Source organism: Sphingomonas sp. STIS6.2, assembly GCF_000732685.2.
GTDB classification, from domain to species: Bacteria; Pseudomonadota; Alphaproteobacteria; order Sphingomonadales; family Sphingomonadaceae; genus Sphingomonas; species Sphingomonas aerolata.
In genome coordinates, this window is sequence record NZ_JPDP02000159.1 from 230 (window position 1) to 213,629 (window position 213,400).

The 213,400-nt window shown below is 66.4% G+C and carries 169 protein-coding genes and 3 pseudogenes; 70 read left to right on the forward strand and 102 right to left on the reverse strand.

What is annotated here, in order from left to right; all coding sequences use genetic code 11:
• Positions 1-216: pseudogene (locus sphst_RS21350) on the reverse strand (hypothetical protein); the annotation flags it as partial.
• On the opposite strand from sphst_RS21350, the gene sphst_RS15040 reads away from it, so the two are divergent.
• The gene (locus tag sphst_RS15040; protein WP_234387690.1) at positions 217-744 is read left to right on the forward strand and encodes an NAD-dependent epimerase/dehydratase family protein; all 528 of its coding nucleotides are present in this window, start codon (positions 217-219) and stop codon (positions 742-744) included.
• A gap of 157 nt (positions 745-901) precedes the next feature.
• Here the strand turns inward: sphst_RS15040 and sphst_RS15045 are convergent, their stop codons facing one another.
• Positions 902-1,519: a tyrosine-type recombinase/integrase gene (locus tag sphst_RS15045; RefSeq protein ID WP_093401111.1), complete on the reverse strand. Its 618-nt coding sequence runs from the start codon at positions 1,517-1,519 to the stop codon at positions 902-904.
• Between the two features lie 354 nt (positions 1,520-1,873).
• Between sphst_RS15045 and sphst_RS20720 the strand changes: the two genes are divergently transcribed.
• A complete protein-coding gene (locus tag sphst_RS20720) occupies positions 1,874-2,839 on the forward strand; it encodes a hypothetical protein (RefSeq protein ID WP_159043669.1) in 966 nt (321 codons plus the stop codon).
• A gap of 204 nt (positions 2,840-3,043) precedes the next feature.
• Entirely contained in the window at positions 3,044-3,580 is a 537-nt protein-coding gene (locus sphst_RS15060; protein ID WP_081877722.1) for a J domain-containing protein, read from the forward strand.
• A 152-nt stretch (positions 3,581-3,732) separates the two neighbouring features.
• Here sphst_RS15060 and sphst_RS15065 read toward each other — a convergent pair whose 3' ends face one another.
• Entirely contained in the window at positions 3,733-4,836 is a 1,104-nt protein-coding gene (locus tag sphst_RS15065; RefSeq protein ID WP_082447110.1) for a sensor histidine kinase, read from the reverse strand.
• Positions 4,837-4,939: 103 nt separating this feature from the next.
• Positions 4,940-6,172, reverse strand: coding sequence for a sigma-54-dependent transcriptional regulator (locus sphst_RS15070; RefSeq protein ID WP_031395716.1), 1,233 nt, complete (start codon positions 6,170-6,172; stop codon positions 4,940-4,942).
• Between the two features lie 126 nt (positions 6,173-6,298).
• On the opposite strand from sphst_RS15070, the gene sphst_RS15075 reads away from it, so the two are divergent.
• From sphst_RS15075 to sphst_RS15090, 4 genes are all read left to right on the forward strand, one after another.
• On the forward strand, positions 6,299-7,582 hold the full coding sequence (locus sphst_RS15075) for an efflux RND transporter periplasmic adaptor subunit (RefSeq protein ID WP_234387691.1): 1,284 nt from the start codon (positions 6,299-6,301) through the stop codon (positions 7,580-7,582).
• Positions 7,583-7,590: 8 nt separating this feature from the next.
• Positions 7,591-8,271, forward strand: coding sequence for an ABC transporter ATP-binding protein (locus tag sphst_RS15080; protein ID WP_031395714.1), 681 nt, complete (start codon positions 7,591-7,593; stop codon positions 8,269-8,271).
• Between the two features lie 126 nt (positions 8,272-8,397).
• On the forward strand, positions 8,398-10,815 hold the full coding sequence (locus tag sphst_RS15085) for an ABC transporter permease (RefSeq protein WP_031395713.1): 2,418 nt from the start codon (positions 8,398-8,400) through the stop codon (positions 10,813-10,815).
• 10 nt (positions 10,816-10,825) lie between these two features.
• The gene (locus sphst_RS15090) at positions 10,826-13,246 is read left to right on the forward strand and encodes an ABC transporter permease (protein ID WP_031395712.1); all 2,421 of its coding nucleotides are present in this window, start codon (positions 10,826-10,828) and stop codon (positions 13,244-13,246) included.
• On the opposite strand, the gene sphst_RS15095 is transcribed toward sphst_RS15090, so the two are convergent.
• The 3 genes from sphst_RS15095 to sphst_RS15105 all read right to left on the reverse strand — a co-directional run bounded on the left by sphst_RS15095 (position 13,127) and on the right by sphst_RS15105 (position 16,532).
• On the reverse strand, positions 13,127-13,777 hold the full coding sequence (locus tag sphst_RS15095) for an acyl-CoA thioesterase (protein ID WP_107045782.1): 651 nt from the start codon (positions 13,775-13,777) through the stop codon (positions 13,127-13,129). The two genes, sphst_RS15090 and sphst_RS15095, sit on opposite strands and share 120 nt — an antisense overlap.
• Before the next feature lie 43 nt (positions 13,778-13,820).
• Positions 13,821-14,894, reverse strand: a complete 1,074-nt coding sequence (locus sphst_RS15100; RefSeq protein WP_031395709.1) for an FUSC family protein — start codon at positions 14,892-14,894, stop codon at positions 13,821-13,823.
• 681 nt (positions 14,895-15,575) lie between these two features.
• The gene (locus tag sphst_RS15105; RefSeq protein WP_031395708.1) at positions 15,576-16,532 is read right to left on the reverse strand and encodes an aromatic alcohol reductase; all 957 of its coding nucleotides are present in this window, start codon (positions 16,530-16,532) and stop codon (positions 15,576-15,578) included.
• Between the two features lie 69 nt (positions 16,533-16,601).
• On the opposite strand from sphst_RS15105, the gene sphst_RS15110 reads away from it, so the two are divergent.
• Positions 16,602-17,039 carry a winged helix-turn-helix transcriptional regulator gene (locus sphst_RS15110; RefSeq protein ID WP_031395707.1) on the forward strand — a complete coding sequence of 146 codons (438 nt, stop codon included), beginning with the start codon at positions 16,602-16,604 and terminating at the stop codon, positions 17,037-17,039.
• 708 nt (positions 17,040-17,747) lie between these two features.
• Here the strand turns inward: sphst_RS15110 and arsH are convergent.
• Genes arsH through sphst_RS15140 form a run of 5 tightly spaced genes read right to left on the reverse strand, consistent with a single transcriptional unit; the run spans position 17,748 to position 20,878 of the window.
• Entirely contained in the window at positions 17,748-18,500 is a 753-nt protein-coding gene (arsH, locus tag sphst_RS15120) for an arsenical resistance protein ArsH (protein WP_031395706.1), read from the reverse strand.
• Entirely contained in the window at positions 18,500-18,823 is a 324-nt protein-coding gene (locus sphst_RS15125) for a YnfA family protein (RefSeq protein WP_031393241.1), read from the reverse strand. Before sphst_RS15125 ends, arsH begins: the two co-directional genes overlap by 1 nt.
• Positions 18,820-20,106: an arsenic transporter gene (locus tag sphst_RS15130; RefSeq protein ID WP_107045783.1), complete on the reverse strand. Its 1,287-nt coding sequence runs from the start codon at positions 20,104-20,106 to the stop codon at positions 18,820-18,822. Before sphst_RS15130 ends, sphst_RS15125 begins: the two co-directional genes overlap by 4 nt.
• Positions 20,106-20,534 carry an arsenate reductase (glutaredoxin) gene (gene arsC / locus sphst_RS15135; RefSeq protein WP_031395704.1) on the reverse strand — a complete coding sequence of 143 codons (429 nt, stop codon included), beginning with the start codon at positions 20,532-20,534 and terminating at the stop codon, positions 20,106-20,108. The genes sphst_RS15130 and arsC overlap by 1 nt, the downstream gene beginning before the upstream one ends.
• A gap of 11 nt (positions 20,535-20,545) precedes the next feature.
• Complete coding sequence (locus sphst_RS15140; RefSeq protein WP_031395703.1) at positions 20,546-20,878, reverse strand: ArsR/SmtB family transcription factor; 333 nt, start codon at positions 20,876-20,878, stop codon at positions 20,546-20,548.
• 451 nt (positions 20,879-21,329) lie between these two features.
• Here sphst_RS15140 and sphst_RS15145 point away from each other — a divergent pair, with 451 nt between their 5' ends.
• The 4 genes from sphst_RS15145 (at position 21,330) to sphst_RS21355 (ending at position 24,796) form a co-directional block, all read left to right on the forward strand.
• Positions 21,330-21,869: a hypothetical protein gene (locus tag sphst_RS15145; protein WP_031395702.1), complete on the forward strand. Its 540-nt coding sequence runs from the start codon at positions 21,330-21,332 to the stop codon at positions 21,867-21,869.
• Between the two features lie 312 nt (positions 21,870-22,181).
• On the forward strand, positions 22,182-23,318 hold the full coding sequence (locus sphst_RS15150; protein WP_043158001.1) for a hypothetical protein: 1,137 nt from the start codon (positions 22,182-22,184) through the stop codon (positions 23,316-23,318).
• 352 nt (positions 23,319-23,670) lie between these two features.
• A complete protein-coding gene (locus sphst_RS15155; protein WP_081877721.1) occupies positions 23,671-24,231 on the forward strand; it encodes a GDSL-type esterase/lipase family protein in 561 nt (186 codons plus the stop codon).
• A 61-nt stretch (positions 24,232-24,292) separates the two neighbouring features.
• Positions 24,293-24,796, forward strand: a complete 504-nt coding sequence (locus tag sphst_RS21355) for a TIGR02594 family protein (RefSeq protein WP_043157997.1) — start codon at positions 24,293-24,295, stop codon at positions 24,794-24,796.
• A gap of 386 nt (positions 24,797-25,182) precedes the next feature.
• Here sphst_RS21355 and sphst_RS21695 read toward each other — a convergent pair.
• The 3 genes and pseudogenes from sphst_RS21695 to sphst_RS15175 all read right to left on the reverse strand — a co-directional run.
• Positions 25,183-25,458 (reverse strand): annotated as a pseudogene (locus sphst_RS21695) (NAD-binding protein); the annotation flags it as partial.
• 118 nt (positions 25,459-25,576) lie between these two features.
• Positions 25,577-25,795: a hypothetical protein gene (locus sphst_RS15170; RefSeq protein ID WP_031395698.1), complete on the reverse strand. Its 219-nt coding sequence runs from the start codon at positions 25,793-25,795 to the stop codon at positions 25,577-25,579.
• Positions 25,796-25,984: 189 nt separating this feature from the next.
• Complete coding sequence (locus sphst_RS15175) at positions 25,985-26,557, reverse strand: TetR/AcrR family transcriptional regulator (protein ID WP_234387692.1); 573 nt, start codon at positions 26,555-26,557, stop codon at positions 25,985-25,987.
• Between the two features lie 160 nt (positions 26,558-26,717).
• Here sphst_RS15175 and sphst_RS15180 point away from each other — a divergent pair, with 160 nt between their 5' ends.
• Together sphst_RS15180 and sphst_RS15185 are read left to right on the forward strand one after the other, a co-directional pair.
• Positions 26,718-27,920 (forward strand): MFS transporter, encoded by a 1,203-nt coding sequence (locus sphst_RS15180; RefSeq protein ID WP_234387693.1) that lies wholly within the window; start codon positions 26,718-26,720, stop codon positions 27,918-27,920.
• A 37-nt stretch (positions 27,921-27,957) separates the two neighbouring features.
• Positions 27,958-28,971 carry a zinc-dependent alcohol dehydrogenase family protein gene (locus tag sphst_RS15185; RefSeq protein WP_031395696.1) on the forward strand — a complete coding sequence of 338 codons (1,014 nt, stop codon included), beginning with the start codon at positions 27,958-27,960 and terminating at the stop codon, positions 28,969-28,971.
• A gap of 150 nt (positions 28,972-29,121) precedes the next feature.
• Here sphst_RS15185 and sphst_RS15190 read toward each other — a convergent pair whose 3' ends face one another.
• A complete protein-coding gene (locus sphst_RS15190) occupies positions 29,122-30,744 on the reverse strand; it encodes an FAD-dependent oxidoreductase (protein ID WP_056409846.1) in 1,623 nt (540 codons plus the stop codon).
• 171 nt (positions 30,745-30,915) lie between these two features.
• Between sphst_RS15190 and sphst_RS15195 the strand changes: the two genes are divergently transcribed.
• A complete protein-coding gene (locus sphst_RS15195) occupies positions 30,916-32,499 on the forward strand; it encodes a Na+/H+ antiporter (protein ID WP_107045785.1) in 1,584 nt (527 codons plus the stop codon).
• A 50-nt stretch (positions 32,500-32,549) separates the two neighbouring features.
• On the opposite strand, the gene sphst_RS15200 is transcribed toward sphst_RS15195, so the two are convergent.
• The 3 genes from sphst_RS15200 to sphst_RS20725 all read right to left on the reverse strand — a co-directional run bounded on the left by sphst_RS15200 (position 32,550) and on the right by sphst_RS20725 (position 34,483).
• A complete protein-coding gene (locus sphst_RS15200) occupies positions 32,550-33,140 on the reverse strand; it encodes an NADPH-dependent FMN reductase (protein WP_107045786.1) in 591 nt (196 codons plus the stop codon).
• A 71-nt stretch (positions 33,141-33,211) separates the two neighbouring features.
• The gene (locus sphst_RS15205) at positions 33,212-34,039 is read right to left on the reverse strand and encodes an alpha/beta fold hydrolase (protein WP_031394077.1); all 828 of its coding nucleotides are present in this window, start codon (positions 34,037-34,039) and stop codon (positions 33,212-33,214) included.
• A gap of 57 nt (positions 34,040-34,096) precedes the next feature.
• Positions 34,097-34,483, reverse strand: coding sequence for a hypothetical protein (locus tag sphst_RS20725; RefSeq protein WP_159043670.1), 387 nt, complete (start codon positions 34,481-34,483; stop codon positions 34,097-34,099).
• A 62-nt stretch (positions 34,484-34,545) separates the two neighbouring features.
• Between sphst_RS20725 and sphst_RS20935 the strand changes: the two genes are divergently transcribed.
• The 5 genes from sphst_RS20935 (at position 34,546) to sphst_RS15230 (ending at position 38,948) form a co-directional block, all read left to right on the forward strand.
• Positions 34,546-34,740 carry a hypothetical protein gene (locus tag sphst_RS20935; RefSeq protein WP_031394075.1) on the forward strand — a complete coding sequence of 65 codons (195 nt, stop codon included), beginning with the start codon at positions 34,546-34,548 and terminating at the stop codon, positions 34,738-34,740.
• Positions 34,741-34,742: 2 nt separating this feature from the next.
• Positions 34,743-35,609, forward strand: a complete 867-nt coding sequence (locus sphst_RS15215; protein WP_051916366.1) for a sensor histidine kinase — start codon at positions 34,743-34,745, stop codon at positions 35,607-35,609.
• Positions 35,606-36,349, forward strand: coding sequence for a LytR/AlgR family response regulator transcription factor (locus sphst_RS15220; RefSeq protein WP_107045787.1), 744 nt, complete (start codon positions 35,606-35,608; stop codon positions 36,347-36,349). The genes sphst_RS15215 and sphst_RS15220 overlap by 4 nt, the downstream gene beginning before the upstream one ends.
• A gap of 266 nt (positions 36,350-36,615) precedes the next feature.
• Positions 36,616-37,035 carry a DUF6265 family protein gene (locus sphst_RS15225; RefSeq protein ID WP_159043671.1) on the forward strand — a complete coding sequence of 140 codons (420 nt, stop codon included), beginning with the start codon at positions 36,616-36,618 and terminating at the stop codon, positions 37,033-37,035.
• Positions 37,032-38,948, forward strand: coding sequence for an alpha/beta hydrolase-fold protein (locus tag sphst_RS15230; RefSeq protein ID WP_081877544.1), 1,917 nt, complete (start codon positions 37,032-37,034; stop codon positions 38,946-38,948). Before sphst_RS15225 ends, sphst_RS15230 begins: the two co-directional genes overlap by 4 nt.
• Positions 38,949-39,220: 272 nt before the next feature.
• Here the strand turns inward: sphst_RS15230 and mgrA are convergent, their stop codons facing one another.
• Positions 39,221-40,297 (reverse strand): L-glyceraldehyde 3-phosphate reductase, encoded by a 1,077-nt coding sequence (gene mgrA / locus sphst_RS15235; RefSeq protein WP_031394069.1) that lies wholly within the window; start codon positions 40,295-40,297, stop codon positions 39,221-39,223.
• A 146-nt stretch (positions 40,298-40,443) separates the two neighbouring features.
• A complete protein-coding gene (locus tag sphst_RS20940) occupies positions 40,444-42,411 on the reverse strand; it encodes an alpha/beta fold hydrolase (RefSeq protein WP_081877543.1) in 1,968 nt (655 codons plus the stop codon).
• 270 nt (positions 42,412-42,681) lie between these two features.
• On the opposite strand from sphst_RS20940, the gene sphst_RS15245 reads away from it, so the two are divergent.
• From sphst_RS15245 to sphst_RS15255, 3 genes are read left to right on the forward strand one after another with little or no spacing between them, the layout of a single operon-like run.
• Positions 42,682-43,659 carry an SDR family oxidoreductase gene (locus sphst_RS15245; protein ID WP_031394067.1) on the forward strand — a complete coding sequence of 326 codons (978 nt, stop codon included), beginning with the start codon at positions 42,682-42,684 and terminating at the stop codon, positions 43,657-43,659.
• Complete coding sequence (locus tag sphst_RS15250; protein WP_031394066.1) at positions 43,656-44,156, forward strand: DUF427 domain-containing protein; 501 nt, start codon at positions 43,656-43,658, stop codon at positions 44,154-44,156. The genes sphst_RS15245 and sphst_RS15250 overlap by 4 nt, the downstream gene beginning before the upstream one ends.
• Positions 44,153-45,628, forward strand: coding sequence for a deoxyribodipyrimidine photo-lyase (locus sphst_RS15255; protein WP_234387694.1), 1,476 nt, complete (start codon positions 44,153-44,155; stop codon positions 45,626-45,628). Before sphst_RS15250 ends, sphst_RS15255 begins: the two co-directional genes overlap by 4 nt.
• Positions 45,629-46,017: 389 nt before the next feature.
• Here the strand turns inward: sphst_RS15255 and sphst_RS15260 are convergent, their stop codons facing one another.
• Together sphst_RS15260 and sphst_RS15265 are read right to left on the reverse strand one after the other, a co-directional pair.
• Positions 46,018-46,617, reverse strand: coding sequence for a CC0125/CC1285 family lipoprotein (locus tag sphst_RS15260; RefSeq protein ID WP_159043672.1), 600 nt, complete (start codon positions 46,615-46,617; stop codon positions 46,018-46,020).
• 58 nt (positions 46,618-46,675) lie between these two features.
• The gene (locus sphst_RS15265; RefSeq protein ID WP_051916364.1) at positions 46,676-49,963 is read right to left on the reverse strand and encodes a TonB-dependent receptor; all 3,288 of its coding nucleotides are present in this window, start codon (positions 49,961-49,963) and stop codon (positions 46,676-46,678) included.
• On the opposite strand from sphst_RS15265, the gene sphst_RS21360 reads away from it, so the two are divergent.
• The 5 genes from sphst_RS21360 (at position 49,962) to sphst_RS15285 (ending at position 56,423) form a co-directional block, all read left to right on the forward strand.
• The gene (locus sphst_RS21360; protein WP_197975285.1) at positions 49,962-50,138 is read left to right on the forward strand and encodes a hypothetical protein; all 177 of its coding nucleotides are present in this window, start codon (positions 49,962-49,964) and stop codon (positions 50,136-50,138) included. The genes sphst_RS15265 and sphst_RS21360 overlap by 2 nt on opposite strands.
• A gap of 242 nt (positions 50,139-50,380) precedes the next feature.
• On the forward strand, positions 50,381-51,910 hold the full coding sequence (locus sphst_RS15270) for a tryptophan halogenase family protein (protein WP_031394062.1): 1,530 nt from the start codon (positions 50,381-50,383) through the stop codon (positions 51,908-51,910).
• 56 nt (positions 51,911-51,966) lie between these two features.
• Positions 51,967-53,403, forward strand: a complete 1,437-nt coding sequence (locus tag sphst_RS15275) for a tryptophan 7-halogenase (RefSeq protein WP_031394061.1) — start codon at positions 51,967-51,969, stop codon at positions 53,401-53,403.
• Positions 53,400-54,911: a tryptophan halogenase family protein gene (locus sphst_RS15280; protein ID WP_031394060.1), complete on the forward strand. Its 1,512-nt coding sequence runs from the start codon at positions 53,400-53,402 to the stop codon at positions 54,909-54,911. The genes sphst_RS15275 and sphst_RS15280 overlap by 4 nt, the downstream gene beginning before the upstream one ends.
• Positions 54,912-54,914: 3 nt before the next feature.
• A complete protein-coding gene (locus tag sphst_RS15285) occupies positions 54,915-56,423 on the forward strand; it encodes a tryptophan halogenase family protein (protein ID WP_031394059.1) in 1,509 nt (502 codons plus the stop codon).
• A 32-nt stretch (positions 56,424-56,455) separates the two neighbouring features.
• On the opposite strand, the gene sphst_RS15290 is transcribed toward sphst_RS15285, so the two are convergent.
• From sphst_RS15290 to sphst_RS15300, 3 genes are all read right to left on the reverse strand, one after another.
• Positions 56,456-57,475 carry a cupin-like domain-containing protein gene (locus tag sphst_RS15290; protein ID WP_043156820.1) on the reverse strand — a complete coding sequence of 340 codons (1,020 nt, stop codon included), beginning with the start codon at positions 57,473-57,475 and terminating at the stop codon, positions 56,456-56,458.
• A gap of 161 nt (positions 57,476-57,636) precedes the next feature.
• The gene (locus sphst_RS15295; protein ID WP_031394057.1) at positions 57,637-59,268 is read right to left on the reverse strand and encodes an alpha-L-fucosidase; all 1,632 of its coding nucleotides are present in this window, start codon (positions 59,266-59,268) and stop codon (positions 57,637-57,639) included.
• A 100-nt stretch (positions 59,269-59,368) separates the two neighbouring features.
• Positions 59,369-61,765, reverse strand: coding sequence for a glycoside hydrolase family 31 protein (locus tag sphst_RS15300; RefSeq protein WP_081877541.1), 2,397 nt, complete (start codon positions 61,763-61,765; stop codon positions 59,369-59,371).
• Positions 61,766-62,006: 241 nt separating this feature from the next.
• Here sphst_RS15300 and sphst_RS15305 point away from each other — a divergent pair, with 241 nt between their 5' ends.
• From sphst_RS15305 to sphst_RS15340, 8 genes are all read left to right on the forward strand, one after another.
• Positions 62,007-64,802 carry a TonB-dependent receptor gene (locus sphst_RS15305; RefSeq protein WP_199849006.1) on the forward strand — a complete coding sequence of 932 codons (2,796 nt, stop codon included), beginning with the start codon at positions 62,007-62,009 and terminating at the stop codon, positions 64,800-64,802.
• Between the two features lie 215 nt (positions 64,803-65,017).
• Positions 65,018-67,942 (forward strand): beta-galactosidase GalA, encoded by a 2,925-nt coding sequence (gene galA / locus sphst_RS15310; RefSeq protein ID WP_107045788.1) that lies wholly within the window; start codon positions 65,018-65,020, stop codon positions 67,940-67,942.
• A 41-nt stretch (positions 67,943-67,983) separates the two neighbouring features.
• Positions 67,984-69,645 (forward strand): DUF5597 domain-containing protein, encoded by a 1,662-nt coding sequence (locus tag sphst_RS15315; protein ID WP_031395495.1) that lies wholly within the window; start codon positions 67,984-67,986, stop codon positions 69,643-69,645.
• A gap of 174 nt (positions 69,646-69,819) precedes the next feature.
• Positions 69,820-70,368 (forward strand): Csu type fimbrial protein, encoded by a 549-nt coding sequence (locus sphst_RS15320; RefSeq protein WP_159043674.1) that lies wholly within the window; start codon positions 69,820-69,822, stop codon positions 70,366-70,368.
• A gap of 5 nt (positions 70,369-70,373) precedes the next feature.
• On the forward strand, positions 70,374-70,889 hold the full coding sequence (locus tag sphst_RS15325; RefSeq protein ID WP_031395497.1) for a Csu type fimbrial protein: 516 nt from the start codon (positions 70,374-70,376) through the stop codon (positions 70,887-70,889).
• A gap of 17 nt (positions 70,890-70,906) precedes the next feature.
• Entirely contained in the window at positions 70,907-71,644 is a 738-nt protein-coding gene (locus tag sphst_RS15330) for a fimbrial biogenesis chaperone (protein WP_051916548.1), read from the forward strand.
• 15 nt (positions 71,645-71,659) lie between these two features.
• The gene (locus sphst_RS15335) at positions 71,660-73,954 is read left to right on the forward strand and encodes a fimbria/pilus outer membrane usher protein (protein WP_051916549.1); all 2,295 of its coding nucleotides are present in this window, start codon (positions 71,660-71,662) and stop codon (positions 73,952-73,954) included.
• Complete coding sequence (locus sphst_RS15340) at positions 73,954-74,898, forward strand: Csu type fimbrial protein (RefSeq protein WP_107045789.1); 945 nt, start codon at positions 73,954-73,956, stop codon at positions 74,896-74,898. The genes sphst_RS15335 and sphst_RS15340 overlap by 1 nt, the downstream gene beginning before the upstream one ends.
• Before the next feature lie 52 nt (positions 74,899-74,950).
• Here sphst_RS15340 and sphst_RS15345 read toward each other — a convergent pair whose 3' ends face one another.
• The 5 genes from sphst_RS15345 to sphst_RS15365 form a co-directional block, all read right to left on the reverse strand.
• Entirely contained in the window at positions 74,951-76,123 is a 1,173-nt protein-coding gene (locus sphst_RS15345) for a winged helix-turn-helix domain-containing protein (RefSeq protein ID WP_056408621.1), read from the reverse strand.
• A gap of 136 nt (positions 76,124-76,259) precedes the next feature.
• Entirely contained in the window at positions 76,260-76,538 is a 279-nt protein-coding gene (locus tag sphst_RS15350) for a hypothetical protein (RefSeq protein ID WP_031395502.1), read from the reverse strand.
• A 66-nt stretch (positions 76,539-76,604) separates the two neighbouring features.
• A complete protein-coding gene (locus tag sphst_RS15355) occupies positions 76,605-77,108 on the reverse strand; it encodes a ferritin-like domain-containing protein (RefSeq protein WP_031395503.1) in 504 nt (167 codons plus the stop codon).
• 80 nt (positions 77,109-77,188) lie between these two features.
• On the reverse strand, positions 77,189-77,653 hold the full coding sequence (locus tag sphst_RS15360; RefSeq protein WP_043157841.1) for a hypothetical protein: 465 nt from the start codon (positions 77,651-77,653) through the stop codon (positions 77,189-77,191).
• Positions 77,654-77,730: 77 nt separating this feature from the next.
• Positions 77,731-78,903: a zinc-dependent alcohol dehydrogenase gene (locus tag sphst_RS15365; protein WP_031395504.1), complete on the reverse strand. Its 1,173-nt coding sequence runs from the start codon at positions 78,901-78,903 to the stop codon at positions 77,731-77,733.
• Between the two features lie 539 nt (positions 78,904-79,442).
• Here sphst_RS15365 and sphst_RS15370 point away from each other — a divergent pair.
• The gene (locus tag sphst_RS15370; RefSeq protein WP_031395505.1) at positions 79,443-80,108 is read left to right on the forward strand and encodes an HAD family hydrolase; all 666 of its coding nucleotides are present in this window, start codon (positions 79,443-79,445) and stop codon (positions 80,106-80,108) included.
• A 5-nt stretch (positions 80,109-80,113) separates the two neighbouring features.
• A complete protein-coding gene (locus sphst_RS15375) occupies positions 80,114-81,127 on the forward strand; it encodes an SDR family oxidoreductase (protein WP_031395506.1) in 1,014 nt (337 codons plus the stop codon).
• Between the two features lie 73 nt (positions 81,128-81,200).
• Here the strand turns inward: sphst_RS15375 and sphst_RS15380 are convergent, their stop codons facing one another.
• The 6 genes from sphst_RS15380 to sphst_RS15405 all read right to left on the reverse strand — a co-directional run bounded on the left by sphst_RS15380 (position 81,201) and on the right by sphst_RS15405 (position 88,434).
• A complete protein-coding gene (locus sphst_RS15380; protein ID WP_234387695.1) occupies positions 81,201-81,854 on the reverse strand; it encodes a nicotinamidase in 654 nt (217 codons plus the stop codon).
• A 72-nt stretch (positions 81,855-81,926) separates the two neighbouring features.
• A complete protein-coding gene (gene treF / locus sphst_RS15385) occupies positions 81,927-83,540 on the reverse strand; it encodes an alpha,alpha-trehalase TreF (RefSeq protein ID WP_234387696.1) in 1,614 nt (537 codons plus the stop codon).
• Between the two features lie 69 nt (positions 83,541-83,609).
• Positions 83,610-86,306, reverse strand: a complete 2,697-nt coding sequence (locus sphst_RS15390) for a TonB-dependent receptor (protein ID WP_234387697.1) — start codon at positions 86,304-86,306, stop codon at positions 83,610-83,612.
• Positions 86,307-86,405: 99 nt separating this feature from the next.
• On the reverse strand, positions 86,406-87,386 hold the full coding sequence (locus sphst_RS15395) for a FecR family protein (RefSeq protein ID WP_051916554.1): 981 nt from the start codon (positions 87,384-87,386) through the stop codon (positions 86,406-86,408).
• Entirely contained in the window at positions 87,383-87,904 is a 522-nt protein-coding gene (locus sphst_RS15400; RefSeq protein ID WP_234387698.1) for an RNA polymerase sigma factor, read from the reverse strand. The genes sphst_RS15395 and sphst_RS15400 overlap by 4 nt, the downstream gene beginning before the upstream one ends.
• 188 nt (positions 87,905-88,092) lie before the next feature.
• Positions 88,093-88,434 carry a hypothetical protein gene (locus sphst_RS15405; RefSeq protein ID WP_031395513.1) on the reverse strand — a complete coding sequence of 114 codons (342 nt, stop codon included), beginning with the start codon at positions 88,432-88,434 and terminating at the stop codon, positions 88,093-88,095.
• 249 nt (positions 88,435-88,683) lie between these two features.
• Here sphst_RS15405 and sphst_RS15410 point away from each other — a divergent pair, with 249 nt between their 5' ends.
• From sphst_RS15410 to sphst_RS15420, 3 genes are read left to right on the forward strand one after another with little or no spacing between them, the layout of a single operon-like run.
• Positions 88,684-90,441 carry a type I secretion system permease/ATPase gene (locus sphst_RS15410; RefSeq protein ID WP_107045790.1) on the forward strand — a complete coding sequence of 586 codons (1,758 nt, stop codon included), beginning with the start codon at positions 88,684-88,686 and terminating at the stop codon, positions 90,439-90,441.
• A complete protein-coding gene (locus sphst_RS15415) occupies positions 90,438-91,811 on the forward strand; it encodes an HlyD family type I secretion periplasmic adaptor subunit (RefSeq protein WP_107045791.1) in 1,374 nt (457 codons plus the stop codon). The genes sphst_RS15410 and sphst_RS15415 overlap by 4 nt, the downstream gene beginning before the upstream one ends.
• On the forward strand, positions 91,801-93,402 hold the full coding sequence (locus tag sphst_RS15420) for a TolC family outer membrane protein (protein WP_107045792.1): 1,602 nt from the start codon (positions 91,801-91,803) through the stop codon (positions 93,400-93,402). The genes sphst_RS15415 and sphst_RS15420 overlap by 11 nt, the downstream gene beginning before the upstream one ends.
• 24 nt (positions 93,403-93,426) lie before the next feature.
• Here sphst_RS15420 and pelF read toward each other — a convergent pair whose 3' ends face one another.
• The 13 genes from pelF to sphst_RS15485 form a co-directional block, all read right to left on the reverse strand.
• Entirely contained in the window at positions 93,427-94,938 is a 1,512-nt protein-coding gene (pelF, locus tag sphst_RS15425) for a GT4 family glycosyltransferase PelF (protein ID WP_234387699.1), read from the reverse strand.
• Positions 94,935-95,849 (reverse strand): hypothetical protein, encoded by a 915-nt coding sequence (locus sphst_RS15430; protein ID WP_031396646.1) that lies wholly within the window; start codon positions 95,847-95,849, stop codon positions 94,935-94,937. The genes pelF and sphst_RS15430 overlap by 4 nt, the downstream gene beginning before the upstream one ends.
• Positions 95,846-96,763, reverse strand: a complete 918-nt coding sequence (locus sphst_RS15435) for a hypothetical protein (protein ID WP_159043676.1) — start codon at positions 96,761-96,763, stop codon at positions 95,846-95,848. The genes sphst_RS15430 and sphst_RS15435 overlap by 4 nt, the downstream gene beginning before the upstream one ends.
• A gap of 47 nt (positions 96,764-96,810) precedes the next feature.
• A complete protein-coding gene (locus sphst_RS15440) occupies positions 96,811-98,283 on the reverse strand; it encodes a hypothetical protein (RefSeq protein WP_107045793.1) in 1,473 nt (490 codons plus the stop codon).
• Positions 98,280-100,007, reverse strand: a complete 1,728-nt coding sequence (locus tag sphst_RS15445; protein ID WP_107045794.1) for a hypothetical protein — start codon at positions 100,005-100,007, stop codon at positions 98,280-98,282. The genes sphst_RS15440 and sphst_RS15445 overlap by 4 nt, the downstream gene beginning before the upstream one ends.
• Positions 100,004-100,900 (reverse strand): endo alpha-1,4 polygalactosaminidase, encoded by an 897-nt coding sequence (locus tag sphst_RS15450; RefSeq protein WP_234387700.1) that lies wholly within the window; start codon positions 100,898-100,900, stop codon positions 100,004-100,006. The genes sphst_RS15445 and sphst_RS15450 overlap by 4 nt, the downstream gene beginning before the upstream one ends.
• Entirely contained in the window at positions 100,897-102,294 is a 1,398-nt protein-coding gene (pelG, locus tag sphst_RS15455) for an exopolysaccharide Pel transporter PelG (RefSeq protein ID WP_031393962.1), read from the reverse strand. The genes sphst_RS15450 and pelG overlap by 4 nt, the downstream gene beginning before the upstream one ends.
• A 24-nt stretch (positions 102,295-102,318) precedes the next feature.
• Positions 102,319-105,714: a M10 family metallopeptidase C-terminal domain-containing protein gene (locus sphst_RS15460; protein WP_031393961.1), complete on the reverse strand. Its 3,396-nt coding sequence runs from the start codon at positions 105,712-105,714 to the stop codon at positions 102,319-102,321.
• A gap of 260 nt (positions 105,715-105,974) precedes the next feature.
• Positions 105,975-106,601, reverse strand: a complete 627-nt coding sequence (locus sphst_RS15465) for an energy transducer TonB (protein WP_056408565.1) — start codon at positions 106,599-106,601, stop codon at positions 105,975-105,977.
• A 342-nt stretch (positions 106,602-106,943) separates the two neighbouring features.
• The gene (locus sphst_RS20730) at positions 106,944-107,363 is read right to left on the reverse strand and encodes a hypothetical protein (RefSeq protein WP_159043677.1); all 420 of its coding nucleotides are present in this window, start codon (positions 107,361-107,363) and stop codon (positions 106,944-106,946) included.
• Between the two features lie 224 nt (positions 107,364-107,587).
• Positions 107,588-108,457 (reverse strand): alpha/beta hydrolase family esterase, encoded by an 870-nt coding sequence (locus tag sphst_RS15475; RefSeq protein WP_043156779.1) that lies wholly within the window; start codon positions 108,455-108,457, stop codon positions 107,588-107,590.
• Between the two features lie 111 nt (positions 108,458-108,568).
• Positions 108,569-108,850, reverse strand: coding sequence for a hypothetical protein (locus tag sphst_RS15480; RefSeq protein WP_107045796.1), 282 nt, complete (start codon positions 108,848-108,850; stop codon positions 108,569-108,571).
• A 186-nt stretch (positions 108,851-109,036) separates the two neighbouring features.
• Positions 109,037-109,672 carry a TetR/AcrR family transcriptional regulator gene (locus tag sphst_RS15485; RefSeq protein ID WP_056408554.1) on the reverse strand — a complete coding sequence of 212 codons (636 nt, stop codon included), beginning with the start codon at positions 109,670-109,672 and terminating at the stop codon, positions 109,037-109,039.
• 64 nt (positions 109,673-109,736) lie between these two features.
• Here sphst_RS15485 and sphst_RS21580 point away from each other — a divergent pair, with 64 nt between their 5' ends.
• Complete coding sequence (locus tag sphst_RS21580; protein WP_082447003.1) at positions 109,737-112,205, forward strand: alpha/beta fold hydrolase; 2,469 nt, start codon at positions 109,737-109,739, stop codon at positions 112,203-112,205.
• Between the two features lie 1,188 nt (positions 112,206-113,393).
• Here sphst_RS21580 and sphst_RS21700 read toward each other — a convergent pair.
• From sphst_RS21700 to sphst_RS15510, 4 genes and pseudogenes are all read right to left on the reverse strand, one after another.
• A pseudogene (locus sphst_RS21700) lies at positions 113,394-113,634 on the reverse strand (Hpt domain-containing protein); the annotation flags it as partial.
• Positions 113,631-113,999: a response regulator gene (locus tag sphst_RS15500; RefSeq protein WP_031394359.1), complete on the reverse strand. Its 369-nt coding sequence runs from the start codon at positions 113,997-113,999 to the stop codon at positions 113,631-113,633. The pseudogene sphst_RS21700 and the gene sphst_RS15500, both read right to left, overlap by 4 nt.
• Positions 113,996-114,379 carry an STAS domain-containing protein gene (locus tag sphst_RS15505; RefSeq protein ID WP_159043678.1) on the reverse strand — a complete coding sequence of 128 codons (384 nt, stop codon included), beginning with the start codon at positions 114,377-114,379 and terminating at the stop codon, positions 113,996-113,998. Before sphst_RS15505 ends, sphst_RS15500 begins: the two co-directional genes overlap by 4 nt.
• A gap of 147 nt (positions 114,380-114,526) precedes the next feature.
• Positions 114,527-116,695, reverse strand: a complete 2,169-nt coding sequence (locus tag sphst_RS15510) for a methyl-accepting chemotaxis protein (RefSeq protein WP_051916408.1) — start codon at positions 116,693-116,695, stop codon at positions 114,527-114,529.
• 300 nt (positions 116,696-116,995) lie between these two features.
• Here sphst_RS15510 and sphst_RS20740 point away from each other — a divergent pair, with 300 nt between their 5' ends.
• Both sphst_RS20740 and sphst_RS15515 read left to right on the forward strand, forming a co-directional pair.
• The gene (locus sphst_RS20740; protein ID WP_043157026.1) at positions 116,996-117,193 is read left to right on the forward strand and encodes a hypothetical protein; all 198 of its coding nucleotides are present in this window, start codon (positions 116,996-116,998) and stop codon (positions 117,191-117,193) included.
• Positions 117,190-117,849: a UPF0149 family protein gene (locus sphst_RS15515; RefSeq protein WP_031394357.1), complete on the forward strand. Its 660-nt coding sequence runs from the start codon at positions 117,190-117,192 to the stop codon at positions 117,847-117,849. Before sphst_RS20740 ends, sphst_RS15515 begins: the two co-directional genes overlap by 4 nt.
• 69 nt (positions 117,850-117,918) lie before the next feature.
• On the opposite strand, the gene sphst_RS15520 is transcribed toward sphst_RS15515, so the two are convergent.
• From sphst_RS15520 to sphst_RS15550, 7 genes are all read right to left on the reverse strand, one after another.
• Positions 117,919-119,031, reverse strand: coding sequence for an alkene reductase (locus sphst_RS15520; protein ID WP_031394356.1), 1,113 nt, complete (start codon positions 119,029-119,031; stop codon positions 117,919-117,921).
• 296 nt (positions 119,032-119,327) lie between these two features.
• Entirely contained in the window at positions 119,328-121,670 is a 2,343-nt protein-coding gene (locus sphst_RS15525; RefSeq protein WP_107045798.1) for a xanthine dehydrogenase family protein molybdopterin-binding subunit, read from the reverse strand.
• Positions 121,667-122,656, reverse strand: coding sequence for an FAD binding domain-containing protein (locus sphst_RS15530; protein WP_031395250.1), 990 nt, complete (start codon positions 122,654-122,656; stop codon positions 121,667-121,669). The genes sphst_RS15525 and sphst_RS15530 overlap by 4 nt, the downstream gene beginning before the upstream one ends.
• A complete protein-coding gene (locus sphst_RS15535) occupies positions 122,653-123,183 on the reverse strand; it encodes a 2Fe-2S iron-sulfur cluster-binding protein (RefSeq protein ID WP_051916497.1) in 531 nt (176 codons plus the stop codon). The genes sphst_RS15530 and sphst_RS15535 overlap by 4 nt, the downstream gene beginning before the upstream one ends.
• Positions 123,184-123,371: 188 nt before the next feature.
• A complete protein-coding gene (locus tag sphst_RS15540; protein ID WP_051916500.1) occupies positions 123,372-123,815 on the reverse strand; it encodes a VOC family protein in 444 nt (147 codons plus the stop codon).
• A 190-nt stretch (positions 123,816-124,005) separates the two neighbouring features.
• Positions 124,006-127,041: a TonB-dependent receptor gene (locus tag sphst_RS15545; protein WP_159043679.1), complete on the reverse strand. Its 3,036-nt coding sequence runs from the start codon at positions 127,039-127,041 to the stop codon at positions 124,006-124,008.
• A gap of 165 nt (positions 127,042-127,206) precedes the next feature.
• Positions 127,207-127,953 carry a FadR/GntR family transcriptional regulator gene (locus sphst_RS15550; protein WP_031395254.1) on the reverse strand — a complete coding sequence of 249 codons (747 nt, stop codon included), beginning with the start codon at positions 127,951-127,953 and terminating at the stop codon, positions 127,207-127,209.
• A 276-nt stretch (positions 127,954-128,229) separates the two neighbouring features.
• Here sphst_RS15550 and sphst_RS15555 point away from each other — a divergent pair, with 276 nt between their 5' ends.
• Genes sphst_RS15555 through sphst_RS15580 form a run of 6 tightly spaced genes read left to right on the forward strand, consistent with a single transcriptional unit; the run spans position 128,230 to position 136,496 of the window.
• Complete coding sequence (locus sphst_RS15555) at positions 128,230-129,627, forward strand: 3-keto-disaccharide hydrolase (protein WP_234387701.1); 1,398 nt, start codon at positions 128,230-128,232, stop codon at positions 129,625-129,627.
• Between the two features lie 13 nt (positions 129,628-129,640).
• Entirely contained in the window at positions 129,641-130,951 is a 1,311-nt protein-coding gene (locus sphst_RS15560) for a Gfo/Idh/MocA family protein (RefSeq protein ID WP_031395256.1), read from the forward strand.
• A gap of 1 nt (position 130,952) precedes the next feature.
• Positions 130,953-131,807 carry an FAD:protein FMN transferase gene (locus sphst_RS15565; protein ID WP_234387702.1) on the forward strand — a complete coding sequence of 285 codons (855 nt, stop codon included), beginning with the start codon at positions 130,953-130,955 and terminating at the stop codon, positions 131,805-131,807.
• The gene (locus sphst_RS15570) at positions 131,804-133,075 is read left to right on the forward strand and encodes a Gfo/Idh/MocA family protein (protein ID WP_107045800.1); all 1,272 of its coding nucleotides are present in this window, start codon (positions 131,804-131,806) and stop codon (positions 133,073-133,075) included. Before sphst_RS15565 ends, sphst_RS15570 begins: the two co-directional genes overlap by 4 nt.
• A gap of 14 nt (positions 133,076-133,089) precedes the next feature.
• A complete protein-coding gene (locus tag sphst_RS15575; protein WP_107045801.1) occupies positions 133,090-134,247 on the forward strand; it encodes a Gfo/Idh/MocA family protein in 1,158 nt (385 codons plus the stop codon).
• Positions 134,244-136,496 carry a GH92 family glycosyl hydrolase gene (locus sphst_RS15580; protein ID WP_107045802.1) on the forward strand — a complete coding sequence of 751 codons (2,253 nt, stop codon included), beginning with the start codon at positions 134,244-134,246 and terminating at the stop codon, positions 136,494-136,496. The genes sphst_RS15575 and sphst_RS15580 overlap by 4 nt, the downstream gene beginning before the upstream one ends.
• A gap of 13 nt (positions 136,497-136,509) precedes the next feature.
• On the opposite strand, the gene sphst_RS15585 is transcribed toward sphst_RS15580, so the two are convergent.
• A complete protein-coding gene (locus sphst_RS15585; RefSeq protein WP_107045803.1) occupies positions 136,510-137,661 on the reverse strand; it encodes a cellulase family glycosylhydrolase in 1,152 nt (383 codons plus the stop codon).
• A gap of 257 nt (positions 137,662-137,918) precedes the next feature.
• Here sphst_RS15585 and sphst_RS15590 point away from each other — a divergent pair, with 257 nt between their 5' ends.
• Positions 137,919-138,818 carry a 2-dehydro-3-deoxygalactonokinase gene (locus tag sphst_RS15590; RefSeq protein WP_031394673.1) on the forward strand — a complete coding sequence of 300 codons (900 nt, stop codon included), beginning with the start codon at positions 137,919-137,921 and terminating at the stop codon, positions 138,816-138,818.
• Entirely contained in the window at positions 138,815-139,450 is a 636-nt protein-coding gene (locus sphst_RS15595; protein ID WP_107045804.1) for a 2-dehydro-3-deoxy-6-phosphogalactonate aldolase, read from the forward strand. The genes sphst_RS15590 and sphst_RS15595 overlap by 4 nt, the downstream gene beginning before the upstream one ends.
• A 33-nt stretch (positions 139,451-139,483) precedes the next feature.
• Here the strand turns inward: sphst_RS15595 and lldD are convergent, their stop codons facing one another.
• From lldD to fucP, 5 genes are read right to left on the reverse strand one after another with little or no spacing between them, the layout of a single operon-like run.
• Positions 139,484-140,617, reverse strand: coding sequence for an FMN-dependent L-lactate dehydrogenase LldD (lldD, locus tag sphst_RS15600; protein ID WP_031396381.1), 1,134 nt, complete (start codon positions 140,615-140,617; stop codon positions 139,484-139,486).
• Positions 140,618-140,624: 7 nt separating this feature from the next.
• Positions 140,625-141,914 (reverse strand): L-fuconate dehydratase, encoded by a 1,290-nt coding sequence (locus sphst_RS15605; RefSeq protein ID WP_031396382.1) that lies wholly within the window; start codon positions 141,912-141,914, stop codon positions 140,625-140,627.
• A complete protein-coding gene (locus sphst_RS15610) occupies positions 141,911-142,759 on the reverse strand; it encodes a fumarylacetoacetate hydrolase family protein (RefSeq protein ID WP_031396383.1) in 849 nt (282 codons plus the stop codon). Before sphst_RS15610 ends, sphst_RS15605 begins: the two co-directional genes overlap by 4 nt.
• A 42-nt stretch (positions 142,760-142,801) precedes the next feature.
• Entirely contained in the window at positions 142,802-143,542 is a 741-nt protein-coding gene (locus sphst_RS15615; protein ID WP_031396384.1) for an SDR family oxidoreductase, read from the reverse strand.
• A complete protein-coding gene (gene fucP, locus sphst_RS15620) occupies positions 143,539-144,873 on the reverse strand; it encodes an L-fucose:H+ symporter permease (RefSeq protein ID WP_081877802.1) in 1,335 nt (444 codons plus the stop codon). The genes sphst_RS15615 and fucP overlap by 4 nt, the downstream gene beginning before the upstream one ends.
• A 121-nt stretch (positions 144,874-144,994) precedes the next feature.
• On the opposite strand from fucP, the gene sphst_RS15625 reads away from it, so the two are divergent.
• Together sphst_RS15625 and sphst_RS15630 are read left to right on the forward strand one after the other, a co-directional pair.
• Positions 144,995-145,846, forward strand: a complete 852-nt coding sequence (locus sphst_RS15625) for an amidohydrolase family protein (RefSeq protein WP_442800406.1) — start codon at positions 144,995-144,997, stop codon at positions 145,844-145,846.
• Entirely contained in the window at positions 145,843-146,619 is a 777-nt protein-coding gene (locus tag sphst_RS15630) for an SDR family oxidoreductase (protein WP_031396388.1), read from the forward strand. The genes sphst_RS15625 and sphst_RS15630 overlap by 4 nt, the downstream gene beginning before the upstream one ends.
• A gap of 4 nt (positions 146,620-146,623) precedes the next feature.
• Here the strand turns inward: sphst_RS15630 and sphst_RS15635 are convergent, their stop codons facing one another.
• Both sphst_RS15635 and sphst_RS15640 read right to left on the reverse strand, forming a co-directional pair.
• A complete protein-coding gene (locus sphst_RS15635) occupies positions 146,624-146,962 on the reverse strand; it encodes an L-rhamnose mutarotase (protein ID WP_031396389.1) in 339 nt (112 codons plus the stop codon).
• A 50-nt stretch (positions 146,963-147,012) separates the two neighbouring features.
• Positions 147,013-147,819, reverse strand: coding sequence for an IclR family transcriptional regulator (locus tag sphst_RS15640; RefSeq protein ID WP_051916683.1), 807 nt, complete (start codon positions 147,817-147,819; stop codon positions 147,013-147,015).
• Between the two features lie 144 nt (positions 147,820-147,963).
• Here sphst_RS15640 and sphst_RS15645 point away from each other — a divergent pair, with 144 nt between their 5' ends.
• Positions 147,964-148,284, forward strand: coding sequence for a hypothetical protein (locus sphst_RS15645; protein ID WP_031396391.1), 321 nt, complete (start codon positions 147,964-147,966; stop codon positions 148,282-148,284).
• Between the two features lie 13 nt (positions 148,285-148,297).
• Here sphst_RS15645 and sphst_RS15650 read toward each other — a convergent pair whose 3' ends face one another.
• From sphst_RS15650 to sphst_RS15685, 8 genes are all read right to left on the reverse strand, one after another.
• A complete protein-coding gene (locus sphst_RS15650) occupies positions 148,298-149,566 on the reverse strand; it encodes a histidine-type phosphatase (RefSeq protein ID WP_107045806.1) in 1,269 nt (422 codons plus the stop codon).
• A complete protein-coding gene (locus sphst_RS15655) occupies positions 149,566-152,466 on the reverse strand; it encodes a TonB-dependent receptor (protein ID WP_234387703.1) in 2,901 nt (966 codons plus the stop codon). The genes sphst_RS15650 and sphst_RS15655 overlap by 1 nt, the downstream gene beginning before the upstream one ends.
• 89 nt (positions 152,467-152,555) lie before the next feature.
• The gene (locus tag sphst_RS15660; RefSeq protein WP_234387704.1) at positions 152,556-153,482 is read right to left on the reverse strand and encodes a FecR family protein; all 927 of its coding nucleotides are present in this window, start codon (positions 153,480-153,482) and stop codon (positions 152,556-152,558) included.
• 7 nt (positions 153,483-153,489) lie between these two features.
• Positions 153,490-153,975 (reverse strand): RNA polymerase sigma factor, encoded by a 486-nt coding sequence (locus sphst_RS15665; RefSeq protein WP_234387705.1) that lies wholly within the window; start codon positions 153,973-153,975, stop codon positions 153,490-153,492.
• Positions 153,976-154,080: 105 nt separating this feature from the next.
• A complete protein-coding gene (locus tag sphst_RS15670) occupies positions 154,081-155,493 on the reverse strand; it encodes an efflux transporter outer membrane subunit (RefSeq protein WP_107045809.1) in 1,413 nt (470 codons plus the stop codon).
• Positions 155,494-155,503: 10 nt separating this feature from the next.
• Positions 155,504-158,683, reverse strand: coding sequence for an efflux RND transporter permease subunit (locus tag sphst_RS15675; protein ID WP_031394187.1), 3,180 nt, complete (start codon positions 158,681-158,683; stop codon positions 155,504-155,506).
• A 122-nt stretch (positions 158,684-158,805) separates the two neighbouring features.
• Positions 158,806-160,074, reverse strand: coding sequence for an efflux RND transporter periplasmic adaptor subunit (locus tag sphst_RS15680; RefSeq protein WP_056408478.1), 1,269 nt, complete (start codon positions 160,072-160,074; stop codon positions 158,806-158,808).
• 371 nt (positions 160,075-160,445) lie between these two features.
• A complete protein-coding gene (locus tag sphst_RS15685) occupies positions 160,446-161,315 on the reverse strand; it encodes an oxygenase MpaB family protein (RefSeq protein WP_031396633.1) in 870 nt (289 codons plus the stop codon).
• A 122-nt stretch (positions 161,316-161,437) separates the two neighbouring features.
• Here sphst_RS15685 and sphst_RS15690 point away from each other — a divergent pair, with 122 nt between their 5' ends.
• Both sphst_RS15690 and sphst_RS15695 read left to right on the forward strand, forming a co-directional pair.
• Positions 161,438-163,249, forward strand: coding sequence for a DUF885 domain-containing protein (locus tag sphst_RS15690; protein WP_031396632.1), 1,812 nt, complete (start codon positions 161,438-161,440; stop codon positions 163,247-163,249).
• Positions 163,250-163,260: 11 nt separating this feature from the next.
• Complete coding sequence (locus tag sphst_RS15695; RefSeq protein ID WP_234387706.1) at positions 163,261-165,903, forward strand: M1 family metallopeptidase; 2,643 nt, start codon at positions 163,261-163,263, stop codon at positions 165,901-165,903.
• Here the strand turns inward: sphst_RS15695 and sphst_RS15705 are convergent.
• Together sphst_RS15705 and sphst_RS15710 are read right to left on the reverse strand one after the other, a co-directional pair.
• Positions 165,900-168,083 carry a penicillin acylase family protein gene (locus sphst_RS15705; RefSeq protein WP_031396630.1) on the reverse strand — a complete coding sequence of 728 codons (2,184 nt, stop codon included), beginning with the start codon at positions 168,081-168,083 and terminating at the stop codon, positions 165,900-165,902. The genes sphst_RS15695 and sphst_RS15705 overlap by 4 nt on opposite strands.
• Positions 168,084-168,164: 81 nt before the next feature.
• Positions 168,165-169,448, reverse strand: coding sequence for a DEAD/DEAH box helicase (locus sphst_RS15710; protein ID WP_031396629.1), 1,284 nt, complete (start codon positions 169,446-169,448; stop codon positions 168,165-168,167).
• A gap of 560 nt (positions 169,449-170,008) precedes the next feature.
• Between sphst_RS15710 and sphst_RS15715 the strand changes: the two genes are divergently transcribed.
• Positions 170,009-173,155 (forward strand): TonB-dependent receptor, encoded by a 3,147-nt coding sequence (locus tag sphst_RS15715; protein ID WP_107045811.1) that lies wholly within the window; start codon positions 170,009-170,011, stop codon positions 173,153-173,155.
• Between the two features lie 105 nt (positions 173,156-173,260).
• Positions 173,261-174,928 carry a glycoside hydrolase family 43 protein gene (locus sphst_RS15720; RefSeq protein WP_031394794.1) on the forward strand — a complete coding sequence of 556 codons (1,668 nt, stop codon included), beginning with the start codon at positions 173,261-173,263 and terminating at the stop codon, positions 174,926-174,928.
• Positions 174,929-175,010: 82 nt separating this feature from the next.
• Here the strand turns inward: sphst_RS15720 and sphst_RS15725 are convergent, their stop codons facing one another.
• The 5 genes from sphst_RS15725 to sphst_RS15745 all read right to left on the reverse strand — a co-directional run bounded on the left by sphst_RS15725 (position 175,011) and on the right by sphst_RS15745 (position 180,207).
• Positions 175,011-175,391: a hypothetical protein gene (locus sphst_RS15725; protein ID WP_031394795.1), complete on the reverse strand. Its 381-nt coding sequence runs from the start codon at positions 175,389-175,391 to the stop codon at positions 175,011-175,013.
• A gap of 121 nt (positions 175,392-175,512) precedes the next feature.
• Positions 175,513-176,166 (reverse strand): alpha/beta fold hydrolase, encoded by a 654-nt coding sequence (locus tag sphst_RS15730; protein WP_031440721.1) that lies wholly within the window; start codon positions 176,164-176,166, stop codon positions 175,513-175,515.
• Between the two features lie 66 nt (positions 176,167-176,232).
• Positions 176,233-177,534: a CitMHS family transporter gene (locus sphst_RS15735; protein WP_056408458.1), complete on the reverse strand. Its 1,302-nt coding sequence runs from the start codon at positions 177,532-177,534 to the stop codon at positions 176,233-176,235.
• A gap of 82 nt (positions 177,535-177,616) precedes the next feature.
• A complete protein-coding gene (locus sphst_RS15740) occupies positions 177,617-179,122 on the reverse strand; it encodes an OprO/OprP family phosphate-selective porin (RefSeq protein ID WP_107045812.1) in 1,506 nt (501 codons plus the stop codon).
• Positions 179,119-180,207: an ABC transporter substrate-binding protein gene (locus tag sphst_RS15745; protein WP_031395181.1), complete on the reverse strand. Its 1,089-nt coding sequence runs from the start codon at positions 180,205-180,207 to the stop codon at positions 179,119-179,121. The genes sphst_RS15740 and sphst_RS15745 overlap by 4 nt, the downstream gene beginning before the upstream one ends.
• A gap of 113 nt (positions 180,208-180,320) precedes the next feature.
• On the opposite strand from sphst_RS15745, the gene sphst_RS15750 reads away from it, so the two are divergent.
• Entirely contained in the window at positions 180,321-180,986 is a 666-nt protein-coding gene (locus sphst_RS15750; protein ID WP_192071003.1) for a response regulator, read from the forward strand.
• Complete coding sequence (locus sphst_RS15755) at positions 180,976-182,376, forward strand: sensor histidine kinase (RefSeq protein WP_107045813.1); 1,401 nt, start codon at positions 180,976-180,978, stop codon at positions 182,374-182,376. The genes sphst_RS15750 and sphst_RS15755 overlap by 11 nt, the downstream gene beginning before the upstream one ends.
• Before the next feature lie 11 nt (positions 182,377-182,387).
• On the opposite strand, the gene sphst_RS15760 is transcribed toward sphst_RS15755, so the two are convergent.
• The 14 genes from sphst_RS15760 to madL all read right to left on the reverse strand — a co-directional run bounded on the left by sphst_RS15760 (position 182,388) and on the right by madL (position 200,624).
• On the reverse strand, positions 182,388-182,846 hold the full coding sequence (locus tag sphst_RS15760; RefSeq protein WP_056676870.1) for a MarR family transcriptional regulator: 459 nt from the start codon (positions 182,844-182,846) through the stop codon (positions 182,388-182,390).
• Positions 182,843-184,030 (reverse strand): HlyD family efflux transporter periplasmic adaptor subunit, encoded by a 1,188-nt coding sequence (locus sphst_RS15765; RefSeq protein WP_031394558.1) that lies wholly within the window; start codon positions 184,028-184,030, stop codon positions 182,843-182,845. The genes sphst_RS15760 and sphst_RS15765 overlap by 4 nt, the downstream gene beginning before the upstream one ends.
• The gene (locus sphst_RS15770; protein ID WP_234387707.1) at positions 184,027-186,189 is read right to left on the reverse strand and encodes a type I secretion system permease/ATPase; all 2,163 of its coding nucleotides are present in this window, start codon (positions 186,187-186,189) and stop codon (positions 184,027-184,029) included. Before sphst_RS15770 ends, sphst_RS15765 begins: the two co-directional genes overlap by 4 nt.
• Positions 186,186-187,514, reverse strand: a complete 1,329-nt coding sequence (locus tag sphst_RS15775) for a TolC family protein (protein ID WP_234387708.1) — start codon at positions 187,512-187,514, stop codon at positions 186,186-186,188. Before sphst_RS15775 ends, sphst_RS15770 begins: the two co-directional genes overlap by 4 nt.
• Positions 187,515-187,628: 114 nt before the next feature.
• Positions 187,629-194,621, reverse strand: a complete 6,993-nt coding sequence (locus tag sphst_RS15780) for a BapA/Bap/LapF family large adhesin (protein ID WP_107045814.1) — start codon at positions 194,619-194,621, stop codon at positions 187,629-187,631.
• Between the two features lie 242 nt (positions 194,622-194,863).
• Positions 194,864-195,742: a hypothetical protein gene (locus sphst_RS15785; protein ID WP_107045815.1), complete on the reverse strand. Its 879-nt coding sequence runs from the start codon at positions 195,740-195,742 to the stop codon at positions 194,864-194,866.
• 33 nt (positions 195,743-195,775) lie between these two features.
• Positions 195,776-195,988, reverse strand: a complete 213-nt coding sequence (locus sphst_RS15790) for a CsbD family protein (protein ID WP_031395492.1) — start codon at positions 195,986-195,988, stop codon at positions 195,776-195,778.
• Entirely contained in the window at positions 195,985-197,517 is a 1,533-nt protein-coding gene (locus tag sphst_RS15795) for a PAS domain S-box protein (protein WP_043157826.1), read from the reverse strand. Before sphst_RS15795 ends, sphst_RS15790 begins: the two co-directional genes overlap by 4 nt.
• 4 nt (positions 197,518-197,521) lie before the next feature.
• Positions 197,522-197,887 carry a CsbD family protein gene (locus sphst_RS15800; protein ID WP_031395490.1) on the reverse strand — a complete coding sequence of 122 codons (366 nt, stop codon included), beginning with the start codon at positions 197,885-197,887 and terminating at the stop codon, positions 197,522-197,524.
• Positions 197,888-197,927: 40 nt separating this feature from the next.
• A complete protein-coding gene (locus sphst_RS15805; RefSeq protein ID WP_031395489.1) occupies positions 197,928-198,257 on the reverse strand; it encodes a hypothetical protein in 330 nt (109 codons plus the stop codon).
• A gap of 94 nt (positions 198,258-198,351) precedes the next feature.
• A complete protein-coding gene (locus sphst_RS15810; RefSeq protein ID WP_031395488.1) occupies positions 198,352-198,546 on the reverse strand; it encodes a hypothetical protein in 195 nt (64 codons plus the stop codon).
• Positions 198,547-198,708: 162 nt separating this feature from the next.
• Complete coding sequence (locus sphst_RS15815) at positions 198,709-199,398, reverse strand: GntR family transcriptional regulator (protein ID WP_031395487.1); 690 nt, start codon at positions 199,396-199,398, stop codon at positions 198,709-198,711.
• A 6-nt stretch (positions 199,399-199,404) separates the two neighbouring features.
• A complete protein-coding gene (gene madM / locus sphst_RS15820; RefSeq protein ID WP_031395486.1) occupies positions 199,405-200,169 on the reverse strand; it encodes a malonate transporter subunit MadM in 765 nt (254 codons plus the stop codon).
• A gap of 11 nt (positions 200,170-200,180) precedes the next feature.
• Positions 200,181-200,624, reverse strand: a complete 444-nt coding sequence (madL, locus tag sphst_RS15825; RefSeq protein WP_031395485.1) for a malonate transporter subunit MadL — start codon at positions 200,622-200,624, stop codon at positions 200,181-200,183.
• Positions 200,625-200,789: 165 nt separating this feature from the next.
• Here madL and mdcA point away from each other — a divergent pair, with 165 nt between their 5' ends.
• From mdcA to sphst_RS15870, 9 genes are all read left to right on the forward strand, one after another.
• The gene (gene mdcA, locus sphst_RS15830; RefSeq protein ID WP_081877699.1) at positions 200,790-202,436 is read left to right on the forward strand and encodes a malonate decarboxylase subunit alpha; all 1,647 of its coding nucleotides are present in this window, start codon (positions 200,790-200,792) and stop codon (positions 202,434-202,436) included.
• An 11-nt stretch (positions 202,437-202,447) separates the two neighbouring features.
• Entirely contained in the window at positions 202,448-202,765 is a 318-nt protein-coding gene (gene mdcC / locus sphst_RS15835) for a malonate decarboxylase acyl carrier protein (RefSeq protein ID WP_107045816.1), read from the forward strand.
• Positions 202,762-203,721: a biotin-independent malonate decarboxylase subunit beta gene (locus sphst_RS15840; RefSeq protein WP_107045817.1), complete on the forward strand. Its 960-nt coding sequence runs from the start codon at positions 202,762-202,764 to the stop codon at positions 203,719-203,721. The genes mdcC and sphst_RS15840 overlap by 4 nt, the downstream gene beginning before the upstream one ends.
• The gene (gene mdcE / locus sphst_RS15845; RefSeq protein ID WP_107045818.1) at positions 203,708-204,424 is read left to right on the forward strand and encodes a biotin-independent malonate decarboxylase subunit gamma; all 717 of its coding nucleotides are present in this window, start codon (positions 203,708-203,710) and stop codon (positions 204,422-204,424) included. Before sphst_RS15840 ends, mdcE begins: the two co-directional genes overlap by 14 nt.
• Positions 204,424-205,053 carry a malonate decarboxylase holo-[acyl-carrier-protein] synthase gene (gene mdcG, locus sphst_RS15850; protein ID WP_107045819.1) on the forward strand — a complete coding sequence of 210 codons (630 nt, stop codon included), beginning with the start codon at positions 204,424-204,426 and terminating at the stop codon, positions 205,051-205,053. Before mdcE ends, mdcG begins: the two co-directional genes overlap by 1 nt.
• Positions 205,050-205,886: a triphosphoribosyl-dephospho-CoA synthase MdcB gene (gene mdcB / locus sphst_RS15855; protein ID WP_107045820.1), complete on the forward strand. Its 837-nt coding sequence runs from the start codon at positions 205,050-205,052 to the stop codon at positions 205,884-205,886. The genes mdcG and mdcB overlap by 4 nt, the downstream gene beginning before the upstream one ends.
• Positions 205,883-206,794: an acyltransferase domain-containing protein gene (locus sphst_RS15860; protein WP_107045821.1), complete on the forward strand. Its 912-nt coding sequence runs from the start codon at positions 205,883-205,885 to the stop codon at positions 206,792-206,794. Before mdcB ends, sphst_RS15860 begins: the two co-directional genes overlap by 4 nt.
• A 152-nt stretch (positions 206,795-206,946) precedes the next feature.
• Positions 206,947-207,522: a GAF domain-containing protein gene (locus sphst_RS15865; protein WP_031394769.1), complete on the forward strand. Its 576-nt coding sequence runs from the start codon at positions 206,947-206,949 to the stop codon at positions 207,520-207,522.
• Positions 207,523-207,568: 46 nt separating this feature from the next.
• Complete coding sequence (locus tag sphst_RS15870; RefSeq protein ID WP_159043680.1) at positions 207,569-207,913, forward strand: hypothetical protein; 345 nt, start codon at positions 207,569-207,571, stop codon at positions 207,911-207,913.
• A 128-nt stretch (positions 207,914-208,041) separates the two neighbouring features.
• Here sphst_RS15870 and sphst_RS21370 read toward each other — a convergent pair whose 3' ends face one another.
• The 4 genes from sphst_RS21370 to sphst_RS15890 all read right to left on the reverse strand — a co-directional run bounded on the left by sphst_RS21370 (position 208,042) and on the right by sphst_RS15890 (position 213,365).
• On the reverse strand, positions 208,042-208,701 hold the full coding sequence (locus sphst_RS21370; protein ID WP_234387709.1) for a PEPxxWA-CTERM sorting domain-containing protein: 660 nt from the start codon (positions 208,699-208,701) through the stop codon (positions 208,042-208,044).
• A 1,796-nt stretch (positions 208,702-210,497) separates the two neighbouring features.
• On the reverse strand, positions 210,498-210,758 hold the full coding sequence (locus tag sphst_RS21375; protein ID WP_156360446.1) for a hypothetical protein: 261 nt from the start codon (positions 210,756-210,758) through the stop codon (positions 210,498-210,500).
• Between the two features lie 928 nt (positions 210,759-211,686).
• Positions 211,687-212,055: an HIRAN domain-containing protein gene (locus tag sphst_RS15885; protein WP_051916446.1), complete on the reverse strand. Its 369-nt coding sequence runs from the start codon at positions 212,053-212,055 to the stop codon at positions 211,687-211,689.
• Between the two features lie 552 nt (positions 212,056-212,607).
• A protein-coding gene (locus tag sphst_RS15890; RefSeq protein WP_107045931.1) for an IS5 family transposase occupies positions 212,608-213,365 on the reverse strand; the annotation gives its coding sequence in 2 pieces (ribosomal slippage) (positions 212,608-213,032 and positions 213,032-213,365; 759 coding nt in all).
• Positions 213,366-213,400 lie beyond the last annotated feature (35 nt).

A 213,400-nucleotide genomic window follows, 5' to 3' on the forward strand; every position in this document is an offset into this window, starting at 1 on the left:
ACGAAGGCCGCCTGTGAGCAGCGCAAATAGGCAAAGAGCCGAAACGATCGCATTCGGATCTCCCCGCAGTAGAAGAACTAAAGCTGGCGGGATTACCGCGACAATCAGACTCGTAATCACGATGTAAGGGCGCATCGCGATCGTAGATGCTGCTCCTGCGGCGTATCCCACGACGAGAATGCCGATGGGCATCTGCCATTCTGCAAGCGGCAGCATGTGCTCAACCCGCTCCACGCCAATCCGCGCATCGTGACGGAGCTGGCCGCCGCAGCGCTGATCGCCCGCCGCATCGATGTCCGCACCATTCGCCTGCCGCAGGTGCACAATACTACCAAGGCCGGTCTGATCACGCCGCTGATCGCCGAGGCCCGCCGTGCCGGGGCGGTGGCGTATCTCGGCGAAGGGAAGACGCGCTGGGCTGCCGCGCATATCAGCGATGTCGCCAAGCTATACGTGCTGGCTCTCGAGCGCGGCGAGCCGGGCGCGCGATACCATGCGTCGGTCGAGGAGGGCGTCGATGCACGCACGATCGCAGAGGCCATCGGCGAGGGAACCGGATTGCCGGTACGTTCGATCGCAACCGAAGACATCGAGCGCTTCTTCGGCTGGATGACTCCCTTCGCCGCTCTCGACATGACCGCGTCGAGCGTCTTGACGCAGGAGCGGCTGGGATGGGAGCCTACAGGTCCCGATCTACTCACCGATCTCGCCGCGATGGATCATTCCGAGCCCATGATCGGATAACAGAGCGCCGTTGCACGCTGATGTGAGTAGATTCCGCTGGCGTGCAGCGGCGTGACTATAGCCTGAGGATCACACCATGGCCTCGGCCGGTTACGTGAACGAACGGCCGATTCTGGGATGCCGCTTTCGGGCACTGAACGACCGCTTGTTGGTCCGCTCAGACCTCGGTGCGTTCGGCCAATTCCAAAGCGTCCTCCACGTCAACGCCCAAGTAGCGCACCGTGCTGTCGATCTTGGCATGGCCGAGAAGGATCTGAACGGCGCGGAGGTTGCCAGTCGCCTTGTAGATGATCGACGCTTTCGTGCGCCGTAGCGAGTGCGTCCCATAATCCTGCGCCGGTAGGCCGATGCCGACCACCCACTCGCGCACGAGGCGGGCATATTGCCGCGTGCTCATGTGGTCCATGTAGTCGTTGCGGCTCGGGAAAACGAAGTCGTTCAGTGTCCCCCCACGTCGCTCCAACCATGCTCGCATCGTCTTTCGCGCCGTGTCCATTATCTCGAACTGAACCGGTCGTTTGGTTTTCTGCTGAACCACGACGGCGCGGTCCCGGACGCGCCCGCCGGAAACTACATCGCCAATCCGCACCCTGACCACGTCACAGCCACGGAGCTTGCTGTCGATGGCGAAGTCGAACAGCGCTCGGTCGCGCAGTCTCCTCTGCTGGTCGAGCCAGAAGCGAATGGCCCAGACCTGTTGCTGTTTCAGCGCCCGCTTCGCACCAATCAGCCGGCCTTCGTTCCAAGGCCGAAGTTCGTGAAAGGCGGGGTCCATTGACGAGTGACCCATCGATCATCTCCATCGGCCCAGATCGGTCAATCGAGGATGCGCATGCGCAGTAAACTGCCGGTTTAGAAATGTGGTTGATTAGCCGTCGATGATGCTGAACGAGCTGTCGGTTTCGGGCGGCGCCTGGCGGTCTCTGTGCAGCCGAAAGTGGATTTCACTTGCTCGGCGCCGTCAACGTCCGCTTTGGGAACGATGGTAACATCTGAACCAGAGCTCCAGCCAGGCTCGTCATGGGCGCTCGCCGAGGCTTTAGAATGTTTCGATGCCCACGTCCAAGAGCCTGCTATAGGCCGGCTCATGACAGACGTTCCGACGGAAGGACCGGCCTTCGAGGCAATGATGCGCGAGATCGATGCGAAGCTTAAGGCGGAGGGGGTGGAGATTCCAAGCCGACCCATCTCCGCCGTCGGCGAGGTCAGCATCCGTTACGGAGACATCCCGATTCCGCTCGGCGATGGGGCCATCAAGATGCCGCCGGCGCTCGAACGCCACCGACCGCTCGCGGCGGCGATACGCAAGTGGTACGACGACACCTACGGCGACCGGATCAAGATCGACATGTCTGCCGGAAGGATCGTCCTGCTGTTGGAGGGCGACCTCTACACCCTGCGGATCCCTCGCTTCTTCGGCAGCGTCAACTTCATCGTTGTCCGAGAATGGCTTCCCAAGGTGCCGATCGGCCGTGGTCCTGCAACCTGCAATGTCGTGCAGCTTGTGGACGACATGACGCCGGCGATGGCAAAGACCCTATCCGACGAGGCGCTGCTGGCGATTTGGTCCGCGTTCGAGATTGGCCTGCCTGCCTGCTACACGCTCGAGAGCACGCAGAGCGAGTTGATGGCCATCGCACGCAGCGACGTAAAGGTCGCGGTTTCGAACCTGATGGACCGAAGCGACCACTTCGGTGCCTCGAAATGGGCATCGTTGCAGTCAGCCGAGAAGGTTCTGAAGGCTGCGATCCTGCTGAGGGGGCGCTCGCTTCAAGTTCGTGCACGAACTGAAGCCGCTGTGCGATCAACTTGCCGGGCTCGGCGTCGTCTTCGACCATGCCCAGCTCATCGCCGACATCCAGTGCACGCCGAAGATCCGCTACGGCGAGGAGCCCTGCACGCGCGAACAGGCGCTGGCAGCGCATCAAGCCTCGCTGGTACTGGTCAACCGGCTGCGCGACGCAGGCGCAGGCTTCGAGCTCGGACTGGGCGGATGAAGGTTCCCGCGGGGAGCGCAGTATTTGGGGTAGGCGGTCGGTCGGTGCAGGTCGGCGTCGCTGATCGCTCGAATGAACGTGCGGCCGTTTTCAAGTAGCGCGCGACAGCCGCGAATGACCGACTATGGGTCAGCGCCGGGGGGCGGCGTGGTGTCGCCGAAAGCACGAAGTTGCGGATGGGAATGGTAGACATCTGACTATTGGCGCCTAAACCCACCCTTTGGATCACCGAGAAGGCCAGGTTAAGATCACGCGCCAGGCGGACTTTTCTTTTTCGCGTTTTAGCCGCAAGTAACAGCGAGATGGCTCTCTCACCCGACTATTATTCTGCTCTAGGGGTGCCCTCGACGGCAAGTCGCGAAGCTATCCACAGCGCGTGGAAAGCGCTGCTCCGTCAATATCACCCCGACGCCAATCATGGTGTGGATGTTTCTGCTCGTGCGAAAGAGATCAACGAGGCGTATTCCGTTTTGGGAAAGAAGGAAGCACGCGCCGCCTATGATCGGTCGCAGATCAGGCTGTCTGCCCACCGAGCGACCGCGGACCGCCCGTTTCACCCCAGGAAAGCCGGCAGGCGCCCGATGGGACCTAGTCCGTCGATGCAGCCCAGCGGTAGCTTCTCGCAGCCGCTAGAGACCAACGAATGGCTGATGGGCCTTTTCCTGCTGATCCTCACCGCCGCACCGATCGCTACAATCCTGGTTCTGTGGAATGAGGAATCCGGATTGGCGCCTACGGTTCGACGTAGCGTCGCCGCTAATCCCGCGCCTGAGCCCCCCGCAAAAGCCATCCGCGGCTCATTGGGCACAAAACTCGAACTTGGACAGCCTGCTTCCTAAACTATTGCCCAGTCGCGACTTTCGAGTTCGCAGGGCAGGCGCCAAAAGCGGTCGTAACGCGAAGATAAACGAGCGGCCGAAGTTGGGAAGCTGAGAAGGGGGCGGGGACGTCTGCTTCTAGGTCCTTCCGGTTTTATTGATGTGTCAACGCATTAGTATTTGCTGACGCCTGTTAAGCTGGTCGGACCGGAAGGGACGACGCCGTCGAACCGCGTTTTACCGGGGAGAGAAACTGCGAGGCTGAGATCGCCGTCGTGCCCCCGGAAGATTTGCCGGGCGAGCGCCAGACCCACGCCCGTGCCCTCGGTCTTGGTGGTGAAGAAGGGGCGGAAGATGTCAACCTGGTTTGCGGTTGGAATACCGGGGCCGGTGTCCGTCATCGTAAACTGCGTTTGGCCGACGAGGGCAGAGATGGCGAGCGTGACCCGCGCGTCGGAAGAGCCGTGCAACGCCTCGGCTGCGTTCTGCAACACCGCCCAAAGCGCCGCGGTCAGTTGATCCGGGTCGGCCAGCAGATGGGCCGGTGCATCCAGGAGGTCGGTCGTAAACGCGATTCCCGGCCATCTCGTCGTAAACAATGCCGCCAGATCGCTGACGAACCCGGCCAGAGGAATACGCTCTATCGAAGGGGCGGGCAGCTTCGCCAACCCACGGTAGCTTTCGCCGAACCGGTGCAGGCTGGCGGCGCGGCGTGCGACGGTCTCGACCGCGTCACGTACCTTGGGCAGCATCGGGTCCGGATCGTCGAGCATCGCCACCGCGGTCTCGGCTAGCGAGGCGATCGGGGTGAGGGCGTTGACGATCTCGTGGCTCAAGACCTGGACGAGCTCGCGCAACGCCGCGGCCTCGGCGGCCTTCAGTTCGGCGTCGATGTCGATCAGCGCGCCGATCCGCGTCATTCGCCCTGCCAGCGCGAGGTCGCCGGTGGCCAGCGCGAAGCTCCGGATGTCGGTGTCATACCCGATCTCGATCGTGGCGGTGCGGCCGGGGCGGGTGTCGGCGAGCGCGGAAACGAGCTGCTCAGGCGGATCGACGACCAGATCGCCTGCGCCGAGCAATCGCCGCGCGGCACGGTTGACGGCGCGCAACCGGCCGTCTTCGAGTGCGACCAAGGGCGCAGGCGACAAGTCAAGATAGGCGTTCAGACGGCGCCGTTCCTCTTCTCCAGCAGACGGGGTCGGGATTGGTGGCGCCGGTATCGGCGAGCGCTGACCAGCATCGACCAGGTCGAGTACGGCGATCCAGATCGCGATCATCGCCGCGAGGAGCGCGGTGGCGTACAGACCGCGTGTGGCCGCAACCGCACCACCGGCACCGGCCGCAGCTATTGCCAGCGCGCGTACGACCGCGCGCGTCCGGTCAGAGGCCATAGCGTGCCATTCGGCGATAGAGCGCCGCGCGGGTCAGTCCGAGCTGTGCGGCGGCGCGGCTGACGTTGAAGGCGTGGCGCTCGAGTGCTGCGGTGATCAGCGTTTCCTCGTTACGCGCGAGCGACAGATCGGGGGTGAGCGATTGCGCCTCGGCGCTACCGGGTGGACGCAGCAGGTCGCCGATCGCGTAAGTCTCGCCATTGCCGAGCAGAACCGCGCGTTCCATCGTCTGGCGCAGACCGCGGACGTTGTCGGGCCAGCGATCCGCCGCGATCGCCTGCACAGCGTCCGCATCGAGTGGTCTGAGGGGCTTGCCGTGGCGGTAGGCGAACAGCGCGAGGAAATGGCGTGCGAGCAGCGCCGCATCGCCCGCGCGATCGACGAGCGGCGGGAGGGCGATTTCGATCGTTCCGACCCGGTCGAGCAAATCTTCGCCGATCGCCCCCCGAACGCCGTTGCGATCCAGTCGCGTGGTCGCGATGACGCGGATGCCGTCGAGCGCTGAGAGGAGAACGCCGTTGAGCGCACGAGGCAGGCGGTTGATATGGTCGATGACCAACAACCCGCCAGCGGCCGCCGCCATTTGCTGGGCGATGACGGCGGCGTCCGCGGCCTCGGCGTCCAACGTGATGAGCGGCAGGGCGGCGTGGGACGAGGCCTGATGAACCAGTCGGGCGACCAGCGTCTTGCCGGTGCCCGCAGCGCCGTGGATCAGGATCGGGGCCGCGGTCGGCGCGACGCGAGCGACCAAGTCGCGCGCGCGCGTAATCTCGGCGCTTTCGCCGAGCAGGATGCCGTCATGGACGGGCGGTGTCGCCGCTGTCTCCAGCTTCGCGCGGCGCAGCGCCAGCCCGCGCTCTACCGTGGTCAGCAGGCGCTCGTTGTTCCAGGGCTTAATCACGAAGTCGGTCGCGCCGCTGCGCATCGCCCGGACGGCGACCGCGATCCCGCTATGCCCGGTGACGACGATGACGACGGCGCGCGCGTCCGCTGCGATCAGCCGGTCGAGCATCGCGAACCCCTCCTCGCCGGTTGTCCGTCCCCGCGCGAAGTTGAGATCGAGCAGGATGACGTCGATTGGTTCGCCGGCGAGCAGCACCCAGGCCGCCTCCGGGTTCGCTGCGGTCGACACGCGCATGCCGTGCCGTTCGAGCAACAGCCGCGCTGCCTTGGCGATGTCGGGATCGTCGTCGATGACCAGGATGTGCGATTCGGTTGACATGGCCGTCATAGTGTCCGGAAACGGACAGTTGGTACAGTAGGGTGAGCGCTTCAGCTGCGGAGCACGGAATTATGCAGCTTTGGCAGTAGTTTAGGATCTGGTCGCTCCGTCCCGTACACTCTCTGCATGACGGAGACGACCTTGCCTGGAACGGGCGCCGCGATGGACCGGCGTATCGAGCGGCCGCACGCCAAGCGGCGCAAGCGGATCATGCGCAGTGCGCTTGCGATCGCGGTGGTGGCTGCGGCGGTGCTGCTATGGCTGCTGATGCCCGGCGCTAATGCACTGACCGTCGATGCCGCCGCGATCCGTACCGGCGATGTGGTGCGCGCGCCGTTCCGCGATTTCGTGCCGCTCCGCGCCGAGGTGGCGCCGTTGCGGACCGTGTTCGTGACCGCGATCTCCGGCGGGCAGGTCGCCGACCTTGCAACCAGCGATGGCGCGATGGTCGCCGCCGGCACACCGCTCGCACGTTTGTCCAATCCGTCGCTCGAACTCGACGTGGCCAGCCGCTCGGCGGAGATCGTCGGGCAGTTGAGCGCGATCAGCGGCCAGCGGCTGTCGGTCCAGAACACCCGGCAGGACGGCGCGCGCGATCTGGCCGAGGCACGCAACGCGCTGTCAAAGGCGCGGACGTTGCTCGCGCAGAAGCAGGTGCTGTTCGACCGGGGGATCATCACGCGCGCCGCGATCGATCCGGTGCGCGAGGATGTCGGGTATCAGCAGGCGCGGGTTGCTGCGCTTGATCGAGGGACCGCCGAAGCCGGCGCTACGCTGGCGGATCAGTCCTCCGGCATCGCCGCGACCGCGCGGCAGTTGCGCGAAAGCCTGGCGATGGTTCGGGCGAGTCTCTCCGCCTTGGTGCTGCGCGCGCCGGTTGCGGGACGTCTTACTGCCTTCACGTTGCAGCCCGGGCAGACGCTCAAGAGCGGCGACCCGGTCGGGCAGATCGATTCCGAGGGACAGTGGAAGCTGACTGCCGATGTCGACCAATTCTATCTCGGGCGCGTCCGCGTCGGGCTCGGCGCGTCGGCCGATATCGACGGTCGGAGCTATGCGATGTCGGTCATAAAAATCCTACCGCAGGTCACCGAAGGCCGGTTTCGCGTCGAACTCGGCTTTCGCGGCCGCCCACCCACGGGGCTGAACCGTGGCCAGACACTCGACGTGCGGCTCGTGCTTGGCGCGGACCGTCCGGCGGTGGTCGCACTGTCGGGCGGCTGGCTCGATGCGGGCGGTACCACCGCTTTCGTGCTCGATGGGAACGCGAAGGCCGTCAGGCGCGCGATCGTCACCGGCCGACGCAATCCCGATCAGGTCGAGATCGTCTCCGGCCTCGCCCCCGGCGACCGGATCGTGACCACCGCGCTCGGCACCTACACCCCCTTCCAGACCCTCCTCATCCGATAGGATTCGATATGATCCAGTTACAGGACCTCAGCCGCACCTATGCCTCGGACGAAATCGAAACGACTGCGCTCGGCGGCATCGACCTCGCAGTCGAGGCGGGCGAGTTCGTCGCGATCATGGGGCCCTCGGGGTGCGGCAAATCGACGCTGCTCAACATCATCGGCACGATCGACCGGCCCACGGACGGTCGGTATCTGTTCGAAGGGGCCGACATCGCGCGCGCGCCCGAAGCCGAGCTCGCCAAACTGCGGCGCGATCGGCTGGGCTTCGTCTTCCAGAGCTTCAACCTGATCGACGAGTTGACGATCGCCGAGAACGTCGCGCTGGGTCTCGCCTATCGGACGATGCCCGCGCGCGAGAAGAAGGACCGCGTCGCGGCGGCGATGGATAGGGTCGGCATCGCCCACCGTCAGCGCCATCACCCGCATCAATTGTCGGGCGGCCAGCAACAGCGCGCGGCGATCGCCCGCGCGATCGTCGGCGAGCCGCGGCTGATCCTCGCCGACGAGCCGACCGGCAACCTCGATACCGAGAACGGCGCGCAGGTGATGGACATCCTTGGCCAACTGAACGCCGAGGGCGCGACGATCGTGATGGTCACGCACAGCCCGTCGCACGCCGATATCGCCAAGCGGACGGTGCACATGCTCGATGGCCGCATCCTGTCGTCGGCACGGCGTGCCGCCTGATGCGACGCTCGCTCCAGATGCTCGTGCTGATGCTGCTCGTGGTGGTCCTCGTCCGCCATCTCGCCGCGACCAAGTCCGGCCCCAAGCCCGGCCCCGATGCTGCAAGCGACGCCTGAAGGAACCGCCATGTCCGCACTCACCAGTCTCTATCGCTCGCTCGCGCATCACCGACTGTTCGCCCTGCTCAACATCGGCGGTCTCGCACTGGGGATCGCGACGTTCCTCGTCTTGTTCCTCTTTGTCCGGTTCGAGACCGGGTACGACCGCGTATTGCCGCAGCAAGACCAATTGTGGGTGATGGAGGAGCGCTATGTAATGCCGGGCTATCCGGCGGACACCAATCCGAACACGATGGGCAGCGAACTCAAGATCCTGCAGGCGGATTACCCGCAGCTGGTCGGCACGCGCTACATGAACATGGCGGCGACGGTGCAGCAGGGCGGGCAGGCGACCGCTGAGGACTTGGGCACGGTCGACCCGAACTTCTTCGATCTCATGCGCTTTCCCGCGATCGAGGGGAATCCAGCGGCCACGCTCGCCGATCCGAACGGCCTGGTGGTCACGCAGAAAACCGCGCGGAAATATTTCGGGAGCCAGTCGGCGATCGGCCGGACGCTGCAACTGTCGATCGATGGGACGACCTATCCCTACAAGGTCGGGGCGGTGCTGCGCGACATGCCCGATGACGTCACCTTCAAGAGCGAGATGTTCGCGCAAATCTCACGGACTCGCTTCGGCAACGAATGGTGGGAGCATTGGGGCAGCGCGTCGCTGACCACGTTCCTGCGGTTTCCCAATGCGGTGGCAGCGCGGGCGTTCGAGGCGCAATTGCCAGCCTTTCTCGATCGCCACGCTTATGCCGGGGGCAATCTCAAGAAAGGCGAGTATTTCCAGTCGCTGAGGCCGCTCACCGCGATGCATCTGTATAGTCCCAGCGATCGTGCGATCGTCACGACGCTGGGTGCGGTCGGCTTGCTGACGCTGCTGATCGCGATCGTGAACTACGTCAACTTGGCGACCGCGCGTGCCGGGCTGCGTGCGCGCGAGGTGGCGATGCGCAAGGTGTTGGGCGGCACGCGGCGGTCGCTCGTCCGTCAGTTCCTGGGCGAGGCGCTGGCGACGGTCGCGGTGGCGGCGCTGATCGGGCTCGCGCTTGCCGAGATCGCGCTGCCTTTCATCAATGCGCTTGGCGGAACGACACTGGCGATCCGCTACGTCGGATGGGACGGCGTCGTCCTGCCGCTGGTCCTGCTGGTCCTGGGCATAGCACTGGTCGCGGGGCTGTATCCCGCGTTCGTACTATCGGGGTTTCGCCCCGCCGCGGTGCTCGCCTCGACGCGAGCACCTGGTGGTGGGCGTAGCGGGACCCGGCTGCGAAGCGCGTTGGTGGTCGTGCAGTTCGCGATCGCGATCGCATTCGCCATCGCTACCGGCGTCATGCTCAGCCAGACCGAGCATATTCGTGACGCCGATCTCGGGTTTCGTCGCGACGGTTTGATGATCGTCCGCTCGCTGATGACTGGCGGGATCGACTCCCCACAGCGCGCGGCGATCCTGCGCAGCCTCGCGGCGGCCCCCGGCGTCACCGGCGTCACCGTCGCCAACAATGCCCCGGGCGACCAGAGCACGACCAATTTCTCGGGATACAGCCGTGCAGGCGCGTCGGGCAGCAAGATATCGTTGATGGATGTCGGCACCGGTCGCGACTATTTCCGCGTGTACGGCGCACGTCTCGTCGCGGGGCGCCTGTTCAACGCCGCGCATGCCGACGACCGCGGCCTGTTGACGACGGCCGAACGCAAGCGGGCCGGGCCCAATGTGATGATCAACCGGACGGCGGTGACCGCATTGGGCTTCGCGTCGCCGGCCGCGGCACTGGGGCAGGCGATCAACGATGGCGAACGGGACTCGACGATTATCGGCATAGTCGACGACCTGCGCTTCAGGAGCCCGCGCGATGCCGTCACGCCGGTCGCCTACACCTACAACACCGTCGATATCCTCTCGCCGTTCGCGGCGGTACGCTATGCCGGCCGCGATGCGAAGACGATGATGGCGGCACTCGAGGCGGCGTGGAAGCGCGTCGTGCCGGGCGTTCCCTTCGAAGCGCGCTCGGTCGAGGACAATCTGTACCAGCGCTATTACAAGGCGGACGCGCAACGCTCTCGACTGTTCACGATCGGCGCGGTGCTGGCGGTCCTGATCGGCTGCATCGGGCTCTACGGCTTGGCGGCGTTCGACACCGCACGGCGGGTGAAGGAGATCGGCATCCGTAAGACGCTCGGCGCCTCGACCGCCGAGGTGTTGCGGCTGTTGATCGGGCAGTTCCTGCGACCCGTGATCCTCGCCAACCTCGTCGCGTGGCCGCTCGCCTATGTAGCGATGCAGCGCTGGAACGGCGGGTTCGACGACCGGATCGCGCTGTCGCCGCTGTTCTTCGTCGGCGCCTCGCTTGCCGCGGTGCTGATCGCGAGCGGCACCGTCTTCGGCCAAGCGTGGCGTGTCGCCCGTGCCGAACCCGCCCGCGCGCTGCGCCACGAATAGGGGCCGATCGATGTCCTCAGCCTTCCTAACGTTGTACCGTTCGCTCACCCGGCATCGGCTCTACGCCATCCTCAACATCGGCGGGCTCGCGCTCGGAATCGCGGTGTTCCTGGTACTGATGTTGTTCGTCCGGTTCGAGACCAACTACGACCGCGTGCTGCCGGGATGGGAGCGGGTCTGGACGATCGAGCGCACGATCCAGTTTCCCGGCAACCCCGAGGTGCAGATCCCGTCTTCGCCTACACTTTCCGGTCAATTGGCGGCTGCGTTCCCCGATCTCGTCGCGGCGCGGATGACGCCCTACGACACCGCGACGGTGCTAACCGGGAATGCAAGCACCAAGCACAAACTGGCCTTGGTCGACCGCGATTACTTTCGGATCTTTCCGTTTCCCGTCGTCGAGGGCGATACCGCGAGCACGATCGCTCGCCCGGATGGGATTGTCGTCACCCAAAGCGTCGCGAAGGGGTATTTCGGCAGGACAAGCGCTCTCGGGCGGACGCTGACGGTCGCGATTGACGGGAAGGCGCGTACCTACCGGGTCGGAACGGTGATCGCCGACCTGCCGAAGAACCAGACGTACGCCAGTGTCCTGTTCGCGGCGATCCCGGCCGAACTCGGCGACGATTCCCGATCCAACAGCAATGGTGTCGTGACGTTTCTGGCTCTCCCTGACGCTGCGACGGCGGATCGGATCGGTGCATTCATGCGGCGCCATCCCGATCCCGGTTTCAATCCCGAAGCGCGTCAATTCTTGAAGGAAGGCATCGTGCCGCTCTCCGGGCGCCATCTTGCCGGCGACGGGGTCGGCACGGTCGTTGCCGTGCTGGGCGGGGTGGGGATCGTCGCGCTGTTGCTGGCGGTGGTCAATTACGTCAATCTCGCGACCGCGCGCGCAGGCCTCAGGGCGCGGGAAATCGCGATGCGCAAGGTCGTGGGTGCGACCCGGCGGATGCTGATCGGGCAATTGCTCGGCGAGGCACTCACCGCCGTGACGATAGCGGCGTTGATCGGGCTGGCGCTTGCCGAGATTGCACTGCCGTTCGTCAACGCGATCGGCGGCACCGATCTGTCCATTGTTTATTGGGAGGGTGCCTATTGGGGGTCGGGGTCTATCCTGCCGCCGATAGTGGCGATGACCGGGCTGGTGACGCTGTTCGCAGGGTTCTACCCGGCCTTCGTGATATCCCGGTTCCTGCCCGCGGGCGTGCTTGCCGCGGCCCGGACTCCCGGCGGTGATCGCGCGGGCGCACGACTGCGCAAGACACTGGTGGTCACCCAGTTCGGCATCGCCGTCGCGCTGATGATCGGGACGGCGGTGCTGTTCGCCCAGACCCGGCATGTCCAGCAGGCGGATATCGGCTTCGGGCGCGACGGCCTGATCATGATGAGCGGTTATGGCGATCCCGCGCTCGATCCGGGGCAACGTGCCCGGTTGGTCGATGCGATGGGCAAGACCCGCGGGGTTGCAGGCATCACGACGAGCGGCGTCGTGCCCGGCGGCGGTACGTTCGCGATCGCCAAAATGAAACGCCCCGGCGCGACAGGCGAGCCGCCTATGATCGTCCAGGCTACGGTCGGCGAGCATTTCTTCGACACCTACCGAGCCCGGCTGCTGGCAGGTCGAGCCTTCGATCCGGATCGTTTCGCGCTGGACATCGGCAATGGCGGCGCCGGAAGCGGGTCCCTGGCGGGAAGAGTGGCGAACATCATGCTTAATCGTACTGCTGCTCGACGCTTGGGGTTCGCACGAGCCGGCGAAGCGATCGGCGAGATCGTTTCGCTCGACGGCGGCACGGTGAGGATCGTCGGTGTGATCGCCGATATGCGCTTCGGGACGCCGCGCGAGCCAGTCGAGGCGTTCGCCTATAGCTATCGGCCTGGCGGTGGCTATCGCGCCATCGTGGTGATCCGTACCTCGGCCGATGCCGCAACCGTCCTGGGGCGGCTGGAAACGACGTGGCGCCGCATCGCGCCGGCGGTTCCACCAGCAGCCACGACGGTCGACCAGAAACTGTACGACTCCTATTACCGCCAGGACGTGCAGCGGTCGCGGTTGTTTACAGCCGGTGCGGTGCTAGCGGTAGCGATCGGGTGCCTCGGGCTCTACGGTCTGGCAGCGTTCGATACCATGCGGCGGGTCAAGGAGATCGGTATCCGCAAGGTGCTGGGAGCTTCGACCAGCGACGTGATGCGGCTGCTGCTGGTCCAGTTCCTCAAGCCGGTCCTCCTGGCGAACGTGATCGGGTGGCCGATCGCGTGGTTCGCGATGTCGCATTGGCTGAGCGCGTTCGACGACCGTATCGACCTTTCACCCTACTATTTCGTCGGTGCCAGCGTGCTGGCGCTTGTCATCGCGGCGGCGACGGTTGCCAGCCAGGCATGGCGCGTCGCACGGGCCGAACCCGCGCGCGCGCTGCGCCAGTTCTAGGAGGCTGAGGCAGGCGGGTTTGCTGCCCGGTGCGCAATGGCATGCCCAATTAGCCGACCACCGTGACGCCAACGGTCCGATTAAGGTACCCGCATAGTCGCCAGCGAGGATGTCGAGTGAGCGCAGTTCCTCTGGCGGGGGAAGGTCGGGCATCGCGGTCGCATGCTCCAGGCCAGCTTCCGGCCGTTGGAACGATGCGGCCAGCGTCAGGATCGTCGCGCCGTTCTGGCTTGCGGTGACGCGGCGGTTCGCGAACGACTTGCCGTCGAAATCGCGCTCTACCCGGAAGATGATCGGTTGCGTCTCGGTGCCGGCGCGTAGGAAATAGGCGTGCATGCTGTGCGCCACGGCGGGTGCATCGACCGAAAGCTGCGCCGCCATCAGCGCCTGCGCCACGACCTGCCCGCCGAAGACGCGTGCGGTTGCGCCGGGTCGCTGGGGTCCGCGGAACAGGTCGGTATCGAGCGATTCGAGGTCGAGCAGCGCGACCAGTTCGGCGGCGAGGTCGGGCGTCGATAAGGTTTCGGTCATCGCCGCCCGTACCGCGCGCGCGGCCAGCGGCAAAGTCGCGCGGTCAGCTTTGTTCGGCAGCGAGCACCTTGATCGGGGCGATTTCGTCGACGCGACCGGCAAGGTCGAGCAGGTCGCGGTGAAGACGACCCGCGGCGAAGGCGAGCCCGAATACGCGGCCCGATGCGTCGAAATCCAGGGTCGCCGCCGCCTCGCTCCGTCGGAACAGATCGAGCGCGGTACCGAACGTCCGATAACAGGCTTCGACGTCGCCCCGATCGACCTTGCCCCGCGTGCGCAGCGCCTCCGAACACCGGGTCGCCAGCGCGGCATGCGCGGTCAGCATCGCCGCCGATGGCTTGGCGAGCGCTGCCATCGCCGCCGGGGGCAGCGGCTCGTCGAGTGCGCGACCGCTCAGCACCAAATCGTTGCGGATCCGCCAGAGCGTGCGCGGTACGGCGGCGGGGATACCGTGATCGGCGAGACGCGAGGCGCGTTCGCGGTCGGCATCCTTCATCGCCAGCTCCACCGCGGCGAGCGCATGACGCAGCGCGGCGTGTTCGGGGGATGATGGCAGCGCCAGCCCGGTGGTCAACGCGTCGGCCTGCGCCCGCAGCATCCGTTCGATATGGCTCAGCACGGCAAGCGTTCGCGCGATCACCACGCCGTGCGAGCGTGCCGGCAGGATCAGCATCGCCGCCAGCACACCGATCATGCCGCCCAGGCCGATCTCGATGATGCGATCCCGGACGAAGATCTCCACCGAAGAGCCCGGCGGCGCGCTGAGCAGCATGATTGCCGCAGTGACCGGCGCGATCCGCAGCCGCGGTCGGATCGACGCGACGAGCGCCGCGATGCCGGTAACGGTGACGAGCACCAGCCCGAGTTCGAGCGTATCGGTTCGCCCGAGAGCCGCGCCGATGCCGCCCAGCACCGCGCCCAGCAAGGTCCCCAGCAAGCGATCGGTCGCTGCGCCGAGCGTTCCCCCGATCGATGCCTGCATCACGATCAGTACGGTGAACACCGCCCAATAGCCTTCGTGCAGGCCGAGCGTCTTGTACGCCGCAAACGCCGCCGCAGTCGCGACGATCACGCGGACCGTTTGGCGCAGGCTGTCCGCATTCGCCTTGATCAACACGCTCGGTCGGAGATCCAATGTCAGCGCTTTTCCCTCAACTATCTGTAAATCAGTCCGTCGGCGGTAATGCTCTTACCTGCAATCGTAATTCGCCTTGATTGGCTTAGTTACAAGCCGATTGGCTGATATCGTCGCCCCCCGGGCTTGGTCTTTGCTTCAGCCTTACGCTCGCGCAGGACGCCTAGGATCTGACTCTCGGAAGATCGGCCATGCCGCATCACTCCCCCTCCATCTGACGAGATAACTTACCAATCGGATGAATTCTGAGGAGCGGGTCAAGGGAGATCGCTGCACCGTTTATAGGTCGCTGGCCCGCGCAAGCTGCTCCGTACCGCTGGCATGATCGAAAGCTCAAGTCAGCGGCGAACATGAACGGATGTCGGAAGCTGGAACGGCAAAAGCCGCATCGGGATGACCGAATGTTGGTCTTGGCAGCCCTGCAATGCCCAACAGTTTCGCCCACTTCCGGACTTTTAGGCTGGCGATCCGGGCGCCAAATAACGGCTATTCGTTCAGCGCGAAATTTCCCGTTTCTCCGTCTCCGATTGGCCATCTTGGGAAAGGCCAATCGGGAACGGATCTTGGGACGTAAGCTGCCCTAAGCTGTCTGCGTGATCGCCGGGGCGGCTGTCCCACTCTAAGTTTGTCTTTGGGAAGGTCTCTACAGTCACCCCGCCTACATCATTTTTCTTTTTGCGGGCCTCGCAGATCGGCATCGATCAGGGCCGCAACGTCGGTGACCGGAAGACCCTGCCGATCATTGAACGTGCCTGCCTTCGGCCAGGACACACCGCGACCGAGCGCGAAGGCGGCGCGGTATTTGCGCATCATGTTTTTCGGATCGTTCGCTAGCTCTTCCATCAGGAAAGGCACGGTCCAAACCGACCGCTTGAAGGCCCGGCCCAGTGCCACCTCCAATTTGTCGGCGACCTCGCCATATGTAACGGTGTCACCGGCCAGGAAGACGATGTCGTTGCGGATCGTCGGCTCGAAGAACACGATCTCGGCAGTCAGCACACCGATGTCATCCGGCGTCGTCAGCGTCACAGCGGTATCAAGGCTGCCGAGCGCGTGAACTTCGCTATTCTCCAGATCGACGACACCAAAGTCCGGCTCGAACAGGTAGCTCATGAACATGCCCGTGGAGATGATGACCCACTCGGTCTTGTCCTGCGAGCGCAGCAGCTCGCGCACGTCGAGCTGCGCATCGAAGATGTCCTGCGGCCCGCCGCGGCCGATCGCCTCGAAGTCGACGCCGAACTGCCAGGGGAAATAACGCGGGATGCCGGATTGCAGCGCCGCCTTGGCGAGCTTCATCGGCGTGTTGATCCCCGCTGCGTAACCCGCGCAGCCGATCACCGTATCGTAGTCCGAGAAGAGCGATGCCAGCTCATCGATGGTGTCGTTCACCAGGTCGCCGAGCACGATCTCGATCCCCGCTTCGCGGATCTCGGCGATATCACGCTGCTTGGAGGGATCGCCCGACTCGACGGCACTCTCGCGGAGAAGGACGCTGATCCTGGCACCGTCGATGCCCTTGGCGCGACGCGCCAGATTGCGGAGCACGGGCATGCCAAGCTCGCCGGCACCCAGTACGAGGATATTGCGTGAGTTCACATTGGAGACTGTATCGTTCATCGTTCTAACTCGTTTCACCGTGGATGCCGGTGATCTGGCAAGCCACGGGCAAGCGTGAAAGATGGGTACATGCGTGATACTGCCGTTCAATCTCTAAGCGAGGAGGACATCCTCCGATATTCGCAAACGGTTTGCGATGGCCTTCGGGACGATGACGACGGGGTGCGCCGTGAGGTGTTGGCCCATGCCGGTAACCGCTGGTCGCTTGGTGTCATCCATACGCTCGGCGTGTACGGCCAGCTTCGCCACGTGGAAATCGGCCGACGGATGCACGGTATTACGCAGCGGATGCTGACGCGCACGCTGCGCCATCTGGAGCGCGATGGATTGGTGGTGCGTCACGACTTCGAGGAGGTGGTTCCTCATGTAGAATATGCTCTATCCGAAACCGGATTGAAGCTACTGGTCATGATGGTTCCCCTGTGGACGTGGATCGTCGAAAACGTCGACAGCTTTCGCGCATCACGAGAGATGTTTGATCGGGAACACGCGGGAGAAGAGCCCTGAAGGCGACATCGGCTTACAGGCTTAACTTTCCAGAAATACCATCGTCTTTGGAAAAAGACCGCGCCCCGCTCTGTCTGCTATTGCAATAAACCGCTCCGTAAGCCTCCCGTCGACGCGCTTTCCTATGCTCGAACCGGCGACATTCTCGTAGTGTGGAAGCTCGACCGGCTTGGCCCTACCATGAAAGAACTTAGACGGTGTCTGAGCCTTCATCTGGGAAGCGCCATTGAAAAGTCAGCGAATTTAGACGCTGTCGGTGATCGGCAACAAATATCCAAGCTCGCTAAGCATTGATGTCGACTGGCTCGGTCGAAAAATCACTGAGATCAACTTATATCGTTTAAAGAGCCCTAATTGCTTCGCCACCCGTTACAATAAGTCCGCTGCCAAATTATTATTAAATGTGGCACTTTCCACCGTCTTGGCATTCTGGCCCTGAACGAGGCTAGGCCCTGATGATCAGTTTTGGCATCTTGGCTGTTGATGACTGCTGAGTCAATCAGACGAAGCCGAGTTCTGCAGCGGTCAAATCCTATCCCTGCAACCAACCCAACGACAGCCCCGCAGCGAAAGCTTCGGGGCTGTCGTCGTCATTATGCCAACGCATAGTGCGAACACGAAGACCAACTCGCCCCATGGATAGATGGTGGAAGCAGCGCTGGTCAAAGCCGGAGCGCCGGAGCGTGCCTGCCCGAACCGGGCATTCGTTCACCGTGATGGATGCGACGCCGTAGCTATGCTCGACAGATCGGTTGTCGGATCGATCGGCACGCCGGAAGCCTTCCGTTCCGAATACCGGTCGACGAGCTGGGCCGCGTGAGGGCGGAGCAGGACCGTGAAGCGGACCATCTCCTCCATCACGTCGACGATGCGATCATAGTAGCTGGACGGCTTCATCCGGCCGGCGTCGTCAAACTCCTCGAACGCCTTGGCGACGCTCGACTGGTTCGGAATCGTCACCATCCGCATCCAGCGGCCGAGGAGGCGCAGCGTGTTCACGCTGTTGAACGACTGCGATCCGGCTGACACCTGCATAACGGCGAGCGTCCGGCCCTGCGTTGGTCGCATCCCGCCCATCGACAGCGGCAGGTGATCGACCTGCAGCTTCATGATGCCGGTGATCTGACCGTGCCGCTCGGGGCTGCACCAGACATGCCCCTCGGACCATAACGACAGCTCGCGCAATTCATGGACCGCCGGATGGTCGTCGCCAGCCACCTGATCGGGCAGCGGCAGGGTCGAGGGATCAAATATGCGCGTCTCGGCTCCGAAGAACCGTAGCAGGCGCGCGGCCTCCTCGACGCAAAGTCGGGAATATGACCGCTCGCGCAGTGAGCCGTAGAGCAGCAGGATGCGCGGGGGCGGGTCTCCCGCACCCAGTCCGATGGCGGGCCGGTCGAGCGTGTAGCGTCGATCGAGTGCGGGCAGATGGTCGGGGTCGGAAAGCGTGCGCAGGGGCATCAGGCGGTCCTTGGGCCAAGCAGAATGATACAGGTGCCGATCAGGCAAAGTGCAGCTCCACCCGCGTCCCAGCGATCGGGCCTTACCCCTTCGACAGCCCAGAGCCAGATCAGCGATGCGCAGATGTAGACGCCGCCATAGGCAGCATAGGCCCTCCCCGCTGCGTCGCTATCCACGCGTGTCAGTAGCCAGGCGAACAGCATAAGTGAGACCACGCCCGGAGCCAGCCACAGAGGCGATTTGTCCAGCCGCAACCATGCCCAAAAGGCAAAGCACCCTGCGATTTCCGCAAGCGACGCGGCAAGATAGACGAGTGCCGTCATACCATGCTGATCCTGATCGCGAGCGCGGCGAGCGTTACCAGCAGCACTGGGATCGTTAAGGTCGCGCCGATCCTGAAATAATAGCCCCAGCCGATGCGGATGCCCTTCTGCTCGAGGACGTGAAGCCACAGCAATGTGGCGAGCGAGCCGATCGGTGTGATCTTGGGGCCGAGGTCACAGCCGATCACGTTGGCGTAGACCATGGCGTCCTTGATCGCGCCCGTGGCGTGGGTCGTGTCGATCGACAGCGCACCGACGAGCACGGTCGGCATGTTGTTCATGACCGACGACAGCAGCGCGGCGATGATGCCGGTGCCGAACGCCGCGCCCCACACACCGCCCTGGGCGGTGCGGTCGAGCAGACCGGCGAGATGGTTGGTCAGACCGGCGTTCCGCAGGCCGTAGACGACCAGGTACATGCCGAGCGAGAAGATTACGACCTGCCACGGCGCGCCGCGCAGCACCTTGCGCGTCTCGATGACGCGACCGCGCCCGGCGACGACGAGCAGCAGCACCGCGCCGGCAGCGGCGACTGCACTGACCGGTATGCCGACAGGTTCGAGAAGGAAAAAGCCCGCCAGAAGCGCCGCAAGGACGACCCAACCGGCCCGGAATGTCGCTCGATCGCGGACGGCGTCGGCCGGCGCGCGGAGCTGCGCCACGTTGTAGTCGGCTGGGACGTCACGGCGGAAGTACAGCAGCAGCACGATCAGCGTCGCACCGATCGACGCGAGGTCGACCGGCACCATCACCGACGCATAGTCGGCGAAGCCGATGCGGAAGAAGTCGGCCGACACGATGTTGACCAGGTTGGAGACGATCAGCGGCAGGCTGGCCGTGTCGGCGACGAAACCGGCCGCCATGACGAACGCCAGCGTCGCCCTGTCGCGGTAGCCCAGCGCCCGCAGCATCGCGATGACGATCGGGGTCAGGATCAGCGCCGCGCCGTCGTTCGCGAACAGCGCCGACACGGCCGCGCCGAGAAGGACAATCAGGACGAATAGCCTATGGCCATGTCCTCCCGCGCAGCGAGCGACGTGCAGCGCCGCCCATTCGAAGAAACCGGCCTCGTCCAACAGCAGGCTGACGATGATGATGGCGACGAACGTCGCGGTCGCGTTCCAGACGATACCCCACACCACCGGGACGTCGGAGAGCGAGACCACCCCGACGAGCAGCGCCACGACCGCACCACCCAGCGCGCTCCACCCGATGCCGAGCCCCTTGGGCTGCCAGATGACGAGCGTGATCGTGGCGACGAAGATGGCGAGCGCGAGCAGCATCAAGCGATGCGCTGACCCGAGGCGTCCACCACCGCTTCGCCGTCTTCCTTGGCAAAGGCCCCCAGTTGCGGCTCGGGCAGCAGATCGAGGACCGCATCGGATGGTCGGCACAGCTGCACGCCGAGCGGCGAGACGACCAGTGGCCGGTTGATGAGGATCGGATGCGCCATCATCGCGTCCACCAGCGCGTCGTCCGTCAGCGTCTCATCGCCAAGCCCCAACGCCGCATAGGGCGTCCCCTTCTCGCGCAGCAGTTCGCGAGGCGTCATACCGGCGCGGTCAATCAGCTGGACCAGCAAAGCACGCGAGGGCGGGGTTTTCAGATATTCGATGACGTGCGGCTCGATGCCGGCATTGCGGATCATCGCCAGCGTGTTGCGCGACGTGCCGCAGGCGGGGTTGTGGTAGATCACGATGTCGACGGCCATGACGCGTCCTTTCAGCAGCAGGGGGTGAGTTCGGCCAGAAGCGGCACGCACAGCTCGGGCGAGCCGGCGCAGCAGTCCTTGACCAGGAAGAGCGTGAGCGCGCGCAGGCCGTCCAGATCGGCGCGGTAAATGATCGACCGGCTCTGTCGCTCGGAGCGGACGATGCCGGCGCGCGCTAGGATGCCGAGATGCGCCGACATGGTGTTCTGCGGTACGTCGAGCCGGCGGGCGATTTCGCCCGCTGCCATTCCGTCCGGTTCGTGGCGCACCAGCAGCCGGAACACGTCGAGCCTTGTGCCTTGAGCGAGCGCTCCAAACGCCACGATAGCCGAATCATTATCCATAAATCCAGCATAGCGGACATGTCAGGCAGCAACAGCACGAACTTCCGACATGCCGGTTTTTTAGAGACTGCCGACCGTTTTCGATAAGGGCGAGGGCGCAGCGCATCACAGCCATCCCGCTTGGGTGCCCAATCGGACACCCCCGTCGCAATTCATACGCGCGAGAGCGGGTATGTGCTCAGCCCGATGACGTCTGGTCATTCGTTTCCAGCGTTAACTCCCGAATAGGTCTATCGAAAGAAGACTTCGTGAAAGCGGACTAACCCGGCGGATGTCAGCGCCAACGGGCGGGGCCGCTGTCCGGCAAAAAGTTCATGCATAGGTAAACCGGCTCAGTGAAAACCGCCAAGATTTGCTAGCCGCCCAACATTCACTATCTCTGCTGAACCGACTTGGCTGCCGATAAGCACTAGTGCTAATATCAACCGGCAGCTCAATAACGGAGACAAAGATGTTTGCCGTTGCTCTTATGTTTTCCGAGGCGGCGGCCGTCGCCACCAACCCGCTCGAATCCGGCAACGTCGTCGGGAGCGTGCGGGAATCGATATGTGAACTGCGCGCACCCTCGATTGCCGATGACGCCATTGGTCTTCTGGCTCTGCCGGCGCCAAAGCAAAAGAACGAGATGGGGGTCTTGCTCCTGGTCAATTGTTCGGACCGAAAGATCATAAGCCTGCGGGACCCAAGTCGATCACGACGGCACGTGAACGAGTTTCCGTACGACCCGCGGGTCGTGACGATATTGCGCCATGACCCCGGGCGCTACGAGATCCTCAACTTCAACCAGAGGGCCAACAATTCCGTTGGGGACCACACGACCCATTCAAAATCGACATATTGGACGGGGCCTTGCGAATATACGGGGCTTCAACTGACAACCGCCGCCGCAGGTGACGATCACAGCCGGCAAACGGTCGTCTTCGATCTCAACATCTGCAAGAACCAGATCCTCGCAATGCTCGAGCCCAACAAGGCGGTAATATCCTCGTAGGAAGACGCCAGAAAGCCGCCTGCAGAATACCACCGCGTGCCGCGATCAAGGTCCTGCCCCATACGTGGTTGGGCGAATGCCCCTCGTCAGGGCGGCTTCGCTATAATCATAGGGAGGCGGATGCGGCGGCGCATTTAACACTCCACGCTCTGAAAACGGCCAGCCGGTTTACCGCTCATCTATCGAGACAGTCGGCCTTCCTCTCCGGCTAAGTCATTCGCTGCTGCAAAGATAAAAGTTTCGCAATACAGTCACTGATGCGAGGTCAGGCTTGCAGCGTTGCAAGGTGCGACTCGAAGTGGAGGCCGGGTAATGATTGCTTTATTCTTCGCATTGTCGCTGCAGGCCGCCACCCCTGATATCGTAATTTCTGGCAGGCAGCTTTCGGAAGCGTATGCAGCCTGCGTCGAGCAGGGCTGTCCGCCGTTGCGAGATGCACAAGCCTCGATCGCCTTTGCCGAGCAGCAATTCCGGGATGGTGCGTATCTCAAGGCGCGTCACACGCTTATGCGCGCCATATCTCGCAACAAGCGTCACGCTGCGACCGACCCGAAACCGGTGTCCGCATTGTATGAAGCATATGCGACCGTCTCTTTGCACGACGGTGATCTGGATGCGTTCAAGAGCGCGGTCGGTGAGCAGGTTCGCACGCTGCGCGACAATCTGCCGGCCAATGACCCGGCCGTCGTTGCCGCGGCATTTGCGACCGGCGATATGTGGCTAGCGATGCGCAAGGGGCGTAGTGCCGAGATTTCGTATAAGGCGGTGGAGCGTCAGGCGTTGACGGACGGAAACGCGGTGCTCGCTCTGCAGGCGACGTTGCGCCGCGTCAGACTGGCCAACGCACGAGGCGACACGGCCGGTGCGGCCCGGCTTATGGCCGAAGCCGAAGCCCGGCCGATCGCGGCGGATCCAAAGCTGCGCAACCTGCTGCAAGTTGTCCGGTTGCGCTTGGCGGCGGGGCAAAAGGACAACGCGCAGATTGACCAGCTGGTGCGTGCGATCGGCCGCGATGGCTCGACCCGCCCTGAGCTGGTATGGGCGCCGCCTTATCGACCTACGGCGCTGGCGGCTGCGCAAGACGAAGCGCGCAAGTTCGACTTGCGCAATCCGCTTCCCGCGAGATCGTCCGATGTCGATCCGATCAAATGGGTCGACATCGGCTTCTGGATCCGACCCGACGGCAAGACGGACGAACCCGAAATCTTGCGCGGCTCGCGTTCGACGGGATGGGCAGGGTACCTCCTCAAGCAGGTTGCCGAACGACGCTACACCGGCTTTTCGACCAGCAGCACTGATCGGGGTGTGTACCGTGTCGAGCGGTTCACCTTACGCGGTACGTACCAGGTTCCAGTGGGGAGCCTGATTGCAAGGCGAGGCGACGCTGCAAGGTTGGAAGTGCTCGACTTGACGCAGCCAAATACATCCGGCTCGTCGAACCGCTCATAACGACAAATGTGAGACGGGCTCCGGCGGCGGCTGATGATGCAAAAGCTGCTTCGTTGGGGACGGCCATCTGGCGGGGCAGTTCGGGCACACTCATCGGTCGCCGTGCCACGTTGCAGGTACGACACCACATCATCCGCGCCGACGACCGCGTTCCGGCGTTAGGCCATCACCCCATTCAGGCCGACGATGTTGGCAAAAGGTCGTCTGGAAATTCTGATAATGCGATGGTCGCCGGAATGCGTATCCGCCGTTTGTGTCATCGCAGACGAAAGAGCACCAGCGTCAAAGGAGCGGCGCGATGGTGACCGGACGCCTTACATTGCATCGAACGTGAACTATCTCACAGCGGCGCATGACACTCGACCGACCTTTGATTCTCGCAATCGGCGACAGCCTGATTGCCGGTTACGGCCTGCCCGCCGCCGATAGCTTTCCCGTACAGCTCCGGGCATCGCTGCGGCGGGCATGCCCTCCTGCCGTCGTGGTGAATGCCGGGGTGTCGGGTGATACCACCGCTGATGTCCTACGACGCTTGCCCCGAATGCTCTCCGCGCTCGACCAGCGACCCGCACTTGCGATCGTTCAGGTGGGACCGAACGATGTCCTGCGGCAGGTGCCGGTGGGTCGTACCCGAGCGCATCTTGAGCAGGTCCTGCTGAGCCTGGGCAATTGTGGCATTCCCGTGTTGTTGACGACCGTCGATCCCCCGATGTTCATCCGTGATCGGGCTGCGGCATATCTCGGCATCCACGCGGCGTTGGCGGCCAAACACGGCGCGACCGTCTGGCCGTTCTTTCCGCCGGGCGTGTTGGGACATGCCGATATGGTGCTGGCGGACCGGGTGCATCCCAATGCCAAGGCGATTGCTGCGGTGGTCGCAGCGATGCTGCCGATCGTGGAGAGGATGCTGTAATGCCCGCATTTGAGCGTAACCGTAGGCTCGTTCGTATCTCGGCCCCAGGGGCGGGTGGATCATGGTGACGGATCCGAAGTGGCTGAGAGTGGCGCGCACGAAACTCGGCACGCAGGAAGCTGCAGGATCAGCGAACAGCGCGACGATCCTCGGTTGGGCAAAGCGGCTTGGAACGCGGGTGCTGGGCATGGTCTACAATGCCGACAGCGTCCCGTGGTGCGGCGTGTTCGTCGCCCACTGCCTGCAGGAAGATGGCATCGAACCAGTCTCTATTGCGGTGCGGGCGACGTCGTGGTCGACATGGGGATTGTCGTTGCGGCCGGAGCGTCTGGCGCCGGGAGCTGTGCTGGTGTTCGAGCGTCCTGGTGGCGGGCATGTCGGTTTCTATGTTGGCGAAGACGCGACGGCCTATCATGTCCTTGGCGGCAATCAGGGCGACGCGGTGACCATAGCCCGGATAGCAAAGGATCGCTGTATCGCGCGCCGATGGCCAGCCGGCCGTCCCGTAATAGGCAAGCCGGTCCAGATGGCGGCACGGAAGCCGATCTCGACCGACGAAGCCTGATGGAGATGCGCTGATTTCGTAGTGCGCACATCGGACCCAGATCCGTTCGTAACAGACAGTATCGGTAAGTGGTGGGTTCGGCCTGACCGCGCCGTGCTGCCTCGACGATGAGATCCCCCGTCTCGAGCCGCTGCGTGTCTGGCTCCCGGAACCCAAAGCTTCGATCGCCCCGGTAGATACGGTGGCCGAGACCAGCACGGATTTCCGACAGTGCGAGTCCCACCTCTGTCGCGGTCTGTGCTCGTTCGTGCAGGACGACCTGTCCGCCGGCCGCGGCGAGATCCGTTGATACGACGCGATATGCGCGCAGTGGGTCCGACCCTGCCAACAGAACGCCGGCGAGACTTGCTGGGTTCAGGACGATCGGGATCGGATGTGTCGTCCCATCCCGCAGCAACGAACAGGGCACGCGCACGGGCGAGCTGTACTGCCTCCAGAGCGGCATTGCGGGTCGCATCGCCCTGCATCACGGTCGTGCCCCATGCTTCAGTGGCGTCGAGCTCGACCATCCGATCGTCGACGACCACGATTGTCTCGGGATCCGCTCCACGCTTGACGAGTTCGTCGACGGCTTCCGCGCCCCACCCGCCATAGCAGCCGAAGCCAAACGGCGTTGTGCCGTGCCGTCTCGGGGTAAAACTGTGTCGATGCGGACGGCGCATGACGTGGTCTACGCAGAGTTACGAACGACCCAAGGGGCTGCCGATCCGTTTTCGCCGTCGTGGCTCCGCGCCCAGGGTTGATGGGGCAGACGATATGATCTTCCGAAGTCGTGCCGGCCTATCGCAGACCGAACCCCGCGGTGCTGTTTGCGCCATCGTCCGTCCGCTCGCGACCGGCCAGCACGTTCTCGAGTTCAGCCAATGAATGGGGCACGTCGAGGTGCTGCGCCCCGATGAACAGGCGTGACCCGTTCCCTTCGGGTACTGCATGGGTTAGCTTGTCGATATCGACCAGCGCCTTGCCCTGCGGCAGTATTTCGATCTGAACAAATCGCATGTCATTTCCCATCTTACGTCTGAGGGCTGGATTGCCGCGCGGTCGATAATGAAGTTCTGTGCCCTTAGGGTACCCGATACGCTGACGTACGTCGCTGGAATCAGCCTAAGGGCGACATGACGAATGCCGGAGTCAGAAAGCGGGTAGGGCAGTCGGAATGCCTGCGAGTCGGTCTCTTTTTCGGCGAGATTAGTGGAGTTTGCTCTCACGCTCCTGTCTGCCTTGAGCATCCCACGCCGCCATCGCGTGTCCAATGCCGGCCCGCAGCGTCTCGGTCGGAACGCCGTCCCGCGCCTGGATCGAGATCCCCAGCAACAGCCCGTCGTACAACGTGGTGAGCCCCGCGACGTCGGTGGCGGGATCGAGAGCGCCGGTGCTGACGCCGGCGGCGATACACCGCTGCAACGCCTGCCGGGTGATCTCCCGCTCGGCACGGGTCAGCGCTCGGGTCGGCGCACCAGCCTCGGACGAAACGATCGATGACAGCGTCATCATGCACCCCTTCGGATGGGCAGGATCGGTCTGCACCGCAACCGACGCGATCAAGGCCTGTTCGAGCCGCGAGCGTGGCGATAGCGTCTCGTCGTCGAGCGCACCGACGATGCCGCCATGCACGGCGAGATAGCGCGTGAGCGTTTCGCGGTAGAGCGCTTCCTTCGAACCGAAGGCCGCGTAGAAACTGGCCGACGAGATGTCGCCCATCGCCTGACGCAGCGTGAGCAGCGACGCGCCCTCATACCCGTGTTCCCAGAACAGATGCATCGCGCTGTCCAGCGCTGCAGCCCTGTCAAAACCACGCGGTCGTCCGCTCCGTGCCATATATGTCCGCTCCTGATTATGGACTAATCAATCCATTACTCGTTGACAAGCCACGCCATGTGGTTGAACGCAGTGGACCAGTCGATCCAGAAGTGAGTGTTGCGTGATTCCAAGATCCGGTCAGACCGACGATGGCGCGAGCGAGACATTGCCGATCTCCGCGTTGCTGGCGCTGGCAATGACCGGCTTCACCGCGATCCTCACCGAAACGCTCCCTGCCGGGCTGTTGCCGCACATGGCCGCCGGGCTCGACGTATCGGAGTCGCTCGCGGGGCAGACCATCACGGTCTATGCGGTCGGATCGCTGTTCGCGGCGATCCCGCTGACGCTGTACACGCAAGGTTGGCGCCGCAAGCCGACCCTGCTCGTCGCGATCGTCGGTTTTCTGATCTTCAACTGCGTGACCGCGGTGTCGACCTCCTATGCGCTGACGCTCGTCGCGCGGTTCATGGGCGGGGTCGCGGCGGGGTTGGGGTGGGGAATCATCGCGGGCTATGCCAGGCGGATGGTCGCCCCGCCGTTGCGCGGCAAGGCGCTCGCGATCGCGATGGTCGGTACACCGCTGGCACTCTCGATCGGCGTACCCTTGGGGGCGATGCTGGGCACGACGCTGGGCTGGCGCATGGCGTTCGGGCTGATGGCGATCACCACTTTGATACTGATCGGCTGGGTGTTGTGGCGCGTGCCGGACTTTGCCGGCCAGCCTGCCGAGCAGCGGCTGTCGATCGCGAGCGTGTTTCGCACGCCGGGCGTTCGCACCGTGCTGGTCACGCTGTTCGCGTGGATCACGGGTCACAATATCCTGTACACCTACATCGCCCCGGTCGCCGCCTTGTCGGGCGCGGGGGAGAGGCTCGATCTGTTGCTGCTCGGGTTCGGGCTGGCAGCGCTGGTCGGGATCTGGGTGACGGGCGTGCTGATCGATCGCGCGCTGCGTCCGCTCGTGCTGGTCAGCCTCACGATGTTTGCGGTCGTCTCGCTGGCCTTCGGGCTGTTCGCGACTACCCCTGCGATGACGATCGTCGCGACGATCCTGTGGGGATTGTCGTTCGGCGGCGCAGCGACACAGCTGTCGACCGCGCTCGCCGATGCGGCGGGTGAGGGCGTCGACCTCGCCAATGCGATGCTCACGACGGTCTGGAACGGCGCCATCGCGACGGGCGGGATCGTCGGCGGGGTGATCCTCGACCATGCGGGGGCAGGACTGCTCGCCTGGGCCGTACTGGCGCCGACCCTTCTTGCCCTGGCGCTTGCAGCCGGCGCGCGCCGCCATGCCTTCAAGCCCGGTCCCAGGGCCTTTGAGTAAGGCGCCCGTCGTGCGTGCCCATCAGGAGAAGATTTCGATGAAAGCCTTTCACATCGGTGCCCAGAACGGCATCGACGGACTTGTCGCCACGACCCGGCCCCCGCCGGTCGCTGGTCCCGGCGAAGCGCTGGTGGCGCCGCGTCTTGTCGGCCTGATCAGCCGCGACGTTCAGCTCCTGCGCGGCACCTACGGCGCCCGACAGCCCGAAACCCGCATTCCGATGTCCGAAGGCGTGGGCGAGGTCGTGGCGATCGGTGCGGGCGTGACCGAGGTCGCAGTCGGCGATCGCGTCGTCTGCGGTCATTTCGCGACCTGGCTGGACGGCCCGTTCCGGGCGGACGTCTTTGCGCATGATATCGGCATCACGCATAACGGCTGGCTTGCCGAAAGGGTCGTTCTCCCCGCGGCTGCGCTGATCCGGGTGCCCGACGCGCTGGCCGACGCGGATGTCGCAGGTCTCGCCTCGGCCGGCCTGACCGCCTGGAATGCACTGGTCGAGGTCTGTCGGGTCGAGGCGGGCGAGACCGTGCTCTGCCTCGGCACCGGTAGCGTTGCGCTGGCGGCACTTAAGATCGCCAAGACCCGTGGCGCACGGGTGGCGATCACGTCGTCGCAGGACGCGAAACTCGAAACGGCACGCAGCCTCGGCGCGGACATCACGGTCAATTACCGGACGTCACCGGATTGGGCGGCCGAGGTGATCGCACAGACCGAGGGGAAGGGCGCCGACATCGTGATCGAAACCGGCGGCGTCGATACGCTGGGGGACTCGATCGCAGCCGCGGCGATCAATGCGCGGATCATCGTCATCGGCGTTTCACCGGGCGAGGGGCCGGCGATCCCCGACTATCTGTCGCTCATCACGAAGAACGTGACGATCCGCGGCATCGCCAATGGCAGCCGCGCAATGTTCGTCGATCTGCTCGACGCAATGGTGGCGAACCGGATGACGACCGTTGTCGACCGGACGTTCGCCTTCGACGACGCACCGGACGCCGTCCGCTATTTCGCCGCGGCAGGGCATCTGGGCAAGGTGATGATCGCGTTTTGATCACGAAATTCCGGCCACTTCGACGCACGTCTCTGACGGGGTTTCCTGCGATGCCGGTTGATCCGGATGGCATGAATGACCAGCATTGGACAGCTTGGAGCGTTTTTCAACTGACCAACCGTCGGTCAGACCTGCGAAGGCGGCTTTCGTTCAGGCGCGATCCAAGCCGCGCACATGCTCCCAGACGTTGGAGATGACGACCGATCCTTCTCCTACCGAAGACGCGACGCGTTTCACCGATCCGGCGCGCACGTCCCCGACGGCATAGATGCCCGCGCAGGACGTGGCGAAAGGCGATAACGCGCCAGCCGCTTCGCCGGTGAGCACGAAGCCCTTGTCGTCAAGAGCGACCAGTTCGGAGAGCCAGCCCGTATTGGGTGCGGCGCCGACCATCACGAAGACGGCGCAGCTTGCCACGGTGCGGTCGCCGTCTCCGTTGCGGATCGTCACCGCCTCCAGATTGTCCCCGCCATGAAGTTCGACGGCATGGGTGCCGTATTCGATGGTGATCGCGGGGTCCGCCTCGAGCCTGCTCGACAGATAGCTGGACATGGACGAGGCCAGGGTGTCGCCGCGCACCAGCAGGCGAACGTGCCGCGCCGTACGACTGAGGAACATCGCCGCCTGCCCGGCCGAATTGCCGCCGCCGATGACCAGCACCTCCGTATCGCGGCAGAAGCGCGCCTCATTCTCGGTCGCTGCATAATAGATGCCCGTGCCCTCGAACTCGGCGAGGCGTGCGATCGGCAGGCGTCTGTACTGGACCCCGGTAGCAACCACGACAGAGGCGGCGAGAACGCGCCGACCATTGGCGAAGGTCGCACAGAAGGCGCCATTGTCGAGCTGGTCCAGCGACTCGATGCGGCGAGGCATGACGAAGCGTGTGCCGAATTTCATCGCCTGCACCTCGCCGCGCCAAACGAGATCGGCACCGGAGATGCCGGTGGGAAAGCCCATATAATTCTCGATCCGGCTGGACGTGCCGGCCTGGCCGCCGATCGCGGTCTCGTCGACCACCAGCGCGCGCAATCCTTCGGCTCCCGCATAGACGCCCGCCGACACGCCGGCGGGGCCGGCCCCGACGATGAGCACGTCGAAGGCCTCGTCTTCGGGAACGTCCTGATCGAGTCCGAGCAGCCGTGCCACCTTTTCCGGCGTCGGATCGCTCACCACCACGTCGCGGCCGAACACCACGACGGGTTCGCGCGGCGTGGTTCCGCAACTGCTGGCGACATGCGCGGCCTCGGCGCTGCCGAGCGGGTAGGAGCGGTAGGGCAGGCGATTGCGTGCGGCGAACTCGGCCACTCTTCTGACGGCCCTGTCCTCCTCTTCGCCAACCAGCACCAGCATGCCGTCGCCGGCATCCAGCTGCCGCCGACGGCGCGCGGCCAGCACCGTGATAACGATGTCCGACATCTCCGGTATGGCCGCCATCAGGCGAAGCATCGCGGATCGCGGGACTTCGACGACGGTCGTGTCGCTCGCGGCGCGCATCGGCAGCGACCAGGTGCCGCCGGACAGCAGCGAGATCTCGCTCATGAACTGGGTGGGCCCCAGCGTCGACGGCACCAGCCGATCGCCCGTGAACGGGTTGATGACCTCGATCTCCCCCTCTTCGACATACACGAAGCGGTCGGCCGGCGCGCCGATCTCGGCGAGCATCATTCCCTTGGGATAGTGCTTGCGCGTCCCTGCCGCCCGGATCGCGGCAATATGCGCAGGCTGCAGCGGAACCCGCTGCATTTCCCGCAGGTCGCGACCGATCGTTTCCATGAGCGCTGTCCCCTATCCCCCTCGACACTAGCCCGGCGAACGCGACGACGGCAATCGCCCGGGAACGGCCCAGGCCGAATGCGGGCGCGGGCCGATACGCTGCCCGATCGCATTGACGCGGTTCGGGACAGATTGCAGGACCACCGGGCGGGCAGGAAAAGGGGCGGCTTTGTGCATCCAGCGGCAAACTTCGAGCTGATCATCCTGATGTTCCTGGTGGTGCTGGGGCTTCACTATCTGGCCCGGCGTCTGTCGCTGCCACCAGCAGCCGCGCTGATCGTCGGCGGATGCGCCGTCGCCTTCGTACCGGGTGTGCAAGGGATCGCGATCGATCCGGAGCTGGTCCTTGTCCTGTTTCTCCCACCCCTGCTGATGGACGGCGCGTGGTTCACCGCGGTCGCGCCATTCCGGCGGCACATGGCCGGCATTCTTTCGCTGGCGGTCGGCGCCGTCTTCTTCACCACGGCGGTCGTGGCGATCGTGACCAGGCTGCTGATGCCCGGACTGCCCTGGGCCGCCTGCGTCGCGCTGGGCGCGATCCTGTCGCCACCCGATGCGGTATCCGCGCGTGCCGTGTTGCAGCGGGTGACGCTCCCGCGCAGGCTGACCACGCTGCTCGAGGGCGAAAGCCTGCTCAACGATGCCGCGGGGCTGGTGCTGTTCCGTTTTGCGGTGGCGGCGGTGCTGACCGGCAGCTTCCATCTGGGGGCGGCGACCGGAACGTTTTTCGTGCTCGTGGCGGGCGGCATCGCGGTCGGCGCGGCGATCGGCGGGCTCTGGGTGGTTCTGCTCCGCCGGCTCGGCGATGATACGCTGATGATCGCAGCGACCGTGCTGGTCTGCTGGAGCGCCTATATCGCGGGCGAATTGCTGCACGTGTCCGGCGTCATTGCCGTCGTCACCGCGGGCCTTGTCTGCGGCTGGTATCAGCATGTCGTCTTCACCGCCCGCGTGCGCATCCGGGCGATGGCGTTCTGGCAGGTGCTGGTGTTCCTCCTCGAAGCCACCGTGTTCCTGCTTATCGGCCTGTCCTTGCGGGGGTTGCTGGACCGGGTCGGCGGGCTCGACATCGTCATAGACACGATGGCGCGGCCCGTGCTGCTGATCGTCCTGGCGGTCGTTGCCGCGCGGTTCCTGTGGATCTTCGCGGTCGATGCCGGCGTCGCCACCGGTCGCCGCATCGGGTGGACGCGACAGCACCCGCTCGGAACGCGGGCGGCGGTAGTGATGAGCTGGGCCGGGATGCGCGGCGTGGTGACGCTCGCGGTCGCGCTCTCGCTGCCCGAGGCGATGCCGGCGCGGGATCTGATGCTCGTCACCGCCTTTGTCGTGATCCTCGTGACCGTCCTGGTGCAGGGCACCTCGCTTGGCTGGGTCATCCGGACCCTGAAGCCGCACGACGACGGCAGCGCGCGACCGCCGCTCGATCTGCACGCGGCCGAGATGATGCTGTTCCAGGCGCAGTTGGGACTTGTCGAGCGCGAGGCGGTGGCGATCGACGGCACGGTCATCCACCCGCAGCTCCTAAGGCGCTACCGGACCCGTGCAACCGCAGCGGATGCGTTCGACGGTACGGTGGAGGAGCGCAACGTGGCGATCGCGAGCCATTTCGACGTCATCATCGCCGCGGTCGCGGCCGGCCGCGCCGAGCTGGTCCGCCTGCACCGTGCCGGTCGTATCGATGACGAGACGCTCCACGACCTTGAACACGATCTCGACCTCGAGGAGCTGGCCGCAGCTGCAGCGAAGGGGTGAACGAGCTCTGTTGCCCGGAGCCGCGATGAAGACGCGCGGCTTCGGCCGGATCAATAGGGCGGATCACGCCTCTCACGCTGGGCGCGGGCGGCCTGCGTCCACCAGCCAAGATCGTCGGCGAAGCGCGGGAAGGCACGGGTGAGGGCCGCGCCGCCGTCGCCCGCCGGTTCTCCGCTCGCATCGAAGGCGTGGCCGATCCCACCCACCGCGACCGTGCTGGAGACCACGACCATACCCATCTCGGACAGGATGCCGTGCCATGCGAGGCCGGCGCGTGCACCGGCGAAGCGTCCGGCCGAATAGCTGACGATCGCCGCCGGCCGCCAGTACCATTCCTCGAGGAAGTGGTCGGTGAGGTTCTTGAGCCCGGGCTGCACGCCCCAGTTATATTCGCCGGCCACGAAGACGAAGGCGTCGGCCGTCCTGATCTTTTCTGCGAGTGCCTCCAGCGCGGGGGGTGCCTCGCCGCTGGGATGTTCCTTGTACATGCGGTCGAGCATGGGAAGGTCGACTGCCCTCGCGTCGATGAGCTCGGCCGATGCACCGCGTTCGGCGAAGGCGCGGACGAGCCACTCGGCGAGGCGGATGCCCTGCCGGTCGGACCGATAGGAGCCGTAGAAGATCAGAACCCGGTCGCGCATCGCGGCAATTCCTTGTGAAGCGTGTCGTGCAGAAGCACGGAGCGCCCCATCGCTCCGTGCCCTGCCATGGATCAGCCTTCGATGAAGGCCAGCAGATCGGCGTTGATCCGATCGGCGTTGGTAACCGGCATGCCGTGGGGAAAGCCGGGGTAGGAGATGAGCTTGGCGTCCTTCACGATGTCGGCCGACATCTTGCCGGTGGTGGCGAAAGGAACCACCTGGTCGTCCTCGCCGTGCAGGACCAGCGTCGGCACGTCGATCGCCTTGAGATCGTCGGTGAAGTCGGTCTCGGAAAAGGCCTTGATGCCGAGCGTATGGGCAAGCGCCGAGCCCATCATGCCCTGGCGCCACCAGTTGAGCCGCACCGCCTCCTTCACCTCGGCGCCGTCGCGGTTGTAGCCGAAGAAGGGCAGCGTGAAGTCGTAGTAGAATTGCGAACGGTTCGTGGCAGTCTGCTCGCGCACCATGTCGAATACGTCCATCGGCACGCCGTCCGGGTTGGCGTCGGTCTTGACCATGATCGGTGCGACCGCACTGATCAGCACGGCCTTTTTGACCCGCCCGGGCTTGGCGCGCGCGACATAGCGGGCGACCTCGCCACCGCCGGTCGAGTGGCCGACATGGACGGCATCGCGCAGATCGAGCGCGTCGGTCAGCGCGATGACGTCGGCGACATAGCTGTCCATGTCGTGACCGCTCGCCGACTGGGTCGAACGGCCATGCCCGCGGCGGTCATGCGCGATGACACGATAGCCCTTCTGGACGAAGAACATCATCTGCGCGTCCCAGTCATCCGAACTGAGCGGCCAGCCGTGGTGGAACATGACGACGGGCGCATCCGTGTTGCCCCAGTCCTTGTAGAAGATTTCGGTCTTGTCGACGGTGGTGACGAACGGCATTCGATGTCTCCTCGGGCTTGGTCGGGTACGCGGCACGCTACAGAGTGAAGGTGACAATCAGGCGGCGTCGACGAGGACGATCTCTCTATCCTTGATAGCGGTCACACGCGGTACGGCCTCGTCGGCAACGGCGGCGCCCTCTCGCCGATCGAGACGGGTGAAGTTGACCTTGATCGACCCGATCGCCGGTATCAAGTCGCTACGCTGGCCGGCGCCGACCGGATATTCGGCGATTGCCTTCGGCAGGGCCTGCACCGCGTCGGAATGCGCCGCCTCGCGCGCATCGCGACACCGACCGAATAGACGTTGGCGAGGCAGAATTCGTCGGTCGCGAATTTGCGGAGCACGCAGACGTCGGCGGCTGCGAACCGATCGTGCGGGGTGACGCGGACGATCTGTATCGGAACTGCATTTATCGCAGTTGAGCAGTTCTATTGCATTCATCCGTCCAGGCTTCGTCCCCGCCGGGCAGCTGTTCAATGTTGGGCGAATGTGCATGATTGGCCATGACCGCAGCGCATCGGCAACGCCTTGTTCGCTATCTGGGCATTTGGGCCGCATGGCTGGCTGTCGCGGTGGTGACGGCGTTCCAGACCTATGCCGCGGGTTTCGCGGGTGGGCCAAAGCTCGCGCTGGAACAGGCATTGGTCAATGGGCTGATCTGGTATTCGGCCTGGGCAGCACTGACGCCCGGGGTGTGAGCGTGGCGCGAGCGTTCGCCGGCGAGCGGCGGCTGGGCAGGCTGCTGGTCATCCATCTGGCCTTCGGGCTGCTCTTCGCGGTGCTGCACGCGGCGCTCTACAGCGTGGTGAACGCGATGATCTATGTCCGCGCGCCCTGGGCGCCGTGGAGCAATGGGCTGCTGATCACGAAGCTGGCGACCAGCATCCACGTCCATCTGATGATCTACGCGCTGCTCGTCGCGATCGTGCTCGGCGCGCGCGCCTATCGGACGATGCGCGATCGCGAAGTCGCGGCGGCGCGGCTGGAGGCGCAGCTCGCAGAGGCGGAAACGGCGGCGCTGCGCGCGCAGCTGCAGCCGCACTTCCTGTTCAACACCCTCAACGCCATTTCCGCGCTGGTGCCCGACGATCCGATCGTCGCCCAGCGGCTGATCGCGCGGCTGGGCGATCTGCTACGGCTGTCGATCGATCAGCGCAGGTCGCAGCACAGCGCGCTCGCCGATGAACTCGACTTTACCGACACCTATCTGGCGATCGAGGAAGCCCGGTTGGGCGAGCGACTGCGGATCGTCCGCGCCATCGCGCCCGGGTTGGAGACCGTCCAGGTGCCGGCGCTGCTGCTGCAGCCGCTGGTCGAGAACGCGGTGCGCCACGGGATTGCGCCGACGATCGAAGGTGGCACGCTGACGATCGAGGCGAAGCCCGCGGGTGACATGCTGCGGATCAGCATCGCCGACAACGGCAAGGGCGCGGGCGCGATCCGCGAGGGCGTCGGGCTCGGCAACGCACGGCTGCGGTTGCGCCAGCTCCATGGCGAGCGCCAGTCGCTTGAGATCGACACGGCGCCGGGCGAGGGCTTCCGCGTCATCATCCTGGTGCCGCGGTGATCCGGACCCTGATCATCGACGACGAGCCGCTGGCACGCCGCGCGGTGCGCCAGTCGCTGGCAGGGCCCGACGATTTCGAAGTGGTCGGCGAAGCGGGGCACGGGGCGGAAGCAGTGGCGGCAATCGGCACGCTGCGGCCCGACCTTGTGTTCCTCGACGTCCAGATGCCCGAGATGGACGGCTTCGGCGTGATCGAGGCGATCGGCGTGGATGCGATGCCGCTGACCGTTTTCGTGACGGCGTTCGATGTCTATGCGGTGCGCGCCTTTGAGGCGGAGGCGCTCGATTACCTGCTCAAGCCGTTCGACGACCAGCGCTTTGCCCGCGTTATCGAGCGGGTGCGGCGACACATCGACACGGGCGACGGCCAGCGCGGCGGCCAGCGCGACGGGATGCGATCGCTGCTCGGCGGGCAGGGCCGGCTAGTCGCGCGCGGCAATGGCGCGGCGCAACTGGTTCGGCTCGACGAGATCGACTGGATCAGTGCGGCGGGCGACTATGCCGAAGTCCATGCCGGCGGACGCAGCTTGCTGATCCACGAATCATTGACGTCGCTCGAGGCGCGGCTGCCCCATGCCGCGTTCGCGCGCATCCATCGCGCCGCGATCGTCCGGCTCGACCGATTGGTCGAAGTCCGGCCCGGCACCCATGGCGACGGCTCGGTGCGGCTGGCGTGCGGCGCGGAGCTCCGGTTCAGCCGTCGATATCGCGAGCCAATCGACGGCTACCTTACCCGCTGATCCCGCTTGGCGATCCGCCGGACCCGCCCGGCGAAAATCCATTGCCGGGAAACCCCGTTCCGGGCCCGTATGCCGCTCAACCAAAACAGGGGGTGGGCATGGGGTTGAGGCACAGGGCATATGCACCTTTCAGGTTTCCGACGGCGGTAATCGCGCTGGCGATCCTGTTCCACGCAAGCCCTTCATCGGCGCAACTCGCCAACCCCCGGGCCATGATCAAGCTCCACGCTGAAGGCCACCAGGCCCCGCGTGCGACGATCGCCGACATGGCGTGGATCGAGGGCCACTGGATCGGCGACATGCCCGATGGGCCGGTCGAGCATGTGCTTCTCAGTCCTCGCTTTGGGCAGCTTCCGGGCTTCGTCCGCGCGTTAGCTCCCCAGAACCTGGCCTTTTACGAGATCGGCGTGTTCGCCGAGATTGGAAATTCGCTGACTCTTCGGGTCAAGCACTTCACGCCGGAACTCGCCGGTTGGGAAGCGCAGGCGGCTTATATCGACCGTCCGCTGGTCGATCGCGATTCGACCAGCTTCTACTTCGACGGCGCGACTTTCTCGCGAACCGGGCCGGATAGCTTCACGGTCTATTTCCTCAATCGCTCGGAGGGCCGGGAACGCGAGACACTCGTGATTCCCTTCCGGCGTACACCAGGCCCCACGCGGCAAAGCGATGGAGCGTCGTCATGAGCGGGCTACGCAAGCTTTACGCCGTTGCCTGTTGCTTGCTGGCGCTGTTCGTCGCTCCGGCGATGGCGCAGCCGCAGGGCCGGCTGGTTGTCAGCACGCTGCAATCGACCAGCTTCGCCGGCAGCAAGATCGGCATCTCGCCCGTTCGCAACCTCACGGTCTACCTGCCGCCGCGCTACGCCGAGCCGGGCAAGCGATTTCCCGTCCTCTACTTCCTCAACTATTTCTTCGAAGATCACCGCGAACCCTTCGCCAGCCACGGCGCAAAGGCGCTGCTGGATAAGGCGATCGCGCAGGGTGTGATCGGCGACGTCATCGTCGTGACCGCCGACTTCACGACCCCCGCGGGCAGCGCATGGTATGTGAATTCGCCGGCGACGGGCAATTGGGAAGACTTCATGGTGCGCGAGCTGGTGCCGCACATCGATGCCACCTACCGCACGCTCGCCACCCGGGATTCGCGCGGGATCGCGGGGGACGGTCCGGGGGCGTATGGCGCGATCCGTTTCGGCATGCGCCATCCAGACATGTTCGGCGCGGTCTATGGCATGCAGCCGGTGGCGAGCGGCCCCAATATTCAGCCGACGCACAGCCGCCCGAACTTGGAACGCATGGCGCGCGCGACATCGCTCGACGATCTGCGGGACGACGGCTTCTCGCTGATCTTCACGTCGATCTATCAGGCCTTCTCGCCGAACCCGAACCGACCGCCGCTGTTCTTCGATCCACCGGCGCGGCGTGTCGACGGGCGCATCGTAGTGGACAGCGACCGTACGGCGCGTTTCAAACAGGGATTCGCGCTGACGGCTTTGCTCCCCGCTTATGCCGACAATCTCAAATCGCTGCGGGGCTTCAAGTTCGACTGGGGGCGTCAGGACACGCTGGTTGACCATGTCTATGGCGCGCAGGCCTTTTCCAATCTCCTCGCTGAATATGGTGTGCCGCACGAAGCCGAGGAACATGGTGGCGGCTTTCGTGACCGGCACTGGGGCGAGCAGGGGCGGTTCTACACCGATGTGCTGCCCTTCATCGCGCGGCACCTGTTGTTCGGACCTCCCGCGACGCCGACCGAACGCGTCAACGCCGCACACGCGAAGCTGCGTCAGGCGATGCTCGCCAATGATGCCGATGCTCGCGCCATGCTCTACCGCGCAGATGCGCGCTCGATGCCCAAATATCAGCCGGTGCTGATCGGCACGCGCCAGATCGCGGCCTATCACCGCGCGATGCGCGAGCGGCGGCGTGTGACCAGCTATGTGCCGGTGGCGAGCGAAGTCCTTGAGCTGGACGACACTTTGGTCGAGATCGGAACCTTCACGATCCGCTGGTCCGACCGCACCGACGAAGAGCGGGGAAAATACGCGCATGTCTGGGGCGTCGAGCGGGACGGCGGCCTCAGGCTCAAGGCCGACAGCTGGGGCTATTTCCGCCCGCTGGCCGATCCCGCGGGCTTCTTCACCGCGATCCCGGTGCCGTCGTCCTCGCCCATCCGGCTAGCCGCAGGCGATCGGTCCGTGGGCGAATTCCTGCGAGCCCATAACGACCGCGACGCCGAGGCCGTGCGGACCAAGGATGTCGAGGCGAAGCTCGTGGATTATACCGACGACGCCGTCTTCATGCCTTTCGCCGAAACGCCCAAATGCGGCATGGCCGAGATCCGCCCCTATCTGACCGCCTATACCGCAGCGGGAAGCGGCGCGACCTTCCGCGACGTGCGGGTCTGGACCCTGGCATTCGAAAATCACGGTGCGTGGGTGATTGAATATCCCAAATTCCGCGTCGAGTGGACCGCGGGGGGCCAGTCGGGCACCGTCAAGGGCGGGGGCATCCGGTTGTGGCAGCGTCAGGCTGGCGGCTCGCTCAAGCTGCATCGCCAGATCGGAACACACGACTATGTCGTCCCGTCCCGTTGAGGCGGCCCCCCGCTTGGTCCGGACCGGAAGCAGGCATTCCGCTATCAGCCCGAAATCGGAGTTCTTCGTTCGAGGCGGGCATCTACGAGCGTAGCGAGTCTCTCAGATCACGATGGGGCAAGGCTCAAGAAACGTGGTTTGCTTAAAGAGATTACGATTTCGCGTCATTTAACAATTATTTGCGGCGCTGTCGGCGAACGTAACCGGGCCTGAAGATTGGGCGCGCAAACGTTTTTTGGAATGTCCCGGAGGGGTGTCGTGATGGCCGTTGTTCAGGCGGGCACTCCTTGCGCTGCCGGCAGTGCAGTGATGTCAGATGATCCCGACCAGAGATTGACGCCGCCATCGTCGGCCGCGTTGTCGATCGCGGTGAGTTCGTCGGCGGAGAAGTCGAGCGTCTTCACCGAGTCCAGCGAGTCGTCGAGCTGTTCGACCGTGCGGGCGCCGATCAGCGCCGATGTGACGCGCGGGTCGCGCAAGACCCACGCGATCGCCATCTGGGCCAGGGTTTGTCCGCGCTCACCCGCGATATCGTTCAGGGTACGGATGGCAGCAAGGTTTCGATCCGTGAGCAAGGCCTGCGACAGCGACCCGTCACGGGTTGCTCGCGCATCCTGTGGAACGCCCCTGAGGTATTTATTCGTCAGCATGCCCTGCGCCAAGGGTGAGAAGGCAATGCAGCCGACGCCCAGCTCCTCCAGCGTCGCCAGCAGATCGCGCTCGATCCACCGGTTCAGGATCGAATAGCTGGGCTGGTGGATGAACAGCGGCACCTTTTCCGCGGCCAGAATCTCGGCCGCACGGCGGGTAAGCCCCGGCTCGTAGGAGGAGATGCCGACATATAGTGCCTTGCCCTGTCGATGGAGTTGCACCAGCGCGCCCATCGTCTCCTCGAGAAGGGTCGCGGCATCCACCCGGTGCGAATAGAAGATGTCGACATAGTCGAGGCCCATTCGCTTGAGGCTCTGGTCGCAGCTCGCAATCAGGTATTTTTTGGATGAACCGACATCGCCATACGGTCCGGGCCACATGTCCCAACCCGCCTTGGTCGAGATGATGAGTTCGTCGCGATGGGCCGCGAAATCGGAGGCGAGGATGCGACCGAAATTTTCTTCGGCCGAGCCATAGGGCGGGCCGTAATTGTTGGCGAGATCGAAGTGGGTCACGCCACGATCGAATGCCCGCCGCAGGATGGCTTGCCCCGTCTCGAACACATCCTGTCCGCCGAAGTTCTGCCACAGCCCCAGGCTGATTGCCGGCAGCCTCAGCCCGCTTCGGCCGGTGCGTCGATAGGGCATGCCGCTGTCATACCGGAGCGGGGACGCGACGTACGGACGGGGAAACGACATTAGTGACTCCTTGTGAACGTCTTCGGGGCGCAACGCGCTAACCGTTTCGGCGCAGCGTGCACCACTTTTTTGAACTGCCTCGATCGCGTTGGGCAGGTGCGCGATGCAGCGCTGCAGTTAGGCACGGAAGCTGGCCTAAAGCTGGCCTAGATCAGCCATTCGAAGGCACGTTTCAATCGTGCCGCACCACTGGTGTCGAACGGCCGACCATGAGCGAAGATCACCCGGTCAGGCTCGAGCGCCACGATCGCTCGCACCGCCTTTCTAGCGTCCGCGCCGCCTAGCCGTACTGGTAGCCGAAGGTACCGTGCGGTCGTGCCGTCCGTGGCAGCGGAGGCCTGCATCAATAGCCGCGTGACAGGCGGCAGCTTGTCAGGATCGAGGTTTTCGATGAGGTCGACGAGCACGAGCGTTCTGGTCTGCCGGTGGAAGAACCAAATCTCGTTAAAGCCAGCACCCGCCGGCACCATGCCTTGATCAAGAGTGTCCGACCATTCCGCCGGGGCTGTTCCACCGAGTTCGGCATCGAACCGCACCGACGATGCGCGGACCTGTGCCCGGTCCCGCAGCCCTGGCGCAGCCCAGGTGGTCGCATCCGGGTAGGCCCGTTGCCAATCGGCAATGTAGGTCCAGTGCGCGATGTTGGGGGCAACGAGATGCCGTACCCGTCCCAGCGCTTCGATCGCCTTGGCCAGCTCGGCCGAATAGGGGGTCGGCGAATGCAGAAGGAGATCGCCATTTTCGAGCCGGACGATCGTCATGCGCACGGGCAGCGCTATCCCCATCGCGTTTATTGGTCCGCTGTCGACGATCCAGACACCCTCGGCAAAGACCTTCGGGACATCCAGTGGCGGGTAGGTCGCGCGATGCCGGGCTTGGGTATCGTCCGGGCGTCGATGACTGTCTGCTAACGTCCAAAATCCAAGGGCGGCAACGCCGATGACACCCGCCGCGCCGGCGATCCGACGCCGTCTGCGCGCCCTTGAGGACGCCTGGTCGGCAAAGAAGCGTCGCATATCCGCCAGCAGTACCCCAGGCTGTTCGAGCGCCGCGAAATGGCCGCCTGCCTCCATCTCGTTCCAGTGAACGATGTTGTAGGTCTTGCGTGCGTGTGAGCGCGGGGGCGGCGGGAAGACGGGGTCGGGGAAGGCTGCGACGCCGGTGGGCACCTTGACACGGCTGCCTGCCGGAAGTTCGCCCGAACCCTCCAGCATGCGGCCGCGATACATCCAGGTGGACGTGATGAAGGACCCCTCGACAAGGTACAGCATGATGTTGGTAAGGAGCGTATCTTCATCGAACGCCTGCCAGAGATCGGGCCGACCCTGTTCATCACGCGGCACGTCCGACCAAGCGCCGAACTTCTCCAGAATCCAGGCAGCAACGCCGACGGGGCTGTCCGACATGGCAATGCCGAGCGTCTGCGGACGCGTGCCTTGTTCGTGCGCGTAGCCGGTTTCTTCTTTCGCCAGCGTCGCCCGTCGTGCCGCCCAGGCGAGTTCGTCGGGCGTCTTCGGCGATATGTCCGCCGCCTGAAGGAGAACCATGTTGAGGTGCAGCGCGGCCACGGCTTCGGGATGATCGTGCGCCATCCAACTCCCGATCGCCGCGCCCCAGTCACCACCTTGCACCAGATAGCGCGCATCGCCGAAAAGCTCGGTCATCAGACCGTGCATCAACTCGCCCGTCCGGCGCGGTCCGATCGGCGCGGCGGGGCGCCCGGAAAAGGCGTAGCCCGGAAGCGACGGCACGACGACGTCATGGCCGTCGGCGACCAATGGCGCGATGAGCGCCTCGAATTCCATGAACGAGCCCGGCCATCCATGCAGCAGGAGCAGGGGAGGGCGCGAACCATCGCCCCGCGCATGAATGAAGTGAAGCTTTTCGCCCAGCACCTCCGTCGTGAACTGCGGTAGAGCATTCAGCCGACGTTCCTGCGCGCGCCAGTCGAACCGCATGCGCCAATGGTCCACGAGCCGCTTGAGATCCGCGAGGCCGACCCCTGACGTCCAGCTTCCGGCATCCGGCAGCGCGCCCCAGTCGAACGATGCGACCTTGGCGTTGATGCCGGCGAGCCGCTCGTCGGGTACTGCAATCGTAAAGGGCTTTGCCATCTCGTGTCCTTGCGTTCCAAGGGCGCGCGCCCCGTCTCGAGCAACACCAACGCCCGCACCTGCGTCGCGTTCAAATCGGCCGGCATTCCGCAGTGAGAGCACATCTCGAAGCTCGAGCCCGATACGGTGAGATGGGTTCTGCGGCGCTCGCGGGACACCGCAGCGCCTTCAGAACGTTGGAGGGGCTATGCATGATGACAGGCCAGCCCATCCGACGCGACAGCGTCCTCCCGCCGACGCTGTGCGGCCAAGCACCCCGAGCATGGTCCAATGAGCGGGGATCATACACTCGCCGGACACCGGGTGGTGATCACCGGTGCATCGAGCGGTATCGGCGCGGCCACGGCGGTGGCCTTCGCCGCGGCGGGCGCACGGGTCGTCCTGGGTGCCCGCGGCAGGGAAGGGCTGGACGACGTCGCTAGCCGCTGTGCCGCGGCGGGCGGAACTGCGATCGTCCGGCCCGTCGACTGTACCGATGCAGCAGCGGTGGCGACATTCGCTGCCGAGGCCCGCGACCTTCTCGGTGGCATCGACCTGTGGTTCAGCTGCGAAGGCGTTGGCGTGCTCGGCCGGTACGAGGACGTGCCGATCGCAGACCATGCGCGCGTCGTCGACGTGAACCTCGTCGCTCACATGAATGATGTGCACGCGGTGCTGCCGATCTTCCTGGCGCAGGATCGCGGTACCTGGGTCAACATGATCTCGGCCGGCGGCTTTGTCGCCACGCCGTATGCGGCGGCCTATTCGGCGAGCAAGTTCGGGTTGCGCGGGTTCAGTGCGGCACTTCGCGGCGAGGTGTCGAAGCGCCCGCACATCCATATATGCGACGTCTGTCCGACCTTCGTCGACACGCCCGGCGTCGACCACGCCGGCAACTATACGGGCGCACGGCTCTCCTTGCCGCCGGGTTCGCTCGCACCCGAGACGGTTGCGAAGGCCGTCGTGGGGCTCGCCACGCGACCCCGCAATCTCACCGCAGTCGGCGCGCCGGCGATCGCGTTCAAGCTGGGCGAGTTCGCGGCGCCGAACCTGCTGGCGGCGATCCTGAGCGGCTTCCTCGACACCTGGTCAGCGCGCGCACCCGACGGCGACGACAGCGACGGGGTATTGTTCGAGCCCGGCGTTCCCGCCGGTCCGGATGGCGGGCGGCGCGATCCGCATCGGGGGCGCAAGGTCGCGGCTGCGACGTCCGGTATCGCGGTGCTCGGCCTTGCGGGTATCGGCATCTGGCTCGGTCGTCGCCGGTGAGCGACAACGACCGCGATCCTTCACTCGCGCCGGGCCAGGAGAGCGTGTGGCGCTTTCCCCGCCCGGCCGTTGCCGAAGCGAGCGAGCGGTGGATCCGTATCGAGCATCGCGGTGTCCTCGTCGCCGATACGCGCCGCGCTGTCCGCACGCTGGAGACCAGTCATCCGCCCAGCTGGTACCTGCCGCCCGACGCTCTGAGTCCAGGCCTGCTTCGCCGTTCGGAGCGACGCTCGTTCTGCGAGTGGAAGGGCCACGCCGTCTACTGGCACCTGGCGATCGGCGGCGAAGTGCTGCGCGACGTGGCGTGGAGCTATCCCGAGCCGACGCCGGCCTTTGCGGTATTGCGCGACCATGTCGCGTTCTACGCCGGTCCGCTCGATACATGCATGGTGGACGGCGAGCAGGTGGTCCCGCAGCCTGGCGGATTTTATGGCGGCTGGATCACGTCGGACGTTGTGGGACCGTTCAAGGGCATACCGGGCAGCATGGGATGGTGACGGCCGTTCTGCCTGCCGGTCTTCGCGACTGGAGAGAAGCCCCACGGGTGCGGGCGCTGAACGATCGCGCGGTGAACGTCAGCGGCCGTTACGTCCTGTGCTGGCTGCAGCAGGCGCTGCGGGCTCGCGACAATCCGGTGATCGATGCGAGCATTCTGCTCGGCAATGCGCTCGGTTTGCCGGTTCTGGTGTATCATGGCGTGCGCGAGGATTACCCCTATGCTTCCGACCGGCTGCATCACTTTATCCTGGCGGCGAGCCGAGATCTCGGCGCAAGATGCCGGAGGCGTGGTCTAGCGTGTGTTCAGCACGTCGATCGGGCTGGGCACCGCGAAAAGGGTCTCGTGCACCGGCTTGGCGCCGAGGCGGCGGCGATCCTAGTGGAGGACCAACCGACCTTCGTCGCCCGCTGGCAGTCCGAGCGAGTCGCCGCCCGCGCCGCGGCGCCGGTCTATGCGGTCGAGGCCGCGTGCCTGGTGCCCCCGGCCGTGCTGGGCGGCGACATCCGTGGACGATCGGGGTTCCTGCGACGCCACGAACCCGAGCGCTCCAACTGGGTGGAGACGGAGGAGGCGGTGCCGGAACAGCCCGCGTACGCCGGGACGCTGCCCTTCACGCCAGACAGGTTGGAGACATGCGATCTCGACGCGCTGGTGACCAGTCTCGCAATTGATCATACGGTGCCGGTCAGCGACCTGCACCCGGCTGGTCGGGGCGCGGCAGAGGAAAGGCTGCGGCGGCTCGTGACCGAGGTGCTGCCCGGCTATGCATCAGCGCGCAACGACGCCACGCGCGCGGACGGCGCCAGCGGATTGTCGCCCTATCTGCACTTTGGTGTGCTCGGCCCGCGCGAGGTGATGGCCGCGGTCGCCGCGGCTGTTGCAGGTAGCAGGCACAAGGCAAAGTTCGCCGACGAGCTTCTCGGCTGGCGCGAGTGGTTCCACTACCAGGCGCGGGATCTTGCCGCGCCGAAGCGCTACGACCGCATCGCCGGCTGGGCAGTCGACACGCTCGCAGAGCATGCCGCCGATCCCCGACCCGAGCTGGAGACGTTGAGCGCGATGCTTCACGGCGAAACGCGCGACGAGACCTGGAACGCCTGCCAGAAGCAGTTCCTGGTCGACGGCTGGATGCACAACAATCTGCGGATGTACTGGGGCAAACGCATCATCGCGATGACGCCCAGCCCGGAAGCGGCATGGTCCACCGCCTGCTATCTCAACGACCGGCTCAGCCTCGACGGTCGCGACCCGTCGACCTACGGTAACATCGCCGCGACGTTCGCGGGCTCACCATCGGACCGCGAGCGACCGATCTACGGGCGCGTCTCGACACGCGGCGACGGCTCCACGCGCCGCAGGGACGGCGGCGACGAATGGCTCGCTGCCGCAGGGTCAAGGGCGGTGCCGCGGGTATCGGTTCCGGCGGAGGTGCCGGTTGATCCGTATCTCACCGGCGAGCCGACTATCTGAGCGGTCGTGCGACAAGGGGGGGCTTTGACCTGCAGATGCGGCCGAATAAACGCCTGCATTCCCGGCCTTTCCGTCACAGTTTCCCTCGCGTCACAACTGGGCCCGTCTTCAGAATGCCGATGATATGCTGCTTCACCCGTCCATTCCGGATGCGGATTCTGGCTCCAGATAAAGGAAAAAACGGGGACGCGTCACATCCGGCGCTCGCTGGCATTTTCGCGAATAGGTTTGTCAGAATCGCTAATAGTCGAGCGCCAAAAGTCTGAGAGGCCCGACCCGACCGAGCTAGCGCCCGACGAAAAAACGGGGCGGCCGTGCGCCGCCCCAAGGGGGGGTGTTAGCGACCAGTGTACCGGTCGATCGAGGGTGTCCGATCGGCACGCTGCTCGTTATTTGCGTTTTCCCCGTATCTGTTCGATCACGTCCGTAGCAGCGTATATCGTCGGCTGCGTAGTGAGCCCTGGAAACGAGGCCTGATCGCCCGATCCCATCTGGATCACGACCGTGGTCTGCGCAGACTGGCTCGGACGCCAGCGTTCCAGCACCTGGTAGGGAACGTCACCGCCGCCAAAACCACCCGTCGTAGGGCCATTGGGTACGGCTGCATCGGCCACCCCGGGAGGGCTGCCCGCCTGACTGGCCGACCCCATCGAAGCGCTGGCGCCGGTCCCTGTAGAGAAGCTCGGGCCGGTTTTGTCGCGCAGGTCAGAGCCGCCACCGGCAGCAAGGTCGCGCGTCTCGGCCTTGATGACTGCGAACCACTCCTTACCCGCATCCTGGGTGAGTTCCGCCGCCCGCAACATGGCGAATTTGGCGACATCATCGGGCTTTGCGCCTTTTGCGCCGGTGTAGACGATGGTCACCCTGCCGTCGGCGGCAACGGACGACTGATAACCAACGTCACTTGCCGCCTTCGCTGCCTTATACCCCTTTTGCGCAGCAGCCGGGGTGCAGATCAGCGCCGCTACTATCAGGACTGCATATTTCATCATGCCCTCCATCACGAAAGAAGATCGGGACGGTTTCGACCGTCCCGATCGCATAGCCTCAATACTGCAACAGGATGCCGAAGACGATTCGCCGATCGTTCAGGAAACTGAACCGATCATACAATTGTCCGCTCTGATCGATCTGCACGCGCGCCTTGCTCTTCGTGTCGAGGATGTTGGCGACGGACGTGCGCAGCGTCAGGGGGCCGATCCTGTATCGAACCGAAGCGTCAAGGAACCCGGCCGCTGAGTTGTAGACAGGGTTGCCCGTCACATAGTCGCGGTAAGTCGTGAGATATTTCGACCGCCAGTTATACGCCAGACGCATCTCGAGCGCGGAGTCCTGATAGATTCCGACCACGTTGAGGATGTGATCGGATTGTCCGAGAAGATCATCGACGCCGAACCGGAAAAAGGTCGTCTGGTCATCGACATTCCCGTCGCCATCACTGTCGACGCCGTTCGCAGGCGGTGTCGTCGACGAGTCGATATAGGTATAGTTTCCCTGGAAGCCGAGATGGCTCAGCACGCCCGGCAACTTGTCGAAGAACTGCTGGTAGCTGACCTCGATGCCTTTGACCTTCGCTTTGGCCTGATTCACCTGACCATTGTAGATGATATTGACCGTCTGCCCGTCAAGCGTCGTCGTTCCCAACGCCAGATCGCCATTCGTGACGATATTGGACAAGCTCTTGTAGAATCCGGCGACGGAGAAATATCCCCCGCGGAAATAGCGCTCGATCGAGAGATCGAAGCTGTCGGCCGTGGTCGGTCGCAGCAGCGGATTTCCGCGATTTACGCGGATGTCGCCTGCCGTGATGTTCTGGGCACCACGATCAATGCCGAATAACGGGTCATTCTCATCGGTGATCGGCGGGAAGTTTACGCGGTTCGTGGTCACGACATATTCCTGCGACGCGCGCAGGTCCTGTACGTTCGGCCGGCTCAGCCCCTTGCTGTACGCGAACCGCACGAGTTGCTGCGAGTCGACATTCCAGCGCAGGTTAAAGGACGGAAGCCAGTTCTCGTTGGTCTGCTTGAAGCTGATCGGTACAGCCGCCTGAGCCCCGTACGCGATTGACTGGGGCAGGAAGTCCGCGGGATCGTCGCGGCTCTCCGCATCATCGGTTCTGGTCCGCTCAAGAACGCCATCGCCATCGGTGTCGGCAAACGCGGGTGTCTGGGCATCGGCCACGAATGGCCGGAACGCCTGGAACCCGGTCGATCGCAATTTGGTGCGGACGTATCGGACGCCGAAGTTTGCGGCGATCGACATGCCGTTGTCGAACTCGTGCTTGAGATCAAGGCGAGCGTACGCGTTCGCCGTCTGCTCCGTGATATTGGACGTGTCCTCGGGGCGGAATATGGGGACCCCGAATTTACTGCCGTCGTCCGTACCCCTGGGCACCCAGTTGTAATTGCCGTTGGCCAGCTGCGGCTCTGCGTTCAGATATTTGCGGAATGCGGAATAGTCGTTGAGAAGTGCGGAGTTCGCAAAGACGAAGGTCTGGTTCGGCCCTTCGACCACGCCGCCCCGGAAGAAGTTGGCGAAGCTAATGGCTTCTGCAGCCTTGGTGGGCTCCTGAAAGGTGCCGACCACGCCGTAACCGCCGCGACCATCCCATGCAGGCGAAATGGCACCCCAGTTCAGCGCCATTTCCGAGTTCGTCTGGCTCCGCTCGGAGTAGCGACCGCCGAATTTGACGCTGTCGAACCAGCCGGCAAGGCCGTCACTCCCCGACACGTCGTACGCGGTATCGGCACGGAAGGCGTAGAGATCGCCCTTGCCGACCTGGAACTGGTCGGCCGCAAATTGCCAGGTCGCGCCGTTCAGATCGCCGGACGATGTCGGCGACGCGAGCGGATTGGCATCGCTGTCACCGCTGAAGCGCGTATTGCCCGGATTGAAGCGATGGGCCGGGTTGACCGAAAAGGCGATCCGCGGGTTATCGAGATCGGGCGCAATCTGCCAGTCGAGATAGGTGTTGAAGCCGCCCCAGATCTGACGCTGCCGTGCGCTTGCCTTGGTATATTGCCCGTCGACCGTCACCAGCAGGCGTTCGGTCGGCTGCCACCGCAGATTGAGGCTGAAATCCTCGGTCTTGCTTTCTTCCGTCCTGCCGATGCCGAGCGATCCGACCGGCGATCCGACCGCGCCCGTCCAGGCATCGATCCTGTTCGTGACGAAACCCGACTCCATCAGACCGCGGCGGATCGGGATCAGCGTCTCGCAGTCGCCCGGGTTCGAGGGGAAGCCGCCCGCGCCGCTGCACATCGCGACACCGTCGGACCCGAAACCAGGCTTCACGCTGAGGTTGCTGATCCCCGCCGTCGTGCCCGTATCGTGCTCGGGGAACCACTCGAACGTCCGCTCGATGCTGTCCGTGTCCTCCTCAACCCGGATATACTTGGCCGTGAGTTGCAGCGTGTCATTCTTCCACTGCAGTGCGCCGTAATAGCTTCGACGATCACGATCGACATCGTTCGTACGCAACTGAAATCCCGGCGTCGTACCAAGGATGCGTGACGGATCGACGCCGGTGAACTCGGACAGCTTCGCCGCGCCGGTCAGGCTTGTCTGCGGAACATTGCCGGTTGCGTCGAGCACGCGTGGAAACGGCGAATTCTGCTGCCAGCCGTTGATACGCGAACTCAGCTTTGACCGTGAAACCGACGCTACCACGCCGAATTCGCCGATCCCCGTCTTCCATCTGCTGCCGCCCGTGATGCTGCCCGACGGCGACGACTTTTTGCGAAGGTCGGTGTAGGTATTGTCCGCCGAGATCGCCAGAAACGGCTTCTGGCGATCGAACGGTTCCAGGGTGCGCAGGTTGATCGTGCCGCTGATGCCGCCCTCGATGAGATCGGCCGTCTGGTTCTTGTACACATCGACTGCGCCGATAAGCTCGGGCGGAATACTCGAAAAATCGAGCACGCGCCCGCCATTGGCGCTGAACGCGTCGCGCCCGTTGAACTCGGAGCGGACAAAGCCCAGGCCGCGGATCAGGTTGCCCTGGCCTTCGGGTGAGGGGAAGTCGGGTGACGCGCCGCCGGTCGCGAACCGCGAGATCGTCACGCCCGGGACGCGCCCGAGCGCCTCTGCCACCGACAGATCGGGCAAGGTGGCGATGTCGGAGGCTGTGATCGAGTCGACGACCGTGTCGGCGTTGCGCTTGATGTCTTTCGCGCTTTCGAGTGCGGCGCGGATGCCCCTTACGACGATGTCCTCGGTCGTCGTCTCGTCGAGCTCGGTCGTCTGAGGCGCGGTCGCCGGGTCGGTATCCGGCAAACCGGATTTCGGCGGCGAGGTCTGCTCGTTTGCCGGTGACGAAACCGTCTGGGCCATGGCTGGTGACCCGATCAACGCTATCGAGAGCGCCGAAGTTGAAAGCAGAAAGCGCTTGGTCGAGCTTGATAACGCCGGAAAAACCGAATTTTGCATCACAGCATCCCCTCTTTGTCCGGTTTGTTCCGGGCTTCCTCCTCACCTGCGCCAGCTTCTGAGTGATTTAAGCTTTTGAGCTCTTCATCACGACCGGTCGTCAAATGTAAGAGTAAAGCTACGTCCGCTTTCTGCGACAATCAAGGCCTGAATATTGGACAGAAGGCTTGTCATTCTAATCACTTGCTGTCGCGTACAACCGCGCTTGCCTTCCCGCCCTCAGGCTTTAATCAAGCGTAAGGCGCCAATAGGCGCGGGGAACAGGAGGGGCAGCGGCGATGCCATATTGTGGTGCACCCGCAAGATACGTGGTGGACGTTCGTGGCAGAACAGTCTGACATTAGCAGCATCTGCATTGTCGGCGGCGGCACCGCAGGATGGATGGCCGCGGCCGCCCTGGCGGCCAAGCTGGCGGGGCTCCCGATAGCGATCACCTTGGTCGAGTCGGACGAGATCGGCACCGTGGGCGTTGGCGAAGCGACGCTGCCGCATATTCGAGCATTCAACCTCGCGCTCGGCATCGACGAAGCGGAAATGATGCGGGCGACGGAGGCCACCTACAAGCTGGGCATCGAGTTTTGCGACTGGGGCCGCCGCGGCGATCGATATATTCACCCGTTCGGTGATTTCGGGCCGACGACCAACGACGTACCGTTCTATCAATACTGGCTGAAGCTGCGCCAATCGGGAGACCGGAGCCGGATCGACGAATATAGTTACCCGGTCATCGCCGCGGAGCAGGGCCGCTTTCGACGGCCCTCTGGTGACCTGGACGCCGTCGAGTCGACATTCGGTTATGCCTATCAGTTCGACGCGGGGCTCTATGCGCGATTTCTCCGAGGCTTTGCCGAGAAAAGGGGGGTGTCGCGCACCGAGGGGAGGGTGGTCAGGGTCGTACAGGACGGTGAAACCGGCTTTGTGCGCGATGTCGTGCTGACGAACGGCACGACGATATCCGCCGACCTGTTCATCGACTGCTCCGGATTTCGTGGACTGCTGATCGAGACCGCCCTGCAGAGCGGCTATGACGATTGGAGCGCATGGCTGCCGTGCAATCGGGCGATTGCGGTCCCGACGCAGAGCAATGGCGCGCTGCGCCCGTTCACCCGGGCGACCGCACGCACCGCTGGGTGGCAGTGGCGGATCCCACTGCAACACCGTGTCGGCAACGGCCATGTCTATTGCAGCAGCTTCATTTCCGATGACGAGGCACATGATCAGCTCGTTGCGGGGCTTGACGCACCGATGCAGGCAGAGCCGCGCCGACTGTCGTTCACGACGGGTCGGCGGCGCGAGTTCTGGAAAAAGAACGTCGTGGCGATCGGGCTGGCAGGCGGCTTCCTCGAGCCGCTCGAGTCGACGTCGATCAACCTGATCCAGGATGGCATCACCGAACTGCTCGCGGTCTTCCCGGACAAGGGATTCGCGGCGCGCGACATCGCGGAATATAACCGCCGCATAGGCCTCCACTATGAGCGCATTCGCGACTTCCTGCTGCTGCATTATGTCGCGACGCAACGCGACGACAGTGAGATGTGGCGGCATTTCCGAAATCTCCGCTTGCCCGACAGTCTATCCGAGCGGATCGACGCGTGGCGTAGCCGCGGTCACCTGATCCAGTACGAGTTCGGCCTTTTCCTGTCGCCGAGCTGGGTCGCAGTGTTCCTGGGTCAGAATCTCGTTCCCGAGCGGCATGATCCGCGCGTCGAGAACATGAGCGTCGATGCCCTGACGGCCAAAGCATCGGACGTGCGCGCGAAGGTAGATGCTGCGGTACGGCGGACACCCGAGCACACCGCGTTTATCCGGGAAAGCGGAGGAGCGGCGCGTCTGGCCGTTGCCGGGGCTTGATCGGCGCACCGGGGTCACCTGCTGCGTTTACCCACGGAAACGGTGTCAGTCACATCATGGTCTGCGGTGGAGGACTTGCCGCCTGGATGACGGTGGCGACGCTTGCGCGCCAGCTCCCGGACACCGTGCGGATCACCTTTGCAGAGATCGATAGCGATCACCGGTGCACCGACCTCTTCTACGGCACCGTCTCCGGTCCAGGCAGCTATGCGTTCAATCTGGCGGCCGGTGTCACCGAGCCCGCGCTCGTGCTCGGCAGTTCCGCCGCCTTTTCCTGGGGCAGCAAATATGTGCACTGGGCCGAAGGCGGGCGATCCTGGATCCAGTGCTTCAACCTGACGCTGCCGGTGATCGACGGCGTCCTGATGCACCAGTATCTGGTACAACAGGGCATGACGCGGCTTGACCCGTTTCTTCTCGGTGCAGTCGCCGGAAGCCGGGGCACGTTTGCGCATCCCCCGCGATCACCTGGTGCTGTCGGTCAGCAGCCGCTGGCGCGTGCGGAATATGGTTACCATTTCGACCCGGCAAGCCACGCCCGGTGTTTCGCCGCTGCCGTACCGCCCGGCCGCATCCACCATCTGAAGGGGGCGCTGACCCGGGTCGCGGTGGGCGACGGCGCGATCACCGGCATCGCACTCGATGGTGCCGACATGGTGACGGCCGACCTGTATCTCGATTGCAGCGGACCGTCGGCCGAACTCCTGTCCCGGCTCGATCCCGCGTGGCTGGGCGGGCGCGCGCTGCAGATCTCCGCAGACGACGTGGCCGAGGCCCGGCTCGGCCCGCCCGTTCGCAGCGTTTCGTTTCACTACCAGGGCTGGGCGGCACAGACGCCGCTGCGCGGATCGACGCGATCGCTGACGGTCTCCGATGCAACTGCGTCGTGCAACACGATAGGCAAGCTGAGCACGTCTGCGACGCTCGGGCGGCGCCGACGCGCCTGGGCGGGGAACTGTGTCGGTATCGGACACGCGGCCGGCATCGTCGAGCCCCTCACGCCGGCGCCCATGATGCTGCTCGAACGCGACATCGAACGGCTGATGACGCTGATCCCCGTTTCGACTGCGTCGATGACCGTCGAAGAACGCGAATATAACCGCAGGCATGGCGAGGATCACGATCATGCGATGCGCTTCACCCGCGCGCTTCTCGAAACGTCCGCCCTGCCGGACAGCGACTTCTGGCGCGCGGCGCGCGACACGCCGGACGCGGAACTCGAGCACAAGCTCGCAATGTTCGCCGAACGCGGGTTGCTCGTCTCCTACGATCTCGAGCCCTTTCATCCCGAGGACTGGCTGATTATGCACTTCGGTATCGGGCGACGTCCGCGACGCCATGATCGCCTGGCGGACCGCGCCGATGCCAGACGGGTCCGCCGCTATCTCGACGATGCGGCACAGCAGGTCGCGACTGCCGCCGCCGCGTTGCCGTCGAACCACGTCTATATGACGCAGCTGGAACGCTATCTCCGCCAGGATCCACGAAAATGACGCAGGCCCCCCTAGGATCCATCGTCATCGTCGGTGGCGGCTCGGCCGGCTGGATGACCGCCGCCGCGCTTTCCAGCCTTGTCGAAAGCAAGGACGTTTCGATCACGGTCATCGAGTCCGATGCGATCGGCACCGTTGGTGTTGGAGAGGCCACCATTCCGGACATGCTGGTCTTCAACCAGATGCTCGGCATCAGCGAAGCCGAGTTCATGCGTGCCACCGAGGCGACGTTCAAACTTGGGATCGAGTTCGTCGACTGGGGTCACAAGGGCGACCGCTACATTCACCCCTTTGGCCAGCACGGTGTCGACATGGAGGGGATCGACTTCCACCAATACTGGCTGCGCCTCAGAAAGGATGGCGGCACTGCACCGATCGAGGACTACAGCCTCTCCGCGGTGGCCGCCGGCGCCGGTCGCTTCGCCCTGCCCGACCCGAACCCGCGATCGGTGTTCTCGCATCTTCGCTATGCCTATCACTTCGATGCGACGCTCTACGCGCGATATCTGCGGTGTTACGCCGAGAAGCGGGGCGTCAAGCGCATCGAGGGCGTGGTGAAAGAGGTTCACCGGACCGCGCAGGGCGACGGCATCACCGCCGTAACGATGGACTCGGGTGCGCAGGTCAAGGGCGACTTCTTCTTCGACTGCACGGGATTTCGCGCGCTGCTGACCGGGCAGACGCTCGACATCGATTTCGTCGACTGGAGCGCGTGGCTGCCGTGCGACAGCGCGCTGGCGGTGCCGAGCGCGCATGTCGGACCGCCCCCGGCCTATACCCGGTCCACGGCGCGCCCCGCCGGTTGGCAGTGGCGGATCCCGACGCAACGCCGCGTGGGCAATGGCCATATCTACAGTCGAAGCTTCATGGACGATGACGAAGCGGAGAGGGTCCTGCGCAAGGGGGTCGAGGGCGCGCTTCTCGCAGTGCCCCGCTCGATCCGTTTCAAGGCGGGGCATCGGCGGCAGTTCTGGCGCGGCAATTGTATCGCGATCGGGCTTGCCGCTGGTTTTCTGGAGCCGCTTGAGTCGACGTCGCTGTATCTGATCCAGGAAGGAATCAGCCGCTTCATCTCGCTGTTTCCCAACGGGGATATGCCCGATATACTCCGAGTAGAATATAATCGTTACATGCAGAAGAAATTCGAGCAGGTGCGCGACTTTATCGTGCTGCACTATGTCGCGACGAACAGGGACGATACGCCGTTCTGGCGTTATTGCCGGAGCATGAGCGTGCCGGACAGCCTCCAGCACAAGATGGAGCTGTTCCGCGAAACGGGGCGCATCTTCCGCTATGATGACGAGCTTTTTGCCCGCCCGAGCTGGGTGGCGGTGATGCTGGGCCAGGGAATCATGCCCAAACGATGCGATCCGATCGTCGCGGCGCTGCCCGCGCGCGACGTGGCGAACAGCCTGCAGTCCATGGCGTCGGCGATGAAGGACGCTGCATCGCGCATGCCGACACATGCTAGCTTCATCGCGTCCTACTGCGCCGCGACGGAGGGCTGAGCGATGGACGAACTTGCCATTCGCAGGATCGTGGTGGTCGGTGGCGGCACCGCCGGCTGGATGGCGGCTGCAGCCCTGTCCCGCGTCCTGGGCCACGCGGTCGAGATCGAGCTGATCGAATCGGAGGCGATCGGCACGGTCGGCGTCGGCGAAGCGACCATCCCGCACCTGCAATATTTCAATCGGCTGCTCGGGATCGACGAGGACGACTTCGTCCGCCGCACGGCCGCGACGTTCAAGCTGGGGATCGAGTTCGTCGATTGGGGTCGCATCGGCGACCGCTATTTTCATCCGTTTGGCACCTATGGTCAGGAAATGGAGGGTTTGCACTTCCATCATTTCTGGCTTCGTCAGGCCCAGCTCGGCGGGACCCTCGAACTGGACCGCTTCAGCATCGGCGCCGATGCCGCGCGGGCCCAGCGTTTTCAGCGTCCCGATCACAGCCGCGCCGGCTCGCCGCTCGGGACGATCAGTTACGCGTTCCAGTTCGACGCATCGCTCTACGCCCGCTACCTGCGCGAGCGGGCCGAGGCCGGTGGCGTGCGGCGCACCGAAGGGCGTATCGTCGATGTCGCCCTCGACAGCAGCAATGGTCATGTCCAGGCGGTGACACTGGAGGACGGCAGCCGCGTTGCGGGCGACCTGTTCATCGACTGTTCGGGCTTTCGCGGCCTCCTGATCAGCGAAGCGCTTGGCGCCGGCTTCGAGGATTGGAGCCATTGGCTGCCCTGCGATCGCGCGGTGGCGCGCGCCTGCCGCCGGACCACCGACCCGCTTCCGTACACCCGGGCCACCGCCAAGGCGGCCGGCTGGCAATGGCGCATCCCGCTCCAGTCCCGCACCGGCAACGGCTACGTGTACTGTTCCGATCACCTGAGCGATGATGCAGCGCTCGCTGGGCTCAACGCCGCGCTCGACGGTGATCCTCTGTCGGAGCCCAACTTCCTGAAGTTCAAGGCCGGCGTCCGGCACAAGGCCTGGGACCGCAACGTCGTGGCGCTCGGTCTCGCGAGCGGCTTTCTCGAACCGCTCGAATCGACATCGATCCACCTGATCCAGTCAGCCATTGCGCGCCTGCTGACCAACTTTCCGGATCGTCGCTTTAACCAGCACGACATCGACTATTATAATCGCCGCACGCGCGTCGAATATGAGCAGGTGCGCGACTTCATCATCCTGCATTATGCCACCACGACCCGCGATGATTCGCCGCTGTGGCGGTACTGCCGGAGCATGGCGTTGCCCACGTCGCTCGAAGAGCGCATCGCGATATTTCGCGAGAATGGCCGGCTATATCGCCACGACAATGAACTGTTCAGCGAGACGAGCTGGCTCGCGGTCATGCACGGGCAGGGGCTTGTCCCCCGGCGCTACCATCCGCTCGCCGATCTGCTGCCCGAAAACGAACTCGACAAGCGCATGGCGCACATCGCAAATGCGATGCGGCTGGCGGTCGGCCGCATGCCGTCGCACCAGCAGTTCCTTGACCAGATCGGTCGCCCTGCGGTTTGACGCCCGGCCGGCAGAGGTGACGCCGGGAGGGCTTATCGCGCGCCTAGTGCGTGGAGCAGATACTGCTTGATGCGATCCGTCCGCGATGGCGACGCCGCCCCGAGCACGCCGCGTGCTGCCTCGGGCAGGTGATCGGCAACCCCGCCGGCCGCGTCGTCGAAGGCATAGTGATCGAACCATTTCTGCCAGACCGCGCGTTCGCGCGGCGGTAGGTCGCGTACCGCCATCAGCGCATGGATCATCGCGGTAAACGGACTCGTGGCCTCGTGCCCTTCGGCCCAATAATTCACCAATATGTTGAGCGGCTCGTACGAGCGCACATTGTGCCACCAGAGTGCCGGAATGAAGATCGCGTCGCCTGGTCCCAGGTCCGCGACCAGCGCATGGCGCATTGCTTCGGCAAAGCGTGGGTAGCGTTCCAGGTCGGGCTCATCGGGGTCGACCATGCTCGCCGGCTGCCCCGCCATCGTATGATCGAGCGGCCCGACATAGAGATTTTCGAGCTGTTCGGGTGGGAACAGGACGAAGCGGCGACGGCCTGCCACGACGCACGCGAGGTTCGCTGAGCCGTCGTAGTGCGTCGAGATTCGGGTCGCGTTGCCAATCCACACCCGCGCCTTCGCGCCCGGTAGCGTCAGGTCGAGCGGGTTTGCCTCGCTCCAGCCGGGCAGGAGCTGTCCGGTTGGTGCGGAGCCAGCATAGAGGACGGGCGCCGCAGGATCGTTCGCAAAACGAAGCAATTCCGACAACAGCAACCGCAACGGAACCATCTGACGCGTGAAGTTGAAGCCCTGGACGGCGTCGTCGTAGAAGAAGCGGCCTTGTATCTCCGGCCGCCCCGCCATCACCTGAACGGGGACGCCGCCGTCGAACTTCTCCATATAATGCGCCGCGCTCTGGGCGCCGCCGCTCGCTGCCGCAACCGACGGCCAGGTGGAGACCTGACCACGCACGACGACCGGCTCACCACGGTTGAGGATTTCGGCTTCGAACGTCGCTGAGTCCACCCGCGCACGCTCGGCAAGCGGGCGCGCCCAGTCCAGATTGCTCACCCCTCGTCATCCTTTCATCCCGCCCCGCCAAGACGTTTGGCGCTGCGCTACCCAGGTTTCTCCGGATATAACTGGCTGGGAAGCTGGTGGCGACCGCGTATTCGATCTTCGAACGTCCGCTCAACGGGGAGCAATGGCCGAGCCCCGAGAAACGCGACGCCCTAGATCAGGCCGCGGCCCTCGATTTTTACGACCGGAACGAAGCCGTCGCCGCGGTCGGCGGGCATTGCGAAATGCAGGCCGTGCGGGTCGCGGCGGTGCGCTATGCGGTCGCCGCCGAGCAACGTTACGCGCTCGACGACGCCGTCGGCGAAGCGGTGGCGTGCAAGGGCCTCGATCGTCACGTCGCCGCGTGGCCAGCCGAGGAACAGCGCATAGAGCGCGCCCTTGTTCGTGGTGAAGCGCACGTCGCGCGGCGTGAACACCCCCGCAGACTGCTCGTTCTGCATGCCCGTCTGCAGCTTGGTCGGGCCTTCGCCGTAGATCCGCCACGGTCGCGAGCCGAAGATCGCCTCGTCGTTGATCGCGATCCAGCGGCTCATGCCGTCGAGAATATTCTCCTCCTCGCCGTCGATCGAGCCGTCCCCGGGCTGCGGGATCGAGAGCAGCAGATTGCCGTTCTTCGACACCACGTCGGCAAGCCGCTGGATGACCTGTTCGGCGGTCTTGTAGCTTTTGTCGTTCAGGCGCGCGACATTGTAGAACCAGTCGCCGATACATGTATCGGTCTGCCACGGCTCGTCCCACAGATGGTCGGTGAAGCCGCGTTCGACGTCCTGCACCAGGCCAAACCGGGCATAGGGCTTCAACTGCTTGGCGGTCAGCACGACATCGATCTTGCCGTGCCAGGCGATCGACCGATTATAGTAATCCGCCGCCGCCTGGAGCCCGATCGGGCCGAACGGCAGCTCGTAATCGTCGAAATAGCAGAAGTCCGGCTTGTACTTGTCGATCAGGTCGGTCTGCCGCAGCAGCCATTTCGCGGCATAGGACGGGTCGTTCGGCGGCGGGGTCTCGATCCACTGGCCGTCATGCGCATCGTGCCAGGCGTTCATCGCCGCTATCGTGTCGATGCCGTTCGGCAGGACCGCGTGCGCGCCCGTATAGAGCTGTTGCGGATCGAGCCCGTCCCACCATGTGCCACGGCCATCGGCGGCGCGTAGCGTGAACGCGTCGTAGCGCTGTCCCTTGCGCGGCCCGATCGGATCATAGCCATAAGCGGTCTGATACCAGTGCCAGCTATGCGCCGCATGGTTCGAGACGCCGAACTTCAGCCCAGCCTTGCGCGCTGCCTTCTCCCAGATGCCGACGACGTCGCGCTTCGGCCCCACGCGAAGCGAATTCCACGCGTGATAGCGACTGTCGTAGCAGTCGAGATTGTCATGATGATTGGCGAGCGAGACGAAATATTTCGCGCCCGCCCTGGCATAGCGGGCGATCAGCGCGTCGGGATCCCAGCGCGCCGCGGTCCAGCGGTTCATCACCTCCATCATCCCCGATCGGGTCGGATGGCCATAGGTCTTGAGGTGATGTTCGTACGCTGGATGGCCCTGCATATACATGAAGCGCCCATACCAGTCACCTTGCTCGGGCACCGATTGCGGGCCCCAATGCGACCACAGGCCAAGCTTGGCATCTCGAAACCACTCGGGGTAGCGATAGTGATCGACCAGCGACTGCCAGGTCGGCTGCACGGGGCCCCGCGCCAGCCCCATCGGGCTCTGTGCGAGCGCATGGGTTGCGGGTCCGAGTGCAGCGATGCCGGCGAGAACCGAACGACGGCTGAGATCGATGCTCACGGAGTTGCGACGGATCTGGCGGGCGCGCCGTCAACGCGCGCGCCCGCTGCCGTCGGCAACCCGGTCAGGAGCCGTGCGGTGACGCGGCTACCGATCACTTCGGTGCTACGATCTGGACCAGGGATGCGGCGTCCTGCCCGGTTGGCAGCTTGCCCGACGCGGTCAGGCGCCGGCTTTTGTCGTCCCAGCGGAGGGTCGCCTTGCGGCCGCCCTTGGTCCGATAGTCGTTGGTCACGCCATCGTCGTCGTAGAGCGCGAAACTGGCATCCGCGCCGGGATAGACGCGAATGGCCTCAAGCGACTGCGACGTCGCGGTGCTCGGGACCTGGACGCCCATCGGAATGATCGACCCGGCGCGCACGAACAGCGGGATCCGGTCGATCGCTGCGTTCGCGGTGACGGTCTGCCCACCGGTAAAGCGCTGGTTGGTCCAGTAATCATACCAGTCTGCCCCGGCCGGCAGATAGACCTGGCGACTGGTCTTGCCCTGTTCGGTGACGGGGGCGACGAGGAAGGCGGGGCCGAACATATACTCATCGCCCATGTCGGCGACGTTGGGATCGTTCGGGAAATCCATGAACAGCGCGCGCATCATCGGCGCATTGCTCTCATAGGTGTGGCGCCCGAGCGAATAGATGTACGGCATCAGCGAATAGCGCAGCTTCAGGAAGCTCGCGAGGACCGGTTCGGCCGCGGTACCATATTCCCAGAGTGCAGTGGCCGGGCGCTGGCCGTGGATCCGCAAGGTCGGCGTGAACACGCTATAGGCGAACCAGCGTGTGAACAGCTCGGGATAATCCGCATAGTCGGGCGCCATCGCGGTCGCGCCTGCCGGATCGAGCAGCACCGGACGGGTCGCCTTGGGCCCGTTCGGCCACTGCCAGCCGCCGATGTCGCTGCCCCAATAGGCCATGCCGCTCGCGGTGAAGCCGAGCCCGGCGGGCACCTGCCGGTGCAGCGCTTCCCAGGTCGACTTGATGTCCGACGACCAGAACAGCCCGCCATTGCGCTGGGCGCCCAGATAGGCGGCGCGCGACAGGATCAGGTTGCGCATGGTGGGGCGATCCCGTGCCGACCCGTCCGCGACGCTCATCGTGTGCAGCAGCGGGAAGACGTTGTGATAACGGTCGCCCGAACCGATCGAATAGAAGCTGCCGTCGGGCACGAGATCGGGCTCGGTCTCGTCGAGCCAGAACCAGTCGAAGCCCTGGCTGGCGATGTTGTCGCGGATCCGCTCCCAGAACCAGTTGCGCGCATCGGGGTTGGTGCTGTCGAGCAACGCGCCGGCACGATCGGACCGGATCGGCAGTCCGTCGACGGCGTTGCCATCCTTGTCCTTCAGCAGCCAGGACTTGCTCGACAGCAGATTGAAGTAGCGCGATTCCTTTTCGAACCGCGGCCACACGCTGATGATCGAGTGCATCCCCATCGCCTTGAGCTTGTCGTTCATGCCCTTGGGGTCGGGAAAATAGGTGCGGTCAATGTCGAGCTGACCCATGCGCGACCAGTAGAACCAGTCGAGCACCATGATGTCGAGCGGCAGGCCGCGGCTGCGATACCCGTCGGCGATGCCGAGCAGTTCCTTCTCCGTCTCGTACCGCGCCTTGCTCTGGATAAGCCCGAACGCGGCCTTTGGCGGCAGCGGGGTCGTCCCGGTCAGCGTGGCGTAGCCGGCATAGATCTCGTCGGTGGTTGCGCCGGTGATGACGAAGAACGAGACGCGCTCGCCGACGTCCGACTGCCAGTGCGTCGCACTGTGCAGGCCGGGGGACACGACGGTCGAGGATGGATTGTCCCAGACGATGCCATAGCCCTTGTTGGTGACCATGAACGGCACGCAGACCGTCTCACCTGCGGGCGCATCGTAATTATGGCGGCAGTCGATCGTCCGGCCGCGCAGGTCGATCTTGCCTTCCTGGTTCTGGCCCAGCCCGTAATAATGCTCGTCGGCGGGGGAGGCGAAGCTTGCACCGACGCGGAACGTCTTTTCGCCGTTGACGGTATGCGGCCCCATCTCCCACCCGGTCATCTGCGTCAGCATCGTGCCGTCGGGCTTGCGGATCGTCACCGACACCGGCGGCAGCGATGGCGCGAAATAGCGCTCCATCTGCGTGGGGGCCTTGGGCCAGGGCTTGGCATCGACCGAAAGCGACAGCGCGGCGGACGTGAAGATATCGGCGCCTGCGTCGTTGCGGTGCGTCCAGCCCGCGGCATTGGGCTTGGCGTTGGGACCGTCGCCCGGGGGGGCGTCGACCTGCCCGCGGTCGGTCGCGATCGTCACGCGGACGATGTTGGGGGCATAGGCCTCGACTGAAACCAGGCTGCCGTTGCGATCGACCGTCGCGATCGGCGCTGCAAAACCGCTCGTCGCAATCGTCGCCAGCGAAACCCCAATGGCAAATCGCGCGATCAGGCGCGACCAGCCCGGCGATACCGTGCTGCGGGAATCGTCGGACGGCTGCGTGACGACACAGGCTGGGGCGATATGCATTGAAATCCTCTCCGCGGGTCTGTGCCCGTTATGGTACCGCAAACTTCGCCAAAGCGGCAAATTTGTCGTATAATTGCAGGTCCGCGCTATAGATCAACCGAATTCTCCGCCAAAAATATGACTTGTCAGACAATTCGTCCATTGATACCGATACCACACTTCGACCGCAGAGCGCTTCATGGCTCAAAATGCGGCACAAATTTCGAGCGGTGGTCCGTTCGGTATCCTGGGGAGATGGTGTTTGAACCGCGTAAAATTCCGTTCGGCTTGTGTGCTCAAGGCTCTGGCAAGCGGGGCATCTGCCCTCGCAATTGTCTCGGCATTCACGGTAGCCGCGAGCGCCCAGCAGGCGCCCGCTATCGTCCCCGACACGGCCGAAGAGGCCGCCCCGTCACCGATCGATCAGGGCGCGCAAGCGGGTACCGTCGCGCCGAGCGGCGACGTTGCGAATGCGGATGCGGATGCGGACATCGTGGTCACCGGCGTCCGCGCCAGCTTGCGCAGCGCACAGGCGCGCAAGCGCAACGCCAGCCAGATCATCGATTCGATCGTCGCAGAAGACATTGGCAAGCTGCCCGACAACAACGTGTCCGAGGCGCTGCAGCGGATCAGCGGCATCCAGATCGAGCGCAACCAGGGCGAGGGCAGCCGGATCGCGATCCGCGGCCTGACCCAGGTCCGTACCGAGCTGAACGGTCGCGACTATTTCACCGCGGGCGACGGCCGCACGATCAGCCTTGAGGATATTCCCTCCGAACTGCTCGCCGGGATCGACGTCTACAAGAACCCTGCCGCCGACGTGATCGAGGGCGGCCTGGGCGGCACGGTCAACCTGCGCACGCGGATGCCGTTCGACTTTTCGAAGCCGACGATCAGTGGCAGCGCGCGGGTCACGCATCACGATCTGGCGGACAAGACCAAGACCTCGTTCTCGGGTCTGATCACCGACACCTACCAAACCGGTCTGGGCGAGATCGGCTTCCTGCTCAACGGATCGCTCCAGCGCGGCGCCTATCGCACCGATGCCTTGTCGATCGAGCCCTATCAGCTGCGCACCGGCATCGTCGATCGGACCGGCAATGGCAGCACGGCCGATGCCGCCGACGCGGTGATCGTGCCCAACGGCGTCGGCCAGTTCAACAATGTCGGCGATCGCCGCCGCATCGGGATTTCCGCGGCAGTCCAGTGGAAGCCTGCCGACAATCTCGAAGTCTATGGCCAGTTCGACTATGCCAACTACAAGTTCAACCAGGTCGGCTATCTCGTCTACCCGTTCGGCCGCGGCGGTGCGCCGATCACGCCGGGGCCGGCGAGCAGCTTCACGTTCGACGAGAATGGCGAGTTCCAGAGCGGCACGTTCCAGAACGTGTTCGTCGAGGGCAATACCTATCGCAGCGATCGCCGCTCGAAGACCGCATCCTATTCCGGCGGGCTCAAGTTCAATCCGTCGAGCCAGCTCACGCTGACCACGGATGTCAGCTATGTCGACAGCCGCACGAAGACGGAATTCTTCGCGCTCGGCGTCGGCAGCGACCAGCCCAACACGCTCAGCGTCGACATTACCGGCAAACTGCCCGTGATCGGCGTGACCGGGGCAGGGTCGCCCAGCTTCCTCACCGATCCGGCGAACTTTTCCTATCTCTACATCCTCGATTCCAGCAGCCGCAGCCACAACGACCAATGGTCGGTACGGCAGGACGTCGAGTATGAGACCGATGGCGGCTTCTTCACGTCGATCAAGGCGGGTGTGCGGTACACCAAGCTGAACGCGGTCGTCGAAATTCCGGTGTTCGGCTATGTCGACCTGTTCGATACGCCACGCGTGCCGCGTACACCGCTCTCGGCGATCCCCGGCTATTACAACCCCGTGCCGGTGAAGAACTTCTTCCGCGGCGATGCGGCCGGGCTCGGCAGCTTCCTGATCCCGCCGTTCGACGTGATCCGCGGCGATCTGAACGCGGTACGCCAGACCTTCGCCTCCTATTATCCCAATGGCCAGGTCGCCGTTCCGGAATATCTGCCGACCGGTCGCAACGACGTCTCGGAACAGACGATCGGCGGCTATTGGGTCGCGCGGTTCAAGTCCGAGACCATTCTGCCGTTTGACGGCAATCTCGGTGTGCGCATCGTGAATACCAAGACCAACGTCGCCGGTTTCCAGACGCCGTCGGGCGGCCCGACCATTCCGATCGACCAGACCAACAGCTACACCTCGGTCCTGCCGAGCCTGAACATCCGCTTCCCGATCACCGAGACGCTGCAGCTGCGTCTGGCCGCGTCGAAGGGCCTGACGCGACCGGATTACAATCTGCTCAACTCGGTCCTGACGTTCGATCCCGTCAGCCGGCGGGGCTCGTCGGGCAATCCCGATCTGAAGCCGCTGCGCGCCGATCAGCTCGACGTCTCGTTCGAATGGTATTTCAACAAGACGAGCTCGGTCTATGCCGCCGCGTTCTACAAGGCGGTCAACGGCTTCATCGCGCGTGTGGACGATCCGGTGGTGATCGACGGCACGCAATATCAGATCAACCGGCCGGTCAACGGCGCGAACGGCAAGATCAAGGGGTTCGAAGTCGGCTATCAGCAGTTCTTCGATTTCCTGCCGGGGCCGCTGTCGGGCTTCGGGGTGCAGGCCAACTACACCTATGTGGACTCCAAGGCGCCCAATCCGAGCGCCGGTGCGATCCCCGGCGCGCCGATCTCGGTGCCGCTCGAGGGGCTGTCGAAGAACAGCTACAATCTGGTCGGCATCTACGAGAAATACGGACTGTCGGCGCGCGTCGCATACAACTGGCGCGACGATTATGTCCGCACCACGTCGGCCAGCGGGACGGGCAATCTGCCGATCTACGACCGGGCGTTCGGCCAGCTCGACGCCTCGATCAGTTACGACGTCACGCCCAATATCACCGCGTCGGTGGATGCCACCAACCTGCTCAACACGCGGCGTGAGACGTTCTTCGGGTTGGACAGCCGGCCGCGCGACTATTCGGTCGTCGATCGCCGCTTCGGCGCGACGCTCCGCGTGAACTACTGACCGGCTGAAGCCCGGGGGCCTCGAAAGGCTCCCGGGCTTCAGGCGCGATCCCGTGCGATGTCGCCACCTGAACCTGTAGCACAGCACCGCGATCGGCGACGCGGGGGTTGCAATGCCGTCGCCAGGGCGCCCACCAGTGTCCGACTGATGCGAACGCCAGCATTGACGGTGCAACGAACGGGGCCCGCCCGGCAGCGATGGATAGGAAGCCAGAGATGACGGATGCGCACGAGACGGGTCGGCTGACCCGGCGGCATTTCCTGGGAAGCGGCACCGCGATCGGCGTGGCGCTGGCCGCGGACGGTGTCGCGCAGGCTGCACCGGTGCAAGCGCCAGCGATCGGCGCATTGCCGATGCCGGCAACCCGCGACGACCTGCCGCTGCGTGCACCGGTCGAGGATCCCAGCCGGCTGCTGCTCGATCGCAGCTGGCGCTTTCACCTCGGCGATATCCCGATGCCGGAAATCCGCGGCCATGGCTGGTCCTACAACAGCGCCAAGGCGGGGCAGGCGCAGGGTGCTGCGGCGATGCAATATGACGATTCGGACTGGCCCGAGGTCGATCTGCCGCACGACTGGGCATCGACGATGCCGTTCGAGGAAAGTGCCAATGTCTCGCAGGGCTATCGCCGGCGCGGCTTCGGCTGGTACCGGCGCGCGCTGCGGCTCGATCCGGTGGACCGGGGGCGGTATCTCGAGTTGCAGTTCGGGGGGATCGCGACGAATGCGACGATCTGGTTCAATGGATCGATCGTCGCGCATAACTGGAGCGGCTATAATTCCGTCTATATCGATATCAAGGATCTGGCGCGGTATGGCGATGATCTGAACAGCATCGTCGTGCGGGTCGATGCGCAGACGATGGAGGGATGGTGGTACGAGGGCGCAGGGCTGTACCGCCATGTCTGGCTGGCGAAACGCGATGCGACCTACATCGCGACCGACGGCATCCACGCTGACCCGCGCCGCGCCGCCGATGGCAGTTGGAGCGTCCCCGTCACTGCGACGCTCGGCAATATCGGCAAGATCCCGGCCGAGGCGAGCATGGAGGTGTCGCTGATCGATCCCGACGGCCGCACGATCGCGACGCAGACCGCGGCGGCGCGTCTGCCGTCGCTGAAGCCGGGCAGCGCGACGCTGACCATCCCGGTCCCCGCGCCGCGGCTATGGTCGATCGACACGCCGACGCTCTACACGCTGCGGACGCGACTGACGCGCGACGGCAAGGCCGTCGACGAACGCACGTTGCGGATCGGGTTTCGCACGCTGCGCTTCGACGCCGCGACGGGCTTCCATCTCAACGACCGTCCGCTCAAGATCAAGGGTACGTGCAACCACCAGGATCACGCCGGTGTCGGCGTCGCGGTGGCCGATGCGCTGTGGGACTGGCGATTGCGGCGTCTGAAGGACCTGGGATGCAACGCGATCCGCTTCGCGCACAGCGCGATCGCGACCGAGGTGCTCGACGCCTGCGACCGGCTCGGCTTTCTGGTGATGAGCGAGAACCGCAACTTCAACACCAGCCCCGATTACATCGAGCAGCTCGAATGGCTGGTCCGCCGCGATCGCAACCGGCCAAGCGTGTTCATGTGGTCGGTGTTCAACGAGGAGCCGATGCAGGGGACGCCCGCGGGGTATGAGATGGTCCGCCGCATGTCGGTCGCGGTGAAGGCGCTGGACGACAGCCGACCGGTCACCGCGGCGATGAACAGCGGGATGTTTGCGCCGGTCAATGTCAGCCAGGCGGTCGACGTGGTCGGCTACAACTATCAGCGCGACCAATATGACCGGTTCCACGCCGCCAACCCGATGCTGCCGCTGACGAGTTCGGAGGACACCAGCAGTTTCATGACACGCGGGGCGTGGGAGACCGACCGCGCCGCGCATTTGATGGCGTCGTATGACGAGGAACCGGCGGACTGGGGCAGCACCCACCGCGAGGGCTGGAAGTCGGTTGCCGAGCGGCCGTTCGTCGCGGGGACCTTCGTATGGACCGGGTTCGACTATCACGGCGAGCCGACCCCGTTCGAATGGCCGTCCGCGGGCAGCTATTTCGGGATCATGGACCTGTGCGGCTTTCCGAAGATGGCCTTCTATCTGCACCGCGCACAGTGGGTCGACGACGTGCCGCTGCTCGATCTGATGCCGCACTGGAACTGGCCCGGGCGCGAGGGGCAGGCGGTCAAGGTGATGGCGCTGACCAATGTCGAATCCGTGCGGCTGATGCTCAATGGCCGTCTGATCGGCGAGCAGAAGGTCGATCGCTACACGATGCCGAGCTGGCAGGTGCCCTATGCGCCGGGCCGGCTCGAGGCGATCGGCTATCGCGGCGGACGCGAGGTCGCGCGCAGCGTGGTCGAGACGACCGGCGCGGCGGTGGCGCTGCGGATCACGCCCGACCGGCGTGCGATGGCGGCGGATGGCGAGGACGTGCAGCCCTATACGATCGACGCCGTCGATGCGCGCGGGCGGCATGTGCCGACCGCCAATCTCGACGTCACCTTTGCAGTCAGCGGCGGGACGATCATCGGCCTCGGCAATGGCGATCCCGTCAGCCACGAAGCCGAACAGGGCAATCGCCGCCGCCTGTTCAACGGTTTGGCGCAGGTGATCGTTCGCGCGGGCGGCGGCGGCGCGGGCACCGTCAAGCTCTCGGCCAGCGCGGCGGGATTGCGCACGGCCACCAGCACTGTGCGTCGCCTCGCGACACCGGCCCGTCCGTTCGTCGCGGCCGCCCGCATGACGCTGACGGTGCAGGACTGGCGGCAGTCGCCTGCCGCCACCGCCAAACCGTCGCCCGACATCGTGCTGGCGGACAATGACATGAACAGCTGGCTGTATGTCCGCGCAGGCGAGATCCAGCCGCCGCAGGGCAGTGGCCGCTGGACCGTGCTGCGTGCCAAGCTCACCCCGCACCGCGGCACGCGCGAACGGGGCGGGACGATCGTGTTCAAGGATCTCGTCGGGCGGGGTGAAATCTGGATCGACGGCAAGCGCGCCGCGACGAAGCCCGATTTCGCCGCCGCCACATTGCGCGTCGCCTTCCCGCCAGGACCTGGCGAGCGGATCGTCACCCTCCTGCTCGAAAGCGACGGCACGGTCGCATCGGGCCTGGGCGGGCTCGTCTTCGTCGAGGACTGATCCGTGCCGACTTTCCCGTTTCCCGTTCGAGGTACTGCATCATGATCTTCCGCTCATCCCGCGTGCTTGCGGGCCTGACCCTCGCCGCAACTCTGCTCGCCGGCGCCGCGCACGCGCAGACCGCGACCGAGGTGCCCAGGCTGGTCACCCGCGGTGGGCATCACGCGTTGATGGTCGATGGCGCGCCGTGGCTGATGCTCGGCGCGCAGGTCAATAATTCGAGCAATTATCCGGCGATGCTGCCCAAAGTCTGGCCGACGATCCACGCGATGCACGCCAACACGGTCGAGGTGCCGATCGCGTGGGAGCAGATTGAGCGAACCGAAGGGCAATTCGACTTTTCCTTCCTCGATCAGCTGCTCGCCGAGGCGCAGCAGAACAAGGTGCGCCTCGTCCTGCTGTGGTTCGCGACGTGGAAGAATACCTCGCCCAATTATGCGCCCGCCTGGGTCAAGCTCGACAACGCGCGGTTCCCGCGGATGACCAACGCCAAGGGCGAGACGCATTATGCGCTGTCGCCGCTGCATCGGTCGACGCTGGAGGCGGACAAGCGCGCCTTCGTCAAGCTGATGCAGCATCTGAAGGCCGCCGATCCGCAGAACACCGTCATCATGGTCCAGCCCGAAAACGAAGCGGGCACCTATGGCAGCGTCCGCGATTTCTCGCCGGTCGCGCAGAAGCTGTTCGATGGCCCGGTCCCGGCGGCGTTGCTGAAAAAATTCCGCAAGCCCGCGGGCAGCTGGAAACAGGTGTTCGGCGCCGATGCCGACGAGTATTTCCACGCCTGGTCGATCGCCCGCTACATCGAGGAGATCGCGGCGGCGGGCAAGGCGGTGAAGCCGGTGCCGATGTACGTCAATGCCGCGCTCGCCTCGGCCTTTGGACGGCAGGCGGCAACGACCTATTCGAGCGGTGGGCCGATCCATCACGTGATCGACGTGTACAAGGCCGCGGCGCCGTCGCTCGATCTGGTCGCGCCCGATATCTATGCGCGCGATCATGCCGCGTATCTCGAATATCTGAAGCTCTACGGCCGTGCCGACAACGCCCTGCTGATCCCGGAGACGGGCAATGCGGCCGAGTTCGCAAGGTATTTCTATCCGGTGGTCGGCGGGGGCGGGCTCGGCTTCGCGCCGTTCGGGATGGACGATAGCGGCTATTACAACTTCCCGCTCGGTGCGAAGGCGCTGGACGCGCCGACGATGGAGCTGTTCGCGCGCAACTACCGCGTGTTCGAGCCGATGATGCGGGAATGGGCGCGGCTGGCCTTTGCCGGCAAGACCTGGGGCGTGGCCGAGCCGACCGATCCCAAAGTCGAGCACAGGCAGGTCATGGACCTCGGCAAGTACCGCGCCACCGCGACGTTCGGCCAGTATCAGTTCGGCACCGACAAGCCGACCGGCAACCCGCAACCGACCGGCGGTCTTGCTATCGCCGAGATCGGCCCCGACGAATATCTCGTGACCGGGTTCGACACGCGCGTCTCGTTCGCGCTGGCGGATGCGAGCAGCGGGCGTTCGATGCTCTACGATCGGGTCGAGGAGGGGCATTACGACGCGCAGGGGCACTGGGTGTTCGACCGCGTTCTCAACGGCGATCAGACCGACTACGGGATCAACTTCACCGATCGTGCACAGGTGCTCCACGTCAAGCTTGGCAGCTACAAGGGCAATCCGGTCATCCCGGTCGGCAATCCGAATTAGGAGGCACCGCGGTCGCCAGACCCGGCATGTTTGATGACCGGCCACGAGAGCCGTCATCTTATTGGAACCATGTCATAATCGTTGGATCGAAAGCTATCGTCGGCCAGATCGGTTGTTCAACATCCTGTTAACTGGCGACCATTGAGAACAGCCCAAATGGAGGGCTGTTTTATCATGATTTACCGTAAAATGACGAGCAGGGTTCTGGGCATTGCGGTCGGCGTGATCGCGGCGTCTGGCGGGGCAATATCGGCAGACGCGCAAACCGCCAGCGGCACGATCGGCGTGTCCCTGAACATCCTCGCAGCCTGTGCGGTGAACGGCGGCAACAGCTCCGGGACCATGGGGCGGATCGGAACGATCGCTTTCGCCGATCAGTCCGGCGTCTTCGCCAATGCCGATGCGACGATGGTCGCGCAGGGCGCCATGAATGCGGTCACGGTGCTGTGCACGCCGGGCCTCGCGCCGAAGGTAACCGTCGGGGCGGGCGCGAACGACGCAGGCAACGTCCGTCAGCTGGCGTATCTCGGGCAGACCGTTGCGTATCGGCTGTACATGGACTCGGCGCGACAGGACGAGATCACCATCGGCAGGCAGATCAGCCTCGGTACCGCAGCCACCTCGGCACTGACGCTGCCGATCTATGCCCGCGCGTCGAGCAATGGCCTGGCGCTGCCGGCGGGTACCTATACCGATACGGTTCAGGTGACGCTCAGCTGGTAGCGGCGGTGCGCGCCGTCCGGGCTTTCCTCGCGGTGTCGGCGGTTGCAGGCTGTGCGTCGGGAAGCATGGCCGAGACCAGCCGCACGTTCAGGGTCGGGGCGGTCATCGCCAATGGTTGCGCGATCAGCGCCGATACCGGGGGCAATTGGGGATCGATCGACCTGGGGTCGGTGAACGGGGTCGATGGGGGAGCCGCGCAAGGCAGCTTGGTCACCGCGGTTGCCGCCGGATTGCAGATCGACTGCACCCCGGGAATGAGCGTCACCCTCACCGCGGACAACGGCACTCAGCCGTCCAACGGGGTGCGCCAGCTCGTCCACGCAACCCGGCCTGCCGATCGCATGCCCTACCAGCTTTTTGCGAACGGCAGTCAGACGCCCTGGACGTCGCAGGCGATCGCGCTGGCATTCCCGATCGGCACGTCGCGACTCTCCGTTCCCGTCCACGCCCGTGCCGTCGTCCAGCGCGGCGTGGCCGCGGGGCGATATTCCGATGTGGTTCGCATCACCGTCACCTGGTGATGCAGCAAGGACAAGTCATGAAGATCCTGCGTATGTTGACCGCCATCGTCTCGCCGCTCCTCCTGCTGCCAGGCACAAGTCGCGCCGCGGCGGTCATCATCTGGCCGGTCGATCCGAAAATCGCCGCCACCGAGCGCGCGACCGCACTGTGGATTGAGAACAAGGGCAACGAACCGATCACGATGCAGGTCCGGACGCTGCGCTGGTCGCAGGGTCCGCAGGGCGATCTGTACGATGATCAGGACGAGGTCGTTGCCAGCCCGCCGATCGCAGTCATCCCGGCGGGGCAACGGCAGATGATCCGTGTGCTGCGGCGCGAGCGGCCTGCTATTGCGGCGAACGACCAGACCGGCCCGGTGGAGCGCAGCTACCGCCTGTTGATCGACGAAATCCCCACCGCGAATGCGCCGAATGCGAGCCGGCTGCCGGCAGCGGAGCTTGCGGTGCAGATGCGCTATTCGGTTCCGCTCTTCACCTATGCGGGGTCCGTCACCGCGGCCAAGCCCGAACTGACCGCGACGGTGGAACGGAGCGGCAGCGGTCGGACGCTGGCGATCCGCAATACCGGCATGCTGCATGCGCGCCTCGTCGATATCCGGACGGCGGACGACAAGAAGACCAGTCTTGCTTCGGGGCTCGCGGGCTATGTCCTGGCGGGTCAGACGATGCGCTGGCCGGTGCCGGAAGGCGTCCCGGACACCAGTCCGCTGGTGGCAAACGTCAATGGCGCCGATCAGCGCATTGCCGCGCGTTGATCCGTCCGACACGCCATGATCCGAGGTGCGCTCCTGCTGACGACCATGCTGGTCTGCCTGCCACAAATGGCGCGCGCGGGTGACCCGGTGCAGCAGCTGTTCGTCGAGCTGGTGGTGAACGGCCGTGCCACCGGTGACCTGGTGCCGCTGCGGATCGTCGGCATACGGATGCTCGTGCCGGGCGAGGCGCTCAGCCGAAATGGCGTGACGTTCGACGGGGAGGGCGGCGGTGCGGAGGGCGGCGGGGCGGAGCGCGACGTCGCGTCGCTGCCGCACACCCGCGCCCGCTATGATGCCGCGCTCCAGGCTCTCCATCTCGAAACCGCGCCCGACCATCTGCCGACCACGCGGATCGCCGCGGGTGGAAGAGCCCGCGCCGCCACGCTCGCCAGCTGGGGCGCGATGGTCAACTACCAGTTTTATGCGCAGCGCGCCGACGGAGGCTCCCTTGCCTCCTTATGGTCCGAACAGCGGGTCTTCGGGCCGGTTGCGACGCTGTCCAATTCCGGCGTGATGCGGGTTGGGTCCGGCATCGGCGGCTATCTGCGCTACGATACGCATGCGAGATTCATCAACGAGGATCGCGCGCTGACCGTCACGGCGGGTGACCTGATCACGCGGTCCTTGCCCTGGAGCACGTCCGTCCGGCTGGGTGGCCTGCAGCTCACGCGCGATTTCAATACGCGGCCGGACCTGTTGACGATGCCGCTGCCGAGCTTTGCGGGCAAGGCGGCCGTGCCGTCGGCGGTGGACCTGTTCGTCGACGGCTATCGGCAGCAGGGCGCAGACGTCGCGCCGGGTCGGTTCGTGCTGCAGGATGTCCCGGTGATCAACGGCGCCGGCGAGGCCGTGATCGTCACGACGGACGCCGTGGGCCGGCAGATCGCGACCACGATCCCCTTCTACGTCTCGTCGACACTGCTGCGCGCCGGGCTCACCGATTTCGCAGCCGAAGCCGGCGCCATCCGCCAAGGCTATGGCATCCGCAATTTCGATTACGGCACGCTCGCCGCCAATGGCTCGATCCGACGCGGCATGACGTCGTTCCTGACGCTCGAGGCGCATGCCGAGGCGACCGCCCGGCTTCGGCAGATCGGGGGCGGGCTCGTGGTGGCGCCGTCGCGATTTGGCACCGTCGCGCTGTCGGTCAGTGCGTCGCGCATGGGTCAGGCCGCGGGCCATCGCTGGTCGCTTGGCTACAGTTATACTGCGCGCCACTTCAGCGTTGCCGCGCAATATGACGATCGCAGCAGGGGCTTTCGCGAGCTCGCCAGCTTCGACCTTGCAAATCCCGCGACACGGCGGCGAACCTATCGCGCGATCGCCAACGTCAATCTGGCGCGGCTGGGCACAGTGGGGGCTGCGTATATTTCGGGGCGAACCTTGGGATCGGTCGACGAACTCACGCTACGTTCGCGCCTGCTGTCCTTGTCCTATGGCCGTCCGGTCGGATCGCGCGCGAACCTGTTCGTGACCGCGGATCGCGATTTCGAACGAGGCGCGACCAGTGCTCAGCTGCGCCTGTTCATCCCGTTCGGACGCAATGCGGCCAGCGGCGGGATCAGCCGTTCGGCCGGGCGCAATCTCTATCAGGTCGGTTATACCCGGGCGACGCCGACCGATGGCGGCCTCGGCATCGACGCCGGGATAGCAGCGGCGAGCCGGGGGCCCGCATCGGGGCAGGTGACCGGGACATGGCGCGCGCCCTTCATCGAAGTGCAGGCCGGGGGCGCGACGGCCCAGGCGCGCAGCTCGGCCTGGGTTGGCGCATCGGGGTCGATCGTGGCGATGGACGGCGGCCTGTTCGTCGCCAACCAGGCGAGCGATGCCTTTGCGGTCGTCGAGACTGGCGTGGCGGGCGTTGGCGTCAGCTATGAAAACCAGCCGGTCGGCGTGACGAACCGCAAGGGCCATCTCTTCGTGCCCAATGTCGTGCCCTATCTTCCCGTCCGCTTCGCGATCGATACGCTGTCGCTGTCGGAGAACCATGTCGCATCCGCGGTGGAGCAGCGGGTTGCCGTGCGACAGGGCAGTGGCGCCGTCGTGCGTCTGAACGTCCGCATGACGCGCAACATCCTTGCGGTGCTCGTCGACAGGAACGGGGCGGCGCTCAAGCCGGGCGGTCGCGTCCGGCGTGAGGGGCATCCCGACGTCGCCATCGGCTGGGACGGCATCGCGTATCTGGAGGATGTCGGCGAACAGGTGTCGCTCTCCGCGCTGACGTCGGACGGGACGGTGTGCCAGGCGACGTTCGGCGTCTCCGCAGACGTCGCGGCTCTGTCACGGATAGGACCGGTCTCGTGCCGGTGATGGTGTCGCTGCGGCTGTTCTTCGCACTGGTGGTCCTGAGCATCGTCACGGGTCCCGCATTCGCCGCCTGCACGACATCGTCCGGGGCGCTCACCTTTTCGCCGGTGTCGTCGTACGACGTGCGTGGTAGCACGGTGCCGCAAGTTGCCGGGTCAGCCGGTCTTTCCTGTACAGGGTCCGTGCTGACCCTCATCGGGGGCAATTCGGCGCGCGCGACCATCACCAGCCTCAACCAGTTTCGCCTGGTCAAAGGCGCCGACGCGATCGCCTATCAGGTGTCGGCCGATGCCAACGGCACCACGCCGTTCACGCAGGGATCGACCGTCAACTATATGAGCGGCAGCCTGTTGGCGGTGCAGGGCGGTGGAAGCAGTTTCACCACGCCATTGTTCGCGCGTTTGACGGCGGCTCCCAATATCCCTGCCGGGACGTATAGCGACACACTGACGGTGCAATGGGACTATAGCGTCTGCAACGGGGTGAATGTGCTGAGCCTTGTCTGTTCGGGCTATGATAGCGGGAAGGTCGTCGTAACGCTTCAAGTGACGCTGGTGGTCGGCAACGACTGCAAGATCACCGCGCCCGACTTGTCCTTCGGCAGTGCCGCGCTCGTCACGCAGTTCGGCCCGGTGACCTCGGCCGTCCAGATCGATTGCACTCGTGACGCCGTCTACCGGATCGGCTTCACACCCGGCGGTGCTGGTACCGGTGCAGCGTGGCGGCAGATGACCAGCGGCGCGGGCGCGACGTTGCAGTATCAGATCTATCATGCGGATGGCGTCACCGTCTGGAACGAAGCCAACCCGCTTACCGGCGCAAGTCCCGGAACGGGCAGCCTGACGCCGGTCAGGACTTATCCCTATGTCGCCAGGATCAATCAGGCGCAGGTGACGCCAGCGGCGGGCAGCTACCAGGACGCCGTCAGTGTGGTCGTGACATTCTGATCGATCAGCCACTGACATGTGGCGGCGAGACGGACGATCGTTGCATGGCGCATCACGCGGGACGGATGATCTCGCCGACATGAACGTCCGACAGGCCGAGCCATTGCGCCATCCGCTCCAACTCGACCTGCAGGCGGGGCAGCGTGTCGTCGGGCGCCCCCGGTTCGAGCGTTATGCGTTTCGCCAGCAGCACGCCCGCTTGCCGGTCCGCCTTGAGATCGACCCGCGCGACCAATGCCTCGTCCATCAGGAAGGGCAGCACATAATAGCCGTGGGTGCGTTGCGCCTGCGGCACATAGATCTCGATCCGGTACCGGAAGCCGAACAGGCGTTCGGTGCGGCCGCGTTCCCAGATCAGCGGATCGAAGGGCGCCAGCAAGGCCGCCCCGCGCACCCGGCGGGGCACCGCGGCGTCACGGTGCAGCCAGACCTTCTGGCTCCAGCCGTCCACGCGGACGGGCACCAACGCCTGATCCTCGACCAGATCGGCAATGGCATGATCCGCCTCGACGGGCTTCAGCCGGAAATAATCACGCAGCTCGGCGGCGGTCGCGATGCCGAGCGCGCGGGCGCTCCGATCGATCAGCGCCCGCTGCGCCTCGGTAACGCTCGGTGTGGGCAGAGCCAGTACGGCAGGGGGCAGGACACGCTCGGGGAGGTCATAGACCCGCGCGAAACTGCCCCGCCGTGTCGCCGTGGTGATCCGGCCCGACCAGAACAGCCATTCCAGCGTGTGTTTGACGTCGCTCCATTCCCACCAGCCGCTGCGGCTCGCCCCGTTTTCGAAATCGGCGGCGGTCAGGGGGCCCTCGGCCGCGATGCGGGCCAATACGGCGTCGGCTTCGCTACGATGCTCTGTCGCAAAGCGGCGAAGCGCGGCGTAGCCGATCTCGCCTCGCTCAGCGCGGGCCATCCGCCATCGCAGCAGCGGATGAAGCTCGAGCGGCAGCAGCGACGCCTCATGCGCCCAATATTCGAAGAACCGGCGATGCGGCTTTGGACCCCAGGCGGCGCGCTCGAGCAGCGCCCGGTCGTAGCCGCCAAGCCGGGAAAACAGTGGCAGGTAATGCGCGCGGGCCAGCACGTTGACGCTGTCGATCTGAAGAAGCCCCGTCCGATCGGCGGCCTTGTGGAGATGCGCCGCCGTGACCCGAGGCGGCGGCGGTCGGCCGAACCCTTGGGCTGCAAGCGCAATGCGGCGCGCATCGGCCTGCGAGATGATCATGTGGTGATGATGGTCGCAAAGGACAGCGACGGTCAATGTTACCCTGGCTGCCCGCGCCGGGCTACAGCGTACTCCGTGTGATCCGGGTGCTGCGGGGCGCACAGGCAATCGCGGAACGCCACGAGCGCCTTTGTCGCTACTGGTCGGCGACCTTGATCTCGGTAATTTCCGCGTTTGAAACACCTGGTTTTTCCGTGCGGAGATAATGGAGGAGTTCGCTGATCTCCTGCGCATTGAACCGGAGGTCAAGATCGTCCATATGGATGGCGACGGAACGCTGCCGCGCCTCCGACAGACCAGCGACGATATCGACGCACGCCTCCAGCGTTCCGCGTCCGACTTCCGTCGGTGTCGCACCGGCGGACGATGCGTCAGCGAAGATCCGGGCCGGCTCGCTCAAGGGGTAGGTGGTCATGACTGTCGCGTCCGTCGTCTACGGGGCAGGACATCGCCCGCCGGGGTGAGCCGGCGGGCGAACGTTTCAGGCGTCTTCGGCGTCTAGGTTGACGCTCGTCTCGGCGAGCTTCGTCATATATTCGTCGCCGCCGTAAATGTCCTTGGTGGCCGCGTTCAGCGCCTTGTGATCATCCTTGAGACCCAGCGCCTTGGCATAGGCTGCGGCTGTGCCGAAGCCGGCGATGCCGTAATGCGTCATCCGCTGATATTGGGCGATGATCATGACATCGAGCAACGGACCCTTTTCCGGACCCTCTTCGAGGACGTGCTTGGTGGCCTCGGCAACAAGCCCTTCCATGCCCTTGCAATGCTCCTTGGAGACCTTCTCGTCGTTCGACGCGATCAACTTCTTGAGGAGGTCGGTATGCTTCTCGATATCCGCCTGCGACTTGGTCAGCATGTCCTTCAGCGCGGCATCGCTGGCCTTCGACGTGATCTTCTTCAGGACCTTCTTCATCTGGTCGTTCGCCGACCACAGGTCCTTCAGCTCGTCGGTGTAAATGTCTTTCAGATTCTCGGGTGCAGACATGGGATACTCCTTGCTGGTGCACGGGCCAGAAATGCCCGGTGGCGTGATTAACGTTGAATAGGGGGCGTGCCGTCGAGGCGTCAGCCGGCGCCGGGCTTCGCCTGTTCGTTCTCGTAGCGCGCATCGGTACCGACCTTGCCCGTCGCCTCGGCCTCGGCGATACCGGACGTCTCGACGACCTTGATCGTGCCATGATCGGCCGCGATCGAGTGCGGGGCTCGATCGGCATCGGGGTCGGCTGCGATCGTCGTACCGCCGCCGCCGTGCGAGCCGGCGACGGCGTTGCCGGCGCTGCCCCCGTCTTCACCCGCCTGACCGCCGCCATGATAGGCGATGTCCGTCTGGCCGCCCTGCGACGCGGGGCTGGTATCGGCGTCGGTCTTGCCTTCGTGCGGGTTGGGATAGGCGCCGCCCGCGCTCTCACCGCCGTCGCTGCGACCGTGAACGCGGCCGTCGGTATCGCTGCGAGGCGACTCCGAGACGCCATCCGGCGCGCCCTTGCTCGCGGGATTGCCCGGGACGGGGGTATGAACCTTGTCGCTCATGGAAACTCCTCGTGACGGTCGTGGATAGGAAGCGGCCACCCCGATCGGCATGCAGAGCGGACCGGGGTGGGGCAGGGTTACGGCCGCAGCACGACCTTGATGACGCCGTCCTGCTTGTCGCGGAACTTCTGATACATTTCGGGCGCATCCTCGAGGCTCGCCGGGTGCGTCACGACAAAGCTCGGGTCGATGTCGCCGGCTTCGATGCGCGCCAGCAGCGGCTTCGTGTAAGCCTGGACATGCGTCTGGCCGGTCTTGATCGTCAGCCCCTTGTTCATCATCGCGCCGATCGGGATCTTGTCACCCATCCCGACATAGACGCCGGGGATCGAGACCGTGCCACCCATCCGGCAGCTCATGATCGCCTCGCGCAGGACATGCACACGGTCGGTGGCGAGGAACGTCGCCGCCTTCACCTTGTCGATCACTGCATCCATTGCGCCATGACCCGAAGCCTCTGCACCGACGGCATCGATGCAGCTGTCCGGACCGCGGCCCTTGGTGCGGAACTGGAGTTCGTCATAGACGCTGTCGACCTCGGCGAAGTTGATCGTCTCCGCACCGCCGGCCTCGGCCATCGCGAGACGCTCGGGCACCTCGTCGATCGCGATCACGCGGCCTGCGCCGAGCATCAGCGCCGATCGGATCGCGAACTGGCCGACCGGGCCGCAGCCCCAGATCGCCACGGTATCGCCCTCTTCGATGTTCGCATTCTCGGCGGCCATATAGCCGGTCGGGAAGATGTCGGAGAGGAAAAGCGCCTGATCGTCGGTGACGTTGTCGGGCACCTTGATCGGGCCGATATCGGCCATCGGCACGCGCAGATATTCCGCCTGGCCACCGCAATACCCACCGAGCATGTGGCTGAAGCCGAACAGGCCGGCAGGCGAATGGCCCATCGCCTTGATCGCCATTTCAGCATTCGGGTTGGTTCGCTCGCACGCCGAGAACAGACCCTTGCGGCAGAAGAAGCAGTCTCCGCAGCTGATCGTGAACGGCACGACGACGCGGTCGCCGATCTTCAGGTTGGTGACCTCCGAGCCCAATGCGACGACGACGCCCATATTTTCATGGCCGAGAATGTCCCCGGCCTGCATCGTCGGCTGATAACCGTCGAGCAGATGAAGATCAGACCCGCAGATCGCGCAAGATGACACCTTGATGATCGCATCGCGAGGGTGCTTGATCTCGGGATCCGCGACAGTATCGACCCGAACATCGCCTTTTCCATGCCAAACCAGTGCGCGCATCAGAAAGTCTCCGTCTTTTAATTGGCGTGCCGCACTTTCGAAGAGTACATTACGCCGTCAAAAATAATAAGCAGTAGACCAAGCCCGACGGACGATAGACTTCGCGATGCCAGCAAAGGCGTTGGTCAGCGTGGTTGAGTTGGGCGTCGTGCCGTCAAGCTTTGGATATTGATGGAGACATAGCGATCCGAACCTCCTTATCGTTCCTGACGATTTCCAGAATTCGACGGGTATATTTCGTATTGATCCTTATCAGGGTAGGTAAAGACAGGATATCATTGGAAAATTCCCGAAAGCCACGATCATTCGGGGGTCCTTCCTAGCGAAAACCGCGTGCGAAAGGATGTCGCGGTACGATGGAGACAGGGTTGGATACTCGGTTAAGCGCAGTGCGCACCGTCAAATTCGCCGTCGACGGGGCCAATTCGGACAGTCAACCGTTTGGATATCATCATCTCTTGCCGACGCTTAGCGCCACGCCTGTCACGGCGCTGGCGTGCTGGTTGGCGAATACACGACGTCAGACCCGGGATTGAACTATGCAAATCAAGGCCATCCTTTTCGATATCGACGGCACGCTGGTCGATACGAATGACATGCATGTGCTAGCCTGGGAGGAGGCCTTTGCAGGCGTCGGGGCGTCCTTCGACCGGCAGGTAATCCACGATCAGATCGGCAAGGGGACCGACATGCTCGTGCCCACCCTGTTGCCCGGTGCCGACGCGGAGGAGCAGGAGAAACTCGGCGATACGCACGGCGAGATCTTCAAGGCAAAATATCTCGAGACCGCCAAGCCGTTCGCGCGCGCGCATGATCTGCTGGCGCACGCGCATGGTCTTGGGCAGCAGGTCGTGCTCGCCTCGTCGGCGTCGGGATCGGAGCTCGATCATTACATCGCGCTGCTCGAGGCGCGCGATCTGATCGGCGCGACGACGAGCAGCGACGACGTCGAGCGGACCAAACCCGCCCCGGACATTTTCGCCACCGCGCTGAAGGCGCTGCCGGGGATCGATCCTGCAGAGGTGATCGTCGTCGGCGATACGCCCTATGACATCGAGGCAGCGGCCAAATGCGGGATCGCCGCGGTTGGTGTCCGATCGGGCAAGTTCAGTGACGAGCGGCTGAATGGCGCGGGCGCGGTCGCGATCTATGACGATGTCGCGGCCCTGCTCGCCGGTTACGCCCAGTCGCCGCTGGGGCGCTGATCGCCATGGCCATCACGCTGAAACCCCTTCGCGACCAGGTCATCGTTGTCACTGGCGCTACCAGCGGCAACGGGCTCGCGACCGTCGAGGCTGCCGTGCGCCGCGGGGCCGCCGTCGTAGCGACCGCGCGGAACGAAACCGCGCTCGAGGCCCTCCGCGCCCGTCTGTCGGCCGATGGCGGACGCATCGCGGTGTGCGCTGCCGACGTCAGCGACATGGCTGCGGTCGAGCGTGTCACCGCCGTTGCAGTCGCGGCGTTCGGCGGCTTCGACAGCTGGGTCAACAATGCCGCGACAGGCACGTACGGCACACTCGATCAGGTGCCGATCGCCGATCACCGGCGCGTGTTCGACGTCAACTATTTCGGCATGCTGCACGGATCGCTGGTCGCGGCCCGCCATCTGCGCGGGCGAGGCGGCGCGATCGTAAATATCGGCTCGATCCTTAGCGACCGCGCGATCGTCGAGCAGGGGCCCTATGGCGCGACCAAGCATGCGGTGCAGGCGCTGACGGACACGTTGCGGATGGAGCTCGAGCAGGAGGGGGCCGGCATCTCGGTCACGCTGATCAAGCCCGGCGCGATCGACACGCCATTCCCCGAACATGCGCGCAATTTCATGGATCAGCCACCGCGCCTGCCACCGCCGCTCTACACCCCCTCGGTCGTCGCCGACGCGGTGCTGTTCGCGTGCGAGACGCCGCGGCGGACGCTGTATGCGGGGGGCGGGGGGCTGCTCGCCTCGCTTCTCTCGCGCACCGCGCCGCAGTTGAGCGACCGGATCATGGAACTGGTCGGCACGTTCGCGCAGCAGAAGCCCGGGGATCCCGGTGATCCGGCACGCCGCGACAATCTCTATGATCCGCGGACCGATGCGCTGCGCGGGACCCAGCATGTCCGCGCGCGCACGTCGAGTAGCGTGCTGCAGGTGCAAAAGCTTCACCCCGCGGTTGTGGTGCTCGGTGTTGTCGGCGCTGGTATCGTCGTCGCGCTCGGCCGACCAAAGGGTGCCCGCCCATAATATCAGGCACGGAAAGGGCAGGGTGCGTTCGCGGCGTCGACACGTGCGCGTCCTTCCGCGCCATCTTGGCAGTCTATATCAACCGGACGCCGGCTGCGCGGAACTGCGCTTCCGCCACGTCTACCGTCGTTCCGTCGCCGACCGGCATTGCGATCGCTCGGGTGTAGTCCGTCAGGATAGACGCGTCGAAGCCCTCGCGCCGCGCATCGAGTGCCGACCAGGCGACGCAGAAATCATAGGCCAACCCAACGAACACGCACCGCCGAACCTGCTTGTCCCGCAAATACCCGGCCAGCCCGGTTCTCGTCGTCTTGTCGTTCTCGAAAAAGGCCGAATAGGAATCAATGTCCGGATTATACCCCTTACGAACGATGACGTGAGCGCGGCGGATGGTGCCCTGCACGTCGGGATGGAACTCGGCACCGGCGGTTCCCTGGACGCAGTGATCGGGCCAAAGAACCTGCTCGCCATATGGCATCGGCACGGTATCGAACGGCTGCCGACCAGGGTGGCTGCTCGAGAAGGACAGGTGCCCGGCCGGATGCCAGTCCTGCGTTAAAACGACATGCCGGAATCGCGGAGCGAGCCGTTCGATCCCGGCCATGATCTCGTTCCCGCCCGCAACCGCCAGCCGGCCGCCGGGGCAGAAGTCGATCTGCGGGTCGACGACGATCAAGGCGTCCGACTCCGTGATCGCTGCGTCGCCGGTGAACTGCTCGATACTCAATGTCATCTCCTGCAAAGCCGACAGGTCGCGTCAAAGGCGGCCGATGACAAGAATGATCCTATTGCCGAGATCCTATTTGCGAACACTGGTCGACGGCTGGGCCAGGTCCGGGAAGCGATCGAGGATCGCGCTAGTCACGCCGTTGGTCCAGCCGAACCCGTCCTGCACCGGATATTCGCCGCCTCCGCCCGGTATGCGCTGTTCGATATTATACTTTTCGAGCATCTTGCCGGTATCGGCATAGGCCGCGCCGACCGTTCCGAGCCAGCGTCTGGCGATGTCTTTGGCCAACGCCGGTTCGCCGTTTCGCTCGAGCCCTGCGATCGCGACCCATTGTAGCGGTGCCCAGCCATTGGGTTCGTCCCATTGCTGCCCGGTATTGAGCGTCGTCGTGCGCAGGCCGCCCCCGGCCACCAGCGATTTGCGCACCGTCGCGGCGACGGCCTTCGCCTGCGCCGGCGACGCAAGCCCGACGAACAGCGGGTGCAGCATCGCCGCATTGATGCTGGTCGTTGGCATGCGCGTCGACAGGTCCCAGTCGGCATAGCGCGCGGTCGCCACCTGCCAGAGATAGCGGTCGATCGCGGTCTTGCGCTTGGTCGCCAGGGTCGTGAATTCGGTCACGCAGGGGGTGTCGCTGGCGGTCTGGCAGCGCGCGGCGATGCGGCGTTCCATCGCCCAGATCAGGCTGTTGAGATCGACGGGCACGATGTCGGTGGTGTGGATTGTGGCGAGCAACCGGGGATCGCGGAGCCAGCGTGAGCTGAAATCCCATCCGCTCTCCGCGCCCGCACGCAGGTTGCGCTGCGTATCGGCGGCGGCGCGGGGTGCCGCCCTGGCCGCGGTCTCGACGTCCTCGGCATAGGATTCGTCGCGCGGCGTATCGCGGTCGTCATAATAGCGGTTGAGCACGCTGCCGTCGGGCATCCGCACGACGCGGAGACAGGCCGGGTTGCCGTCGAGGCAGGTCGCGCCCTTCATCCAGAAGGCGTGCTCGGCGCGCAACGCCGCCAGCCGACGCTTCGCGACAGCGGGGTCGGTGTTGGTCGAGAGATCGAGCATCAGCGCGTAATAAGGCGGCTGCGAACGGCTGAGATAATAGGTCCGCGTCCCGTTCGGGATGTGCCCGTAACGCTCGATCAGGCTGGTGAAATCGTCGAGCATCGATTCGACGAGCGGCTGCTGGCCGTCGACCTTCAGCCCGAGCATCGTGAAATAGCTGTCCCAGTAATAGATTTCGCGGAAGCGCCCGCCCGGTACGACATAGGGCGCCGGCAGCGACAGGGCGGAGCTGCCTGCGACGGGGGCGATAGGCTGACGGACGAGTTGCGGCCACAGGGCCCGGACATGCGACCGGAGATCGCCCGAGCCCCGGTCGTTCTCGCCGGGCACCACGAAATTGGCGAGCACGAACACCTTCAGCGCCGGGCCGGCGGGTCTGGTCCGCGCATAGTCCGCCATGATCGCCGCGGCCGCGCGCTTGGGGACGGCATCGACGAACGTCTTGCCGTCCGCGAAGACGTGACCTTGCTGCACGGCCTGGAACAGTGGGCCATAGATATCGGCGGGCGATTGGGCCTTCGCGGCAGAGAGTGCGGGAGAGGCGGCCGGTCGGGACGGAGTGGTCTGGGCAGGCGCCATTGCGGCGACCGAGGCCAGGGCGGCAAAACGGCAAAGGGTTTTCATGAAGATCGCAACCATTTCGCCAGGGTGATCGATCCCCCGACGGGGCGGGATCGATCACCCTGGGCTGTGTCAGAACTTGAACGCGGCGGCGAACCGGATCGAGCGACCCACGATCGGCCTTGCGAGGATCGTGCCGCTGCCCTGCGATCCGAGCGTGCGCGGATTGCCCTCGGTCAGCCCGATCTCGTCGGTCAGATTGTCACCGATCACCTGGAACTGCACCTGCCGGTTCAGATCGAGAGTGATGCCTGCGTCGAGCTTGTAAAAGCTCGGCAGCACCTGCGCGTTCTGGACGTCGGAGAAGCGGTCGCCGATATAGCCGATCGTCGCATAGACTCCCGCCTTCGCATCGCCGCCGAGCTCGAGATCATAGGCGGGGGTCACGCGCCACTGCCATTTCGGCTGGCGCTGAACCCGATTGCCGGTGAGATCGGTCCGGCCGCCATCGGTGAAGAAGTCGCGGTAGCTGGCGTCGAGATAGGTCGCCGAGCCGCTGAGCGTGAAGCCGCCGAACGGCCGCAACTGCCCCTCGAACTCGACGCCGGTCGCCTTGGCGCCACCGACCGACGCGATCGGGGCGCCGCTGGTGATGACCGTCGTCGCAAGGCCGTCGAACGTGTTGTGGAACAGCGTCGCGTACAGGTTGGCGATACCGGTCGAGACCTTCACGCCGCCTTCATAGCTGTCGACCTGCGGTGCGACGTCGATCCCGTCGCGCAGATTGTCGAAGAACGGAAAGCTGTTGCCGCGGCTGTAGCGGACGAACGCACCGATCTGCCGGGTCAGGTCGTAATTGACGCCGCCGGTCCACGACCAGGCATCGCCGCGATAGCGGATCGTGCGGAAGGTGCCGTTCAGCTGCGCATCGCCATTGTCGTACAGCGTCCGCGGGTTGCCGTCCAAACCCGCCGCCGGGACCGTCGCTGCAAGGTTTTCGAGCGTGCCGTCGACCGAGTGATGCTGCCACCGGACGCCGCCGTCGATTCGCAGCTGGTCGGTGATCTGCAGTTCGTCGACGGCATAGCCCGCGACGTCCTCGCCGGTGTAGCGCGCGTTGACCTTGAACGTCGATCCGCCCGAGAAGCCATCGCGCGTGACGATCCGGCCATCCGCCAGCGTCAGGTTCAGCCGTCGGGCGTTGGGTTCGGCGGTGATCAGCATGCTGTTGCCGAGATTCCACCGGTCACGCGACTTGTACCGCGTGTAATAGACGCCGCCGGTCAGCGTGTTGCTGCCCGTTTTCCATTCCAGCGCGAAATCGTTGACGAAGGCCTGGATGTGCTTCTCGACGCTCCAGAGGCCGGCCTCGACGACCGCCTGGTTGGGCGAGGCCGCCGCACCGCCGGTCGCGAAGGTGAGCGACCCGATCGTCCCGCCCCGGCCGGCAGCATAGGCTGCGGCGGTGACCGGCGCAGAGCCGCCGGGGACCAAACCGATCGTGTCGGCATCGCCCTCCATCCAGCTGCCGCGATCGCGAACCGTGATCCCGCTGCCGAGTTCGTAATCGAAATTGCCGCCCAGATTGTAGATCTTCGCGCTGCGTCCGTCTGCCAGATCGACCCGGCTGCCGTCGTTGCGCACGCCGATCCGCGTGTCGCGTCCGACGAGCGTCCTGGTACCGGCATCGAAGCCGGGATATTCGCGGATCTTGTCGCCGTCCTGGACGACTGGGATGGGCAGCAGCCACTGGCCGCGATCGTCGAGATAGCGACCGAAGAGCAGGATCGAGCCCTTGTCGAAGTCATGGCGGATATTGCCGGTGATCTGACCACCGCGCTCCGCCTCGAACTGCGCGTCGCGGATCCCGCGCGAGGTCGAGTAATAGCCGCCGAGCATATAGGTCGTGCTGTCGTCGATCGGCCCCGAGACATAGCTGTCGACGCGGAACTCGCCGAAATCGGTGCCGCTGAGTTTCAGCAACCCGGCCGGCGCCTGCTTCCCCTCGCGCTGGACGAGGTTGACGGTCAGGCCGGGCTGGCCGTTCGAGAACAGTGCGCCGGTGCCGCCGCGCACCGCTTCGACACGCTGGATCGTCTCGTCGATGCGGATCAGCTGCGTGTTTTCGAGGAACGACAGCGTCGGCGGCGGGAAGAAAGGCACGCCTTCGGTCTGGAAGGTGACATATTCCGCATCGCCCCCTGATGGATAGCCGCGCACGAAGATGTTCGCGCCGGTCTTGCCGCCCGAGCTTTCGGTGCTGACCCCCGGCACCGCACGAAGGACTTCGGCAGTGCTGGCAGTGCCGAGCCGCTGCGCCATGCTGCTGTCGATCGTGGTGACCGCGAACGCCGCATCCTGGCGCCGGGTGCCTGCGCCCGCCGTGCCGATCACGACGATATCGGGGGCGGTTTCCTCGGGCACCTGCGTCGCAGCCGGATCGGCTGCCGCCTGCGCCGGGGCGACCTGAACCGCCGCTGGCGTGGCTTCGGCCGCCTGAGGATGCGTGTCGATGATCAGATAGGCCCCGCTCGGCGTCAGCCGGTGGCCGAGCCCGGAGCCTTTCAGGATCGTCGTCAGCGCCGCGCCGACGTCCATCCGGCCGGCCACCGCGCGTGCGGTTTTGCCGCGGACGAGGGTGGGGGAGAACAGGATCTGCTTGCGGCTCTGGCGCGAGAAGGCGAGCAACGCGGTGCTCATGTCCTGCCGCGCAATGCGGATGCCGATAGCGGCCTGCGCCGTGACGCCGATCGGGATCCCGCCTGCGCCCAGCGCCAATGCGGTCATCATCACGCCGCGTACCAGCACGGCCCTGCCTGTGGATGTCATGCAACCCTCCCTGTTCGTGCGATCCCTCTGCCGGGGTCGATCTGACGATAAAGACGCGGGACGTCGGAAAACCCGAACCGGGTTTTGCCCTCGGGTCGATTATTTTTTCGAGGCGATCGTGATGCTGCCGTTCGGGTGCCGATCGACGCTGACGGGAAAGCCCAGTTCGAGCGCGTCGAGGAACGGCTGGACCTCGCCCGTCCGGAATGCGCCGCTGATCCGGACCCGGCCCGCAGCGGCGTCGGCGATCGCGATCTGCTGGACGCTGTAGCGATTTATCTCGGCGACGGCCTGACTTAATGCCTCGTCCTCGAACACGAGCCGGCCTTCGCTCCAGCTTGCCAGCCGCTGCGCGCTGCCGGGCATGTGGCGAACCGACACGCCGCTGGCCGATGCGGTGAGGACGTCGTCCGGCACCATCGCGACGGTCTTGCCGCGTGCGCCCTTGCCGGCGACGCTGACGAGCCCTTCGAGCAGCGCGACGCGCACCGCGCTGGTTTCGAGCCGCACGTCGAACGCGGTGCCGTGCGCGGTCACCGCCTGCGCGCCCGCGGTGACGACGAACGGCCGGGCCTGGTGCTTGGCGACCTCGAACAAGGCCTGTCCGCGTTCCAGCACCAATCGACGCTCGTTGCTCGTATAGGCCATCCGGACCCGCGTGTCGGTATCGAGAGTCAGCCGCGACCCGTCGCACAGCGTGACCATCAGGCGCTGACCCGTCGCCGTCCGGTACATGGGTGTTTCGGCGACCTGCACGGCAGGCGTATCATCCGCGAAGCGCCACAACGCCAGCGGCGCGACCACCGTGGCACAGGCGGCGGCGGCCAGTATCCACGGCGCGACTCGTCGTGGCTCGCGGCGTAACGCAGCGCGCGCCACGGCCGCGTGCCGCAATGCCAGAAGGTCGGGATGGTCCGCCAGCGCTGTAGTCGCGGCCCGTGCTTGGGCGATCACCGCCCAGGCTGCAGCGTGATCCGGTCGCGCATGCCAGTCTTCGAACCGCGCACGCATTACGGCGCTCGGGTCGCGGTCGAGCCGTTCGGCCCATTCCGCGGCTTCGATCATCACGGGATCGCTCACCGATGCCAGTCCTTCAGGCGTTCCGCGACATGCGCGAGCGCGCGCGCCTGGTGCTTCTCGGCGGCGCGCGTCGAGATCGCCATGGCATGCGCGACATCGGCCATCTTCAATCCCTCCAGCATCCTGAGCACGAACACGTCGCGTGTCCGTTCGGGCAGTTCGGCAAGCGCACGCCGCAACGCGTCCGCGATGTACTTACTCGCCAAGACGCGGTCGGGCGCGAAATCCGAACCTTCAAGCGAAAGATCGTCGATCGGATCCGACAATCCCGCGCCCCGCGCCTGATTGCGCCGCGCCTGATCCTTCAGGACATTGGCCGCGGTGACGAAGATGAAGCTGTCATGCTGGCGAATGCCGTTCGGGTCCTCCAGCCGACTTAGCCTCAGGAAAACCTCCTGGATCAGGTCGGGGACGTCGTGTGGCGCGGAGACGCGCCGCGTGAAGTACCGGCTCAGCGGCCGGGTATAGGTCTCGACCAGCGTGCGAAGGATCGTTGTCCTTTCGCCAAGGCCGGACACTTGCTCCCCCTCCATCGCCATGACCGGTTTCTAATAGCCGGGTCTGTTACGTCAATGAGTCTCGCTGGTCGGTATTTGACGCGGTCAATCTTGCGGCATTCGAAATCTATATTGATGCAGGCGAACGCGCGCCGTGTTTTAGAAGCCGTGAACACCGTTTTCTGGACCGCTCCACGAGGCGTAGCTGGTCAGCGCTGCTTCTTCGTCGTCGTCGCGGTGAAATCAGGATCTTTCTTCGCGACCCAATCCACGAATTTGCGGACCGTGGGATCGGCTAGCAGCTCGTCGACATTCATGCCGTGGCGTTGCAGCTCGGAATTGGTGAAATTCGCCATCAAGGTCTGCTGGCAGATCGGATGCATCGGCACGACATCGCGACCGCCCCGGCTCTTGGGCACGGGATGATGCCAGACAATGGTCTTGCCGAGCGCGCGGCCGCAGAGCCAGCACGGTGCGACCGTTGCCGGACCTTCCTCGTCTTCGCGATCGGGCTCCTCATACGGGGCATGTTTCGAATGTTTGCGGGCCATGTCGCTGTATAGTCTCTCGGTGGATGTCTGCACGCTGTAGCGGCGCGCCCGGCACCACTACACCTGCGACACGCAGGATGACCACAGGAACGGATGTCGGGATTGGGTCGCGAAGGCCCCGGGCCAGACGCTGTGCGTCACACGGAGCGAACCCGCACGCGCGTTAAGACAGAGATCGTCGAGCGGCAGATCGGCCTTGGGGAGCGCCTGAGAAACCGTTCGTTTAAACTTCGTGGCTAAGACGACGCGATGCCGACGTCCTCCCCAGCGCCCCTGACGGCACCATCCGACCATGGGCATAATGCACTGGCGCGTGCCGTCCTTGGGTGTCGAAGGCATCTGGTCTTCGCCGGTCTGTTCTCCGGCCTCGTGAACATCCTCTACCTCGTGCCGTCGATCTTCATGCTGCAGGTGTATGACCGGGTCGTGCCCACGCGGGGCGGGACGACGTTGCTGCTGCTGACGCTGATCCTCGTGCTGGCGCTGGTCGTGTTCGCGATCCTCGACGCGGTGCGCATGCGGTTGCTGCTGCGCGCCAGCATGCGGCTGGAGCGGCAGGCGGCGCCGGGTATCCTGCTGCGGATCCTTGGCACTGACGGCGCGACGACCGGGCAGCGCAGCCAGGCGATGCGCGATTTCGACACGGTGCGCGGGACCCTGACCGGGCCGACGATCATCGCGCTGTTCGATGCGCCCTGGGCGCCGATCTATATCGGCATCGCGTTCCTGCTCCATGTCTGGATCGGCGTGCTGGCGCTCGTGAGCGCGCTGCTGCTCGGGGGGATCGCGATCCTCAGCGACCGCGTGACCGCGGGGGCCGCGCGCGACACGCAGGCCCGCGCGGTACTCGCGACGCGTGAACAGGATGTGTCGATCCACGGATCGGAGGTCGCGCGCGTGATGGGGATGCGCAATGCGCTGATCACCCGGCATCTGCTGGAGCGCGCCGAGCTCGTCCGCCGTCAGGCCGCGCTCGCCGGTACGTCGGGGCAGTTTCTCGCGATCACCAAGTTCCTCCGCCTGCTGCTCCAGTCCCTCGCGCTTGCGCTCGGCGCGCTGCTGGCGATCCGGCAGGATATTTCGGGCGGTGCAATCTTCGCGGCGTCGTTGCTGCTGGGGCGGGCGCTCCAGCCGGTCGAGCAGATCCTCGGGGCGATGAAGCCGCTCGCCGCGGCGCGCAACGCCTATCGCGATCTCGATGCCTTCTGCCGGATGCCGGGGCCCGCGATCGACGCGACGACGCTGCCCGTGCCGACCGGCCGGATCGACGTCCGCGGTATCACGGTGCGCGCGGAAGGCAGCGATCGCGCGTTGTTGTCGGACATTAGTTTCGCAGTCGCGCCCGGCGAGATCGTCGCGCTGGTCGGCCCGAGCGGCGCAGGCAAGTCGACGTTGCTGCGCGTATTGTCGGGTGCGCTGTCGCCGGACGCTGGCGAGGTGCGGATCGACGGTGCGAGTCTCGCGGACTGGAACCGCGAGCAGCTCGGCCGGCACGTCGGTTACATGCCGCAATCCCCGTCGCTGTTTCCGACCACGGCGCACACCAACATCTCGCGGTTCCAGTCGGTGCTGGCGGGCGAGAGCGAACAGCTCGACGCCGCGGTGGTCGAGGCGGCACAGGCGGCGGGTGCGCATGAGGTGATCCTCGGCCTGCCCAATGGCTATGCGACGATGCTGAGCATGGCGGACGGGTCGGGGCTGTCGGCGGGGCAGAACCAGTCGGTCGCGCTGGCGCGCGCGCTGTTCGGCACGCCGACGATCCTGTTCCTCGACGAGCCCAACGCGCATCTCGACAGCGATGGGGAGGCGCGGCTGGTGACGACGCTCTCGACCCTCCGCGCGCGTGGCGCGACGGTGATCGTGTCGACGCATCGGACCGGGCTTCTGCAGGCGGTCGACAAGATCATGGTGCTGCGCAACGGCACGATCCAGCTGTTCGACGACCGCGCCAAGGTGTTGCGCCCGGCTAGTGCCGGACCCGTCGCCGCAACCGGAGGCGCACGATGATTCCTGCCGAACTGGCCAGCCCGGTCCCAGCCGCCGGCGGCGCAAGCCTCGCGGATCGCCTCCGCCTCGACGACTCCCCGCGACACGCGATCCTGGTCGGCGGGCTGGTCGCGATCCTGTTCTTCGTCGTGGGGCTCGGCTGGGCGGCGTTCGCGCGGCTCGATGCGGCGGCGGCGGGCGAGGGGCAGGTGGTCGTCGCGGGCAATCGCCAGACCGTCCAGCACCGCGAGGGCGGGATCGTCGCGGCGATGGCGGTGCGCGACGGCCAGCATGTCCGTGCGGGTGACGTCCTGTTCCGGCTCGAAGGTGCTGAGGTCACCGCCAGCGAGCGTGCGCTGGCCGCCAGCGTCATCGATCTCCAGGCGCAACGGGCCCGTCTCGAAGCGGATGTTCGCGGCGGCGCGGTCGTCTGGCCCGCGGATTTCGCGTCCGCACAGGGCGACGACCTTCGTCTCGTCGAGCGGGCGAAGTCGCTCCAGCTTGCGCAGCGGTCGGCACGCTCGGCCGCGCTCGCCGCCAATGGCGCGGTCCTCCGCCAGCAGGAGGCGACCGTCGCGCAGCAGACGACCGGCTTCAACGCGCAGGCGCAGGCGACCGCCCGGCAGCGCGCCTCGCTCCGCCAACAGCTCGACAGCACGCGGGCGCTCGCCGACCAGGGCTATGTGTCGCGCAACACGGTTCGCGCGATCGAACGTTCGATCCAGCAGCTCGACGGGACCGACGCCGACTATGTCTCACGCTCGGCGGCCGCGCGCGAACAGATCGGCCAGACCCGCGCGGAAGGTGTTCAGACCCGCCGCAAATATGTCGAGGAGAGCGCGACGCTGCTGCGCGACACGCAGTTCCAGTTGAACGAGGTCTTGCCCAAGCTGGCCGCGGCGCGCGAACAGCTGGCGCGCACGATCATCCGTGCGCCGGTGGCGGGCCGCGTGGTCGGGCTGCGCGTCTTCTCCGTAGGGGGCGTGATCCAGCCGGGCCAGGCGATCCTCGACATCGTTCCCGACGCTGCCCCTTTGGTGGTCCGTGCGAACTTCTCGCCGGGCGATATCGACGGGGTGTTTGCCGGGCGGGAGGCGGAGGTGAAGTTCCTGTCGCTGCACGAACGCGACCTGCCGATCCTGCTCGGCACGGTTCGTACGGTTTCTGCGGATTCGCTTCGCGACGAGCAGACCGGTCGCAGCTATTTCAGTGCGGAGGTCACCGTGCCGCGCGCTCAGATCGCCAAGATCGAGGCGGTGCGCGGTCGCGATACGGGGATCCGCGCGGGCGTACCGGTCACCGTCCTCGTCAAGCTGCGGTCGCGGACTGCGCTCGACTATCTTCTCGATCCGTTGACCGAGGCCTTTTCACGGTCGCTCCATGAACGCTGACAAGCTTCGGCTCGCCGCCGCCATACTGCTGGTGCCGGCCATGCCCGCGCGCGCGCAGACGGCACAGGAGGCAGCAACCGCAGCGCCCGAAACGCTGGGGCAGGCGATCGCCGATGCCTATCGCAGCAACCCCTCGCTGGAGGGACAGCGCGCGCAGCTTCGCGCGCTCGACGAGCAGATCGTCCAGGCGGGGGCCGCGTACCGGCTGACCGCGGGCATCAACATGACGCTGCAATATCAGTCGCAGGACCAGCGCGGGCTGCTCGGCGATTTCGATACGGCGCGGGGGCGGACCCTGGGGGCGTCGCTGACCGCGTCGCAGATCCTGCTGAACGGCGGGCGGACCGCGGCGCAGGTGTCGGCGGCGGAGGCGACCGTGCTTGCCGGGCGCGAGCGCCTGCGCGAGGCGGAGAACACGATCCTGCTCGAAGTCGTCGATGCGTTCGTTTCGGTGCGGCGCGACCAGGCGCTGGTGGCGATCCAGCAACGCTCGCTCGACTCCTATGGGCGACAGGTGACCCAGGCGATCGCACGCGAACGGGGTGGCGACCTGACCCGCACCGACATTGCGCAGGCCGAGGCGCAGCGCGAGATCATCCGCGCGCAGCTGGCGCAGGCCACGGTCAATCTCCAGGCAAGCCGCGGCCGGTTCGCGGCGGTCGTCGGGCGTAATCCCGGGACGTTGCTCTTGCCGCCGACGCTGCCCGGCCTGCCGCGCTCGCTCGATGCCGCGTTCGCCGTGGTGGAGAAAGAGAGCCCGAGCCTGTGGCAGGCGATCCTTGCCACCAGGGCGGGGGACGCGCGGATCGCGGCCCAACGCGCTGAACGTGCGCCGATCGTCGCGCTGTCGGGCAGCTATGGCTATGGAAGCCCCTATTCCTACCGCTTGCGCGATGCCGGTGCGCAGGCGACCGGCGGAGTCACGGTGACGATGCCGCTGTTGACCGGGGGCGTGATCGGCTCGCGCGTCCGGGCCGCGGTCGCCGAACGCCAGCAGCTCGGGTTCGAGGTCGAGACGGCGCGGCGCGCCGCACTCGCCAATGCCCAGAACGCCTGGAACCAGGCGGTGGCGGGTGGCGAACAGATGGCGGCGGGGCAGCGCGCGACCGAGGCGGCGGAGTCGGCGCTCACCGGGGTTCAGCGCGGGTTCGCGGAGGGATTTCGCTCGAATTTCGAGGTGCTGGACTCGGAGCAGCGCCTGCTGACCGCGCAACTCGTGTTCGTCAACGCGACCTATGGAGCCTATGCCGCCGAGGCGCGGCTGTTGGCGACACTGGGGCGATTGCAGGCGGCGGCGATCGATCAGGCGGTGCCGACCTATGATCCGGCGCAGAACACGCGGGTGGTGCGGGCCAAGACATTCGGACCGTTCGATCCGGTGCTCGCGCCGATCGACCGTGCGCAGAAGCCCGCTGGCACCGCCCCGGCGGCACCCGTAATCGCGCCCGCCACCGACGCGCGGATCAGGCCGGCCGCCGTCCAGAATTTGCCAGGGTCGATCGGCAATGTGCTGCCGATCGCGCCGTTTCCGGTGCTTGCGGGCCCGGTCGCGGCCGATCTGAGCGATGCGGTAGTCACCGGCGGGAGATGATCCGATCCGGCGTTCGCGCGTAGGCTACCGCTGGATCAGGGTTTCGTAGAGTTCCGCATAGGCCCCGATGATCGTGTCGTGATCATAATCGCGGCGCACGCGTTCGCGCATGGTTTCGCCCATTGCCGATCGCATCGCCGGATCGCCCGCGATCGCGAGGATCCCCGCCGCGGTCGCTGCCGGATTGACCAGCGGGGTGACGATGCCGCCATGGCCGCAGTCCGCCCCGCCGCGTCCCTCAATCATCTCGCGGCAGCTGCCGACATCGGGCGCGACCACGGGAATCCCGCAGGCGCCGCCTTCGAGGATCACCAGCGGCTGCGCTTCGGACAGGCTGGTGAGCACGAGCAGGTCGATCTTTGCCATCCAGTCCTCGATCCGCACGCGCCCCGCGAAGTGGAAGACCGGGGACAGGCCCAGATCCTCGACCAGCCGCGAGCATTCCGCGGCATATTCCGGGTCCTCGTCCTCGGGGCCGAGCACGACGAAGCGGATGTCGGGGCGTTCGGCATTCGCGATCGCGGCGGCGCGAATGAACGTCTTCACGTCCTTGATCGGGACCACGCGGCCGAGCAGCGCGACCAGCGGGTGTGCCGGATCGCGCTGGTCGGGGAGTGCGGCGAACCGCTTCGAGTCGATCCCGTTGGGGATGACGCGGACCCGGTCGGCGGCCGCACCCAGCCGGCGCTGGACAGCCGTATTCTCGCCGTACAGCGCAACGATCGGATCGCAGCTGTCATAGCAGGCGGTCGCATAGCTGGTGAAGGCACGGACCCAGAGGTCGCGCAGATCGCGCACGCTGCGTTCGAGCTCGAGCCCGGTGTCGACCTGATCGCCGATCCAGTCCGCCATCATCACCTCGATCTGGCGTTCGAGCAGATAGATGCCGTGTTCGGTGATGAACGCCGGTCGCCCGGTCTCGCGTGCGGCGCGGGCGGCGAGCAGGCCTGCGAAGCCGGTCGAGATCGTGTGATACGCTTTCGCGCGCGGCAGGGGCGCCGTCAGCACCGCGAGCAACCCGCCGAGCAGCACGCGCATCGCCCAGAAATAATGGTGGAACGAAGCCTTGGGCAGCATCGCCTGATAATGGCGCCTGAGCCGTGCGAACACCGCGGGGTGCGACAGGATGTCACCGGGGGCAAGCGGTCGCGCGATCCCGCCGATCACGTCGATCAGCGTCGCGAGCCGGTCCGCGCCACCGGTTGCAACGAACGCGACCAGCGCGTCGGCGATCGGCACCGCGATCCGATCCGGGATCGCGCGCGGCATCGCCGGCGCGGGCGCCAGACCGATTTCGACGACCGCGACGACGTTGGGCGGCGGGGCGAGCTGGAACGCGAGCAGCCCCGCACCCGGCTTGATGGCGGCGATCACGAACCTGACGTCGGGCAGATGCGTGATCAGATCCTGCAGCCAGCCGGATACGCCGCCGATCACATAGGGATAGGCGCCCTCGACGATCAGGCAGATGTCGGCGTCCGGCATGTCGAGCGGCGCGTGCCGCGACGTTTCGGTCAGGGCGGACAGCGGAATCATGCCACCGCGCCCGTCAGCCACCAGTTCGCCAGCGTCGATGCGCCGCGGTCGTTCGCGCCGATCGGAGCATCGGTCCGGTCCACCGACGCCTGGATCGCGGTCGCCATCCAGTCGATCGCGTCATAATCGCCCGCAGCCCAGAACGCCTCGATCATCAACGCATCACGCGTGTCCGCATGCCGGTCGTCCGCCCCGTCAGATCCCGCAGCGGCCATCGTCGCAACAGCGTCCTCGCGCAAGTGGAGGCGCTGCGAGTCGGACAGCAGCACGTCCGAACGCGCGTGATCCCCGAGCAGCCGCGCCAGATTGGTCGCAGCGTCCGGATCGCCGCCATCCGCAACGCGGGCCGACAGCCGCGCACGGGCGAGCACCAGATTTTCCGCGACGCGCGCCGACGCGGCCGCCGCAAGCGCGCGGATCGTCTGGTCGCTATCGGTCAGCGCCAGCGCGATGAGCGGCGACAGCGCGGGCTCGAAGGACCGCACCACGGTCTCCAGTGCCCGCCGCCGCTCGGCGACCGCGCCGTGACGCATGATCGTGACGAGTGAACTCAGCGTATCGGGGGTGGCGTGATGTACCCGCCCGTCGAGCATGCGGGCCACCGCGAGACGCGCGCCGCGCTGTGCAGAACGCCCGGCAACAGGGCCGAACATCTCGTCGTCGCTCCGGGGTGCGGCGGACTTGACCCGGCCTGCCAGGGGGAGGGCAATAAGCAGGCCAAGCGGGCCCATCACACCGAGCATCGCTGCCGCAAAACCAGCCGGCGCACCGCTGCGGAGCCACAAGGTGAGCCCAATTCCGCTAGCCAAGGCATGGACCGCGAGTGCCCAGCCAACCGCGGGTCCGGAAAGCCAGAACGCCGTTAGGACGACCATCTCCAGCAGCGCGAGCGCAGTGAGGCGGCGGATCACGCGACCAGCCCGGCGGCCCTGACCGGCCGCTGGGTCGCGTGCATCGTATCGGCGAGCAGCGGCGTCAGCCAGGCGGCGATCTCGGTCAGTTCGGCGGTACGGCTGGCGTTCAGCGTCTCGAACGGCAGCGCGTGGAGGACCAGGCACCCGACGAGTTCGCCGGTCTTCCGATCGGACAAGGCGATCGCGGCGACACCGACACCGTCGAGCAGGCTACGATCACTGCGTTTCGCAACGTGCAGCATCCCCTGCGACCGTGCCATCCGCTCCATCAGCGTCGCTGGCAGGGTGTCGCGCCGTCCCGCGGTGACCGGCCCGCGGATCCATGCGCGCGCCTCGTCACCGGTCATGCGGTAACAGGTGAAGTCGGGGGTTCGACCGGCAAGCGCGATCAGTTCGCCGATCGCGCCACGTCGTTCAGCCAGGTCCTGCGAACAGAGTCGCGCGGCCGTCTCGATCGCATGGCCGACCGTATGCGCCTCGGTCGCGATCTGCACCTGCAACAGCCGGTTGGTCCGCGACAGCGCCGCAAACGCCTCGGTCAGCCGTGCCAGATTCCGCGCCGCGACCCCGCCGCGCTTTTCCAGCCGATCGTGCCGTGCGGTCCGCATGATCGTCACCTCGCCGATGACTCCGGCAGCGACGAACCACATTAATGGCTGGAGCGACAAATGGAACAGATGGTCGAGATAGTCGCGCGCGCCCGTGTCGTCGTGGACATGCGCGAGCCATAGCCCCGACGCGATGGCGGCGGCGACGACGCCGGGGCCGGTGCCATAGGCGAGCGCCATCACCAGCACCGGCAGCCAATAGGGGTTGGGCTGGACGCGCGTGAAGCCGGTTTCGCCCGTCAGCCACCAGTCGAGTGCAGCCAGCGCGGCGAATGTGAGCGCGATCTCCAAGGCAATCCGCAAGGGGCGTCGCCACCGGGCCTGCCATTTTGGCGCAGCGTCGTCGTGCGTCACTGCGTATCCCCGAGGCTGCGTGTCAGCAGCGCGCGCGCATAGAGCTGCCGACCTGCAAACCCCTGCCGCGCGATCGACGTGATGCCGCCGCTGCCCTCGACCCGCCACGCGACTGCGATCGGCGCGGCGAGACCCAGGCTGGCGGTGGGGCCATCGCCGCCGAACCGATCGACGGTCCAACCCGCCAACGCCGTCATCTGCACCGCGCCGACCGCGCCACTGGCGAGGCCTTGGATGGTGTGGTTCTCGCGGGTGGCCAGCGGAATGACGGCAAGACGGTCTGTGCCGAGCTGCATGCGCTGAACATATTCCGCGTCGAAGCGGTAGGTCAGCCCGAGCGCCGGGAACTGGCGGCGAATGAGATAATCCACCCCGCCACTCGCGACGATGGTGTCGCTTGCACCGCTACCGGTTGCGAGGCCGTACCGGTAGGCGCCGATATCCCCTTGCGCGACCACGCCCGGCGTCAGGCGGTAGGTGACGCCGATCAGCGCGCGCGAAAGATATCCTCCCGCCAGCACCTGCGCCGGGGTCGAATAGTCGGGCATGTGGCGGCTCAAGGTCGCGCGGAACTGCGCGTCGGCGGCCCCTGCCGTGATCCTGGCACCGCCACCCGTCACCGCATCGTCGAGCGCGGCGGAGGCGAAGAGCTGGATGCGAACCGCGCCGTCGAATGCTGCGGCCAGTGACGCGTCGACGACGGTGTCGCCGGATCGCACGGTTGGCGCGGCGGTGGTGACGCTGCTTACGAGATGGCGAACGCCGCCGCCAACGTCGATTGTGTCACCAACCGCTGCGTCGGTCCGCGCGGCGAATTCGGTCTGCGCGAGGTCGCTGCCGTCGCGCGCGGTGACGCCGATGCTGGCGGTTCCGGCTGCGGCGGCGATCGTACGCCGTGCGGCCAGGTCGTCCGCCTTGAGCGCGCGGTACTCGCGGGCGGCGCCGCGGACGTCGCCCTGCGCGAGACGCGTGTCGGCGAGCAGACGGGCGGCGCGTCGGTCGGCTGGATAGCGATGTGCCAGCCCGGTCGCGGCGCGCAGGGCCGATCCCGGATAGCCGGCGGCCACGTCCGCCTCGATTGCGGCCAGTGCGGCGTCGGACGCGCTGTCGTCGGTAGCCTCGAGCAGTGCGCCGTCCGCGGGTGGAGAGAAGGCGAGCGCGACGACCGGGCCCGTCTGCCGCCAGCGCATCGTCCAGCCCGCCGCGGGACGGAGGACCAGGCTGTCGTCGTTCCAGCGCAGATCGCCGATCGCGTCGCCCGCCGCCTCGCGGAACGCAGCGAGCCGCGCCGGCGCGATCGGTCGATCGAACCGCGCGACCAGTTCGCCGTCACGATCCTCGATCCGGACGACGGCGTCGTCGGGCCAGACGAGCCGGGACTCGGACGTGACGATCCGGCCATCCGCAAAGACGGTCCGGGGTATGGTCAGCACCGGCGCATCCGCGAGGCAGAAAAACAGGATGATCACTGCGCCAGCACCGTCCGCGCCCGGCCCGGTTGGCCCTGCGTGATCAGCAGCCGGGCGTGCAGCACGGCGAGCGATCGGTCCTGCGGCGTTTCGGATCGCAGCGTCTCGACCAATCTTACTGCCTCGTCCCGCCGACCGAGCTTTTCCAGCACTTCCGCGCGCGCCCTGCTGTCGGCGGGCGTCTGGGCGAGCGCGCGTTCGAGCCAGGGCCGTGCCCCACGCGCCCCACCGATCCGCGCCTGCACGTCGGCCATCAAGCGCAGCGCGGGCAGATCGGTCGGGGCGGTCGCAATATGCGCGTCGAGCCATTGTCCCGCAGCCTTCGCATCGCCCGCGTTCCACGCCACCCAGGCGAGATCGAGCTGATCGCGCGGCGCAGCAATCCCGGCCGCGACACGGCGTTTCGTGATCGCCGCCGCCTGTGCCGGATCGATCCGCGCTGGCGCCGCCGCGGACACGGCGCGGACCTGATCGGGGGATAGCGCGCGGCCGTCGAGCAACGCGGTCAGCACCGTCCGACCGGCGGCGTCGTTGTCCGCCGCGCGCGCCAGCGCCAGCCGCATCAGCATCACGTCGGTCTCGTCCGCAAGCGGATGCCGGGACAGGAACACCAGCGCAGCGCCCGGTTGGTCGCGTTCGGCATAGCAGGCCAGCCAGCTGCGCTGCCAGGTTGCGCTGCCTTGCAGGCTCCGCTGTTTCAGCCAGGCAAGATCTTCGGATCCGGGGCGCGGACCCATCAGGTAGAGCAAGCGCTGTGCGGCCGGCGCAGTCGGCGCCAGCCTGGCCGCCGCACGCCGCAGCACCGCCGTCGCATCCCCGCGATACCCGGCCGCTACCAGCCGCTCCGCAATCGGCTCGAGCGCCGCACCGGGCGCGGCCGCATGTGCGAGCAACTCGGTCCGCAGACCGGCGCGGTCGCCCGCTTCGGTCAGGATGGCCTCGCGCGCCGCCTGGCGTTGCTCGACGGGGAGGTAGCCTGCCGCCCGCAAGCCTGCCGCGGTATCCCTGGAACGCGCCGCAACCCGGATGGCGAGCCAGGGGTCTGCGGCGCGCCAGTTCGCGGTCGTCGTGGTGTCGAGCAACGCGATCAGATCGCGCCGCCCGGCCTTGTCAGCCCGCCGCGCGAGATCCAGCGCCAGCGCGGTATCGGGCGGCGGGATGACGTGGTTCGCCGCCGCCACGATCACCAAGTCGGGGCGATCGAACGCATAGGCCGCCGCGACGATGTCCGCGGCGGGCAGGGGCCCGCGCTTTTCCGCTGCCCGCGCGACCAGCGCGGCGGCGTTCGCATCGCGTCCGGTCCGGTGAAGCAGGTCGATGCGGAGCCGCCACGTCGCTGCGGCCGCACCATCGGGCCGGGCCGCAAGATAGTCGAGCGCGACCGCCGGTCGCTTGGCAGCGACCAGATCATAGGCGACCTGCAGCGTGGACACCGGCTGGCCCTCGGCGATCAGCCGCGTCGTGAGCGCGGCGAGCGTCGCTGCGTCCGCGGTCGCGATCTGCGCCGTGATCGACGGATGCGCAGGCGGCAGCATCGGCGGCGCAACCGGCCCAGCGGGAATCGAACTGCGCGCGGCCAAAAAAGGCACCGGCTGCGCGCGACGAACGGCGGGGAGGATCTCGCGCTCCTTCGGCAACAGCATCAGCCCGCCCGCGAGCAGACCGATCCCGGTCAGCGCGGGCAGGAGGAGCGCAAGCCGTGCGCGGTGGCGGTCGATCCTCACCCGGCAGGTTCCGGCATGAGGCGGTCGAGCGCCAGGGTCGCGACATAGGGGCTGAACCCCGCCGCGCGCTCTCGCGCATACAGCGCCGCGACCTGTTTCGTATCCGCCGGATCCCAGTAATCCAGCGTCATCAGCGACAGCGCCGGGTTCCGCGCCTGTGCGGTGCGCAGGCGACCCGCTTGCCAGGCCCAATCCGAATCGCTCAGCAACTCATAGTGTTTGGCCGCAAAATTCCACCGCGATGCCATCGCCTCGCCGAGCAGATAGTCGATTTTCGGTGCCACGTCGGGCAGCAGCGCATAGCCGCGGTTGAGCATGATGCGGATCTTGGGGAAGCGCGCGCGCACGGCGGCGATCAGCGATACGCCTGCTGCTACCATGCCCTTGTTGGCCACCGGATCCTGCTGTTCCATCGCCTCGGCATTATCCATCGTATCGATGAAGATTCCGTCATAGCCGAGCGCGAGGATCGCGGGGACGAGCCGGTCGATCACCGCTGCCCGCCACGCCGGATGACGCAGGTCGGCGAGCCGCGCGTCGGGCCAGTTGGGGTTGGCGGCCTTGAGCGCGCCGGCCTTTTCCAGCCCGGCGAAATAGGGTCGGTTGCGCTCGACTTCCCCGAAGCTGACATAGCCGAGCAGCGTGCTGCCCGGGCCACGAAGCGACGCGATCGGCCGCGCGTGATGCGGCTCGAGGACCAGCAACGCGCAGCCGCGTGCCAGCACGGGATCGGTCGCAGCCCCGTAATCGACACCCCAGCGCAATCCAGCGTTCGCGGACGGTCCGGGCGCAGCGGCCGACTGGTGGCGGCCGCCCAATGCCCAGCCGGCTGCGCCGAGCGCGAGCAGCCTCTGGACGACCCCGCGGCGGCGCATATCCGTAAATCCCGTCACAACAGACGTCCTCCATGCCCCACGACGGAGGGATTGTTGCCGACGAACAGCAGATAGGTGAGGTTGACCGTGGCTTCGGCGACCAGCGCGAGGCCGACCGACGCACCGACCACGGCGCCGGCCATATAGCCCCAGCCGAACGCGGCGAACCCCGTGTCCCATTGGAGAAGCGTCGCGAGTCCGCTGCCGATGGCGAAAGCCGTCCAGGTCACGAGGATCCGCCCGAACAGGTCGTAATAGGCCAGCACGACCGTGGCCGCGATCACCACGAGGTGGAAGACGGTGCCGAGCGCGGTCTGGCGAAACGCGAAGACCGCGCGTGCGTCCGCGCCGATCAGCTCGAACAGCGGCACCGCGAACACCCAGGCGAGCGCCGCGACGAGGGCCTGTACGAGCAGCATGATCCGCAGCCCGTCGAACATCGTCCGCGCGAGGTCGCTGCGCGCCTCCTCGATACGTTGCAGCGTCGAGGTGCCCGTACACCGGACGATCATGTCGCCGAATGCGCGATCGAACCGCGTCTCGGCGACGATCAGCAACAGCGTCAGGCCCGGCACCATCGTCAGCAGCCCCAGAAAGCTCCCCTGATCGTTGATCGGGTTCAGCCGGAGCAGCCCGATCGCGCGAATGCTCTGCGGCCCCGTCCACAGGAGCCATTTGTCGACCCAGATCGCCGCGACCCCCGCAATGCCCGCCGCGGCAACGATAAGTGCGAGGCGCGGCGCCATCGCGTCCCGCGTCGGCAGGACGGGCGTGGCGGAGAAATGTCGGCGTATCACCGTCAGGATGGCGGCGAGCGTCAGGCCGACGCCCCCGGCAATGACCGCGAGAACGGTGGAGACGTCGGGCCTTGGCAGGAGCGCCAAGAGCAGCGTCGCGACGCCGATGCCGAGCAGATAGGCGAGGGGTATCGCTCGGTACCGGCGCAGCGCGGTAAGCAAGGGCGCGGCGATCCAGACCTGCGTCAGCCAGGCGAGGATCAGCGTCGCAAGCGCGGCCTCGCCAATTGGAAGTCCGGCAAGGGTTCCGAACACGATCGCCCCGATCGCCAGCGCGATCCCGCCGCCGGCCGCGAGCGCGACCAGCATGATGCCCGATACGCCGCCTGCGTCCCGCGCGAAGATCCGATCTGCGGCCATCCGTGTCGCGAGAATGCCGACCGGCGCCGCAGCGAGCGCGGACAGGCTGAACGCATAGACGAGGATCGTCTGGACGGTCCGCGCGCCGCGTGCGCCGAGATGCGTGCCCAACCAGTGGGTGAGCAACGCCATCGCGACCGCGGTGATCAACCACGGTCCGGCGCTGATCACCGCACCGAATGCGGCGGCGCCGACGATCCCGCCGACACCGCCCTCGCGCGCGGTTTTCGCTAACTGAAAGCCTATGCCCGCCATAACTTCGCCGGCCTATGGCGCAGCTTACATGAAGAAATCGTTCGCGGTCAGCACCTGGTGACCGGTCAGCGCGATCGAGAAATCGGCACCCGCACCGCTGTCGATATTGCCCTCGACCACGGTGAATTCCTTCCCGCCGATCATCTGGTAGCTGTAGCGCAGCTGCCCCGGCGCGGTGAATCGCGCGCTCGTGCCGATGAAGCTGAACGCCTGATCACCGCGGGCGAACAGCGACGTGTTGGCGTCGATCATCGACAGGTCGATCTTGTCCTGCCCGACGGTGAAGTCGGTGATCACGTCGCGCGACGCCGACGCGAGGCTGTCGCCCTTGGCCTCGAACCGGAAGATGTCCGCGCCGGCACCGCCGGTCATCATGTCCAAGTCGTCGCCACCGATCAGGATGTCGTTGCCGTCTCCGCCGCTCAGCATATCCCTGCCATTGCCGCCGATCAGCGTGTCATTGTCCGCGCCGCCGTTGAGCGTGTCGTTGCCGAGCCCGCCAATGAGCCGGTCGTTGCCGCCGAGCCCGTTGAGCACGTCATTGCCCCAGCTGCCATCGAGCACATCCTGCTCGCTGGTGCCGTTGATCGTCTCGGAGAATATCGTCCCGGTCTTCGTGATGCCGACCACGTCCGTCACGCCGATCGTCAGCGTCTGCGTGTCGATCGCGCCGCGTGCGTCGGTCGCGACCACCGTCACGCCGTAGATATTGTCGCGATTGGCATCGGTGGGCGCCTCGAAATCGGGCGCGGTGACGAACTTGAGCACACCGGTCGTCGCGTCGATCGAGAAATTTGCGCCGTCGCCGCCCGCACCGATCGAATATTTGATCGAATCGCCCCAGACGATGTTGGCGTCGGTCGCGGTGATCGTCGTCAGTGCCGTGCCGTTCTCGGCGATCGACAGCGATCCCGTCGTCCCGCCACCGAACGACGTCAGCACCGGATCGACATTGGCCTGATGACCGATCTTCACATCGTGAACGCCGATCGCGCCGAGGTCGATGGTCAGGATCTCGCCGATCTGGCCGGCGATCGTCCCGCCGCTCACCGTCGTCCAGTCGGTACCGGGCGCCTTCAGATCGACGGTGACCTTGCCCTCGCCCTCGACCGTGAACGCCAGGTCGCGGCCGTCGCCGCTCAGCGTCGTCAGCGTCGCGCGCATCGGCAGCGCGGTGATGTGGGTCACGTCGTCCGCCACCGCGCCCATCGTGATCGCATAGGTCCCGCCCGCCTTGGGCAGGAACACGGTGTCCGCGTCATAGGCGTACCAGTTGGCGACACCCTTGATCACCTGGCCGCTGCTCTGGCCGTCGACGTCGAGCGAGAAGCTGCCCGTCGTCGCGCCGACCGTTGCGGTGATCGTGTTGCCGACGACGGCCGAGGTGATCGTCGCATTCTGGAACGCGCTGACCCGGCCTGCCAGATCGGCAAGCGTCACGAACTCCACCCCCGCCGCCGCGGCCTGCGCGATGAAGCTGGTAAACATCTGCTTGGTGTACGGGCTGGTCGCGCCATCGCTCGCCCACATGGTCGGGCCGTAATCATGCCACGGCCACACCACGACCGGCGCATCGCCACCGGCGGTCAGCGCGGCGAATTCCTTGGCCCAGATGGCGCTCGCTTCGGCGACGGTCTTCTTCTGGAATTCGATCAGCGAAAAGTCGAACGACGTGTTCGGTGCGATATACACCTTGTCGTCCGCGGCGTTCTGCGGGGTCATGTACCCGACCGCGTTGGGATAACCCGCACCGACACCCGAATAGCCGCCGCTGAGATAGGTCACGTATTTCAGGATTTCCTGGCTCGTCGCGATCTGCTCGGGCGCACCCGGCACCGCGGCACCGCCGACCGTCACGGTCTTGCCGAGATACGCGCTCAGCTGCTTTTCCAATTCGGCACGCGACTGGCCGAACTCGAACGCGATCTGCGCATCGGTCAGCAGATTGGTGTTCTCGGGATGCGTGTAGCTGTGCGAGCCGACCTCGTTGCCGGCATCGAGCAACGCCTTGTAGACGGGCAGCGAGACCGCCCAGTCGGTTGTCTGACCGTTCGCGGCATCGTTGCCGACATTGACGTAATAGCTGCCGACGAAATTATAGTCGGTCTTCCATTCGGTGAGGATCGGCAGCAGCTTGTCGTAGATACCGGGCGCGGTCCCCGCCGGATTGACCTCGTCGCGCTCCTGGCTCTGGTCCATGTCGACGCGCGACGCGAACAGGCCGCTCTGCCGCGTCATCTGCAACCCGACCGACAGGCCGTTGCCATGGACCGAATAATCGATCGCCTTCTGGAGCAGATTGTCGTCGGCCATCACCGCTTCGCTCGAGAACAGCACGTTGCGCCCGCCGGTCTGCGTCGCGATCGCCGCTGCATAGGTCTGGCCGTTGACCGTCTCGGTTGCGATCGTCGTGCCGGTTCCGCTGACGCTGGTGAACGCGTTCCAGCCGATGCCGGTATATTCGCGAATGACCTGCCCGTCGGCATAGCCGTCGAGCACCAGCTGTGACCCATCGCTCGCCTTCACGGTCACGTCGGCAGGGAAGCCGCCGGTCACGCGCGTCGCGTCGAACAGCAGCTTCATCCGCGAATAGGAGTCGCCGGCCAGCGCGGCATTGTCCGCGCCATTGGTCATGAATTCGCCCGCCGCGACCAGGCCGATGCCGAATTGCGTGGTCGCCTGTTCCAGCGTCTGCGCGATCAGGTCGGCCTTGCCCGCCTCGACGTTGCGGAACGACGGGAAGACGATCGTGTCGTATTTGGCCAGCGTCGCCAGGTTGGTGAGATCGCCTTCGGTCAGGATGTCGAACGGCACGCCCGCCTGCATCGCTTGGCTCTGTGCCGCCATGAACAGCTGAGAATAAGCGGTCTTGCTGAAATAGGCGTTGGCGGTCGTATCGGACCACACGATCGCGATGCGGTGCGAGGGATCGGCGACGACGCCGGTGTCGTTGAACACGGTGAACGCGGGGTTCGAATAGCTGCCGGGCAGGAACGCGGTGTCGTTGACGTCGTAGATCGTGTCGATCGCGTTCGGATTGCCGATCGCCGCCTTGGGGACCTTGAACTCGACGGTGGTGCGATCCGCCGACCACGCCGCCTGCAGGCCGCTGGCGATCAGCGTCTGCCCCGCCGCGCCGCTGTACAGCGAGACCGTGCCGTCGGCGGCGAAATTGACGTTGAATTCGGCACCGCCTGCGAACCCGAACACCTGATAGCCGGTGGCGGCGTTGCGATCGGTGTTGAGCCACGCGGTGGTGTTTGCGCCGATCGCGGTCGGCGCGGTCATCGCAAAGGCAAAATCCGCGCCGTCGCTGCGGGCATAGATCGCGTAGCCCGCACCGAGGCCACGGTCGATCCGGTCGCCGGCGGTCCAGTCGTTCAGAGCGCCATCAACGATCACTGGTGTTGCGTTCGCCATTCTTTGTCCCCGCTTCGGTCTCGGGCTTCATGCGAGCGCCAGGCCGCTCGTCATCAAGCTCGAGCGTCACCTAACGAAGACCGTCGGTCTTTCGAACAACTTAGATGAATGGTTAACGCCGAACTTGTATCACCATGGTACGCGATTACTGGCGGTATACCCGAGCGACGGGGCGGCGGCGTCACTTGGGTGAACCCGGATGAATGGCAAAGCGGTGTCAATGGTAACGAACATTGATCAGGTGCGCCTATCGGGTCGGGTTAACCCAGTTTAGTCGAGGTAAACTCAATCCGCTGCATGCGAATGACTGGCCACGCCTTGTCGGCCTTGTCCTTGGCCGGCGCGTATCGATAATGCTTTATCATCGAAGAACAGGCGCCGGTATCGAATGGCGCAGAGCCGCTCGACGTTATAACCGAACAGCGTCGGATCGCGCCGTCTTCCCCGACCAGATAGGCCAGGGTGACAGCAACGGACCTCTGCCCCGCCGGCAGCTTCGCGACTTCCAACACGATGTCTGCCGGCACCTTGGGTGTAGGGGTAGAAGCATCGAAGAAGAGCTCCATGTGCCACCGAACCCGCATCCGGTAGACACCGTACATGGGCGACCCGGTCTCGTCCGTAGCGGGCGCATATTTACCCCGCAGCACCCCGGCTGCACACGCCTTCAGGTCCAGATCCTTGGATCCGCTGGTCGAGACAAGGCCGCACGTCTGAGGTTTTCCAGTCGGATCGATCAGGATCTCGACCACCGTGTAGCCGCTCTTGCCCGTACCGACTGCGCGCGAGACGTAATCGTCGGACGTGAGCATCTCACTCGCGTTGCGGACGATCACGGGCGTCAGCGTGCCCTGTCCCCCGAGAACGAGCATTACCAGCCAGAACATTCGCCTCTCCCCGTTGCGGATAGTGCTTCTTGGTAGCTGGAACCCCAGGCTGATGACGCCCGTCTCGCTGATAGGGTCGCCCACCCGACCCGATGCCCGCAGATGAAATTCCTCCCGGCAGCGCACCCAACGGCAATCCGGGCTACGGCAGCTAAAGCATGATCATCTGACCCTGCCGCGAGCCCGTGGCTCCGCCGGACGAACCGATCGCATTCAAAGGGGTGCCCGTCAGGCGCGGGCGGCATGGTGCGGCGTCCCGTAGCGGCGGAAGACATGGCTCTGTGCGACCCGAGACCGGCGGCTACAGCTGCCCCGCTATTGGCGTTTAGGTCCAACGGCGCGTCACGGTGCCGGATGACCGTGTGCCATCATGACGTCGAGCTTGCTCTTGGGCATATTGATCAAGAGCCCGTTCTTGTTCTTTGCAAAGGACGGAAAGTCCACCTCGACGCTCCCGATCGCACTCGACACGACCGCAAAGCCTTTACCGACGGTCTCGATCTTGCCGACGACGAGTCCCTTTGCGTCATGGACTTCCAGCCCCTGAATGATGTCCTTCGGTCCGGCCGGGATCGGCCGCATCGTCAATCGATTGGTGTCGGTAACGCTGACTGCGAAATCCCGGAAATTTTGCTGACGGTTGAATTCCCCCGTACCGCTGTCGTTCGCCCCGACTCCCTGCGCCGAAGGAAATTGTTGTCCCTGGGCTCCGGTTGCCGATGCGAGAACAGATGCGACCATGCCAAGCAAAAGCCCCCGCATTTCATCCCCCCATGATCTTATGGCGCCAACTTATCCTGATTTCATACCGCGGACAATGCATCGAGTGGGTTTGGTAGTCATAAACAGTAGGTAATTTAATACAAAACAACTGGGAGATTAACCTGGCAATCAACCATCGGAATAGGGTTTGGGATGGCGAAGTATTTGAACTGGCAACCAAACCGGGAATTGCCGCGACGTTCTGGCAGCTGCCGACCTTTGACTTAGCGCCGGTGGCGGGAGAAGAACGCCCACATTGCCTCATTGTCTACGACCGACCAGCTATGCGGCCCGCCGCGCGTCACACGCGCCGCGACGTTCGCGCCGTGCTGACAGCGGGCATAGCCCTGTTCGTAGACCGTCGCGCCGAGGTTGCGGGCATAGGGATCCGAGCAGCCGTTCAGCACGGCCCAGCGTTGCAGCGCGGCGGCCTGTGAATATTGCCAATAGGGCGCGCCGCCGCCGGTGATGGGGTTGGTGGTGTCGGCATCGCCGGCGAAGGCGAGAACGGGCAGCGGCGCTGTCGAGCGACACGTCGCAGGATCGGCGCGTGACACATTGGACGTGAGGGGGCGTCCGGCACGCAGTCCGACCACCGGCGCGATCGCGGCGAAACGTCGTGCGGCGACGCAGCCGAGCCAGGACGTCATCCGTCCACCACCTGACAAGCCCGTCGCGTATACCCGCGTGCCGTCGACGCAGCCGGTTGCGACGAGCCGGTCGATCAGACCCGTCAGATACCGGACATCGTCGCGTGCATCGCGTGCCGGCATGCTGCCCGTGACGGTCGGGACGCCGGGGATGTTCCACACAAAGCCACGACCCGCGGCGATACCGCCATCAGGTGCCGCGACGACGAAGCCGTGGCGATCAGCCGTGTCTGCAAGGTGGCTGTCGCGCAGCATCTCCGCCCCCGTGCCGGTGCTGCCGTGGAGCAGGATCACAAGCGGTACGGGCCCGGTCACGCCCGCCGCGGGAAGGTGAAGCATCGCGCGTTCAGGCAGGGCCTCGATGCTGCCAGGGCGGCACTCGGCGCGCGCGACACCTGCAATGAAGCAGAGGCCGAAGGTAATAAGCAGACGAAATACCACCATGTGTCCAATCTCCGACATCAGCCGTTCGCGCTGAAAAGTCCCTGTAATAGCAAGGGACGCGTGTCCAACGCGCATCACCTCCTGCGTCGTCGGTGGATCGAGAGCCCAGCGCTAGGTTTGCGGCAGGCTGGCGATGCGGCGTTCCACGCCGTTCCAGAACCCCTCGAGCCGATCGAGCGCGTGTCGCTTGATACGGTTGACCTCGTCGTCCGTCATGACCTGTACCCCGGTTGCCTGGAGGCTGCCGAAATCCTCCAGCATGCGATGCGCCGTAGCCTGGCAGGCCCTGACCGGATCAGTGTCGCTGGCGAGCAGCAAGGCATACAGGTTTTCCAGCACGAAGCCCTGTGCAGCCAGTGCGCCGGCCACGGCTTCGGCAAATTCGTCGTCCACTGGGTATCTCCGTCCGCCGTGCCGCGGTGTGTAGCGAAGCGCTTGGCGTTCGGAAACCGCGCAGATCGAGCGTGTTGCAGCGATGGCGTCGTCGTCACGACCGCGGCGGAGGATCAGGTGGCTGATGTGGGCGGTGGAGAAGGGCAGGTGCCTCCTCAGATCGCGCGTTCCGGTGACATCGCGCCGTTAATCATCACCCGCGCGGCTGATCAGCATCCGGCAGAGTGGCTCGACCGTGCGCACGACCCGTGACACCGGTTCTTCGCACCCCCGCGCTACCCAGTCGCGCGCCACCGCGAGCAGCCCGTGCATGGCGCCGGCACGGCACAGCGGCTCGATCGAGCCGGGGACATGGGCCGGCACCAGCGTGCCGGCGATCAGGTCGGCGAAGCTGGCCATCGAGCGTTCGAACAGCTCGTCGACCTGCGGGTCGATGCCGGACAATTCCGACAGGAAGACGCGCGCGCTGGCCGGCTCGTCGCGCAGCAGGTCGTAATAGGCGGTCAGCAGCGCGATCAGCCGATCCTCCGGCGTCCCTCCCGCCGCATCGGCGGCCGCGGCGACCCGCTGCGTCACGAACTGCGTGACCTCCCCGAACGTCGCGAGAAGCAGCGCTTCGCTATTGGCGAAGGCTTCGTAGAAATAGCGCGGGGTCAGCCCGGCCGCGCGGCAGACCGCGGTCACCGTCGTGTGACGATAGCCCTGCTCGCCATAGAGCGCGATTGCGGCGCGGATCAGCCGGCCGCGCCGCTCGACGCGCCGCTCGCTAGCCGATGCACCGCCATAGCGCCGTCCGCCCTGGCTTGCCGCCCTCGATTTCAAGTGATAACTCCTGTTTCCAGATAACGGCGGTTGCTGTCGCATCCTTCTATCGGAGCACTCCGGCATGGCAATTGAGACTGCGTCCATCCCCTCCGGCTCGGGCACCGCGGAAGAGCTCGACATCGTGATCGTCGGTGCGGGTCTGTCGGGGATCGACGCGGGCTATCGCTTCCAGACCGAATGCCCAGGCAAGAGCTACGCGATCCTCGAGGCGCGCGATGCGATCGGCGGCACCTGGGACCTGTTCCGCTATCCCGGCATCCGTTCAGATTCGGACATGTACACGCTCGGCTTCCCCTTCCGCCCCTGGCCGAGCGACCAGGCGATCGCCGGCGGCGACGCGATCCGCGACTATATCGCCGATACGGCGCGCGAATTCGGGATCGATGCGCATATCCGCTTCGGCCGTCGTGTCGTTCGCGCCGTCTGGTCGTCCGCCGATGCGCGCTGGACGGTCGAGATCGAGCGGGACGGTGCCGCGTCGGAGCGGATCATCTGCCGGTTCCTGTACATGGGCAGCGGCTATTATGATTATGACGCCGGCTTCACGCCGCCCTTCGAGGGTGTCGAGGACTATGCGGGGCAGCTCGTCCATCCGCAGCACTGGCCCGCCGACCTCGACTGGACGGGCAAGCGCGTGGTGGTGATCGGCAGCGGTGCGACCGCGGTGACGCTGGTGCCGTCGCTCGCCGAAAAGGCCGCGCACGTCACGATGCTGCAGCGCTCGCCGACCTATATCGTCTCTCGCCCGTCGCAGGACGGCTTTGCGCGGTGGACGCACCGCGTGCTGCCCAGGACGCTCGCCGACAGCGCGACCAAATGGAAGAGCGTCGGACTCGGCATCGCCACCTACGCCTATGCGCGCAAACGTCCCGATCACATGAAGGCGCTGATCCTGAAGGGCGTCCGCGCGCAGTTGCCCGAGAATTACGAGGTCGAGCGCGATTTCGAACCGCGCTACGATCCGTGGGACCAGCGCATCTGCCTCGTCCCCGATGCCGACCTGTTCGAGGCGATGCGCGGCGGCAAGGCGGAGATCGTGACCGATCACGTCGCCCGCTTCACACCGACCGGCATCGCGCTTCGATCGGGCCGCGAACTGCGCGCCGATATCGTCGTTACCGCCACGGGCCTCGTCCTGCGCCTGCTGGGCGGCGTCGAGCTCGTCGTCGACGGGCAGGTCGTGAACCCCGCCGACCGGTTGATCTACAAGGGTATGATGGTGAGCGACGTGCCGAACCTGGCGCTCGCCTTCGGCTATACCAATGCATCCTGGACGCTGAAATGCGATCTGTCGGCCCGCTACGCCTGCCGCTTGCTGCGGCACATGGACGCGAACGGCTATGATATGTGCACGCCCACGCACGACGACCCCTCGGTGACACCCGAGCCGATGCTCGGCTTCACCTCGGGCTATGTCCAGCGCGCCAACGCCATCCTGCCACATCAGGGGTCCAAGGCGCCGTGGAAGGTGCATCAGAACTATGCGCTGGATCTCGCCGCGCTCAAATTCGGCAAACTGGAGGACGGAACGATGCGGTTCGGCAAGGCGCGCGGTGCCGCCACTCCGGTGCCGGTCGAATCATCGCGCTCTGCCGTTTCGATCGGCGCGGTGACGGCCGCGGCCGCGATCGCGGCGGTCGGCGGTCTTGCGCTGTTCGCGAAGCTGAGCCAGCGGCGGACCGAGCGGATGATACCCGCCGATGGTGCCTTCATCGACGTTGACGGCCGGCGGATGCACTATCTCGACCGCGGCACCGGACCGACGGTCGTGATGATCCATGGCCTCGCCGGGCAGATGCGCAACTTCAGCTATGCGCTGCTCGACCGCCTCGCGACCGACTACCGCGTGATCCTGATCGACCGGCCCGGCTCCGGCTATTCGGCGCCCGGGGAAACGGCGAATATCCGCGCGCAAGCCGCCCAGATCGCGCGCTTCATCGCGGCGCTGGAGCTCGAGAAGCCACTGGTTGTCGGCCATTCGCTTGGCGGCGCGGTGGCGCTCGCGCTGGCGATCGACCACCCGGAAGCGGTCGGTGGCTTGGCGCTGATCGCGCCGCTCACCCAGCCGCAGGACAGCGCGCCGAGCGCGTTCGCGGCTCTCGCGATCGTCTCTCCCGCCGCGCGCAAGGCGGTGGCCTGGACGCTCGCCACACCCGCCGCCATCCTGGCGGGCGAGAAGGGCGCGGCGGCGGCGTTCGCGCCCGAGCCCGTGCCCGCCGATTTCGCGACGCGCGGCGGCGGCGCGCTGGTGTCGCGGCCGGCAAATTTCGAGGCGGCCTCGGCCGATCTCGTCGCCGCCAATGACGACCTGCCCGAGATGGTCGCGCGCTATCACGGCCTCTGGCTCCCGATCGCGATCCTCTACGGCCGCGACGACCAGATTCTCGATCCCGAGGTACATGGCGCCCGCTTCGCCGACATGGTGCCGCACGCCGCGCTGACGCTGATCGATGGCGGCCACATGATTCCGGTGACGCGGCCCGACGAGACCGCGGCGTGGATCAGGACTCAGGCCGATCGTCTCGGCTGATCGAACCAGTCGAGGACTCGCCGCGACCTCAGAACAGACCGTCGCAGTCGTCGTCTTCCTCTGACATCGCAGCGACCTCGGCTTCGGGCTGGTCCTGGGATGGCGAAAAGCGGGCGTGCACCTGGCGTTCGCGTGCCATCGTGTAGAGTGCGTTGATCGCGTGAAAAAGCTGCTCGCCGGTGGCCGAGATGCTCTGGCTCGCTTCGACCAGCGGCATTGCCAGTGCATCGAGTTTCGCGTTGATGCGCGCCAGCGGCTCGGCAAAGGCGGTTTCACAGTCCAGCGTGCTGGTCATCTCCGCGACGATGTCGTGGATCGCCCCCGCATCACGGTCGAGGCCGGACATGCCCTGACGCGTGAGCAACGCCCCCGCGCGAATGACCGCGAGCGCCTCGGGCAGCGACCCTGCCGTCGCTTCGTCGCCATCGGGGGGCGACCCGATCGCGTTGGCAGCGTCGTTCAGCTGTTCGAAGGCGCTGGCGATCGACGCCGAGACAGCCTCCAGGGTGTTGACGGCACAGCGGATCTCGGTCGCGATACGCGCCAGCCCGTCGCCCTCGCGACCCATGCGGAACGAGCGCAGATCGGAATTCCATGCCATGATCCGCACGCCGCTCGTGACCCGGTGGATCGTCGTCAGCCTTTCGCCCAGGCGTCTGACGGTGGCGGAGGCTTCGGATCCCAATTCCGTCGACCGCATGTCGGCGTCGCGCAATTGCGCGGTAACCGCATCGACATCGGCGACGCTTTGCTCAAGCAGCTGCAGGAACGCGCCATCACTCGTCCGCTCGACGCCGCTCGATTCATGCGGTGCCACCATCGTCGCGACCTGCGTTGCGATCGCGCGGAAATTGCCGCCCAACAGACGCGATTCCTTCTGGAGATCCGCAGCCGCGTCAGCGACCTGGGCCGCGAGCATCGCCATCACCTGGCCTTCGAGCGCGCTGGCGGCAGCCGGATCGCCCGCACGATTGAGCTCGTCGACCGCCGTACCGAGCAGGCTGCAGGCCTGCGCGACATGTTCGAGCCGCTGCCGGGTGATGTCGCCGATCTGTAACGCGCCGTGCGCCGCGGACAGCTTGCTGCGAATGTCGCGTGCAATCGTTGCGATCGTCTCGGCACGCCGCGCGGCCTCGATCTGGTTTTGCTGGAGTCCGATCGCGTCCGCGGCGAGCTTGTCGGGAACATGCGGGCACAGGTTCTTGCGGACGCGGTCGAAGGCGGTCTCGCAGTGATGCGTGAAGCTGGCCAGCGCATCGAAGCCGAACATCGCGCCCGAGCCCTTAAGCGTGTGCAGCCCGCGGAACACCGCGTCGATCAGCTCGTGATCGTCCAGCCGGTGACCGAGATCGAGCAGGCCCTGCTCGACCTGTTCGAGCACTTCGCCCGCCTCGACGCGGAATGCGGCGACGGGGTCGTTCTGGCTCACCGTCCGAGGACCTTGCGCACGACCCGGATCAGCTGTTCGGGAACGAACGGCTTGACCAGCCAGCCGGTCGCGCCGGCGGCCTTGGCCTGCTGCTTCATCGCATCCTCGGATTCGGTGGTGAGGAACAGGATCGGGGTACCGCATTGCGCGGGGTTCTTGCGCAGCGCGCGGATCATCGACAGCCCGTCCATGTTGGGCATGTTGAGATCGGTGATGATCATGTCGAAGCGGCTGCCATTGGCCTTGCTCAGGCCCTGCGCGCCGTCGGCGGCCTCGCTGACGGTGTAGCCAGCCCCGGTCAGCGCCATACGGATGGCGACGCGTATGCTGGTGGAATCATCGACGATAAGGATGGATGCGCTCATCGCGGCAAATCTCCGTGAAACCAGAAATTCTGATCGGCTGATGGGATATCGGTGAGGAAGCCCGCACGCTCGAGCAGCGCCGCCAGCGCGTCATGCACCGGCATTGCAAGGCGCAGGGACTTGCCGTCGCGTTCGGCCTGACGGCGCGCCGCGCAGATGAGCTGCAAAAGGCTGACATCGGCTTCGGCAACGGCGGAGAGATCGAGTTCGATCGCGTCATGCTGCTCGAGCTGCGACGCGAGGTCCGCGGCGAACGGCACCACCGAGCTGGTCGTGACGGTGGCCGGTACAAGGATGATTTGCGCCATGCGTTCCCCCATTCTCTCCGACCGGCAGCGTCGCGCGGCCAGGTCCGCTGGTTCATTATAGACGGCGGCCAAGAGGTCCGTTCCGGACCCATCGCTTATTTTCGATCAGGTCGTCATTAACGCCGCAAGGCGATCGCGCCCGACGGCGCGATCGCCTCACCACAGCGTCAGCGGTTGTGTCTGATTACCGGCTAGGCCGCCCGTCTCAGCAATCCGCGCTCAGGCCGCCTGCGCGCCGAAAGCATCGTCGTCGGCGTCGGTGCCACCCTTGATCAGATCGAGCGCGAAGCCGTTCACGCGGGCCTGCTGGTCGGCGATCGAATTGGGCTTTGGCCGTTTGGCCTTGGCACTTGGCCGTGCGGCGATCGGACTGCGCGCGCTTGCCTTGCGCTGCACGGCCGGGGCCGGCCGGCGATGGCCGATATCCGCGCCGCCGCCGGTCCGGAAATAGGCGATGCTGGCCTGGAGTTCCTCGGCCTGCGAGGCCAGTTCTTCCGACGTCGCGGTGATCTGTTCGGACGCACCGGCATTCTGCTGGCTGATCAGGTCGAGCTGCTGGATCGCCTCGTTGATCTGTGCCGCGCCGATATCCTGTTCGCGGCATGCCGCGCTGATCTCGGCGACGAGTTCGGCGGTGCGGCTGATGTCGGGCACCAGCTTGGTCAACATGTCGCCGGCTTCGGTCGCCGCGGCGACGGTCTGCGACGACACCGACCCGATCTCGGCGGCCGCGACCTGACTGCGTTCCGCGAGCTTGCGCACTTCCGACGCGACGACGGCAAAACCACGGCCATGTTCGCCCGCGCGCGCAGCCTCGACCGCGGCGTTCAGTGCGAGCAGATCGGTCTGGCGGGCAATCTCCTGGACGATGCCGATCTTCTCGGCGATCGTCCGCATCGCGTTGACCGCGCGCTGGACCGCGATCCCGCTGAGTTCGGCGTCCTTCGCAGACTGGCGGGCGATCTTTTCGGTCTGCGCGGCATTGTCCGCGCTCTGCTTGATGTTGGCGGCAATCTCTTCCATCGCCGAGGACGCTTCTTCGGCAGCAGCCGCCTGCTCGGTCGCGCCTTGCGAGACCTGCTCGGAACTGGCCGACAGCTCTTGGCTTCCGGCCGAGACATTGTCGGCCGCGCCGCTGGCCTTGCCGACGACGTTGCGCAATTGCTCGATCATCCGCACGAGCGCCTGGCCGAGGACATCCTTGTCGGACATAGGCTGGTGCGACACCGCCAGATCGCCATCGGCAATCTTGTCGGCCAGATCGGCACTCACCCGCAGATTGTCGACCATCCGCACGATCGCCTGTCCAAGCGTATCCTGGTCGGACAATGGCTGATGCGCAAAGCTCAGATCACCGTCGGCGATCTTGTCGGCGAGACTGGCGCTTACCCGCAGATTGTCGACCAGCGCATTGATCGAATCCTTCATGCGGCGGTGGTCGCCCTGGCAGGGGATCTCGACCATCTCGCGCAGGTCACCGACGCTGGCGAGGTTCAGGACGCGATTGCCCTCCTCGATCGGCAGCAGCGTCGCGTCGAGCATCGCGTTGATCCCGCAGACCAGTCCGGCGAAATCCCCGACGAAGCGCGTCTCGTCACCGCGCTGGCCGAGCTCGCCCGCCGTCGATGCCTTGATCAGCCGTTCCACCTCGCCGATGATATCGCGCAGGTTGCGACGCAGCGTCTCGACGGTGTCGTTGATGAACGCCTTCTTGCCGGGAAAGGTCTCGAGCGGCGCGTCGAAATTGCCTTCGCCAAACGCCTTGATGCAGGCCATCGCCTTCTTCTTCACGGCGATATGGTTGGCGACCATGGTGTTGACGCCGCGCGCCATGGTGCCGAAGTCGCCCTTGAACCGGTCGGCCGCGACGATGACGTCGATGTCGCCCTTGTCGTGCTCGGAGGACATGTGGTTCAGTTCGCTGATCAGGCCCTGCAGATTTGCGCGCAGCGTCTCGATCGTCTCGTTGATGAACGCCTTCTTGCCGGGGAAACGCTCCAGCGGGGCGGCGAAGTTGCCCTCGCTGAATTCCCTGACGCAGGCCATCGCGGTTCTTTTGACCGCGATGTGGCTGCCGACCAGAAGGTTGAGCCGCTTCGCCATGACCGCGAACGTTCCGTGAAACTCGTCGACCGGCAGGACGGCGTCGATATCGCCCTTGTCATGCGCAGCGCTCCAGTCGTCGATCCGGGCGCTCAACTGGCCAACCGGGCGCAGCGCGCGATCGAGCATCTGGTTGATCGCGCAGAGCACCGTCTGGGTCTGGCCATTGGCGAGCGAAGTATTCGCCCGTTGCGAAAAGTCACCATCGGCAAACATGCTCTCGAGGCGCGCCAATTCGGACGTGAGGACGTCTGACGAGACGCCGCCGAGGATCTTTGCCAACATTAACGGATTCCTTTGTGCTGCATCATGTAAATCAATAGCTCAAACAACACGGCGGCCATTTGCCGTCGTCTGAATCTCACACGTCACGCCGATCTGGCCGCCAGCCGCGGAATCGGGGGACCGCCTATCAAGGTCAGCTTGATTATAGAGTGGTCAGGGCAGGGACGGTTTGAAGCGCGCGACAATTTTCGAGATTGCGATCCGGTGCGCCGGGTGGCTGCCACCCGCACGTCGATGCGTGCCGGATCATGGACGTGGTCTGCGCCTGTAAATCCTGACCGGTTCTGCTAGTGGACGGCGATGCTCAAAATACGAACCAAGCGCCAGGGGATGGTAACGGCGCGCGCGCTCGATCGCCTCGTGGCCGTCGAGGCCTCGGTGAATGCTCTTGGCGACGAGGATCTGCTCGACCTCGCGGACATCTTCGCTGCGGGCGAGGCGACCCCGTTGCGCGAGATGGCACAGGCCGAGATGCGCCGCCGCGCGCTCAGCCTGTGAAGCGATTCCCTTCACGCTTCCGGCGCCTCGATGGCGCGCTCGCCGATCTCGCCGTCGAGGAACCGATGTTGCTCACCGAGCTCGACGGCTTCCTCACCGGGCTGCTGATCTGCCCGGCGGCGATCGCGCCGAGTGAGTGGATGACGGTGATCTGGGGAAGCGAGTCCGACGGCACGCCGCCCTTCGAGAATCCGCTCGACGTGCAATGGTTCGCCGATGCGGTGGCGGCGCGGCGTGATGAGATCGCACGCGACCTTGCCCGCGGCAAGCTTCAGCCGATCTTCGACGTTGACGAGCGTGATGGCGAAGTTTTGTGGGAATATTGGATCGACGGCCTGACCGATGCGGTCGCGCTGCGCCCCGAGGCCTGGGATGCGCTCGCCGACGACCCCACAAGGGCGGCCCCGTGGTCGCAGCTGGCAACGCTGATCGCGGTCGCGAGCAATGAGAGCGACCTCGACAGCGTTGAGATCAACGCGCTTCAGGACCGGGCGCCGGCCGAACTGACCGAAGCCGTTCAGCGCCTGTACGCAGCGCAAGTGAGCGTCGCTGGCCCGTCGTCACCCGACGCATCGGCGACGACGGCATCGAAAGTCGGTCGCAACGATCCGTGCCCTTGCGGGTCGGGGAAAAAGCACAAGCGCTGCTGTGGCTGATCGGGGACGAGGGCGGCACGATGTGTGCCGGCCCAGCGTCCCCTCGGCCACCTCAGACGCTCTGCCGGATTACGAGAGTTCGATCTTCCCGTTCATGCCGGGCCAGTCCGAATAGCCGAGCGCGCCGCCGCCATACCAATATTGCTTCGGCGCCTCGGCCAGCGGTGCGCCGGTGCGCAGCCGGTCGACGAGATCGGGATTGGCGAGGAAGGGGCGACCAAAGCTGAACAGGTCGGCATTGCCTTCCGCTAGTGTCTTCTCGGCGAGCTCCAGCGTATACTGGTTGTTGGCGATGTACGCACCCGAGAAGCGCTTGCGCAGCGCCTGGAAGTCGACGCCGTCCGGCACGTCGCGCGTCTGCTGGGTCACGCCTTCGATATCATGGATGTACAGCAGCCCGATCTCCGACAGGGCATCGACGAACGTGTCGAAGGTCCGCCCGACCTGGCTGTCGAGCGGGGTCTTGCCGGGCTCGGTCGTCGCGGGCGAGATGCGGATCCCGACGCGGTTTGCACCCCAGACATCGACCACGGCGCGAACCACGTCGAGCGGGAAGCGCAGCCGGTTCTCGATCGAGCCGCCATAGACGTCGCTGCGCTGGTTGGTGCTGTCGCGGATGAACTGTTCGAGCAGATAGTTGTTCGCGGCATGGACCTCGACGCCGTCAAAGCCGGCGGCCTTCGCCTGTTCGGCAGCGCGGCGGTAATCCTCGACGATCGCGGGGATCTCGTCCGTCTCCAGCGCGCGTGGGGTGACGAAATCCTTCATCCCGTCATTCGTGAAGGCCTGGCCCTCCGCCTTGATCGCGGACGGCGCGACGGGGAGCGCACCATCGTGGAGATCGGGGTGCGAGATGCGGCCGGTGTGCCACAGCTGAAGGAAGATCGCCCCGCCACGCCGGTGGACGGCCTCGACGATCGGCGTCCATGCGGCAACCTGCGCGTCCGACCAGATGCCGGGCGTCATCGCATAGCCGCGCGCCTGCGGCGAGATGTTGGTCGCTTCGCTGATGATGAGGCCGGCATCGGCACGCTGCGCGTAATAGTCGGCGGCAAAGTCGGGCGGGACACCGTCGTCATTCGAGCGGCTGCGCGTCAGCGGCGCCATGACGATACGGTTCTGCAGTCGCAGATCGCCGATCGTGACGGGCTGAAGGACGGGGCTGTCGGTCTGGTCGGACATGATGTGGTCTTCCGTTGGCGTGGGGGAGGAGGAGGGCAGCAAGCTGTAACGCGCGAGCAGCCGCTAGATCCCGGCACGGCGGTAAGGAGGGGCGTTGTCGCGGCAGAATATGACGACGTTCCGAAACCGGTAGCGAGACACGGGCGCGGGCGATCCATGCACCCGTCGCCGGTGCGCCGCTGTTCGCACGGGGGCGTTCGGTGCCGCAAACGGTTCGAAGCGCGGCGGGGGGACAGCACAGCGCCGGTCGGCGACTGCCCGACCGGCGCGTGTCGCGCTTCCCCTAAAGGGCCACCCTATAGAAGTTTGTCGAGGGTGATCGGCAGATCGCGGACGCGCTTGCCGGTGGCGTTGTAGACCGCATTGGCGACCGCCGCCGCGACGCCGGTGATGCCGATCTCGCCAATACCATGCGCACCCATCGGCGTGTGGGGATCGGCGATATCGGTCCAGATGACGTCGATCTCCGGAACGTCGAGGTGCACGGGGATATGATATTCGGCAAGGCTGGGGTTCATGATCCGGCCATTGCGTTCGTCGAACTGCGTTTCCTCCATCAGCGCCATGCCGAGCCCCATGATGATCCCGCCGCGGAACTGGCTCTTTGCCGTCTTGGGGTTGAGGATGCGGCCGCAATCGAACGATCCGAGGATCCGGCTGACGCGTGTCTCACCGGTAACCGCATTGACTCGCACCTCGCAGAAGATCGCGCTGTGCGAGTGCATCGACCAGTGCATCAGTTCGAGCGGTTGCGACGCCGCGGCGGTGACGGTGACGCTGTCGCGCTGCGCACGCGTCAGGATCGAGGCGTAGCTTTCCCGCTGCGACGGGTCGTCGATCTTCGCCAGCCCGGCATCCTCGCTGCCGACCGTATCCGCCGACAGCCCCGCTAGCGGCGAGTCGTTGCCGGCGAGCTTGAGCAGCTCGGCGACCAGTGCGTTATGCGCCGCGATGACGGCCGCGCCGATCGCCGCGGTCTGCTGCGATCCCCCCGCCATGATCGCGCCCGGGATCGAAGAGTCGCCATAGCCGACCTCGACCTGATCGAGCGACAGACCCAGTCGCTCCGCGCCGACGATCGCGGTGGTGGTCGAGGTCCCCATGCCCATTTCCGCCGCCGCGACCTCGATCAACGCGCGCACGGCATCGCCGTCCCGCGTGAGGGTGATGCGCGCCTGTGCGCCGGGCATCCGGTAATAGGGATAGGTTCCGGTCGCGCAGCCCATGCCGATCTGCCATTCGCCATCGCGGCGCGTGGCCGGTTCGACACTGCGATCCGCCCAGCCGAAATGATCCGCACCGTTGCGCCACGCCTCGACGATATGGCGCGACGAGAAGGCGAGGCCCGACGTCGGGTCCTTGTCCGGCTCGTTCAGGATCCGCAGCTCGACCGGGTCGATGCCCAGATCGACCGCGAGTTCGTCGACCGCGCATTCCAGCGCGAAGGTGCCCACCGCCTCGCCCGGCGCGCGCATGAAGGTGTTGGCCAGCATGTTCATCCGCGCGATGTCGACCTGCAGGCTGATATTGGGGCAGGCATAGGCGGCACGCGTGCCGAGGATGAACGGCTCGGGCATGTTGTTGTGTGGCGTCATGATCGACAGGCCGGTATGTACCAGCGCATCGAAGCGGCCCTCCGCGGTCGCGCCGATCGCAACCCGCTGCTCGGTGAGGGATCGCCCGCCGACGACCCGGTATACACCCTCGCGCGACAGCGTGATCCGCACCGGGCGGCCTGCCAGCTTCGCCGCGGCGGCACCGATGATCTGGTGATCCCACAAGCCCTTGCAGCCAAAACCCCCGCCGACATAGGGCGAGGTCAACCGGACCTTGTCGGGCTTGAGATCGAAGACCTCGCCGATCGTCTGCGCCTGGGCGGTGACCATCTGGCTCGCGTCGTGAATCACCAGCGCGCCGTCGATCCATGCGATCGTCGCGGCATGCGGTTCGATCGGATTGTGGTTGTGGCGCGGGGTGCGATAGACCTGATCGACGACATGCGGCGCGGTGGCGAGTGCGGCGTCGGCATCGCCGATTCGGTTGTGCAGCGGCTGGCCCATGAACAGGCCCGGTTCGCGCCCGTTCGCCTTCGCGCCTTCGAGACTGGTCGTCGACGGCTCCGCATCATAGGTGAAGCCGAGCAGCGACGCTGCATGATCAGCCTGCTCCTGAGTCTCGGCGAGGACGCAGGCGATCGGCTGCCCGTTCCAGTGGATGCGGTCGTCCTGCAGGATCGGCAGGTCGGCGGGGCCCACCGCGGTCGGGGACGAGCCGAACACGCCCGGCGTGTTCATCCGCGGCGCGTTGAGGTGGGTCATCACCAGGACGATACCCGGCGCGGCTTCCGCGGCCGCGCTGTCGATCGCGGTGATCCGGCCGCGCGGGATTGTCGCATAGGCGAGTGCCGCATAGGCCATGTCGTCGAAGCGGAACTCCGCTGCGAAGCCTGCCTCGCCCTTGACCTTCAGCGCGCCGTCGAGGCGCGATACCGGCGTGCCGATCAGCCCGTGTTTGTGTGCGATCAGCGGATCGGGCCGGCCGCCGGGGATCCAGCTGTCGGGTGCCAGCGGAACGAGCTTCTCCATCGCGCCCTGCATCAGGCCCTGCGCCTTCTGCTTTGCGCTATCGATGATGCTCATGCCACGTCTCCCTTCGCCAGCTCGGCCAGCACCGCGGCCAGCGTTCGCGTCGCCAGTTCGGGCTTGAACGCATTGTCGCGAAGCGGCCGCGCATCGGCGAACTCCGCGGCTGCAGCCGCCCGGAAGGCGGCCTCGCTGGCCAATTGACCGCGCAGCGCGGCCTCTGCCTTGGTCGCGCGCCATGGCTTGTGCGCGACGCCGCCGAACGCGATCCGGACGTCGGCGATCCGGTCGCCGTCCATCTCGATCGCCGCGGCGACCGAGATCAGCGCGAAGGCATAGCTCGCCCGGTCGCGCACCTTGCGATAGGTCGATCGGGCCGCGAAGCCGAGCGGCGGCAGTTCGATCGCCGTGATCAGCTCGCCCGCCGCCAGCACGGTGTCGAGGTCGGGACGATCGCCCGGCAGGCGGTGGAGCTCGCCAAAGGGCAGCGTCCGCGCGCCGTCGCGTCCCTCGATATGCACGACAGCGTCGAGCGCGGTCAGTGCAACGCACATGTCGGAGGGATGCGTCGCGACGCAGGCATCGGATGCGCCGAGAATCGCGTGGATGCGGTTGAACCCTTCGCGGGCATCGCACCCCGTACCGGGCACGCGCTTGTTGCAGTGCGATCCGTCGGTGTCATAGAAATAGGTACAGCGCGTACGCTGCAGCAGGTTGCCGCCGACCGTCGCCATGTTGCGGATCTGCGCAGACGCCCCCGCCAGGATCGCGCGCGACAGCATGGGATAGCGCGTTCGCACGCCGTGATGCTCGGCGACCGCCGTGTTGGTAGCGGCCGCGCCGATCAGCAGTCCGCCCTCTGCCGTCTCGGTGACCGCAGCGGACAGGCGGGTCACGTCGACCAATGTCTCGTGGCGGGCGACGGTCTCACGCATCAGGTCGACGATATTGGTGCCGCCGCCGAGAAAGGCCGCGGTTTCGCCCGCACCCAGTCGTACGGCATCGTTCACGGTATCGGCACGCAGGTAGGTGAAAGGCGTCATGCCGCCATCTCCGCGCTCGTCTCGGCTGTCGCCTGTGGCGCCATCGTCGCCTGGATCGCATCGATGATGCCGTTATGCGCGCCGCAACGGCACAGATTGCCGCTCATTCGTTCCTGGATCTCGTCGCGGGTCAGGACCACGTCGGCGGCGAGGTCGGCGCTGACATGGCTTGGCACGCCGCGGCGCACCTCCGCGGCCATGCCGATCGCTGAGCAGATCTGCCCGGGTGTGCAATAGCCGCACTGGAACCCGTCATGCTCGATGAACGCCGCCTGCAACGGGTGAAGCGCCGCGGTCTCGGCCAGGCCCTCGATCGTCGTGATCTCACGTCCGTCATACTGGACCGCCAGCGCGAGGCAGGACAGGATCCGCTCGCCATCGACCAGCACCGTGCAGGCCCCGCACGCACCCTGATTGCAACCCTTTTTGGTGCCCGTCAGGTGAAGCGTCTCCCGGAGGTGATCAAGCAGCGAGACACGGGGATCCGCCGGTCCCGGGACGGCGTTTCCATTGACAACGAACGACATGGCGATCTCTCCTGTGGCGCACCGCGCCGAGGGGCAGCGTACACCAGTTTATGTGTCGTGCAGATGTCTTTCAGGGGCCGGGGTGCAGCGCAAATCCAAAAAGATCAAACAGCGTGCTCGTCTCTCCGGTAAGGCAGGCGGCCAAGAGAAGCGCCGCTTGATACCCTCGGTCTCGATCGGCCGCCACGTCATCGTGGCGCCGTGCCGCGTGCGTCCCCGATCTCCAGCCAATAGCCATCGGGATCCTGCGCATAGATCTGGCGGACGCCGTCGAACCGGAGTTGCATCGTGTGCGGTGTGCCCGCAAGGTCGGTCCAGACGCGTCCGTGCTGGTCGAGCCAGGCAATGACGGTGGCGAGGTCGTCGACGTGCAGCGCCAGATGCTCGTTCCGGTTCGAGGGTTTCGGCGTCGTACGGCCGTCGAGGATGTGGAGTGCGAGGCCGTTGCCGAGATCGAGCCAGCGGCGGTTCTTGAGCGGCGTCGGGATGACCCGCAGGCCGAACGCCTCGTGATAGAAGGCCGCGCTGCGATCGATGTCCGCGGCCTGGATCGCGACATGCTCGGCGGTCGCCGCGGGCGCCGCTGTCGTTTGTAACCCTGCAAGCGCGAAAAGAATGGATGGCACGATCATGAGGCCCGGTCCCTGAAATATGTGTTCAGCGTGTTCGTGACGATGAAGGCCCGGACCCATGCGGCGCGCCGTCGGCACCGTCGTCGAAGAAAGAACCGGGTGCGCCGCACGTGACGTGCAGCGCACCCGGAGATCGGGTCGACATCGGCAGGGGGGGGGCGCGCCGATACCGACCAGAACCATGAAGTCCTCAGAACTGGAAATTGACCGCCAGCGCGTAGGTGCGGCCGAAATAGGATGTGTAGAGCGGATCCTGACGCACCGTGTCGACCGTCAGGCGATTGGTTTCGTCCGTGATGTTCGATACTTCGGCGATCAACTTGATATGCTCGTTGAGGTTGTACGAGGCCGAGGCGTCGACAAAGATCGAACTCGCATTGGCGGTCGAATCCGCGTCGACCGAGCCGCTGGGGACGGCGGTCAGGAAGGCCGCGCGATAGTTGACCGTCGAGCGGATGCTGAACTTGTCGTCTTCGTAATAGAGCGTCCCGCTTGCCGTTTCGGGCGACAGCCCGACCAGCGGCGCGGTCCGGGACAATGTCGGCGAGATGACGTAGTTGATGTTCGACCGGACCCGCGTGAAGTTGCCGAGCGCGCCGAAATTGCGCAGCACGCCGGGGAGGAAGGTGAAGGGCAGCTGGACGTTGACCTCGAACCCGCGCAGTGGCCCGCCTTCCGTGTTGTTGCTGCGCTGGACGGTGAACACGTCGGTCGGGCGCAACTGCGTTCCGTTGAGCAGCGTCAGCGGCAGGCCGATATCCTGGAACGCGACCGCTTGGCTGGTCGTCTGGATATAGCTTTCGATATTCTTGTAGAAATACGCGACCGAGATCAGCGAGCTCTTGGCGAAATACCATTCGAGCGCGGCGTCGAACGTGTTGGCACGGATCGGTTCGAGGAAGGGATTGCTGAAGGTTGCGGTCTGGATGACGAGGTTCGCGGAGCCTGCGGGGATCAGCTGCCCATAGGCCGGCCGTGACATGACGCGCGCGACCGAGGCGCGCGCGATCAGGTCGGGCGTGATGTCGAGCGCGAGGTTTGCCGACGGCAGCCAGTCGTCATAGCTGCGGCCGACCTCCGATATCACGAACCGCGAGGGATAGAGCGACCCCGCGGGCGCTGCCGAGGTGATCGGGCCATAGGTGTCGAGCTTGGTATGGACGTACCGTACGCCCGCATCGCCCCGCAGTGCGAAGGGCAGCGAATTGGCGGTGTTGAACTTCACCATCGCATAGCCCGAGGCATATTTCTCATCGACGCCGCCATACGTGCCCTTGGCGCATTCGAGGCTGCAATAGACATAGTTGTCGAGCCCGACCGCGTCGCGGAACTTCTCGGGATCGATCGAGACGAAATCCTGCAACAGCCCGTCCAGGTTGCTGCCGATGCCAGTCGTCACGGTGGTGAGGCTGGCGAGCGTCACCCCCGACGGGAGCGCGAGTGGCGTGTTGGTGGCGAGCTGCCGCTCCCGCGCGGTATATTTGTTGGTGCGATACTGACCGCCGATCTGCAGCGTGAAGTCGGGGGCGGCCTCCCATTCGCCGTTGAGTTCGAAGGTCTTGCTCGTGATCGTGTTGCGACGGATGAAATTCGACAACTGGCCACGCTGGTCGCCGTTCGCGAGCGGCGGGCCATATTGGAAGAGCGCGGGATTGGTCGTGTCGATCCCGTAGCCGATCTTCGGAATGTCGGGATTGTCGCGGAAGTCGATCGAGAAGTCGCGCGTGTCATTGGCATCGATCGCGACCTGCAGGCGGTCGACGTCGAGCCGCGACTGGTTGATGCCGGCCAGACCATAGACCCGGACGGTGTCGGAGAAGCGGTGGTCGAGGTTCAGATTGACCTGGCGATAGGTCGAGGTGAACTTCTCCTGCTGCATCTCCGACCGCAGATCGACGCCGTCGAACAGCCCGTGGATCAGCGACCCATTGTCATCGACCTCGATCTCGCGGACCGACGTCAGCGGCTGGCCGTTGTTCGAGATCGCGCGCCCGAACGAGCGTGCATCGAAATAGGTGTCGAGCCGATCCACCTTGAACCGCGAATACAGCCCGTCGAGCGAGATGTCGGTATTGTCGCCAGGCTTCCATTGCAGCGTCAGCGTGCCCGCGAGACGCTGCTGTTCCTGGTCGCTTTTCGCCGGTCGCGGCAGGCGGGGGAGATAGACGCCGCCGCCCGGACGACCGTTCACCCCGGTCCGGCTCATGACATAATCATAGGCCGCCGCCGTGCTCGTGCGCGGATTTCCGGTGCTGCAATTATTGGCGTCTGCGCCGATCGGCGTGCCGTTCGGCTGGGCGTAGCCGGCGGTCGGACTGTTCGTCGCGGCCCCGCGAAAACTGTAGCCGACCGGGGTGCAGAAGGGGAAGATCACGCCGGCATTCGCGGTGCCCGCAGGCTGCGCCTGGCCATAGACCGTGGTCGGCACGACATCGGCGGCCGAATAGGCATATTCGGCGATATGTCGCTTCGAATAGGCGATGCTGCCAAGGATGCCGAACGTGTCGCCGAACTGCTTGGAGACCAGCGCGGACAGGCGCGGATCGGCCTTCTTGCTGATGTCGTTGTAGATGCCGCGCGCGGTGCCGGTGAGCACGAAGCTCTTCTTCTGGTCGAACGGCTTGGGCGCGCGCAGGTCGACCGTCGCGCCGAGCGAGCCCTCCTCGACATCCGCCGACAGCGTCTTGCGGACCGACAGTGCCGAGAAGATTTCGGTCGGGAAGGTCACGAAGTCGAACGAACGGCCGGTCGCGACGCCGCCGCGAATGTCGGTACCGCTGACCTGTGAGACGCCTTCCATGCCGTTGATGCGGACGCGCGTGAACTGCGCGCCGAGGCCGCGGACCGAGATGTTGCGGCCCTCGCCGCCGTCACCGCGCGATAGCGCGACGCCGGGGATGCGCTGCATCGACTCGGCGAGGTTGGAATCGGGGAACTTGCCGATATCCTCTGCGACGATGCTGTCGATCGCGGCGGTCTCGTTACGCTTCTGGTTGAGTGCGTTGTTCAGCGAGGCGCGGAACCCGGTCACGACGATATCGGCGTTTTCCGGCTCGGACGTGGCCTGGGTCGGGTCGACGGGATCGGGTGAACTCGTCTGGCTATCTGCTGGTTGCGGCACCTGGCTGCCCGCGGTTCGCTGGGCCATGGCCGGCGCGGCGATCAACAGACCAATGACGCTCGTCGAGATAAGCAGCATGCGCTTATCGAAGCTCTTCTGGCTCAAGGACCCTCTCCCGATAGGCCGGTCGCGCTGAGTCGGCGCGGCCCGACATTGTGCCGCCCCAGTTTTCTAGGGTCGACGTAGGTCGTCAGGTATCAGGGCCACAGAAATATGACAATATGGAATCATTTGGTCAGACAAATAGTTTGACCAATATTTTGGGGTGCGTCAGACCGAGCGTCGCGCCAGGGCACGGCGGCGCTGGACAGTCGCAGCACGCGCGCGTTCGACGGCTTCGGTCTCGGTGACGTCGAGCAGGTGGTCGATCACACGCGCGAGGTGATCGCGCATCGCGTTGCGCGCGTCGATCGGCGAGCGGGCCTCCAGCGCGGTCAGGATCCGGCCGTGCTCGGCCATGCGGTTCTCCGTGCCGAGGCTTCCCGCCTTCGCCAGAACCTCGCGCGCGAGTGGCGAGCGGAAGCGCATGTCCCAGAAGTCGGCCACCGCGGAGATGATCACCGCATTGCCGGTCGCCTCGGCGATCGCGATGTGGAACCGGCGATCCGCGTCCTCTGCCGCGATCGTGTCGTCCTGATCCATCTGCGCCAGCAGGCCACGCAACTCGACCAGCTGCTCTTCGGTGATCTCGGTCGCGGCGACCGCAGCGACCTCGCCTTCGAGCAGGCGGCGCGCCTCGGTGATCTCGAACGCGCCGATATCGAGTTCCTGCTCCGAGTCGTTCGATGACGATGCCAGCACGAACACGCCCGAGCCCTTGCGGGCCTCGACCATGCCCTTCATCTCCAGCGCGATCATCGCCTCGCGGATCGTCGGACGACTGACCTGGAACCGCTCCGTCAGATCGCGCTCCGCGGGCAGGCGGCCGCCGACCTGAAACACGCCGTCCGCGATGTCCTTCATGATCGCCTGCACGATCTTGCGGTAGAGTTTACCGCCGCCTTCAGCGTCCTGCATTGCATTCCTCGTTCGATAGACGGCAGCCTGAACAGCGGCGCCGTCCCCTACATCGCGCGGACACCGGCATCGTCAAGTCCGGTAAGCCCCGAACCAGCGGAAACATCGATAAAATGCCTTACAATCTGTTTGCATGTGGCCCGACCACAAATTAGGGTCGGTTTTGGAGAGACGTACGACAGCGACATGTCGGCGGTGAAACGATGCGAGATGACCGGACCTGTCCGGATAGGGCTGCCCAGCCCGTGCTCGCAGAAAAGAGAAAAGGGGAGGCGAATGGTTCGAGCACTCGCAATTCTGAGCTTGGCGGCCGCACCGATGCAGCTGCAGCCGTCGGTCGACGCGGCCCCTGCGTCTCAATCGTCCACCGATCAGTCAAAAGCACCGTGGCGCGACGTGACGCCGCGCGCGGGGCTGGCGGGCTGGCGCGCGACCGGGGGCAACGCGACCTATGCGTTCGAGAATGGCGAGCTGATCGGGCGCGCCGAGCCCAGCAAGACCAATAGCTGGCTCGTGTCCGAGGCCCAGTATGGCGACTTCATCGTCGAGTTCGATGCGAAGACCGACCCTGCGCTCAATTCGGGGATGATGATCCGCGGACAGAGCCGGCCCGATTATCGCAGCGGCGTTGTGCACGGCTATCAGGTCGAGATCGATCCATCGGCGCGCGCGTGGAGCGCGGGCATGTATGACGAACAGCGCCGGCAATGGCTGTACACGCTCGGCCGCAACGCGCCGGCGCGGCAGACCTTCCGCTCGGGCGACTGGAACCACTACCGTGTCGAGGCGATCGGCACGCGACTGCGCAGCTGGATCAACGGCGTGCCCGCGACCGATACCGTCGACGATGTCGATGCGCGCGGCTTCATCGCGTTCCAGGTCCATGCGATCCCCGATGCAGACGCCGCGCGGCACCCCGAGGTGCGGTTCCGCAACGTCCGCGTGATCACCGATGCGCCGGCGCGCTACGCGATGCCCGCGACCGCGCTGCCGCAACAGGGCTGGCTGAGCAATCGGCTGTCCGCAGAGGAGCAGCGCGAGGGCTGGAAACTGCTGTGGGACGGCAAGACAGGTGCCGGCTGGCGCAGCGCGAAGGGGACGGCGTTTCCGGCGAAGGGGTGGACGATGGCCGGCGGCGTGCTGCGCGTGGACGGCGGCGGCGGCGACCTCGTCACGACCCGCGAATATCGCGATTTCGAGCTTTCGGTCGATTTCAAGCTGGCACCCGGCGCGAACAGCGGGATCAAGTATTTCGTCGATGCCGGCCTGCTGAAGCGCAAGGGCGAGGCGCTCGGGCTGGAATATCAGCTGCTCGACGATGCGCGGCATCCCGATGCGAAGATGGGTCGCGACGGCAACCGGACGCTCGGCTCGCTCTACGATCTGATCGCGGCGAAGAACCTGTCCGACCCGGCAAGCCCGGGCAAGCGGATCAACCCGCCGGGCGAATGGAACCGGGCGGTGATCGTGGTGCGCGGCGCGCGTGTCGAGCACTGGCTGAACGGGTTCAAGATGGTCGAATATGACCGCGGGTCGCCGGCGTTCCGGGCGCTGGTGGCGCAAAGCAAATATGCCGGGATCGCCGGGTTCGGCGACGCCGTGCAGGGGCCGATCCTGCTCCAGGATCATGGCGACCGGGTCGAGTTCCGGTCGATCAAGCTGCGTACACTCTAAGGGGGATCAAACGATGGACCGTCGGACGATGATAAAGGGCGCGGGCGCGACGCTGGGCATGGCGATGACCGCGCGCAGCTATGCACGGATCAAGGGCGCGAACGACCGGCTCAGCGTCGCGATCGTCGGCGTGAACAGCCGCGGCCAGGCGCATATGAGCGCGTTCACCAAGGTCCCGAACGTCGAGGTCACGCATTTCTGCGACGTCGACTCGGCGGTACTGGCCAAGCGCGCGGCGGCCTTTGCCGCGAAGGGCCATGCCGCGCCGCGGACCGAAGGCGATTATCGAAAGCTGCTCGACAACAAGGCGATCGACATCATCACCGTCGCGACGCCCGATCACTGGCACGCCAAGCTGGCGGTCGACGGGATGAAGTCGGGCCATCACGTTTATTGCGAAAAGCCGATCGGCATTGCGCCGGCCGAGGGCGAGGCGATGATCGCCGCGCAGAAGAGCACCGGGCGCCAGCTGCAGGTCGGCAACCAGCAGCGCTCGAGCCCCGAGACGCGGCAGCTGCTCGCACTGGTTCAGGCGGGCGAGCTGGGCGACGTGTACGAGGCGCAGACCTGGTACGCCAATAATCGCGGATCGATCGGCAAGGGGCAGCAGGTCGCCCCACCCGCGACGCTCGACTGGGACATGTGGCAGGGCCCGCGGCCACGTGCGGCGTACCGGTCGAACCTGGTGCCGTATAACTGGCACTGGTTCTGGCAATATGGAACGGGCGAGCTGTGCAACAACGCAATGCACGAACTCGACATCGCGCGCTGGCTGATGGGGGTGACCTATCCGACGAAGGTCGAGGCGAAGGGGGCCAAGCGCTTCCACGCGGGCGACGACTGGGAGATGTACGACTCGCTGTCGCTCGACCTGAACTACGACAACGACCGGGTGATCCGCTGGAACGGGCAGAGCTGCAACGCGATGCAGACCTATGGCCGCGGCCGCGGCGTGCTGCTGCTTGGCACCAAGGGGTCGGCCGTGGTCGATCGCAACGGGTTCGAACTCTATGATCTGGCGGGCAAGTCGATCCGGCAGGTAATGGCCAAGGCGACCTCGGAAACGACCGGCACGGTTGGCGAGGGTGTGCTCGACGTCTATCACGCGAACAATTTCGTCGACGTGATCCGCGGCAAGGCCACCACGCTCAACTCGCCGATCACCGAGGGGCATATCAGCACGACGCTCTGCCATCTGGGCAACATGGCCTATCGCACCAACAGTGTTCTGACCGTCGATCCGACGACCGGCAGGCCGAGCAGTGCCGAGGCGATGAAGTTGTGGTCGGTCGCGTACGAACCCGGCTGGGAGGTCAAGGCCTGACGTGGGTATCGCCGCGCGGGTCGAGCGCTTCGTCGCGATGGGGACGCGGATCGAGCTTCACGTCTTCGGTTCAGGGTCTGAGGATGCGATGGTCGCAGCACGTCGTGCGATCGAGAGCGTCGACGACGCGCTGACGATCCACCGGCCGTCGCCGACGACCGCGCTCAACGACGAACTGCTCGCCGGGCACGGCGTCGCGATCGACGATCCGGTGCTGATCGAGGCGCTGATCGCGATCGAAGAGGCGCATGCCCTGACCCTAGGCCTGTTCGATCCGGCCGCCGATGGGCGGTTCGCCGGGGCGGGCTGGGGCGATCTCGTGTTCGACCGCAGCACCGCACGGATCGCCGCGACCCGGCCGCTCGCGCTCGATTTCGGCGGCTTCGGCAAGGGCTTCGCGCTCGACCGCGCGGGCGCCGCGCTGCGCGATGCTGGCGTCGTCTGCGCGTGCCTGTCCGCGGGTGAAAGCTCGATCGCGGTGATCGGGGAGCATCCGCTGGGCGGCGGATGGCCGTTCGCGATCCCCGATCCGTCTCGCTCCGACGCGCTACTGGTCGAGGTCGAGCTGGTTGACGAGGCACTGTCGATCTCGACGACGGTCGGTGCGGGCACGCAGGCGCCCGAGCGCGCGGCGATGATCCGCCCCACCGATGGCGGGATCGTGACCGCCGCGCGCTGTACCGTGGCGATCGACCGCAACGGCGGCATAGCGGAGGCGATGAGCACCGCACTCCTCGTCGCCGATGCGCCGCGCGCGCGACGCCTGCTCGACGCGGCGCCGGCGCGGCGGTTCCTGTACGATCTTTCCAAGGCCGCGGCGCGGACCGACGACACAGCAAGGATGCAAGCGGCATGACCGACAAGGATTTCAACCTTTCACGACGATCGTTCATCGATCGCGTGCTGACGGCGACGGCGGGCGCGGGGATGGCGACGGCCGCACCCTGGGCGGTGTCCGCGGCCTCCGCGGCGGCGGGCGCCGAGCCGGTCAAGTCGAACCCGGTGCGGCTGGGCGTGATCGGCACGGGCGACCGCGGTCGCGCGCTGATTCAGAACATCGCCAAGTCGCGCAACTGCACTGTCGTCGCGATCTGCGACAGCTATGCGCCGAACCTCGTCAAGGCGCAGCAATGGGCGCCGACCGCGCGGCGCTTTGTCGATCACCGCGCGATGCTCGATGCGCGCGGGATCGATGCGGTGGTCATCGCCACGCCGCTCGACACGCATGCGAAGCTCTGTTTCGACGCGTTCGACGCCGGGCTGCACGTCTGGTGCGAAAAGGCGATGGCGCGGACGATCGCGGATTGCGGGGCGATGATCACGCGCGCCAAGGCGGCGGGCAAGATCCTGCAGATCGGGCACCAGCGGATGTTCCACCCGACCTACCTGAACGCGTTGAAGCGCGCGCGCGCGGGCGAGATCGGCACGCTGACGCAGATCCGCGCGAGCTGGCACCGCAACAATGCCTGGCGCCGCGCCGTGCCCGCCGATGCGAACGACCGGCAGATCAACTGGCGGCTGTACCGCGACCGGTCGGCGGGGCTGATGACCGAGCTGGCGACGCATCAGCTTCAGGTCGGCAACTGGTTTCTCGACGCGGTACCGACGCGGGTGATCGGGTCGGGCAGCATATGTTTCTGGAAGGATGGCCGCGAGGTCTATGACCATGTCGCGCTGATCTACGAATATAGCGGCGGGCGGAAACTGATCTACACCTCGCTCCTCAACAATGCGCGCTATGGCTGCGAGGAGCAGATCCAGGGCAGCAAGGGGACGATCGAGCCGGAGCTGGGACGCATCTATCAGGAAGTGCCCGCCAAGGTGCTGGCGTTGCAGCGGATGCACAAGGACGTCGCGCGCGGGCACAAGCGCACCGTGCCGATCGGCGGCGCGACCTGGTTCCCCGAGCTGCCCGTGACGACGCCCGGCGAGTCGCTCGGCTGGGGCGAATATGACGAGACGATGCTGCAGTTCGAGGGCTTTGGCGAGGCGGTGCGCGCGGGCAAGCCGCTGCCCGGCCTGTTGCGCCAGGCCTATCAGGCGAGCGTCGCGTCGCTGCTCGGCGAGCAGGCGATGGACCGTAACCAAGCAATGACCTGGCCGACGAACCTGGTCGCGATCTGAAAGGGGATAGAGCTGTGAGCGACACCAACCGCCGGGGACTTCTCGGGCTCGGACTGACCGCCGGACTGGCCGCGGGCTTTGCCGCCGACGCGTTCGCGCAATCCGCGACGCGCGGCGATGCGCCGACCGAGGGGGCGGTCGCCAAACCCGCGCCCGAAGCCAAATACCGCGTGCCGTTCGCGGTGATCGGGATGGACCACAACCATATCTATGGCATCACCGACGCGGTGATCCGCGGCGGCGGCGTCCTGACCGCCTTCTACGCGACCGATCCCAAGCAGATCGCGATGTTCCGCAAGCGCTATGGCGACATCAAGCTGGCGCGGTCCGAGCAGGAGATCCTCGACGACCGCGCGATCAAGCTGGTGTGCAGCGCGGCGATCCCCGTGCTGCGCGCGCCGCTGGGCATCCGCGTGATGCGCGCGGGCAAGGATTATCTGAGCGACAAGGCCGCGGTCGTGACGCTCAAGCAGCTCGCCGATGTCCGCCGCGCGATCCGCGAGACGGGACGCAAGTTCGCGATCATGTATTCCGAACGGCTCGAGGTGCCCGCCGCGGTGATGGCGGGGCAGCTCGTCCATGACGGCGCGATCGGGCGCGTGATCCAGACGATCAACCTCGCGCCGCACCGCCTGTCCGCACCGAGCCGTCCCGACTGGTTCTGGGACCCGGCGCGCAACGGCGGCATCCTGACCGATGTCGGCAGCCACCAGGCGGACCAGTTCGTCTATCTGACGGGCAGCAAGCGCGCGCAGGTGCTCGCGTCGCAGACGGGCAATTTCGGCAATCCCGCGCATCCCAGGTTCGAGGATTTCGGCGACATGATGCTGAGCGGCGATGGCGGTGCGGGCTATGTCCGCGTCGACTGGTTCACGCCCGACGGCCTGTCGACCTGGGGCGACGGCCGCCTCTTCATCCTCGGCACCGAGGGCTATATCGAGCTGCGCAAATATGTGGACATCGCGGGACGCCCGGGCGGCAACCACCTGCTGATCGCGGACAAGAAGGGGACGCGCTATCTCGATTGTTCGAAGGTGCCGCTGCCGTTCGGGCCGCAGTTCGTGACCGACCTGGTCGAACGCACGTCGGTGGCGCAGGATCAGGAGGGCGCGCTGCTCGCGGCCGAACTCGTGCTGACCGCGGAGGCGCGTGCGACTCCGGCGAAGCGATGACGGCGCGCCGCGGCGCGGCGGCCTGCACGGTGCTGCGCGTCGTCGGGGTCGGCGTGGTGCTGGCCGCGGCTGCACCGGCCACACCGGCCGAAAAGCGGGCGGGGGCGGGGCGCGATCCGCTGCCGCTCAGCCAGTATGTCGATCCGCTGATCGGTACGGGGGACGATGACGAGGGCGACACGATCCCGGGGCCGACGCTGCCCGCAGGCTCGATCCACCCGAGCCCGAACACGATCACCGCGGCGACCAGCAATGCAGGCTATGACCGCGCCGCACCGCTGAGCGGGTTCGCGCAGCTGCATACGCAGGGGTCGGGCGGGGTGCCGAGCTATGGCACGTTCCTCGTCTCGCCGCAGACGGGGCCGCTCGCGACGACCGAGGCGGAGCATCTCTCGCCCAAGCGCGACGAACGCGCGCGGGCGGACAGCTACCGCGTGACGCTCGCGCGCTATGGCACCGATGTCGAGATCGCGCCCGCGCATCATGCCGCGCTGTACCGCTTCACCTTTCCGACCAGCGGCGACGCGCATCTGCTGTTCGACGTGACGCGCAAGATCATGGGCGAGCTCGGCACTGCGGGATCCGAGGTGACGCTGTTCCCCGAGCAGGGCAAGATCGTCGGGCGCGTCCGCACCCGGCATTACTGGTCGCCGGCGGAGGTCGATGTCTGGTTCGTCGCCAGGGTCGACGCGAAGCCGACCGCCTGGGGAATCGAACGTGCGAACGTCCGCGCACCCGGCGCGACGCGCGCAAGCGCGCTCGCCGACCAGCCGCTACGCGCCTGGTGGAGTTTCGGCGGCGCGGGTCGCGGGCCCGTCACGATGAAGATCGCGGTCTCGTTTGCGAGCGCGGCACGCGCCGAAGCGCTGCTCGCACAGGATCTGCCCGGCTGGGACATGGCCGCGGTTCGCAGCGCGGCGGACAAGGCGTGGAACGACGCGCTGGGGCGGATCACGATCGACGGGGTCGGCGCGGCGGACCGGCGGCGCTTCTACACCGCGCTCTACCACAGCGTCATCCAGCCGCGCGACCGCACGCAGGACCAGGCGGACAGCGAGCGCGCGTCGCCGCTTTACGACGATCACTATACGCTGTGGGACACGTACCACACGGTCTATCCGCTGATGTCGCTGATCCGGCCCAGCGTCTATGCGGGCGTGATCGGATCGTTCGTGCGGACGTGGGAACGCTATGGCGCGGCAGATACCGCGTTTATCGCCGGGCGCAACTTCCATGTCGGCCAAGCGGGCGACGAGGTCGACAATGTGATCGGCGAGGGGTTCTTGCGCGGTGTCCCCAACGTCGACTGGCAGAAGGCGGCGAACGTCGTCCTGTTCAACGCGTTCGAGCGGCGCCGGCCGCGCTATCTGGTCGACGGCTATTTCGCGGTCGACGATCGCAGCCCCGAGGGGACGCCGCAGCGGTCGCGCTCGGGATCGGCGACGATGGGCATGGCGCTCAACGATTATTATGCGGCGAAGGTCGCGGCAGGCACGGGGCATGCGGCCGAAGCCGCGCTGCTCGGGACGCGTGCGGGCAACTGGCGCAACGTCTGGGATCCGCGCGCGGCCAGCGACGGCTATATCGGGTTCGTGGGGCCACGCTTTGCCGACGGGCGGTTCCAGCCGAACGACCCCAAGCGCGGCTGGGACGGCAAGACGCACGACAATTTCGGCTTTTACGAGGGGACGGGCTGGATCTACTCGTACGGCGCGGTGCACGACGTTCCGGGCATGGTCGCGATCATGGGTGGGCGCGCGGCGTTCACGCGGCGGTTGCAGCATGCGTTCGACGCGGGGCTGATCGACTTCACCAACGAGCCGTCCTTCTCGACGCCCTGGCTGTTCAGCGAGGTCGGCCGGCCAGATCTGGCGAGCAAATATGCCGATATCGTCTTCCGGCGATTTACCGCGGACGCCTATCCCGGCGATGAAGACAGCGGCGCGATGAGTTCGCATTATGTCTTCAACCGCCTCGGTCTGTTCCCGAAGCTCGGCAGCGACCTCTATTACCTCCACGCGCCACACCAGCCGCGGAGCCGGATCACGCTCGAGAGCGGTCGGACGTTCACCATAGTCGCGCGCGGACAGGGGGCGGGGACGCGCTACATCCGCGCGGCGCGGCTCAACGGGCGACCGCTCGATACGCCGTTCGTCTCGCAGGCGGCAATCCTGCAGGGCGGGACGCTCGAGCTCGATCTGGGTCGTACGCCGAACGACTGGGGTCGCGCGGCGTCGTCGCTCCCCTGAGACCCGGTCGGCGTCAGCGCCAATGTGCGCCGGGTTCGCCGGAAATCACGGTCTTTGGTGCCGCGCTCAGCCGGCGGATCAGGGCGGTCTCCGCCTTGCGATACGGCGTGCCGTCGGCGCGGAAGACCTCGTGGAACCAGATCGTCGGCTCCTCCATCACATAGGGCTTCTTCCAGCTGTCCCAAGGCAGCCGCGTCTGCGTCTTGCCGTCGACGAACCCCCAGTTCATCATCGCGACATTGTAGCGCTTGGCGATCGGCAGCGAGCCGTCGAACGTCGATCCGTTGCCGCGCGCCATATATTCGGTGCACAGGATCGGCCGGTTGTACGGCAGCAGCTGGCGCACGCGCGCCTCGAACGTCTCGGGCCAGCTGTAATCATGGAAGCTGATGACATCGGACTGGCCCAGCTGGAGCGTCTCCATCGGCGACAGCTTGCCGCCGGTCGGGGTCCAGTCGTCATGCTGCCACACGCCCGATGTCAGCGGCTGTGACGGGTCGGCGTCACGAGCCCAGTCGAACGCCTGCGCGAGAAGCGCGCGGACGAGCGGCTCCTTGCCGTCCTGGCCCTTATACTGGTCGGCACCATTGTCGGGTTCGTTCCAGACATCCCAGCCAAGGATGCGGTCGTCTTTCGCGAACGCCCCGACAATCCCCTGCACATAGGCCTTGTATGCGGGGTAGCGGCTCCGGTCGCGCAACCCCGGCAGGCCCGGACCCTGCACCCAGCCCGAATTGTGGACGCCGGGAATAGGCGGATGCTGGGGCCCGAGCCTGGGATCGGGATCCCAGCAGCTGTCGAACAGCACGAACAGCGGGCGGATGCCGTGCGCGTGCGCGATCGTCAGGAACGCGTCGATGCGGCGCTTGAAGCCTTCGGGATCCTGCACCCAGAGCTGGTCGTGGAGGAACACGCGCATCGTGTTCATCCCGATCGCTTGGGCGAGGCCGAGTTCGTGATCGATCCGCTTGGGATCCCAGGTCGCCGCCTGCCACATTTCGAGCTGGTTGATCGCGGAGGCGGGGGTGTAGTTCGCGCCCACCAGCCAAGGCTGCCTCGCGTACCAGGCCTTGGCCTGCGCCTCGGTCCAGCGCGGGCGGGCATCGGCGGTGCCGACACTCAGCATAGTCGTCGCCGCGAGCGCGGCCAGCAATAGCTTGCCCATGTCATCCTCCCCTGTCGGTCATTCTCGTTGCAGATCAGGTACGTCTGGCCGAATTAACGAAGGCCGGGCCGGTCCACCGCGGAAACGGCGAGGCAATTGCTTCTTCGTCGCACATAATTATAGGATTAGTAATAGGCGTCGCGCGGGTCAGCGGCGGCCAAGAACGGGAGCCCGGTTCTGGAAAAGCGTTTGATCTCGCCCAATCGGGCGATCGCAGCGGGTTCGCTATTCGCCCTCAGCCACGTCAGGCGCGGTCGATGAGCTATACCGTCGCTGGCGACTGGGGCACGAGCAACCTGCGGCTCTACCGGATCGAGGACGGTGCGGTCGTCGATCGCGCCGCGGGGCCCGGTATCGGGGACCTTGGCGACCAGACACCCGAGCAGGTGCTGTGCGCCGCGCTCGCAGGCTGGCGCGCGACATCGGAGCCGCGCGCGATCCATCTCTGCGGCATGGTGGGGTCGCGCAACGGCTGGATCGAGATTCCCTATGTCGACTGTCCTGCCGATCCGGCGATCTGGGCGGCGGGATCGGCGCGTGCGATGGTCGACCGGATCCCCGTCACGATCGGCGCGGGGCTTGCCTGCACGCGCGGGTCTGGCGCACCTGATGTGATGCGCGGCGAGGAAACGCAGATCTTCGGTGCGATGGCGCTTGTGCCCGGTCTTGCGGCCGGACGTCATCTGATCGCGCTGCCCGGTACGCATAGCAAATGGGCGACCGTCGAGGATGGCCGGGTGACCGGGTTCCAGACGTTCGTGACGGGCGAGCTGTTCGCGCTGCTGCGGCGGCATTCGACGTTGACGCGTGCGGCGGCGGATGATGGCGCGGCCGAGGATGACGCCATCGGTTTCGACGCTGGGCTCGACCGTATCGCCGAGGGCGGGCATTTGCTCGGCGCGCTGTTCGAGACGCGGGCAGCGCAACTGCGCACGGGGGCCAGCGGCCGCTGGGCACTAGGGTTCCTGTCGGGGCTGGTCATCGGCGCCGAGATCGCCGAGATCCTGCCCGCGGCCACCGGCACCATCACGCTGATCGGTGATCCGGCGCTCGCTGACCGCTATGGCCGGGCGCTCGCGGCGCGCGGCCTTGGCGCTACCGTTCATACCGGCGAAGCCTGTGCGCTTGCCGGTCTTGCCTTGCTGGAGACACCATGACCGTCGATGATCTGCTCGCATCGGGCACCGCGCCCATCGTCGCCATCCTGCGCGGCGTCGCACCCGACGAGGTGCTGGCGATCGGCGAGACGCTGGTCGACGCCGGCATCCGCCTGATCGAGGTGCCGTTCAACTCGCCAGACCCGGCGACGAGCATCCGCATGTTGCAGCAGGCGTTCGGCGATCGGGCCGCGATCGGCGGGGGGACGGTGCTCGACATCGCCGCGGTCGAGGCGCTGGCCGCGACCGGCGGCACGATCATGGTGACCCCAAACACCAACCCCGCCGTCATCGCCCGCGGCGTTGAACTCGGGCTCGAGCCCATGCCCGGGTTCGTCACGCCGAGCGAGGCGTTCCAGGCGATCGCCGCGGGTGCACGACGCCTGAAGCTGTTTCCCGCGGTCGCGTTCGGACCCGCTTATCTGAAGGCGGTGCGCGAGATCCTGCCGAAGACCGTCCGTGTCTGGGCAGTCGGCGGCACGGGGGCGGACAATCTCGCCGATTGGCTGGCGGCGGGTGCCGAGGGGATCGGCGTCGGTGGCGCGCTCTACAAGCCGGGCGACACCGCCGCTGTCGTCGGCACCCGCGCGCGTTCGCTCGTCGCGGTGTGGCAGGCGGCGCGGTCCGTGTAACGCGCGGCCTGGCGGGCGCTGTCGTCCACGACCCTAGGCCAGGATGGTCCGATCGATATCGGCGATCCGGCGGACGCCGGTCAGTGCCATTGCGACGCGCATCTCGCGTTCGATCAGCGTCAAGAGCAGGTCGACCCCGGCCTCGCCCCGCGCGGCAAGCGCATAGACCCAGGCACGGCCGAGCAGCACGCCCTCCGCGCCCAGTGCCAGCATCCGCACGACGTCTAGCCCCGACCGTACGCCGGAGTCCGCCAGCACCGTGACCTGGCCGCGGACCGCGTCCGCGATCGCCGGCAGTGCGCGTGCAGTCGACAGCACGCCGTCGAGCTGGCGGCCGCCATGGTTGGAAACGATAATGCCGTCCGCGCCGATCTTCACCGCCTCGCGCGCGTCCTCGACGTCGAGGATCCCCTTGATGATCAGCGGCCCATCCCAGGCCGAGCGGATCCATTCGAGATCGGCCCAGCCGATCGACGGATCGAAGTTCGCGCCGAGCCAGCCCATATAGTCATTGAGCCCGCTGTTGCTGCCGAGCACGGGTTCGAGGTTGCCGAGCTTGTGCGGCCGCCCGCGCAGCCCGACGTCCCACGCCCAGCCGGGCCGGCCCATCGCCTGCAGGACGCGCTTCAAGGGGGCGCCCGCGCCGGACATGCCGGAATGCGCGTCGCGGTACCGCGCGCCGGGGACCGGCATGTCGACGGTGAAGACGAGCGCTTCCGCGCCTATCTGTTTCGCAGTGGCGATCAGGTCGCGCATGAACGCCCGGTCGCGGATCACGTAGAGCTGGAACCACAGCGCACCCGTACCGCTCGCCTGCTTTACCTCCGACAAGGGACAGATCGAAACCGTCGACAGGCAGAAGGGAACGCCCGCGGTGGTCGCCGCGCGCGCAGCCTGAGTTTCACCGCGCCGATGATACATGCCGCTTATCCCGACAGGTCCCAGCGCGACCGGAAGCGCCATCGTCCGCCCGAACAGCGACGTGGTCAGATCGATGTCGGCGACGTCGCGCAGCACGCGCTGGCGCAGCGCAATGTCGGCAAGATCGTCGACATTGCGCCGCAGCGTCTGCTCCGCATAGGCACCGCCGTCCGCATAATCGAACAGGAAGCGCGGCAGCCGCCGTCGGGCGGCTTCGCGGAAGTCGTGCGTCGAGGCGATGATCATGACGCGATCAGTATCGCACTTCCGCCGACACCGCATAACGTTCGAGCGATGCGGGCTTCATCTCGATCGAATAGCCCGGCCGCGTCGGCGGCATGTAGGCGGCATCGCGGATGACGCAGGGATCGACGAAATGCTCATGCAGATGATCGACATATTCGATCACCCGACCCTCGCGCGTGCCGGAAAAGCACAGATAGTCGATCATCGACAGATGCTGGACATATTCGCACAGCCCCACGCCGCCGGCATGCGGACAGACCGGCAGGTCGTGCTTGGCCGCCATCAGCAGGACCGCGAGCACCTCGTTGACGCCCCCGAGACGGCACGCGTCGATCTGCACGACGTCGATCGCGCCCGCGTCCATGAACTGTTTGAACAGGATGCGGTTCTGGCACATCTCACCGGTTGCGACCTTGACCGATCCGATCCCGCGGCGGATCTTGGCATGGCCCAGCACGTCGTCGGGGCTGGTCGGCTCCTCGATGAACCACGGGTTCGCGAAGGCGAGCGCGTTGACCCATTCGATCGCCTGATCGACCTCCCAGATCTGGTTGGCGTCTATCATCAGCTTGGCGTGCGGACCGATCGCCTCGCGCGCGATCCGCAGCCGGCGGATATCGTCGTCGAGATCGCGCCCGACCTTCAGCTTGATATGATCGAACCCGGCATCGACCGCCTCGCGCGCCAGCCGGTAGAGCTTCTCGTCCGAATAGCCGAGCCAGCCCGCCGACGTCGTGTAGCAGGGAAAGCCCTCGGCCTTGAGCGTCGCGACGCGCTCCGCCTTGCCCTCGGCGCGCTTGGTCAGCAGTGCGAGCGCCTCGTCGGGCGTGATGCAGTCGGTGATGTATCGGAAGTCGATCGTGCGGACGAGTTCCTCAGGCGTCATGTCCGCGACCAGCTGCCAGACCGGCTTGCCGACGCTCTTCGCCCACAGATCCCACACTGCGTTGACGACGGCGCCGGTCGCCAGATGGATCGCGCCCTTGTCGGGGCCGATCCAGCGCAGCTGGCTGTCATTGGTGACGTGGCGCCAGAACCGCCCGGCATCCGCCGCAATCCAGTCGAGGTCGAGCCCGATCACCCGCTCGCGTAGTGCGCCGATCGCGGCGACGCAGATCTCGTTGCCGCGCCCGATCGTGAAGGTCAGGCCGTGCCCTTCGAGCCCGGCCGTGTCCGTCTCCAGCACGACATAGGCGGCAGAGTAATCGGGGTCGGGGTTCATCGCGTCCGAGCCGTCGAGCGAAAGGCTGGTCGGGAAGCGGACGTCGCGAATGCGCAGCCCGGTGATCGTCGTCATGCGCGCGCTTCCACGACGCGCTGGGTCTGCTCGCCAAGGCCGTCGATGCCGAGGCGCATGACATTGCCCACCGCCAGATATTTCGGCGGCTTCTGGCCGAGGCCGACGCCGGGGGGCGTGCCGGTCGAGATCACGTCGCCCGACTGGAGGCTCATGAAGCGGCTGAGATAGGAGACGATCTCGGCCACCCCGAACACCATCGTCGCGGTCGTGCCGTCCTGATACTTGTGACCATCGACCTCTAGCCACAGACGCAGCGCCTGCGGATTGGGCACCTCGTCGGCCGTGACAAGCCACGGGCCGATCGGGCCGAACGTGTCGCAGCCCTTGCCCTTGTCCCAGGTGCCGCCCCGCTCGAGCTGGTATTCGCGTTCGCTGACGTCGTTGATGACGCAATAGCCCGCGACATGCGCCATCGCATCGGCTTCGTCGATGTAGCGCCCGGGCTTGCCGATCACGACGCCGAGTTCGACTTCCCAGTCGAGCTTAGTCGAGCCGCGGGGCATTTCGACCGCGTCGTCGGGGCCGCAGATCGCGCTGGTCCATTTGTTGAAGATGACCGGCTCCTTGGGCACGTCCATCCCGCTTTCGGCGGCGTGATCGCTGTAATTGAGGCCGATGCAGATGAACTTGCCGACCGCGCCGACGCAGGCGCCGTAGCGCGGCGTGCCGTCGACCAGCGGCAGCATCGCCGGGTCGATCGCGGCCAGCGTCGCGATCCCCTCGGGCGTCAGCGTGTCGCCGGCAATGTCGCCCACGACCCCTGACAGATCGCGGATCGCACCATCGGCATCGAGCATGCCGGGCTTTTCATGGCCGATCGGGCCGTAGCGTAACAGTTTCATGGAGCGAACGTCCTCTGGTTCTAGGTCGTGGGAAGGGGGTGGTCAGTTGACCCAGCCGCCGTCGATGACATGGGTCGTGCCGGTGGTGAATGCACTTTCGTCGGACGCAAGGTACAGCGCGAGCGCTGCGATCTCCTCGGGGCGGCCAAGGCGCCCGACGGGCTGGCGCGCGACGAACGCGGCGGTCGCCTCTTCGAGCGGAATGCCGGCCGCGCTCGCCTGCTCGGCGACGCGCTGGCGCAGCGACGGGGAGTCGATCGTGCCCGGGCAGATCGCGTTGCAGCGGACGCCGCGCAGGACATAATCCGCTGCGATCGCCTTGGTCAGGCCGATCACCGCGGCCTTGGTCGTGCCATAGGCGAAGCGGTTGGGAATGCCCTTCACGCTCGAGGCGATCGAGGCGAGGTTGACGATCGATCCGCTGCCCTGCGCGAGCATGCCCGGCAGGAAGGCCCGGCACAGCCGGTACATCGACGTGACGTTCAGGGTCATCGAAAACGCAAAGGCGTCCTCGTCGCAGGCCAGGATATCGCCCGCATGGACATAGCCTGCACCGTTGACGAGGATGTCGATGTCGCCGATCTGCGCCGGCAGCGCCGCGACCGCTTCTGCATCGGTGACGTCGAGCATGATGGGCGTGACGCCCGGGACCGTCGCGAGCAGCTCGCCGTTCACGTCGGCGGCGTAGACCGTCGCGCCCTGTGCGACGAACGCCTCCGCGATCGATCGGCCGATGCCCTGCGCCGCAGCGGTCACCAGCGCGCGTTTACCGTTCAGTCTCAATGGATCGTCCTCATGGTAGGGGAAAGGGGGGCGTCGGTCGCGCCGCGCGCGAACAGTGCGACGACCGCGAAACAGACCAGCGGCAACGCCATCGCGACGTGCAGGCCACCCGCTGCGCCCGCGATCAGGCCCATCACCGGCGGCACCAGCGCGCCACCGATGATCGCCATGATGATCAGCGAAGAGCCGATCGTCGCGCGCGGTCCGAGATCGCGGACGCCGAGCGCGAAGATCGTCGGGAACATGATCGACATGAAGAAGCTGGTCAGCCCCAGCGCACCGACCGCGATCCAGCCGCCCGACAGCATCGCGACCGCGCAGAGCGCGATGTTGGCGACCGCGCACCCGAACAGCAACCGGGTCGCCGGCAGCCTGTGCATCAGCGCAGCGCCGATGAACCGCCCCGCCATGAACAGCACGAGGCTGAGCGACAGGAGATAGGCGGCCGACCGCTCGGGCGTGGCGGGCAGGCTGTCCTTCACGAAATCAACGAAGAAGCTCCAGATGCCGACCTGTGCGCCGACATAGAAGAACTGTGCGACCACCGCGCGCCACAGCCCCGGCGCGCGCAGGACCGTGAACAGCCCGTCATGCGCGCTGTCGTCGGTCTTGGTGTCGAGCGCGGGGAGGCGGACCAGTGCGATGGCGACGCCGACCAGCACGACGATGATCGCCAGCAGCAGATAGGGCACCTGCACCATGCGCGCCTCGGCGACGCGATACGCGACCAACTGCGCCTGCGGCATCGTCGTCAGCGTCGCCGCGTCATGCTCGACGCCTGAGAAGATGAACAGACCGCCGATCGTCGGCGCGAGCACCGCGCCGAAGCCGTTGAACGCCTGGGCGAGGTTCAGTCGCTGCGAGGCACGCGCCGGGTCGCCGAACGCGACGATATAGGGGTTGGCGGCGGTTTCCAGAAAGGCAGCACCCGACGCCAGCACGAACAGCGCGCCGAGAAAGGCCGCATATTCGCGGACTTCGGCGGCGGGCCAGAACAGCAAAGCGCCGATCGCGTACAGCGCCAGTCCGGTCAATATGCCTGCGCGGTATCCGAAGCGGCGCATGACCAGACCCGCGGGCAGCGCCATCACGAAATAGCCGACATAGAAGACGAACTGGATCAGGCCGGCCTGCGCACGATTGAGGTCGAGCGCCTTCTGGAACTGGCGAATCAGGATGTCGTTGAAGTTGTTGGCAAGCGCCCAGAGGAAGAACAGGCTGGTGACGAGGATGAAGCCCGTCCGAAATCCCGGCCGGATGAAACGCCCTGTGCTCGACGCGGTGTCAGCTATGTCGGCCATGTGGCTCGAGCCCTTCGCAGCGTGTGCCATGACATCCTCTCTTCGTCGCCTCTGGTGCGATTGCCGCCATCATAGGCCTTGAGAGAGGTTTGCATATATAAAAAATCATGTCACAGGTGAGCAACAAGTGAAGGGATGCAAAAGCCCGATGGTGAAGAGGATCGATGCGCACCAGCATTTCTGGCGCTATCGCACGGTGGAGTATGACTGGATCCAGCCCGGCAGCGTGCTCGCGCGCGACCGGCTCCCGGTCGACGTCCGGCCCGCGCTGGAGGCCGCCGCGTTCGACGGCTGCATCGCGGTGCAGGCCTGCCACAGCGCGGCGGAGACCGACTGGCTGCTCGCGCTCGCGGACGCGACTCCCTGGATCATGGGTGTCGTCGGCTGGGTCGACCTGACCGCGCCCGACGTCGCAGCCCAGCTCGACCGTCACGCATCGCGGTCGCTTGTGGGCATACGGCACATCGCGCAGGACGAACCCGATCCGCGCTATCTGCTGCGCGAGGATGTCCTGCGCGGCGTGCGGACGATCCTGTCGCGCGGTCTCGTCTATGACATACTCGTCCGCGGGCCGGCACAGCTCGCCTGCGTTGCCGACCTGCTCGAAGCGGCCGGGGCGGGGTCGCTGGTACTCGATCATGGCGGCAAGCCCGACATCGCGGGTGGCGAATGGGGCCCCTGGGCCCGGACGATCGCGGCCATCGCCGCCTTTCCAGACGTCACCTGCAAGCTGTCGGGGCTGGTGACCGAGGCCGATCACGCCGCCTGGTCGCCGACCGACATCGCGCAGTATCTCGACCATCTGCTCGCCTGCTTCGGACCGGACCGTCTGATCTTCGGATCCGACTGGCCGGTGTGCCTGCTTGCCGCCGAGCATGCGGCGGTGGTCGACCTGATCGAAACCTTCGTCGCGCGCGCCTGCCCGGGGCACCGCGATGCGATCTTTGGCGGCACGGCGGCGCGCGTCTATCGCTTATCTACTATCGAGGATGGACTATCATGAAGCTGGGACTCGACGGTAAACTGGTGATCGTCACCGGCGGTGGCGCCGGGATCGGCGGCGCGATCTCGACGCTGCTTGCGGAGGAGGGCGCGATCCCCGCGATCCTCGGTCGCAGCGCGCTCGACCCTGCGTTCGAGGCGAATATCCGTGCGCTTCAGCCCGCAACGATGTTCATCCGCACCGAGATGACCGACGACGGCGCCTGCGCCTCGGCAGTCGCGCAGATCGTCGCGGCGGGGCACGGCATCCATGGCCTGGTCAACAATGCGGGCGCCAATGACGGGATCGGGCTGGAAGCGGGAACGGCGGCCTTCCTCGCGTCGCTGGTCGCCAATGTCGGCCATTATTACGGCATGGCGCATCATTGCCTGCCGCACTTGAAGGCCAGCCGCGGCGCGATCGTCAACATCTCGTCGAAGACCGCGCTGACCGGGCAGGGCCAGACCAGCGGCTATGTCGCCGCCAAGGCCGCCCAGCTCGGCCTGACGCGCGAATGGGCGGCGGCGCTGGTCGGCGACGGCGTCCGCGTCAACGCGGTGCTCCCTGCCGAGGTGATGACGCCGCTCTACCGCGCGTGGATCGACACGTTCGACGATCCGCAGGCCAAGCTCGACGAGATCGCGGGCAACATCCCGCTCGGGCGCCGGCTGACGACCGATCGAGAGATCGCCGATACCGTGGTGTTCCTGCTGTCGGCGCGGTCGTCGCACACGACCGGGCAGTGGATTATCCCCGATGGCGGCTACACGCATCTCGACCGCACGCTGACCTGACCGGTCAGCCCTGCTCGTCGAGCGCGAAGATCCGTTCGGCGGGCAGCCATTTCTCGCCCGGTTGCGCGCTCGGCAACGGGCGCTGCAGGCGCGACATCGCGGCCTCCCACGCGACCACGGCGGGATCGGACGCGTCGGCCGCGGCCTTCGCCTCGGGGTCGAAGTCGGGACCGGTCCGCATCATCATCACCAGCCGGTCATCGCGCTGATAGATGTCCATCGCCTCGATCCCCGCCGCCCGGATCGAGGCGAGCACGGCCGGCGGCACCGCGCGGTGGCGATCGCGATACGCCGCGATCAGCGCGGCATCGTCGTGAAGGTCGAGCAGAAGGCAATGCCACATGATATCGTGTTCCATCGTGATGAGGGGAGTAGGCGACACGCTTGGAGCGTTCAGCCGTCGGATCCAGCGTCGGGCACGCCGTGGTCGACGACCCGCTGATACAGCCCGTCGCGGACTTCGGGGGACAGCTGCTCGGCGATCGTCGCCGCGGCGTGGCGCAGCACCGCCTGCGACGCGTCCAGCGTCACGCGCGCGCCCGGGCCATCGACGAAGGGCACGGTCAACGCCGCCCGCGCGGACCCCATCACCAGAATGGGAACCGACATGTCGGTGATCGCATTCAGGACCGGACTTGGGGTGGTGTGCAGACCCTTCGCCGCGATCGCGTCCAGCTCCGCCGCCAGCGCGGCGAACGCAGCGCCCGCCAGACGCACGTCGTCGAGCATGGCCTGGCGCACATCCGCCGACTGGAACGCCAGCAGGACCCGTCCCGACGCCGAGCGATGCAGCGGTCGGCGATAGCCCACGCGGATGGCAAAGCCCGACAGGCTGGGGGCCTCGACGCCGACGATCACGACCATCTCGGCACCTGACGCCACCGCCATGTGACAGCTTTGTCCGGTCCGCCGCGCGACCTCGCTCATCACCGGGAGCGCGATACCGACGAGATTGCGGACCGGCGGCTGGCTCATGCCGAGCGCGAACAGCCGGTTGGTTAGCCGATAGCCGTCATCTCCCCGCGCGATATAGCGGTGTTCCTCGAGCACCTGCAGCATGCGGAAGATCTCGCTGACCGACCGGCCGAGCGCGGTCGAGATATCCGACATGTTGAGCGGCGCGGTGGCGGCGGCCAGCAGCTCGAGGATCTCGAGCCCCTTTTTGAGCGCGGGCGCCTGATAGCGCGATTTCGTCGTCATGGCTCCCCCGGTGCGCTTTTGGCGGCTTCTACGATCACCCACGCCAAGAACATAGCGGCTCCGTCGCAGGCTGGTAATTCAGGACCGGCCATGGCGTGCGATCGGACGCATGGCATGCCGTGACAGACCTGCTAAGGCGGCGGCATGTCGAAAAATCTCAGCACTTCCGGTACCATCGACGTCGATGGCACCACCTATGACTGGCGCCTCGAGAGCGAGCCGCAATGGTCGGACGACGACGGGTGGAAGGGGATGGTCCTTGCGCTGCTCGAAAAGGACTGCCAGCGTGAGGCGATGCTCGAATTCCCGGCCCCCAAGCGCCTGCTGAAGGGGTTGCCGCGCGGACGGCTCCAGATCGACGATCCGACCATCTCGCGCGGTATCCGGGCGGCGTTGGGCGCAGGCTGGGAGCCGATGTCGCGCGGCAAGCCCGTGGTGTTTGTCGTCGACGCCGAGGGCAATTAAGCGCGCCTCCGCGCTATCCCTGCGGTGGGGGCGACACCTGATCGAGGACGTAGCGCGTGAAGCGGGGAAGCGGGCAGGGGTCGCCGCAGCCGGGAACCGGGATCGCGACGGTTTCGGGCGGAGTCTGCACCGATAGCGGGATGCGGTAGCGCATCTGGTCGAGCCCCTGCGCGACATAGCGGACCCGCACGACGCTTTTGCCGGTCGCGCCACGACGCCACAGCTCGAACACCAGCCCGCCGCCGGGAGCGGCTTCGCCGGGGCCGTAGTCGCGCAGCGTCCAGTCGAGACCGAGCAGCCCGGCGAGCATCGTTACCGTGCCGTCATGGCCGCTGACGACGACAATCTTCTCCGCGTCGCCGATCGGGTCGGCCAGCGCGGTCGCGCCAGCGCCGCGCTGGAGCGTCGCGAGCAGCCGCATCGCCAGATAGCTGCTGGTCTGGCGGCCGACTTCCGGGGTGCGCGTGCGCAGGTCGATGCCGGCCCCATGGACGGCGAGCGCCTTGCCGATCGTCGCTGCGTCGATCCCGCTCCAGCCGGGGAAGGCGAGCCCGTCCGCATAGGCCATGACGAGGCTCTCGGCGATCCCGGCGACCTGCAGACTGGGCGAGGTGAGATCGGGCTTGCCCGTCGCGTCGATCCGCATCGCGATCGGGGTATCGCCCAGCCGGCGCTGGACCCGGGTGCGCTCGGCCGACGAGCACGGGATGCGGCGGCATTGCAGCATCAGTGCCTCGAACCGATCGCGGTCGGGTGTCTGGCGCGCGTCCCACGCCGCCAGATCGCCGCCGACCCGCGCGGAGATCGCCGCGAGCATCCGCGTGGCGTCGAGCGGCGCGAGCGGGGTCTGCGGCGCCTCGAACAGCGGATCGGGCGCGGCCGCCGACTGGTGGATCGGCGCCGCGCACCCCGGCGTCAGGCCGGCGGCAAGCGCAGTCGCGGTCGCCTCGGTGCGCTGCGTGTGGTTCGCCCAGTAATAGACCGCGCAGTCGCTCGCGCCGAGCAGGCCCTGCTGCCGGTAGCGCGCCGCGTACCAGCCGCCGAGCATCGTCACGAGTGTCGCGCCATTCGCGGTCAGGTGCCCCGCCGGCACCTTGAAACGCGGCCAGGCGCGGCGGCTGTAGCGGCCGAGCTCTTCCGGGCTCGACATCGCGCTGCGGACGCCGTGGCGCATGACGATGACGACGCGCTCGAGTTTGTCCTCTCGCGGCGGCGACGTTTGTGCCGGCGCGAGGGACGAGGCGACCAGCGCGAGGCCGGCCGCCAGCGAGGCTATCCGCATCAGAACTTCGCCCTGACGCCGGCCATGAACGTCCGCCCGTAATCGGTATAGCCCGCAAACTGGTTGTCGCGGACATATTGCCACTGGACGCCGCCGGCCATGTTGATCCCCTGCACGACGAAGGTCACGTTCGGCGTCACCTTGTACGACATGTCGAAATCGAGGCTGCCGAACGCGCTGTCGTTGTTGGCGGCGAGCCCCGCGCCGCCGACGTCGCGCAGCACATTGCCGCGCCAACTGTAGCTCACCCGCGCGCCGACGCGCTCCTTCTCGTAGAAGGCGGTCAGGTTGAAGCTGTCCTTGGCGACGTCGACCAGCGCATCGCGGAAAACGCCGCCGGTCGCGAGCGCATAGGTGCCGCCGGTCTTCGTGTGCGTGTAATTGGCCTGCGCGCCGAGCCCGTCGAACGGCGCGGGGAGCATCTTGAACAGCTGCTGATACGCGATCTCGATCCCCGCGACATAGGCGTCGCCGCCATTCTTGGGCGCGGTCAGGCGATAGGTCTGACCGTCGAGAACGAAGTCGCGCGTCTGCTGGAACACGAAGGTCGTGATGTCCTTGTAGAACACACCGCCGACCAGCGCGCTGCCGGGCGCGAAATACCATTCGACCGTGCCGTCATATTGCCATGCCTCGAACGGCTTCAGCTCGGGATTGCCGCCGACCGCGGTGAGGACGGTCGGGCTCGAATTGATCGTGAGGCGCGGCGCCAGGTCGGCGAGCGACGGCCGGGTGATCACCTTCGACGCAGCGAAGCGCATCTGCAGATCGGGGGAGACCTCCGCGACCAGATTGAGCGAGGGGAGGATGTTGTCATAGGTCTTGTCGTAGCTGACGGGCAGCGCGACCTTGCCGTCATCGGCATAACCCGACGAGGCCTGGCGCGTCCGGGCATAGCGCACGCCGATATCGCCGCGCACTGCGATGCCGCCGAGCGGGAACGCGAAGTCGGCCATCGCGTAGCCCGCGACGATCTCCTCGCCGATCGCATAGCTGTTGCGCAGATCGCCGCGTGCAAGCGGTGCGGCGAGCAGCGCCTCCTTGCCGGTGGCGGCAGCGAGGAACCTGGCGGGATCGGGCATCGCCCAGCTGGTCGGCAGGGTGCCGTTCGCGCCCTTCAGGAAATCATCGACCGGGAACGGGACGAAATAGCTCGCGTCGAAATATTTGCCGGCGATGCCGCTAGTGAAATTGATGTCGCGGCGATCATAGGCGCGTGTTCTTTTCTGGTATTTCACCCCCGCACGCAGCGCACTGACCACGCCGGTCAGGTCGCGCGTCACGTCGAGCTTCGCGGCGCGTTCGCGGTCCTTGGAGTCATTGACGCGGTATTCGATGCGCCGTCCGGGCAGCAGCGCCGGGTTCGACAGGTCGGCGCTGAGCAGCGTGACGTTGGGCAGCCGATCGCCAGCCTTGCCGAAATCGAACGTCGTCGCGCCCACCGTGCCGAGCAGACGGGTGCGGTAGATCGGCTCGGGCGTGTTCGAATAGGCCTGGCCGATGCTGCCGTCCGCGGCGATCGTCCAGCCGCCCGCCTGCCAGCGCGCATTGGTGCCGACCAGCCAGTTCTTGTACTGGAGCACCGACGTCTCGCGGCCAATCTGCGTGGTCGAGGCGGTCGTGGTCGCACCGGTCAGCACGCCGTTCTCGATCACTGCGCTGCCCGGCACGATCCCGCGCGGCAGGTTGGAGCCATCCGCCGCCGAATAGGTCAGCTCGTCATAGGCGACGTTCAGCCGGCTCCACAGCCCGTCGACGTTCAGTTCGAACCGGTCGTCGGGCTTCCACTGCACCGCGCCGTTGATGCCGATCCGGTCGCGGTTCTCGCGCTCGAGCGTCGGGCGGATCGCGGTCGGGATGAGAATCGTGGCGCTGTCGAGCGAGCCATTGCCGTCGGTGTCGATCTTGCCGTCCGCCCAGCCGACGCCGGTGATCCGGTCCTGCCGCGTGGTGCGCTCGTCATAGACGCCCGCGATCAGCGCGCCGAACTTGCCGTCCGGGCTCGCCCAGCTCGCCATGCCCGACAGTCGCGGATCGACCGCGTCGGCGAGGCGCGGCGAACTGGCCGTGGCGGATAGCGACAGCACCGGCTTCTTCAGGTCGAGCGGACGAAAGGTGCGCAGGTTGATCGTGCCGCCGATGCCGCCTTCGTCGAGGCTCGCGCGCGGGCTCTTGATCACCTCGACCGCGGACATGAGCTCGGACGGCAGCGTGTCGAACCGGAACTGGCGCCCGCTCTGGCCGCTGTCGCGCACATTCTCGTTCACCGCGACGGAGCGATCGTTGAGCGTCACCACCTGGAAATTGGCGCCAAGCCCGCGGATGCGGACGAACACGCCCTCGCCGCGATCGCGGACGATCGAGACGCCGGGCACGCGCTGGAGCGCTTCGGCGATGTTCTGCGCGGGAAACTTGCCGATATCCTCGGCCTTGACGACGTCGATGACGTTGGTCGCCTTGCGCTTCTGCGCCAGCGCGCCGGTCAGGCTGCTCGCATAGCCCGTCACGACGATCTCGCGGGTCTCGTCGTCCGGCGTGGTCGCTGCGGTCTGCGGCGCTGCGGTCTCGACCGTTGCGGCGACGATCAGCGCACCATTGGGCTGCTGGCGGACCATCAGCCCGGTGCCGGCGATCAGCCGCTCGACCGCGGCGTGCGCTGCCATCGTGCCGTCGATCGCGGGTGCGGTCCGACCGGCAACCGCAGCGGGCGTGAACAGGATGTCGATGCCGCTCTGGCGGGCGAGCGCTTCGAGCGATCGGCCGAGCGACTGGGCACCCAGATGCACGCGTACCATCTTCGCCTGCGCGATTGCCGCGGCGGGTGCAAAGGCGGTCGACAGCGCGGCGCAGGCTGCGCCCATCACGAACGAACGGCGCAGGCGCCGGCGATTGGTCGTCACGGTGTTCATCCCCCCAAGGAAGGCGGCGATACTGCCGCACCTCCTCGACGGGCGAGCCGCGATCTACCCCACCCCGCTGACGCGAATCTTTATCCGCCGAGCAGGACGGCACCGTCCATCGTTCGCAACCGCAGGTCGAGCAGCGTTGCGAGCGCACGCCCCAGCGCGACATTGTCGCCCATCCGGTACATGCCGCTCACCTGCAGTCCGGCGGCCGCGGGATCGGCGATCACCAGCCGCGTCGCGCTGTACCGGTTCGCTTCCTCGGCGACCGTCGCGAGCGTATCGTCGTGGAACGCGGCACGACCACTGGTCCAAGCCCGTGTCGCCGCGAGATCGGGGCGATCGATCACATCGTTCCGCAGCCGCGACCCGTTGGTCAGGAGCTGCGCAGCGCCAGTCGACGTCGTGGCGGCGATCGTCGCCCGCCCTTCGATCGCAGTAAAGGCCACCCCGTCGCGCGCGTCGCAGCGCAGGTCGAAGCGGCCCGCCCCGGCGCTCATCGCCCGGTCGGCCGCGCTGATCGTGAACGGGGTCGCGGATGGCGCGACCGTCAGGTCGATGCGGCCTTGCGTCAGCCAGAGCCGCCGCCGCCGCTCGGTCGCGACCACATGAAGCCGGGTGACCGCGTCGAGCAGCAGGGCCGAGCCGTCGGGCAGCACGATCCGTCGCTGCTCGCCGATCCCCGTCCGGTACGGCGTCGCGGCATAGGCTGCCTGGAACACACCGGTTCCCGCGACGGCCGTGACCGCGAGTGCCGCAACCCCGCCCAGCGCGCGGCGGCGCGTCACCACCGGCGCGCGCGACGGTGCGGTTCCCGGGACCATGTCCCACAGGTCGGTCGCGCGCTCGAACCGTTCGGCATGTTCGGGGTTCGCGGTCAGCCACTCCCGAAAGACGATCGCGTCCTGCGCGCTGACGTCGTCCGCGTTGAGCCGTGCGATCCACTGCGCCGCGGTGCGTTCGGGCGCCGCCTTGTCCGAAAACATCCGGTCTAGGGATTTGCGGCCATGCATTGCGTGCTCACCAATCCTCCGTCCAATCGACCAGGAAGGTCATCGCCTTGGCCATGTGCTTTTCAACCGCACTCTGGCTGATTCCGAGACGCGCAGCAATCTCGCGATATTTATACCCGTCGAGCCGCTGCATCAGGAAGATCTCGCGAGTCCGCGGGCTGAGATGATCGAGGCCCTCGCGCACCCGGTCGAGCCGCGCCTTCGCGATCAGCACCTCGTCCTGGATCGGCGAACAGTCGCGCAGCCATTCGATCGCTCCCGCGTCCTCGTGCGCGCCACGAACCGCCTCGCGCCGGAACGCATCGCGGCCGCGATTGACCGCCGCATGGACGAGGAACGCCTCGTCGTTGCGCGGCGCCGCGGGCAGTGTCGCCAGGCTGACATAGGCGTCGTGCAGCAGATCCTCGCCATCCGCCCGCCGCGTCAGCCGTTCGACCTGCGCGCGCAGACGCGACCAGCCCGCCCAGAGGCGACCGGCCCCGGTATCGACCACGCTGAGCTCGGACGTCCCCATCGGCCCAGGCGGTATGCGCCCGCCGGTACAGTTTGATGACGTGTCGGCGACGGATCAGTGACATGCGACGATGCCGCGCCGGTGTCAGCCAGCAGGGCGGCCCGGCGCCTGCCACCCCCCGCCGAGTGCACGGAACAGGTCGACCTGCGCACCCGCGATGCGGGCGTCGGCCGCGGCGAGCTCGGTATCGGTATCCGCCAGCGTCCGCTCGGCATCGAGGACGTCGAGAAAGTCGATCTGGCCTTCGCGCTGGCGCGCGCGGGTGATGCGCGCGGCGGTGGCGGCGTTATCGTGCGCGGACTGCAGCTGCGTGCGGCGATCGAGCTCGCGCGCATAATTGGACAGCGCGGTCTCGGTTTCCTCGAGCGCGGTCAGCACACTGCCGTCGAAGCTGGCGAGCGCGCCGCGCGTATCGGCCTCGGCACCGGCGATGCGCGCGCGCGCCGCCGACTGGTTGACCGACCAGTTGAGCAGCGGGCCGAGCAACCAGCGGATCGGTCCGCCGGTGAATACGTCGCCGACGCTGAGCGCGGTCGAACCGATCGACCCGCCGAGCGCAATCTTCGGATAGAGCTGCGACGTCTGCACCCCGATCCGCGCGGTGGCGGCGGCGAGGCGGCGTTCGGCGGCGTGGACGTCGGGTCGCCGTGCGAGCAGGCTCGCGCCGTCGCCGATCGGGATCGGCCGGTCGAGCCGCGGCGTGGTCGTGCGCGCGCCGGCGCTGGCGGGCAGCTCCTGCGGGGTGCGGCCGGTGAGCGTGGCGAGGCGGAAGAGTGCTGCCTGACGCTCGGCCTCGATCTGCGGGATATTCGCGGCGCGCTGGTCGCGCAGCGCGGCGATCCGGACCTGATCGAGGCGCGCGGCGCGACCCGCATCGACCCGCTTGCCGGTCAGCGTGTTCGATTTCTCGAGCAGGTCGACGATCCGCCGGGCGACCGCGAGGCGTTCGGCGGACGATGCGGCGTCGACATAGGCGCGCGTTGTGGCGGCGACGATCGAGACCCGGACCGCATCGGCATCGGCCTGCGCCGCGCCGACATCGCCGCGTGCGGCCTCGACGTTGCGGCGGACGCGGCCGGCGAGATCGACCTCGTAGCTGACGTCGAGGCCGACATCGTAGGTGGCGCGCTCGCGGTCGAAGCCGGGCAGGTTCTGGAGTTGCGACGTCCGGGAGTAATTGCCGCTGCCGCTGGCGTTCACCTGTGGCTCGCGATCGGTCTTAGCGCCGCGCAACGACGCGCGCGCGCTGTCGAGCCGGGCGACCGCGACGCGCAGGTCGGTGTTCGCCGCCAGCGCGTCGGCGACGAGGCCGTCGAGGACCGGGTCGCGGTACATCCGCCACCAGTCGTTATCGGGCGCCGTCGCGACGGTCGCCGTGCTGACGGTGACGAACGACGCGGTCGCCTTGGGCGGGGTGATCGGCGCGACGTAATCGGGGCCGGCGGCGCACGCGGCGAGCGTCAGCCCCGAGAGGCTCGCGAGAAGCAGGGACTTCATGAGGCTGGTCCTATTCGGCTGGCTGAAGCGTCGGCTGGGCAGCGGCTGGCTTGCGGCGTTCGAACCGCATCGCCAGCGCCCGTGCGACGACATAGAAGGTAGGGGTGAAGAGCAGCCCGAAGCCGGTCACGCCGATCATCCCGAAGAACACCGCGGTGCCGAGCGCCTGGCGCAGTTCGGCGCCGGCCCCGTCGGCGATCACCAGCGGCACCGCGCCGAGGATGAACGCGAAGCTCGTCATCAGGATCGGCCGCAACCGGTCCTTCGCCGCGCGCACCGCCGCTTCGACCGGCGACAGCCCGTCCTGCTCCTCGGCCTGCTTGGCGAACTCGACCACGAGGATCGCGTTTTTCGCGGCCAAGGCGATGAGCACGACCAGCCCGATCTGCGTGAGGACGTTGTTGTCCATCCCCCGCAAATTCACCCCGGTCATCGCGGCGAGCAAACACATCGGCACGATCAGGATGATCGCGAGCGGTAGCGTCAGGCTCTCATATTGCGCGGCGAGGACAAGGAAGACGAACAGCACGGCCATTCCGAAGACGAGGGCAGCGGTGCTGCCGGCCGCCTTTTGCTGGTAGGCGATGCCGGTCCATTCATGCGCATAGCCCGCGGGCAGCGACGCATCGGCGAGCTTCTCCATCGCCACCAGCGACTGGCCCGAGGAATAGCCCTTGGCGGTGTCGCCATCGACCTCGACCGCGGGGAAGAGGTTGTAGCGCACCACGCGGTACGGGCCGGTCTTGTCGCGGAACGTCGAGACCGAGCCGACCGGGACCATCTGGCCCGAATTGGAGCGCGTCTTGAGGTTGGCGATGTCCGCGGTGGTGTTGCGGAACGGTGCGTCGGCCTGGGCGGTGACGCGGTAGGTGCGCCCCAGCAGGTTGAAGTCGTTGACGAACGCCGAGCCGAGATAGACCTGCAACGCCTCGAACACGCGCTCCGGGGGGACGCCGAGGAGGTTGGCCTTGGCGCGGTCGACATCGGCGAAGATGCGCGGCGTGGCGGTGTCGAAGAAGGTGTAGACTTGCGCCAGGCCCTTGGTCTGGTTCGCCTTGCCGATCAGGTCGTAGCTCGTCTTGCCGAGGTCGCCATAGCCGTGACCGCCCTGGTCCTGAACCATCAGGCGATAGCCGCCGGCCGAGCCGATGCCCTGGATCAGCGGCGGCGGGACGATCAGCAGCCGCGCTTCGGTGATGTCGCTGGTCGCCTTCTGCGATTCCGCCATGATGCTGGCGAGCGTGACGCCGAGCTTCTTGCGCTCGGCAAAGCTCTTGAGCGGGATATAGGCGGCAGCCGAGTTCGGGGCGAGGGTCTGCGACGGGCCGTCAAACCCTGCGAGCATGACCGCGCCCTTGACGCCGGCAAGCGGCAGGATGCGTTTGGCGACCTTCTGCATCACCGCATCGGTGCGCTCGACCGACGAGCCGGGCGGAAGCTGAATGACGGTCAGGAAATAGCCTTGGTCCTGCGCGGGGACGAAGCCCGACGGGGTGACCATGAAGACACCGACCGTGACCGCGATCAGCGCGGCATAGGCGACCATCATCCGCTTCGGCGCGGCGACGAGGCGCGCGGTGAGGTGGGCATAGCTTTCGCTCATCCGTTCGAACCCGCGGTTGAACGCGTCGCCCGCGCGGCGCACCGTGCGGGTCAGGCGGTTGCCCGAGCCGGCAGGGGCGTTGGGCTTGAGGAGCATCGCGGCGAGCGCCGGCGACAGCGTCAGCGAGATGAGCAGCGAGATGATCGTCGCGGTCGAGATCGTGACCGCGAACTGGCGGTAGAACGCGCCGGACAGCCCGGTGAGGAACACCGTCGGGATGAACACCGCGCACAGCACGAGCACGATCGCAACAAGCGCACCCGATACCTCGTCCATCGACGTGCGCGCGGCCTCCAGCGGCGAGAGCCCGTGTTCGAGGTTGCGCTCGACATTCTCCACCACGACGATCGCGTCGTCGACGACGATCCCGATCGCGAGGACGAGGCCGAACAGCGACAGGTTGTTGAGGCTGTAGCCGAACGCCGCGAGCACCGCGAAGGTGCCGATCAGCGAGACCGGGATCGCCACGATCGGGATGATCGCCGCACGCCATTTCTGCAGGAAGACGAGGATCACCAGTACCACGAGGATCATGGCTTCAAACAAGGTATGCTTCACCGCGTCGATCGACTGCGCGATGAATTCGGTCGGGTTGTAGATGACCTTGTATTCCAGGCCCTTGGGAAAGCGCTTCGACATGCTTTCCATCTCGGCGGTGACGGCCTGTGCGGCCCCGAGCGCGTTCGAGCCGGGACGCTGGAAGACCGCGGCGATGACGGTGGGCTTGCCGCTGAGATAGGTGTTGGCGCCGTAATCCTGCGCGCCGAGCTCGACGCGGGCGACGTCCGAGACGCGGACCTGGCGGCCCTGCGCATCGGTGCGGATGACGACGTCGGCGAACTGCTTGGGGTCGGTCAGGCGCCCTTGCGTCTCGACGTTGAGCTGGAACGCGCTGTTGCCCTTGTCGTAGGGCGGCTGGCCGAGCGTGCCGGCGGCGACCTGAACGTTCTGTGCGCGGAGCGCTGCGACGATCTCGCCTGCGGTGAGGTCGAGCGCGGCCGCGCGTCCGGGGTCGATCCAGACGCGCATCGAATAATCGCGCGCGCCGAACAGCTGCACGTCGCCGACGCCGTCGATGCGGCTGAGGCGATCGCGGACCTGGGTCAGCGCGTAGTTGGAGATGTAGCCGCGATCGAGCGAGTTGTCGGGCGAGATGAGGTTCACGACCATCAGAAAGTCGGGCGACGTCTTCCGCGTGACGACGCCAAGCCTTTGCACGTCCTCGGGCAGGCGCGGGACCGCGACCGCGACGCGGTTCTGGACGAGCACCTGCGCGGCATCGAGGTCGGTGCCGATCTTGAAGGTGACGGTGATCGTCACCTTGCCGTCGCCGGTCGATTGCGACGACTGGTAGAGCATGTTGTCGACGCCGTTGATCTCCTGCTCGATCGGCGCGGCGACGGTTTCGGCGACCGTCTCGGCCGACGCGCCCGGATAGGTCGCGCTGACGGTGACGGTCGGGGGGACGATGTCGGGATATTGCGACACCGGCAGCGCCATATAGGCGATCGCGCCGACGATCGTGATGATCACCGCGATCACGCCCGCAAAGATCGGCCGGGTGATGAAGAAGCGCGAGAAGCGCATGGGAATTTCCTCGGTAGAGGGGCGCGCTCGATCGCTCCGTCATCCTGATGACAATCAGGATCCAGAGCCAACAGCGTGACGTTTCGAACTCTGGATCCTGACTTTCGTCAGGATGACGGACTTTATTGGGAGAGCGTGGCCTCACCCGAGATGGGCTGGACCGAAGCCGGCGCTGCCGCCCCGGTCGCGACCGCGATCCGGCCCGGCTTCGGTGCGACGGTCGCGCCAGGCATGGCCATCTGCGTCCCCTGGATGATGATCCGGTCGTTCGGCCCGATCCCCGAGCGGACGATCCTGAGGCCATCGACCACAGGCCCCAATTCGACCGGTTTCTGGCTCACGACGTTCTTCGCATCGATCGTCAGCAGCACTTTCCGCGCCTGATCGGTCTGCACCGCATCGTCCGGCACCAGCAGAGCCTGCCGCGTGCCCGCACTCGCAAGGCGCATGTTGCCGAACATTCCCGGCGTCAGGAAATAGCCCGGGTTCGCGAGCACCGCGCGGCCGCGGATCGTGCCCGAGCGCTGGTCGAGACCGTTGTCGGTGAAGTCGAGCTTGCCCTTCCAGCGATGCTCCGTCTCGTCCTGCAACTGGATCTCGACCGCCGCCGGGGTCGCGCCGGGCTGCCGTGCGCGCTGCGTCTTGAGGTAGAGCGCCTCCGACCCGTCGAAATTGAAGTAGATCGGATCGAGCGCGTTGATCGTCGTCAGCACGGTGCCGCCGGTGCCTTCGCCGCCCGCGACCTGGTTGCCGGCATCGACGCGGCGATCGGAGATGCGCCCGCCGATCGGCGCGCGAACCTGCGTGAAGCCGACGTCGAGTGCGCGGGCACGTTCGCGCGCCTGCGCGGCGGCGAGTGCGGCGCTGGCGGCTTCGAGCTTGCCACGCAGCGCGTCGACCTCACCCGCCGAGACGGCCTCGTCGGCGACCAGCCGCTGCGCGCGGCCGAGGTCGGTCCGCGCGAGCGACAAGGCGCTCCTGGCGCTCGCGACGTTGGCGTGCGCCTCGGCCAGCGCGGCGGCGAACGGGCGCGAGTCGATCGTGAAGAGCAGCTGTCCCTTGCGGACGATATCGCCGTCATGGAAGTGGACGCCGGTGACTTCGCCCGCGACACGCGGCCGGATCTCGACGCTGCGGCTCGGCGCGAACCGGCCGACATAATCGTCCCATTCGCTGACCTGTCGCACCAGCGGCGACGCGACCGTCACCGAGGCGGGCGGGGGCGCCGCCATCGCCGCATCAGGCTGATCGAGCAGCCGGACGCCGATCGCGCCCACCAGCGCGACCGGCACGAGCAGCATCGCGCCGCGCTGCCAAATGGGTCTGCGTCGGGGGGCAGGGGCCTCCACTGGCGCGGCGTCGGCCGTTTTGATCGGGGAAAACACGGTCATGCCGCGTCGCTCCGTGATCGATCGGCTGACGTGCACGTGAATCTGGGATATGCCATGGGATTGCCCCCCGTTGTAATGGACATGCGTCACCGATCGTCGGTGCGCGCGGCATCGACAGTCCAGATGACGAGCGTGGACGATATCCGGTCGCCGGCATTACGCCGTGACCGGTCTGAAAACTGCGGAATTCTTGGCGTTCGACTAGGACAGTGTCGGCAACTTCGCTGGCCGGAAGACGATTGACGGACGACAACTTGCCCGACCATCGGCCGGGACTGTTTGTCTACCGGCTGGTATATAAAGCGCCGCGGAAACCTGTCAACCAGATTAACATACCGTATGGTAGTTTAATCGCGACGGCCGGGGATCGGCTATTGGTCGACAAACGCCCAGCGCAATGTTTTCGCCAGGTTGCGTGTGCCCGACGTGACGACGGGCCGCATCAAGGCCGGCGACCCCGCCAGCCCATGCATTCGCCGCGCCCATTCGGGTAGCAGATCGACCGCGGCCTGCATCACCATACGCTGGACGGGCAGGGCGAGCGGGTTCGCGGGTGTCTGCTCGAGCACGAACCGGGCAACCTCGCGCGTCCGGGCATCCGCGACGAGCTGCGGGCGCATGGTCTGCAGATAACGGTCCGTTCCCGCCCGATCCCGCGGCAGCGATGCGGCGCCAAGCAGTTCGCCGACCTCGGCGAACGCTGCATAATAGGCGTCCTGCTCGGCCATGCCGAGCCGGTGGTCGCCGAAACGCTGCCACGCGGCGAGAAAGCACCAGGCCGCCGAGACATGGACCCAGGCGAGCAGTGCGGGATCGTCCGCGCGGTAGGGCGTGCCGTTAGGGAGCGTCCCGGCGATGTGCGCGTGCACCGCGCGGACACGCGCGATCACCGCCTCCGCATCGGTGCGCTCGCCATAGGTCGTGACCGCGATGAACCGCGCGGTGCGCCGCAACCTGCCGAGCATGTCTGTGCGGAAGTTCGAATGATCCCAGACGCCCGCCAGAACCGCCGGGTGCAGCATCTGCAGCAGCAGTGCCGCGACGCCGCCGACCATCATGCTGACCACGTCGCCATGCACTGTGCCGATCACCGCATCGGGCGCGAACATCGCCGCCGCGCTGCGCTGGACCGGTGCCTCGCCGCGCGCCTGGTCGTTGAACAGCGCACGCACCTGCCCGACGATCCGGGCCTTGGCGCCGGAGCTGGCCCGCTCGCGCAACAGAGTAGGAAGGTCTTTCATCCTGGCACGAACGCGCGATCGGCGTTTTCGCGCCTGACGACGGAGCGGAGACGGAATTGGCGGTCCGTGATTGCGCTGACGGGATCCGCGCGCGACAAGCACGCATTCGACAGGAGAATGTAATGCGTCTTGCCTTTGCCCTATTGCTGCTGCCCAACGTGCCGATCGTCCTTGCCGCCGCCCCGGTGCCGGTGGAGACGCAGCGCGTCGCGGCACAGGATGCGGCACTGCTCGCATTTCTTGACAAGGCCTATGACGAACAGCTTGATCTCAGCCCGGAATCGCTGACCCAGCTCGGGCTGAAGACGCATTATGACCGGCTCGACGATTATACCGACGCCGCCGCGGTTCGCGCGCAGGCCCTGTCGGAGCGGCAGCTGAAGGCCATGCGGTCGCGGTTCCGCCCCGACGATCTGGGCAAGAGCGCGCGGGTCAGTTACCGGCTGTTCGAATATGAGGTCGACCGCGGGCGGCAATCGTTGCGCTTCCGCAAGCTGCGCTTCCCCGTCACGACCAACGGCAGTCCCGCGGGCGACATCCCCGTGTTGCTGATCAACAACCACAAGGTCGATACGCTCGCCGACGCGCAGGCCTATATCGCACGGCTGCGCGATACCGAGCGCGTCATGCGCGAGGTCAGCACGACGATGCGCGAGCAGGCGGCGGCCGGGATTATCCCCAACAAAGTCAACTTCGCGCCCGCCCGCGCCGATGCACGCGCCGTGCTGGTCGGTGCCCCGTTCGACGCTGGCGCGGATTCGACGGTCATGGCCGATTTCCGCAAGAAGGTGACCGCGTTGGCAGTGCCCGCGGCGACCAAGGCGGCTTTGTTGGAGGAGGCGCGCGCGGCGCTGACGGGGCCGTTCCGTGCCGGCTATGACCGGCTGTTCGCGACGCTGGACGCCATCGAGCCGCAATCGAAGGGCAATTTCGGGGCCTGGAATCTGCCCGATGGCGCGGCCTATTATGCCGACCGGCTGAAGACCTCGACCACGACCGCGCTGACCGCCGACCAGATCCACGATCTGGGCCTGAAACAGGTCGCCGCGATCCGGCAGGAGATGGAGGCGATCAAGCGCGAGGTCGGGTTCACCGGCACGCTCGAACAGTTCTTCGACAAGATCCGCACCGATCCCCAGTTCAAATATCCCAACACCAGTGCGGGGCGCGAACAGTATCTCGGCGACGCGCGCGCCGTGATCGCGTCGGTGATGGCGGCGGCCCCCCGCTATTTCCGGACCCTGCCCAAGGCGCCGCTCGAGGTGCGCGCGGTCGAGAAATGGCGGGAGGGCACGGCGTCCACCGCCTTCTACAACCCGCCGTCGGCGGACGGATCGCGGCCCGGCATCTATTACGTCAACCTGGTCGACATGAACCAGACGCAGAAGGTCCAGGTCGCTGGGATCGCCGCGCATGAGGGCGCGCCGGGCCATCATTTCCAGATCGCGCGCCAGCAGGAGCTGACCGGCATCCCCAAGTTCCGCAAGTTCGGCGGCTATGGCGCCTATATCGAGGGCTGGGGGCTGTATTCGGAGCGGCTCGCGAACGAGATGGGGGTCTATAAGGATCCCTATGCGCGGTTCGGCATGCTGTCGCTCCAGGTGTGGCGCGCGATCCGGCTGGTGCTCGACACGGGCATCCATGCAAAGCGCTGGAACCGCGACCAGGCGATCGCCTATTTCAAGGCGAACAGCTCGGTTTCCGACAAGGATATCGCGCGCGAGGTGGACCGGTATTTCAACTGGCCGGGGCAGGCGACCAGCTACATGGTCGGCCAGCTCAAGATCGCCGAACTGCGTGCGCGCGCCGAACGCGAACTGGGGTCGCGCTTCGACATTCGCGATTTCCACGAGGCCGTGCTCGACCAGGGGGCACTACCGCTCGACGTGCTCGACGAACAGGTCGGTCGCTACATCGCCGCGCACCGGCAATAAGGGGCGCGACGGTGCATCCTGATACGCCGCGCGAAGCGGACCGCCGCGCCCTGTTGAAGGGCGCGCTCGCACTCCCGACGATCGGCTGGCCGGGCATGGCGCAAGCGGCCGTCGCCGCCGATCCGCTGACCGGACCGGGGATATCGCTCGCCCTGGCGCAGCGGCGCGCGGCACAGATCGCGCGGGTCAGCTACGCCATCTCGCTCGACGTCACCGCCGCGGACCGCGCGGTCGGGTCGGTCGTGATCCGGTTCGACCGGGTCAGGGACAGCGGCGACCTCGTCCTCGATTTCCGCGGAACGATGCTCACCGGGCTGGAGGCGAACGGTGTGGCGATCCCGGCCACTGCGCGACGCGATGGCCATCTCGTGCTGCCAGCGCGCGTGCTGAAGACCGGAGCCAACAGCGTGTCGGCGCGCTTCGAGACCCCGATCGCCAGCGCAGGCGCCGCGATCATCCGCTTCAAGGACCCGGCCGACGGGCGGACCTATCTCTACACATTGCTGGTGCCGTCTGACGCCAATCTGCTGTTTCCGTGCTTCGATCAGCCCGACCTCAAGGCCCGCATCCTCTGGGACGTCGTCGCGCCCGAGGGCTGGACGGTGATCGCCAACGGACCGGTCGCGGCAAAGGTGCCGCAAGGCGCCGCGACCCGCTGGCGGTTCGCGGAGACCGTGCCGATCTCCACCTATCTCGCCGCCTTTGCCGCCGGGCCCTGGGTCGGCACGACATCGGCCCCCGCCGGGGGGCAGCCGATCACGCTCTACGCCCGCCATTCGCGCGCCGCCGAGGTCGATGCCGAAACACAACTTGCGACCAACCGCGCGGCGGTACGCTGGCTCGCCGACTGGTTCGGCATCGCCTTTCCCTTCGCCAAGCTCGATCTGGTGCTCGCGCCGGCCTTTCCCTTCGGCGGCATGGAGCATGTCGGCGCGGTCTTCTACAACGAGGACCGCTTCGTCTTCCGCGAGCCGCCGACGCTGCCGCAGCAGCTGGCGCGCGACCAGACCATCTATCACGAGATCAGCCACCAGTGGTTCGGTGACCTCGTCACGATGCGCTGGTTCGACGATCTGTGGCTGAAGGAAGGGTTCTCGACCTTCATGGCCGCGCGGATCCAGGCGGACCTGCAGCCGGACAGCAACGCCTGGACGACGTTCCTGCTGTCGATCAAGACGCCCGCCTATCGCGCCGACGCGACCAGTGGCACGGCACCGCTCTGGCAATCGCTCGACAATCTCGACGCCGCCAAGAGCAATTACGGACCGATCGTCTACAACAAGGCGCCGGCGGTCATCAAGCAGCTGGCGTTCTTCGTCGGCGAGGACGGGTTCCGGCACGGCCTGAACCTGTTCCTTACCCGGCATCGCTATGCCAATGCGACCTGGCAGGACCTGCTCGGTGCGGTGGGTGAGGCGTCGGGTATCGATCTGGGCGCGTTCGGTCGCAACTATGTCCTGCGCGCGGGGCTGCCGCGGATCGAGACCGCGCTGACGCTCGCGCAGGGGCGGATCGGCGCGCTGGTGCTGAAACAGCGACCGGAGAGCAGGTTGCCGGGTGATCCGGGTGGCGCCTGGCCGATGAAGGTGCGCGTCCGCCTCGGCTATCACGACCGCAACGACGTCGTGCTCGACGCACGCTTCGAAGGGGCGGTCGCGACCGTCGACAAGGCCGCCGGACTGCCCGCGCCCGACTATGTCTGGGCGAATGACGACGACCAGGGTTACGGCCTGTTCATGCCCGACGACCGGACCGTCGCGTGGATCGCCGCACACGTTGGCAGCGTGACGGACAGCCTCTTGCGCGCGATGCTGTGGAGCGCGCTCTGGGATGTGGTCCGCGACCGCCGGCTGCCGCCCGAACGCTATCTTGCGGTGCTGTTGCGCGAGCTTCCCGCCGAGCGCGACGAACAGATATCGCGCGCGATCCTGTCGCGCGGCGCAGCGGCGCTCGACGTCTATCTCACCGAGACACGCGGCGCGGGTCTTCGGGCGGGCTGGGAGACAGCGCTGCTCGCGCGGATCGACGATGCGGCGATCGGCTATGGACTGCGCAAGGACGCGCTCGACCGTCTGATCGCGACCGCACGGACGCCGCTCGCGCTCGACCGCCTCCGCGCCCTGCTCGACGGCCGCGCACGACTGGCCGGCGAGCTTATCCGCCAACCGACACGCTGGGCGATCGTCCGGCGGCTGATCACGATCGACGCACCCGACGCGGGCACGCGCTTCACCGCCGAGCGCACGCGCGATACCTCGACCGAAGCCGCCAAGGATGCCTTCGTCGCAGAGGCGGCATCCCCGCGGGCCGCGGTGAAGACCGCCTATTTCAAGCGCTATTTCGACGATGCCGCGCTCAACGAAGCATGGGCGAGCGAAAGCCTCAGCGCGTTCAATGCGGACGGGCAGGCGGCGCTGACGATGGGGTTCCTGCGCCCCGCGCTCGATCGCCTGCTGTGGATCCGGCAGAACCGCCGCATCTTCTTCCTGCCCGCCTGGATCGACGCATTCATCGGCGGGCAGGTGAGCCCGGAGGCGCTGCGGATCGTCGATGATTTTCTTGGCGAGCAGCGGTCGCTGCTGATCGATGTACGCCGCAAGATCCTGCTGGCGCGCGACGAACTGGCGCGCACCGTCGCCATTCGAAAGACTTAGCCGCCGGGACGATATCGCCGCGCGACATGCCCCTTTAGCTCGTCGGGGTGGAAATAGACCGGACGCAGCGTGCCGCCGGCGTAGCGCGCGGTCTGGTCGGCGAAGTGCGGGGACGTGATATCGCCGCTCTGGCCGCCGACCATTACCGCCGTCGCCTTCACGCGCGGTCCGAATTCGACGACCGCGACGAAGCTGTTGCCGCTGGTCCCGTAATAGCGCTTCGTCGCCGGCCAGCGCTTGGCGCCGAACGATGCGAGGCTGCCCCATTGCGCGGAGGTGAAGGGGATGGGCGTCGACGCGCGCGCATCGTCGAAATGCGGCTGGATCGCTTCGTCGAGCCGCTGGAAGCGGTTGATCGCCTGCCACGGCGTCCGCCAGTCGCCAAAGTCGCGGGCCAGCTGATCGACCGCGGCCGACAGCGCGGCCAGCTTGGCCTCCGGCGTGACGCGCGTCGCGATGTAATCGGGCACGTTCATCCGCTCGGCCTGTGCGAACCCGCCGACCTCGCGCCACAGCTGATCGCCCCAGAACACCGCAAGGCTGGTAGCCACCGAGTCATAGCCCCAGCGGTGATCCCAGCGATCGAGCAGTGCGATCGGCGCCGCGAGTTTCGCCCGCCGCGGATCGCTGGCCGGCAGCGCCCGCCAGGCGTCGACCAGGCCGGGGAGAAGCCGTGCGAAGGCGGGGAGGTAGGAATCATAGGCGGCGGCACGCAGCGTCTCCGCGGTCCAGCCGCGTTTCCCGGTCAGCAGCAGATCCGCATGGATGCCGCGCGCATTGCCGCCGACCTGATCCATGTAGCGGGGATAATCCGCTGCGCGCGGACTATCAGGTCCGGCCGCGCTCCAGGGCCAGTCATTGGTGTTGTGCACCCAGCCGGTGCGCGGGTCCGCGACGCTCGGCAGCGTGGCGAGCCCGTGCAGCCCGCGCCAGTCGGTCGCCGGGTCGCTCCCGTCGACGGGCCGGGTATAGTCGAACTGATCACTTCTGACCGGCATGAACTGCGGCATCAGGAACGCGATCTCCCCCTTGGCGTCGGCGAACAGCGTGTCGTTTGACGCATTCGCCTTGCGCTGCGCAACCGCCATATAGCCTGCCAGGTCGGTCGCCTTGGTCCGCAGATAGCTTTGCTCGAGCGCAGGCACGGGCTTCCACATCAGCGCGGTCGCGATCCAGCGTCCCGCCTTGCTCGCGACGATCGGGCCGTGATGCGTGCGATAGGTCGTGAAACGGCGCGTGCCCGACGTCCCGTCGGCGTTGCGGACGCGTAAAGTGACGACCCTCGTGGTGACCGGCCGCAGCGCCTTGCCGTAGCGATAGCGGTAGCCCGTGTCGCCGCGGACGACGCGTTCGGCAAAGTCATCGACATTGTCGACCGTCGATGACGTGTGCATCCAGCCCGCACTCGGGTTGAAGCCCTGATAGATGAAGAACTGGCCCCAGGTGCTCGCGCCATAGGCGTTGAGCCCCTGATCGCTCGTCATCTGCGCTTCCGAGCGGAAATAGAAGCTGGTGTGCGGGTTGATCAGCAGCAGCGCATGGCCGTTCGCGGTCAGGCGCGGCGCGATCGCGATGCCGTTCGACCCCGACGGTTCGCGCGGCACCATGCCCAGCTCTTCGGGGCTTGGCGGCGTCGGCGTACCGTAGAAGGTCTTGAGGTCGCTTAGCGATATCCGCTCGATATCGCCGCCGATGCTGCCCTCGGTAAAGCTCAGCGCCATCCACGGCTCGAACCGGGTCAGGACCTTTGGCTTCACCTGCGGATGGGTCGCCAGATAATGGTTCAGTCCGTCCGCCCAAGCCTGCATCAGCGTCCGCAGCCACGCCGGGCTCGCCGCATAGTCGCGCTGGAGTTCAGCTGGGTCGACGAACAGCCGCTGCCGCAAATCGGCCCAGACCGCGTCCTCGCCGTCCGCCTCCGCGCTCCGGCCGAGCGCGGTCAGGTAATTCGCCTCGATCCGCGCAAAGTCATCCTCGGCCTGTGCGTAGATCAGCCCGAACACCGCATCCGCGTCGGACCGGCCGCGGACATGCGGGATCCCCCAATCGTCGCGGGTGATCGTCACGCGTCCCGCCTGGGCCTCCCACCGTGCCCGCTCGGTCGGTGGGGCACTGGGCGCCGTCGTCAGCATCGCCACCAGGATCATCGGCGTGCGGGCGTGTCGAAGGATCATGGCCATCGCGGCAGCCTAAGCCGCAAACCGAGGAATGACCATGCGTCGCCCCCGCCGTCACGACGGGGTCGACACGGTGCCCCGCGGTTAGGCGGCCTGGGCGGCCATACGCGCGGCGAGCTTTTCTTCTTCGGTCCACACCTTGCGCTCACGCGGCGGCTTGGGCGCCTTCACCTGCTTGACCGGGCCACCGCCCAGCACCGGCGCACGCTTGGTCGAGTGACGCGCGACTTCGCAATGCCATTCGTGATCGTCATGCACGGTCAGCGTGCGCCCGATCTCGCGCTCGACGTCGTGCAGCCATGCGCGCTGCTCGGCATCGCACAGCGTGACCGCGAAGCCGCTGCGGCCCGCACGCCCGGTCCGGCCGATCCGGTGGACATAGCTTTCGGGCAGGCTCGGCAGGTCGTGGTTGAAGACGTGCGTCACCGTGTCGACATCGATCCCGCGCGCCGCAATGTCGGTCGCGACGAGCACCTGGACGGTGCCGGCACGGAACGCGTCGAGCGCACGCTCGCGCTGACCCTGCGACTTGTTGCCGTGCAGCGCCTCGGCGGTGATCCCCGCTTCGCCGATGAACGCACAGACGTCGTTGGCGATGTTCTTCTGGAGCGTGAACACGACCGCCTGACCGATGTCCGGCGTGCGCAGCAGCGCGAGCAGCGCATCCTTCTTGTTCGCGGCATCGAGGAACATCACCGATTGCTCGATCCGGTCGACCGTGGTTGAGGGCGGGGCGATCTCGACCTTCGCCGGATCGCGCAACAGGCTGTCAGCCAGCGTCGCGATCGACTTTGGCATCGTCGCCGAGAAGAGCAATGTGTGCCGGTCCGCGGGCAGGGTCGCGACGATCCGCTCGATCGGCTTGGCAAAGCCCATGTCGAGCATCTGGTCGGCCTCGTCGAGCACCAGCGCCTCAAGCGCCGACAGGTCGCAAAGCCCCTGTTCGACCAGATCGAGCAGACGGCCCGGCGCCGCGACGATGATGTCGACGCCCGCCTCGAGCGCCTTGACCTGGTGAAACTGGCTGACGCCGCCGAAGATCGTCATCACGCTCGGCTTCAGATGGCGGCCGAAGCTCTCGAATCCGGCAGCGATCTGCGACACGAGCTCGCGCGTCGGCGCGAGGACGAGGATGCGCGCGCCGCCCTTGGGGGCAGGGCGGGGATCGGCAGCGAGCCGGTGGAGCAGCGGCAGCGCGAACGCGGCGGTCTTGCCCGTGCCGGTCTGCGCCATGCCGAGCATGTCGCGGCCCTGCAGCAGCTGCGGGATCGACTGCGCCTGGATCGGGGTCGGATGGGCATAGCCCTGTTCGGCGAGGGCCTCGAGCAGGAAGGGCGCCAGAGCGAGGTCGGCGAAGGTCGTGGTCATGGTAAAGCGGCGCCTCCGGCGCTGGGCAAGGCCGCGCCTGGTCGGGCTTAGCATTTCGGGAGCGCGCGCTGGTAGGTTTTATGCTGCACTGCGTCAATCTGGAATAGCGGCAGCGTGCCTACGGCCTTCCCTTACCGGCGGCAGCGGGCAACCTTTGAGGACAAAATGCACCACGGACCGCCCCTATCCGACGTGCTCGCGGTCTCTGGGGAGATCTTAAAGGATTGGCCAAACCAAAACCGGCTTGACTCGCTAACCAATCATGGCGAGATACCGGTAACATTAGACTGTGTCAGACGGTTTCATGAGGGATAGGATGAGTGACCATGAAAGTGTCCGGCCAATGTCGCGGCCGCCAGATCGGCCGGCGGATGCCCCAGGCAGGCGTGCCGCTACGGCGCTTCCCCTAAGTCAGCTCGGGTAGCCCTCCGCGCCTACCGGCTGATCAAATACGCAAACAGCACCATGTTTTAGCCAAACCGGGACCCGCTTTCCGCGCCCCAGTACCGACTTCGTATGCCGCGACGAACGGCGACGACCCCACAGAGAGGACCCTGATCATGAAGGCATTTCGACAGCCGCGTCTGACGCGTGCAGCCTTGTTGTGCGCTACCACCCTAACCGTGTTGGCGCCGTCGATCGCGCTGGCGCAGACGGTGCCGCCGCCGCAGGAGCAGGTGCCCGAAAATGGTCAGGATCCCGCCCCGGCAACGCCGCCCGCGCCGCAGACCGAGGATACGCAGGGCACGCCCAGCGAGGACATCGTCGTGACCGGCTACCGGTCCAGCCTCGCCAAGTCGACCGACGCCAAGCGCGCGTCGACCGGCTTCACCGATTCGATCTTTGCCGAGGATATCGGCAAGTTTCCCGACACCAACATTGCCGAATCCTTCAACCGCATTCCCGGCATCACGATCACGCGCGACGTGACGGGTGAGGGGACCAATGTCGCGATCCGCGGGCTCGGATCGAACTTTACCAACGTCACGCTCAACGGCGCGACGATCGCGGTCGCGTCGTCGGGTGCGACCGATGCGCAGGGCACGGACCGCTCGGTCGACCTGAGCTTCTTCCCGACCGAATTGTTCACCAAGCTGACCGTCAACAAGAGCTATACGGCCGACCTGCTCGAGGGCGGCGCAGCGGGCAATATCGATCTGCGCTCGGCACGTCCGCTCGACCGCGCGACCGGATTCCTGAACTATAACGTCCAGGGCACGCGCCAGTCGCCCGAGGACCGGATCGGCGCGCGCGGCGCGCTGATCGGCAGCTGGCGGACTGACACGTTCGGAATCCTGGCCGGCGTGTCGGCACAAAGGCTGTTCACCGATACCCGCGGGTTCGAGACGATTGGCTATACCAATCCGGCGCTGACCGCGGCGCAGTGCGGCGCCACGTCGGGCTGCAACACGACCGGCGGCGGCAACTGGACGATTCCGGCGGTGGTGCCTGCGGGTGCCGGTGCCGGGCTGGTCGCGGGGACGCCGATCGACCGGGCGTTTCTGCTCGCGAACAACCCGGGCGCGACGATCCAGCAGATCGACAATGCGCTGCTCCCGCGGCTCGGTCGCACGACCAGCATCCGCGGCCCGCGCGACCGGATCAACGCGATCGTCAGCACCGAATGGCAGCCGACCGATGCGCTGCATTTCTACATCGACGGTCTGTACGGCTACAAAAAGAACGAGCTCACGCGTGAGAACATGGCCTGGATCGTCCGCAACGGCGCGATCATCCCGACCAACCTGACCTTCGACAATCCCGATTGCACGATCGGGTGCGTGGTGACCGGCGGGACGTTTGCAAACGCGCAGTTCTTCAACGAATTCCGCCCCTATACCGAGACGACCAAGCTGGTCAGCATCAACCCGGGCGGCGAATGGGAGATCTCGCCGACGCTCAAGGCCTCGCTGCAGGGCAATTATGCGCGGTCGACCTTCCACCGCGAGAGCCCGACCGTGGGCCTCACCACCCCGCTCGGCGTCGGCAATACGGTCACCTACAGCAACACCGGCGGAATCCCGACGATCCAGAGCGGGCTCGACCTCAACGATCCCGCGAATTTCGGCTGGAACGCGGGCAGCCGGGTCGGCATCCAGGACGAGCGGCGTCTCAACAAGAGCAAGGGCGCGCGCGGCGATCTGACCTGGGGCGGCAAGGCGCTCAACCTCAAGATCGGCGGCGCATTCGACGACGTGTCGCGGCGGATCCGCGGGTTCGACAACAGCCAGGCGTGGCAGAATGCGGTCTGCGGGAACAATCCCAACGTGTTCGTCGCATCGCCCAACACCCAGCCGCCCTGCGCAGGCCTCGACGCCCCCGGCGCCGCGCCGGCGGGCTATCCCAGCTATCCCGGCTATGGCACGGGCGCGACCACCGGCCTGGCGGGGCCGGTCAGCTATGGCGGCTCGCTCGTCCCCAATGCGGCGGTGCCCGGCTATCTGAAGCCCGGCCCGGCGGGGTTCGTCACGGTCGACTGGCCGGCCTTCGCCGCCGCCACCAACTATGACAGCTTCCACGACGCGGCGCCCGAGACGGGTGCGGCCAACACCGGCGCCAGCGGCGGTGCGATCCGCGAGGTCGTAAAATCCGCCTTCGCCACACTCAACGGCGCGCAGCAGATCGGCGACAACACGCTGCGGTTCAATGTCGGTGTGCGCTACGTCAACACGATCCAGACGATCACGGGTCGCGTCTCGCTGCCGGATCCGCGCAACACGACCAGCACGGGCGCGAGCTTGCCCGACGGCAGCCGCTACGTGAATATCGTCAGCGAGGTGTCGACGCGCAACGTCTATTCGAAATGGCTGCCCGCCGCGACCTTCGCCTATGACCTTGGCGACCAGGCGGTGGTGCGCGTCGCCGGCTCGCGTACGATGACGCGTCCGGACCCCTCGGCGCAGCTTCCCGGCGTCAACTTCGGTGCGCCGTCGGCGGATCAGGCGAATATCGGCAACCCGGCGCTCAAGCCGTACATGTCGACCAACCTCGACCTCGGTTTCGAATATTATACCGGCCGCGAAGGCGTCGTCAGCTTCAACGCATTCCGCAAGTCGATCGAGGGGTTCACCAACACCGCGATCAACACCGTGCCGTTCGCGGCGCTGGCGCAATATGGCATCACCTTCGACACGCTCAACGCCAACCAGCAGTTCGCGATCCAGTCGCGCGGCGGCCCCGGCGTCGCGCAGGTCCAGGTCACGTCGCAGGTCAACGTCCCCAACAAGCTGACGATCAACGGCCTCGAATTCCAGTGGGTCCAGCCGCTCGACTTCCTGACCCGGATGATCGGCGTCACCGGCTTCGGCTTCAATGCCAATGCGACGATCGTCGACCAGCGCAGCGATGGCCCGGCAACGGCGTTCGGCGTGTCGCCCTTCACCTACAACATCACCGGCTTCTATGAGAAGAACGGCGTGATGCTCCGGGTCGCGACGACCTCGCGTCAGGGCGCACAGAATAGCGGCGCGGCGCAGAACGGTATCCCGGCGGCGGCGCTGTTCGGGACGGACTATACGACCTACGACTTCTCGTCGTCGTTCGACCTCGACAAGATCCTCGGCCTGGCGGGCGCACCGCAGCTGACGGTCAACGTGTCGAACTTCACCGACGCGACGCTGCGGTCCTATTTCCAGTTCGAGAATGCGACCTTCACGCAGTATAAGCCGGGACGTCAGTTCCTGATCGGCCTCCGCGGCACCTTCTAGGACCGACGGTCGGGACGGTCGCCATCGCGCGATCGTCCCGGCAGCCGCTCAAGGACCCGACGACCAGTCTGTACGCCGCCCGCTCCGGACAAAGGATTCCCCCTCATGCGCATCCTCACCCTCGCTCTCATCGCGCTCGCCGGAACCAGCGTCGCGCAGGGCAGCCCGGCGCAGACCGCCGCTGCGCCGTCCGACGCCTCGCCCCGGTTCAGCCGATTCAGCTATGAGGGGCGGTCGCCCGGCGCGGCACCGTTGCAGCGCAACCAGTATCGCAACCCGATCCTGTCGGGCTATTACCCCGACCCGTCGGTCACGCGGGTCGGCGAGGAATATTATCTCGTCAATTCGTCGTTCGCGCATTTTCCCGGACTGCCGGTCTTCCATTCGCGCGACCTGGTGAACTGGACTCAGATCGGCAACGCGATCGACCGCCCCGATCAGCTCGACTTTACCGGCATGCGGACGTCGCAGGCGGTCTTTGCGCCCGATATTTCCTATCACGACGGCGTCTTCTACATCGTCAACACCTGCGTCGAGTGCAAAGGCAATTTCGTCATCACCGCGCGCAATCCGGCCGGCCCCTGGTCCGCGCCGATCTGGCTGCCGTTCGAGGGCATCGACCCCTCGATCTTCTGGGAGGGAGACAAAGCCTATATCGTCAACAACCGCGCCCCCGCCGAACCCCCGCGCTATGACGGGCACCGCGCGATCTGGATCCAGGAATATGACTGGCGCAAGGGGCAGATGGTCGGCGAGAGCACGCAGCTCGTCAATGGCGGCGTCGACCTGTCGAAAAAGCCGGTGTGGATCGAAGGGCCGCACATCTTCCGCAAGGATGGCTGGTATTATCTGACCGCCGCGGAGGGCGGCACGAGCGTCAACCATTCTCAGGTCGTGCTCCGGTCGCGGACCTTGCGCGGCCGCTATGAGCCCTATGCCGGCAACCCCATCCTGACGCAGCGCGATCTCGACCCTGCACGCTCGCGGCCGATCACTTCTGCGGGGCATGCCGAGCTGGTCCAGACGCAGACGGGCGACTGGTGGGCAACCTTCCTCGCGGTCCGGCCCTATGCGGGCGACTATTACAATATCGGTCGCGAGACGTTCCTGCTCCCCGTGACGTGGAAGGATGGCTGGCCGATCATCCTGCCCAAGGGGCAGCGCGTCCCCGAAGTCGCAGCGTCGCCCAGACTGCCTGCGCAACGCCCGGGGCCAGTGCCGACGGCCGGCGCGTTTTCCTATGTCGACGAGTTCGACGGCGATCGTCTGGCGATGCAATGGGTCGGTGTCCGCACCCCCAAGGCGCCGTTTTATCGCCTGACCGGGGGCGAGCTCGTACTCGGCCGGGGCGCGCCGATGGGCGATCTCGCGGGCGTGCCCGCCTTTGTAGGCCGGCGCCAGCAGCATCACGACGCGACGATCTCGACCACGCTGCGATTCTCGCCGAGAACCGGCGATCGTGCCGGCCTAGCGGCGATGCAGAGCGACAAGGCGCATCTCTTCTTCGGGCTAACGCGGATTGCGGAGAAACCTGTCGTCGCCCTCTACACGACGCAGGAAGGCAAGGAGCAGCTCGTCGCAAGCGCGCCGGTCGATCCGACGGGCCCGGTTACGCTGACGATCGACGCCACCGGGGGTACGATGCGCTTCAGCTACACGACCGGCGCAACGCCTCGCACGCTCGCATCAGATGTCGACGTCCGGTTCCTGAGCACGCGGCTGGCGGGCGGTTTCGTCGGGACGCTCGTCGGCCCCTATGCCTGGACGCGCTGACCTCGCGTGGCACCGCTGCGGGCGTGATGCCGAAATAAGAAAAAGGCGCGGGCCGGCTGATTTGCCGGCCCGCGCCCAAAACTCAGGCCTTCTTGCGCGCGCGCTTCGGGCTTGCGGCTGCGGCGACGTCTTCTTCCTCGTCGGGGCTGTCTTCGCCCGCCTCGGTCAGCGCCTCGCCGAGCGCACGCAGCTTGTCCTGCGACGTGTCAGCTTTTTCCGCGATCTTGGTCGTCGCGGCACCAAGCCGGTGCAGCAGCGCATGGACGCGGTCGGCGTCCGGCGCGTCCTTCTCGAGCTGCTTGCGCAGCGATGCCAGGTCACGAAGAATGCCCTTGGCGCCGGGTGTCTCGATATCGGCGAGTGCGGCTTCCCAATCCTCGACCATGTCGGCGCCCTTGGCGGGCTTCGTCGCGTCGAGACCGCGATTGATCGCGTTCATCGTTCCTGCAAATTTGACGGCCATGTCTGCTCTCTCCTAGCCGGTATCGGCGAGCATCAACGCGGTCGGGCGTCACGAATGTCCCGCCATTCCTATCAACCTGCATCAACATGATCGCATTTTGTTCGGGCGCCCGCAGCGCGCGTCAGCGCAACCAGTTGCGCAGCAACGCGGTGACCTCACCCGGCCGTTCGAGCGGGGCGAGATGGCCGCAGCCCCGCAACTCGTGGAACCGCGCGCCCTCGATCAGCGTGGCCAGCGCACGCGCATCGTCGGGCGTGCAGATCCGGTCGCGATCGCCCACCGCGACGAGCGTCGGCACGTGGATCGCGGCGATCGCATCGCTGATGTCGGGTCGTTCGAGCAGCGCGCGTTGCTGGCGTTCGAAGACCGCCTTGCCGACCCGGTCCGCCATCGCCTGCACCGGGCCCGCCACGATCGCGGTCAGCCGCGGATCGGCATGCGGGGCGGTCGCGAGCAGCCCTTGGCCGTCGACCGTCCGTGGACGCATCGTCATCGATGCGCGCGTGCCGAACAGCGCGACACGCAGGACCCGGTCGGGCGCCTGCCGCACCATCTCCATCGCGACATAGCCCCCCAGGCTGACCCCCGAGACCGCGAAGCGCGGCGGTGCCTTGGCGAGCACGCGCGCGGCCATCGCCGACAGCGTGTCGTCCTGCGACAGGTCATGAAACTCGGGCTCGGCGAGCGCGGCAAGATCCATGATCTGCCGTGCCCAGAGTCGCCCGTCACAGCCCATGGCGGGGAGCAGCACGAGCGGGATCGGCGAACGGGTCATGCGGTGTCTCCGGTGGCGGGAAGCAGAGGGCGGATGGCGGGGGGCATCATCGGGCGGCCGGACGGGTCAGGCGACGAACGGGAAGGCGAGCGCGATCATGCCCACCACCGTCATCACCGCGCAGACCAGGATGGCCGGCACCAGCGTGAACCGCTGATGATCCGCCAGATCGATCCCGACCAGGCTGACGAGCAGATAGGTCGACGGCACCAGCGGGCTGAGCAGATGGACCGGCTGGCCCATCAGCGATGCGCGCGCGATCGCCTCGGGTGCGACGCCGTAATGCGCGCCCGCCTCGGCGAGGATCGGCAGCATCCCGAAATAGAAGGCGTCGTTCGAGATGAAGAAGGTGAAGGGCAGGCTGAGCGCTGCGGTGATCGGCGCCATATAGGGGCCCATCGCCGGCGGGATCACGCCGACCACCGCCTTGCTCATCGCCTCGACCATCCCGGTGCCGCCGAGGATCCCGGTAAAGATGCCCGCCGCGAAGATCAGCGACACGACTGCCAGCACGTTGCCGGCATGCGCGGAGATGCGTTCCTTCTGGTCGGCGACGCCGGGATAGTTGACGATCATCGCGATCGCGAAGGCGAGCATCATCAGCACCGACAGCGGCAGGATGCCCCAGACCAGCAGCGTCAGCAGCGTGACAACGAGGGCGGCGTTGAACCAGATCAGCTTGGGCCGGCGCGCTTCGGGATATTGCGACACCGCCATGCCGGTGAACGTGTCGGTCGCGGTGATGCCCGCTTCGCCCATGCGCGCGCGCTCCTTGCGGCCGAAATACACCGCCAGCCCGACGAGGAAGGCGAGCCCTGCGATCATGCCGGGAATGAGCGGCAGGAACAGCGTCGCGGGATCGAGCTTCAGTGCGCTCGCCGCGCGCGCGGTCGGCCCGCCCCACGGCGTCAGGTTCATGATCCCGCTCGTCGTCATCAGCAGGCAGACGAGATACAGGCGGTTCATGTCGTAGCGCTTGTACAGCGGCAGCAGCGCGGCGATCGTGATGATGTATGTCGTCGAGCCGTCGCCATCGAGGCTGACGAGCGCGCACAGCACGACCGTGCCGATCAGGATCCGCATCGGATCGCCGTGCACCATCCGGATCAGCCGTCCGACCAGCGGATCGAACAGGCCGGTGTCGGTCATCGTCGAGAAGAACAGGATCGCGAACAGCAGCATCACGCCGGTCGGCGCGAGGTTCTTGATCCCGTCGATCATCATCGGGCCGAGACCCGCGGCCTCGCCGGCGAAGACGCCGAAGATCGAGGGGATCACGATCAGCGCGACCAGCGGTGTCATCTTCTTGGTCATGATCAACGTCATGAACGTGGCGACCATCAGGAAGCCAAGCAGGGCAAGGTTCATCGCATCGTCCTAGGAAAGGGCGTGAAAAAGGGGGTGGGGATCCGCGCACCGGCCCCGTAGATGCCGGAGACGGCGCGCCGCATCAGAACGTCACACCGACGCGCGCGCTGACCGTCTGGCCGCTGTCGTTGCCGACATAGTCGCCCGCACGATTGTCGGTGTTCCACTGGATCGCGTTGACCTGGAACCGGGTGAAGCTGTTGAGATACCAGTTCACCCCGACCGTTGCGGCCCAGCCGTCGCCGCCGGTCAGCAGGTCGCTGTAATCGAGGCTCTCGTACCGCGCGGTCAGTTCGATCGCGCCGACGCCGCCATCGAAGGTGGGTTTGAGCACCTTGGGCTGGCCGAAGCTGCCGAGCCGCGGGTTATAGGGCGGCAGGTCGCCGGTGAGGAAGAGACCACCCGACACGCTCCACGCCTTGCTGACGAAGTCGGGCCGTCCACCGTCGAGCCGCGCATTGCGCTGGCCGGCTTCGCCCATCACCCACAAGGGCCCGCGATAGCCGCCGAGCTCGACGCCGTAACCCGTCGTCCCGGTCCCGCCCGTCAGCGGTCCGCTCGACACGCGCAACGCGCCGTTGAAGCGTCCGCCGATCACCGTGTTGCGGGTCAGCGTACCCGCGACGGACGACAGCGATTCGTCGAACCCCCAGAGCCCGACATGAAGCACGCCGGTGTCGGACTTGATCGGGTTCCAGTGCGCGCGGCCGAGCACGGTGCGGCTGTCGCCGACCGTCTGCGTGCCGTCGATCCGGTCGCCGGTGACGGTGACCGACGCGTGGCCGGTCTTCCAGAAGATCCGCGGCATCACGCCGATGCCATAGAAGCCGCGCTGCGGGATGATCGCGGTGGCGACCGTCGTGCGCTCGAGGAACGGGGTCGAGTCCGATCCGGTCGATCCTTCGAAGCTGCGGTCGTTGAACAGATGGCCTGCGCGCACGTCGTAATCGAGACCGGGCGTGATCCGGTTGCGCCAGCCGACGAACGCGGTGACGACGTCGACCTCGTTTTCGGAAAAGTCGCTTTCGAACTGATAGAAGAAGTGCGTGCCGACGCCACCTTCGAGACCGAGGCGCAGCGCGCGCATCCCCGTCGTCGTGATGTTCCGGCCGTCATATTTCGACCCGAAGCTCGAGCTCACATCGGTCAGGATCCGGCCGCGCGGCTTGAAGGTATAGACGCCGTCCGCCGAGTGGAAGACCGGCAGGCCCGCACCCCATTCGGTCGTCAGACCCGATGGATTGTCGCGTGCCGCCACGGCCTGCGCGACGCTGCGGTCGGCGGGGCCGGGGGGCGCGAGCTGCGGTGCGAACGGCACGGTCCGCCGGGGCTCGCCGGTCTGCGCGAGCTGCGGCTGCGGTGCGGCGCCGGTCGGCTGGACGGGGGCCGCGGGCGCGGCCGCCTGCGCGACGACCGCATTGGTCTCGAGCCGGTCGAGCCGGGACTTGAGCGTGGCGATCTCGGCCGCCTGCGCGCGGACCAGTGCGGCGAGGTCGGCGTCGCTGGGCGCCGGTGCCCCGGTCTGGGCGAGCGCGGGCGTCGCGATGATCAGCGCGACGAGAGCGCAGCCGGTACGAAATGGGGTCATCGGGAAGAGGCTCCGTTGGCAAGAAGGGCGGTCCAGTCGCGCAGGAAGCGCTGGCGCTTGAGATGATCGAGCGTGACGAGAAGCTGCGGTCCGACCCGGATCGGTCGGGCCTGCGCAGCGGGAAGGCGGCGCGCGGGGACGTCGGTGCGGACCGGCCAGAGGCTGCGCTTGGCGAGCAGCGACTGGCCTTCGCGCGACAGCAGGAAGTCGAGGAACAGTTTGGCGGCCGCCGGGTGCGCGGCTTCGCGGGCGATGAACGCGATCCGCGAGGTGACGATCGTATAGTCCTTGAGGAACGCCACGCCGATCCGCGGATCGGTGCTCGCCCGCTCGAGCGCATAGGAGCCGATGACGTTGTAGGCGATCGCCTGCCGGCCCTCGGCGACGCCGCGCAGCATCGGCTCGCTGGTCCGCGACAGGACCGGCTTGGTCGCCGCGATCGCCTCCAGCAACGACCGCGTGTCGCGCGTGATCGCCATGTCCTCCGACAGATAGAGATAGCCGACATTCGAGCGTGACGGATCGAAGGTCGTCACGCGCCCGGTCAGCGCGGCACGCTGAGTCCGCAGCAGCGCCTCCAGCTCGGCATGCGTCCGCGGCACGCGCGCCGGCGGCAGCAGCCGCTTGTTGTAGACGATCCCGATTGGCTCGGCGGTGACGCCGAAGCCCATGTTCTTCCAGACCGAGACGGCGGGCAGCGCGGGCTTTTCGGGGCTGGCATAGCTTTGCGCGAAACCGTCGTTGATCAGCTTGACCTGCAGATCCATCGCCGACGACCAGACCAGATCGGCAGACAGGCGCCGCGCACGCGTCTCGGCGACGAAGCGGCGATACATCTCGGTCGATCCGAGATCGGCGTAGAGGACGGTGATGCCGGGATAGCGTTTGCGAAACGCGGCGACCACCGGCAGCAGCTCGGCGCGATCGGCATTGCCGTAGATCCTGACCTGCCGCTCGGCGCGTGCGCTTTCGATCAGCGTGTCATAGGAGCGGGGATAGCCCGCCGGACGCTGCGCCGACACCGCGGTCGCCGCGAACCCGGTCAGCGTGGCCAGCAATCCGATCGTGAGAACCATTCGTGCCATCGTCACCTCTCCTCGCCTTCCGTCTCTGTGTTCGGATAGGCAGTAGCGGTGGAATACGAATCGAAGCTGTCACCAACCTTTCACGCCCTTTTGAATCAACGAGGTAAGCCGATTTGCGCATTCTGTTGATCGAGGACGACGCCGCCCTCGCGCGCAGCATCGCGGCATTGCTGCGGGCGGGCGGCAATGCGGTCGATCATGTCGCGACCGGCGAGGAGGCGCTCGGCATCGTCGCGGGCGAGCCCTATGCGCTCGTCATCCTCGATGTCGGGCTGCCCGGGATCGACGGTTTCGCGGTGCTCGAGACGCTGCGGCGACGCGGCGAGCGCGTGCCCGTGTTGATGCTGACCGCACGCGATGCGCTGGACGACCGCGTGCGCGGGCTCGATCTGGGTGCCGACGACTATCTGCGCAAACCGTTCGACCCCGAAGAGCTCGAGGCGCGGGTCCGCGCGCTGGGGCGGCGACGCGGCGGCGATCCGCTCCCGGTGCTGAGCGTGGGGACGTTGACGATGAACCGCTCGACGGGCGATGCGGATATCGCTGGCCGGGTCCTCGACCTGCGCCGCCGCGAACGCGCGGTGCTCGAGGCGCTGGCGATGCGCGCGGGCCGCGTCGTGCCGCGCGAGCTGCTGATCGGCGAGGTGTTCGGGTTCGACGAGCCGGTCGGCGGCAACGCGATCGAGGTCCATGTCACGCGGTTGCGGACCAAGCTTGCCCCCGACGGACCAGGTATCCGCACCGTCCGCGGCGTCGGTTATATGCTCGATGCCGGCTGAGGCGCGTGCCCCCGCGCTGCGGACGCGCCTGCTGGTGGCGGTGCTCGGTCCGCTGCTCGCGGCGGCGATTCTGATCGGCGTGGTGGGCGCGACGCTGATCACCGATGTCGTCCGGCGGACCAGCGACCGCGTGCTCGGGGGCGCGCTCGGCGCGATCGCGGAGACCGTGCAGGTCGAGCGCGGCGAGGTCACGCTCGACCTTCCCGCCGCCGCGTTCGGGATGCTCGAGAACGCCGAACGCGACAATGTCTATTACCGCATCGCGGTCGGCGGGGACCTGCTCACCGGTTATGCCGACCTGCCCGCACCCGATCCCGCCGGGCTCGCGGTCGATGTGCCCGCCTACCGCTTTGCGCGTTATCGCGGTCAGCGGATCCGCATCGCCGAGGTCCGTCGTGACCTGCCGCGGATCAACCGGCCGGTGATCGTGCAGATCGCCGAGACGATCGACAACCGGTCAGCCCTGACCCGCCGTCTGATGATCGCGCTGCTCATCGGCGAGTGCGTCCTGGTCGGTGGTGCCGCGCTGCTGCTTCGCCCGGCGCTGGGGTGGAGCCTGCGCCCGCTGGCCCGGCTGCGCGGTGCGATCGAGGCACGCGACAAGCGGGCGCGGCCCGACTTCTCGCCGCTCGACACGGGGCCGCTGCCGCGCGAGCTGCGGCCGCTCGCCGGCGCGTTCGACCGACTGCTCGCGCAGCTCGATACCGCGACGGTCGGCGTGCGCCGCTTCACCGCCGACGCGTCTCACCAGATGCGCACGCCGCTCTCGGTCCTTAAGGTTCAGGTGGCGCTCGCGCGGCGCGGTTCGGGCGCCGAACGGCACGAGGCGCTCGACGAGATCGGCGATGCCGTGACGCGGCTCGAACGGCTCGTCACCCAGTTGCTGGCGCTGGCACGGGCAGAGGAGGCGGGGGTGTCCGCCCCGCTCGAAACCGTCGACCTGCGCGAGGTGGCCGCCGCGGTCATCACCCGCCAGATCAACCAGGCGATCGAGGCCGGGATCGACCTCACGCTCGAGACCGACCCGGTCGAAACCTACCACGTACCCGGCCACCGGACGCTGATCTTCGAAATCCTGTCGAACCTCGTCGACAACGGCATCCGCTATAACCGCCGCGGCGGCACGGTCACGGTCAGCCTCCAGACGTCGCGCGGGGAGACCGCGATCGCGGTGATCGACGACGGCCCGGGCATAGCGGACAGCCAGCGCGAGGTCGCGTTCGACCGCTTCGTCCGTCTCGGCGCACCGGGCAGCCCGGAGGGCAGCGGGCTTGGGCTCGCGATCGTCCGCTCCGCCGTTGCGCGGTTGAACGCGACCGTCGGCTTCGGCGCAGCGGACCGCGGCACGACGATCGTCGTCCGCTTCCCCGGTACCGCCGCGGCCGGCTGACGCCGCGCCCGTCAGCCGCGCAGCTTGCCCGGCGCGAAGGATTTCGGCGCCACCGCCGGGGCCGCATCCCCGGCGCCGCGATCGAACAGATGGTCGAGCATCGCCGCCATCGCCTTGTAGCCGGTATCGGTCAGGCTGACATGCACCCGCCGGTGATCCGCGGGATCGACATGGCGTCGCAGCAGCTCGGCCTGTTGCAGCCGATCGATCCGCCGCATCGTCCCCGCTGCACTGCCCCCCGACATCAGCGTCAGATCCTTCACGCAGAGCGTCTCGCCGGTGGCGGCCGCAATGAACAGGTCGATCATCATGTCCCAGGCCGGATCGACCAGCAGGTCCTGCGGCAGGAACGCGCTCATCGTCGCGCGCAGCTGGCGGGCCTGGCGCGCGCGGGCGAGCAAGGCGGGGGCGATCGGTCTCGGGGCGCCGGCGCCGGGTGCGCGCAGGTTGCGGCGTGCGACATCGGTCATCGTTCGCGCAGCGCCTCCCGCGCCCGGTTGAGGGGTTTGACGAGATATTGGAGCACGGTCTTGCTGCCGGTATGGATATCGACCGTTGCGACCATGCCGGGGGTGATTGCGAATTTCGCGCCAGCCTTGTTCGTCAGCGAATCCGCCTTGGTCCGCACGAACACGCGGTAATAGAGGATGTCGGGCTTCACCTCGTCGCGGATCGTGTCGGGCGAGATGCTGACCACGCTGCCCGTCAGGCCGCCATAGATCGAATAGTCATAGGCGGTCACCTTGACGCTGGCTGCCTGGCCGGGACGGATGAAGGCGATGTCGCGCGGCTGGATCCGCGCTTCGATCAGCAGCCGGTCGTCGAGCGGAACGATCTCCATCAGCTTGCCATTGGGGGGCACGACGCCGCCGATCGTCGAGACCTCGATATTCTTGACGACCCCGCGTACCGGCGAGCGCAGCGTGAGGCGCGACAGCGTGTCCGAGCGCCCCCGAACCACCGGTGCGAGCGAATCGACCTGTTCGATGACCTTGGCCAGATCCTGCCGCGCCTCGACCATATATTGCGACCGCAGATCGGCCTTTTTGAGCTCGAGCTCGGCCCGCTGGCGTTGCAGCCGCAACACCTCGACATTGCTCGCCGCACCGACCGCGATCAGCGATTCTCCGATCCGGACCTCGCGTCCGATCAGCGCGAGGCTCTGGTCGATGAGCTGGATCGACGATTGCAGGCTGCGTCGCCGGGTGTCGTGGAGCCGCGTCTCGGCGGCCTTCAACTCGGGATAGCGGTCGAGCTCGGCGGCGAACGCCAGCGGCGTGCCGTTCGCCTCCGCCTGAAGCCGCGCGACGCTGGCCAGCGCGGCGCGATATTTGGCGGCGGTCTCGTCGACGGTCGACCCCGCCTGGGTCGGATCGAGCTGTGCGAGCAGCTGCCCCGGGGTGACGATATCGTCCTGGCGCACCGGAAGCTTGGTCAGGATCCCGCCCTCGAGCGACTGGATCACCTGTTCGCGGCTGGTCGGCACGACGCGCGCTTCGCCGGTCGCCACCTCGTCGAGGGCCGCAAACCACGCCCAGCCAAGTGCTGCCACGAACAGCGCGGCGAGGATCCAGACGAGCCGCGTCGCGGTCGCAAGCCGGACGCTGCCTTCGCCGCCGAACAGATGGTCGTCGTCGATCGCCCGCGCGCTCATGCCGCCGCACTCCGCGTCCCGCGCATCTGCGCGAGGATCTGGTCCTTGGGACCGTCGAGGACGATGGTGCCGTTGTCGATCACGATGATCCGGTCGACGATCTCAAGCATCCGCATCCGGTGCGTCGCGACGATCAGCGTACGCGTGCGGCTCCACGCCCCGAGCCGGGCGATGAAGTGTCGCTCGGTACCCTCGTCCATCGCCGCGGTCGGCTCGTCGAGCAGCGCGACGCTCGGCTGGCGGAGCAGCAGCCGCGCGAGCAGCAGCCCCTGGATCTGCCCACCCGACAGGCCTCTGCCCCCCTCCTGCACGACATGGCCGAGCCCGTCGCGCAACCGCCGGACCATGGTGTCCGCGCCGACCATCGCGAGCATCTCGCTAATCTCCCTGTCCGACGCCATCGGCGCGCCGAGCGTCAAATTCTCGCGCAGCGTCCCGTGAAACAGCCGCGAGGTCTGGGTCAGCAGGCCGATGTCGCGGCGGACATCGGCGGGATCGACCTGATGCAGCGCGAGGCCGTCGAGCAGCACCTCGCCCGACACCGGCTGCAGCATCCCCGACAGGCCCTGGAGCAGCGTCGACTTGCCCGCGCCGTTGCGCCCCAGCAACGCGATCCGCTCGCCCGCCGCGATGTCGAGCGTCTGGACCGTCAGGGCAGGGGGGGCGTTGGGGTCGGCATAGGTGAAGACGGCGGACCGCAGCGCGAAGTCGCCCTGGACGACGGGCAGCGGGATGCGGTGATCCGCGTCGGCGGTGTCGACGGGCAGCGCCATGATCTGGTTTAGGCTGCCCATCGCCACCTTGGCATGCTGGAACCGGCTGAGCAGCTGCGTGACCTGGGCCATCGGCGCCATCATCCGCGAGCCGAGGATCGAGGTCGCGACCAGCACGCCGGTGGTGATGTCGCCCGCGATCACGAGCGGTGCGCCGACGAAGATGATCGCGGCATAGACGCCGCTCTGGACGCTCTGGGTCCACACCGACAGGCCGTTGGTCAGCCCGCGCAGCCTGAGCTGCGCCTCGCCCGCGACTGCGGTATAGTGGTTCCACTGGTGGTGGAACCGGTCCTCCGCCTGCAGCGCCTTGATGTCCTCGATACCCTGTACCGATTCGACCAGCATCGCGTTGCGCAGCGTGGATTCGCGCATCGATTCGGTCGCGTACATTCGCAGCCGGCGTTGCGCGAGCAGCCCCGGCAGCAGCAGCAGGACCAGCGCGGCGAGCGGCACCAGCGCCAGCGCGCCGCCGACATACCAGAGCACGCCAAGGAACAGCAGGAAGAAGGGCATGTCCGCGACCGTCGCGACGGTCGTCGAGGTCAGCATGTCGCGCACCTGGTCGAGGTCGCGCAGCTGCGAGATGAACGTCCCGGTCGAGGTGGGGCGCGCGCGGTTGCGGACCCGCAGCGCGTGACCGAAGACCCGATCGGAAATGCGCAGATCGGCCCGCTTTCCAAGCACATCGACGATGTTCGTGCGGAGCCGTCGCAACACGAAATCGAAGCCGATTGCGATCAGCACCCCGACGAACAGGATCGTCAGCGTCGGGATCGATCCCGCCGGCACGACGCGGTCATAGACCTGCATCGAGAACAGAACCCCCGCGAGCCCCAGGCAGTTGGTCACGACCGACGCGACCATGACATGGCCGTAGGACGGCGCGTCGGCCATCAATATGTCGCGCAGCCAGTGATCCTGGAACGGCCGGATATAGGCGTCGATTCGCGTGTCGGGCGCCGAGCGCGACGGCCGTGGAATGACATAGCCGGTCGCGCCGGCGGTCAGCTGGTCGATCGGCAGATGCGTCGCTCCACCCCGGTCGCCCGGCACGATCAGCCGGGCCTGGCCCTCCGCGTCGATCCCCTCGATCAGCGCGATCTCACCGTCGCGCAGCCGGACGATCAGCGGCAGCCGCCAGCTCGTCAGCCGCATCCCCGCGGCGGGGACGAACTGCACGCCGAGCCCGGTCGCGCGCGCGAGCGTGCGGACCCGCGCCTCGTCGTCGTCCCCCAGCTCCCAGTGTGCGGCAAGCCGCGCACGCTGTTCGGACAGCGGCAGGCGGTAGTGGCGGGCAACGCGGCCAAGCAGGTCGAGCCAGGCGTCGATGCCGGCGCCCGGTCCGCCCGCCGCCACCGCGATCGGCACCCGGTCGGCGGTCACAGCGTCACCCCCCGCACCGTCGCACCGGACAGCGCAAACGCGTCGCGCATCCGCCCCGACAGATAGAGGCAATCGACCTGAAGGCTGCGCAAGGTCTGCGCGACGTTCACCGCCTCGAACCGGACCTGCTGGAATTCCTGTTCGGCGTTGAGCAGGTCGACGAGCGTGCGCGTGCCCATTTCCAGATACTGGATCCGGTACAGCCGTCCGGTCTCGCGCATGTTGGTCTGGCGCGACTGCAGCGTGGCGACGACCTGTGACAGGCTGTCGATCTGCTGGCGCGCCTCTGCCAGCCGCTGGCTGCTCTCGTTGCGGACCCGGCGCGTGGCGGCCTGGGCCGCCTCCAGCTCGAACGCCGCGCCGCGCGCACGCGCACGCGTGACGCCGCCCGCGAAGATGTTGCTCGAGACGCGCAGGCCGACATTGTAGATGCTGCGATTGCCGAGCGGCGCGGTCACGTCGGTCGAGGCGTCGCCGCCGATCGACAGCGTCGGATAGCGGTCCGCGCGGCTGCGGCGCAGCGCGGCGGCGGCGCGGTCCGCCTGCGCCTCGGCGGCCATGACCAGCGGCACCGTCTCCCAGGCGGGCACCGGACCCGAACAGCTCCGCATCAGCCAGTCCGGGACATCGGCGGACACTGCGGCGGGCGGGGCGTCGCGACCGAGCAGGAAGGCCAGATTGCTCGCCCAACGGCGCTCCGCCGCCTCGACCGTCGCAAGGCTCGCCATCGCCGCCTCGACCCGCGCCTGTGCCTGCAGCGCATCCGATCGCGTCGCGGCACCAAAGGCGGTGCGCTTGCCGACAAGCTCGCTGATCTCGCGGATCCGGTCCGCCTGTTCGACCGCGATGATCCGCTGGGCGGACGCGCGCTGATATTCGATCACGGCATAGGCGGTGTCGCGGATCAGCGTGTCGACCGCGAGTAGCATCTCCGCACGCCCGACCCGCGTCCCGGCGCGCGCGCCCGCGATCTCGCTCGACACCTTGCCGAAATCGAACAGCATCTGCGACGCGCCCAACTGGGGTCGTGGTCGCAGCGTCCCCGATACGCGACTGTCAAACCCGCTGCCGATCCCGGCGCTGAGGGTGGGGAGATAGCCCGCGCGTGCCGCCTTCACGTCCTCGCCGCGCGCCGCCAGCGCGCCCGCTGCCTCGGTCAGCGACGGATGCCAGGCAACCGCTTCGCGTGCCGCGGTTTCGAGCGTCACCGGACCCGGCGTCGCGGGGCTAGGGGTGTCGACCGCTTGCCCGGCGTTACACGGCACAGCCGCCAATAGGACGCCCGCGGCCAGCGATCGCATCACGCTCATAATGGAAGTGATCATTGCGTCCCTGTCCTCTGCTGGCACCAGCAAAGGACAGGGGTGCTTAACGAAACGTATAGAGTAAACGGTCTTTAAGTTGCTGAAATGGTTCTAGAAAAGACCAGTTTCGAATTCTTATAAAACATGACTGGTGACTATTCCGTTCTGGTCCTGATCCGGGATAGTGGCGAGGTAGTCGAACGGATCGACGACGGTGGCGATTTCCGTGACGACGATCGGATCGAACGAAACCGTATCGGGCTCTTCTCCGATCGATGCTTGCGGTTCTGCTGCAAGATACTGTGACAGCACGTCCTCCAACTCGCCCTGACCCTCGAACAGATCATAGGTGGCGAGCCCGATCACCGGTCCGGCCGCCGCGAACGCGCCCGATTCGATGCTCTGTACCGTCAGCGCGTCGAGCGGGATGACGTCGAGGTCCCCGGTCTCCACCAGCGCCGTCAGCTCCGCGAACCCGCTCGCGTCCGATGCGATCGATGCGAAGTCCGCCGCGGCGGCGGGGCCATCGGCGGGAACGTCGATCGTCACGGTCAGTGTCGCCGTGGACAGCACGCCATTGGGCTGAACGAGCTGATAGGTGAAGCTGTCGGTGAGATCGACCGCGGAGAAGCCGAGCGTCGCGCTGGGCTGATAGGCATAGCCGCCGGTCTCATCGATTTGCAGCGTGCCATATCGGCCGGTCAGCGTGACCGGAGTGTCGCCGATCTCGGAAAAACCGCTGCCGCGATCGACGCGGATCGCCGCGAAGCTGGTATTGGTCGTGTCATTGTCGAGCAGATTGCCCGTCGCGGTCTCGCGCGTCGCCAGCGTGTAGTCGTTGAGGAACAGGGTGCTCGAGCCCAGCGATACCGTGGTGCCGAAATTCCCGACGCTTAGCGCCGCGTTGCTGCTGACCTGGTAGGAATAGCTGCCACTGGGCAGGTCGTCGAAGGTGAAGGTCGCGACGCCGCCGAGCACCGGGTTCAGCACCGTATTGATGGTTGCCGTCCGCACGATGAGGCCGTCGGCGCTGCGCACGCTGACGGTATAGGCCGGCAGTACGGAGAGCAGCCCACCCGTTCGCGCGGCGACGATCGTGATATCCGACACCGCGGCGGGGGCGACGGTGAAACTGCCGGTGCCCGTGCCGGTGACCTGCCCCGTCAGGATGGTCCCGGTCGACGGGAAGTCGAACGCCGGGGCGGGCGGCAGCGTCGTGACGACATTCTGGAACGTCACGTCGGCAAACGCCTGGTCGGCGACCGCAAGCGGTGCGCCGGTGATGTCCGGGCTGCCGATCGCGATCGTCAGCGTCGCGGTTTCACGCTCGCCATCGGTCGGGTCGACCAGCGTGTAGGTAAAGGTCTCGGTCCGCCCGATCGCGCCGGCATTCGCGACGGGGGTGTAGCTGTAGCTGCCGTCGGGGTTGATCCTCAGGCTGCCCCAGGTGCCGGTGACGCTGCTCCCGTCCGGTCCGACGTCGGTCGTCACGCCATTGACCGTGACGCTGGCGACGCGGGTTCCGGGGCCCGTGACGTCGATCTCGCCACCCGGGCCCGCGTCGGTGATGACGTTGCCGCTCGCCGCGATGGGCGTTGCACCGGCAATATCGGTGAAGTCCGAATCGATCCCGGCAACCGACAGATCGCCGAGTAGCCCGACGCCCGCCGTTCCCTGGAAGGTAAGGAAAGCCCGGTACACGCCCGGTCCCAGCGTCTCGGTCGCGCTGAGATTGCCGTTGAGCAGACCAATCTCGAGCAGCGAGGCCGGCCCGCTGCCTGTGACCGCGACCCACTGCGTCCCCACCAGCCGCTGCACGACCACCGCATAGTCACTGGCGGCGCCGATCGTTGCCGCTGCGTCATAGGTGAACCGTGCATCCAGGCTGTGGCCCTCCGCCACCGAGAAGCGGACGTTGCGAACCGCGAGCACCTCGGCGTCGAGGTTGACGAGGCCCAGCGAGACAAGGGCGAGATAGCGCGCGTTCCCCAGATCGACCGGTGCCGTGGTCGGCAGGAGATCGAGTCCCGCGGCGTCGACATTACCGAACGCGGCGATGTCGAACGGGGCGGCGATGCTGGCCGGGGTCGAGACATTCCCCGTGGCATCGGCCTGGGTGACGCTGAGCGTCCCGCCCGCTGCCTGTGCCGGCGCCAGCGTGACCGTATAGCGGCCCTCGGCATCGACGGTCGCGACGCCGATCAGCGTGGCATCGGGACCGCGCACCTCGACCCGTGCGCCAGCTTCGCCCGTCCCGGTCAGCGTCGTGCCGTCGTTGGTGATCGCCGAAATGATCGGCGGCGGCGGGGCGGTGATGTCGGGCGCCGCGACGGTCGCGACGGCCGAGACGTTGCCCGTGGGATCGGCCTGGCTCGCCGACAGAGTCTCGCCATTGACCGGCGCAGGGCTCAGCTGCGCGGTATACCTTCCATCCGCGGCGACCTGTGCGGTACCCAGGATGACGGCACCGAGACGGATCGTCACGGTCGCACCCGGCTCGCCGATCCCGGTCGCTGTGCTGCCGTCCGGTGCGATCGTGACGACGGGCAGGGCGGGGGCGGTGTAATCGGGCGCGATCAGCACGAATGGCGTCGATATGTTGCCGGCGGCGTCGGCCTGTGTCGCGGCCAGCGTCTGGCCATCGATCTGCGCGGGCGTCAGCGTCACCGCATAGGCGCCGTTCGCGCCGACGATCGCGGTCCCCAGACTGGTCGTATCGGCCGCGCGGATCGTGATCGTCGCGCCAGGCTCGCCCGTGCCCGTGACGACGCTTCCCGTCAGATCGAGGATTGCCGTGGGGGCGGCGGGGGCGGTCAGGTCGGGCGCGACCGCGGTGGCGGGCGGCGAGACGTCGCCGTCCGCGTCGGTCTGCGTGACGCGGACCGTCTCGCCGTCGATCCGGGCGGGGACGAGCGCGACACGGTAGCTTCCGTCCGGACCGGCGACGCCGGTGCCGATGATTGTCCCGACCGCGTCATAGACGATGATCGCGGCGCTGGCATTCGCCGTCCCCGCTACCGCAGCGCCATCCGCGTCGACCGCGGCGCTCGGCGCATCGGGCGTGGTGTCCGCGACGAGATCCGGTGCGATCGCGGTCACGATGGGCGAGCCGTTGCCGGCCGCGTCCCGCTGGTCGACCCCCAGCACTTCGCCGTTGGTCTGCGCCGGATCGAGCGGCACTATATAGGTGCCGTCGCCCGCGACGACCGCCTGACCCACCACGCGGCCCAGCGGATCGCGGACGGTGACCGTCGCCCCCGCCTCGCCCGTACCGGAGAGCGTCAGTCCATCGAGGGCGACGGTGGCCAGCGGCGCGGCCGGCGCGGTCAGGTCGGCGGCGGTCAGCGTGGTCGCGGGTGACGGATTGCCCGCGGCATCGGCCTGCGACACGCTCAGTGCCTGACGGTCGATCTGCGGGGTCGCGAGCGTGACACTATAATCGCCTTGCGCGGTGACGATCGCGGTTCCCAGCGGCGTACCAAAAGCATCGCGGACCGTCAGCGTCGCGCCGGGCTCGCCGGTGCCCATGACGACCGATCCGCTCGCGTCGAGCATCGCGACGGGCGCAGGCGGCGCGGTGATGTCCGGGGCGGTCACGCCGGTCGACACGGAGACATTGCCCGCCGCGTCGGCCTGCGTCACGCCGAGCCTCTCGCCATTGGCCTGCGCCGGGGTCAGCGTTGCGGCATAGCTCCGGTCCTCCGCGACGATCGCGGTACCGATCACGATGCCCGCTGCGTTAGTGACGCTGATCGTCGCACCAGGCGCGCCGGTACCGGTCGCGAGACTGCCGTCGCCGCTGATCGTCGCGGTGGGGGCGTCGGGTGCGGTGGTATCGGGGGCGAGCAGACCCACCGGGGCCGAGACATTGCCCGCACGGTCGGCCTGGACGACCGACAGCGCCTCGCCGTCAAGCTGCGGGGGGACGAGGGCGACGGCATAGGCGCCGTCGGCGGCGACGATGGCGGTCCCGAGCGTCGCTCCGCCGGGCGCGGTGACGGTCACTGTGGCGCCGACCTGGCCCGATCCGGTGATGACCGAACCGTCCCCGCTGATCGTCGCGGTCGGCACGTCCGGCGCGGTGATGTCGGGGGCGATTGCGGTGGCGGGTGCGGACACATTGCCCGCCGCATCGGTCAGCGTCACGCTCAGCGTCTCGCCATCCGCCTGAGCGGGGTCGAGCACGATACGGAAACCGCCATCGGCGGCGACAAGCGCGGTGCCGATCGCGGTGCCGGATGCATCGCGCACGATGACGCTCGTATTGGCCTCACCCGTGCCAACGAGGAGGCTGCCATCGCCCTCGACGGTCGCCGTCGGCGCTGCAGGGGCGGTGACGTCGGGCACCGCGACCAGCGCAGGCGCCGAGACATTGCCCGCGGCGTCCGCCTGCGTCACCGCAAGCGTCCCGCCATCGCGCTGCGCAGGATCAAGGATTACCGCAAACGCCCCGGCGGCATTCGCTGTCGCGGTGCCGATCACGGTGCCGTCGGCATCGCGCACCGTGATCGCCGCGTCGGCGTCGCCCGTCCCGGTCAGCGCCGTGCCCGTCTGGTCGAGCACCGCGCTGGGGGCGTCGGGCGCGGTCAGGTCGGGGGCGATCGCGGTCGCGGGGGGCGAGACATTGCCGTCCCCGTCGGTCTGCGTCACGCGGATCGTCTCGCCGTCACGCAGCGCAGGGACGAGCGCGATGGCGTACTGCCCGTCGCCCGCGGCGAGTCCCGTCGCGATCACCACGCCATCGGCATCGAACAGCGTGACCGTCGCGCCCGCTACCGCGCTCCCCGTCACGGCGCTGCCGTCGATGGCGATCGTCGCGGTCGGTGCATCGGGGCCGAGATCGGCGACCAGATCGGGCGCCGCGGCAGTCGCCTCGGGCGAGACATTGCCCGCGCCATCGACCTGCCGCACCCTCAGCGTTTCCCCGTCGGTCTGCGCCGGCGTCAGCGTGACGGTATAAGTGCCATCGCCCGCGACGATGATCGTGCCGATCACCGCGCCGACCGGGCTGCGCACCGTCAGCGTCGCACCCGCTTCTCCGGTCCCGGTCAGGCTTGCGCCATCGGCGGCGACCGTCGCAGTCGGCGCGACCGGGGCGGTCTGGTCGGGTGCGATCAGCGCGGTGGCGGTCGAGACATTGCCCGCGGCATCCGCCTGCACGACCGAGATAAGCTGGCTGTCGATCTGCGGCGGGACGAGCACGACATCGTAATTGCCGCGCGCATCGACGATCGCCGCGCCGATCTCGGTATCGTTCGCGTCGCGGACCGAGATCCGGGCGCCGGGCTCGCCGGTGCCGCTCAAGATCGTCCCCGTCGCATCGAGCGCGGCAGCCGGGGCCGCCGGCGCGGTCACGTCGGGGGCGATCAGCGACAGCGGGGACGCGGCATTGCCTGCGGCGTCCGTCTGCACCACCGTGAGCCGCTCGCCATTCGCCTGTGCCGGGTCGAGCAGCACGCTATATTGTCCGTCGACCCCGACCTGCGCGGTGCCGATCGTCGTGCCGGCAAGGTCGCGGACCTGGATCTGCGCGCCGGGTTCGCCCGTCCCCGTCACCAGCGCGCCATCCCCGTTGATCGCGGCGACCGGCTGCGCGGGCGCGGTGAAGTCGGGCGCGATCGTGCTCGCATTGCCCGACACGTTGCCCGCGGCGTCGCTCTGGACCGCCTCGACCCGTTCGCCATCGGTCTGCGGCGATCGCAACGTGATTTCATAGCGTCCGCCGGCGTCGACGCTTCCGCTTCCGAGCACAACGCCGCCCTCGCCGGTGATGGTGACGGTCGCACCCGGCTCGCCCGTGCCGGTCGCGATCGTGCCGGTGCCGTCGAGCGCGATCGTCGGTGCCGCCGGCGCGGTGAGGTCGGGCGCAACGACCCCGACCACGGGCGAGGCATTGCCCGCCGCATCCGCCTGGCTGACGCCAAGCGTCTCGCCATTGGTCTGCGCCGGCGACAGCTGCACCGCAAAGCCGCCGTCCGTCCCGGCGGTCGCGGTGACGATCACCACGCCATTGGCGTCGGTCACTGTCACGATCGCGCCGGGCTCGCCGGTGCCGCTGACCAGCGTCCCGTCGTCGTTCACCGCAACGGCGGGGGTCACCGGTGCCGTGAGGTCGGGCGACGCGATCTGCACCGCAGCGGAGACATTACCCGCAGCGTCGGTCTGCGTGACGGCGAGGCTGCCGCCACTCGCCTGCGCGGGCGACAGCGGCGTCGTGAAGCTGCCGTCCGCTGTCACGACGACGCTGGCGATCACAATGCCCGCAGCATCACGCACCGTGACGGTCGCGCCTGCTTCGCCGCGCCCGGTGACGGTCGCACCACCGGCGTCGATCACCGCCTCGGGCGCGCCAGGTGCGGTGGTATCGGGCGCAGCGACCTGCACGGCGGGGGAGACATTGCCCGCGGCGTCGGTCTGCGTGACGGCAAGGCTGCCGCCATTAGCTTGCGGGGGTGACAGTGGCGCAGCGAAGCTGCCGTCCGCTGCCACGACGACGCTTGCGATCACGGCGCCAGCAGCATCACGCACTGTGACCGTCGCGCCGGCCTCGCCGAGCCCGGTGACGGCCGTGCCGTCACTTGCGATCGTGACACTGGGAGCGGCGGGGGGTGTCGTGTCCGGCGGGGTGATGACGGGCGGGGTCGTCACAGGGGGGGGCGTGACGGGCGGGGTGACCGGATCGGGTTGGGTCGCGGGGGTATCCGAGCCGCCGCCGCCCAGTGCCGCCGCCGCGCCGCCTGCCGTGACCACCCCGCCCAGCAGGGCAGCGGGCAGCGCGAGCGAGCCCCCACCGCCGCCGCCCGCCGCCGCGACAAGGTCCTCGGGATCCTCGAGCGGGACAAAGCGCGGCGCGCCCGGCGCGACGCGCGCCTGCCACATGGTGCCGCCGGGTTCGTTCAGGACGAGATCATGCGGTGCGACCCCGGCATCTTCAGGATGGAAATTGGCGACCTCGACATGGTCCCCGTTAATCAGGCGGACGATGAGCGCATTGCCCTCACGCTCGAACCCCGCGACTTCGGAGCGGGCAAGGTCGAGCCGGATGACGCTCGGCGCATCGAGGCTCACGGCCTCTCCCGATACGCGCGTGACGGCCCCGGTTGCCTTCGAGATGACGTGTACGTCCATGCTTCATCCTCCTGTGCGGGTCAGCAGCGCCGCGGCGCCGACGGCCCCGGCGGGCACGTCGACAACCTTCGAAACTGCTGACTTCTCGAGAGGGACAAAGCGCGGCGCGGTCGGGGGGCCGCAACCATTCCGCTATCGGAATCAATTCCGCGGCCAGGGTCATGGCACGGTGAGGCGCTGGCAAAAAAAAAGGCGCCGCCGGAGGATCCGGCAGCGCCTCAGTCAGGCTCGGCGTATCGCGATCAGATGCGGCGGCGCGTCGCGGCGGTGGCGCCGGCCCCTGCGGCGGCGGCACCGATCAGCAGCGCGATCACCACCATGAACGACGTGCCCGCAGCGGCGCCGGCGGCGGTGTCGGTCGCCGACTTGGCGGTCGCGATCGTCTCGTCCTTGGTCTTGACGAACTGTGCCTTGGCGCGCGTTACCTGAGCCTGGGCTTCGGGACGGGTGATCTTGCGCTGCGCGGCGACGATGTCGACGATGCGGCTCTCGGCACGCGCGCCGTCCGGCCCGCCGCGGGCGAGTGCGGGAAGCTGCTTGGCCACTTCCTTCTGCGCCTGTTCCGACGTCATCTGAGCAGGATCCGACGGTGCGTCCGACAGATAGGCGGCCGCCTCTTCGCGGACGTCGCCCGTATCGACGCCGGCGACGTCGGCGACCTTGGGCGCGGCGGCACCGATCCCGGTCCCCGCTGCGGTCGCGACCGAGCCGACGGTACGGAAGGCGCCGCCGATGATCCCGCCGACCGCCGAGGTCAGCAGGTACAGCGTCAGGATCAGCGTAACGCCCCAGACCACAAGGCCGTGAACGAGCCCGTCGAACCGGTCACGCACGCCGGCAACGCGCGCGGCGGCATAGCCGCCCGCACCAAGCGCGATGATCGTCGTGACGACCCAGTACAGCCCGGCACCGATGCCGAAGCCCGCAGCGCCCGGCGTGGTCCCCTCGACCGGATCGACCAGCGTCAGGCCGATGCCCGTGCCGAGGATGCCCAGCACGAGCTGGACCGCGATCGCGAGGACGACGCCTGCAAAGATCGCCCCCCAGGATATGCGGCTGGGCGTCTTCGCAAGACGCAGGTCGTCGGCCGGCAGAACGCCGGGTGTCGTGGTGATCGTCATAGATGCTCCTGTTGAATAGTGCCCGCGACGGCGTCAGTCGGCTCCGTCGCGGTCGATGGAATGGTCCGCTTCATGCGGCTCGGCCTGGGCCTGCTTCGCGCCGGCCTTGCTTTCGCGGCGGCCGCTGCGTTCGACACCGGGGTCGCCGATAATCTTGCCGATCGCCTCCTGGACGGAGCCCTTGGCCTGGCGCGCGCGTCCGGTCTTGCTGCCGGCCTTGCCGCCTGGTGTCGTGTCGTCGGTCATGCTGCGACCTCCTTGCTTGCCGCATCGGCCGGATGACGCGCGGGCAGCGAGTCTCCGTCGAAGCCGCGCGCGCGCGCCCAGGCTGCGGCGGCGTTGCGGCGGTTGACCCCGATCTTTGAATAGATCCGCGCGACATGGTTGCGCACCGTGTTGCCCGAGACGTCGAGCGTCCGCGCAATCGACTTGTCGTCGAGTCCGCGACAGATCAGCGCCAGCACCTCGCGCTCGCGCGGAGTGAGCTCGTCGAGCCCGACGCCGACCGGATCGGCCTGCGGCGTCCGGATCCGCGCCAGCTTCTCCATGATCGACCGGCTGAGCCAGCTCGTATCCTGCATCACCGCCTCGATCGCATGGACCAGCTCGCGCTCGGATGCCTTGCGCGTGCTGATGTCGCGCATCGCCCACAGCATGCACGGTTCGCCGCCGAGCTGGATCGGTTCGCTCGAGACGATCGCGTCGATCACCTGACCCGATTTCAATCGGAGCCGCAGTTCGCGGTCGCGGATCGGCCGGTCGGCGGCGATCTCGCCCTCGATCTCGTGCTGGATCGCCGCGGTCTCCCAAAGATCGACGACCCCGAGCGGTCGATCGACGATGTCCGCCGCCGTATAGCCGGTCAGCTCGGTAAACGCCTCGTTGACGTCGCACAGCCGGTGGCCGTCGCGCGTGCCGATCGTCAGCGCGACCGGCGCCAGCGAGAAGGTACGCGTGAACCGGTCCTCGCTGTGGCGCAGCGCGGTCTCCGCCTTGCGACGCGGCTCGAGGTCCGCGAAGGTGAACAGCATGCAGCCCTGCTCGGCCAGATCGATCGGCTGGCCTGCGACGATCACCAGTTTGGTGCCGCCTTCGGGCAGGTCGAGCTCGGCCTCCATCTGCGGAATCGTCCGCCCCTCGCACAGCCGTTGCTTCGCCACGTCGCGCCTGTCGGCATGCGCGAGGATGTCGAGATCGTAGAGCGTGCGGGCGAGCACCCCGTCGCGCTCATGCCCGGTCATGTCCAGAAAACCCTGATTGACCTTCACGAATTTCAGATCGCACAGCCGGCAGATCAGCGCGGGCGCGGGGTTCGCGTTGAACGACTGCTCGAAACGGTCCTCCGCCTCGAACTGCGCCGAGACGTCCTGAATGACGAGCACGAGGCATTCGGGCTCGTCCTGGTCGTCGGTCAGGACGAGGCTGCGGACCTGATGGACCCAGCGCGGGCTGTCCTCGCCCGCGACCGCCACCTCGACCACCACCTGCGAAAACGCCTCGCCCGACACGACGCGCTCGATCGGATAGTCATCGTCGCCCAACCGGTGGTTGTTGCGATAGCGCAGCTGGAACTTCGCCCGATAGGCGTCGACCGTCGCCCCCAGATCCTCGACCGCGTCGACCCCGTGCATCGCGAGCGCCGCGGCGTTCGCCCACAGGATCGACTGGTCCGGATCGATCAGGATCACGCCTTCGTCGAGCCCCGCGATGATCTGGCGCAGATGGCGCAGATCGGCGGAGTCGCGCAGCGACTTGAGGGCGGGGGCGGCGGTCATCGGATCAGTCGCGCTGGCCGTGGACGAGCCAGGCCAGGCCATAGCCGATCGCGGCGGCGCCGAGTGCCCAGAGCAAAGGTGCGTCCTCGGCGGATTCCTGCACGGTCCGCGCGCCCTGTCGTGCCAGCTGACCGGCGCGGTCGGCGGCCTCGCGGGCGTCGCTGCCGAGCTTGTCGGCTAGTTCCGGAGCGCCATCGACGGCATCGGCGACCGCGGACTTCGCGCGGCCGTAGAGATTCTGTGCGCCGCCCGCGACCTGATCGACGACGCCGTCGACCTGCCAGTCACGGCTGCTGACGGTATCGCCGATCGTCTTCTCGACCTTGCCGCCGACATAGCGTGCGCCGCCCTGGAATTCGTCCTTGTTCATCGTCTTGTCCTTCTCGAAAATGGGGAAACGTCAATTCGGCTCAGGGAAGGACACGGCAGGCTGCCGCGGCCTTGCCGACCTCGAGCGCGATCGCCGGGTCGCGCAGTTCGGAGGCGACACGGATCAGGTCGGACGGCGTCAGCGCCCCCGGCGTCGTGTCGTTCTGCCGATACGCCGCGGCCGCCTTGCCGAGCCGCTGGAGCTGCCCGAGCGACAGGCGCGAATGGAGCCGCTCGCCGACGCAATCCGCGCGCGGCGCGTCGAGCCCGTAGCGCTGCAACCCAGACGATATGCGTGTCGCCGGTGCCGCACAGCCGACGACTGCCGTCATCAGCACAAGCGAGGCGATCGTCGCAGACAGGCTTTTCATGATCGGGCTCCCGACATTCCAAGAGCGCAACTGCTCCCGGATCGGACGCATAAAGCGTGAGACGGGACGTAAGTTCCTGGTATTTATGCGCTAATCATGGGTACTCATATACTAGAGGATCGGCCGCGCGCGCCCGGTACAATCGCGCGAACCGGCGATGCAGCGTCATCGTACTGGCATCGGTCGCCACGCTGGCGCGCCGCTCGTGCCAGTCGGCGCGCGCGTGAAAATAGGCGGCCTCGCCGGCCCCCCCGGTCTGCGGCGGCCGGTCGTCGTCCTGATCCGTCATCGTCCTGCTTTTCTCAATGGTCGTCGCCGCGACCTTAGGCCGTCAGCGCAGCCGCCGCTTGATCGGAAAGGACCAGTGCACTGGATAGATATCCCAGTCGGCGCCGCATGCCTCCGGGGGGAGGGAGGACTCATACGCGGAGGAACCCACCAGGCCGGGCGATCATCCCGCCGGCTTGGCGTGCGCGGCGTCCTGGTGCGCGATATAGCTGTCGAGCGCGCTCGCGGCGTTGAGCATGTGCGCGCGCATCCGCCGGGCCGCCTCGTCGCCATCGCCCTCGGCGATCGCGCGCATCACCGCGTCATGTTCGGCGCGCGAACTGGCGAGGCGGCGGTCCTGGCGCAGCTGCATCCGGCGGAAGGCGTTGAGCCGCGTGCGCACCGCGATCGCCTGGTCGGCGAGGAAGTCGTTGTGCGCCGCGCGGTAGATCGCCTCGTGAAACTCGCGGTTGAGCGCGTCATAGGCGTCGACGTCACCCGCCACGACCGCCGCCTCGCTCGCCTCATGCACCCGCAACAGATGGCTGCGTTCGAGCGGTGTGATCCGGTAGGTGGCGAGCCGGACGCACACCGCCTCGAGCTCCGCCATCGTCTCGAACATGTCCATCACCTCCTCGGCGGTGACGTGGCGGACGATGACGCCGCGGCGCGGGCGGACCTCAACCATCCCGCTGGTCGCGAGCTGGCGCAGCGCCTCACGGACCGGGGTACGCGAGGCGCCGTAGCGGTCGGCCAGTTGCTGTTCGTCGAGCATCGTGCCCGGCGCGAGCTCGCCCGACGAGATCGCATCGGTCAGCGCGTTGCGGATCCGGTCGGACAGCAGCCCCGTGTCTTCGCTCTCGATATCCGCCACGTTTTGTCAGCCCCCCACGATCGCGCGGACGATCAGATAGAGGATCGACGGCGCCACCAGGCACCCTAGCCCGGTATGGAAGGTCGCGGTCAAGGCGCCATAGGGCACGAGCCGGCGATCGGTCGCGGCAAGCCCGCCGGACACGCCGCTGACCGTCCCCATAAGCCCGCCGAACACCATCGCGCTGCGCGGGTTGTTGAGCCCGATCAGCCCGGCCACCAAGGGCGTGCCGACCATCACCATCACCGCCTTGAACACGCCCGTCGCGATCGACAGCGCGATGACGGGCGAACTCGCGCCGATCGCCGCACCCGTGACCGGCCCGACGATATAGGTGACCGCGCCTGCGCCGATCGTCGTCATCGACACCGCATCGGTATAGCCGAACGACGCCGCGACCAGCGCGCCGACGATGAACGGCAGGATCGTACCGAGCAGCAGCGCGACGACGCCGATCAGCCCCGCCTTCTTCGCCTGTTCGACATCGACCTCGCACGCGGTGGCGACGATCGCGAAGTCGCGCAGCATCGCGCCGCCCATCAGCCCGATTCCGGCGAGCATCGGCAGATCGGCGAGCCCCTTGTGCCCGCCCGTCGCGAGCCCGCCCCAGAAGGCGAGCGCGAGCCCGATCAGGATCGCGATCGCCGAGCCATGGACCCGGCCCATCGTCAGCTTGGCGGACAGAATGTTCGACAGCCACATGACGATGCCGACGACCGCAAACGCGGTGAGCAGCGCATTGGCGGTCAGGACCTTGGTGATCATTTCCATGCGTTCGGTCCTTAGCGCGGGGTGATCGGGGCGGGAGATCCGACGGCGATCGCCATCTCGGCTTCACGCGTCTCGCGCGCCTCGATCTCGTCCATCGTCTCGGGCGTGCCCGACAGCCGGCTGATGATCGCGACCGCGCTGAAGCACAGCAGCAGCGCGCCGACGCCCGCGATCAGCACGATCGGACCGCCCTCGACCGCGGCGACGACATCCTGCTGCGCCGCCATCGCGACGACGATCGGGATATAGAGCGCGCCCCAGAAGCCGATCCCGCGCGATACGCCTTCATTGTAGCGGCCGCGGGTCTTCAGCCACATCCGAGCGGCGATCAGCAGGATCATCGCGATACCGACCCCGCCGACATTGGCCTTCACGCCGAGCAGCACGCCAAGGCCTTCGCCGAGCACTTGCCCTATCAGCGTACAGATCGCGAGCAGTGCTACGCCGGCGATCATGCGCCGCGTCCCGCATCTGTGGCGGCAAGGGGTAGGGACTCGCTCATGGCATATCCTCTCAATGTATTCGATCTGGCGTCTTATACGACGTCAAGTATGCACAGGGTTGCGTTTGGAGCAATAGCGAATACAAGGAAGCCAGAATAAGCGTCAGGAGGCGATGCGGTGCGGCAATGGAATACGCGCAAGCAGATGCGCGAGGAGCGGATTGCGGCGGGCCGGGGCTTTGCCACCGGCAAGCTGGTCGATCCCGAAACGCTCGTCGACTTTCTCGAAGTGGTGCTCAGGCCCGGTGACCGGGTCTGCATCGAGGGCGACAACCAGAAACAGGCGGATGTGCTGGCCAAGGGGCTGGCGGCGATGGATCCCGAACGGATCCACGACCTGCACATGGTCCAGTCGGGCGTCGTCCTGCCCGAGCATCTCGACGTCTTCGACAGCGGCATCGCGAAGCGGCTCGATTTCTCCTACTCCGGCCCGCAATCGGCACGGATCGCCAGGATGCTGTTCGGCGGCAAGATCGAGCTCGGCGCGATCCACACCTATCTCGAACTGTTCGCGCGCTATTTCGTCGACCTGACGCCGCAGGTCGCGCTGATCGCCGCGGTCAGCGCGGACCGTCACGGCAACCTGTATACCGGCCCCAATACCGAGGACACGCCGACCGTGGTCGAGGCGACGAGCTTCGGCAGCGGCCTCGTGATCGCGCAGGTCGGCGAGATCGTCGATACGCTGCCGCGCGTCGACATCCCCGGCGACCAGGTTCATTTCGTGCTCGACGCGGGCAAGCCCTTTTATGTCGAGCCGCTGTTCACGCGCGATCCCGCGGCGATGACCGAGACGCAGATCCTGACCGCGATGCTGGCGATCAAGGGGCTGTATCAGCCCTACGGTGTGCGCCGGCTGAACCACGGCATCGGCTTCAACACCGCGGCGATCGAGCTGCTGCTGCCGACCTATGGCGAGAAGCTCGGGCTGAAGGGCAAGATCTGCACGCACTGGGCGCTCAACCCGCACCCGACGCTGATCCCCGCGATCGAGGCGGGCTGGGTCGAGCAGGTCCATTGCTTCGGCTCCGAAGTCGGCATGGAGGATTATCTCGCCGCGCGGCCCGACATCTTCTTCACCGGACCCGACGGCTCGCTCCGCTCGAACCGCGCGTTCAGCCAGACCGCAGGGCTGTATGCCTGCGACATGTTCATCGGCTCGACGCTGCAGATCGACCTCGCCGGGCACAGCTCGACGATCACCGCGAACCGCATCGCGGGTTTTGGCGGCGCGCCCAACATGGGGTCGGACGCGCGCGGCCGGCGTCATCCGAGCGCACCGTGGCTTCAGGCCGGCGCGGAGGCGGATCCCGATACCGCGGCACCGCTGCGGCGCGGCCGGAAGCTCGTCGTGCAGATCGGCGAGACGTTCGGCGAGGGCAATGCGCCGCTGTTCGTCGAAAAGCTCGGCGCGCTCGAACTCGCCGAAAAGCTCGATCTCGATCTCGCACCGATCATGGTCTACGCCGACGACACGACGCACATCGTCACCGAAGAGGGCATCGCGAACCTGCTGCTCTGCCGCGATGCGGATGAGCGCGAACAGGCGATCCGCGGCGTGGCGGGCTTTACCGAGATCGGCCGCGGCCGCGACAGGGCGATGGTCGAACGGCTGCGCGAGCGGAAGATCATCCAGCGGCCCGAGGATCTCGGCATCGACCCGCTCGACGCGAACCGCAACATGCTGGCTGCGCGTTCGATCAAGGACCTGATGCTCGCCTCGGGCGGGCTCTACCGGCCGCCGAGCCGGTTCCGGAACTGGTAGGGGATAGAAGCATGGAAATCCTGCATTTCGATATCGCCGCGCCCGTGCCCGCGCGCGGCACGCGCGCGCTGGCGCTGGTCGGCGTGGTCGCGTCGGGCAATCTGGAGATCCTTGTCGAGCGCGGCGCCGCGGCCGATCGGTGCGCGATCGAGATCAGCACCGCGGCGCACGGCTTTCGCGACCTGTGGGACGCGGTGGTCGCCGATTTCGTCGGCCGGCGCGCGGCGGGCGGCCTGCGGATCGCGATCAACGATGGCGGCGCGCGACCCGATACGGTGTCGCTGCGCCTCGCCCAGGCTGTCCGCATGATCGAGGAGCCCGAAGCATGAGCAACCTTCATCAGAGCTGGTATGAGGCGGGCGCGCGCGAGCGGATCGCGGCGCTGGTCGATACCGGCAGCTTCACCGAATATGTCGGCCCCGAGCGGCGCGAGACCAGCCCGCATCTCGGCATCTTCGACCTGCCCGCGCAGTTTGACGACGGCATCGTCGTCGGCGCCGCGACGGTCGACAGCACGCCGATCCTGATCGCCGCGCAGGAGGGCCGCTTCATGGGCGGCGCGTTCGGCGAGGTCCACGGCGCCAAGCTCACCGGCCTGCTCCGCGCCGCCAAGGCCCTCGACCGCGACGTCGTGATCGCGTTCGACACCGGCGGCGTCCGTCTGCAGGAGGCCAATGCCGGCGAGATCGCGATCGCCGAGATCATGCGCGCGGTCACCGAGGCGCGGATCGCGGGCGTGCGCGTCGTCGGCCTGATCGGCGGGCGCGCGGGCTGCTATGGCGGCGGCGGGCTGATCGCCGGCTGCTGCTCGACGCTGATCATATCCGAACAGGGGCGGATCAGCGTCACCGGCCCCGAGGTGATCGAGACCAACAAGGGCGTCGAGGAATTCGACTCACGCGATCGCGCCCTGGTCTGGCGGACGATGGGCGGCAAGCACCGGACGCTGATCGGCGGCGCGGACCTGTTCGTCGACGACGACGCGGCGGCATTCCGCGCGGCGATGCTCGCGGCGCTCGGGCGACCAGCCAAGGCGGGTTCCGTTCGGAACGCCTCCCCCCTCCCGGTCGGGAGAGGGGAACGACCCGGTCTCGATCTGGCCACTCTGGACGCGGAGCAGGACCGCCTCGAACGCCGCATCGCCCGGTTCGGCGACGCCGCCGACGCGACCGACATCTGGCGCATGCTGGGCATCGATGACCCGCAGGCGATCCCCGACATGCCTTCCGCCGCCTTCGCGACCCTAGCCGTCCAGTACCGGGAGAGCGCCGATGACGCCCGCTGAGATCCTCGACTCGCTGTTTCCGTCCGGCCATGATGTCACCGCGGAGGGCGACCTGCTGTTCGGCCGCGGCACATCGCCCGACGGGCGGTTGATGCACGTGATAGGCGCCACCGCCCGCGCGCCGATCGGCATCGACCAGGCGATCCGCCTGTCCGCCGCGGTGCTCGCGATCGCGCGCAGCGACAACGAAGCGCCGATCCTCTTCCTCGTCGACAGCGCGAGCCAGCGGATGAGTCGACGCGACGAACTGCTCGGCCTCAGCGAATATCTCGCGCATCTCGCCAAGTCGCTGCTGCTCGCCGAGGCGCGCGGCCACCGTACGATCGGCCTGCTCTATGGCGGCAGCGCGGCCGGCGCGTTCATCGCCACCGCGCTCGCCTGCGACACGCTCGTCGCGCTGCCCGGCGCGCATCCCGAGGTGATGGACCTCGCCTCGATGGCGCGCGTCACCAAGCTGTCGATCGATCTGCTCGAGGACAAGGCGAAGACGACCCCCGTCTTCGCCCCCGGCCTCGATAATCTGGTCAGCGTCGGGGGAGTCGCCGAGATCTGGGATCCGCAGCGCAGCCTTGCGGATCAGCTCGCGACGCTGCTCGCCGCGACGCGCGATCACGATGCGCGCGCGACGCTCGGGGCCGAGCGCAAGGGCCGGCCCAAGGCCGCGGCGATCGCGGACGAGGTGGACGCGGCGGCGCGGCGCTGATGCGGTTCGACCGACACCGGCTGGTCTGGATCGACCCGCAGCGCTGGCCCGCCATCCTCGCCGCGCACGGGCTCGCCAACGCCCCGGCGCTGCTGGCCGATTGGGCCAAGGACGATCGCCCGCTGATCGCGCGGCGGCCGGTCGTCGGCGAACTGCCGTGCCTGGTCCCGCTCGGGCTGCCGCTGCCGCCGTCGATCGGCAAGCAGCGGCTCGCCTTCGCCGTGCCTCCCGATTCCATCCGGGCCGATGCTCCGCCGCCGCTGCTCCGCGATGCGGCGGCGGCGGCACCTCCGACCTGGCAAGCCAGCATCGCCGCGCTCGTCGGGCTCGACCCGGACACGCGCTGTTTCGGCAGCCTCGCCTGGGCTCATCTGACTCACCTGAACTATTTGTCGCCAGGCTCGGATCTCGACCTGCTCTGGGAGGTGGCGGACGAGCACGCCGCGACGTCATTCGCCCTTACGCTCATGGTCGTCGACGCGACCGCACCGATGCGGATCGACGGCGAATTGCTGACGCCGCAGGGACGAGCGGTCCAGTGGCGCGAATGGGCGTCGGACGCTCCCGAGCTGCTCGTCAAGGCGCTGCACGCGAACGGCGTGACCCCACGCGCGGAAATGTTCGCATGACCGCGCTCGTCGTTTCAACGCCCGCGGTCGACGCCGACGCGATCGGCCACGCCGCCGCTCTGTGCCTCAGGCGTGAGATCGCGACCTATCCCAAGCCCGGCCTCGTCAGCCCGGTGGATCCGGGTGCGCATGACGACATGGATGCGGCGATGATGAACCGCAGCGCCGACGCACTCGCACCCTATCTCGCCGCGCTGGCCCAGGCGGGGGCTGCGGGGGCAGGGATGGACCGGCTGCGCGCGATCGGAATCGCGGCGGAGGCGGCGATGATGGTCGCGACGGGCGGCGTGAACACGCATCGCGGCGCGATCTTCGGCATGGGCCTGCTCTGCGCCGCTGCGGGGTTCCGCGCGCGCTATGGCATCGCCGCGCCGCTCGGAACGATCGTCGCGCAGCATTGGGGCGCGGATATCCTGCGCGGGCCCGTCGCGCTGCACAGCCATGGCACCACGGTCGCGCGCCGCCATGCCGCGGGCGGCGCACGCGCCGAAGCCGCCGCCGGCTTTCCCGCGCTCTACGCCACCGCCTTGCCCGCGCTTGCCACTGCGCGGCGCCTGCAGCCCTACGACCGGAACGCGCAGGCGGTGCAGGTCCTGATGGCGCTGATCGTCGGCGTCGCGGACACCAATCTCCTCTATCGCGGCGGCCCGTCCGGTCTCGCCTTCGCGCAAGACGAGGCCAACGCTTTCCTCGCGACGGGAGGCATCGCCGCGGCGGACTGGCGCGCGCGCGCGATCGCGGTTCATCACCGCTTCGTCGCCCGGCGGCTCAGTCCGGGGGGCTGTGCGGACCTGCTCGCGATGACGTTCTTCGTCGCGGCGCACGACGCGTGACGCTCGCGCTGCTCTGTTCGGGGCAGGGGCGGCAGGATCGGGCGATGTTCGACCTGTTCGTCGACGAGCCCGCCGCCGCACCGATCCTCGCCGAGGCCGCCGCGATCCTCGGACAGGACGTCCATCAGCTCGTCCGGACCGCAGCGGACGACCGGCTCCACGCCAATGCGACGAGCCAGATCCTGTGTGTCGCGCGCGGGCTGGCGGCGGCGGCGTGTCTCGAACCGATCGGTCCGGCGGTGGTCGCGGGCTATAGCGTCGGCGAGATGACCGCCTGGGGCATTGCCGGCCTGTGGTCGCCCGCCGCCACGCTGCGGCTCACCGCGGCGCGAGCGGCGGCGATGGACGCGGCAGGCGGTGCGGAGGATGGCCTCGGCTTCGTCCGCGGCCTGCCGCGCGCGGCGGTCGAGGCGCTGGTCGCGCGGTTCGACTGCGGCATCGCGATCGTCAATCCCGGTCTGCTGTTCGTGATCGGCGGCACCCGCGCGCAGGTCGCGGCCTGTTGCGACGCGGCTCTGGCGGAGGGTGCAGCAACCGCCCGCCCGATCGCGGTCCGCGTCGCGTCGCACACCCGTCGCCTGTCCGCTGCGGTCGCCCCGTTCCACGCCGCGCTGCTCGAAGCCCAGCCCGCACGGCCGATCCGGGGTCGCACGCTGATCGGCGCGACCGATGCCACGATCGTCCGCGGCGCCGCCGGCATCGCAGGACTTGCGGCACAGCTCGACACGACGATCGACTGGGCCGCCACGCTCGAGGCGCTGGTCGAACGCGGCGTCGACCGCCTGCTCGAACTCGGCCCCGGCACCGCGCTCGCCGACATGGTCCGCGCCGCCTATCCCACGCTCGACGTCCGCGCGGTCGACGACTTCCGCAGCCTTGCCGGAATCACCGCCTGGATCGCCCGCTGAACGTCGGGAGAGACAAGGGGAGGGTGCCGTTCGATAGGGCGGGCGGTGATCCCAACCCTTTGTTAGCTATTGCTTTATATCGTCATAGGCCGGGCAAACGGACGCTTAGGCTCCCTATCTGCTCGATTGGGCACATAGGGCTAGGATATGATATGTCGATCTCGTTCTACATCATGGCGGATAAGCCGGAGAATGAACGCGAGCGCGAAAGGGCCATTGCGACAAGCAATCTCATCGCAAGTCCGCATGTCGGCAGATTCCGGCCGATCTTGGATGCTGTCCGCGATACCCTGAAGGCAAAGTCCGCAGCCATCACCATCGTCTATCAGGACTCGACCTATGTATTGTCGGCAGCGGGTTTCGAGGCCGGTGTATATAAGAGGTCAACGTCCTTCTGTGCGCATGCCATTCTATCCCCCGACGAACTGACAATCGTTCCGGACGCGGGCGCAGACGAGCGTTTCGCCGGCAACCCCTTCGTCGACACGATCGAAGGCATTCAATTTTATATCGGTGCGCCGCTACGCGACGAAGACGGCACCGTACTCGGGGCGCTGTGCGTCTTCGATGAAAAACCTCGTGACTTCATCACGGACGACGACAGGGCGCGGATCATCGCGTTGAAGAAAGAAGCAGAGGCGATTGTCCATTCCATAAGCAAGCAGGCCGACGTCGATCGCGAAGGCGATAAGGAAGTCCAGTCTTCGATGCAAAGCCAGCGACCGTGATGGCCACGTGTGCGCAACAACGTAGACTGCCCGGACGTGCCTCGAAATGAATATGTATCGCAAAATCGCGAGCGATATCTCGCCGGCGCTGATCGAACGTCGTTGCGCATCCCGGCATCTCGTCAACCTGGGGGCGCTTCTGATCACCCCTCTGGGCGAAATGATACCCGCGACCGTGACGGGCGTCTCCACGCGTGGTTTTCGGGTGAAAGCGGATTATGGCGTGACGATCGGCCGATCCGTCGGCCTCGCCATTCCGGGCCTGCCGAGATATGTCGGGTGGGTCGCCTGGTCCTATCTTGGCGAATTCGGGCTGGAGGATGCCCAGGAAATTACTGAGGACGCCGTCGAGCATATTGTCGCACTCGGCACCCCTTCGGCGATTATATAGTTCAGCAAGCTGCAGGATCCTCGACGCCCTCATTCTGGGGTCAGACATCAGACGCAGATGACGCTGGACCGAAAAGCCGCCGACCATTGAAGGGCGGCGGCTCTATCTGAGATGAACTGCCATCGAGATCAGGCGTAAGCAGTACCTGTGACGACTTTACCGATGCGCCTGCGGAGGCTGAAGCCGACGCCCCCGAAGCCGACAAGCATCATGAGCCACGTTGCCGGCTCTGGAACCGCGCCGATCGAAACGGTCGCATTTTCAGGTGCAAAATCCGTAATCTGGTTGACGTTACCCACACCGTTTCGGGGCCAGAGATTAAACCCATATTGCGTTGGCCCAAAGCCCGTGCTCGGCAGCAAGGCGAGCGGAACCCGCGCTGTCAGCATGTTCCCCGCGATGGAAATACCAGCTGGGTCCAAGGCGTTTGGACCGACCGATCCGGTGCCGTTCTTCTGTATCACGATGGCCTGATTGAAGATCACATCGGGTTGACCGATCGAGGCAAAAGGCCTTGCGATGCCTGTACCGGTGTTGACGCCGAAAATGTACAGACCCGCCGTCTGCGGATTGATATCCCCGGCGAAAGTGGCGCCTAGCGTGAAGAATTGCGACATACTGTCATAATTGACCGAGAAGCCTGTGACGTCGAGATCTGCAAAACGCGGACCCGCAGTATATGACGGAATGAAGTCGTCGGTCGGATCCATGATTGATACAGCTGCAGCGGGTGTCGCACAAATTGCCGTCAATCCAAGCATTCCGACTATGATTGCCTTGTTTATCATGGGACTATCCTCGAAAGTCGGCAACCAGCGTCGCCATTCTTTCCTTATCATACTCCGGAATTCTCGACGATAATCCTAATGGCTTAAGACGCACTACTCCAATCGGATTATAGGAGACCTCCGCATATCCTTGGATTCGTCGGTTATTTGATGCGGAATTCCCTGAGCAAGCCGCGGGAGTGGTCCAGGTTCCCCTACCGATCGGGAAAGGTGCAGGTGCTCCACTTCCCGACGGAAGTTTTCCAGCCCGATCGTGACGGATGCGGTGTCGCAACTGGCGGCGGGCGCTGCGCCTCATGATCTTACGGATGAAAAGCGCCATCGGACATGCATGATCGTGATCGATGACCAGAAACCGCATCGCGTCTGGCCATGCAGCCGAAGGTGCAATCTGAAGCTCTGAACGTCGCGGCGAACGAAGGGAGGGTGCTCATCGACGGACCCGGCCTTGCCGCCACGCGCGGCATAGAGGCGGCGTCCGTCCCTTCCGATCAACTGGTTGGTAGGTGCAGGTCGGCCCGTCGTCAGTCGCTCGACGCGCGCGGTCGGCTCCCCGGTCGAGCCCGTCCTCTTCCGGATAGAACGCGTGTGGATCCTAACCCAGTTCCCGCTTCATACGTGTTTGAGCTTGTGAGCGGCGTACCCGAGAACGAGAAACGCTGCGACGGAAGAGCCGGCCCAGCCCACCAGGATCATTACCATTGAAACACCCTCTGCTCCGCGGCGCGTTTCGCACCGTCGAAGCGCGCAATAAGTCCTGTTTTTGTATGGTTAACAAGACACGAAGAGTGACCCAACAGTCATTTATTTGACGACGGGCTACGCTGGCCACCGGGTGACGTCGAGGCCCCCCGAGCTGCATGATTGTCCTCATCTTCCTGCGTTCCCGGGCTGTGGAGTATAAGAGCCGCTGGATCCTGTCAGACTGCGTGAGACAAGGCGTTCACGCGCACCATGTGCGGCTGCGGCCGGGGGGTTTGGAAATCGCCGGCTGCATGTTCGGATGGCCTTGCGGGGGTATTGGGTGCGGGCAATCCGAAAATATCCCCTGAGCCGCCCCCGCAACGCCTGATCTACGACGGGGAGTTACGGAACGCCTGCCAAGAAAACCGCAGAGAAGTGGCGCATTGCTGCGGCTTATTGCGGCGATATGGAGACTGTGATTTTGGAAATTGGTGGGCCCGGCACCTATCGAACTGACGCCCTTACAAAGCCCGTGGCGGCGGGCATTATACCCCCAAGAATCCCCCACGTGCAGTGGGGTGTATTTCATGAGCGTCGAGATAGCCGCGACGGCGCCGTTTAAGCCCCGGTTCGGGATCAAGCCTATATGGCCTTACCTCGCGGATCCAATCCGGGGGCCGGCTATCATTGCCCGATTCTGGTCTAACGTCGCCCGCCGCGGTGAAGGCGAGTGCTGGGATTGGACAGCATGCCGCGGCGGTAAAGGGCTGTACGGTCAGACGACGGTGGGAGGCGGCAGGATCCGCCGATCAAACCGGGTGGCATCGGCAATAGTTAACGGCGAAGACCCAGGCGAACGCGTCATCCGTCACACCTGCGACCGCGCGATCTGCTGCAACCCTGCGCATTTGGTGGCGGGAACCCACGAGGAAAACATGACTGACATGGTTGTGCGCGGCCGAACTGTCGGGAAGCCGCCGCTTCGTGCCAGCATGACGAAAGCGGCGTTGTGCGCGCGCAATGAGCGGCTTCTTTCGGCGCTCAATCAGATTGCGGCATCCGATTCCACTGCCAGGCGGCGGGCATTGCAGGAAATCGCCGCTGCATCTAACTCAGTGCGGCACGCCGGTCGTGGTCATTCGATACACATCCCGGGTCTGCTGCGCGCCGTCAGCAGTAATCCCATCAAATTTGCGCCACGCTGCAGCCGAATTGCAGACGCGCGTGGCCATGAAAGAGCCCGTCGGCGTCATTGACCGGCAGATCTTCTTCTCTTTGGTTGGCGACTCTACGGCCTTGGCAGGGGCTTCTGACGTTTGCGCCTTTACGCCAATGGGCGTGAGGATCAGCGCAACTGCAACGCGATATTTCATCGTTCGACTCCTGCAATTCGACCGAAAGTATACGATCGACCTTCGTATGCAAGAGCGTCACTGGGACTGACGTTTTCTGACCTAGCTAGCGCGCTGCTCCGCTCCAAACTCACCGCCTCCCTCAACGGGAGGCGAGCGATCTCGGTGACTGAGTAACGTCCTGCCGTGGATCAATACCCGGAACGATGTGCCGCCACTGGTCGCTGATTGGTCTACGGGAGAATTGGCATGCTGCGTACCTTGCGTCCGGAAATTCTGAACGTCTCAGCGAACGAGGGGAGGGTGCTGATTGACGGGCCAGGCGTTGCTGTCACGCTCGACATCGAAGCAGCATCAGTCCTATCCGATCAGTTGCTCGCTGGGTGCAACTCGGCACGCCGGCAACAGCGTGACGCAATCGGTCAGGTGCCCCATTCAGACCCTTGCTCACCAGTATAGCTGGCAGCGGGTTCAGTCAGGCTAGCTTGGGTCCTGACGGGAAGTAACCTAGGTTAATCTTAACCTTGTATGCCGAACGCGAGCTTGGCTCCCAAGAATTCGCTTTGTAACAAGCCGCCCCATGAACACGCCCTTTGGACACGACGCAGAAATCTTGCGTTCCGCGATCGCTTGGGCGCTTCACGTCGCCGACGTATCTAACAATCCGCTTGTGGCCTCTTTCTTAGCCGATGCACTTCACCATGCCGAGAATGACGCCTACCGCTCTTGCGCGGCCACTGGCGCTATCTTGCCAGGGTTGAACGTGTTTGCAGTGTCTGCGGACAGTTCAGCTGGATCAGAAGTTCGGTAACCAGAGTGCGATTCAGGCACCATCTCGAGCAGTGCGGCACGCATTGCTGTGAGGGCGTCCCGTTTTTCAAAGCTATCTTCGCGGGCCTTAGCGATCGTGCCGCGTTCGTCAGCCCCAGCATAGTACGGGACGAACCTGCTAAGCTTCATATTGGTCAAACCGGGCCGCAAGCCCGATGTTAAGCGCCGAATTCTGGGCCTTCCTTGTCGGGTAAAAGGCGTGGGGATCGTAGACCGATCGCTGCTCCGGCCGAGCCTGGCGGGGAAGTGGGCGCTTTAAAGCATCGGGGACCGGGTCGGGCAGGGTAGGCACCCCGCTTCCGTGCATCGTCTGAAAGACGGCGATCGCCTCGCCTTCCTTTATCCGCTTGCCGATCAGCGGCGCGCGCTCTGCGCTGACATAGCCCAGTTGGGTGCCGCGCTCGCTAAATATGGCAACGGCGTTCTCGTCGTATGGGTTGCTTGGCTCGAAGCGCAGCTCGACCGCTACGCCAGGCGCGCACAGCATGCACTCCCTGCGGCGGTTGCTCTTGCTCGTGTCCTCGTTCGGAAAGTTGATGCGATCAACGAAGGGCCGTCGCAGTAGTTCGGCGTAACGAACGCCTTTAATTGGCTATCTGGTAAGCGGACGGTTTAATACTGCGCACACCGCTATGCAAAAAGCGGTGAAACCTCTTGGCCTTGCTTTTTCGCACATGCACCGATGAGATTCTGGCAAAGGATATGACGCGGTCGTGAACACAAAAAATGCCCGGCTCGAAAAGCCGGGCATTTTAAGCTTCAGCCGTTGTAAGGGTCACCATTGGCCTAGTAACGCATTGCTTTGCACCCTGAAGGATACGTCAATGACGCCAATAGTGATCCCCAAGCTGATGGCAAAGTTAACCCCGAATGGGCTTGCCGATTGGCCAGTAGCGCATTTGAACCCCCAAATTTGAAAGTGCTTGTCTTTCGACAAGGGGATTTATGCATCGAATCTGTTTAGTAATTGCAACTCCACGCGGTTAAAGTGGATTAACTGAAAATTCTTGATGCCAATGCTAGGGTCAGGACTCATTGGTCATAGCCAGAAGATGACGGTGGCCGCGAGCGCGACGGCAGAGAAGAAGACGGTTGGGCAGCGGTCGTAGCGAGTGGCGACGCGGCGCCAATCCTTCAGACGGCCGAACATGATCTCGATGCGGCTGCGGCGCCGGTAGCGGCGCTTGTCGTATCTGACCGGCTCGTTGCGCGATCTGCGGCCCGGGATGCAGGGCTGGATGCCCTTGGCTTCCAGAGCGTCCCTGAACCAATCGGCGTCATAACCACGGTCGCCAAGCAGCCACTGCGCTTTCGGCAGATCGTCGAGCAAGGCTGCCGCGCCGGTGTAGTCGCTGACCTGCCCGGCGGTCATGAAGAAGCTCAACGGCCGCCCATCCGCATCGCTGACGGCATGCAGTTTGGTGTTCATGCCGCCTTTCGTGCGGCCGATCAGGCGGCCGAGATCCCCTTTTTTACCCGCAGACTCGATGCCGTGCGGTGTGCCTTCAGGTAGGTCGCGTCGATCATGACCGTTTTCGGTACGGCTTCCGCTGCCGCGAGCCCCTCCATCATGCGCAAGAAGACTCCCCTCTCGCCCCACCGCTTCCAGCGATTGTAGAGCGTCTTGTGCGGCCCATAGTCCTTCGGCGCATCACACCAGCGTAGCCCATTGCGATTGACGAAAACGATGCCGCTGAGCACCCGCCGATCATCGACCCGAGGCTTGCCATGGCTCTTGGGAAAGAACGGTTGCAGACGCGCCATCTGCTCATTCGTCAGCCAGTACAGGTCGCTCATCCACGCTCTCCTCACGGAGCCTGAATCAGATCGCG

Coding starts and splice junctions, on each gene's coding strand:
- sphst_RS15260 (WP_159043672.1), bottom strand. CDS start 46,617: ATGAAATATGCAGTCCTGATAGTAGCGGCGCTGATCTGCACCCCGGCT.
- sphst_RS15475 (WP_043156779.1), bottom strand. CDS start 108,457: ATGGTGGTATTTCGTCTGCTTATTACCTTCGGCCTCTGCTTCATTGCA.
- sphst_RS15360 (WP_043157841.1), bottom strand. CDS start 77,653: ATGAGCGACAAGGTTCATACCCCCGTCCCGGGCAATCCCGCGAGCAAG.
- sphst_RS15500 (WP_031394359.1), bottom strand. CDS start 113,999: ATGAGCGCATCCATCCTTATCGTCGATGATTCCACCAGCATACGCGTC.
- sphst_RS15790 (WP_031395492.1), bottom strand. CDS start 195,988: ATGACCGACGACACGACACCAGGCGGCAAGGCCGGCAGCAAGACCGGA.
- sphst_RS15610 (WP_031396383.1), bottom strand. CDS start 142,759: ATGAAACTGTTACGCTACGGCCCGATCGGCCATGAAAAGCCCGGCATG.
- sphst_RS15530 (WP_031395250.1), bottom strand. CDS start 122,656: ATGACGCCTTTCACCTACCTGCGTGCCGATACCGTGAACGATGCCGTA.
- sphst_RS15460 (WP_031393961.1), bottom strand. CDS start 105,714: ATGGCGAACGCAACACCAGTGATCGTTGATGGCGCTCTGAACGACTGG.
- sphst_RS15805 (WP_031395489.1), bottom strand. CDS start 198,257: ATGAAAAGCCTGTCTGCGACGATCGCCTCGCTTGTGCTGATGACGGCA.
- sphst_RS15200 (WP_107045786.1), bottom strand. CDS start 33,140: ATGCGCGACCGGGTTCTGATCTTCTACGGCTCCTATCGGTCCGACCGG.
- sphst_RS20720 (WP_159043669.1), top strand. CDS start 1,874: ATGCGCGAGATCGATGCGAAGCTTAAGGCGGAGGGGGTGGAGATTCCA.
- sphst_RS20725 (WP_159043670.1), bottom strand. CDS start 34,483: ATGAATGCAATAGAACTGCTCAACTGCGATAAATGCAGTTCCGATACA.
- galA (WP_107045788.1), top strand. CDS start 65,018: ATGACGGATGCGCACGAGACGGGTCGGCTGACCCGGCGGCATTTCCTG.
- sphst_RS15525 (WP_107045798.1), bottom strand. CDS start 121,670: ATGAGCATCATCGATAGCGCAAAGCAGAAGGCGCAGGGCCTGATGCAG.
- sphst_RS15245 (WP_031394067.1), top strand. CDS start 42,682: ATGAGCGGGGATCATACACTCGCCGGACACCGGGTGGTGATCACCGGT.
- sphst_RS15155 (WP_081877721.1), top strand. CDS start 23,671: ATGACACTCGACCGACCTTTGATTCTCGCAATCGGCGACAGCCTGATT.
- sphst_RS15340 (WP_107045789.1), top strand. CDS start 73,954: ATGGTGTCGCTGCGGCTGTTCTTCGCACTGGTGGTCCTGAGCATCGTC.
- sphst_RS15555 (WP_234387701.1), top strand. CDS start 128,230: ATGGTTCGAGCACTCGCAATTCTGAGCTTGGCGGCCGCACCGATGCAG.
- sphst_RS15205 (WP_031394077.1), bottom strand. CDS start 34,039: ATGCCGTTCGTCACCACCGTCGACAAGACCGAAATCTTCTACAAGGAC.
- sphst_RS15780 (WP_107045814.1), bottom strand. CDS start 194,621: ATGGACGTACACGTCATCTCGAAGGCAACCGGGGCCGTCACGCGCGTA.
- sphst_RS21360 (WP_197975285.1), top strand. CDS start 49,962: ATGGCTGGTGACCCGATCAACGCTATCGAGAGCGCCGAAGTTGAAAGC.
- sphst_RS15885 (WP_051916446.1), bottom strand. CDS start 212,055: ATGCTGTGCGCGCCTGGCGTAGCGGTCGAGCTGCGCTTCGAGCCAAGC.
- mdcB (WP_107045820.1), top strand. CDS start 205,050: ATGACCGCGCTCGTCGTTTCAACGCCCGCGGTCGACGCCGACGCGATC.
- sphst_RS21375 (WP_156360446.1), bottom strand. CDS start 210,758: ATGAAATATCGCGTTGCAGTTGCGCTGATCCTCACGCCCATTGGCGTA.
- sphst_RS15580 (WP_107045802.1), top strand. CDS start 134,244: ATGACGGCGCGCCGCGGCGCGGCGGCCTGCACGGTGCTGCGCGTCGTC.
- mgrA (WP_031394069.1), bottom strand. CDS start 40,297: ATGTCGTTTCCCCGTCCGTACGTCGCGTCCCCGCTCCGGTATGACAGC.
- sphst_RS15230 (WP_081877544.1), top strand. CDS start 37,032: ATGAGCGGGCTACGCAAGCTTTACGCCGTTGCCTGTTGCTTGCTGGCG.
- sphst_RS15355 (WP_031395503.1), bottom strand. CDS start 77,108: ATGTCTGCACCCGAGAATCTGAAAGACATTTACACCGACGAGCTGAAG.
- sphst_RS15605 (WP_031396382.1), bottom strand. CDS start 141,914: ATGACGACGATCACCGGGCTGCGCATTCGCGACGTCCGCTTCCCGACC.
- sphst_RS15785 (WP_107045815.1), bottom strand. CDS start 195,742: ATGACGATCACCACGACACCCGGCGTTCTGCCGGCCGACGACCTGCGT.
- sphst_RS15685 (WP_031396633.1), bottom strand. CDS start 161,315: ATGAAAGACCTTCCTACTCTGTTGCGCGAGCGGGCCAGCTCCGGCGCC.
- sphst_RS15585 (WP_107045803.1), bottom strand. CDS start 137,661: ATGGGCAAGCTATTGCTGGCCGCGCTCGCGGCGACGACTATGCTGAGT.
- sphst_RS15660 (WP_234387704.1), bottom strand. CDS start 153,482: ATGCATGGCCGCAAATCCCTAGACCGGATGTTTTCGGACAAGGCGGCG.
- sphst_RS15410 (WP_107045790.1), top strand. CDS start 88,684: ATGCCGACGTCCTCCCCAGCGCCCCTGACGGCACCATCCGACCATGGG.
- sphst_RS15265 (WP_051916364.1), bottom strand. CDS start 49,963: ATGGCCCAGACGGTTTCGTCACCGGCAAACGAGCAGACCTCGCCGCCG.
- sphst_RS15065 (WP_082447110.1), bottom strand. CDS start 4,836: ATGATCGCGATCTGGATCGCCGTACTCGACCTGGTCGATGCTGGTCAG.
- sphst_RS15080 (WP_031395714.1), top strand. CDS start 7,591: ATGATCCAGTTACAGGACCTCAGCCGCACCTATGCCTCGGACGAAATC.
- sphst_RS15640 (WP_051916683.1), bottom strand. CDS start 147,819: ATGACGACGAAATCGCGCTATCAGGCGCCCGCGCTCAAAAAGGGGCTC.
- sphst_RS15690 (WP_031396632.1), top strand. CDS start 161,438: ATGCGTCTTGCCTTTGCCCTATTGCTGCTGCCCAACGTGCCGATCGTC.
- sphst_RS15190 (WP_056409846.1), bottom strand. CDS start 30,744: ATGGAAACGATCGGTCGCGACCTGCGGGAAATGCAGCGGGTTCCGCTG.
- sphst_RS15745 (WP_031395181.1), bottom strand. CDS start 180,207: ATGGCACGAATGGTTCTCACGATCGGATTGCTGGCCACGCTGACCGGG.
- sphst_RS15330 (WP_051916548.1), top strand. CDS start 70,907: ATGAAGATCCTGCGTATGTTGACCGCCATCGTCTCGCCGCTCCTCCTG.
- sphst_RS15335 (WP_051916549.1), top strand. CDS start 71,660: ATGATCCGAGGTGCGCTCCTGCTGACGACCATGCTGGTCTGCCTGCCA.
- sphst_RS15090 (WP_031395712.1), top strand. CDS start 10,826: ATGTCCTCAGCCTTCCTAACGTTGTACCGTTCGCTCACCCGGCATCGG.
- sphst_RS15570 (WP_107045800.1), top strand. CDS start 131,804: ATGACCGACAAGGATTTCAACCTTTCACGACGATCGTTCATCGATCGC.
- sphst_RS20935 (WP_031394075.1), top strand. CDS start 34,546: ATGACCGCAGCGCATCGGCAACGCCTTGTTCGCTATCTGGGCATTTGG.
- sphst_RS15740 (WP_107045812.1), bottom strand. CDS start 179,122: ATGACCCCATTTCGTACCGGCTGCGCTCTCGTCGCGCTGATCATCGCG.
- sphst_RS15170 (WP_031395698.1), bottom strand. CDS start 25,795: ATGCGATTTGTTCAGATCGAAATACTGCCGCAGGGCAAGGCGCTGGTC.
- sphst_RS15375 (WP_031395506.1), top strand. CDS start 80,114: ATGGCCATCACGCTGAAACCCCTTCGCGACCAGGTCATCGTTGTCACT.
- sphst_RS15755 (WP_107045813.1), top strand. CDS start 180,976: ATGCCGGCTGAGGCGCGTGCCCCCGCGCTGCGGACGCGCCTGCTGGTG.
- sphst_RS15670 (WP_107045809.1), bottom strand. CDS start 155,493: ATGAAGTCCCTGCTTCTCGCGAGCCTCTCGGGGCTGACGCTCGCCGCG.
- sphst_RS15725 (WP_031394795.1), bottom strand. CDS start 175,391: ATGGCCGTCAAATTTGCAGGAACGATGAACGCGATCAATCGCGGTCTC.
- sphst_RS15760 (WP_056676870.1), bottom strand. CDS start 182,846: ATGACCGATGTCGCACGCCGCAACCTGCGCGCACCCGGCGCCGGCGCC.
- madL (WP_031395485.1), bottom strand. CDS start 200,624: ATGATCGCCGGCGTAGCACTGCTCGCGATCTGTACGCTGATAGGGCAA.
- sphst_RS15075 (WP_234387691.1), top strand. CDS start 6,299: ATGACGGAGACGACCTTGCCTGGAACGGGCGCCGCGATGGACCGGCGT.
- sphst_RS21355 (WP_043157997.1), top strand. CDS start 24,293: ATGGTGACGGATCCGAAGTGGCTGAGAGTGGCGCGCACGAAACTCGGC.
- sphst_RS15320 (WP_159043674.1), top strand. CDS start 69,820: ATGATTTACCGTAAAATGACGAGCAGGGTTCTGGGCATTGCGGTCGGC.
- sphst_RS15130 (WP_107045783.1), bottom strand. CDS start 20,106: ATGCTGCTCGCGCTCGCCATCTTCGTCGCCACGATCACGCTCGTCATC.
- sphst_RS15225 (WP_159043671.1), top strand. CDS start 36,616: ATGGCGTGGATCGAGGGCCACTGGATCGGCGACATGCCCGATGGGCCG.
- lldD (WP_031396381.1), bottom strand. CDS start 140,617: ATGATCATCGCCTCGACGCACGACTTCCGCGAAGCCGCCCGACGGCGG.
- sphst_RS15150 (WP_043158001.1), top strand. CDS start 22,182: ATGATTGCTTTATTCTTCGCATTGTCGCTGCAGGCCGCCACCCCTGAT.
- sphst_RS15810 (WP_031395488.1), bottom strand. CDS start 198,546: ATGACGGATCAGGACGACGACCGGCCGCCGCAGACCGGGGGGGCCGGC.
- sphst_RS15520 (WP_031394356.1), bottom strand. CDS start 119,031: ATGTCCGACCAGACCGACAGCCCCGTCCTTCAGCCCGTCACGATCGGC.
- sphst_RS15345 (WP_056408621.1), bottom strand. CDS start 76,123: ATGATCATCTCGCAGGCCGATGCGCGCCGCATTGCGCTTGCAGCCCAA.
- sphst_RS15705 (WP_031396630.1), bottom strand. CDS start 168,083: ATGGCCATGATCCTTCGACACGCCCGCACGCCGATGATCCTGGTGGCG.
- sphst_RS15125 (WP_031393241.1), bottom strand. CDS start 18,823: ATGACGGCACTCGTCTATCTTGCCGCGTCGCTTGCGGAAATCGCAGGG.
- sphst_RS15595 (WP_107045804.1), top strand. CDS start 138,815: ATGACCGTCGATGATCTGCTCGCATCGGGCACCGCGCCCATCGTCGCC.
- madM (WP_031395486.1), bottom strand. CDS start 200,169: ATGGAAATGATCACCAAGGTCCTGACCGCCAATGCGCTGCTCACCGCG.
- sphst_RS15140 (WP_031395703.1), bottom strand. CDS start 20,878: ATGGATAATGATTCGGCTATCGTGGCGTTTGGAGCGCTCGCTCAAGGC.
- sphst_RS15765 (WP_031394558.1), bottom strand. CDS start 184,030: ATGAGCGCGCGGGCGATCGACGACGACCATCTGTTCGGCGGCGAAGGC.
- sphst_RS15730 (WP_031440721.1), bottom strand. CDS start 176,166: ATGACCCGTTCGCCGATCCCGCTCGTGCTGCTCCCCGCCATGGGCTGT.
- sphst_RS15105 (WP_031395708.1), bottom strand. CDS start 16,532: ATGAACGATACAGTCTCCAATGTGAACTCACGCAATATCCTCGTACTG.
- sphst_RS15560 (WP_031395256.1), top strand. CDS start 129,641: ATGGACCGTCGGACGATGATAAAGGGCGCGGGCGCGACGCTGGGCATG.
- sphst_RS15630 (WP_031396388.1), top strand. CDS start 145,843: ATGAAGCTGGGACTCGACGGTAAACTGGTGATCGTCACCGGCGGTGGC.
- sphst_RS15775 (WP_234387708.1), bottom strand. CDS start 187,514: ATGATCACTTCCATTATGAGCGTGATGCGATCGCTGGCCGCGGGCGTC.
- arsH (WP_031395706.1), bottom strand. CDS start 18,500: ATGCCCCTGCGCACGCTTTCCGACCCCGACCATCTGCCCGCACTCGAT.
- sphst_RS21580 (WP_082447003.1), top strand. CDS start 109,737: ATGGCAATTGAGACTGCGTCCATCCCCTCCGGCTCGGGCACCGCGGAA.
- sphst_RS15590 (WP_031394673.1), top strand. CDS start 137,919: ATGAGCTATACCGTCGCTGGCGACTGGGGCACGAGCAACCTGCGGCTC.
- arsC (WP_031395704.1), bottom strand. CDS start 20,534: ATGGCCGTCGACATCGTGATCTACCACAACCCCGCCTGCGGCACGTCG.
- sphst_RS15420 (WP_107045792.1), top strand. CDS start 91,801: ATGAACGCTGACAAGCTTCGGCTCGCCGCCGCCATACTGCTGGTGCCG.
- sphst_RS15365 (WP_031395504.1), bottom strand. CDS start 78,903: ATGCGCGCACTGGTTTGGCATGGAAAAGGCGATGTTCGGGTCGATACT.
- sphst_RS15795 (WP_043157826.1), bottom strand. CDS start 197,517: ATGACCGCCGCCCCCGCCCTCAAGTCGCTGCGCGACTCCGCCGATCTG.
- sphst_RS15285 (WP_031394059.1), top strand. CDS start 54,915: ATGGACGAACTTGCCATTCGCAGGATCGTGGTGGTCGGTGGCGGCACC.
- mdcG (WP_107045819.1), top strand. CDS start 204,424: ATGCGGTTCGACCGACACCGGCTGGTCTGGATCGACCCGCAGCGCTGG.
- sphst_RS15370 (WP_031395505.1), top strand. CDS start 79,443: ATGCAAATCAAGGCCATCCTTTTCGATATCGACGGCACGCTGGTCGAT.
- sphst_RS15715 (WP_107045811.1), top strand. CDS start 170,009: ATGAAGGCATTTCGACAGCCGCGTCTGACGCGTGCAGCCTTGTTGTGC.
- sphst_RS21370 (WP_234387709.1), bottom strand. CDS start 208,701: ATGATAAACAAGGCAATCATAGTCGGAATGCTTGGATTGACGGCAATT.
- sphst_RS15735 (WP_056408458.1), bottom strand. CDS start 177,534: ATGAACCTTGCCCTGCTTGGCTTCCTGATGGTCGCCACGTTCATGACG.
- sphst_RS15540 (WP_051916500.1), bottom strand. CDS start 123,815: ATGATCGTGCCATCCATTCTTTTCGCGCTTGCAGGGTTACAAACGACA.
- mdcC (WP_107045816.1), top strand. CDS start 202,448: ATGGAAATCCTGCATTTCGATATCGCCGCGCCCGTGCCCGCGCGCGGC.
- sphst_RS20940 (WP_081877543.1), bottom strand. CDS start 42,411: ATGGCAAAGCCCTTTACGATTGCAGTACCCGACGAGCGGCTCGCCGGC.
- sphst_RS15635 (WP_031396389.1), bottom strand. CDS start 146,962: ATGTGGCATTGCCTTCTGCTCGACCTTCACGACGATGCCGCGCTGATC.
- sphst_RS15300 (WP_081877541.1), bottom strand. CDS start 61,765: ATGCATATCGCCCCAGCCTGTGTCGTCACGCAGCCGTCCGACGATTCC.
- sphst_RS15645 (WP_031396391.1), top strand. CDS start 147,964: ATGTCGAAAAATCTCAGCACTTCCGGTACCATCGACGTCGATGGCACC.
- sphst_RS15095 (WP_107045782.1), bottom strand. CDS start 13,777: ATGACCGAAACCTTATCGACGCCCGACCTCGCCGCCGAACTGGTCGCG.
- sphst_RS15550 (WP_031395254.1), bottom strand. CDS start 127,953: ATGCAGGACGCTGAAGGCGGCGGTAAACTCTACCGCAAGATCGTGCAG.
- treF (WP_234387696.1), bottom strand. CDS start 83,540: ATGAAAACCCTTTGCCGTTTTGCCGCCCTGGCCTCGGTCGCCGCAATG.
- sphst_RS15110 (WP_031395707.1), top strand. CDS start 16,602: ATGCGTGATACTGCCGTTCAATCTCTAAGCGAGGAGGACATCCTCCGA.
- sphst_RS15510 (WP_051916408.1), bottom strand. CDS start 116,695: ATGTTGGCAAAGATCCTCGGCGGCGTCTCGTCAGACGTCCTCACGTCC.
- sphst_RS15710 (WP_031396629.1), bottom strand. CDS start 169,448: ATGACCACGACCTTCGCCGACCTCGCTCTGGCGCCCTTCCTGCTCGAG.
- sphst_RS15415 (WP_107045791.1), top strand. CDS start 90,438: ATGATTCCTGCCGAACTGGCCAGCCCGGTCCCAGCCGCCGGCGGCGCA.
- sphst_RS15465 (WP_056408565.1), bottom strand. CDS start 106,601: ATGTTCTGGCTGGTAATGCTCGTTCTCGGGGGACAGGGCACGCTGACG.
- sphst_RS15315 (WP_031395495.1), top strand. CDS start 67,984: ATGATCTTCCGCTCATCCCGCGTGCTTGCGGGCCTGACCCTCGCCGCA.
- sphst_RS15840 (WP_107045817.1), top strand. CDS start 202,762: ATGAGCAACCTTCATCAGAGCTGGTATGAGGCGGGCGCGCGCGAGCGG.
- sphst_RS15405 (WP_031395513.1), bottom strand. CDS start 88,434: ATGGCCCGCAAACATTCGAAACATGCCCCGTATGAGGAGCCCGATCGC.
- sphst_RS15870 (WP_159043680.1), top strand. CDS start 207,569: ATGAATATGTATCGCAAAATCGCGAGCGATATCTCGCCGGCGCTGATC.
- sphst_RS15275 (WP_031394061.1), top strand. CDS start 51,967: ATGGTCTGCGGTGGAGGACTTGCCGCCTGGATGACGGTGGCGACGCTT.
- pelG (WP_031393962.1), bottom strand. CDS start 102,294: ATGGCGGGCATAGGCTTTCAGTTAGCGAAAACCGCGCGCGAGGGCGGT.
- sphst_RS20730 (WP_159043677.1), bottom strand. CDS start 107,363: ATGCGGGGGCTTTTGCTTGGCATGGTCGCATCTGTTCTCGCATCGGCA.
- mdcE (WP_107045818.1), top strand. CDS start 203,708: ATGACGCCCGCTGAGATCCTCGACTCGCTGTTTCCGTCCGGCCATGAT.
- sphst_RS15535 (WP_051916497.1), bottom strand. CDS start 123,183: ATGTCGTTCGTTGTCAATGGAAACGCCGTCCCGGGACCGGCGGATCCC.
- sphst_RS15185 (WP_031395696.1), top strand. CDS start 27,958: ATGAAAGCCTTTCACATCGGTGCCCAGAACGGCATCGACGGACTTGTC.
- pelF (WP_234387699.1), bottom strand. CDS start 94,938: ATGATTCCGCTGTCCGCCCTGACCGAAACGTCGCGGCACGCGCCGCTC.
- sphst_RS15085 (WP_031395713.1), top strand. CDS start 8,398: ATGTCCGCACTCACCAGTCTCTATCGCTCGCTCGCGCATCACCGACTG.
- sphst_RS15650 (WP_107045806.1), bottom strand. CDS start 149,566: ATGCGGATAGCCTCGCTGGCGGCCGGCCTCGCGCTGGTCGCCTCGTCC.
- sphst_RS15800 (WP_031395490.1), bottom strand. CDS start 197,887: ATGAACAAGGACGAATTCCAGGGCGGCGCACGCTATGTCGGCGGCAAG.
- sphst_RS15145 (WP_031395702.1), top strand. CDS start 21,330: ATGTTTGCCGTTGCTCTTATGTTTTCCGAGGCGGCGGCCGTCGCCACC.
- sphst_RS15720 (WP_031394794.1), top strand. CDS start 173,261: ATGCGCATCCTCACCCTCGCTCTCATCGCGCTCGCCGGAACCAGCGTC.
- sphst_RS15060 (WP_081877722.1), top strand. CDS start 3,044: ATGGCTCTCTCACCCGACTATTATTCTGCTCTAGGGGTGCCCTCGACG.
- sphst_RS15865 (WP_031394769.1), top strand. CDS start 206,947: ATGTCGATCTCGTTCTACATCATGGCGGATAAGCCGGAGAATGAACGC.
- sphst_RS15045 (WP_093401111.1), bottom strand. CDS start 1,519: ATGGACCCCGCCTTTCACGAACTTCGGCCTTGGAACGAAGGCCGGCTG.
- sphst_RS15350 (WP_031395502.1), bottom strand. CDS start 76,538: ATGACCACCTACCCCTTGAGCGAGCCGGCCCGGATCTTCGCTGACGCA.
- fucP (WP_081877802.1), bottom strand. CDS start 144,873: ATGGCACACGCTGCGAAGGGCTCGAGCCACATGGCCGACATAGCTGAC.
- sphst_RS15680 (WP_056408478.1), bottom strand. CDS start 160,074: ATGACCGTGTTTTCCCCGATCAAAACGGCCGACGCCGCGCCAGTGGAG.
- sphst_RS15675 (WP_031394187.1), bottom strand. CDS start 158,683: ATGCGCTTCTCGCGCTTCTTCATCACCCGGCCGATCTTTGCGGGCGTG.
- sphst_RS20740 (WP_043157026.1), top strand. CDS start 116,996: ATGCTCAAAATACGAACCAAGCGCCAGGGGATGGTAACGGCGCGCGCG.
- sphst_RS15280 (WP_031394060.1), top strand. CDS start 53,400: ATGACGCAGGCCCCCCTAGGATCCATCGTCATCGTCGGTGGCGGCTCG.
- sphst_RS15390 (WP_234387697.1), bottom strand. CDS start 86,306: ATGACATCCACAGGCAGGGCCGTGCTGGTACGCGGCGTGATGATGACC.
- sphst_RS15070 (WP_031395716.1), bottom strand. CDS start 6,172: ATGTCAACCGAATCGCACATCCTGGTCATCGACGACGATCCCGACATC.
- sphst_RS15175 (WP_234387692.1), bottom strand. CDS start 26,557: ATGCATCTGTTCTGGGAACACGGGTATGAGGGCGCGTCGCTGCTCACG.